This window comes from Sinorhizobium sp. P24N7, assembly GCF_042436655.1.
GTDB classification, from domain to species: domain Bacteria; phylum Pseudomonadota; class Alphaproteobacteria; order Rhizobiales; family Rhizobiaceae; genus Sinorhizobium; species Sinorhizobium meliloti_A.
This window is the reverse complement of sequence record NZ_JBHMIW010000002.1, coordinates 288358-515917: the sequence shown is the minus strand read 5'-3', so window position 1 is coordinate 515917 and position 227560 is coordinate 288358. Positions and strand designations below refer to the sequence as shown.

The window sequence follows — 227560 nt, the reverse complement described above, 5'->3', positions numbered from 1 at the left end:
TAGCTTACGGCGTCGATCTCGTGACCGAGCACATCAAGCTTGTCATCGGCGAGGAATGGGATTTGCGCAGAACACATTCGCAGACTGCGGCCGCGCGGTTCCTGGTTCCTGATCGCGATGGCACCCTCGAATGGATCGGTGGCGGCAGTCGGGCGGCTGCCGTACCAGGCGTCGCCGAGGTCAAATTGTATGCTGAATCCAAGACGCCGATCGTCAGGAAAGGCGATTTTCGAGATTGTGTCGGACATGTGATCGCCGTTTCACCCAGCCAAATTCAGATCGCGGAGATACTTCAACGTGCCGTCGACTTAATCGATTGGTCGGTCACACCATTTCCGGCCCTTGGCGAACAGGAACAATCTGCGGCCACTCACCTCTCCGAACCAGATCAGGTGGCGCCAAGTAAGAGATGATCGTCGCTGAAAGGATACTATCAGCCCACTTAAGCCCGCGGAATGGTGCGCCGCACACTCAAGGCCGCATAAAGCGCCTTCGAGGCAGAGCCATCCTAGTCGAGCGCATTATGCGCGACCTACTCATCTTGTCGCTTTCGCAGCACTACCGAGGCGGCCGCGCGCGGGCGTTGCTGATCAACGCGATCACCTTACGCCTCCGTCACCGCCGGCCGGCTGAACTCATTGGCGTTGTTCTGTTCAGACAATTCCACCCCAGGCGGCCATGCCGGCCAAGGCGAGGTCTGCATCTGATCAAGCGTGGGGTTTTCAGCATTCTTTCTTCCGTCCTTCCCACGACGATCAGTTGCTTCTTGCACCTTCACAGAACGGCACGAGCGGCCGCAACCTCGGATTACCCGCGAGATCGCACCCGTCCTCCACGGCAAGCGATATTTCGCCGACCCTGATGGTGCGGGCCGCCGCGTCCGTCGCCGAGCTGCACAGCAGTCATCGTGCACGGAACACTCACCGGAAAGCCGGCGAGAAGCAGACCCATTCGCGCGACATTGCGGTTGTCCTCGCGGACTGAGGATTAAGTTCGGTTCCGGTCGCGGCTGTTGCCTATTTGGAGGTTCCTTTCATTCCCTCCTCTGTTCGTGCCTATCCGCAAACATTCTGGTGTCCGAAACCGGACAAGAACGTCGTAAACCCGATCAAAGAGTCTCCTACGCCGGGCCGCACGAGTGGAGAAGCGCGGACGGCAACCAGTACGGCACGCAACTTGCTTCAATGATTTTGTCACCGGGAATGTCAGCAATGCCCGCGGAGTTCAGTGGTCATGATAAGTCCTTCAAGTTAGTGCCTATACCCTGGCGGTACCTAATGAACCGCGGGAATACCCTGCTGCTTGCGACCGATCTCATCCGCGCTAGTGGGCAGGTCGGCTGATCCAGCGACAGAAACTCAAGGCGACGGGACCGCGCCACATGCAGTAATCGATCTTACGACCGGCTGTGGGATCTCAATCGAGTTGCCTCTCGGCAGCGGCGCAGCGCATGCGGGCCCGATCCAGTCGGCGCCGAGGCAGCGCGTATTGTCGCACGTCCCTCGACGAAGAGGGAGCGTTTATAACTGTTTGAGAAAGAAATGACCGAGTTTGCTGCTTCTCAGCGCCTATCGACTCGATCTACGAGGTGTATCGTAATGGATTTGCCCATCGCAAGTGCTCTCAAGGACCGCTACGAGCTGCTCCCGCGGCAAATGAAGGTCGCCGCACGTTGGTTGCTCGACCATTCGACGGAGGTGGCGCTGCTGTCGATGAGGGAGCAGGCGCGTCGAGCAGGAGTGCCTCCAGCGACACTAACGCGGCTTGCAAAGCGCCTCGGCTTCGATGGTTTCGACAAATTAAAGGATATATTCGCGGACAGCATCAGGTGCCGGCCGGAAAGCTTCGCGAGGCCCGCAGAGGGATTCCTGGTGCGACGAAAGGCCGAGGGCGATGACACGCACATCGCCGACACGATCGACGCCTTGCGTGGCCATCTAATGGACCTCGCGCAGCCCTCCGCCGTTGCGGTGCTGACAGCAGCCGCCCATCTCATGATTGAGTCTCGACACATTTTCTGCATCGGCCTCCGCTCAAGTTTTCTTGCAGCCCATCAGATGCACTATGTCGGGTCATTGCTAGGCTCGCCCACAATATTGATCGACAGAATAGGCGGCACGGCTCATGATGCAGTTCGGAATGTCGGTCCACGAGACGTTTTGCTAGCCGTTACGGTTAGCCCGTACAGTCGCTACACAATGCAGACCGCCGAGTTCGCGGTCTCGCGAGGTGCGAAGCTAGTCGTTTTGACCGACAGCGAACTATCTCCAATTGCCAAGCTTTCCGAAATTGTAATCCGCGTTCGCACCGAACTGCCTTCGCGTTTTCACACGATGACTCCCGCATTTGCGGCGGTGGAGTGTCTCTTGGAACTGATCGCCGCCAAACGCGGAAGCCGCACACTTGAAGCCTTAGCAGTGAACGAAGCACATCTCCCGGCCTTCGATACTCATGTCTGTCCTACGATTCCGCGTTGTGCGATCTCTGCCCGGGTACAGATCCGCTAATTCAAAACTCTCATTTTGCTGGGCACGAGGATGCTACGTTTCGACTTCAAGGCTCGCCAAGGCGCTAGCCGGGGAAATCGCTGAGATTCCTGGTCACCCCTGCAGCCGCAACCTGAGCTTCGGCGCCGCATAACGGCTGTAGCCGTAACCGCCGGGATGCGACCCGCGATACTCCCCGTATAAAAGGCTGACGCATGGCTTCTTAGGCTCGACCGAAAGCGGCCCAGTTCGGTTCCGTGCGTCGTCTCGCGCACTGTTTGACGGTTTGACGCCGTTGCGATTGAACAGCATGTGCTCAGATGCATCGTCAGTCAGTCCCCGCCCGGCAAGGGTCAGTTCAATCCAACCGCCGCGGAGCACTGCGGATTATCCTGCGCCGTACTGCGCGCTATTCCAAATACGACCGTAATCTCGCTGGAGTTCGCCCCGCCGCCGGCAAGCCGCAGCGTTTGTCTCAATTGTTTCATGGACAGCCTTCTCTTTGCCGGCTTCAAAATCTCTCCGTTTGTCGCGGAGCATTGGATGCCAAACTTGCCGACCAGGAGGTAACGTTCAGTGCCAAAAACTGGCCGGTCTTTGATCGGATTGGCGCCGGCTCGAGGTCGGAATCCGCAACCTACATCAGGGTGTGGGGCCAAAGGCTGTATCTGTTACGGTGCGATCGACAGCGTTGGTGACATAGTCGAGTTCTTCTTTGCAATCACCGAGACTTTGCGGCAGCAAAGCGCTTCTTCGGAAGGCGCTTGCGCCATGCCCGATCGGAGTGCATCATCCCTACCCCGCGCCTGCGGGATCGGTCGCGGCGGACCCTGAAACCGATCCGCATTTGACCAATCGGATCGAGCAGGATCATCGTCAATCAAGCCAAAGGTGCATTAATGCTGGGCTTCAGTAACCACGTGATGTGGAAGCGGCTAGGGCGCTTTGTCTTCTATCCAGGCCTTCGCCAACCGCCACCTTCGGTCTGAGCGAGGAGGCCGGCTCACCGGACCTCGCATTCACGATCTCCGGCAGGCGACCGTCGTCATAGACGTTCTGGGCCAGTCGTGTCCGGTTGAAGACTTCTATGTTCAAAACCTGACACACTGAGGCGCAAGTATTCCGCCGTTGCAGTACGAGACACATGCTTTCCCCTCTTGCTCACACAACCTCTTCGTTGGCACGCCTATTGCGTGGACACGGCGAGGGATCCGTTACGATCATAGCGGTCTCGCAGTCTCCGGCCCAGGGGGTCTACATGAAACTGGCCCGAACGATCCAAGTCAATGCGATGGACGCGGCACTGTTGGGTGCCGTCCCGCCAATCGAAGCTTTGCCGCGTCCGTCGCGGGTGCCGCTGTCATTCCCCCAGCAGCGGCTTTGGTTCGTTTCGCGTCTGGCGGGCGGTAGCGAGGCCCGTCACATCCAGATCGGGCTTCGGCTTCGCGGCGAGCTGGACGAGGTGGCCCTGCAGTCGGCCTTGGACGGGTTGGTGACGCGTCATGAGGTGTTGCGCACCACCTTCGGGGTGGATGACGGCGAGCCGTTCCAGCGGATCGGACCGGCGGACGTCGACCTGCCGCTGAAACCAGACGACCTGACGGCGGCATCGGATGTGGGGGCGACACTCGCGGATCTGATGCGCCATGAAGCGCAGGCAGGATTCGACCTCAACGCCGGGCCGCTGATCCGCGGACGGCTGGCGCGCCTGGCGGTGGACGACCACGTGCTGCTGATCAGCATGCACCCCATGGTCTCGGACGATTGGTCGCGGAAGATCTTGACACGCGAACTCAGCGAACTCTATGCCGCGGCCCGGGAGGGCCGCATGGATCGGCTGACGCCGTTGCCGGTGCAGTATGCGGACTACGCGGTTTGGCAGCGCCGTTGGCTGGCGAACGAGGTATTGGAACGTCAGTCGGAATACTGGCGCCGGGCGCTGGCGGGCGCGCCAACGGTGCTGAAGCTGCCGACAGACCGACCACGCCCCACGCAACAGGACTACAGCGGCAGTTACGTTGAGTTCGTGTTGCATGAACCGCTGACAACGCAACTCAAGGCGCTGAGCCTGCATCACGGGACGACGCTGTTCGTGACTCTGCTGGCGGGCTGGGCGCTAGTGCTTGCGCGATTGTCGGGTCAGAAGGAACTGGTCATCGGCTGGCCGAGCGCCAACCGTACGCGCCCCGAGATCGCGCAGTTGATCGGCCTCTTCGTCAACAGTCTGGCATTGCGGATCGATTTGTCGGGCGATCCGACTCTGGAGAAATTGCTGGAACGGGTGAATGCCGCCGCGCTTGCGGCGCGGGCGAACCAAGAGCTACCGTTTGAGCAAGTGGTCGAACTCGTCAGCCCGCCCAAAACACACATACCGATCTTCCAGGTAATACTTGAATGGCAAAAAAGTGGCCCGGAGCTGGCTAAGCTGCCGGGGCTTGAACTTGAACATGTCAGCGTTGACGACCGTGTTGCGCAATATGACCTTGCGCTTAACCTTGCTGAGGTCGGCGAGGCGATTCGTGGGAGACTCATCTACGCGACGCAGCTATATGAGCGGAGTACCGTCGAGCGGCTTGTGGGTTATTTGCAACAGGCGTTAAGCCAGATGGCGGTTGATTCCGGGCAGCGGGCCTGGTCGGAGTCGCTCCTGTTGGCGGAGGAACATCACCGCCTTCTGGTGGAGCCTAACCCGACGAAAGCGGCCCATCCGCGGGACCAATGCATTCAAGAGCCGTTTGATGCACAGGAGACACGTTATCCGGAGGCGACCGCGGTCGACTATTCGGATCTGGGCCTGAGCTATCGCAATCCTAACGCGCGGGCGACCTCGGCAACGACTGGCGTTTGCCCGCCCCAATCATCGCCCGCCAACTCGGGTCCGGGATCCCGAACTACGGTCATGAATTTCATCGAAGGGACGCGCGTCGTCACCGCGGGCGAGCTACAAGCCAACAGCATCACGCGTTATCATGTCGCAAAATTCTACCGTGAACAGATCACCAACGGTCGTTACTATGACCAGCTTAGGTATATTGTGGAGCCCTCACTTGAGGAGTTCGAGAGTCCCGGCAATCTGGATACGAGCGGCGAGTACGACAACACTGTCGTGCCCGGACTTCAACACAAGTATGCCCAAACCGGGTTGTTGCTGGTGACGGACCGTTGCGTTTCATATTGCCGTTTTTGCTTTCGCAAACGCATTGTCGGCAAGGACTCCGATGAAATTGCACCTGATTTCGCCAAGGTTGCGCGCTATATTGCCGACCATCCCGAGATGACGAACGTGCTGCTGTCGGGAGGCGACCCGTTCGTGCTCAGCACCGCTAAGATCGACAAAATCCTGGATCATCTACTGCCGATCCCACACTTGGAGTCAATTCGATTCGGCACAAAAGCGGTCGCGTATGAGCCGAAGCGGTTTGAGGATCCCGCTCTATCGGCTTTATTCCAACGGATCCATGAAGCGGGTAAGACCGCGGTGATTGTCACACATTTCGACCACATCGGTGAAATCTCGGTCGATGCGGAGAGCAACATTCGCTCTCTGCGCGCACAGGGCGTGCAATTCTTCAACCAGTCCGTGCTCCTCGCGAAAGTCAACGATGATCCCGAGATCTTGGCTGCGACCTTCGCCAAGTGTCACCACATGGGTGTCCGCCCATATTACCTCTTTCAGGGCAGGCCGGTGAAAGGCGCGTCGCATTTTCAGGTTCCACTGCGCCGCGGGCTAGAGATTGCGCACGGCATCAACCAACGTCTCAGCGGCATCCAAAAGACATTCAAATACATCATGTCCCATTACACAGGAAAGATCGAGATCCTCGACCTTGGAACCGATGGCCGCGTGTATATGCGATACCATCAAAACAAGACTCGGGAAAAGATTGGAAAGATCTTTTCCCGGCCGTACCTCGAGGGCGCCTGCTGGTTGGACGATTTGCCCGAAGGATGAGATCGAAAAGGCGCGGAATGTTGACGATGGGCATAGAGTGAAGCCCTCTTCAGCGACATCGATGCATTACGCTATCGAACGGCCGCCGTCGATCACGCTTGCGGTGCCGCCTGCAGCGGCGCCTCGCCATAGACGATGTGGCGCTCCAGTAAGGCCAAGAATCGCTCGCTGTCGGCCGGATTGCCGGCTTCAATGACGAGATCGAGGATCGGTCCGCTCTCGCCCGCGGCCAGATTGAACTTGCGGCCGTAATCGACGTCGCGGCTACCCCAGACTATAACGTCGGTATGCGGCCGAACAGGCTGACAAGCTTCTCGCTGGCCGGCACCGCTTCGTCTGCCAGCACCCGCCGCTCGGTCTGGGCAATGATCCGCGCGATCAGCGGCTGATGGTGGCGCACCTCGGCCTGCCAGAGTCCAACGGCCGAGCCTGTCTCGAGCGGCAACTGTGCCGCCGTCTGCTGAAGATAGCTCAAGGCCGCGCGAAGACGACCATCACCCGACCGCAGTCCTGCAAAAGACTGATGGCCGGTAGCCCAGGCGGGCCTGTCCGGTTCTCGCCGAGTACATCCGTTCGTATACCCCAGAAAGTCGAGATGCCCAGCGGCCGGAGTTTGCCGTTGGCTTTCGGTATGAACACGCGTCTGATTGGTTCCGGTCGGTAGGTCTCCTTTCTGAGCGTAAGCGCCAGTTCTCCAAGCCACCGCTCCAGCCCGTACGTCCTGACCGTCCATCCCCGGTGCACACTTGTTCGAGCGGCGCTGAGCATAGGCATGGGCCAGAACATCCTCGCGGCTGATCTTGTCGTACAGGACGTAGAAGCGATAGCCGGCTTCTGCCTTCGCTTTCGCGTGTAACGCCGTCTGCAGTTTCTGGACACTTGTCGGAGTTGATAGGCTTCCCAATCTCCGGTCCCTCTCCACTTGTTGCGTTCGTCTTGAACTGAGGCCCCTTCCCTCCACCGGCATTACCCGGCTTCCCCGGTACTACGAGCCTCTCCGCCACCCCAGGCCGCCCGGCCTGTCCCTCGCGGGCGTCCGGTTGGTCATCCTTGACCGCGTCCTGGGGCTTCCCATGTTGCGTGCGCTTTCCTTGTGTACATGCTGCCGCCACTACCCCGGTGCAGCAGATGGGTTCAAACGTCGATCAAACTCACCCATCCATATCAGCCTTCCCCACAAGGGTTGAGGGGTCGGCCTGCACACTCGCGCGGTCACCAATTTCGTGACCCGCTGATCGAAGGCTTCAGACATGTCGTCTCCTCCATGCCTGCTCCGATTGCTTCCGGCTGGAGCGGTTGCCGGGTCGGACTTGCACCCACTGGAAAGCGCCGCCTTGCCACGGCGCACACCCTCGGCGGTGCGTTGTTCGCGCGCTGTCGGCTCCGATGGGGGCGGGTTTGTCTTGGGAGTCAGTGGTCCGATGTTAAGTGTACCTAAAACCGCGGGACCTTCCCACAAAAGTGCGCTTTCCGCAATAATTCCAAAAGCTTGCTGCTTTCATGGATGGCCACTAGACTAGGCCGCTCAGTTTCTGAACTCGGATGCAGTTATGCGGCTGATTGCGGATTGGGAAAGGAGCGCGGGTGGCCCGACTGGATATTTTGCCGATCTCGCTCCTTCATAGATCGGCGTCGACAGCATTGTTTCTTCGAGCCGCATACAAATCGATTGACTTAGCGCCGATTGATCAATTTGATTCCTCGACCGTTGGCCATAAACCAGTGACCTCAATGATGAGCGGTGGCGCCACCTTCGCTCGGCTACAACAACCACATCGACGTCGATCCCATGTAGAGTGACTGCGTCCCAAGGTCGATCGCGAGCAAACCCATTGTCATATTGCCCTCCTTCAAGTTGATCGTCCAATGGTGACGGAGAAGCGGGAGGCTTCGTGCCATAACATGAAGACGTAGGTGGAGACCGTGTTCGTAGGCAAGGACCGGCGTTACGACCGCTGCTTCCCGCATATATTCAATTGAGCCGTTCGCCTGCACGCCAGCGTCCGGCTGCGAGAGGGGCAAGGTTGGTTCACGCCCAGCTTCGCTTTAGCCTATGGCACCGTCTGTCAGACTAAGTTTAGACTTTTATAGATCTCATAGCATCCATTGACGATCGCAGTCCTTCGAAATTCGTCAAAGGGCTCCGTGCCACACGGGCGGTAACCAAACTGTTGCAACAGATCCTTCAAATAACTTTACAGAATCTTTGCGAAGGCAGATAGCTCACAGTGCTACCTTCACCGCAAAGTCTGAGGTCAGGCATGGCTGTAAAGCTGATGGCGAAGCACGCAACGTTGGAGGCAACAGCCAATGGCAAGAAGAGCGCTCATCCTGCTTGAAGGTTCAAGGGGTAACGGCCCGCTATCCGTCCAAGCGGCCCAGCGTCTTGGGCTTCATCCAATTACCCTGGCGGCTGATCCAGGCTGCTACGACTATCTTGCGGCGGAAAACATTGAGGCAATCCGTGTCGATACAGGCAATCTCAATGCGCTGATCCGCGAATGTTCCCGGCTACGTGCGACCTATGACATTGCCGGCATCACGAGCGTCAGGGAAGCATTCTATGCGACGGTTGCTAAGCTCTGCCGGCATTTCGATCTGCCGGGACCAGATCCCATGTCCATTGAACGATGCTGCGACAAATTCACTCAACGTCAGCTCCTCGCGGAGGCTGGTGTCCCGGTACCTGCTTATCGCCTGGCAGCGAATGTGGCCGACGTAAAAAATTTTGCCGCGGAGATCGGCCTGCCGGTGATTGTCAAGCCAGCGGTAGGCAGCGCCAGTATCGGTGTCCGGTTGTGCCGTAACGCCGATGAATTGGCCGAGCATACGACCTACCTGGTCGGCGGGGACCACATATGGCGATCTTCGCCGAGGATACTGGTCGAAGAATTCGCGCAAGGCCCATGCTATAGCGCTGATACAATGGGAAATGAGGTTATCGCGATTGGTGCCGCTGACTTCCACCCCCCACCACAATTCGTCGTGCGTGAGACGACCTTTCCGGCCCCGCTGACTGATGACGAGCATAAACGTATCGCCGATGTTTCGCTGAGTTGCTTGCGAGCTCTCGGCCTTGGCTGGGGGCCAACGAACATAGAACTCCGGTGGACGCAGCGTGGCCCGGTCGTCATCGAAATCAATCCGCGTCTTCCGGGAGGGGAACCTAAGCTGATTGAGTTAGCTTACGGCGTCGATCTCGTGACCGAGCACATCAAGCTTGTCATCGGCGAGGAATGGGATTTGCGCAGAACACATTCGCAGACTGCGGCCGCGCGGTTCCTGGTTCCTGATCGCGATGGCACCCTCGAATGGATCGGTGGCGGCAGTCGGGCGGCTGCCGTACCAGGCGTCGCCGAGGTCAAATTGTATGCTGAATCCAAGACGCCGATCGTCAGGAAAGGCGATTTCCGAGATTGTATCGGACATGTGATCGCCGTTTCACCCAGCCCAAGTAAGACCGCGGAGATACTTCAACGTGCCGTCGACTTAATCGATTGGTCGGTCACACCATTTCCGGCCCTTGGCGAACAGGAACAATCTGCGGCCACTCACCTCCCCGAACCAGATCAGGTGGCGCCAAGTAAGAGATGATCGTCGCTAAAAGGAACACCATCAGCGGCCTTAGGCCCGCGCCACGCTGCGCACAAGCCGTATAACGCGTGAAGTCGAAGCAGAGCCGCATGTGATTATCGCCGATCTCTCGGCGCGGGCTCAAAGCTGGTCCGACAACATCCTGGCTATATAGCGAATTCCGCGCGGCCGTGCCGGCAATGCGCGGTCCGCCATGCCCAGCGGCGGCTGAGCGCGATGATTCCGCCGTTCGGACTGACGTGCTCGGCATCCTCGGCAAGGCCGAGGTCGATGGCGGGTGCGCTTTCGCGGCGATTTCTTCGGAAATCAGGGCTGCAATCGCGCGCGGAATACTCTTCAATCTGGTGAGTATCGCCATACTCGCGCTTCTGCCCTGGTTGTTCGCGATCCGTTGACGGAAGCAGGACAGTGGCTCGCCGGCTAACTGACGTACTCTGGCGACCACTTGCAGATATTGACATGTTCGGCGTAGTCAAAACGACGAAATATTATAGAATCATAACATTGCAATGTTAAACCTCAGGAAATCCAGCGCAACGGATACTTAACTCAAAATAACTTGATGCATCGCGTGTATGTGATAGAGATTTGGCGATGCCGGCCTGTCGATCACGGCGCGGAGAGCTTAGCAGCTTTGGGTATCGGCGCCAGTGACAACTTCCAGCGCAAATGGCTGCGGAGAAGAGACTATGGAACGCGCGCGGACGACTGCGGTCTCTCAACTTCGAGGGCGGTCAACCAAAGTCCGAACAGCGATGCATTTCCCTGAGGCTACCGGGGAGCCGTTTGCGGTCGAGTTCGGCCGATTTCTCGAACAGACCGATGGCGTTGCTCAACCCGAGCGGTTGTTCGACATGTTGTCTGCTTTTGCTCTGAATTTTGATTGCCGCTGGGTCGCCTATGGCTCAATTACATCGAACCAAAAAGGTTCAAGGTCGGCCCGACGCGATGCGCCCGTCTTGCTGCATTTTCCTGAGAAATGGCAGGAGCGCTATTTCGAAAAGGGTTATGACAGGATAGACCCCATCATCAAGACGTGTCGAACGCGAGCAGATCCCTTTCGATGGAGCGAGGTGTACAACGACATAACCACAACGGAAGACGAACGGCGCGTTCTCGACGAGGCTGCGACGTTCGGCTTAGGGTCAGGATTTAGCGTTCCATTGCACGGCCCCGGCCGCAGCTTTGCAATCATGAGCTTCGCTCAATCCTGGAACGGCGAACTCCAAAATAGAACAATCTCGTACTTGCAATTTGCGGCGCTGCATTTTCATCTGAATGTCACAAATGTTAGGCTCGTTAATTCGAGCGGTATTAAGAGCGAACCCGACCTTTCCCCAAGAGAAAACGAGTGTATCTTATGGATAGCCCGAGGGAAATCCTCGTGGGAAATAGGACAGATTTTAGGAATATCTGTTGATACAGTGAATTTCCATGTGAAAAACGTAATGCGAAAAATGGACGCTTCGAATAGGACGGCAGCAGCCATAAAAGCTTTAAACTTAGGAATTATAGAGTTTTAAAAAGCGGCATTGGCAGAATTTGGTAAGCGGCAAGGCGAGGCCTTTCAGGCGGCGTAGTTCCACGGCACGAGTGCATCGATTTCGCTGCTGGGCCAGCGCTCGAGGGTCTGGGTGAGCCAGGCAAGCGGATCGACGTTGTTCATCTTTGCCGTTTATGCCGACCGTCGAACTATGCCGAGCACCTCTTCCAGCTTACCAGTTGAAACGCGCTTCTCTTGCCGTTTTTGGTCGAAGACCAATCGTTGGCAACCTCGCGACGCGCTGGCTCCGTGGAAACCTTCCGAGCGTTCAGGGCCGCACGGCGCCAGCCAAAGAGCTGCGACGAGTGAATGCCGATCCGATGCCCAGTCGCCGAGACGCTCGCGCCTGGCTCCAGTGCCAGCCCCCGCCCGTGCCTTGACTCGTCCGACCTGCGCCAGCTAAGCTGCCGCAGCGCACCCTCGAGGCGAAGTCGGTAACAGCTCCGGTCATATGGAAGGTTCTGGCTCCAGAACTGCGCGCAGACGTAGAAGCTCACAGCAGTTCATCGTGTCCGCTACCGATATTCAACGCTCACCCTCCGCCAGACGGGGTCTCCTGCCGCTTACGATATTTGTTCCGACGTCACAATCGTCTGTTATGACAGAGATCGCATTATTACAATTCAGTGCCTCAAAAGCTATTGCGGTAACTGCGCTCTCTACGCTCCATGGGGGCCACGGGATCATGATAGTCGGTCTTTCCGATGAGCGCGAGGGTCTGTGACTGAAGGATCTCCCTGCTACGATGACGGATGTGATATTTTCACTGTCGGCGCAAATCAGTGGGTCGCTTTTACAGCCCGTCAAGTCCACCAGAGAACAAGATCCGGCCGGGCGAACCCGAAAAAGCTGTTCAGCACCAGTCGAGGTTTTTCACCGTTTGATTTACTGGTGACGCCGTGAATGAACCCGCCGTCGATCAGGGCGATATCCCCGCCCCTGAGCCGCAAGTCTTGGTAGGGAACAGCTTCGAGGTAGGTTGTCGAATAGGGGTATCCCGTGGTCTCAACTCCCTGTGCTTCTCGGTCGGCGGGTGTCGGCTTGTGGCTCCATACACGCAAATCGCCACCTTCCTTGGTCATGCTCGGATAGAAATTGAGCGCCCCAACTGTGTTCTTTGCCACTGCGGAAAGCTCAAAATCGCTTCCAGCACATAGGACTTGAGCGACATCATCGTGAGGCGCCAGAGCATACGGGCCGCTACCACACCAGCTGATAGCGCGACATATATTAGCCTGACCGTGCTCCGACTGGGCCAGCCGCAGTTCAATGCCTTGATGCTGAAGGTCGCGCTTTAACGCACAGAATATTCCGCGAACGGGGTCAACAAGATCGCCAAAAAGCATGTCAATGAACGGCCGCGCATCTTCCGAGTCCGAGAAATAGCTGATCGCATCCTTTCTGTAATGAGATGCGCCTACATACTGTCCGGGAACTCCGTCTTTGCGCTCCTTGAGGCCGGGACTGCGACTAAAGTTCTGGGTGATTTCCTCGGCTACTTCGTTGCTAAACGCGTTCTTGATATGCAGACCGGTGATCTCGCCTTTCAGGACGGAGATGATCTCGGTAGTCCTGATCGAACCCACTCGCTCTCTGATCGAAAGGGGGGAAACGGCCGGCGTGTGAGACACTTTGTTAGTCGTCATTGGCTTGCTCCTGCAATGCGCGATCGAGGATCCCGATGCCATGATCGAGTTCCTCATCGTTGATGGTTATCGGCGGAAGGACTTTGACGACGTCGCGATTCGGGCCTGAAGCTTCGATCAGCAGCCCATTTTCGAAAGCGACATCATGCACACGGGCGACAATTGCCGGTGATCGGCACTTGAGACCTGCCATCAGACCGCGACCGCGCTTTTGTTCGATGCAATTTGGGTATTTCTCAACGAGGCGATCAAGGCGTCCTTGCAGTTTAACGGCTGTCCGCTCGACGCCTGCAGTAAACTCCTCGTCGGACCACATTTTGCACATGGCACCTGCGGTCACGAACGCGAAGTTGTTGCCTCTGAAAGTCCCGCTATGTTCGCCGGGCTTCCATACGTCCATCTCAGGGCGAATCAGCACAATTGAGAACGGATTTCCTGAACCACTCAGAGATTTCGAGAGACACACGATATCGGGTTCAATTTTCGCGAACTCAAATGAAAAGAAGTCGCCGGTTCGTCCTGCACCTGCCTGAATGTCGTCGACAATCAAAACAACGCCGTGCTTACGGCAAATGCGCTGAATCTCAGATAGCCACGCAGCGGATGCGGTGTTCATGCCGCCTTCGGCCTGGATGGTCTCCAGAATGAGTGCAGCGGGCTTCTCTACACCGCTGCCTGCATCACCCAAAACGGAGTCGATGTAACCCGCGGAATCGAAAGTTTGGTTCGGATAGCTGTCGTAAGGGACGCGGATTACATCGTGGCGAGCAACGCCGCCAAGCTCCCTTGTTGATGCCGAACCCGACACTGCCAGGGAGCCGAGCGACATGCCATGGTACGCATTCGTAAAGGCCATCACACTCGAACGGCCGGTATATTTGCGCGCCAGCGCCAGCGCCGCTTCGTTAGCATTGGTGCCCGTCGGGCCCGGAAACTGTATCTTGTAAGTAAGGCCCCTGGGCTTCAGGATTGACTCGACAAACACTTCAATGAAGTCGCGCTTTGCCGCTGTATACATATCAAGCGACAAAAGAATATTTTTGCCGGCAAGGTATTCAACTGCTGGGCCAAGAATATTCGGGTTGTTGTGTCCATAGTTGAGTGCGCCAGACCCTACAAGGAAGTCGATATAAGGTCTGCCGGCCTCGTCCCAGATTGTCGCCCCAAGAGCTTTCGTAAAGACTGTGGGAAACGACCGCCCATAGCGACGAACGTTAGACTCATGAGCCGTAAAAACGTCTGTATTCATTTCATGGTCCCTCTGCATGGCGTCGCGTTCAGCGTGAGAGTGATTAAACGCGTTTTGTTTGGTCGCGGTTGTTCTTCAGTTTCGCCTAGAAGAAGGTCAGAACAGTCCGGACGGAACTTTGGAAGGTCGGTGCCTTCCGACAAATCTTGTTTGGAGACCGGACTTGTGCGGAAGCTCAACTGCTTCACAGACGCATTTCGAACCTCCACCGTGGTCGCGTTGACTCTGCATTCCGATATCTCGCGGTTAATGCGTTGGACCGAACTTGGTTCTAGAGCTTTCTACCAGACTTTGATACTACGGCATCTGGTAGTTGACGCATCCGCTATCGTCCCAGAAAGCGCCGACCCCTCAACAAAGTTACAAGCTTAGCGCCAACGGCTGCTGATGTGTGACAGGCGCATACGGCACAGCATTTTGAGTGCTGCAGGTCCCTTCGGCAGCAACACGAACGGGTTTCATGCCTTGGAGCGCACACAACTGCTCATACAGCAGACCCTTCTAACAGCCTGTGGCGGCGGCTGTGGCCCGCTGGGGTTAAGCCTTCAAACGCTTAAGTCTCTAGGGATCCCATGAAGAAGATTACGCAGAATTTCACCTTCGACGCAACGCACCGCCTTCCGCGGGTGCCAGAAACCCATCGCCGTCACCGGATGTGTGGCCACTCATACCGTGTGGAACTGCGTCGATCAGAGCGGGCTTTGTTGCCGATCTGCTCGATGCTCGATGTCGAGGATTTCGGACTGCTTTGCAGCGTCTCGACTGTCACTGACTGAATGAGATTGAGGGTCTTGAAAACCCGGTGCGGTTCACTGAGCACTTCAATCTGGATCTGGGACTGGACTAAGCCGGTTCTCCCCAACTTGGGTCAGTGAAAGTGTAGAAACACTTCAGTGCTGGGCTGAGCACGAGGTTGACAAGATGCTACAAGATCAGGTGCTCTTTGACTTTTCTATCCGCCGATTCATATTTCGAATGGAATCGATCCTCTTCGCCTTGGAGGCAGCCAACAACTAGCTTCCTCGATTTGCTAAGCTGAAGCGCATCACCGGCACGGCAGGACGGCGAAATCGCAGTCTGTCGCGCGTCAACCGTTGCGAAAGGTGTAGCCGTACCCGTTGATCGCGGGCGCACCGCCGAGATGCGCATAGAGGACCCTCGATCCCTCTGGAAAGAAGCCTTTCTGGACGAGATCGATCATCCCTTGCATCGATTTGCCCTCATAAATTGGATCGGTAATTATACCCTCGAGCCGCGCGCACAGACGGATGGCATGCTTGGTTTTCTCGGACGGCATGCCATAACACGGGTACGCGTACTCCTCGTGCAACACCACGTCGTCTTCGACGACCTCCATTCCGAGATCGACGAGCTTCGCAGTATGCCGCGCAATGTTTAACACCTGCGCCTTGGTTTGCGCGGGGGTGGCGGAGGCATCGATACCTATCACGTTGTGCTGTCGACCATCCTTGGCAAATCCGACGAGCATACCGCCGTGCGTTGAACCCGTGACCGTGCAAACGACGATGTAGTCGAAGGCAAACCCAAGCTGTTTCTCCTGGGCGCGCACCTCCTCCGCGAACCCGACGTACCCAAGGCCTCCATATTTGTGAACTGAGGCCCCCGCCGGTATCGCGTAGGGCCTGCCGCCCCTTGACTTGACCTCATCGAGCGCTTGCTCCCAACTGCAGCGGATGCCGATGTCAAAGCCACCATCGACCAGGCGCACCTCTGCTCCCATTATGCGGCTCAAGAGAATGTTGCCGACCCGGTCGTAGACGGCATCCTCATGTGGTACCCAGCTCTCCTGAACCAGGAGACATTTCATGCCGATCTTGGCGGCGACCGCGGCGACCATCCGCGTGTGGTTGGACTGCACGCCGCCGATGGAGACAAGCGTATCGGCATTTGACGCGATCGCGTCGGGGATGATGTATTCGAGCTTCCGGAGCTTGTTTCCGCCAAACGCAAGACCGGAGTTGCAGTCCTCGCGTTTGGCATAGATTTCCACCTTTCCCCCTAAATGCTTGCCAAGGCGGTCGAGCTTCTCGATGGGCGTGGGTCCGAAGGTGAGCGGATAGCGCTCGAATTTTTCTAACATGTTCTCTCCGGCAACACGTGATTGAGCTGAATTTAGCTATGCACGAGTCATTTTAAGGGGCGTGTTTGATTTGAGGCTAGCTGCGTTGCTCGATATTCCAGAAAACGTCTATCATTGATTCCAGCGCGTCATCCGTCATCGAGACCAAGCAACGGATATGCAGGCTGCGATAGACTGCCAATGCCTATCGAACAGAAAAACTGCATCTCCCGGAATTGGGACGACCGGAATGCGGACTCCTCCGATCATACCAAGCATAGCATTCCATGAACGACCCGCTCAATGTTCACGGTTGATCCAAAGTGGCGCGAATGTGAGCTCTGATCTTGTCACCGCGCCTCAACGGAGCAGCGATATGCCGCCTATTGGAACGAACTGAGGCACGTCTGAAGATTCATTCCTGACCTCATCATCGTCTGACGGCTAGTATCCAATTTCCTTGCAACTGCCGAAATGCTCAGCCATTTGGCCAGCTCTGCTAGCGCGGCTAGACCGCCAGATCAGAAAGAGCACGCTTGCAAAATAACCAACCTGGAGGAGCAGCGAACAAGCCAGCGTTGTGACGACCACTGTGCGGATGGAATGAGAAGCGAAGTAGACACTCAGAGCATTGCTGCACAGGACCAGCAACAGGACGCGATAAAAGATTCTAAAGGGCAACGCCGTTCTCCTGGTTTGTCCGCCAGATCATGTAGCGACCTTGTCGGCCGCAATATGGGCCTGGCAGTTCTTCGGGCAGACGCGGGCGCAGGCTCCGCAGCCGACGCAGCGGCCGGCATGGTCGACGACCATGATCATGCGATTGAGCTCGCCATCGAAATCGTCGTCTTGGCCGTCGCAGACGCCGAGGATTTCACCCGCGTCATCGACGCCGTAAAGGTGCATGACCTCGCGCGAGCAGACCTTGAAGCAGCGGCCGCAGCCGATGCAGGTCGTGCCCTCGATAGCGGTGAGGTACTCCGGCATCCATTTGGAGCCGTCGCGGGTGACGAAAGCGCTCGTCATCGCGAATTCTCCAACTCAGCGATATCTTTCTTGGCCGCGTCCAACTCGGCGGAAACGGCGAACGTTTTCTCGGCAACCGCCTTGATCTCTGTCCCGTTGAGGGGGATGTCCTCGGCAAGGTCGTGCAATTCCACCTTCGCAGTTCCCGCACGCGACTGCAGCTTACGGATCTTCTGCTGCAACTGCTCAAGCTCTGACATTAATCCTTCCTCGAAAATTGGTTTCATCACGCCCGCGCTACGTCGGGATAGGCTTCAATGGCCACAGTCGCATCGTCGACCAGTTTCGTACCGGCAAATGCGAGTTTCCGAAACGTCTTGCAGCCGAACCAGTGGACGTCTCGACAGAACGACCAACTGACTCGCCCTGAAAAGCACGCGCCCGAAGCCCTCATGGGTTTCATCTCCATCATTTGCGAAGTCGTCGGGCCGGAGCGCTCCTCGCTCGCGGGCCCCACGGCAGTGTAAACCATGTCGAGTATCCACAGCACGTCCGGATCGGGACCCCCGATGCTCATATTCTCCTCTTTTCAGTCCTCTTCCTCGAAGCATGATTTCATTCGGCAACGCCTATTGGCATGCGCAAGCTTGTTTGCCTCTTAGAGAGGGGCACACGGGTTCAAGGAAAGGAACGCAGCGCTCGTATCACGCGTCTGCGTGTAGCCAGCCTTCACTCAGTGTTGCCGCATCTCAATTAGCAAAGGCCGTGCCAGCGCGCGCTCAGTTCGCAGTAAGCGCATGTTTACGCTTTGAAAAACCTCCATGTGCCAAGATGGGCGGTTTCATTGAACCCGACATGTTTTCTGCCACTGTCAGGTTTTGGACACTACGCGCTTCGCGCCGGCAGAAAAGCGTGGCCACGGACAACTCAACATGTAATCGGGTTGCGGGAAGAGCAGATGGACTTGACTGCGTTTGGCTACAGCCAGCTCGTCATCATCGTCCCCTTCACGCCACCTAGCATTAGCTTCTTGACCTTCCGGTCCCTCAGGCGATAGCGGATCTCGCCATCGCCGATTGCAAGGGGCAGCTCCATCCGCGCGCCGCCTGTGCCCCTCGCCCGCCTTGCGATTGAATTCCTAGCTGGGCGACATGGGAGTTCTTCACGGCGAAGCCGGTATAACTGCGGCTCGCCAGTACCGCCATCGTCAGATCGACGACGATGATCGTGGCGCAGAAGGCCAGAATGAGTGCCGGCATGTGCCAGCCGGTGAACTCTCCGGGGCGCGGATCGGGCCGGCCGGACCGAAAAACGCTGAAGGTGCTACCCGACCCGTCACACTGAATACGCTTTTTAGAGGCCATCTTCTTTCTGCTTATGTCGTAGCTGTAGGCGCGTTTCGAAGCCCAATACTTGCCCTCAGCACGACGGAGATGGGTAATGGCACCACACGCATTCGCTATTTAGCCGTCCGGCACCTCGAGCGCGTAGCCGGCCGATCTGACGGTACGAATGACGCTGCCGGGCGAGGCCGCCTTCAGCGCCTTTCTGATCCGGCTGATATGGACGTCGACGGTGCGTGCACCGATATGGATATTGTCCGGCCAGGCCGCCCCGATCAGCTCGTCTCGGCTGAAGACCTTGCCGGGAGCCTCGAGCAAATGCCGCAGCAGGTTGAACTCGATCGGTCCGAGATGGATGTCGTGGCCGTTGCCGCGAACTCGGTGGGCATCGAGCTTCATCTCAAGGTTGCCGCAGCAGAGCCAGCTGCCGTTTTCAATCCCGTTTGGACCAGGCTTCGGCAGCGCCAGCTTCGTCCGTAGACAGTCAAGCAGCTTGGCCGGCGCGATTGGCCGCACAAAACTCTCGTCAATGCCTGCCTTCAAGAGATCGAGGTGTTGGTTCTCGGCGCCGGGCGCGATCAGGGCAATAACGGGCAGGCCGCCTGTCCGGGGCTCCCCCTTAAGCCGGGCGCAGAGTGTGGAACCTGACGCGCTTGCTGGCCCGCAGTCCAGCACTACCGCCTGGAGCTCCCTTTCATCGGCCAATGCGAGTGCTTCCTCCACGCCACCTGCCGGCTCACTTGTGAAGCCGTCCACCCCCAGGATGTGGCTGAGGAACAGATACAACTCCGCATCTTGCGAACAGATCAGGACCAGTGGCTTCATCAGCGCTACCCCGAGAACTAAATCGGCCTCGACCGCCTCGGTTGAGTGGGCTGGCCATCACATGTCCTCAAGGCCTGACATGACCCCTAGTTCGAAAACCGGTCCCGTCACACGCGCGCCACGTCGGGATAGGTTTCGATGGCTGCGATCGCATCATCGACCAGTTTCGCGCCTGCCTCAGCGAGTTTGCGAAGCGTGTCAAAGCCGAACCGGTGGACGTCGCGAAGGGTCTTCGACAGGACAACCAACCGCCCGGTTGTGAGGAGTACGCGGCCGAAGCCCTCATGGTTCATCATCATGGTCGACGATACCACCAAGCCGGAGCGCTGCTCGATCACAAGCCCGACGCAGGTGTAGAAAATCTGCAGCCGCCACAGCATGTCCGGGTCGGGATCACCGATGATCGGGATCTCACGGCGCTGCTCCTTGGTGACGATGAAGTCGGCCAGCAGCTCGGTATCCGCCTTGCCTTCCCACGATCCGTAGGAATCCTGAGCGCGGATCAGCCGCATGAGGCATTTGAGGAAAGGTGTGGCAAGGGTCGTCTCGTCCGCGTCGACAGCAGGACTATCCGCAGTGGCTTTCGGTCTTTTCATCGTTCAGTCCTCATCCTCAAAGGATTTCTTTTCGGTGGCGCCTGCCTCCGTGAGCACCTTGCGCAACCAGGGCGGAGGAGCCGTCTTGAGCATCGTCCGGGTTCGTAACAGTACGTCTTCGATGGATTGAGGCTGCGGCACTTTGATCGGATGGATTTTCGCCGAAATAACCTTGGCTGCCGAAGGACCGCCGATCGCCAGACAAAATAGCAGGTGGCAGCCCTTCAACGCCTCCACTTTCGGAGTAATTCGGTCATCGCCCTCAATCCGGTGCTTCCCGCTTTCGTCGGAAACATCTTCAAAGGCAACCGCTTCCACGAAATTCCAGTCATCGGACGTCACGTCATAGACCGCGAAGCGCTTGGCCGATCCAAAATGGGCGTTGAGGCTCTTCATGTCTTGCGTGGCGATCGCTACGCGCAACGAACCGGCTTTCCATTTCGGCCTTTGTGGGTGAACCTCGTCAGTGACGAGCGAGAGTCGGCGGGCGGCTGTCATCTGGCATTTCCCGGTTACGCAATGTATCGAGTGATTGAGGCGTCGGTGCGTGCTGGTTGGCCTGGAAGATGTTCGAGACATCGAAGATCAGGTCGCGCGTCCCTTGATAGAGGATCGTGAGCTTGTGCTGGCTGCCGAGTCGGTCGAAGATCGGAAAACCGACGCGCATGAGCGGAATACCAAGACGCTCGCCCGCCTGGCGTCCGTGCGAATGTGTGACGAGAAGATCAGCGCCCGCGGCAAGACCCTCAAGATCGCCAAGATCGCCGACCTGGACCTGCTCAATCGGCACTTGCTCGAGAATTTTCGAGGTGCCGGTCGTGGTGACGGCCGCCGCGATTTCGGCGCCCATGCCGGTGAAGAAAGTTGCGAGCTGGTAAAGCTGGTCCGGCTCGGCGGCGATGGCAATCTTTTTGCCGCCGAAATGAAAATGCCCGTCGAGCAAGGCGTCCTGTAGCTGTGCGCGGCGACGGCGGACTTTCGCTGGCACCGGCCCACCGGAAATCCAGCCAAGCAGCGAGACGAAACGGTCTGTGTTCGTCAAACCTGTGAGCGACTGAAACACCGCATAAGGCACTCCGGTCAGTCTCTGCAGCACCTCCGCCGGACGGTGCATATGCTCGCCGATCGCAATGCACTGCACTGCCGTGCCAAGCTCCTGGATGTCCTTGACGGTTGTGCCGCCATAGGTGGTCGGCACCCAACGGTCGTCAGGCACCGTCCCGTCGAGCGAGCCGGAGAGGTCAGGCAGAATCACTGGCTTAAGGCCGAAGCTTTCTACCGTTTCGCGCAAATGCTCGATGTCAGCGACCGTGAGGTTCCAGCCTGGCAAGATCGCAACCTTCTTCGACTGCCGCGGCTGCTCGCCGCGCCGTGTAATCCTTTGAATCATGGCCGTGACAGCCTTGGCCCAGCCCTCCTCGATCGCGCCTTCGAAATCCGGCGTGTTGGCCAAAACGATCTCCGTACCTGCGAGTTCTTTAGCGTGCATCATCTTGATGTTCGCGAGATCCCTTGCGAAATCCTCTCCACGGGTTTCCACCAGCGCCGTCGTGCAGACCCCGATCAGTTTCGGGTTCGTGCGGGTCTTTAGATTGAGGATCGCTTCCTCCAGATGATCCATGCCACCGAGGATCGTCGCCATCTCGTCCATCGCCGTGGTCTGCAAGGGAACGGCTTCCTTAAAGTGCCGCACGAGAAGTACCAGCGCAAAGCTCGTGCAGCCCTGGCTGCCGTGGAATAGCGGTACCGCACCATTGATCCCGAGAAAGGCAAGGGCGGCACCCAGCGGCTGCGAGGACTTAAGCGGATTGACCGCCGCCCACTTGGTTTGGGGAAGAATGCGGGTCATCGGCTTTCCTCAACGCTTGCCGAAACCACCGGCAGTTGTGCTACTACTTTTTTGAAGGCGTGGACGGTCTCGCTCGCCCACGGCGTACTTGGCAGTTCCTCGTCGACAGCAGCTTGGTATTCCCACGGTGCCGGCTCCCGCACCTGACGCCAGATCGGGTTGTGAATGGCAAGGTCGATCTGGCGTACGAGTTCCACCATGCCGCCATACCCGGCGTAGGGATGGTGGCGCTCCTGGTTGATATCCAGCCAGGGCGTCTTGGCCTTCAGCGCGATGAATTGCGTTCGCCCGCCAGACAGCATGATGTCGGCCTTATCTTCAGAGAGCAGGGAGTAAAGATCGCGGGGCGCCATCGACTCGAACATGTGGTTCTCGTCCTTCAGGATCTGCTTAATGCGCTCCTTGTCTTCGGCCGTCGATTTCTTGACAGAGGTACCGACGATCTCGATGCCGATCTCCATCAGCGCATGGACGACCGACCAGGACTTCACCCCGCCGGTGTTGAGCAGCACGCGTTTGCCCTCAAGCCTCGGCCGGTATGCTTCAAGTTTCTTCCACGCAATCGCCTCCTCCTCCGCGATCAGTGTCTCCGTGCGTTCTAGGAGCTCCGGACCGGCGCCCTTCTTAACGAGCAGCTTGGCGATCTGTCTGAGTGCTTCCGAGGTATCGCTGATGCCGTAGAAGGAGCCCTCGAAAAACGGGATGTCCCAGCGTTCCTCCATCTTGCGGGCAAGATTGATGAGCGCAGTCGAGCACACCATCATGGCCGCCCGTGCACGGTGCGCCGAGGCAACATCGAGGTAGCGCGCGTCGCCCGGAATACAGGCGCGCACCCGGATGCCGAGCCGATCAAGGAGCGGCTTCACCAACCAGAATTCGCCGGAAAGGTTGAATTCACCAAGGATATTGATGTCGTAAGGGCCGATATCGTCGGGCTCAGCCGTGCCAATGACATGATCGAGCAACGCCTCGCCGGCGAGTTTGTTGCCGAGGTTCTTGGAGCCGACGAAGCCCGGTGCATTGACCGGCACCACCGGCAAGCCGAACTTTTCCGCGGCGCGCTTGCACACCGCCTCGATGTCGTCGCCGATCAGCGCCGTCACGCAGGTCGAATAGACGAAGATCGCCGGCGGCGCATACGTTTCCTTGATCTCGCGAATCGCTTTGAAAAGCTTCCGCTCGCCCTGCCCCATCACCACGTCAAGTTCGGTCAGGTCGGTCGTGAAGCTTGTGCGCCACAGCGTTGCCCCCGACGAAGCCGCGCCGCGGTTGTCCCAGGAATTGCCCTCGCAGGCGATCGGTGCATGGATCAGATGCGCAACATCGGTAATCGGCTGCAGCACGATCTTGGCCCCGTCGAAAGCGCAGCCGCCGGCGGCCGCTCCGGGGGTCAGCGGCTTCGAACAGCCCTTCTGGCGCGCCTTGGCATCCTTGCCGAGGTTCTTCTCGCACGCGGGCTCGTTGAAGACATCCTGGATTTTGGCAGTGAGCGGGGGCATCGCGCCGGACTCCAAGTCCATTTTAAGATGGCTGGCCTTTAGCGAAGGCCAACCATCGCTCTTAGCGGGTGAGGTCATACGAGTAGTCCGTCACACCTACCTTGATCGTTTCGCGATCGAGCTTGTCGAAGATCTTGTCGAGGATCGTCGTTAAGACGCGCAAGCCCCCTTGGTAGCCCATCAGAGGGAAGCGATGGTGATGGTGCCGGTCAAATATCGGAAACATCAGCCGGATCAGCGGCGTGCCGGTGTCGCGCTCCAGGTACTTGCCATAGGAATTGCCGATCAGCAGGTCCACCGGTTCGGTGAAGAGCAGCGAGCGCATGGCCCAGAGGTCCTTGCCCGCCCAGACCTGGCCATCCTTGCCGAAGGGCGAGGATGCGAGCAGTTCCTTGATCTCAGCTTCCCAGGCCGGTGTTCCATTGGTGGCGAGGCAGTGGGTCGGCTCGCCGCCGGTCTCCATCACAAACCGGGCCATGGCGTAGACGAAGTCAGGATCGCCGTAGATCGCGTATTTCTTGCCGTGCAGCCAGGCTTGGCTATCCGCCATAGCGTCGACAAGTCGGCCGCGCTCCATACCGATTGCCGTTGGGATATCCTTGCCGGAAATCTCCGAGACCTTCATCAGGAATTCGTCGGTAGCCTGGACACCAAGAGGATAATGGAACGAGGCCGTCGCCTGCCCGACCTCGTTGCAATATTCCAGCGTCTTGCGGGTGTTGTAGTGCTGCAGCGACAGTGTCGCTTCGGCACCGAGTGCCGCCCTCACGTCTTCAATCATCGTGCCGCCGTCATACATGCGATACATGCCGTCCGAAGGCGTGTCGAACTGGTCGGAAGCATCCTGGATGAACGTGTAGGACACGCCCATCAGGTCGAGCAGGCGCTTGAGCTCGCGGTTGTTGCCGACACAAAAGCCGTCGAATCCCGGAATGATGTTGATGGTTCCACCGGATTCCTTGCGCTCCTGGCCTTTCCAGAAGTGCTCCAGAACGCCCTTGACCATGGCGTCATAGCCATCGACATGGCTGCCGACGAACGCTGGCGTGTGAGCGAAAGGAACATCGAAGTCGGCCGGGACTGAACCTTCGTTCTTGGCGTTCTCGATGAAGCCGTGCAGGTCGTCGCCAATGACCTCTGCCATACAAGTGGTCGAGACAGCAATCATCTTCGGGTCGTAGAGGCTATAGGTGTTGGCGAGTCCGTCGACCATGTTCTTCAGGCCGCCGAACACCGCCGCGTCCTCTGTCATCGAGGACGAAACCGCTGATGAGGGCTCCTTGAAGTGTCGCGACAGATGCGAACGATAGTAGGCAACGCAGCCCTGACTGCCATGGACGAAGGACATGGTCCGCTCGAAGCCCGCGGCCGCGAAGACGGCGCCGAGCGGCTGGCAGGCTTTGGCCGGGTTCACGACAAGGGCTTCGCGGGCGAGGTTCTTTTCGCGGTACTCCCACGTTTTGGTGTATTCGCCCTGATCGGTAACAATCCGATCCGGGTGCGGACATTCGAAATTCAACTTCTTCTCGGCAAGCATCTTCCTGTATTCCGGCTGGCGGAACAGGGGAGCATGGTCGAGGACTTTTTCGGCCGACTGCGGCATGGGTGGTAACCTCTTTTTCATCTGGCGCGCCAGGCGGCGGCACAGGACGTCGAGACGTTTCAGGTTTCCCGCGGATCAAGGGTCACGGGCGTTCGGCCCCCCTGCTCCTGGGAGGCCATTTTTCATTCGGCCGCGACCGCCACCGGCGGCAGGGCCTTTTTCTTCCAGGGGGCGTCGTAGAGGTCCCAGACCGGGTTGTTGATGGCCAGATCCATGTCGCGGGCGAAGATGGCGAAGCCGTCATAGCCGTGATACGGACCGGAATAATCCCAGGAGTGCATCTGACGGAACGGGATGCCCATCTTCTGCACCGGGTACTTCTCCTTAATACCGGAGCCCACGAGGTCAGGTCGGATCCCCTCGATGAACTTTTCCAGCTCGTAACCGGTCACGTCGTCATAGATCAGCGTGCCATTCTTCACGTAATGGCCGGTGCGCTGATAGTCATCGTTGTGAGCGAACTCGTATCCGGTGCCAACTATCACCATGCCGAGGTCCTCATAGGCCGTGATGACGTGCCGAGGGCGTAGTCCGCCGACATAAAGCATCACCGTCTTGCCTTCGAGGCGCGGCCAATACTTGTCGACGACCGCATCGACCAAGGGGCGGTACTTGGCGATGACCGCCTCGGTCTTGTCCTCGATTGTGGGCCCGAAATGCTTGGCTATCTTGCGCAGAGAGGCTTCGATCTGGGAGGGACCAAAGAAATTGTATTCCATCCAGGGGATGCCGTACTTCTCCTCCATGTGCCGGCAGATGTAGTTCATTGACCGGTAGCAGTGAATGAGATTGAGCTTGGCCTTCGGTGCGCGCTCTACCTCAGCAAGCGTCGCGTCCCCCGACCAGTTGCCGACCACGCGCAAACCCACCTCCTCCAAGAGGATGCGCGTAGCCCACGCGTCGCCGCCGATATTGTAGTCGCCGATGACGTTAACATCGAAACGGTCGGCCTCGAACTCCACGTCCGTCTTGTCGAAGACCCAGTCGCGGATCGAGTCATTGGCAATGTGGTGACCAAGAGATTGCGAGACCCCGCGAAAGCCCTCGCAGCGCACCGGTACGATCGTCTTTTCGTGCTCCTTGGCCTTTTTGCGCGACACCGCCTCGATGTCGTCGCCGATCAGGCCGATCGGGCATTCCGATTGCACGCTGATGCCATTGTTCAGGGGAAACAGCTCCTCGATCTCGTCGATGATCTTTTCCAGCTTCTTGTCGCCGCCGAAAACGATGTCCTTCTCCTGAAAGTCGGAGGTGAACTGCAGGGTCACGAAGCTGTCGATGCCCGTCGTACCGACGTAATAATTTCGGCGCTGCGACCAGGAATATTGACCGCAACCGACTGGCCCATGTGAGATGTGGACCATATCCTTGACCGGACCCCAAACCACACCTTTGGAGCCGGCATAGGCGCAGCCGCGGATCGTCATCACGCCCGGTATGGACTTGATGTTCGACTTGACGCTGCATTCGGAGAGGACCTCTCCCTCCTCCTCCGCCTCCTGCCCGTTCGTCGCGACGCTGAGGTGCTTCTTGCGGCGCTTCGCCGCCTTGTCCGGATACTGTGACAGCACTTGCTTGATAAGCTCCTCATGGAGAGCGCCGTCATTCTCGTAGTCGAGGCTCATGGGGCCTGTTCCCTTTCAAGGTTCGGAGACGCCTCGCGGACGAGGCGCGTTCTTGGAAAGGGCGCGCCAGCTCATGGCCGGCGCGCCCCCTGCTGGCGGCGGGGGAGGGCGCCTAGTGGGCAACCGCCAGCTTGCCTTCCTTGGCCTGGAGTTCGGCAAGCATCTGCTCGTCGGTCTTCATGATGCCGAAGTCGAGCAGCATGTCTTCCAACTCCTCCATGGTGATTGGGGTCGGGACGGTGCCCTGGCCCGAATTGGCATGGATCTTCTCGGCCAAGGCGCGATATTCCCCGGCCTGCTTGGAGTCCGGCGCATACTGGATCACCGTCATCTTCCTGAGCTCGGCGTGCTGGACGATGTTGTCGCGCGGCACGAAGTGAATGAGCTTGGAATTGAGCTTGGCAGCCAGCGCCTCGGAGAGGTCGAGCTCGCGGTCGGTCTGGCGCTCGTTGCAAATCAGACCGCCGAGCCGCACGCCGCCGGAATGGGCATATTTCAGGATACCCTTGGCGATATTGTTGGCGGCATAAAGCGCCATCATCTCGCCGGACATCACGATGTAGATTTCCTGGGCCTTGTTCTCGCGTATCGGCATCGCGAAGCCGCCGCAGACCACGTCGCCGAGCACGTCGTAGGAGACGTAGTCGACATCGTCATAGGCGCCGTTCTCCTCAAGAAAATTGATAGAAGTGATGACGCCACGGCCGGCGCAACCGACACCGGGCTCGGGGCCGCCGGACTCCACGCACTTGATGCCTCTGTAGCCGACCTTGAGCACGTCCTCGAGTTCGAGGTCTTCCACCGAACCCTCCTCGGCCGCGAGATGCAGAACCGTGTCTTGCGCCTTCGAGTTCAGGATCAGCCGGGTGGAGTCGGCTTTGGGGTCACAACCCACGATGAGGATCTTCTGCCCGAGATCGACGAGGGCCGCGAGCGTATTTTGAGAGGTGGTGGACTTGCCGATGCCCCCCTTGCCGTAGAATGCGATTTGACGCAAATCTGACATGTTGCCTTCCTTCCTTCGTTCCATCCATCTCAATGGCGGTCGGCAGCTCGCGCCGCCTCGAAATGAAGGTTTCAAGACTCGTGCCAGTTTGGTTGACCGAGCTCAAGGAAAGGTCTTTTGTTTGTTTTTCAGCTATTTACTCAAAGCCGAGACAAGAGATTGGCTAAACAAGTCTGTGTCGCTGATCCGACAAAACCGACAGAAGCTGTCGGATGCTGTTACTGGGGGATCGCTTTAGATTTACCTCGGTTGGTGACGGCCGCCAGCAGGATCAACGAGCTTCGGAATGGAGGCAAACGGAGACACAAGCTCCCTGGTTGAGAGTGGGCATGGTTCCCACTGCGAACTACCGCTTGCGAACTCGCTGAAAAAGGGCGCGATAATCACGGCCTCGGCTCCGCACCAACAACCGGGCGCGAAGGTTGCGTGCCGAGAATACGATCTCGACCGAGCTCAGGCCCCATTGCGCCCTCAGCACCGGCAGAACCAAAGCGGTTATTGCCACTGTCCTCCTAGGCCTCCCTCTCCTCCCGATCGGCAATCGCCAGCTCCATATGCTCAATGAGATGGTCGAGTTTGTCCGACGAACGGCGAAGCGGGCGGCCGCAAGCAGCGCCTCTGCTTCTCCCGATGAAGGTCGAAACTGGGCGGCTCTTGGATACGTCGCCTGCAGGAAGCGAACGGGATCGAGAGTTGGCGGTCAGGGTCGGACCGAAACCGGCGTAGCACTCGCGCACGTCGTCACTGATCGGGGTTTTCGACGGTTGGCCACCCGCCTTGTGCCGAGCTGCCGCGGCTCCATGCGCTAGCAACCGGCGCATGTTCCGGACGAGATATAATGCGACTTTCGCAGCGCAGACTCTGTCTTAGAGCACCCATTGTCGGGTTTGTGGAGTCCGCGACGGGCTAGTGTTCGGCGGGCTTCCTGTCGCGCGCATACTTAATATGCGGAAATCGTTTCTGAGCTTTCTCTGCACAGTTGGCACGAATTTTGAAACTCCATGTCGCGAGACGCCAGAAGCTGCCGACGCGATACTCGTGTCGTGGGTTACATCGCGATCAATGGAATTACCACGTCCCATTGGCAGAAAGGACCGCTTATGGAGATCAGGGAGCTGGGCGACCTCGACCTGCGGCCGGACCGGCTGACGACGCGGCAGGTCCGCGTGCCCGACCCAGCCCGCTGGTGGCCCGACCCGCGCCGCGCATCCCATGTTCAGGAGAAATCCCCCGGCTATCTCGGGGATCGCCAGCCGGCGTGGCTCGGGTTCGAACGGTCGCGCGAACTCGATCCGGTCGGGTTCACCGGGGCGATCCTTGGCTCGGCCGATCCGCACGGGACATATCTATGGATCAACCGGGCGTACGAGGGGATCTGTCTGAGTTTCCGTCACACCGGCACGGCGACCGCGCGAACTGCGGGGGACGGCTATCTCAACGAAGTCAGGTCGCCGGCCGACCGGATCAGCGGCCTCGTGCAGCGGTTGAGCGGCGGCAGACTGACCGTAGCTGGGCCTCAATCATCATGATCGTCGCTGGTTGTAAAGCCGCGATGTTTATTTCATTCGTAACCGCCCGATTGTGACCGCCTGCCGGATTGGGACTTGATGGCCTAAGACACGTGTTTAACGACGTCGTTAGGGACGTGTCTTAGGCGAGTGTTACGATGCGCGTGGAAATTCTTGGGCAGGAACGGCGGCGGCGATGGCGCGACGAAGAAAAGCGCGAGATCGTCATGTCGGTTGGGGTTTCGGGAGCTACGGTGACGGAGGTGGCTCATCGGCACCACGTGACGCGGCAGCAGATTTACACCTGGCGCAGCGAGCTGAAGAAGAAGGGATTGTTGTCGCCATCCACCAATGCGGTGTTTATTCCCGTCGACATGAGTGCCGCGCAGACCGAGCAACATGGCGATCAACAGGACCGATCTGGGATGATCGAGTTGCGATTGCCCCGCGGTCGCAGCCTTTGCTTCGACAGCGGCGTGAACGCCAGCGTCCTGACGCGGCTTATCCGGGCGGTGGAAGCGGCATGATCGGACCAGGGACTGGCGTGCGCGTGTACCTGGCTTGCGGGGTTACGGACATGCGCAAAGGAATAGAGGGCCTGGCTTCGCTGGCGCAGGACGTGTTGCGCCAGAAGCCGACCGGGGGCGCGGTCTTCGCCTTTCGAGGCAGACGTGGTGATCGTTTGAAGCTCCTTTATTTTGATGGGCAGGGCTTCTGCCTGTATTACAAAATTCTGCAAAAGGGACGGTTCCCGTGGCCTTCGGCGGCCGACGGGATAGCCCGGCTGACGTCGGCGCAGATGGCGATGTTATGGGAAGGGATCGATTGGCGGCGTCCAAACTGGGGCGCACCACCGGCACGTGTCGGCTGATTTTTATCTCTCTGAATCTTATTGTTTTTATGGCAATTCGTCCTGATTTTTGATAGTCAGGCTCATGTCGAACGCGAGCCAAAATCTTCCCGATGATCCCGCCTTCCTGAAGGCGATGATCACTGCCTTGCAGGCGGAAAATGCGAAGATGTCGGCGACGTTACGGGCGCACGACGAATTGATCCAGGACCTGCGGCTGCGCATCGCCAGGCTAAGGAAACAGGCCTTCGGCAAATCCTCCGAAAAGATCGAGCGCGAAATCCAGCAATTGGAACTGGCGCTGGAGGATTTGTTGATCGCAGCGTCGGAGAACAGCACCAAACCAATAGACGAGGACGATGAGATCGTCCCGGAGGCGTCCACAGATCCTTCCAGGGAGAAGGTGATCCGCAGGCGTCCACGCGTATCAGAAAAGGCCGTGCGCGAGCGCAGGGAAATCGATCCCGGCAAAGTCTGCCCCGATTGCGGGGGAGAACTGCGCCTGGTGGGTGAAGACGCCAGCGAAATCCTCGACATGATCGCGGCGCAGATGAAGGTCATCGAGGTCGCCCGATTGAAGAAGTCCTGCCGTTGCTGCGAGAAGATGGTGCAGTTGCCGGCGCCAAGCCGCCCGATACCGGGCAGCATGGCAGGTGCCGGGCTTCTGGCTTACATCCTGGTCTCGAAGTTCGACGACCATCTGCCCCTCTATCGCCTGAACGAGATCTTCGCCCGCATGGGCGCCGACATTCCCGACAGCACGCTGGTCGATTGGTGCGGTCGCGCCATGCGGGTGCTTCAGCCTTTGATCGAGCGGATCGAGGCGGCGATCATGGGCAGTGACCTTCTTCATGCCGACGACACCCCGATCCGGGTGCTCGATCGTTCGCTGCGGGATAAGGGGCTGGGCAAAGGCGTGAAGAAAGGCAGGATCTGGGCCTATGTCCGCGATCAGCGTCCCTGGGCGGGTGTGGCTCCACCGGGTGCGGTCTATTACTTCGCCCCCGACTGGAAGGAAGAGCACGTCCACCGTCACCTCAAACAGACAAGCGGCATCCTTCAGGCTGATGGCTACAAAGGCTACGGCAAGCTGTATGACCCTGGAGGGGATGGGACATCCCGCTTCCGTGAGGCGGCCTGCTGGGCACACTGGCGACGCGACTTCCACGATATCTGGACCTCGAACAAATCCGAGATCGCACGCGAGGCTCTCGACCGTATCGGCGCGCTTTACGACATCGAACGTGAGATTGTGGGTCAGCCTGCCGATATCCGCCTCGCCGCGCGTCAAAAGCACAGCAAGGCAAAAGTCGAAGCCTTGCGCGTCTGGGCCGAGGCGCAGTTGACCCGCATTCCGGGCAAGGGCGATCTGGCGCAAGCTTTCCGCTATGGCCTGAGTCGGTGGCCATCATTCTGCCTGTTCCTGGAAGACGGCCGTGTCGCGATTGACAACAATGCTGCTGAGCGAGCCCTGCGCCCGGTTGGAATTGGAAGGAAAAATTGGCTCTTTGCCGGCGCAGACACCGGTGCGGAGACACTGGCGCGTGCCATGACGATCATCGAAACGGCCAAGATGAATGGCCTCGATCCGCAGGCCTATCTGGCCGATGTGCTCGATCGTATCCACGATCATAAGATCAATCGCCTCGACGAACTGCTCCCCTGGAATTGGTCACCTGTTGCCGTCATCTGCGCCGAGGCGGCCTGATGGCAACAGTCACTTATGTCCGCACCATCAAATATGTTGCCGAAATTCTTGGCGAGGATCCGGAGCTTCTCCAGGCGATCGTCAGCAATGATGACAACCTGACCTACGGCAGTATCATCAGCGTCTATAACGGTGAGGACGGATCCATCACCGCCCTGACAGACGACGGCATGGAGGAGTTGGAGCAGATGCTCTCCTATGCTCGCCGCTCAACTCAGGAGTGGAACGACTTCCTCAACAGCTTTGTCGACGACGAAGAACTTATCGCCCGCATCAAAGCAAAATCTCCGCGGTAGCAATCGGCCGGTTACTTTCATTCGATGCTGTGTCCGTGTCAGGCATCACTGTTGAAGCAATGAAGGTCGCAAAGAAACTCAGACAAAACGGATTCCGATGTTACCTAGACCTGGGTTACGATATAAACGTAAGTAAGGGCAACTTCGGAAAACCGTATACGTGCGAGGCATATCTCTACCGCAATTATTTTGAGCTCGTGCGCGTAGATGATATCACCACTATCCCTAACTATAACGCGCGATTTATAAAGAACGTTAATAGCGTTTTGTTCAGCCAGACGCTCAGCGTCTCACACGATGCGAAGGCTGCAATACTCACATCAGTGGACCAGGTTGCCGCGGGAGTAGCGGTTAAAATCGTGGCCTTATGGAAACGCTTGAACGTCAGCAAAGTTATCATTGAAAACGGCACGCTGCCGGAAAATATCGTGTATTCCCGAGCACTTCGCCTAGCAATTGAACAGTACGGACAGTCGCGGAATCTGGGTAGCTTCGTGATCTGGCGCGACCACGACCTGATGTGGAGTAGTGAAAAAAAAGTCATGAAATATGGCGCTCCACCGTATCGCCATGCGATTAAACCAGCAAAATCGCGATACATCACCTATGTTACTTTGAACGAAAAACTACGAAATGAACTGGAAGCTTGGTGCAACTTTGAAGTGGAGGTTAAAGTCCGGAAAAATACCTATGATTTTTCGGAGCGGTCTCTCGGTAGAGACATCAGAGCGCGATTAGATATTAGAAAAGATGATATTCTGATCGCAAGAACAACGCGCCTGATACCTCAAAAACGAATAGACCGGGATATCGTGTTGGTCGATCAATTAAATCGACGCCTCCGCGAAAGTGGTGAAAGCACCTCCGCGATTCTCGTGGTTGCCGGAGATAAAAATGAAAATTATCCACATTTCCTGGAGCTTGACCGGCTAGCAGAAAGGCTGGGTATATCAAAGTACGTTAATTTTACTGGGCTTTTGTACCATGACCTAATGCCTGCTAAAGCTAATGCGTTCACGATAGAGGACTTGTATTACTCGTGCGATTTAGTGTCATTTCTCACCTCCTACGACTACGACAGTTATGGCAACCCCATTGGTGAGGCAATTAGCCAAAAACGCTGCTATATCACCACTAGCTATCAATATTATGACGAGGTGTATGGTCGGTATGGATTTGAGGCTCCCGTATTGGAAATCTCCAGCACCAATGACGGGCTACCCGGCAAACGATTTATCGATGAGGTATTTCTTCTTCTTACAAACAATAAATTGAAGAGAGCCGTCGCTGAGAGGAATTTTAAAAGGGGAAAACAGGTCCTTTCCAACAACGTCTTTGACGTGTTGAACCTGAGTGATCGCGATTAAACTATGCGTGACACCACTTTTGTATCAGTTGTGCTCCCGGTTTTTAACGAAGGTGAGCGTATTAACGAAGTCCTTGAGTCACTTTATTGTCAGCACACGCAAGATGAACTGATTACCAACGACAGTTATGAAGTCATAGTTGTAGATAACAACTCTACGGACAATTCTGTCGCCCAGATCAATGCCTTCAAAGTAAAACATTCTTCTATAGACATTTATATTATTGACGAAACGGTTCAGGGTGTTTCATCCGCCAGAAAGCGTGGCATGGATTACGCCGCCATGAGAGCAAAAGTTAGGGATAACCGATTAGGAAAGACAAATAAGCACTATATTGTTTCTGCCGACGCTGACTGCACTGTCAGTCCCTATTGGCTCCATCACCTCATCGATAAAATGATGAAGGAAGATGGGGACTTGGGAACCTGTAAATACTACTATGATGAAACGTCTTTTCATCATCGACCCAATCTCTTCAGGGAAATACAGAAGACATTACGCTGCCGCGATTTCTCGTTTCAATTATTTGGTGGCTTTCCTGATGGTAAAGGATTTGCCGTAGAGCGGGACTTCTATGATAAAGTCGGCGGTATCGAAATTTTCTACCAGTTGAACAATGGTCGCTTCGTTGAACATTTATCCGACGACTGGGATTTTGGTATTAAAGTGATCGCCCATGGCGGAAAGCCCGTTTACGCAGAAGAGTCTTGTGTACAGATCAATAGTCGACGCGTTGATACAATCCTTGATGAGGTGATCACGGGGGCGGCCTACGGCCGGGACGGCATCATTATCATGAAGGATGTGCGTCCCGACTGCGTGTCGCAGAAGAAATCCTTGCCTGACACGACAGGCGATCAATCTAAACAAGCCTGGTTTTACTCGATAAAGGATTACGTCCCTAAAAATATTATCTTGCCCGCATTATTGAATCCACAAATTTTGATACACAGAGTGGAAGTCAGGAACTTCTTCACCGAACTGGTGGCCGACAGACTGCATCAGCGCATTCAAGAAATCAAAAGCGAGATGCGCATTATCGATTTCAGGGCCATTCATGCTTACAAGACTCCTTCCTATCGTTTATATTTTGAGTTTCGTGACGAGATATTTGCCGCATTGCGGCGTACAGTCGGCGATGACATCGGTTTTCCTCCCCCATTACCTCCGTGTTTTGACAGCGTCCGCCCCGAGGACTTCAAGCGCTTTGTTTGGTACTTCTGTGAAGATCGTGAATCTGGCGAAGCACACAATTATTTTGCGAACGGAGGGGTATTCTAAATGAATGAAGCAATGGCGTCTTTGCGCGATCTGGACCCTAGTTATCCAGTGCCTTCAGTCTATGAATTTCTTTCCAGATCGGAAAACAACGCTTTTCTGAACTACGTCCACAAGGATCCGTTTGGCTGTCACGTATTCCCGGGAGATATCGACAACTATCCACTGTCATCTTTTTTTACAGACATGGATGACGAAATTACAAGAGCGCAGCAAATCCATTTGTGGGCATACATACCCAGCTGCCGCTACCGCTGCCATTTTTGCCAGTTTCCGACGGTCATTCTCAATCCTCATTCAGCGTCTTCGCAGGCAGTCATGAAGGAGTTGGTGGATCTGAATATTAAAGAAGCCACACTGTGGCTGGGGAAGGTGCCGGGCCTTGCCAAGGTTGAAGTTGGGGAGTTCAATATTTTTGGTGGCACCCCCTCGCTGCTGCCCGAATCGGAATTGCGCAGATTGATGGCGTTTTACAAGGCCAATTTCAATCTCTCTACTGCCACGATGCGATTCGAAGGGGAACCTGGAACTCTGACAAAATCGTACCTGTCGCTTTTGCAAGAGCTTGGTTTCACCAAAGTAAGTTTTGGCGCCCAATCTTTCGATGATCGAATTATTTCTGCTTGTGGACGTATGCATTCCGCGAAGGAATGTTTTGAGACTGTATACAACGCGCGGGAACTTGGTATTGACTGGGTCAGTGTCGATCTCATCTACGGCATGCTGGGACAAAGCGTAGACGATGTGAAGTACGACATGGAGAAAACGCGCGAACTCGAACTTTCCCATGTCGTCTGCACCAAGCTGCATCTGGAAGAGTTCATGAAAAGCCGTACTGGCATCTCCGGGGAGCGTCGAAGTGTGTGGCAGAAAACAGGGCTGATTGATGCCAATAACACGGGCTTTCCCGGCTTGGGAAAGCAATATCAAATGCGCGAGCTAATCGAAAAGTATTTGGAGAGCGCCTATCGTGAACACCCTACCATGTATTTTTATCGACACGATCATCAACCGGAAAAATGGAAGGGCCTGGTTGCCGACCTGGATAAACAGTTTCCCGAGGTAGCGGTCGGCCTCGGCGGTAGTTCGAAATGCACGAAAGCTGAAGCGATCAATATCACCGGTTATAGAGCTTACAGGGACGCTGTGCGTGAAGATCGTCTCCCGATCCAGGAAAGCCGTGGCATGACGCCAGTTCACAGGGAAAGCAGTGCATTTAAAATGGCGCTCTCGACGCTCATTCCGGTCGATGATGCCGTATTCAGGCAGCGCTTTGAGGGAAGAAGCTTTTTTGACAACGAGATCATCAATTCCACGTTGAGCGAACTAGTGGAAAAGTCGCTGATTGTCATTGAACGCGATGTGGTAACGCTGACGCCCAATGGCGTCACGTTGGTCGAAGCGATTATCAACACACAGTTTGCGCCACCGCTCTTATAGGGTTCCTCATGGTCGACGATATAGACGACCCCCTCGAGCGCGCCGCAGGTCTCGCCGGCATTGGAGACTTCGGGCGGCCACGACCGCGTTCTGCAGTGCTGCCATGATCTTCTTGCGATCGCCGATCGACAAGCCGATGTCGCCGTCGAACAGGCTCTTCCAGCTCTTGTCTATGCGGACCTCCTTCCGGCATGTGTCGCCAAATTCGTTCCGGCCCTCGATTGTAACCGTCCATTCCACCGCCATCGCTTTGTCTCAAAACGATGGCGGTGGACGGCTCGAGCCTAACAACCCGTGTTTGACCCCAGAGAAGTTACCGGTCTCCTCACGACCGGCCGCGCATGACTCAGGGTCAATGTGGATCGCTACTCCTTCATTGCAAAGGATTTGTATCATCTACTCCTTGCCGGTCTCCCGGCGCACCTTGTGCCGACTCCTTCAGGGGCTCAGCTCGGTCGGCGTGACCGATCACCCCGATCAAAGCATCGACATAGGCGTCGAATGCGGCTTCACTCTCGGCTGTCCAATCGGGCATGGCGGGGCGCCTCCCTGATCACGACGCAGCACCCTAACAAATCTGCGACCAGCGCGAATCCCCCTGCATCCGCGACTTTCTGACCAGTAAGACTGCTGCATCAACCGGCGGGCAGATGCGCCGAGGGCAACAAGCGCGCCTGACGCAATGCCGCCAGATCAGCCGAGCCGGTGCAGAAGCAGGCGACGGCCAACTGGCGGATGACGATCTCGAAATGCGCGACAACCGCTTCGGTGGATACCGTAGCCGCGCTGAGCACGCCGGCCGCCTGCCCGGCAATGTCCGCGCCCAGGCGGATGGCCTTGGCCACGTCGACGCCGTCGCGGATCCCGCCCGACGCGATCAGCTTCACCGTTGGCAGCGCCCGACGTACCGCCTGCACGCTGGCCGGGGGTCGGGATCCCCCAATCGGCGAACGCCATCGCCACTGCACGGTCGGCGGCATCGCGGGCGCGCTCGCCCTCCACTGCGGCCCAACTGGTGCCGCCGGCGCCGGCGACATCAATCATCGCCACGCCCGCCTCGACGAGCGCACAGGCCACCGAGGCGGACAGGCCCGAGCCCACTTCCTTGGCCACGATCGGCACGCCTACGCTGCGCGCGGCGCGAGCGATCTGCGCCAGGACGCCGCGCCAGTCGCGGTCGCCTTCCGGCTGTACCGCTTCCTGCAGCGGATTGAGATGGACGATGAGTCCATCGGCCTCCAGCGCATCCACCGCCCGACGCGCCAGTTCCAGGCCGTCGGCCTCGCGCAGTTGCGCGGCGCCGATATTGGCCAGCAAGGGAATGTCTGGGGCCAGGCGGCGCAACGCGCGCGTCAGGCCCTGGGAGTTGCGGGATTGCAGGCTCACGCGCTGCGAACCGACGCAGATGGCGATCCCCAAGTCTTGCGCTGCCTCGCTTAGATGCCGGTTGATGGCCTCGGCGCGTGGCATGCCGCCGGTCATGGAGCTGATCAGCAGCGGCGCGCGCATGGTCTTGCCCAGCAGCGAGGCGCTGAGGTCGATCTGCGTCAGGTCCAACTCGGGCAATGCGCAGTGTTCGAAACGGATGTCCTCCCAGCCGGCGGCGACCGTGGCCGGCGCCGTTCGCCGACCCAGCACGATGTCCAGATGGTCGTCCTTGCGCCGGCTCAGGGCGGTGTCGCCCATGCTCGCTCCATCCGTCGCATCGGGCGACGGTGTTGCGACGGATCGGACCGACGGCAGCGCGCGCACGCCGCCGCCTCCCGCGCGTTCAGGCCGGCGCACGCTGGCCTCCCCCCGCAGCGTCGCTGCGGTAGCGGCTGGTCGAGGTCTGGTAGTACTGCGCGCGGATGGCCGCTATGACCTCGATCAACCGCCCCCACGGCGCGGGAAAGCGTTCTTCCGCCATCACCCGGTGCAGCATGCGCGTATGGCCGGCCAGTTCGTCGTTGAGGAACTCTACCACAGGCATAGCCGGATAGCGCTGCAGCAGCAGGATCGCCGCGTTGTCGGCCTCGCCGGCCGACCTGTCCTTGTCGCGTCCATGCAGATCGTTCTGCAGGCGCCCTATCGCGGAGATGAGCCGCAGGACCTGGCGAAACGCCGGACGCGCGCGCAAGGTCGCCATGTCCAGCCCCCACAGCAACGACAGGCAACAGAACACGTTCGTGTAGGCGATCGAATCGATGCCGTTGTGCAGGTACTCGGCGTAGGACCAGCGTTTCGCCCCTGCCGCCTGCGCGTGTCCGGCGCGCAGCGCCGCGCAGTAGCACCGGGTATCGTCGAGAAGCTGAGCATAGTCGCGACGATCGTAGGCGAGCGCGGCCAGCGAAGCGCGTAGCACAGCGCAGCCCTCGAATCCAGGGAGCGCGCACGGAACGCCCTGCCCCAGCGCCTGCTCCACCGCGGCGAGCTGCGCCGGCGCGATCAGGCCAAGGTCGTTGCAATCGTCGAGCCAGAACAGCAGCGCCAGTTCGCGATAGAACGCCACGATCAGCGTTTCGTCCTGCGGATCGCGGCCGGTGCGGGCACTGGTGTCGCGCAGGCTCGGGTGGATGCGCTGCAGGATGTACTGGCCGCCCCTGACCGCTTCCAAGGCATGCTCGTCGGCGAACCCGGTCAGGGAACGCCCCCACTCCAGCACCTGCTGCAGCGCGCGTTCGGTCTGGATCATGGCGCCGCTCCTGCTCCCTCGGCGAGGACGCGCCGCCCCCAACGAAGCGCCAGCCACAACCCGGCGAGTTCGGCCACGCGCACGACCCGGGTGGGGCAATACAGTTCCTTGCCGATCCACAGTGGCGTCTGCGGCAATGCATGCGCCGCATGGCGGGCGAGCATCCACTCCAGCGCACGCGCCACCGCCTGCGCGATGCGCCCGCGCCCTGTCGGCTCTTCGCTCCCGTCCATCACGTGCAACGCGAACATCGCATAGGCGGTTTCCTCGAATGTGGACGCGCGACCGGCGCCCCAGCCGCCGTCGTCGCGCTGCGCCTGCAGCAGTGCCGCCAGCGCGCGCTCGTCGCGCCACTGGGGCTCGCCTTGCGCCAGCGCAGCGACCGCATGCGCGGTGGGATACAGCCACGAAACGTGCCATTTTTCGTTGTCCCATAGACCGTGCGGGTTGCGATTGGCCTCAACGTAGGCGCTGGTGCCGACGGCGGGCTTTCCCAACAGTCGCAACGCATGCAGGGCATGGATGTTGGTCGACACCGAGGCATTGCGCTCGCCGGGGAAGGTGACGAACAGCTCGCCGATTTCGAAATGGCGCAACGCATCGACCACCGGGTCGCGGCCTGCAAGGCGCAGGACGCACAACGCAACGGCGGTGTCGTCCGCATCGGCCGCGAAGTGCAAGGCCGGGCCCAGACCGCGCACGCCCAGGCGGGCGTCGAGCTGCGCGACGATCACGCGCACCGCCTCGGCGAGCGCCGGATGTGCGAACAGCCCGGCCAGGTGCAGGGTGTACAGCGACCAGCATGGCTCGAACACATTGATCGGCCAGACGTTGGGAACGACACCTTCGATGCCGCTGCGCGTCGCCCGCGATGCCGCCTGCAGATACGCGTCGGCGCGCCCGACCTGCGGCGTGCTCCCCTGTGTCACGGCGTGCGCACGCCACGCGGCGGTGGCCGCCGGACTGATGCCGATGCTGCCGTCGTCATCCGGGCATGCGGTGGTCGGCGACGTCCCCCAGGCTTCAAAGGAGTGCAGCCACGGATGGCCGCTCGGCAACGTCGCCACCGCCCCCAGCTTGACCAGGCACGCTTGCCGCAACGGCAACAACGCCGGGTGGCGCGGAAACGCCGCGCCGCCCAGCAAGGATGCGACCTCGCCGCACAACTGCGGCAGGATCAGCTCCGCGCCGATCGGCGCGTCTTCCGGCACCGCATGCGCGTAGGGATCGGGCTGGCGCTCGAGAAACCGGGTTGCAGCCTGGACTGCGTCGGCAGCGCCGGGAAGAGGATCGGCACGCTGCAATGCCAGCAACGCCGCCCACGTGGGCGCATGGCGGAACAGCGGGAAGTCCGCGCTTCCCCATCCGCCATCGGCCTGTTGCTGCGCGATGAGCCACGCGTATGCGTCCTGCCGGCTGGTGACGTTGCCGTGGAACTGCAGAGCTCGTGCCGTGTCGTAGACGGACGGACCGACGCTGCCGCCATCGCTCATCTCGCTCAGCAGGTGGCGCAATTCGGAAAGGATCTGTTCGGACAGCGCGTTCACGCGGGATGTTCCTTCTGCAGACGGTTGACGAGAACCAGGATCGGGCAGACGCCGCGCACGTCGCCGCAGGCGCGGCGCGGCGACGCATCCCGATGCTGGCGCCGGTCCGCCGCACAGGCTTGCGCGCAGCGCGCCGCGTGCACCGCGGCCGTGCTGGGCAACCGCTGCGATCGGCGCCGCGGACTCGGACACAGTGCAGCATGCACCGCTGCCGCCGGCCAATCGCAGCGGCACAGGGGCGACTCCATGCGGACGGGCGCGCTCATGCGCATGGCGCGTGCTTGAACAGATACGCGTTGGCCCGCTGCAGCATCTGCGCCAACCGTTCCGCACGCGGCCCCAGCGGGGCGATGGCCTCCCCGGCGTCGCGCAACAAATCCAGCGCGAACTGGCGCGCTGCCTGCAGCCCCATGATCGACGCGCAGGTCGGCTTCTGCGCCGCCGCGTCCTTGCCGGGGGTCTTGCCCAGCGTCGCTTGATCCGCTGTCGCGTCGAGAATGTCGTCGACCACCTGCAACGCCAGACCGAAACAGGTGCCGTAGCGATGGAGCGCTCGTACAGCGCAGCGTGTGCGGCATCCTCCGTGATGGTGCATAGCGCGCCCATGCGAACGGACGCGCGCACTAGCGCTCCCGTCTTCATCCGGTGCATCGCCACGATCCTGTCCAGCTCGACGTGCTTTCCAACCAGCGACAGATCCAAGGCCTGGCCGCCTGCGGCACCCTCAGCGGATACCGCCTGCGCCAGTTCGCGCACAAGCGCGATACGGTTGGCGCTCGGAGCATCCAGGCTCGCCAGTGTCAGGAAGGCGTGTGCCTGCAGCGCATCGCCGACCAGGATCGCAGTGGCTTCGCCTAACTTGACGTGCACGGTCGGAAGGCCGCGGCGAAGCACGTCGTCGTCCATCGCGGGCAGGTCGTCGTGGACCAGGGTACAGGCGTGAATCATCTCGATGGCGCCCCCGACGTCGTCGAGCGTGTGCGCCGGCATATCAGCCAGTGCGCCGGCAGCCATACAGAGCAAGGCGCGGGTGCGCTTCCCGCCAATCAAGGTGGCGTAGCGCATCGCCGCCATCAGTTCGGTCTCACCGTCGTCTCCGGCGCAAAGAAGACGCGCCAGCGCCTGTTTGACCCGCTTTGCGCCGTCCTGCATCCAGATCTCCGGCAGCAGCCGGCCGGATGCACCGCTCGCCTGCGCGCCCAATCCGCGAACCGGGGAAACGCCAGTTCGGTCGTCGTGTAGCGTGGAATCGGTCTGCATGTTGTTCATGTCCTTGTACCTGACAGGACGCGCCCACGGCGAGCGGCGAGCCGCCGCGGTGTTGCCGGCGTCGCACCGAGCGCGCGCCGAGTGCAGCAATGCCGCGCGTCGCCGGCGCCGCTGCCTCGCCACACGGGGCATGCGATGCCAGCTCATGAGAATCCGATGCGGATTTTCATGGAGGGTTGTGCTGTCGGGTAATAGCGCCGGCCTTTTTCGGCGTCGCTCAGCAACCGCGGCCGCACCCCGGCCTTGTGCATGGTCAGCGCCAAGGCGATGCTGAACTGCACCAGTTCCAGCCATACCAGGTGGTAGCCGATGCAGACGTGTGGGCCGCTGCCGAACTGCAGCATGTCCACCGGCCCGATCGGCCCCATGCGTTGCAGCCATCGCGCCAGGCGGAACTGATCAGGCGCCTCGTGCAGCAGCGCCGAGGTCGAGAAATGCAGCAGCGGGATGCATAGACTTGTGCCCGCGGGAATGCGCCGCTGGCCGAGTTGTAATTCCTGCGTCGCGCGACGCGGTACGAGCGAGGACGCCGGATGCATGCGCAGCGTCTCGCGGAACAGAGCCTCTGCGACCGGATACTGCGCCAGGTCCGCGTGCCGGGTCGGCACTGCGCCCACGCGTTGCGCCTCCTCGACCAGGGCATCCCACAGCTCAGGCTGCCGCGCCAGTTCGATCACCATCCAGGCCATCGTCGAGGCGGTGGTCTCGTGACCGGCAAGCAGCAGCAAGCGGATGTTGGCGACCAGGACGTCATCGGAGAGCGCATCGTCGCTGCGATCGAAGGCGCTCACCATGTCGTTGATCAACCCGGTGCGCGCGGCATGCGCGCGCGCGTCGCGGATGAACTGGCGCGACTGCGCGTCGATCCAGTCGCGGGCGGCGCGGCCGCGCCGCAACGGCGTTCCGGGCAGGTCGACCGGTGGCGCGACGATCAACTGCAGCAGTTGCCGGTACTTGCGATGCCACTCCGGCAGGTCTTGGGCGGGGATGCCCATGAGACTGAAGGTGAGCTTGAGCATCAGGTCGCCGGTTTCGGGCAGGATAGTTACTTCACCGCGGTCGCGCCACGCCTGCACCCGGGCCCGGATGACGGGCGCGAACAGCTCGCCAATGCCGGCCTCGGTCAGCCCCCTGGGCAGGAACGCCGCCTTGATCCCATCGCGCGCCTGCCGGTGCGCGCTACCGTTCAAAGTGACCAACGTTCCGCCAAGGATTTCGGGCGCGATCTCTGCGATCAGCGCCGAGGACACGTCCTTGTGCCGGAGCAATGCGAAGACATCCGGATCCAGGCAGGTCATCAGGTGTCCGGCAGGGCCGAAGTCCAGCCAGAAGTGGCTGCCCAGCGTCCGTTCCGCGCGCCGCAGCAGGCGCGGCAGGTCACAAACGATGGCGGGAAGATGCCCGACCACGGGGAAGGCGCCGGACATGACCGGGATGTCGTACCGCAGCCGGTGCCGACGGTTCAGCGGGTTGAGCAGCATGTCCATCACCTCCCTGGCGCAGCGGCCGCTTCGGCGGTGTCGCCGGCAGACCGCGCGGCGCGGCTATTGCCACCGTCGGCGTACGTCGGCACATGCGCCAGCATGCCGCCGTCGATGCACACTACCTGGCCGGTGATGAACGCAGCATCGTCGGAGAGCAGGAACGCCACCAGCGAGGCCACGTCCTCGGGGTGGCCGACGCGCGGCAGGAGCTGGTGCCGGCGCAGATGCCGTTGCATGCACTCGTCGAGCTTGGCGAGGAGACGCTCGGTCATGATGAGACCCGGCGCAACCGCGTTGCAGCGGATCTGCGCATGACCGTACTGGGTGGCGAGCGAGGCCGACAGCATGTTCATCGCCGCCTTCGACGCGGCGTAGGACGTCTGCGCGGTGTCACCGCTGAGCCCCTGGCACGACGACATGTTGACGATCGCGCCACCGCCGCGGGCGATCATCCGTGGGATGGCCTGCCGACAGCAGAGCAGCGTGCCGCGCAGATTGGTCGCCATGGTCTGATCCCAAACCGCCAGGTCCATGTCGAGGATCGCGCGGTCGCGCGGGGTCAGATGCATGGCGCTCGCGTTGTTCACCAGCAGGTCGACCCCACCGAAGTGCCGCTCCGCCGTCTCGAACAGCGCTGCCACCGCCTGCGCATCGGCGATGTCCATGGCCAGGGCCAGCGCATGGCCCGCTTCGGTCGCGATCTGCGCGGTGCAGGCGATGGCCGCCGAGCCATCAATGTCGGCCACCACCACTCTGCCGCCCTCGCGCGCGAGGGCGAGGGCGCATGCCCTGCCGATGCCGGCGCCGGCGCCGGTCACCACGGCCACCTTGCCTTCAAACCGTCCCATCGTGTCCTCCTGGATTGCGTTGGTCTTTCGCGGCATGCCGCTCGGCCTCTGCCTGAGAACGCGCAGGGTCGGCGCTGGCGCGCTCGTCATCGCCAGCGTCGCTTTCGATGACCCGAATGGCGGCGACCGGGCACTGGCTGGCCGCGAGCCGCACCGCGGCGTGCAGCGCCTGCGGGACCGTCGCCACGCACACTTCGGCCACGCCATCCGCTTCGCGCTGGCGAAAGGCGACCGGCAGCGTCAGCGCGCACTGCCCAGTGGTTCCGCACAGATCCTGGTCGACCACGATGCGCATCTCAGCCCCCCGCCTGCGCATGCAGCCGCACCGGCAGCGCGCGGAACGTCCTAAGGAACGCGGAGGGCTCTCGGGTCGGCTGCTCGGCCAATGCCAGGGTGGGGAAGCGCGCCTGGATCCGCGGCAGGCTCTCGGCCAACTGCACCCGGGCCAGTTGCGCACCGAGGCAGAAGTGGATGCCGTGGCCGAAGCTCAGCATGACCTTCCCGTCGGTCGACATGCCAGGACTGGTGCCGTAGAACCGCGCGGGATCGAAGCGGTCGGGATCGGCGAAGGCGTCCGGGTCGCGATTGCCGGCCGCGATCAATACGCGCACGTCCGCGTTCTTCGGGATCACCGCGCCGCCCAGTTCGATGTCGCGCTGGGCGATACGCGGAATGGAGCTGAACATGGCGGGCGCGTCGCAGCGCAGGACTTCTTCGACGAATGCCTCGACCCCCACGGCGTCTCCCTGCAGCCAGTGCCGCTGTTCGGGATACGCCACCATCGCCAGGACCGCATGGTCGATGGTCGCAGCAGTGGTGGCGAAGCCGCCCAGCAGCATACCCCACAGCATGCTGATCAACTCCGCATCCGACAGCGTGTCGGCATCGTCGTCGTGAGTGCCGACCAGCATCGACACGATGTCGTGACGGGGATCGGTGCGCTTGCGCTGTATGAGGTCGCCGAAGTAGGCCTGCACCCTGGCGCTGGCTGCGTCCGCCGCGGCGAGCTGGGCATCGCTGGCGTGCGGGCTCAGGCCTTCCAGAATTGCGCCGATGATGGCGGCGAGCCCGAACATGTCCTCCTGGGGCATACCGAACAGTTCGGCGAAGACCAGCATTGGCAAGGCCAGCGCGAATTCCCGATGCAGGTCCACCGCCTCCCCGCGCTCGAGCGCGGGCGCCATGCCGTCCAGGCGCGCTGCGACGATGCGCGCGATGCTCGGCCGCAGGTTGTCGATCTCGCGCATGGTGAAATCGCGCGAGATCAGCCGGCGCAGACGCGTATGCGTCGGTGGTTCCTTCATCGCTAGCGTGGACGCCAGCAGATTGAGCGACAGGCTGGTCGCCGCACGCGGGAAATAGCGCGCCAGTTCGCCCGGCGCCGGTCCCCGAAACGCATCGCCCGTGGCCTGGAGCGCCCAGTAGATGTCGGCGTGGCGGCTCAACAGAAAAAGGCCCGACGCCGCGCGATGCACCGGGTCGTGCTCGCGCAACCACCGCATGAACGGATACGGGTCGTGGATGCACGCTGGCGACGCCAGTTCGGCGAAGGCGTCCCGGCATGCTGCCGTGGTTTCTTGCACGTCCATCTTGCTTACCTGTTGGCTGGCTGATCTGACCCGCGCGCGCCAGGCGTGCCGGCAAATTGCGGAGGAGATCGCGATCCCCGGCGGCGTCCGCGCATCACCAGAGCACCGGCATCTCCTCGAAGCCGCCAGTGATGATCTCCTTGCGCAACTTCAGTTCTTCGGGCGCCACGGCGAGGCGCAGCCCGGGGAAGCGCTGGAAGATCGAACCGAACACCGCCTTGAGTTCAAGCCTGGCCAGCGCTCCGCCGATGCAGTCGTGCGGCCCGTGGGAGAACGCCAGGTGCGGATTTTCGTCGCGTCCGATGTCGAAGATTTCCGGCTCGTCGAAATGGCGCGGATCGAACGACGTCGCCGGCAAGCCGACCAGCACCTTGCTCTCCGCGGGAATATGCACGCCCGCGATGGTCACGTCGGTCCTCGGATAGCGCATGATGCCGTCCCAGCCCGCGCCCGGCGGGTACATGCGCAGGATTTCCTCCACCGCCTTGTCCAACAGCGATGGATCGCCGACCAGGCGTTCGCGCTGTTGCGGATGGCGGAACATGGCCAGCAGGCCGAATTCGATCTGCGCGACGGTGCTCTCGTGCCCCGCCACCAGCATGCCCGCCGCCAGGCCGATCGCCTCTTCCTCGGTCGACTTGCCCTGATCGACCGCCGCGAGCAGATCCGTCAGCAGGTTGTCGCCCGGATCCTGGCGCTTATCCCGCATCTTGCCGCGAATGTAGACGCGCAGTTCCTCCCAGGCCAGGCGCGACGCGCTGCGCGGGCCGCTTTCATGCTGGTGCGTCATCACCTCGTCGGACAGCCCGGAGAAAAAGGCGTGATCCTCGTAGAGCACGCCCATCACCGCGCTGATGACCATGGCCGGAAGCGGAAAGGAGAGGTGGCGCCGCAGGTCGGCGGGCTGGGGCTGGGCCGCCAGCGTCTCGAACGACTGCGCGGCGATCGCCTCGACCTGCTGCGCGAGCAGCTTCACCCTGCGGTTGCTGAAGGCCGGCGCCACGATCGTGCGTAACCGGGCATGCTCGCCCCCCTCGTGCGAGACCAGCCACCCCGGCGAACCGAGAATCACCGAATCCGGGGTGAATGCCGCCGGCGGCATTCCCGCGGGCCGGAACGCCGCGTCGGACAGCACCGCCTTGGCCTCGTCGTAGCCTGTCACCCACCAGCCTTCGTGCCCGGACGGGAAGCGCACGCGGTGGATCGGACCGTTAGCGCGAAGCGCCAACATCTCGGGCGAGGGCTCGATGTGATCGACGCGCCACATCGGCAGCGTCGGCAAAGGTTGTTCGGACATGGTGGCACTTCACTCTCTAAGCGATGGAAGCGCGGAAGGTGACCGGCAGGCGCTGCGGGCAGCGAATGACGTAAGACGGCATGTAGACGACGTCCTCCGCGGCGTAGCCCGACTCGGTTATTAAGATCGGCCAACGTGTAACAGTCTAGGCATACCGCGCGGCGAGATGCAGAACGTTATCCCGCGCCTTCGAGTTCAGGATAAGGCGAGTGTAGTGGGCCTTTGAGTCGCAGCCGAACATCAAGATTTCCTGTGCAAGCGTCGACAAGGGCGGCGAGCCTGTTTGGTAGGGGGCGGTTTCGCCGAAGCCCCTTTCCCGTAGAATGCTATCTAATGCGGATTTGACATTTTGCTTTTCTTTCTCCGTTCCATCGATCGCGGTGTCATCCACGAAATGAAGTCGGTCGGCGGCTCCCGCCTCGCAACGAAGGAGTTTCAAAACTCGTGCCAATTTGGCCGACCCAGCAGAAGAGAAAAATCGTGATTGCTTTTCAGCGGATTAGCCTGAGGCCAGACAAGAGCTCGGCGAAATAGGCCGGTGTCGCGGACCAAACAAAGGCGACAGAGCAGTGTCGGATAGTACGGTCGTTAGACGCCAGACCGGCGACACCGTCTTTATCAGTTGTCCTGTGCTGGAATGATGGCGGGCCACCTGACCATATTGGCCCATAGGGGAGGCCTCCTGGTTGGCTCAGGGGTTCACGTTCCTCCGTTTAGGACGGCGAACGATATCGCCCCATTCTGATTTTTCGTAGCTACCCGCCAAGGGCATAGTACTGCCCACCGCGGTAGACCAATGAACCACGATTGCCGTAGCGAATACCGACGACGCGGCCCAGAACGATCGCGTGGCTGTGCCTTTCGATGACCTCCTCGACTTCGCAGTCGATGGCCGCCGCCGCATCCTCGAGCACCGGCGCTCCGCTCATGAGGCGGGTCCATTCTGCGCCGAGATACCGTTCCGCCCCCTTCAGCCCGCCGCGGCCGGCGAACTGGTTGGCAAGTGTTTCGTGGTCGGGTCCCGCCACGTTGACGCAGAAATGGCCGTATCGCTCGACGACAGGCAAAGTTGAGGCGGAACGGTTAAGGGTGACGATCATGCGCGGCGGATCGATCGAAAGGGCGGTCGCCGACGTGACCGTCGCTCCACTCCGGGTCTCGCCCTCCCCTGCCGTTATGATGCTCACGCCGCCGCCAAGGGCGCGCAAAGCACGTTTCAGCCCCTCGGCATCGACGTGATGGTTGCCGAGATCGCCGGTGGCCTCCTTTACGTCGAAGGCGCGCAGGGAAGATTGTTCGGACATCTCAGTCCCTCCTGTATGCAATTGACCTTAGTTTCGGTGGACTGGCAGCAATCCGGAATGGATACCGAGACTGAGCCAAAACATTGGACACCCGGTGCGACAAGGTCATAAACTATTAGTCGTCGCAGCCGAGGGCTTGAAAGAGAGCCGAGCACAGCTGCGGCAGTGAGCTATCCGAAGGCAAAAAACATCGGCCATATTATTTCAATGCAAGGTCGCTTCGGCCTTGGATAAGCCGTTCAATGAGGCTACGTCCGCTGTTCTGAAGAACCGGCAGCATTAGCCCTGCCGGTTCCTCAGACCGCTTACTTCGCTCAAAGCTGCCACCAGCCGTGGCCTAAAACGGGCTCGGGAAACGTCGGAGTGGCGTCGACAAAGTGGGCGGAGCCGAAGTCTGCCGTCGTATCGACGCCGCTGTCCGATTTGTAAACGAAGGTGTCTGCACCACCGGTCTCACCGACGGTATGATTGCTGCCATCGATGTAGTAGGGGAGCCGTCCCACTCTAGGACCTTTTCAACATCTACAGGCGGCATCGGGTTCGAGGTGAATCGCTCATCGAGAAGTCTCCTCTTAATGTACCCCGCCCCAAAAGCCCTCTAGCATTGTAAGGCCCTAGCCAAAAATCCATATTTTGCATCGAACCTATTAGTCCTATGAATAAGAAGACGGCCGAAACTCTTCGCGAGCCGCTGGCAACGTTCACGGTGCATCGAGAATCGGAATGAGCGTTCATGGTGGTTTGCGAGCGTGGGCTGAAGGTCTCATGGCCAAACATCGCAAGCGAGCGTACTTCTCCGATCGGCGCCCTGCTTGACTGAGAACTACGTGCAATCGTTGCGATAGCTTGGTGAATATCGGTTTCGAGCTATGCTTTGCGCTTTGTAAGCTGGGCTGCTGTTCGCGGCAAGGCACGGCGCGCCGCTCGTCAATGTCGGCGGCCATATGACTCGCGGAAGCGGCGCAATCTCCTGCGCGGCAGGCGTTGCCGGCACTTCTTCGCCCGGCGCTTTCAACACGTCGAAGTAGACGAACTTGTAGCAAGCCGCAATGGAGGGGCGAGGCGTCTTCCCGTCCGCCGAAACCGTATACCGTTACGCCTTGTTCGCGGACTCTTGCCACGAGCCTCGCGAAATCACTGTGGTTCGAGACAACGCAAAAACGGGAGAAGCGGCCTCATAGAGCAGGTCCATGGCATCGATGATCATCGCACCGCTGGTAGCTTTCTTGGCCGAGGTATAGGAAAACTGCTGAACCGGCTGGAGCGAATGCTCCAGCAGGCATTCCTTCCAGCCATTGAGATTGGGTCTGATCCAATCGCCATCGACACGCTTGACGCTCGCCGTGCCGTAGTTGGCGATTTCAGCGAGCAGGCCGGCAATGATCCCCGGCGAGGCGTGTCGCCTTCGATCAGGAGCGCGAGCGTCGAAATGGTGTCGTTTGCCATTAGTAGGTTTCTCACGCGATCGCGAAAACTGCAACGTCCAGTATGAAGCTCAGCGTCATCTATTCGGCCGCGACGACCTCGAGCCTCGTCGCTCCGACGTCATCAAGATCGTGGAGCCGGACGCCGGGGCAGACGTGCCGCCCAATGTCTGTGAGGTGCCGGTGATGCGTCAGATAGATGACCTGTCCATGCCGTGCCATCTCCGCAAATAGCCTGAAGGCTTCCTCCGCCCGGAAGTCGTCGAACGTTTCCATGATGTCGTCGGCGATGAACGGCACCGACACCCGGTTTTCGACGAACTCGTGATATCCAGCCACACGGAGGGCCAGATACAATTGGAAGCGAGCGCCCTTGGACAGTTCGTCTGCAGCTTTCGAACCACCTGAAGCCGTCACCGCGATCAGGATGTCTCCATCCTTGCCAGGCTGGGCGGCGACGCCTTGATAGGCTCCGCGGCTTATCGTCCTGAAGGCTGACGACGCCCGAGCCATCATGCCGCTACGATGACGGTCCCTGTAGAGCCGAAGACCGTGCTCGGCGGCCGCGACGCCCGCGCGTAGCTCCATGTATCGACGGGCCCCGTCCTCTATTTCCAGAAGCGTCGTTCGCCGCTGCTCCTCGATCTCCGCCACCTTCGAGTCGCCACCGATTGCATCCAGGGCGTCCTGCGCCCTGGAACGGTCTCTGAACACCTCGCTGCACCTGAGGTCCTGGTCTTCCAGGACTGGCGTGAGCCGGGCGAGCTCCTCTTCGAGTTCGGTCTTGTCCGCGGCGCCGACCAGTTCCTCGACGCCTGCGATGTCGCTCGCGCCGCTGCTTTCGACGAGCTCCTGCTCCAACTCGAAGATCGATAGCGACAGGTCCCGACGCCTGCCTGCGAGGTCGGTACGGGCCTCGACCTCGTCCAGGGTCTCCACTCCGAAGAACTCCGTCATCTTGCGCGCCCGCGCTTCCAAGAGCTCCTGCTCCAGCTTCAGATCGTGCCGCTCCTTCCGGATCGTGTCGAGATCGCGTTCCAGCTTTTCGAGGCGCTGCTGGTCAAGCACCGCGTCTCGGACCTTCTCAACTACCGTTTGGGCGAGCTCGCTCGGTGATCCGTCCGCAGGGATGGCGAGCCTGCTGCAGAGTTCGAGCACCCTCGCCTCGAACTGCGCCTTGTCCTTCTCCATCTTCTGGATGCGGTCGATCAGTCCGTCCTTCGCCTCTATGGCTGATGCAAGCTTCCCGAGCGTCGACAGGATCTCCGTGACCGGTCCAACGCCGGGAAGTTGATCCAGCTCGCCAAGCCAGCATCCCTCGCAGGTGGTCTTCCAGTGCAGCGCCCATTCTGCCGCTGCGCGCTCCGCTACGTCGAACGCCTCGCGGCGCTCGAGGACGTCCTTCCTGAGACGTTCCATCTGCATCGCTCGGGCCCTAGCGTGGTTGAACGCTGCCAATGCTTTGTCCGCCACGGATGCCAGCGCTGCTAGATCGGCATCCGGATGGGAGCGCACCGCGACACCGTTCAACGCCTCCGTCAACGAGCGCTTCGCTTGAGCTACGCGATCCCGGACATCAGCCATATCCTGCTCGACGGCTGTAAGATCATCGCGGGTCTTGAGAGCCGCATCTCTGTTTCGAAGCCATTCTTCCAGTTCCTGCGGATCCGGCGCGAGCTGAAGGTCGGGAGAGATCCTCTGCGCGATCTCTAATCTAATCTTGTCGAGTTCCGCTTCCGCCCGCCGATAGGACTCGAGAGCGGTCCGGACGTCCGATCCGACTGTTGCGCGGCGCAGCAGAAGCTGGTTGAGCTTGCCTAGCTCCGCATAATGTAGCAGGCGTTGAGAGAGCACACGATCGTCGGCCCTCATGGCCGCCTCGAACAGGTCCGCCGAAGCGGCGTCCATCGCCTGACGATGTTCCGTCCACGCCCTGTCACGGGATGTGCGACTTGCCGTTGCGGTAGCCTCATCGATCTCGCCGGCCTGACTACGCAGCGCCTCTATCTCGGCGTCCAACCGTCGTGCCTCGGGCTCGAGCCGCTCGAGTTCCGCACGCGCGGACCTCAAGACCTCTTCGTTGCTCTGGAACACCTTCTTCCAGCTTTCGAGCGTCGCGGCCGAAGGGCACGCCATCACACCGAGTTCGGCAACGGTGCCGTGCCATGGAAGAAGACGGGTCATCGCTTCCGATAGCGCGCCGGACGCGGCGTCGCGCCGCCGTGAAAGCGACCGAAACACGAGCTCCTCTTCCGACCGGGGCTGTGCCTTCAAAGTCGCTGCAAGCAGTTCGAACGCCTTGGTCATTTTCGCCGACTGGAGCGCATCGACCTCCCGGAACCCGACGCCTTCCTCCGCCAAGGCGTGCTCCGCCTTCGCGAGTTCGTCCGCGGCGCCTGCCGTCCGAGCGTCTACGCCGGACTTCGAGCCGATCAGCGCTCTCAGTGCTCCGACCGTCGCGGCGTCGAGAACGAGCCGGCTCGGCGACGCCTCGCCCGGCCGTCCTAGAAGACTGAGGATGCTTTCGATCGAAAGCTCGGCCGCGCGCGTCGAAAGCTTTGGGATGTCCTTCTGGGCCGTGAGATATCTGGCCTTGAGTTCAGAGAATTCGTCCATGCCGGCGGCAAGCTTGAGAGCGACGGGATCCGCTTCGAGGGCCGCCGTCTCCTCTTCCAGCAAAGCCGACGAACGGGAAAGGTCGTCCAGCTTGACGCGATATTCGATCTCCTTGCTCTTTAGCTGGGGCAATTCCTGCCGCCAGGATTCCGGCGGCTCCGGAACCACCTCAAGGTCGGCAAGCTTCAGCCGCAGCCCCGACAGCCGCCCCATGGGCGGGATTGTCTGCAGGATGCGCCTGATTTCGTCGATCCGTTTCTGCGTTTGCGCCCTTTCCGCGATGGCGCTGTCGTACAGCCGGCTCAACCGATCCCTCTCGGCTATAAGGCGCTGGAAGTCGCTCGCCTGCAGATCGATTGCCTCGCGCTGCTGCTTGAGATCCTGCAGCGTCGCCTTCAGCTCGCCCAGGCCGCCGCTGCGCGCACGGTACCTGTAGAACGCGTCGGTCTCCCCGCGGATCGCGAGGAGCTGGCGACTAAGGTCCGACAGCCCTGCGCTTGCGGAGAAAAGCAGCTCGCCGAGATCGCCTTTGCTTGCAAGAATGCTTTGTCCGCCTTTCTCGAGCGTCTCGTCGTCAAGACAGAACATCGTCGTGAAGGCGGTCCGGTCGATGCCACCAAGATCGGCCCTTATCACAGCGTCGGACAGAATCCGCTCCTCCGCATCCAGCAGGCTGTTCTGCGGACGCTTGATTCGGACGAATTCTCGATCCTGCCCGGCGACACGGATGTTCGCGCCTATCCGCATTGACGCGTAGGGATGCAGGAAGCCGTACCTGCTCGTGGTGCCGATGCCGAAGATCAGGTCCAGGATGGAGTCGGATGTCGTCGACTTTCCCGCTTCGTTCGGCCCGTAGATGATATGAAGATCGGGCGAGCCAACGGGGGGAGATCCGAAATCGATCACGCCGTCCGTGAACTTACCGTAACGCGTCAGGTCAAGACGGTTGATGCGCATCAGTCGACCTTCTCCTGGCGAAGACGTGCCATGACTTCGGCGGACCCGTCCCTGGCAATATCAGCGAGACTCTTCTCGAACGATGCCTCGTCGGGGCCGAACATCTCGCGAAGCTCGGCCGGAAGCTGCGCACGCAGTTCCTCGGCGATTGCTCTGAGCTCCTGGCGATAGCCTTCCGACCGAGTTACTTCATCTTCCATGATAGTGGCCAGTTCGCCTGCCGCTCCCGACCGACTGTTGACGCTGCCAGGAGGCAGGCAGACGGTTTGCACTTTGTCGATCCAGACGTTTCCAATCAGCGTCCCGCGGGTCTCCAGCTCGGTGCGGACGAGGTCGAGATCACGACGCAACCGCCAAGCCAGGTCGCTGGATCCGGTTATCTGGATGCGTGCCACCAGGTGTTCGGCCGTGATGGAAGCACGTAACTCGTGGAGGCCGGACGAGACTTTGCCGATCATGCTCGTCCAGTCTGTTGCCTCCGACACGTCCACGGCAAGGCGCTCGAATTGCGCGACCGCCGTCGGTCGCTCCTCGACCACGATCGACCGGTCGTCCTTGATCGTGACCAGCGACGCCGACTTAGGCCCGTCTTCATTGACGTCCCTCCCCTGAGGCATGCCAGGCATGACGATGACCGAGGCGGCGCCTTCGACCACCGACCGCTTGTGAATATGACCCAACGCCCAGTAGCGGAAGCCGCTCTGCTGCAGGTCCGCGACACTGCACGGAGCATAGAGGTCATGCTTCTCCGATCCGCCGAGGCTCGTATGCATGATGCCGATGTTGACCGCGTCCGGGACAGGAAGTGCGTAGTGGCGAAGCAGGCTTTGCGGGGCGTGCGGCTTCGCGAAGCTGAGACCGTGGATTGCAACGGGAGAGTGGGCGGCGCCGCCGTCGACCACCACCGCTTCGGCGCTCGAGCCGAACACCTTTACCGTCTCCGGCATCACAAGCTCCGTCGTGATTTTCGACAGTGCGTCGTGATTGCCTCGGATGATGAACGTTCGAATGCCCGCCTCATGAAGACGCCGGAGCTGCTCGGCGATAAAGCGAGCCGTTTTCATCGACGTCTGATCGCCATCATAGAGATCACCGGCGAGAACAAGCGCGTCCACCTGCTCTTCCAGACAAAGATCGATGACGCGGATAAATGCTCGCCTTGTTGCCAAACCGATGAGATCGGAAAGTTCCGGATTGCGCAGCGCGAGCGTCTTCAGAGGAGAGTCAAGGTGGACGTCGGCGGTGTGCAGGAAGCGATAGGCCAAATGATTACCTCGAGCGTTGACTCGCCTTCATATGCCACCGATTGAGTCGAGGCGATAAACCCTTCGCGTTTCGTGCTGTTCTCCACACGTTTATCCAATCAGTGACCGTATCGCTGAGGGTCACTTCGATTTTCGGCGCAAGTCGGTTGCATGCCGACAGTCGAATATGGCGCGACTCGTGATGAGGAGAACCGATGGACAGCAAGAACCCGGATTTCGACGTCGCGAGCTCCTGGCCCTCTGCCAAACAGATGCACCACGCCGGCGACGCCTCCGCCTAAGCGATCAAGAAGCGCGCAGTCGTTGGCGGGAAGTTCGAGGGTTATCCCTATCAGGAAAATTCCCTCGTTGATGCGAACATTTCGCCGGAAGCTTCCGGAGCGGTAAATTGGGGGGGCTTACACGGTTGGTGTCCGAGCCTCGTTATGCCGGGATGCTTAGGCGAGGTAATATCGATCATAAAACGGCCACCATGAGAACGCGCTGGCTTCTCCGCAGCAAGCATGTTTGTGTCCGCGTCACAGGGCAAGCAGATAGGCAACCAGCGCGTCCTTTTCTCTCTGCGTAAGCTTTGTTCCCAGAATCAGATTGAAGAACTCGACCGTGTCGGCGAGTGTCATCAGCCGCCCATCGTGCAAATAGGGCGGCGAGTCCTTGATACCGCGCAGTGTGAAGGTCTTGATCGGACCATCCGGTAACATCACGAGATCGTTGGCGCTCTGGCCGGTTTTATAGAAGCGCTCGAGCTTGAGGTCGTGCATGTTGTTGTCCATGAAGGCCGTCTGCGGGACGTGGCAAATGGCACATCCACCCTTGCCCAAGAACACCTGTTCGCCCTCCAGTTCTTGCTCGCTCGCCCCGCTTGGATCGAGGCTTCCGAACGCGTCGAGCTTGGGCGCGGGCGGGAAGTCGATCATGTTCTGCATCTGGGCCATCATTGAGACTTGGCTCGCACGATCGAGTAGGTTCACGCCCTTTCTAGCGGCGCTCACATGGTCGCCGTTGAAGTAGGCGGTGCGCTGCTCGAACTCAGTAAAGTCTTCGACCGACCGCAGCGACCGTTTCGAACCATGAATCTGCTGATTGAACAGCCCGCGCAGGCTGGTCGTGTCGAGACGAAACCGCTGCGTCTGTGGCCGGACGTCGGGGGTCAGGTGGAAGGCGGCATTGGTATGGAAGTTCGAATGGCAGTCCAGGCAGGCGACGCCCAGGCTCTCCTCGGCAGCTTTGCGGTCCGCGGTTTCGTTGAACTCTTCTTGCGGAAACGGGGTTAGCAGAAGTCGAAGCCCTTCCATCTGCACCGGCGTGATGATGCCGCTCATAATCTCATTGAAGTTCCGGATCGTCAGAAGCTCGCCGCGTGAAACGTCACCGAGTTCCGGATGCGAGGTTAGAAAGATTGGCGGCGGGAACTCCGGCGTCAGGTGATCGGGGAGGTCGAAGTCGACATCGAAACGCCTAAGATCCCGGCCTTCCTGGCGGCCTATTTCTTCAATCTGCACCTCAGGAAAGACTTGACCGCCAGTTGCGTGCTTTACATGCGGCAGCGGCATAAAGCCGGCCGGCAGTAATCCCTGCTCTCTGATCTCGTCAGGGCTCTTCTCGGCCAAAGCGCCCCAGCTTACGCCCTTCGGAAGTTTGACACGAACGCCGGCTTGAACCGCCTTCCGACGGCCCGACATCATCACCCCTTGCATGGGACGGTCAGAAAGGTCATATCGCTTCTCAAGCAGGCGCCTCTGACGCTCCATGACGCGCGGCTTCGCACGTTCGTCGAATTCCTTCACTTCGGAAAAGGTGCGGTTCGGAAAGGTTAGATAGATCAGATCATCGGGCAGCGGATCAGACACGGTCGGAAAAGCGCGCGCGGAGACTGCGAATGTGATCGCCACACCGATCAGGATAAGCGACCTAAGCCGGGGCGTGTGGGCCTTTAGGTCGCAGCCCGCGATCATAATCTTCTGATCGAGATCGGCAAGAGTATAGGGCGTCTTTACCGAGGCGGTGAATGTTCGGATGCCTCTCTTCCAATAGAATGCGATCTGACGCAGACCTGACATGTTCGTTCTCCGATCGCGTTTTCACCACGATGCAGGGCGGCAGCTTTCTGCCGCCGCTGATGCATGACGTTCAAAATTTGTGCCAGGCAGGAAAGTGGTCAGAGATTATTGTTCTGCACTTAGTCAGCGCTTGATAGCCGGACGCTGGGCGAACATCGGCGTGTCACGTACCCGACAAACCGGACTGTCATTCAAGGGTTGAAGTCTGCATTGCTTTTGTAGCCAGTGCCGAAACGGATTGCACGACGCACATACCCCTGGCTGCCTAGTTACTTGCTCTGGATATTCATCCCGCGCGGCAGAAGCAGTTGCAACCTAGTGCCTGACAGTTCCCCAGTACTATCCACTAACCCCGAGTGATCTCTCACAGCAGCGACTTTGGTTCTTCGGGCCAGCGTGGCGGCGGTTAGCTGTCTTGCACAACGCGGCCCCCTTTGATGATTGTGCGGATGCGCGTGGTGTCGGAGAGGACCGACAGATCCTTCAGTGGATCGCCGTCGACCACGACCACGTCCGCGAAAGCGCCTGGTGCGATGATGCCGACCCTGCCCTCCAGCTGAAGGACCCGGGCGGCATCCAGGGTGGCGGCGCGGATCACTTCGTGTGCCGGCAGAACCCGGCCGCGCAGCTCAAATTCTTGCGCCTGGTGCTCGTGCATCCCTCCGAGCAGGTCCGAGCCGTAGCCCATTGTTACCCCAGCCTCCCGCAACGTCTCCAATGCCGTGAGGCCCGCAGACAGGACGAAATCGATCTTTTCGAGCGAAGCCGCCGGTATCCCATGTTCGGCGCCCTCGCGCGCCAGCACCGCGTACGTGATGTTGGTGGGAACCACAACTGCGCCCGCCTTGCGTACCCGCTTGGCGGTCGCCGGGGTAATCAGGTTGCCGTGCTCGATCGAGCGCACCCCGGCTTCTAGCGCCCGGGAAATCGCTTCGTCGCTGTAGAGATGAGCGGCCACATAAGTGTGTTGGTGCGCCGCTTCCTGGACCGCCGCCTGCAGTTCGGGAAAGCTGAAAGCGAGCGCATCTATAGGGTCGGTGGGCGAGGACACACCGCCGCTGGCCATGACCTTGATGAAGCGCGCCCCGGCTTTCAGCTCCTCTCTGGCGGCCCGTCGCACGTCCGCTTCGCCGTCGCAAATGCGACCAAGCGCTCCCAGCTGGTCGGGATAGTAATCTACAGGGCGCCGATCATGCCGGTCCCGATAATCGGTGTGGCCGCCCGTCGGAGACAGCGCTTTTCCGCAAATGACGAGGCGCGGGCCCTCGATAAGCCCGCGTTCGACAGCGTCCACCAGCGCTTGATCAGCGCCACCCAGGTCGCGGACCGTCGTAAAACCGCGGCTCAGCATCCCGCGCAAGGTATTCGCGGCATAGAGCGCTGTGAGCGTGTTGGGCAGTTCGGCGTTGGCAGCGAGGTTTCCTATTGCGGCGACGACATGCACATGGCAATCGATCAGCCCTGGTAAGACGATGCGCCTCTTCGCGTCGAAAATATGGGCGCCCGCCGGTGCCTTCACCCGCTCTCCGGCTTCGGCAACTAATCCGTCCGCCAGTAGAACATCAATCGGATCCGCCGCACGGTCCGCACTCCCATCCACGATGGCAGCATTACGAATAACAATCGTCGGAATCACACGCTCCTTTGGTTTGACGCTGGATGGATCGACCACTTCAGGGACGCCCCTGAAATATCCTGGTGCTCGAACCATCGCCGCCTCGGTCAATGACGCCACGCTCGCGACTATGTCTGTTGCGTTGCCGGCTACTCGTACCCCGCTCGCGCGCGACCCTCCGGATGTCGAGAAACATGATATCGACTCCCTTGAGGGGCCTCGGAATGTCAGCCGCTATGACAAACAGGCGATTTGCAGTTTCAGCCTCCGTACCATGTAGAAAGCATCGACGTTTTCTCGCCGAAGACAGGAATCATCAGTCGTGCCAACAGACCAGAGCCTCCTTTTCGAGTTTTGTTGCAAGGTCTTGGGTGAGGTGCATTAGCACGCTGGCCGAACGCCACCCTGTGGCGAACTGGACAAACCCGACAGCGTCGCGTCCTGCTCGATCGCCCCGAAGTGACTGTCGGCGGTTTAGGTGTGAGCTTTCAGGAGGTTGATCGGGTGGACGCTCCTGACGGCACCGCTGTGCCAAAGTGGTGTCGTTGATCATCACCTGAATGGAGGCGTCCGTGGTGGCGGAGAACGTTTTTGAGGCGCATGGCGCGGATGCATCGGGGGCAATGACCTTTCGCAAGAAGCTGAGCCGCGACCAGGTGCTCAAAATTCTCGCCGCGCAGCCGATTTGCACGGTTGCCATGGAGGCCTGCGGCAGCAGTTTCTCGGGGCGCGCGAGTACGCGAAGCTCGGTCACGAGGTCCGGCTCATTGCACCGGCTATGTCAAGCATTTCGTGAAGCGGCAGAAGAACGATGCCGTCGTTGCGGAAGCGATCTGCGAAGCTGCGCAGCGGCCGACTAGGCGTTTCGTGGGCGGTAACGAGCGAGGAGCAGCAAGCGGCTGGCCCCGATGCCGTGAGGTAGTGCATGACACGTTGAAAATTTCTCGGGAAAATTCCGCCATTTCCGGAGTGGCTATATCAACCCCAAAAGAATCATGTTGTCATTGCTGCAAGATACCAGTTGCAGGGAGCGGATATGGACAGGGGGCAGCCCCCCAGGCTGTCCCCGACTATCTGACGGCTTACATAGCCCATATGACTGCCTCCACATTGGTCCTGACGTAAGATAGCCAAGGGAAAAGGAATGCGCGGTCTTCCGAATGATGAATCCTATTACCAATCGCTCAGGGGTTTCTCTTGGGTAAAGCTCGTTGGGAAAATCAGGTATTACAGGGGAGCTATCCGAATAAAGGAAACAGGCACAGCATGACAGTTGGGAGAAGGCAAGAGCTCAACAATTTATGCGAATGCTCGTCAGGCAGAGGCGATCGGTCATGACGCGATCGGTGGGAAAGATCATTGATGGTGATCAGGTCTACATCGTCTTCGACGACGGAGTGGCACCGCTACATGCAGACCTGGTGACCGAAATCGCCGAGAAGGATGGAGTTGTCCGACTGTCTTTCGCCGCGATCACACAAGACGGCGATGGAGTTCCAAAGGCTGAAGTAGTGGCTCGGCTCCGAATGACGAGGGACGTGGCATGGAGCCTTTGCCGATCGATAAAGGCGGTCGACGGCACGGCGGAGATTTTCACAGAGCGGCGGAGGTAAATGACGTGTGCCCGGATCGCACGATCAAGCGGTCGAAATAAAGATCAGCATGGCGGGTCGCCTGCTGATCCGACAAGCGTCCGCATCTATACAAGAGCGCTGAACGGCTGAGGTCGCCAGGTATCTCACAAATCCGACCTCATGCCTTGCGTCTTTTTCGCAGTACCCTGCCAGGTAGAGCGTCTGAAAAGGGATCCAATATCGCAATCTCTCCTCGCCCTCGCGCTCGGTCTGACGCCTTGTTACTCGTTCGAGGAAGACACGCGCAACCTTGCGGCACATGATGGAAGACGAAGTCTACGGCGTCGCCAAAGAGATCAAGGAAATACACGACAGACTGCTCTTTCATCCGGCAGGCGACCATCTGGTCTAAGCTGCTACAGAGCCGCAGATTTGGTATCCATTCGGGCTTTAATCCTTGACTGCAACCTGCGCTATGAGACACTCCGATCTTTGGTTGTAATGCGTAGGGGGCAAGGCATGGATCAATACACAGCAGAGCAGAAGTCAAAGTCATTCTTCGAGATTTCGAGCTCACAGAGCCTCGATTCAACAGGCCGGCTAGGAGCCCTGTTGTTCATCTTCAGTCCGGTCCTCGAAGCCGCCTGTTACTGGTGGCTTCTCAATGAGTTGGCCGATTACGAGTTTCGCCGCAATCTGTGGGGGCCCGGACTCGGCTTGATCGCGTGCGGTATTTCTTTTCTTGGCGGCCTGGTCATGGTCATCGTTGGACGAGAACAACGGCATATCGTCCGGGAAGTCGATTGCGATCCCACAAACAAGCTCTGGAACTGATTGAGCATGACGCAAATGACTGAGGCAGAAGCCTAGGGAGCTTGGGAATGACGGGCCAAGTCGTGGACATGCCAGGATGGTGGCACACCAGGTGGGGAATGTCAGAATCGGAGATGATTGAAGCTCTTTCTGCTTCGAAGCTTCACAAAATCGACCGCGAAGACTTTGGCGATTATTATGCCGATTATCTGTTGAAGGACGCGGAACACGAATCCCTCAAATTTGACGTCTTCTTTCAGATGAGCCGCAAGCAAGACCGCCTTTCAAGGGTAGTGATGCGTCACGAATTGCCCTTGGGGGCACCGCAAGACACTCAGATCAAAACTCTATTCAACGCGCTGGTTCGTGACTTTGGCGGTCCTGAGATGTTGGACCGGCCAAATCATTATCGCTGGACTCTTCCTTCAACCACAGTACAACTCCACACAATCAATCTACCAAACTCGCTGAATTTGATCTCTTTGATATTTGAGCCTGGGTGAAAGTCCGTCACACAGGCCGCGTCCGAAGAGCTTCTAAAAATCAGGCACGAGGGAAAATGGTAGATTTTCAAGTTCTTGAAAGCCAGCTGTCAGAAACAGAGATGGCGATGTTCATGATGGTAAACGTCACCATGAATGCTGCTCTGTTAGCCGGAGCAGATGCAAAGATGTTGATCCAGCACCTTCGTCAACACGAACAGAACTTCACGGCGCTTGGCCAAAAAAGGGCCGCCCACATGTTTGCCGCTGCGGTCGTAATGGTAGAAAATGCGTCGAGGATTAAGCCCTTCAAGGCTTAATTTCGACATCAAGATCGGGCGTATACTGGTTCCATCAGCGGCGATCGACGGCTAAACCGATACCCATCTTGCCATTGACCACGGATGTACTGGCAACGGATGCAGGAAGGTCGGGTTTGCCGCGGCCTTTTTTGTTACTTCACCCAGCCGAACTTCGCCGAGAACTCGCGCAGCGCCTCGAACGTGTTCAGATAATTCACGGAGAACGCGTCACAGACGTCGGGAATCATCACACGTTTTTTCGACTGCGGATTCGGCAACTCGTGCGTGACTACCGTTGCGCCGATGGCACTGGCCTTCGCGATCAGCCAAGAGTCGGCGTCGTTCAGAAACTTTTCGATGGCGGATTCGGTAAAATGATTCGCCGTCACCACGTGATTGGCGATGTCTGCGTAGCGCTGCTGCGTATCTGCATCGTCGACGTCCAGGAACCAGCCGGCGTCTTTTCTGTCATTGGCCCATTGGGCCAATTCATCTTTTGCCCCGGTGAGTTCATCGCAAACATTGACGGTTGATCCCATGTCCGAGCCACAAACATCGTCCATCCACTCCCAAAAGCCAGGGCAGATATCGAACGCGTAATATCGATTTTTTGCTTCAATAAAGACGTTGGTATCGAGCAGAAACTTCATCGGCCGCCCAATGCCTTCCGATAGAAGCTGACAACGGAAGCAGGTTGAGTGTTGAGGAGGGACGCCGCATGCTTCAAGAGCAATCGCCCACTCATCGCTTGCCGCACGACCGCGTTGGTAAAATGACTTCCGTTGCGTATCGGAAGGGTGTTGTAGAAGTTCCCTCGGCTCTCATTATCGGAGGTTTCGGGGTCCCACCTCGCGCTCTCGCGGGCATAAAAATGCCGGTAGTCGCTCTCGCTCACGAGCCCGAGATCAAACGCTCGGCGCACAATTACGATTCGGCTCACCTTGAAGAATTTCGCCAGGCGGTCGGCATTCACATCGAGAGCATCTTCCTCATCCCAGCGGGCCCTAAACCGCGCGGTCGGAACGAGGAATTCCGCGGCTATTTGGTTGCATTTCTTCTCGACCCGCTTGTGAGTGCCTAAGTCAGTTTCACCCAGCATTACGTTAGAGATGCCGCTCTCTCCCAGCCAGATGTGGGCCAGTTCGTGGGCCAACGTGAATATCTGCGCGGCCGGCGCATCCCTGCCGTTGATGAAGATCAAAGGAACGACCGAATCACTGATCGCGAACCCTCGAAACTGGCTCACGGAAAGTGGTCTGTGTGTGTTGCTGCCAACCACTCCGTTGCGCATAACCCAGATGCCGGCTTCTTCAGCCTTCGTTATGAGCATACGGAGGTGTTTTTCCCAGTTCGGGGTGATTGGCTCTCCATGCTCACCGTACAGGGTCTTGCGGATGTCCGATGCAATCTCTTTAGGATCGTCATCCAACCCGAATTTTCCGACGAATCCCAACTTCTTACCATCGTACTCAGCAACGAAGTCTTTGAACCAATCGCGCTTGAACAGTACGTCGTTGAGCAGAGTACGGAAATTGGTGTCGAGACGACGAGCAGGATCGCTGCCGACCGTCCGCAGATCCGGTATTGGCAGTTTTTCCTCTGGCGGCTCTTTCAGGAACAGATAGCCGAATGGGATATGGAGCGCGGCTGAAAGAGATTGCGCCTGACGGAAGGTCGGCCGATCGTCGCCCAGAATCCAATTCTCGATACGTTCTGGCTTCACCGCGACCTTTTTGGCCACGGTTTCAAGCGGCACGTCGGAGCGATCGACTGCCCAAGCTAACACCCGCTGATTGATCATCGCTTCAGCCATGCTGATGCAACGTCCCGCCCCCTGTGGTTGTTCAATAGTACACGACAACTTTCTTTACGAAAGCTTGCACGTGGCATTCACATACGCTCTCGAAGAGGGGTATGAAAATTGGGCGGCAAATTCAAGACATGCGCTGGGTTTTGTTTAGCGTGTGTCGAAGGTGAATCGTCACGCCGGCGATCGCTCCTGCTGGTCTGCTATGGGACCATCCCCGCGCCCTCCACCAAATCTGGGTATACCGCACAGGCGGACCAGAGTTGCGGATCAGACCTTCCTTACCGCCAACCTGACCCAGTAGTATCGCGCGCCGTGGCTAGCGACGAGGTAGGAAGCCGGAGAACTATTTTGGCGACGTCGACGAGGTCGAGCGGAAGAGGTCACAGGCGCTGCGACGCAGCCATTAACGCACAATTCCGCGAAATAATCCATGCCATACAGCCAGCGCGAAAGGCCGACCAACTTCGCTTTTTTAGTAGCCAGGCGTCTCATCGGGGCGCAGGATGGTGCAAATGGGGCGCCCCCGGCTGAGAGATACTCGCGCTTCGCCCCAACCAAGGAGGTCGCGCAATGTATCCTTCCCGCGAATTTCACTCCGATTTTTTCCGGCCCAGGGAAATCGAATTGCTTCAGTGCATTTTCAATGCCGCGTTGGAAGCGAACGAGATCAAGTGCAACAGTCCGGAAGCCGAAGCGCTCGCAAAGAGGCTCTTCACGCTCTACCAAGCGGGCGTGAGGGACGCAGCGGAGCTGAGCGACCGTTTGAAAGCAGCGTGAACAAGACACCAGAGCGAGAAAACGCCTGCCAGCGCCCACAGCCGCATTAGCCGCCGTAAGGCTCACGGGCGTACTGGGCCTCGAATGCGGCCGGCAGCCCCGCGAGAACTTCCTGCGCGATGGCGTCCGTTGCCCCCGCCTTGTCTTCGGCCTTGGCGAATTGGGTGATTGTGCTCAGCGGGACGCGCCAAATGGCGTATACGATCTCGCGGGTCACCTCGTCCAAGGTCGCCTTGTCCGAACCTCCCCAGAAAACATAATCGTGTCCTATGCGCAGGCACAGGTGAATGGCCACCGCAGCCGTGGCGCGCCCACGATCTGACAGCAGCATGCCCCGCAGCTCGCCGTCGATCTCCAGCAGAGGCGTCTTGATTGTCGCGGAACTCAGGTTTCGCTTCATGCGGCCATTAACGCACCGATCGAAAAAACCGTCGCATCGGCTATTGGGATGATGGCCCGGCGGCCGATACTCGCACTTTTGCGAGTAGCCATACTTTTTCTCCCCGCCTACCCTCGCCGTGGAAGGGAGATCTGGTATGGACTATATCGCAGAGATCAAGGGAATGACGGACGAAGAGCTCCGGGCGACCTGCATGTTGGCAGTAGCTCATTGCGTGACGGACGAGATGCTGGACTTCTCCATGCCGCCCTACTGGATTGAGATCCTGAAGGAAATCTATGGGCGCGGCTGGGCGGGTGACAATCAGGAGATCATTGCCGAGAAACTGGTTGAGGCCGCTACCACCTGTTAGCGTCGCGCTGGCGTTCCTCGACCGCCCGGCGCATGGCGTCCTCGCGGCCACATTCGTACTTCTCCATGTAGTATCGGATCAGAGACTGGCGACGGCCCTCATCCATGATGGCGTAAACGTTCCTGAATTGCCGCTCGGCTGCTGATTTCTTGTTGGACAGCCGACCGCGGACAATGAGGCTCGACAGCGCAAAGCAAGCCAGCAGTCCGACAATACTTCCAACCAACAGGGCGAGACCCATTTCCTGATTGAGAAAATCGCCAGGGACGGTCATCTGTATGCCTTCCGCCACCCTGCGGCCCACGCCTCTTCCTCAGAGCAGAACCAGCGCTCCCCGTATTCCGGTCTTATTCGGGTCTCGGAGTAATACTCCTGTCCAGGCACATGAAATATCCGCTCGCCTGAATCGATGCTGATATTGCCCTTGATGTCGCAGGATATTCCGATGCTGCCCAGACTGTCCCACTTGGCAATGAAGTCAGGTGCGGTCATGCCGCCTGCCGCACCTACCGCGACGGCCGCGACTACCAGCCCCGGCGCCGTTCGGAACACCGAGGGCTGCTGTGACTTCCGACCCCTTTGGCGATAACTCATGCCCCCACTCCGGCAACTTCGCGCGAAGATGGTAATTCAGAGCACAAATTAGCAAAAGCTGCACAAATGGGTTAGTCGCCGCCAATGTGGTCCTGCGGCAGCCATGCGCCATTGACTCCCCTCAGCATGAGAACATAATAGGAACATTCATCGGCGCTGCGGCGCGCCAATCCGAAACCTGAAGGGGACCAACAACCGCTGCCTGGAAGCAGAGAAGGTGCGCCATGCGAACGTTCGAAGATGAAGTCCGAAACCTGATTGCTGTTGACCTGACCGTTCTGCCGCCCGATCGAAGGCACGCCATCGCCGGCCTCGACCAATATCGCCGTATTGTCGAAGTCCGCGGCGTGCAAGACGTCGCCGCTAAAATCGCAGAATCCTTCTGCTCCTTTGCCGTTTTCGATGGCGACCAGGTGCTGCGCTACACTGCGATTGCCCCTTTCATTACACAGAGGCTGTATGCGACCCCGATCGAGCTACGACGGGAGGCATGCGATCGGAACCGGTTGAAGGCAGATCGCGCGCGCGTCCGTATGGCACAGATGATCTCGTCTGCATTGTTGCAGCGATATCGCTTTGAGCAACTGAAATGCGGCGTGGCGCCGTCGAGCACTGCTTGGGACCGCGCCTTCGAAGACCAGTTCGGGAACGGCCGGAAGGCGGCTGAAGGTTGAGGCAGGCATAGCTTTTCAGCCGGGGAGTAATGAACATGAGCGATGAGGCCAGCGCTACGACCAAGCCACGCCAGGATACGGCGCTCTACGTTCATTATTGCGAGTATCCCGGCTGCGCGAAATGGGGCGGCTTCGGATACGCTGCCGGCAAGGACGAGCCACGATGGTTCTGCTTCGAGCATAGGCCCGAGTGGAAAGGATGTTGACGCCGGCAGCGGCCCCGATAGCTTTGCCGCGATGGAGGAAAGCAGATGTGCGGACGCATCTACATCAAGAGCACGCTTGGAGACCTGCTGCGCAATTTCTCTTTCGCCGCAACCGAACGCGTCGAAGGGCTGGCGAACCAGTTCCCGCGTTACAACGGCGCGCCGTCGCTCCACTATCCGATCATCGTCCGCGACATGGTCCGAGAGCCAGACGTTTTCGGCCCCACCTTCGCGAGCGCGCGATGGGGATTGATTCCGGACTGGATCAAGGAGCAGAAGCCCGGCCGGCCTCCGCCCGTAAACGCGCGGTGCGAGGGCATCGCGAACAACGGTATGTTCAAGAAGGCCTACGCCAGCCGCCGCTGCCTGATCCCGATCGACGGCTTCTTCGAATGGAAGGACATTTTCGGCACCGGCAAGAACAAGCAACCCTATGCCATCGCCATGAAGTCGGGCGAGCCGTTCGCGCTGGCCGGCATCTGGGAGACCTGGCGCAATCCCGACACCGACGAGGATATCCGCACTTTCTGCGTGATCACCTGTCCGCCGAACGACATGATGGCGGCGATCCACGACCGGATGCCAGTCATCCTGCACCCGGAGGATTACGAACGCTGGCTGTCGCCGGAGGCGGAACCTTACGACCTGATGAAGCCATTTCCGGCCGAACTGATGACCATGTGGCCGATTGACAGAAAGGTCGGATCACCGAAGAACGACACTGCAGATATCCTAGATCCCACGGAACCCGCCCAATGAAAATGGTCGCGTTCGGCATCGCCCTGCCCGCCCGTTCTGCCGGTCCAATTACGGGCCGCGCCACTGTCATTGACGGAGATACGATCGAAATCAGAGGCGAGCGCATTCGCCTGAGCGGCGTCGACGCGCCGGAGGGCTGGCAGGGATGCGAGGACGGAGACGGCGGCATCTATCGCTGCGGCAAGGAGGCCGCATTCGCACTCAATGGCTTCCTCGCCACCTCCCGCCCTACCCGCTGTGAACTCGTCGAGCGTGATCGATATCAGAGGTTCGTCGGCGTGTGCTTCCGCAATGACGGCCGCGAGGTCAATCGCTGGCTTGTCGAGAGCGGCAATGCTGTGGATTGGGAGAGATACAGCAAAGGCGCGTACGCCCGCGCCCAAGAGGTCGCGCGGTCACGAGGCGCCGGCATCTGGCGCGGCAAGTTCCAGATGCCTTGCCAGGCGCGCGCTGAGCGTGCCAATCATGAGCCCTCTTGCTGACTAAGTAATTGATGCCCGCCGACGCCGCCTATGTAGACGACAATACCATAAATCAGGACATCGGCGCCCAAATTGCACGCGAGGTGCTGGGCATGACTCGGTAGTTGCTGGCGACCGACGTGTGTTCCGGCAGATCCAGGAGTACGAGAAAGGCAAAAACCGCGTCTCCGCGGCAGTGCCGGTCCGGATCTGTCAGGCGATGCAGATCAGCCCGATGGAGATTATCGGTGTGTACTTCCCTCACTAAGGGCCGACCGACGATCGAATTGGGTGTAGGAAAAATTGCGACGGCGGAGAGAAAGTTGCCAGGCGTCCGGCGGGCCTTGCAAGACGAGTGGGTGAACGCTGGGTCGCCTGGGCATGGCGGCTGCTTTCGCAGGCCTATAGCCCGTCGAGAACATAAGAAAACCTTCCCAATCCCCGCCGCCGGCGGAAGATGCCTCCAATCTGCCGTGCATGACTTTGCAACCTCTCGGTACCATGGTAGTAGCGACGCACGGTGTAATCGGGGTACTCTTCTCCCAGTCCGTGACCGCTTTGACGACGCTCCACCTCCAAATAACTGCCGTCAGAATGAGACAGGATGACAATGGAAAGACGTAATTTTCTCAAAGGCATGGCGCTGCTTGCAGCATGCCCGCTTTGCGTGAAGCCGACCTTTGCCGCCGAGGGCGCCCACTGGGGCTATGAAGGCGACGCCGGGCCGGCTCGCTGGGGTTCCTTGAGCAAGGAGAACAGCGCCTGCTCGCTAGGCTCCCAACAATCGCCGCTCAACATCACAGGCAGCATCGAGGCCGAACTTCCGGATCTGGCAATCGACTGGAAGAGGGGCGGTTCGATCGTCAACAACGGCCACACGATCCAGGTAAACGCGGCGCCTGGTGGCCTACTACGCCGTGGCGACAGGGCCTACGAATTGCTGCAGTATCATTTTCACGCGCCAAGCGAACACTTGGTCGATGGCAGAAATTTCGCCATGGAGGTGCACTTCGTCCACCGGCATGCCGAATCGGATGCGCTCGGTGTACTCGGCGTGTTCCTTGTTCCTGGCGCCGCCAATCCGGCGTTCACCGCGTTGGCTGCGGCATTCCCCAGGCAAGCGGGACAAGAAAACCAGGTTGCCGGCGTCGATCCATCCGGCTTGCTGCCCACTTCGCTCGAATACTGGTCCTACGAAGGGTCCCTGACGACGCCGCCCTGCAGTGAGATTGTCGATTGGATGATCGCGATGGATCCGGTTGAGGTCGATGCGGCGGACATAAAGAAGTTCACCGCGCTTTACTCGGCAAATGCTCGGACAACAGTTCCAAGCAATCGGCGCTACATTCTGCGCTCCGGCTAACTGGCCCTGAGGGCGGGCCACCATCAGGCTGCTCGTCGCGGGACCGTAAGACAGATTTCTCCGCTCATGGATTGGCAGGGAGATGGGAAAAGGTCTCGTGGCGAATGTTCTGAAAGTCCTGGGAATTAAGTAACATGTCCCGTTTTTACGAATTCACACTCTCGATGGACGAGACTGGGCATGGCACCATCTCGTGGATGGTAACCGCTCCGGCGTTTCCTGAAGTCACCACTTTTGGCGATACACAACCGAACGCTTGCCTGGAGGGGCTCAAAGCGATCGAAGAGGCTATCGCTGCGCGCATTGCGGACGGAGAAGAAATCCCACCGCCCTTGTCGGAAACCAAGGGTGTCGGCCGATATGCGGAAGTACCTGTCCCCACGTGATCTGCAAAAGCCAAGGACCTTTCGCCCGCCGAATTGGCGCGTCGTCTCGGTTGGCATTGCGAACAGGTGGATCGCCTTTTCCCGTTTTGGTCGCAAATCTCAGATGGACCAGATCGAAGCTGCTTATAAAGCCCTCGACGTGCCGCTCGACGTCAAAGTCGACTTTGATTTTCCAGTAGCGGCGTAGCGGCTGCTGAGGGTATCGACCAATTCTAAAGCCCGGGGACGAAACTCCGGGCTTTTCGCTTTTCAGTAGATACTGCGAGCCTAGTTGAAAGCCTACGACAGATAGCCTGCGGGACCGCCGCGCCGGAGGCACAGGTCTGTTTCCCATTTGTTAACCAAAATTGCTCATGGTCGGCGCCCTGGACCAAGAAACCTCGGAGCGCATGATGAGCTACGATTGGACTGGCGTGCGAACACGCCGAACAAGAATGCTGAGGATCGTTGGATTGATCCTGATGACCATGGCCGTAGTTGCCGCCTTAGGGGCCGTTTGGCTCTAGAAATCGTTGGCGGCCACTTGAACGCGGGGTTTCGTTCGCCGCCGCCCCGGATTAGGCATGTCACGCCAACGGGTCTCGACCCTCTCACGCATCTTTGCTTCTGCCACAGACCATGAATGCGAACTGGCGGTCCCACAACGGGTGAAATTCTTGGAAGACGCAGACGCTGACTTCGAAATCGCGTGCTCGAAATGCGGCCTCAGGGCTAAACGCAGCATTTTCCAGTTGAAGTACGCCGAGACTTTCAAATGCAACGCATGCGGATCAACGCGAGCATTGGATAAGGAAAATCTCAAAGAGCTCATGCGCGAAGCGGACGCGAAGACTCGCCGGCTCTGGATCGACGGCAAGCCGTCATGACTTGGCTAGGTCACAAGCGGCACAGAGCTCACAAGTGGTCGCGGCGCACCACCTGCCGTCGATCTGTTCATCGGCCAGGCCCAGAGCCGCGCCGACCGACGAAATCAGCGGGTGAATCCGATGGACGGTCGGGGCGCCGACGGCACTCAACTGGCCGGACTGCTCGGCACCTTGCCTGAGGCTTGAGACGCTTGGCGCACTGTCCGAGGCATTCCGGCTGCGCGCGTGTCTCAAAAGACGGCGACGCTTCTTTAGTGACACGAACCGGGCAGGTCTGGCAGCTTCTCCATCACTTCTCGTGCAAACGGGTGAGGCCCTGCCATCGGTCCTCCCCGAGAACAGCTGAAGCGCCGACGACCTCCTCATTCCCGGACAGGACCGAACGTGCATTTTTTTGAAAGCTCCCGGCTAGCCGCCGAGTTGTGCTTCAGGCTTAGCTAGAAGTCCATCCCGCCGCCCGGAGGCATTGCCGGCGGAGCTTCCTTCTTGGGCTTCTCGGCGATCATCGCTTCGGTAGTAACCAGCAGGCCGGCTATCGAGGCCGCATCCTGAAGCGCGGTTCGGACGACCTTGGCCGGGTCGATCACGCCCATCGAGAAGAGGTCGCCGAATTCGCCCGTCTGGGCGTTCCAGCCATAGGAAAATTCGGGCTTCTCGCGCAGCTTTCCAACGATGATCGAGCCTTCGGCACCGGCGTTTTCGGCGATCTGCCGCACCGGAGCCTCGATTGCGCGGCGAACGATATCGACACCAACCCGCTGATCGTCATTGGCAGTCTGCACGCCATCAAGCGCCTTGACTGCACGCAGCAGTGCTACGCCGCCACCCGGCAGGACGCCTTCCTCGACTGCCGCACGTGTTGCATGCAGCGCATCGTCGACGCGGTCCTTCCGCTCCTTCACTTCGACTTCCGTCGAGCCGCCGACGCGGATGACTGCAACACCGCCGGCGAGCTTGGCAAGGCGCTCCTGCAGCTTCTCGCGATCATAGTCGGATGTCGTTTCTTCGATCTGCGCCTTGATCTGCGCTATGCGCCCATCAATGTCGGCTTTCGCGCTGGCGCCGTCGATGATTGTGGTGTTCTCCTTCTCGATCGAGACCTTCTTTGCACGGCCGAGCATGTCGAGCGTGACATTTTCCAGCTTGATGCCGAGGTCTTCGGAGATCACAGTGCCTGCCGTCAGGGTTGCAACATCCTCGAGCATGGCCTTACGCCGGTCGCCGAACCCAGGGGCCTTCACGGCCGCGACCTTCAGTCCGCCGCGCAGCTTGTTGACGACGAGTGCGGCCAGCGCTTCGCCTTCGACGTCCTCGGCGATGATGAGAAGCGGCTTACCCGATTGCACGACGGCTTCGAGGAGGGGCAGCATGGCCTGCAGGTTGGAGAGCTTCTTTTCATGGATCAAGATGTAGGGATCCTCGAACTCCGCCCGCATCTTGTCCTGGTTCGTTATGAAGTAGGGAGAGATGTAACCCCGGTCGAACTGCATTCCCTCGACCACCTCGAGTTCCGTCTCCGCGGTCTTGGCTTCCTCTACTGTGATCACGCCGTCATTGCCGACTTGCTCCATCGCCTCGGCGAGGTAACGGCCGATCTCCGCGTCGCCATTAGCCGAGATGGTGCCGACCTGGGCAATCTCCTCGTTCTTGGACACGTCGCGCGCGTTGGCTTTCAGCTCGGCGACGAGCGTATCGACGGCAAGGTCGATGCCTCGTTTCAAATCCATCGGGTTCATGCCGGAGGCAACGGCCTTGGCGCCTTCCCTGACGATCGCCTGGGCCAGCACCGTCGCCGTGGTGGTACCGTCGCCGGCAATGTCGCTCGTTTTCGACGCAACCTCGCGCAGCATCTGCGCGCCCATGTTCTCGAACTTGTCTTCGAGCTCGATCTCCTTCGCCACGGTAACGCCGTCCTTGGTGATGCGTGGCGCGCCGAAGGACTTGTCGATGACGACGTTCCGGCCCTTAGGGCCAAGTGTCACTTTGACGGCGTTGGCAAGGGTGTCGACGCCGCGCAGCATGCGTTCACGGGCATCGGAATGGAATTTTACTTCTTTGACAGGCATGGTTCACTCCTTCGCTGAACTTTGGTCGGTCGCACGCTCTCAAGCGACTTTCTTATCGGCGCCGAAATCTTCGATGACCCCAAGCACGTCGGCTTCCTTCAGGATCAGCAAGTCCTCGCCATCGATCTTGATCTCCGTGCCCGACCATTTGCCGAAGAGCACGCGATCGCCGACCTTCACGTCGAGTGCAACGAGTTGGCCCTGCTCGTTGCGAGCGCCTGGACCGACGGCGATCACTTCGCCTTCCTGCGGCTTCTCCTTGGCCGTATCCGGGATGATGATTCCGGCTTTGGTTTTCTCTTCGGACGAAACGCGGCGGATGAGAATGCGATCGTGGAGTGGTTGGAACTTCATGCCTTCCTCCTGGATAAACGGATCGATGAATGCCCTTTGCCGAACCGATGGACTCCGTACGGGCAGTCCGTTCCGGCAACTGGCAGTAGTTGATCTGGTTCTGTCGAAAATTGAATTCAAGAGGAGGCGACCAACTTTTTAGCACTCTTCGGTGAAGAGTGCTAAAAAGCGCATTCGGCAAGCGCCGAATGAGGGATGGCGCACGCGGACGACGACAGGCGCACGCTGGGCTCGCGTCTGACTCTGTCGCGACAACAGCTTAACCGAAGCGCGTTGGCCGCACGCATCCGCAAGAATATCCGCCGGCCTGCGCCGAGGATGCAATGTCGAGAGATTTCAAAAAGGGGAAAGCAATCCCGTCTTCATGGAAGCGTGGCGATGACAAAGCGCACTTTTTGCGAGCAGCGCCTCATCGCGCAAGAGCTATTGAACGACGAGATCAAATCCAGGAGCCTCGAGTGGTTCCCGGGCATGCGGCAAACCCATACGGGATGCCTCCTGGAATAACATCTCACGCATCCACAGGCTTGCCGGATCGCTATCGTGAAGGGCCGGCCACTGAACGGCCTCGGTGAGCGGGGGAAGTGGCAGCGGAAGTTCGACGATCCGCAGGGGAGTTGTCTTTGCGAAATGCTGCGCCAGCCGCAAGGGCACGGTCCCTATACGCTCAGTCCCCACCAGCATGGGCGGAATCATGCTGAAGCCCTGTACGACGACCTCGACACGTCTCTTGAGACCGTGCTCGTGCAAATACCACCCTTCGATGGTGGGTCTCCGCATATTCCCGAATTTCACTGCAACATGCCCCATCGACATGTATCTCTCAAATGTAAGTGGCTCTGACAGTTGCTCGTTCGTCCGGCAACCGACGCACACGAATTTATCCTCAAACAGTGCTGTGTGAGGGTGCGTCGACATGAACACGTCCGGCATAATCAGAAAATCGATGTCGCCGCGCCGGAGAAGCTCCTCGAAGTCGTCGGCAAGCGGCAGACAATCAAAGCTTACTCCGGGAGCTTCTTGCGCCGCACGTTCCACGACCTTTTCAAAAAACACAAGGGTGACGTAATCGGAAAGGATGATCCTGAAGCGACGATCCGACTGGGCCGGGTTGAACGGTTGCCAGGAAACTATGGAGAGCTGGATGTGCAGCAGAGCCTCGCGCACCTTGGATGCGAGTCCTTCAGCACGCGGTGTTGGAATAAATTCGCGGCCAGCCATCGTAAACAGCTCATCGCGGAAATAGGTCCGCAACCGGGCGACGGCCGCGCTCATCGCCGGCTGGCTGAGGTTTATGCTGCGGGCGGCCGCCGTGAGGTTACGCTCGGTCATCAGAGCGTCGAGCGCGACGAGGAGATTCAGATCAAGGCCCTTGAACCGCATATCTTCACCTATCCATAGCGTGGATGTATGCCACTTCAAACCACCAGTATTCTTAATTAGTAATACAATTTGTTCGAAATCAAGGCAGACGCCGGCCCACTTTCGTAGGGGGGTCAGCCGACGCGGTCGGATGACTTTTTTGTATCGCGGTTCGTTTCCGGTCCAGCGTTGCAGCGGGTCCCGACAAGCCGCCCATCGCCACTGGGTACACAGCACGTTCTGAGAGACGTTGCTTGAACCTGCGCCTACGCCGGCCGTATCGGGACCTCACGTTGAGCAGGGCCGGATAGTGTCTCGGCCGAGCCGTTGTGCGTGACCGTGTTGACCGCCGGGATGATCTCGTCTCCCCAAAGCTCGATTTGCCGGAGCATCGTCTTCTGGTCGAAATCGCCCAACTGGGTCTGAATGGCGATCTGAGACGGTTTCAGAACACTAATTTCTTCCAGCAGACGGTCGATCACCCGATTCACACTGCCGATCGGCAGGTTCTCGCGCATACTCTCGAACGACAGGTCCTGTTGCGTCGGGGTTTCCTCAAGCAGATAGCCGTCCTGGCTCTGCTGGCGGCGCTGATGCAACGCTTCAGATAGCCGTCGCTGGAAGCGGGCGTTGTCGAGATAGCTGTTGATCTCCGCCTCGTGGTCGCTGGCAAAGCAGCAGCGCAGCAGAGATATCTTGGCATCGGTGACATTCTTGCTCTCGGAGGCCGCCGCAGTCTCGATGCTTTCACGCCGCGCGCCTAAACCATCCAAGCCGTCGTGAAAGGCTGTGACGAACAGATTGTGGCCCTCGCGATAGGCCCTTCTCATCCTGCGCTCCGACCCGGCCGCGATCCAGATCGGCGGGGTCGGCTTCTGGATGGGGCGCACTGAAATCGCGGTGGGAGGTATCGTCTCATACTGGCCGTCGTGCTCGAAGATCTCCTGGTTGAGCCCCTTGAGGAGAATGTCGAGGTATTCCGAAAAGACGGCCGGCGCCTCGTCGACATCGACGCCGAAGCGCTCGAACTCGAACTTCTGGTATCCAGAGCCGACGCCGAGCTCAAGACGACCATTCGAAACGATATCCGCGAAGCCGACCTCGGAAAGCAGGCGCTGCGGTTGATAGAGCGGCAGTACACAGACGGCGGTACCGAGGCGGATCGTGCGCGTCAGGCCGGCACAATGCGCCACCATCATCAAGGGCGACGGCACCAGACTGTAGTTGTTGAAATGGTGCTCTGCAAACCACGCGGTATTGAAGCCAGCCTGCTCGGAAAGCACTGCCTGCTCGACTGAGTTGCGGATGACTGTGTCGGACGATTGATGATAGCCGCGCTGGGCGGCAAGGATGAATGTCGCGAATTCCATGGCAATTCCTTCGGTCGCGGAGAGGGTTGTTCATCGGGCTGCTCGAGAGGTTCGCGAAAGTCGTGGCCGCAACGGGCGATATTTACGGCAAACGGTTTTTCGGCAATACGCCTGCCATTCGCGGTCGCGAGTTTCCTATGCCTGGGATTGTTTTGATGGGCCGCCGCGGTCGCCTTAGGGCATGATCGGCAACCATTTGGCGGCCTCCATTGGCTGTTCCGGATCGAAGTCGCTTGCAAATCCAGCATCGCCAGAAGAAGTGCGGCCGCCGTTCACGCAAAGGGTCGAACCGTTGACGTATGAGGCGTCAGGCGAAGCCAGGAAGAATGTTGCGTCAGCCATTTCTTCCGGATTTCCTATCCCGGCCACGGGAATACTCGGCCGAAACCCTTTCGGCGCGATGCTGCCGACGTTTGCGGACTGAGCGACGGCCGACGTGCTGGTGTAGCCGGACATGACGGCGGCTGTTCGAATGCCAACGGGCCCGAGTTCGGCCGCCATGCACCTCGTCAGGATTTCGATCCCGGCTTGGGATGCTTCATAGGCGTGGCGCGGCGCGAAGGGCAGAAAGGTGTGGGTCGTGCCGACATTCAGGATCACGCCGCCGGGGCGCATCGTCTTGATCGCTTCACGCGCGCAGATGAAGGCGCCGGTGAGATTGACATCCAGGACGCGTTTGATCTCATCTGTTGCCTGTTGGGGACTTGCGACAAAACTGTCGACCACAACAGTAGCGTTGACGAGTACGTCTAGCCTGGCGTAGCGCACTCGCAGCTCCTCGAACAGCGCCACCACGTCACTCTCGACGGCAACGTCCACGGATTTGGCCATATGCTTGCCACCGAGAGAGCCCGCGAGCGTTGCCGCGGCCGCACCATCTTTATCAATAATAACGACAGTATCGCCATTTGCCGCAAAGCGGCGAGCGACGGCAGCGCCTATACCGTTCGCCCCGCCTGTGACAAGCACGATTCGCGCACCGACGTGCCCGGCCGGACCGAAGAGTTCGGCTCTTGGCGTCCCATCCGCCGACAGGTTCGCATTACCCGGCTGGTTGAAGGACATCCAACCACCGTCAATAGTCAGCACTGAACCGTTGATGTAACCCGCGTGCCGGCTAGCCAGAAACCGCACCGTCCGGGCGATCTCGTCGGCACACGCCATCCGCCCCATCGGCACGCGTCGGCGAACAGCGGCGAGATCTGCCGCGCCGGCGCGTTCCAGTTGCTCGACCATCGGCGTGCGCACATAGCCCGGCGCTACTGCCGTCACGCGGATGCCGCGCGACGCCAGCTCGCACGCCAAAGATATCGTGATCGAGATCAGGCCCGCTTTGGAGGCGGCGTAGGCGTTGCGTTTGGGATTGCCTACCACGCCCGCCAGCGAGGCCACGTTGACGATGGCAGCGCCAGGCTCCATCCGCCGTGCCGCTTCCCGCGCCATGACGTAAGGCCCGATCAGGTTTACTGCCAAGACGCGTCGGAAAGCGTCGATATTGGTGTCGACGGTCGCATCCATGCTAGGCCCGACAGCCGCGTTATTGACGACCACGTCGATGCGAGCGAACTGTGTTTCGACCCGGTTATAAAGCGCAACAATATCCTCCTCGCGCGAGACATCGAACTCAAGTCCGAGATGCGGGTGGCCGAGACCGCGGGCAAATTCAAGGATGCCGCTGCCCGGGAGGTCTACGGCGACGACAGTGCCTCCGTCCGCGGCAAAAGCATTGACCAGGGCACGGCCGATCCCGCCTGCAGCGCCTGTAATGATGACGATGCGCTCTGCTTGCTTCATGAGATACGTTCTCCTGACCAGCGTTGGCGATTTCAGGGTAAGGACCGCGTCGCGGCACAGCGGCCTGTGGTGGTGACGACCAGCTCCGCCCCGGATCGACGTAGCGCGTTCCAGGCCAGCAGCGATTGCCTCATTTTCTCGCTCTTGGAGGGATGCGGCGTTTCCTAAGCGCGTAGACCGGATCTTCCGGATGCGAGGCTCCGATCGGCTGGCGGAGACCGAAACGCTCTATCTCCGAAGCCGTCTGCGGGCTCTGCTCCTCGAGCCAATCGTAGACGACCGTGCGTTCGGCAATTCGCCACTCTCCTTCCCTCTTTTGAAACAGGTCACAGTATCGTCCGCAAAGCAGAACCTGCCGGATCGTCCTGCCGCCGTCCGGTCCGCGTTGAAGCGCGGTGAAGTAGCTCTCGACGGCGGCTTCTCCCGGGCCGATGAACTCGATCAGAACGTTCGTGATCTGATGGATGTTGCGCGGTTCCGTTTTGAAGACACCGAGCGCGAACTCAATGAAGCCTTCGGCCGAGCCGGCATAGGCCCCGTGGTTGTCATAGGCATCCGGCCAGTAGGAGCTGCGCAGCGCCGCCTCATCCGCGCGGTCTATCCCCCGGCAGTATCGATAGAGGCAGTCGCGGATCGCCTCCCGGTCAAGCAATTCGACGATTTTTTTGTGGTCCATGGCTTGGTCGCAGGTTCTAAGATTGAAGTGGCGCGTTTGCGTATTCGATTACGCAGCAACGATTTCGGACTAAGGCAGCCGCACTGCAGCCAAGAACGGCTGACGCTGCGCACCGATGTGTAACACCTCAGTTCCGAAGGCGTTGACGCTGTTGGGTGGCTTCACGCACGGTGTCTGGATAGAGGCCATGCGCCGTCCTGTGCCGGCGAAACTCCATTTAGGTGTTAAACCCTCCACAAGCTTGATTGAACAAAAACCGATCAAGCAACACATCGAATGCGCGATCGATTTCAAGCGCACGTTCGGGGCAGGATCGAGCGCCTCGTGTCGCGAGCAGTTCGTCCCGCTCCGAGACCTCGATGTCACCGGGTAGGATGTAGCCCTCGTCATCCAGTTTAAAGACGTCCGGCGCATGCGCCCAGCAGCGAGCATGCCCTTGGCATTTGTCATTGTGGACGATGATGCGCATGCGGTACCTCCATGTATTTGCTCCCTCACCTATATTCAGGACCAGTCCAGAATCAGATTCTCGATTCCGAACACATGGCCGCCATAGGTGATGGGCGCCGTGTCTTCCTTGGTACGGAAGTCAGGGATGCGGGACAGCCACTCCTCCAGACCGATGACGATCTCCCGCCGGGCGAGGTGCGAGCCAAGACAACGATGCGGACCATAAGCGAAGGCGGTGTGGCGGTTGTCTTTCCGTGCCAAATCGATCGTGTTCGGGTTCTCGAATTCTGCCGGATCGCGATTGGCGATCATCGTGGCACAGGAAATGTAGTCCCCCTTACGGATCGGCGCGCCTTCGAAGTCGATGTCTTTCTTTGCCACGCGGATCATTTGCACGGTGGAATAGGCGCGCAGCAATTCTTCGGCCGCGAGCCCAATTCGATCCGGTTCTCTCCGCAGCAATTGCTGGTCTTTCGGATTGCGAGCGAGGTAGGCCAGGTCAAATCCTATTGCCGTTGCGACCGTGTCGAGGCCGGCGACGAACACAAGTACGCCAATGCCACGGACTTCCTCATCGGTTAGCGGGCGACCATCGACCTCAGCCTCCACGACGAAAGTCATGAAATCGTCGGCCGGTTCCTTGCGGCGCTCGGCCGCAAGGTCATCGATGAACGCCACAATCGTCCGGGCGGCTGCCGTTCGCTTGACGCCCTCGCCGTGGAGCAGATCCTTCCCCCAGCCGACGAATGTCCCCAGCCGCTCATCCGGTAGGCCAAGAAAGTGAAGGAAAATACTGACCGCAAAGGGAAAAGCGAAATCCTTCATAACGTCGCAGCTTGTGCTCGCCGCGGAGATCCCGTCGATCAACACGATCGCGCGCTCACGGATGGCCGGTTCCAGAACCATCACCCGCTTGGGCGACAACAGCGGGTTGAGCAGCGAACGAAAGACACCATGGGCTGGTGGGTCGAGTTCCAGCGGTATCATCGGCCAGTTTTCGCCGAGCGCGGAGGCGAAGATGCTGCGATGGCTGGAAAATGTTGCGGTGTCGTGCAGTACCCTGCGCTGGTCCTTGGCGCGCGTAATGACCCAGGTACCCCGGCCGTCGCGAGTGTTGTTGGGAGAATAAAAGATGGGCAGCGCGTCATGGGCGCAGGCGACAGCTGCGTGAGGATCCCCGTTTGGCGTGGGGCCCATGCCGGGCGACGTGAACAAGCTGAAATCCCTTACCATTTCCGGCGGGACATGATCTGGGATCGGCTTGCTCACGACTTGGTTTCTCCTCAAGGTCATGCACTTATGCGCTCGATTGAAATCGCCCGGCGATCCTCGATGTTGATTACTGGCGCGGCCCCGTCCCAGGCGCCTTGAGATTCCGCTGCACGATGCGCCGACCCACGCACTAGCGCGGATGAGAGCGGCGCTAATTTAAGCAGCACAGTATCCTGGTCGACCCCTGCTCCATGGAGAACCGCCGCCAGCTTACGCGCGCTGAAGTTCAGATGCTGATCAATCGACCTTTAGCTCCTTGAGGCACTACGGACATCCGCCCTGCAAAGTTATCGAAGCAATTAGCGTGCCGTTGACCCGGCACCACTTGTCCACACCGGCCTACGTGCCTTCGGCAACTGTTTTAGTCCGGTTTCCGACATAGTTGTTCCGCTTCGGACACAAGGAGCTTGGCGGGCTGACACGCGCCGGGGAACGCATGCAAACGCCGCGATCCAATCCGAACTCAACCACTCGCCTAAACGTGAGCCGGTGTAAGCCGGATGAAATGCCCTGCATCAAACACTTGAGCACGACCTGGGCGACTACCTCCACGCGGGAGAGGCTTCAGATCAAAGTCAGATCACTGGTCATGTAGGTCCAATTTGCGGCGAAGCGCACGTGGATGCATCCGCGATGTCGATGTGTTCTATCCAAACAATCAATTACTCTAGTTGCCCGATAGGGCATATGACTGAGTCCAGTGGCGTCGTGGGGCTGTTTCATAAAGAGGACTCGCGATGGAAAAGACAATTCTAGGCGGCCAGGGTAGCAACAGTCTCTTTGGCAGCAATGGTGATGATGTGATAGTCGATCCCACGGGAAATGACTGGATCGACGGTCGTGCCGGCAGCGACTCCATCTCGGCCGGCGAGGGTAATGACCGGGTCTTCGGTGGCGTGGGCAATGACCACGTCTTTGGCGAGGAGGGCAACGACTATCTCTATGGCGACCTTGGCAGCGGCAACCCGCGCATCCCCGCTCCGGCCATCCTCGGTGAGGACAACGACAAGCTCTATGGCGGCCCCGGCGACGACGCCCTCTTCGCGGGCGACGGCAGGGACTCTTTGACCGGAGGTGCCGGCCACGACACCTTTGTGTTCCAGTTCCACAACCCGCTTTCCGGGTTTGATCAAAACTACGGGCCAAACGCGGAGGACCACACCACCATCGTGGATTTTGACCCAGCGCAAGATACTTTCGCCTTCGATGCGGTAGGCCTTGGCAGCGATGGTCTTGAAGCGAATTTCGTTAATCACGCCGCGCGTGGCAATCAGGTGGACACCTTCTACAGCGGCCCCGCCGATGGCGCGAACGGCGAGCACGTCGTAGTGATCACTGATCACAGTTTCGCCGATGGCTCGGCCGCAGCCAGGGATGTTTCCGGCGAGGCTGCAGGCGATATCATTGTCTATTTCGATAATAGGACCATGACGGCGGATCTGGGTTATGTTACCTCCGAAAACCACGTGGAGGACTTCGCGCACCTGGGCAACGTGCAAAGTCTGCTCCACTTGGCCGGCTTGAGCCTGACCGCGTCGGATTTCACGTTCTGTTAATCCAGAAAACCCATGCGGAACCGCGCCGCGCTCCCCAAGCGCGGCGCTTTCCCTTTCCGCTCCCTTGACCGTGGGCCATCCAGGAGCAGCCGCAGTGTTGTTCAGCTTGATGAAGCTCTGCACATTGCGTCGGCTGTAGACCCAACCCTAATCGAGCCTTGATCACATTCGGAGAAAATCATAACTCCACTATCTAGCGAGCAGATGGGCGGCAACGCTATGCCACAGCGTGTGCACGCTGATCCGCTTGATCAATGCGGTCGCCTTGGTCGCCGAACGGCAGGCGGCATGGAGTATCTGCACATCAATCCGCTTATCGCCCCGTCCGGGAAATTGCCAGCCCTTGAGGCGTTCCAAGCGCCAAGGTTCACCCTGAATACCACCGCCGCCGTAAACGCCGGGCTCTCCCAAACCGCCGTCGATCAATTCGGAAATCCTTCGTCGAGGCATGTTTTTTGCTCCTCGGTTAGGGCCGCGGTGGAGAAAGATGCGCCGGCAGATGCGAGCGCTGATAGGCGTGGAGTTCGACTATGATACCGCCCTCGGGGCGGGACTGAAAGTCATGATGCAGCAATACTTTCGGCAGTTGGGGTGATGTCTGAACGCACAGAGGATTGTGATTTCCGCGGTCGAGCATCCGGCAGTGGTCACGCGCTGCACGCATCAAGGAAGTGACCCGAGAAAGTGGGCAGGCCGTTGGATACTGAAGTGATCGGGCTCGCGGCAGCCTTCCTTGCCATCGCATTGGTATATGCGGCAGTCGGGCAGGCTGGAGCGTCGGGCTATATCGCCGCAATGGCACTTGTCGGTTTCGCCCCGGCGGCCATGAAAACTACAGCCCTTGCCCTGAACCTCTTGGTCGCCGCGATCGGCACGTTCCATTTCATGAAGTCTGGACGCTTATCGTGGCGGAATGTCTATCCTTTTGCCATTTTGGGTTTCCCGCTCTCCCTGGTCGGCGGAGCAGTTCATCTTCAGGAAGAACTTTACTATCCGATTGTGGGTGTGATCCTCGTGCTCTCTGCCGCCCAAATGGCCCGGTCTGCACTTCGCAAAGGTGCAACTGTCGCCTCACCAAGCGTGCCGCCCTTCTGGCCTGCTTTAGCGACTGGAGCTATTATCGGTTTCCTCGCGGGGACAACCGGTACGGGCGGCGGCGTGTTCCTTGCCCCATTAATGCTGGTTATGAATTGGGGAAGCGCGCATCAAACAGCAGCTACAACAGCAGCTTATAATCTGATCAACTCTGCCGCCGCCTTGATAGGCGCCTATGCATATTGGGATGCCTTGCCAACATCGTTGCCATTTTGGTTATTTTCCGTAGCGGCGGGCGGATCGATCGGCGCATTCTTTGGAAGCCGATATCTGGCAGATCGTTGGTTGCGCGCGATCCTCGCTGCTCTTTTGCTGATGTCGGGCCTCAAGCTACTTTGGTAGCGAGGCGTGAGCCTGCGCAAAGCCTGCTGGATTATGCCGAATGCCGCATCAAATAAGGCATTACAGCGACTGAACTCGGCCGTGCGGCATAACAAGGCTTACGACCTAATGGGTGTTGGACTAATACGCTCCGCCACTGGCGGAGCGGCAAGGAGGTCATGGTGCAGCAGGGAGCCCCAACTTGCTCCATCGGACAGCGGAGCTCACCCGATTGACCGAGATCCTGAAGCGGAAAGCATAAGGATTAAGCTCCTGCCGAATCCCCAGTGGGCGATTGGGCATACCTTGGATGTTGCAGTTATGGTGCTCCCTCACTTCAACCGGAGCACCGCAAATTGCCCCGATGAACTTAATTGGAAGGGGTGAGTTCCTCCTGGTGTAGGCCTGTACATTGGACCTGCCTTCCCTCCTTGGAACGGGGGAATTGACTTACAAGCTTCTCGCTACAAGGGGGAAGCTTGTGAGCCATCGTGTGTTCATCTCCTGCACGACACGCGGCAGAGCACTCTGCTCTAAGTCAAAGTGGCTTATTAATGCGGATTCCACCACGCCCGTTGCGCTGCCGAGTTGGCGCATCGCGGCCGTTAGCGTTGCGATGCTTCTCCCGAAAGAAGGTGAAAGCTCAGATGCGGCTATTTCCATGCGTACGGTGTGGGTGCAAAAACAGAACTTGTCGATGATTTTGCACATCTCGCAGTTCGATGCCGCCTGGGCGATTTCGGTGAAAATCGCTTCCGCTCCAAGTGCGAGTTTGGCCGGCGTCGATTCATCACAGGGGGCGGAATGGCAGGCAGCCTGCGGCCGTACACGCGCCAATGCGAAGGTAAGAATTTCGCGTGCCACGGCATATGAGTCCAACAGAGCCCACTCGATGAGGGGTCTCGTGAAGTAGCCCCTTTGGGGAAGGGATACGATCTTTCCTTCAGCTGCAAGTCGGATAAGTGCTTCGCGTAAGGGAGTTCGGCCAATCTTGAGTTTCAACGCCAGGTCCCTGTCGCTGAGATGCTGTCCCGGCACCAAGGCATGGCTGCAGAGCAATTGAACCACTGCATCGTAGGCTGCGTCGGCCTTTCCACGCGCCGCCGGTTCGCTGGGAAATTTTGATAGGTCTATTCCATGACACCGGGCGGCCTTTTCACAGAACCACATCTCTGCACTCTCCTTTGTCGTTTTTTGAACGATATCCAAACGGCATGCCAGAAAAGTTCGTTCTGTCACACGCCCCATATATCTGGCGACGACAATTAATAGATGTTTTGCGGCTCGGCTCTAGGCCATAGTAATATTGCGACAATCATTGTCAGAACGGACGCGTTTTCGATGTGGTATATTTTTAAATATACCGATGTTACATTATTACATATCTTGCGGAGATTCCTAACTGCAAATTCGCTGACGAATTTCCGCGCAAGGATATTCTTCCAAATATACTCTCCTAGGCTATTGCCTTTCGCAACGAATGCATTCAGCCTCGGCTTTTATGAAGGAGGGATGACAATGAATCGGGCAGCTTTTATAGCCAGGCCGATCGACGCCGTTGAGGACCCGACGACGATCCTTCGTGCGCTTATTTTCTCCAGCGATCTGTCTTTCCTCATGGAGGCCCATGACGGGCTTTCGGCAGCAATCGCCACTCAGGCCGGCTTCAAGGGGCTTTGGGCCTCCGGACTTTCGATCTCCTCGGCGCTCGGCTATCGAGACGCAAACGAGGCGAGTTGGACTGAAGTCGTGGATGTGGTGGAGCGCATGGCCGACGCCAGCGGACTACCGATCCTCGTCGACGGCGAGTCTGGGTTCGGCAATTTCAACAACGCCCGGCTACTGGCGATGAAGCTCTTGCAGCACGGCGGCGCCGGCCTCTGCCTGGAAGACAAGGCCTTTCCGAAGAGGAACAGTTTCCTGGGAGACCACCACCCGCTGGTCGATATCGATGAGTTTTCCGGGCGCCTAAAAGCCATCAAGGACACGACGGGGGACGACCTCTTGCTGGTCGCTCGCATCGAAGCGTTGATCGCCGGCTGCAGTCTGGACGAGGCGCTGCGCCGCGCGGACGCCTATGCCGATGCCGGCGCCGACGCGATCCTGATCCATTCACGTAAGAGCGATGCGGACGAGATTCTCGCTTTCGCGAAAGAGTGGCAGACACTTCCGATCGTGATTGTGCCGACGAAATACTACCGCACGCCGGTCTCGGCTTATCGAGAAGCCGGCATCTCGACGGTGATCTGGGCCAACCACGCGATGCGGGCTGCAGTCGCCGGGATGCGCGCGGTGTGCTCTCGCATAGCCGCAGAGGAGAGCATAGCCGGAGTTGAGCCGGAAGTTGCCACACTCGACGAGGTCTTCCGCCTCTTGGGTTACGATGAATTGGCCGCGGCCGAAGATCGCTATCTGCCTAAGCGCTGATGACGAGCACGCCGATGAGAGAATCGCGGCGACTCCGACATCAATTCGAGGAAGCGCTCATGCTTGCGGAGCGGACAGCCTTGTTCAAATCGTCGGGGACGGCTGCAGCGCGCGCTGCGGCTAAGGCGGCAGCCGAGTCGGGAAAAGAGATTATCGATTTGACTGCCGGCGAGATCTGGAGCGATCTTGGCCCGATGATCCGGGTCGGTGCGATCGATGCGATCCGCAGGGGCATCAACCGTTACACCGATACCATCGGAATGATACAGCTTCGCGAGGCGCTCGCCCAGAAGATCTCCGGCCATACCGGCCAGGTCTGGTGCGCCGATGAGGTCGCCGTAACGTGTGGCGCCAAACAGGCGCTGTTCAACGCTGCTATGGTGCTGCTCAATCCTGGTGACGAGGTCATCATTCCTGCGCCGTACTGGACGACTTTTCCGGCCCAGGTACTGCTCGCTGGCGCAAAGCCCGTCCACGTGGAGACGCGCGCCAATGGCTATGTACCGAGAGTCGAGGATATCGCGGCCGCAACCACCGACCGAACCCGCGCCGTGGTTGTCAACACCCCGAATAATCCAACCGGCGCCGTGTATGGTTCCGAAACGTTGGTCGGCATCGGGAAGCTTGCGATCGAACGCGACCTATGGATCATTTTCGACGAATGCTATGGCGACTTCATCCACGTTGACGATGCCCATTGTTCGATCGTCTCGATCCTCCCGGACGTTCGCCCGCGCACTCTGATCGTCAACTCCTTCAGCAAGTCGCTGGCACTGACGGGCTGGAGGATCGGCTATCTTGCCGGTCCGCAAGACGTGATCAGCGCGGTGAAGGCCCTGCAATCACATACAACCTCGAACCCGAACGTGATCGCGCAGCACGCAACGCTCACACACCTTCTAAACAGCGATGGCAGCTATGAGAGCCACCTGCGGTCGCACCTCGCGGGAACCAGGAAAACGGGTCTCGGCGCGCTTTCGGCCCTGACACGGATTCCCGTGCCGAGGGCGACGGGGGGCTTCTATTTCTACCTCGACGTTTCCGGTCTGCTGCGCCTGAGATTCGGCAATGACGAGGCCAAGACGGCCGACGATGTCGTGCACGTTCTACTGACGAGAGCGGGGGTGGCCGCGGTTTCGGGCACGACATTCGGTGACCCGGCTGGTCTTCGCCTCTCCTACGGGGTACCGCCCGAAAAACTGGAGATCGGCCTTACCAGGCTCGTCGAGGTCCTGAACGCCTGGGAATGACACGATCATGCTGCGGCGCCAGCGGAAGAGAGAGGTACAACGATGACGAATGCTCCTAAGAAGGCAGTCATACTCGCAGCAGGTTGCGGATCTCGCCTGCGGCCATTGACCGACTTGCGGCCGAAGCCGCTCGTCGAGGTCAACGGTACCCCCATCCTCCACAACGCGCTACGCAACCTTGAAGCTGTCGGCGTCGAGGAAGTCACCATCGTCATTGGCTACCGCAAGGATGATATCCAGTATTCCTGCGGCAACCATTTCGGTAATCTCGAAATTAGCTATGTCGAATCCCCTGTCTTCAACAAAACCGGCAGTGCCTATTCCCTTTGGTTGGCGCGCCATGCCTTGCTGACCGGCGACATGTACCTCCTGGAAGGGGATGTCTTTTTCGAGCTTGATGCACTTCGCCATCTTGAAATGCAGGAGGCAGAAAGTGTCGCCGCGGTCGCACCTTTCGACCCGTCGATGGAAGGCTCCGCTGTTGTCCTGACTAAGAACGATTACATCGCCGAAGTTCGGATGAAGCAGACTGCCGCCAACCTGAATGACGGGTCCCCGCCGCTCTTTAAGACGATGAATCTGATCCGTTTTTCCGGCCCTGATCTCCGCGAGACGATCGTCCCGCATCTCGACGATCGCATCTGCTGTGGCGCCGTAAAGTCTTATATGGAAGAGTTGCTCTCAGACCTGGTGCAGAAGAAGGCCTTCCGGATCGCCGCGGCCATATGTGACGGCGTCAGGTGGTATGAGATCGACAATGAGGACGATCTGCGCATTGCAGAGGCAATGTTCCTGACCGCCCGCGAAATCGCGTGTTAGCTGTAGGCGCTGCAAACATAACGGCCTGTGCTCGCCAACATCGCGGTTTTACGCAGTTCTTGGATCTTCCCTTGAAAAAAGTTGCAGCGACTTCGACCGTCGCTCTTCGGCTGTGACAGCAAAGGCTGCATTAGGACCTGCGGGTCAACATCGTGGAGCTTTGGCTTTGCCAATGTTCACGAAGAAGGAGGAAGCATTTGTGTATGCGATCACGTGCCGATGATTCACTTGATGCCCGAACAAGGCTTGCGGAACACGGATATGTATTGCCGAGATGCATTCTCAAACTGGCGCTTCTGCCAGTCTCCGTAACGCTCGAAAAGCTGAAGTCCGCTGATCTTGGCGAGCAAGTCTAGTTCGGTTGGATAAACATAGCGCATCGTAAGCGGTATCGTTCGGTTTCCGGCGGGTGTGATGCAAAGGTCTTGAGAAATAAAAAGCTGCCTGTTGCGGTCATGTCTGGCAAAGCGAACCATGGCGCGCCGCTCATCGATGTGCATAACCGTAGTTCGTTGATCGCCATATACGCCGGCGTCCGAAAAATCAGCAGTAAACGGATAGTATGAATGCACCACGAACCGGCCATTTGGCTTTAGCGCCTTAGCCACGGAGTCAAAGCAGCTGATTTGTTGCTCCAAAGTCACCAGAAGTGAGAAGGTGCTATTTACGCAGTAAACAAGATCATATGGACTACCAAGGTCGAACTCTGCCATGTCACCAAGCTGTGTGGTGACAGAACCGGCCTCGTCCTTCATTCGAAGCGAGGTAAGCATCGCTTCCGAGTTATCAAGACCGTGAACAGAAGCTCCTCTCTTCGCAAGAGGCACGGCGATGTGGCCGTTTCCGACGCCCAATTCGAGTGCGCTTCCGTTCTTTACGAAGGGCTCGAGAAAACTGACAATGCGCTCGTTCTCGACGGATTTGTTGAACGCTTCTGCGTATTCGTCATACACATTGCTCCATATTTCCCCATAAGCATTATGATATTCCCGAACATGTCCTTTCATGACGTACTCCTCACTTTCTTGTCCAAATAGACTTGCTTCATTGAACCTTGGATCACCCTGTTTCGCTCCCGGGAGAACTGGGCCTTCTCTTGCCGACAATGGCTACTCTGATAGGAATCTGGTTCCAAGTTCGATCAAGGGTGGCGTTCCAGTGCGGAGAGATGTGCGTTGGCTTCGATCCATGCTCGGGCGAAAGCTTTAAATTTCTTTTCAACTACTTTGGCTAAGGTCCGTAAGAAATGGCTAAACGAGCTTTGAGGCGCGGGCTGCGCTGTCTTTTGGAAGGTTTAATAGCTGTTGAACCTTCTCATAAAGTAGAGACTGTCGCGATAGGAAGCCGCTTTCCCCTGCACCCCCCAGCCCAGATCGTGCAGAGCTACCGCGACCGCAACGCCTTGAAGCGGTGGAGCGCCAATTTGTCCTCCTCAGCAGGCCCGCGGAAAACGCGGTGACGTTTTCGGAACGAGTTGAGCAGAGGACGTTCGAAAGCGGAAAAGAGAAGCACCTTCTGGTCTTCGAAGAGATACTGAGGCACAGCCACGACAGCGGCGGCTACAAATATCTTCTGCTGTCGGATCGGAATATACCATCAACAATCCCGATTACACGGGCGAAAAGCCCATTTTCCTGCACTCGGCACTGAAGGGCGTCATCCTTTTCTCGCCACGTTGACGATGACCAGCGCGTCAGGAGGCCGAACTGTCGCATTTCTCTAACTGGCCCAACCCGTCGCATCTCTAAATGGCCCTACACACGGCAGGACGCATCAAACCGAGCGCGCCTTGCTCGTCCTCGGTCTTGCAGCGCCGATGCTCGTCGACGCGGCCCGGGCGCTGCCGCCCCCCAGGATATCGGCGGTCCAGTGACTATAGGGACTTTGGCGAGGCTATCGCCGCATGCTATTTCGCTTCTCCATTGTGGGATGCATGACAAAATTGCGTCTAAGCAAACAGATAGAACGGATCCACGCATCCAAACCGCTGAAGTGAAATCGTTTTTTTGAGTTGGCATTGCTCTTGCGCCACGAGCTGTGACGTTCGACCAGGAGTTCCTTGTCCGGCTGATCGGCACACATGGTCTGCAGCGAGCGGTGGCGCGTTGCGACGATCGAGTAAAGAAGGCCGAGGCGTGCATTTTCATGCTTGACCGGCCGCAGAGATGACAGCAGCCCGGCCGCGGGTCGCTGTTGGGGAGTAGGAGATGATCCGTTATCTGTTTGATGCTGCGAACGCCATTACGGCTCTCGGGCTGATCTTTGCCATGTCGGCAATTTATTTTGCTTTGGTCGGGCGTTTCGAAGTGAGCATCTGTTTCGGGTTATGGGCTCTTATAGCCGATGACGCTGACGGTATGGTCGCCAAGAGCTCCATCAACCGATCAGCTTTGACGGCGCAGGTTGGAAGTGCCTTCGACGGACTAGCGGATCTGGTATACGCGGCGGTCTTTCCGGCGGTTTTAATTTTATCTTTTAATGCTTTCTCGATTCCCGCACTGTTAGCTGCGGTCTGCCTTGTCGTCTCTGGAGCTCTCCGCCTTAGCTACTTTTCAACGTTCGGGCTCGACGCTAACGGGTTCGGCCGAGGCCTGCCGCTCAACAACGACCTCTTCGTATTGGCGCTTCTATTTGCCGCCAATCGAATCTTGCCGGTAGAGAACCTTGGCACGCTTTTGGTTGGAGCAGCGTTTCTTCTGTCGGTATTGCATCTTTCGCACTTTAGATTTCCGGGCACAGGCAATTCACTGCGGCTGATCAACCTCGTACTCGCGGCAATCGGATCGATAGCTCTGTTAACCCCTAAATTCTCATCGTGACGCATCGGAGGAGAAGAATCCATGGACGGAGCTTTGGAAAGTAACACGCGTGCCGTTTTCGATCGCTATCAGCGACAGCAGGAGAAGAACGAACATATCTTCTCCCGATTGGTCTCGTTAATTGATGAAGAATACTTCGGCTTCAATCCGGGAGGCTTCACGGGACTTCAAGTTCTAGACGCCGGTTGTGGATCAAACGCGAATGCATCCTATGCCTTTCTCGAAAAAGGTGCCGCCAAAGTTACTTCGCTTGAGCTTGGAGAGGAGTGGATGGACTGTGCCGCTCGACGCCTTTCGAAATTCGGGCCGAGATCGGTACTAATCGATGGGAGCGTTCTGAATTTGCCGTTCGCAGATGCAGCCTTTGACTTCACACACTGCGCGGGGGTCCTGCCTCACACAGCGAACCCGCGTAAAGGATTTGACGAACTGGCAAGGGTGACGCGGCCGGGCGGTCATCTCTTTCTGACCATCATGGGAACCGGAAACGGGGTTCTCTATCGCTGCATCAACCATCTTCGTGAGCTGTATGCTTCCGACGCTGAATTCCGGCAAGCAATCGACAATCTTGATGGTCGAACGGCCAAAGAAGCGATTGACTGGTTGTTGGCTGTTAAGGGTCAAAACGAATCTCCCCTCCTAGAAGGAGAGGATGGTTTCATTCGAAGCCTCTTCGATGATGACCTGTTCGTCACGGTGCGTGATCGCTTTCAGGCGCCCACCTATCACGAATTTGCTTTCACCGAGCGACAAATTCGCACTTGGTATGCCGAGAACCGCTTTGTCGATGTTCGCCGGGTGTCACGGTATACTAAAGGACTCGAAAATCTTCGACGTTTCCTCGCACCCATGTACCTGCACTACGGCCACCCGCTCGCTCGATTTTGGTTCGGGGATGGCTGCATTCAAATGATCGGAGTTCGGAACTAGGTTGTCCGGAGCGTTCGGAAAAGGCCGGAACCTGCTCCATTTCAATTGGGAATGGCAGCCAGTGTCGCGGCATTTGTGAAGAGGACTCAGCGGAGGCTACATGCGGCTTAGAAACATGCACGCCGTTGAAGACGCAGATACGGTCGTCGGCTTTGTCAACTGGTCGGAGACCGCGCGCGAATGCAACTCTGGACAATCCAAGTGGCTCGTGCCCTCGATGGTTAGCACCAGCGAGCGCAAAAGTGTAAAAAGGTGGCGCGATGTAGGTGGCGATAATCTCCCGCTCCTCGACAGAAACGTGGTCGCTCTATCTTGCAACGCCACCCGTCAAGCAGGAAGTCGCCCAGCCCCGCTCGGCAGTCGAGCTCACCGCGATATGCCGTCTCGCTCCTTCCGACTGCCACAGAGCGGCCAAGAGGCGGGCACCTGGATAGACCGCCTTGCAAACTTTTATGTGGCCGTCACTCGCAAGGGCGATGTCATAGAACTGCTCACGCCCGTTGTTTCGCAGGATCAGCGAGCCGCGATCATGGGTCGTTTCCCGCCTGAGCGGGTCGGCATTCCCGACACATCCGCATTAAGCTGGAACCAGCTCCTCTGCTCAAGCCGGCGCGATTTGTCGCGCCGGCCCCGCGCTTTTTAGGCTCGTTGGCTGCGACGTACTCGAGGCACCTGGTCCACTGGATATCTGATCGCAGTCGCTTCCGATGTGCCATTGAGCTGGACGCTCTTATCTCTCTGGAGAAATAGCCGGAGCGGCAGTGGATGTCGGCAACAGCAATGACAGCTCGGTACGAGCCGCAACGAGGCAGGTAAGATGTGCGGTATATTTGGCGTGATCAACGCGGCGCCTGGAAAAACTATTTCACCGACGACGGTGCGCGAATGCACCGACATGCTCGCGCACCGGGGACCGGACGGCGTCGGTATCTATGTCGGTGAGGCGATTGCCTTTGGTCACCGAAGGCTCGCTATTATTGATGTGAATCAGCGTGCTAACCAGCCCTTCCTGGATCCCGAAACGAATCTCCTCCTTACGTACAATGGAGAAATTTTCAACTATCAGGACCTTCGCTCCGAGCTTGCGGCGTGCGGATATCTCTTCACGACGTCTTCTGATACTGAAGTCTTGTGCAAGGCGTTTCATAAATGGGGAATTACGTGCCTGCAGCGCCTGCGAGGCATGTTTGCGTTTGCCCTGTATGATCGAAACAGCGGGAGAACGTTTCTCGTTCGCGACCGGATGGGTATTAAGCCGCTGTATTATATAGAACAATCTGGGGGACTTCTGTTCGCCTCTCAACCTTCAGCCATTCTGCGATGGCCTGACATAAGAAAAAGAATCAGTGCCGAAGCTCTGTCATCCTTTCTCTCCTTTCGTGCTGTATACGGAGAAGGCTCTTTCTTTGAAGGGCTGAAGAAAGTCCTGCCGGGTCACTACCTGGAAGTTATTGGCGGCTCGGCGACCCTCACAAAGTGGTGGCATTTGGCGCGGCACGAGCAAGACGCCTTGCCCTTGGATGAAGAAATTGGTGCTTCGATCACCTATCATACCATCAGCGACGTGCCCCTTGCCACGTTCCTATCTGGCGGTCTAGACTCGAGCATCATCACTTCTGAGATAGCCCGACGAACTGGACTATCTCCCATTTGTTTCACCGGCTCCGTCAAGGGAGACGGGTATGATGAGTCAGTCTACGCAAGATCAGTTGCGACCAAGTTCGGCCTCGATCATCGTATCGTGGATATTCCCACTCCAGACGATGTCTCCATTGTATCGAAGCTAATTGCTCTACGTTGTCACCCGCTCGGCATGCACAACGAGCTCGCTATGTACGCTCTCGCCCGCGCAATCTCGGCCGAGCACAAGGTCGCACTAACCGGCGAGGGTGCCGATGAACTCTTCGCCGGTTACGGCAGACTATATAGGATCGATCTCGACTATGCTCGCGCGCACATCCTCGCAATGCTGCCAGCAGCGTTGGCAGCCCCCATCGCTAAGCGCCTCAAGGTCGCACCCTATCAGAGTTCCGAATTCGATTTTTTTCTTCACCACTACTCTTACTTTCCTGAGCAACAGAAAGAGAAATTATTCCGCAAGGAAGTTCGCGCCAACCTGGGTGATGGCCAGACGAGGTATGGAACTCTGCGGACTGAATTCGAAACGCTTGGGAGCAATCTGTTCTCACGTGTTAAACAATTCATGCTGCAACACCACCTCCCTGCCCTCCTGGAAATGGTTGACAACACCACGATGGCGGCAGGCATCGAGGCGAGGGTTCCTTTCGTCGACGACTGCGTAATCCGCCATGCCCTCTCCTTGCGAAAGGCTGACATTATCCGCTGGCGGTCGTTATTCCACTTCCTCCGCGCGCTCGTCAGTCCAATAGCGGCTTTTAGTGAACGATTCGACACGACTAAAGCCATTCTTCGCGACCTCTATCGAGACGTTCTTCCAAGTGTTGTTCTCGAGCGGCCGAAAGTTGGTTTTGCGCTGCCGTTGGGCAAATGGGCTACAACTGATCTATCTTTGCCGTTTCGCAACCGCTTGTTTTCGGGATCACCGGCGGCGGCCCAATTTTTGGACATGGATGCCGTTCGTCACTGGTATCAGCGCGGATGTGAGGCTCCAAGCGATACATTTGGAAGGCAGGTTTGGCTTCTGTGCAATGTTGAGTTGTTCCTACAGCAGCACACCTGATCTTCCGCATATTGGGGAGTCGGTGAGATGAAGTTTCGACCGGAATGGCTCCGATACTTCCTCGGCACATCACTGCAGATCGAGACCGAAACGTTGACTGGTTCGAGACCGCATTGCCGGAGAACGCGCGTCTGCATTCAGGCCATAATCTGGAGAGATTTCGCGGCGCGTCGCATGCCGTCTGGGTTTCCTCTGCATTCACCAACGCTCTCGAAAATGGGCCGACCGCGGTTGAATCATTGTTTCGGTGTCTCCTCTATTCACTGGCCCTCTTCTTCCATTTGCTCGGAGATCCGCCGACCCTGTCGCTATTTCTCACAGCGACAGATTACGGACAGAGACATCAACACCACGCAAGCGCGATCGGAACAACGATCGTCAGCGGATTGGAGCCAAGCATGAACTCTGCAGGTGATGTGTACCGGCAGCTGGGCGTGGAGCCCCTCATCAATTGCGCGGGCGTGCGGACAAACTTTGGCGGAAGCAGCCCGCTACCGGCAGTTCGAAGGGCTATGGAAGCGGCCGCCGATGCCTTTGTTGATCTCGATGAATTGGCGGACGCGATCGCGGCACGAATTCAAGAGCTAACGGGAGCCGAATGGGGAGTTATCACGGCGGGGAGTGCCGCTGCATTGGCTCTCGCCGCCGCAGCGTGTATCGCAGGCAACGATCCCGAGCATATTCTATCGCTTCCTGAGTTTGAACCGCGCCCTTTGATCCTCATGCCGGGAACCCATCGTTTCGCCTATGATCAGTCTCTTCGAATGAGCGGCGCAATCATTGCTGAGTTCCATTCCCTTTCCGAACTCCGAGCGCAGGTGCAGTCCGGAGCGGCAATGATTTGCGTTCTAGGCAGGAGGTCGGTCAGCGAGTTCGGTGGGCTCGAGGGTATCGCAGCGGAAGCCGCTATGACCAAGATTCCCATTCTGGTGGACTGTGCTGGCATGGGACCTTCATCACCGGACGTGTGGCTTCAAAGGGGGGCGAGCATGGTCGTGTATTCTGCGGGCAAATATCTACGAGGCCCGCAATCGACGGCTTTTCTTGTGGGATCGAAGGCGCTGACCAAAGCCGCATGGCAGATTGGTGCGCCCCACCAAGCCTGGGGCAGACCTATTAAAGTCGGGAAAGAGGAAATGATAGGCGCTATCGTAGCCCTGGAGCAATGGTTCAGTGATCCAGATGCCTGTCAAGAGCAACAGCGATGGCTTCGCGCTTTAGATTTCATCGCATTTCCGATAGCTCGCCTTCCCGGCGTCAGAACAACAGTTATTCCCGCTGATGAGTTTAACGTTGTGCCGAGGCTCAGGATCGACATTGATGAAGATAAATATCACGTTGAGCCCAGCAAGTTCCGTTCCGACCTGCTCGCGGAACGCCCGAGAGTTCTGCTAAATGACTTTTGGGTGCGGCCAGACCACATCATTGTTGATCCGTTCAACATCGAAGAGGGGGAAGCAGAGTTAGCGGCGACAAAGATCGTAGCTGCTCTTCGCGGTTGCCTTGGACGACCCAGACAATACGCTGGCACCTCTCCGGTTTGCGATTTTGGGGGCTCTTGGTCGACAACCATCAGTTTCGCCCACCGTGATGAAGAATCAATTCTTCGACTCTCCGGAGACGACGCAGGGATAATCGAGGGAACTCACCACACTCAACGCGGCATAGGGGTGGTTAATGGGATTGCCATCGGCAACACGCTGTCGTTGCATGCAGCACACCAGCATGACTCGATGAGAGTGCTTTATTCATTTGAAGGTTCCCTGGTGAACGATGAAATCTCCGGAACAGTTGTACTTGGTGCGTCGTCCGAGGAGCATCGAGGGATGGTTTTCGATAGCCAGTTTGGGACCTCTCTGTGGAAGGGCAAACGCTCGGACGAGTAGATTCGCCGCCCAAAGCGTAGTCGGTATGATCGTAATTTGCCGACCTCTAAAGCGTGTCGCGGCTTTTGAGATTCAGGATTCTCAAATCAGTGGAGATGTGATTCCCTTTGATTGACAGAGGGAGGAGCGCCGTGGGCAAATCACATCCGATCGCGTTGCGTGTGCGTGTTGTTGCGTTTGTCGAGGAAGGCCATAGCCATCGAGAGGCGGCTCGGCACTTCCGCGTGTCGCCGCGTTTTGTGAACAATCTGATGATCCTGAAACGCGCGACCGGATCGCTTGCGCCCCGGCGGCAAGGTCATCTGGGTGGCGGCAAGTTGAATGCCCATGATGCATGGATGCGCGAGCGCCTGGCGGAGAATGGCGAGTTGACGCTGGACGAGCTGTGCGTGGAACTGGCTGGCCGCGGCGTCCTCGTGCACCGCTCCAATGTCGGCCGTTTTCTCCATCGGCTCGGGCTGAGCCACAAAAAAAAGCCTGCGGGCAAGCGAGCATCGACGCCCGGAGATCGCGCGAGCCCGTGAGTTGTGGATCAGGCGGCGCCGGCGTTTCTTCAACAAGGCACTGGCGCGGCTGATTTTTATCGATGAAACATCGACCAACACAAAGCTGACCAAGCGCTCAGGATGGTCACCGAGAGGGCGGCGCTACCGCAGTCACGCGCCATTCGGTTCGTGGAAAACACAGACCTTCATCGCCGGCCTGCGCTCGCATGGAATGGTTGCGCCCTGGATCGTCAATGCGCCGATGAACCGGCGCATCTTCGACACCTGGGTCGAAACGCAACTCGCCCCGACCCTGTCACCGGGTGACGTCGTCATTCTCGACAATGTCGGCTTCCATAGGAGCGAACGGGCCGAGGACCTGGTCAAAGCGCGCGGCGCTTGGCTGTTGTTCCTGCCGCCCTATTCGCCCGATCTCAACCCGATCGAGATGGCCTTCTCCAAACTCAAGACACTCTTGCGAAAACGCGCCGCCCGCAGCTTTGACGCCATCGCACAGGCGCTCGGCGACATCTGCAACCTCTTCTCCGTCACAGAATGCCGCAACTACTTCAAGGCTGCCGGATACGAGGCCGATTAAACGCGATACGCTTTAGTATTATCAACCATTGATAAATCAGGCTGTATTCCTTCGAGGAAACCTCGAGGCAAATTCGTCCGCACCCTCTATGGGCTACACGTCGGCATCAACGATAAACTTTATTCGGTCCGCTGCATAACAGGCGATGTGATAGCGAAATAGGCCGTTATCGTCACTTAACTCGGCGTTTTCTTTTTGCACTACGGGTCGTGCAATCGATTGGTCCAAGAGAGTCGCCTCCTCAGAGGTCGGCATTCGCGCAGACACCGTTACAGTCGTCGGTTTAAGAGTCTTAATACCGTAGGCAAGAAGAGCACGCTCAAAGTCAGCATGCTCTCCCATGGCTTCGACGAACTTGCCGTATCGTTGAGCATCTAGGAAGCTTCGGCTAATTGCGAGAGGGCGGTCGCCAGCAAATCCGAGCAAATCAATGACCAACACATCGGTTCCCTCGATAATTCGCAAGCGGTCAGCAATCTCCGACGATGCGTTCTCGACTCTATACGAGAGAAGCCGGCGCCGCGGCTGGCTGTCAAACTCCAAAATGTTCTGCGAAAGAGTCATTCTCCGCAAAATGCGATATTGAACGACGTCTTGTTCAACAAACGCTCCTTTCCCGTGCACAATTCGGATTAGCCCCTTGCTCTGCAAACTGGCCAGCGCCTTGCGAGCGGTCAACCGGCTAACGCCGAAGCGTCTGGCCACTTCGGTGTCCGGTGGGAGAACTCCGTCAAATGCACCTGCAAGGATTTCCTTCGAGAGAGCGTCCTCGATTACCCGCCAAATTGCTTGCTTATTATCCACGCTTTATTGAGCCTGCTTTCGTCGCCTTCACGACTCATGCTTGAGCTGAACAGTCCAGCTTGTGGTTTCATGCGGCAATCGAAGCTCTCGAGCGCCGCCAATCTGACCCTCGATCCAGGAAAGCAAGTCCTCCCACCGTGTTGCGCCGATCTGACTTGGGATGTCGTGCACCCCACGCCAAGACAACAGAAAACGTTCCGGAGTTTTCAAGACGACGTGCTGACGATGAATCTGCAGGCACTCCATGAACGCGTCAGAGAGATGGACAACATCCTTAAGGCGCGGCATCAGTTCAAGTATTCCGGGCATAACGCGTTTAAGTCCAGGAAACGTGGCCGAGATGTGATTTTCTATCATGGAGCGTATTTCGCAGTTTTGTTGATCAGGGAGGCAATAGATGACCGAAAGAAAGCCACTGGGCCGAAGTATCCTCCTCATCTCAAGTAGAGTTGCCTGCGGATTCATCCAATGGAAAGCATTACTAACAATCGCCCAATCCACTGACTGATCGGGAAGTGACGTGTTCTCTCCCGTTCCGGGCCGCCAGTCGAACGCATCACAAGTGGTCATTGCACGTTTTCCTTCAGTAAGCATTTGCTCATTGGGCTCGACCGCAAATCCTCGCAAATGGCGAGATGCAAGGTCGATGGTCAGCTTCCCGGCTCCGGCACCGATATCCGCAACGGTGAAATCGGCCCTCGACGCACCTACATGAGCCGTCAGGAGATCCAGGACAACTTTGTCGTAGTCAGCCCGTGCAGCATAGTAAGATGCGGTACTGGAGAAGTCCCCATAGGCGTAGTTCACCTTCATCACCAGCTCTCCTCAAAACTTCGGATCTATGGTCGCAATGGAAAAATGAAGCTAAATTTGCCTCAGTGCGGAAAGGCATGTGACGGCGATATCCGCGCAACCGACCCCGGAACAGGGCTGTGCACAATGCGTGCCGAATAGATAAGCTCTTTAAAACAATACGATACCCAAACGATATTATGTCGCGTGTCCGACACCGTCTGACGTCGAACAGAGGGGAGTTGCGGCGAATACATCTGCGGAAATTTTCAATGCCGTTCACGGCCGAGTCTGGCCCAACGCGGCCTGAACGACTTTGCCAGCGGAGAAGCCTACGCACCGTTCCCGCGTTGGGTGGCGCCGTCAAAAACGAACTGAATCCGGTCGGCGGCGTAGCAGGTCACATGACACCATACTGGCCTGCCGTTCTCGTCGACGTCGAAGGCCTTCTTTTCGACGATCGGCCGCGAGAGGGATTGATCCAGAAGTTTGGCTTCCTCTTGTGACGGCATCCGCGCGATCACCTTGGCAGTGCCGGGCCACAAAGTTGCAAATCCAAATTTCTCCAAGGCGATTTCAACATCCGCCTCTGGACCCATCGCCTCCACGAAGCCCGAGAACGTGGGCAATTCCAGGAAATTGGTGCTGAACGCCACCGGTCGACCATTGCTTGCGGCGATCAGTTGAACAGTCAGTACGGTTGCTCCGGGGGCAAGGTCGAGACAGGAGCATATCCAGGCATCAGCGGGTCTGTTGTCAGCGTGGATCAGCTTGCGGCTAGGCAACTGATTGTTGGCCCGGACGTTCTGAGGGAACGTCACGCGCGAGGCCAGGCGGTATTCAAGCACATCGGTTTCGATAAATGCCCCGCGGCCATGCTCGATCCTGATCAGACCTCTGTTCTGAAGGGTCGCGAGTGCTTTGCGCGAGGTCATGCGACTGACGCCAAAGCGCTCGGCCACTTTTGTGTCCGCCGGCAAACGCCCTTCCGCATCGAACTCTCCTTCAAGAATTTCGCGATGCAACGTCTCCACAATCGTTTTCCAACGCGGTTGTGCTGACGACCCGTATGGCGGTGAGCTCATAAATTGTTCCTTCTGTCATGCGTCCGTCACAGAAACTCGTATATACGAGTTATCAAACGACCGGGCAACGGAGAGATCATGTCGGCTGGTCGCCCATGCAAAAGTCTCCTCAAAGAACGGATGCGGCAATGCTTAATCATCCCATTTCCCGACGCATGTTCAATGTCTCTCTCGGCGCCTCCGCCCTTGCGGCGCTAACGCGCTCTGCTCTGGCACAAGCAAACACCGCTCCCAGCAAGGGCGGCCGACTCAGAGTCATGTTGCAAGAGACCGCATCCTCTTCTCTGCTCGATCCCACCAAGGTCGCATCCTGGAGCGTCTATTTCGCCTACGCAATCATCGGAGAAACACTGGTGGGCATCGACAGCCGCCTTAACCCGGTCCCGATGCTTGCCGCGAGTTGGGAGCCGGTCAAAAACAAGGTCGATGACTGGGTGTTCAAGCTACGCCGCGGCGTGGAATTTCACAACGGCAAGAGCCTGACTGCAAAAGACGTCATCTTCAGTCTGAACCGACTTCGCGACCCGACTTTGCAGTCGCCTTTGCGCGACCTTCTCGAACACATCACCGATATCATCGAGGAAGATACGCATACCTTGCGCATTACGCTTTCGCGTCCGGATGCAGACTTCCCCCTGTTACTGGCGCAGGACCGATTCTACATCTTCCCGGAGGGTTTCTCGACGTTTGACAAGCCGGTGGGCACCGGTCCCTTCGTGGCGGACGGACTAAATCCGGCCGGCGTCAATGTTTATCGCCGCAATCAAAACTATTGGCAGAACGGCAAGCCTTACTTGGACGAGGTGGCGTTCCAGGGAAATCAGGATCCTGTCGCACGTGTTTCTGCTCTTCTCGCCGGAGATGTGGATGCCGTGCAGACGATCAACTTTACGCTCGCAAAGCGCATCGCGGCGACATCCGGCTTCCAGGTCGTCTCTTCCACAAGCGGCGTCCACAACGTGGTGGCCATGCTGACTGACACAGCGCCATTCGACCGGCCGGAAGTTCGCGAGGCGCTGAAACATCTATTCGATCGCGAGCAGATGCGCGACCGCCTCTGCGCCGGTCATGCGCAGATCGGCAATGACCATCCCATCCCGCCCTTCAGTTCCTTCTACCATACGGAATTGCCTGTTCGCCCCTATGATCCGGAGCGGGCTAGATCCATTCTCCAGAAGGCCGGTGTAGACTTCCCGACGCAGGTTCTGCATGCCTCCGACGCCGTGACGCCCGGTGTAGCGGTTGATCTTGCGCAGATATACGCCGACGGCGCTCGTAAGGCCGGCATTTCGCTTGAACCGAAACGCGATCCGGTCACCGGCTATTGGGACAACGTCTGGCTGAAGCAGCCACTGATGGTTGGCGGATGGGGCACGCGTTTCACACCCGATCTCATGTTGCGCGTCGCCTATCGCTCGGGCGCGAAATGGAACGAAACGCACTGGAGCCGGCCGAAGGTGGACGCGATGATGGACGAGGCGGTTGCCACGACCGATGTCAACCGTCGTCGAGAGCTGTACTGGGCAATCCAGGAAACGATCCATTATGATGGCGGCGCAGGCATCCCGCTGTTCTTCAATCAACTCGACGCGATCTCCACCAGGGTGAAAGGCGTTTCGCCTTCGCCCCTCGGCTCTCTAACCGGGCCGGCCATGGCTGACCTTTGGCTGGATCAGGGAGCCTGATCTGCGATGTCCGATTACTCTCTCACCCTTGAGCAAAACGAGCGGAGGTCGCCCTTGTCAAACCTCTACTCAATAGCGCTTGAACTGGCAATTAGGTTGACCATTCTCCTGGTTGCCGCCGCCCTGATCTTCTTCGGCACGGCACTCATTCCGGGCGACTTCGTAACGGAGTTGCTCGGCCAGGACTACACGCCGGAACTGGGCGCACAACTGCGCCATAGCCTTGGGCTGGACCGCCCCTTGCCGGAGCGCTTCGTCACTTGGCTGTTTCACTTCATGCACGGAGAATTCGGTCAATCATTTACCAGTCGCAGACCAGTGTGGGAGGTCGTTCAGCCGCGTCTTGCCAATACGCTCATGCTTGCCGTCGCCGCACTTTGCTGGTTCCCGCTCGCCTGCGCCGCCGGCGTGGGTTTGTTCCTCGCGCCACCGCAAATCCGGCGCTTTTTCCAGTTCTCCATGCAGATTGTGCTTTGCGCGCCGGAATTTCTCATCGCCTATATTTTCATTTACGTCTTCGCGGTCCAACTCCATTTTCTGCCGGCCGTCTCGCGATTGGCACCGGATCAGTCGGTGTCCGAGCACATCCGCGTTCTTATCCTGCCAAGCGCGTGTCTCGGCATCGGCATGATTGCCTATGTCGGTCGCATGCTGGCGTCGCTGCTACTGATGGAGGAAAAGAAGGACTACTTCGAGTTCGCTCGCCTCCGCGGGTTCAGCCGAAGCTGGATTGCGCTCCATTATGCAGTACCGTCGATTCTCCCTTCAATCCTCAATCTCCTGCTCATTTACTGCGCCTACCTGCTGACCGGCGTGCTGGTGATTGAAGTCGTCTTCGGGATTTCGGGCATCGGCGAGTTGGCCGTGTCCTCTGTCGTATGGCGGGATATCCCGGTCCTTCAATTCTGCGCGGTGTTCATTACTGCAATCTATGTGTGCATCTATTCCCTGTCGGACCTGATAGCCGGCCGGATCAGCAAAAGAGGTGCCCTATGAAACCGGCCAGCTCCGAGAAACAAAATACCGCAGATGTGACGACCAATGTGTTCGAAGTCAAAGACCTTTCGGCCGTCGTTTGCAACTCCGCCACAGGCGCACGGCGGATCGATAAACTCTCAATGGCTTTGAAACCCGCCACGCTATCGACGATGATCGGGCCGTCCGGCGTCGGCAAGACGAGTCTTTGCCTTGCCCTCATGGGATGGATGAGACCCAACGTTCGCATACTGGGCGGCGAGGTCCTGTTCGGTACCCGGCAATTGCGGCACATGCAACAGCGCCAGCGGCAGGCCCTTTGGGGACGCGAGATCCTCTACGTTCCGCAATCCTCCGCAACGGCACTCGTGGCGTCACGCAATGTTGTCAGTCAGATCTCTGAGTTCGCGAGCGATACCGCCCTAGAGCGGAGCGAGCGCCTGAGGCTTCTCCAGGCCGCCTTTGATCGGCTGGAGGTTCCGGGATTTCAAGAGGGTCGCTATCCGCACCAATATAGCGGTGGGCAATTGCAGCGCATCTTGATCTCGACGGTGTTCTGCGCCACGCCTCGACTTATTATCCTCGATGAGCCGACAACCGCGCTACACACGGACCTCAAGGCGAGCGTCATGCGGGACATCAAGGCTCGTATTGAGGAGATCGGTGCTGCAGCGCTTGTCATCTCGCATGAGTTGCCGTTCTTCGCCGAGTGTTCAGATCAGACCATTGATCTGTGTGGCTTTGTCGCGTCGGACGGCAAACCGAAACCGGTGCCTCCGGCGCTGCCTTTCGCGGCATCTCTCCCCTCGTCGAAACCCGCGCCTCAGCCGACTGAGCATCCGCGATTGCGGGTGGCAGGCCTCTGCGTCAACGCACCAAGCGGTCGCCCGCTGGTTCAAAATGTGGATTTTCAGGTACGGCCGGGAGGCTGCCTCGGCATTGTCGGACCTTCTGGCGCCGGAAAGACGACAATCCTCCGCAGTCTCCTTGGGCAACATGGCGATGCCAAAGGTATAATTGAAATCGACGGTAAGAGGATGCCGCTGCACTACTCCCGCCGGACGGTCGAGCAAAAGCGTCGGCTCGAATATGTACCGCAGTCGGTGAAGCTGCACCTGAACCCCTCTCTCAGCGCCGAATATCTCATTCGCAGGCGGTTGCGTCAGGCTGGCCGCGAGCACTCATCTGATGCAGTCGCGGACATGCTCGGGCAAGTCCTCCTGCCGGCGGACTATCGTCACAAACGAAGCGCGGAGCTGTCAGGCGGGGAATGTCAACGACTGGGCATAGCGCTGGCGCTAGCCAGCAGCCCGTCACTGCTGTTGCTCGATGAAGTCACGGCATCACTGGATCCGGCAAATGCGCAGGTCGTCGCAGATATTCTCGATAAGCACACAGCCAGCGGCAACGTGGCCCTGCTGCTCGTTTCGCATCAGCCGGAGATTGTTGCTCGGCTTGCGCGCGATGTTCTGACTTTGCGCAACGGGCAAGTGGTACATCTGACCGGACACAACATTGAAATCTCTTCGTCTGGCCAGAACTTGCCGCTCAGCGAGTTGCCTCAAAGAAAGGGGCTTCGCGAATGCGCCCTCTGATATTCGTCGCCTTTATACTCTTCTTCATGGTCGCACCGTCCTTTGTGAGCGCATCGGCGGATAGTTTCTCAGGAGGGGGACTGTTCGAAGGCCCGTCTGCCACACATCTGTTGGGCACCGATTATCTGGGCCGCGACTTGCTGTCCGAGATTCTAGGTGCGGGCAGCGTCACGATGTCCGTCTGCGCAGCGGCGACATTGCTGTCGTTGGCGTGCGGTCTAACCTGCGCAGTGTTGTCTAGCGCCATGCCCTCTTTTGCCGGCACGATTCTCGCCCGCAGCATGGATGCCCTGAATTCCATACCGGGCCTCACTATCGCATTCGTGCTCATCGCTGCATGCGGATCGACCACATCGAGTCTTATCCTCATCATCACCGTAGTCGAGTTCACGCGGGCCTATCGCTCGCTCAAGGCACCGGTTGTTCAAATCTTTGCAGAGCCATTCGTTGAACTCTCCCGCATGAGAGGCGAAGGCTTCGTCTATACGGTCACGCGGGACATCTGGCCGAACATTCGCCCTTACGCAGCTGTCGAACTCGTAAACCGTTTCGTAGCCTCTCTGATGTTTTTGAGCGCGCTCAGCCTGCTCGGTATCGGCGTTCAACCACCGAACACTGATTGGGGATCGCTGATCAAGCTCAACGCGACGGGCCTCTTGCTTGGTTCGACGGCGCCTGTCCTTCCCGGAATCTTCATTCTTACCGCCTCACTGCTCGCAATCTTCGCAGCCTCGGATTCATCCCGCCAACTGGATTTCTCGAAATCATGACCAAACTGTTCCTGCATTCCTATGGCCTTCGATACCAATATCGCCACAAGCCCGGCTTTGATGTGTTCTCGCTTGTTGACCTTGCTGCCGACCTCGGATTCGACGGCCTGAACGTCTCGTGTTTCGAACCGTATATCGAACTGTCGGGGGTTGAGCTGGCGCACCTCCGCAAGCTTCGTGCTTATCTTGAGAAACGCGAGATACTCATCGACATCGAAACTGCCGGAACCGAGCCAACGCACATCGAGCGGGTACTCCGTATTGGGCGTGAGCTTGGCGCCGGATATTTGCGGACCTACACCAATGGAACGCCTGACAGGCGACTGCGTTTGGAAGAAGCCAAAGCCAATCTCTCCCAAGCCGCACTTTTGGCGGAGCGCGCCGGCATCCCGGTGCTTCTCGAAAACCATGAGGATATTTCGGCCAGCGAAGTCGGGGAAATCCTTTCCCACGTCGACAGCCCGTGGGTGCAGGGCCTTTTCGACTACGTGAACTCGATGCTTTTTTACGAAGATCCACTAACATCGCTGGAGTTGATGCGCCGTTGGATACGTTCGGCACATCTAAAAGATTGCGTAATTTTGCCCCCCGGCGAAGGCGGTTTGCTTGGAGTGCCGATCGGCTCAGGTAAGGCTCCAGTGAAAAAGATCACCTCATCGCTCGTAGATATGGGGGTCGACCGTATCTGCTTTGAGAATACGTGGTCTTATCACGCCGCTATGAGGGATCGACGTGGCAGCGCCGTTATGGGGGAGGGTTTTTTTGAGCATCCCGCTTGGCCACTGCGTGAACCGGCCGAATATGTTCATATCAATGGTCTCCTTGAGAGCAACCCATTGAAAGTCGCTGAACTGGAGTATTGGGCCCTTGAACAGTCTCTACAGTGGCTCAAAGCAGAAATTACTCAATTCAGTAGGGTCCACATCCCGAATAGAATGGGCGTGAACCGATCTAGCTATTTAGTGGCCATCGACAACCCGCCGCCTGAGGTTCTCACCACCGCGTTCGATCAAACCGCGTGACAACCCTTCTTCCCACCGGCGCAGAGGCGACAACAATCGCCCAACAACAGCCTGCATCCGTGGGCGAAAACCACGAGCCCGCTACCGCCGAGGAATTCGAACGGCTCGTCCTTCACAACGCGTTCGCGCTCCATGATTGCCGACCGCCTCGCTCGCGCGGGCTCGGTCGACATCTCCGACGTTCCAACTCACGAAAGCGACAACTCCGGGCCGCCGGAACAGGGTGGACGTTCGTCTGCATCCTGCGGTCGATCAGGAGCCAAGGGTTTATAAGGGTACCGGTGGAGTTTCGCGCGAGAGGGCATCCACGTTGGTGAACCGGCGGCGCTGTACCGCTGGCCTTCGGCCCTGTGGGCCGTCGGGATTCCGACATTCTTGTCCGCCTTGCGACGCAAGCGACAGAGCGCAAAAAGCCTCAAATTTGCAACCGCGATGATGCGAACTGCACCTGACCAGCGGTTATCGGCGTGCTCTTCCTGGCGAGGGCACGGACCTTCCGCGCACGCCAAGCCTGCTCCGTGCAAGAGCAGTGTGCTTCCGGCATTCAATAACATGGCATGGCACTTGCACGACCGGCATGTCGGTCGAAGGTCCGTACGCGCACCAGGCGCAATCGAGAGCGATGAGTCCGTTTTCTTGTAGAGGAGCAATATTGATGACTGTGAAAAAGAAGGTTCCCTTGGTCACCTTTCGGACGCGTGTTCGCGATGAATCCATCGCGGGGCCAAACCCGTACCGGTGGGAAGACAAGACATCCGACGACTACTTCAAGGGCAAGCGCGTCATCCTGTTCTCGCTGCCAGGCGCCTTCACTCCGACCTGCTCCACCTATCAATTGCCCGATTTCGAGGACCTTTACACCGAGTTCCAGAAGGAGCGCATTGACGAAATCTACTGTCTCTCCGTCAACGATGCGTTCGTGATGAACGCCTGGAGCAGGGCCCAGGGGCTGAAAAAGGTAAAGCTCATTCCCGACGGCTCGGGGGAATTCACGCGCAAGATGGGCATGCTGGTCGCCAAGGACAATCTCGGATTCGGAATGCGCTCCTGGCGCTACGCTGCCGTAATCAACGACGGCGTGATCGAGCAGTGGTTCGAGGAGGACGGTTTCTCCGACAACTGCGAAGCCGATCCCTATTGCGTCTCTTCTCCGCAGAACGTTCTTGAGAGGCTAAAGGCCCCGGCCGCCGCATGACCTAAAGGAGCCAACGTCCCGCAGCTATCATTACGCACCGCGCAGTGCGTCGCTCGACAGGAGTTTCGCTCTACATGGAGTCCGTTGTAAGCCTTCTTCAACGCCAGCAGCAATCGCTGGTTATGACGCCGCAACTCATCGCGTCGATACGCTTGTTGCAACTGGCGCATGCCGAACTGCATCAGTTCGTCGAGCAGGAAATAGAGAAGAACCCGTTCCTCGAGTTGGCGTCAGACGAAAGTGCAACGTCTGGCGATCTATCGCCGGTTTCGGAGGGAGACCAGAACATCGGCGCGCGCGAAAACGACGGCGATGGGCCGATGAGGGCCGAGACCTCGGAACTGCTCAGGCAATGGAAATCAATCCGCGACACAGCCAATGTTGCCGCGGGGGAAAGGCCTGCCCTCGAAGAGTTTGCCGCCTCAGCGGAAACATTGCATGACCATGTCGCTCGTCAGGTGGCCCTTACTGCATTCACCCCGCAGGAGCGGCTGATCGCCAGCCAGCTTACCGATCATCTGGAGGACACTGGGTATATTCATGCAGACCTTTTGGATGTGGCCCGGAGGCTGAATGTCGGAGAGGCTGATGTAGAGCGGGTTCTCGGAACCTTGCAGCTCTTTGATCCACCGGGAATATTCGCACGAACTCTCAGCGAATGCCTTGAAATCCAACTGCGCCAGCGAGACCGTTTCGATCCCGCGATGGCAGCGTTGGTTGCCAATCTTGAGATGCTGGCGCAACGCGATTTTCAGGCACTGAAGCGGCTATGTGGTGTCGATGAGGACGACATTCTCGACATGTTGCATGAAATCCGTACCCTCGATCCCAAGCCTGGGAACCGATATCAATCCGGAGGTCCGGACTATATCATCCCCGACGTCTGGGTCCTGCCCTCGCCCGGAGGTGGATGGCAAATCGAGCTTAATCCGGACATGCTGCCCAAAGTGCTGATCAACCAGACCTATTTTGCCGAAGTCTCTCGCCTGACGGCACACAATTCAGAAGACCAGGCCTTCCTCAACGAATGCTTCCAAAACGCAAGCTGGCTGGTTCGCAGCCTCGATCAGCGCGCCAAGACCATCCTCAAGGTAGCGACTGAAATCGTCCGCCAGCAGGATGTGTTTCTGGAACATGGCATTGCCCATCTCCGGCCTCTCAATCTTAAGACTGTCGCTGACGCGATTGACATGCACGAGTCGACGGTAAGTCGGGTGACATCGAACAAGTACATGCTCACTCCGCGCGGCGTATTCGAACTAAAGTATTTTTTCACCGTCGCAATCGCCTCCTCCCAAGGTGGCGAGGCACACTCCGCCGAAGCTGTCCGCCATAGCATCAAGGTAATGATCACCGCAGAAACGCTCGATCATGTGTTTTCAGACGAGGAGATCGCGGCCCGCCTCAGGAAAACCGGTATCGACATCGCGCGCCGCACCGTTACAAAATATCGGGAAGCGATGAACATCCCCACCTCCGTGCAACGCCGCCGGGAAAAGCGGCTGGGACTTTAATGGCGATCGAGCCTGCGGCCTCCAATCGCCGGCGAAAGCGGCTCTAGTCCAAATCGGTCCCGCTCTTGATCGGTGCAAGGCGGCTCTCGCCCTCCTCCGAGCCAAAGCAATCCTTGGACTCGTGGCATTCCCGGCAGCTGGGCGCCGCACAAAGCGAAAAACCCTCAGCCTCGCAGAGCTTGTAGTAGAGATACTTCTTCCATTTCATGTGTTCGGTGTTGCCGGCCGCCAGGTTCGGGAAGTGCGTGGCAAGCAAGCGGCTGAGCTCGGATCGGTCGAAGAGGCCGAGGTCCTGCCAGAGATGGTCATTGCGCAAGGCACGCCGGGCGATGATCTTGGCGAAGCGGGCGCTCGTGGGATCGCCCGGCCGGGCATGCGTTAGCAGCAGTCCGCGCAGAAGGTCTTCCTCCATACCAATCTCGGGATCGCTCACGTCTCCCAATGAGAATGAGTGGATGAAACTGGAGGGGAAATTACGGGTCAGGATATCCTGTAACTCGGCGCGCGAAAGACCGGTTGCCTCCGTCGCCGTCGCCTCGCCGGCATCGATCTCCTCGAGCGCACGCGAAAGGACACAGGCAAGTACATAATCGTCGAAATCCATCTCCACATCCATCCGCGGCCATCGGCTGGGGCCGGGCGATTGTGAGTGTCGTGCGCCGCGGGGCAGATAGGACATTCGTACTCCACGAGTGACGCCCGGTCCCCATAAGATGCGGATCTGCCGCGGATCTGACATGGTGCTTGTCCTTCCATTCCCATCGACCGATGTCATATCGGTCGGCAGCTCCCGCCGCCTTGTCACAGGGCACCTTCAAATCTCGTGCCAGCTGCGTAGCGAAGCTCTCGGAACTGATTTTCCGAGATGCATTCAACAGCTTAAATGAGCGTGCAGCAGGAAATGGATCCAATACGATGTCACGGAATCGACAAAAATCGACAGCGCCCGTGTCCTCTTGCACCGAATACGAACGTCTGGAAGAGGACAGTCGGCATCCGAAGACGGACGGGGAGACCCGAGCGCGCTTTCGATCGCGGAAACCTGGGCGCTGCTTGGTATGATCCTTGCAACTGACACTCGAGGCAGACGCAAGCGCTGTGGCTTCAGTCGAGCTGATCGCCGCGACAATCAACATCTAGAAGGCTGGAATAGCCCATATGAGGAGCACAGCGGATGACGTGCATTGTCGGTTTAATCGACAACGGGTCAGTTCACATTGGCGGCGACAGCGCTGGTGTGGCCGGCCATTCCCTTACCATCCGAGCCGATCGGAAGGTCTTCCGCAAGCAGGACTTCATCTTCGGTTTTACGACCTCGTTCAGGATGGGCCAGTTGTTAGCGCATTCCTTCGAGCTGCCAAAAAGGCATGCCGATACTGATGTCTACGCCTTTATGGTAACCGACTTTGTGAACGGGCTCCGCCAATGCCTGCGAGACGGTGGCTACGCACAGCGGCACTACGAAGCCGAGCGTGGCGGCATCTTCCTCGTCGGCTATGCCGGACGGCTCTTCAAAATCGGTTGGGACTATCAGGTTGGCGAGGCCGTCGATGGCTTTGACGCCTGTGGATGCGGACAAGAAATAGCACTGGGCGCGCTTTTTGCCCGCTCCCACTCTCCGCCTCGCGAAAGACTAGCGATAGCTCTCAATGCGGCTGAGCGTTTTTCTACCGGCGTACGCGGCCCGTTTCACTTCGAGACGCTGGACTCGGCCGAGTAAAGAGGTCGATGCGCAAGGCCGAACCTAAGGCACACAAGGTCTATGTTAATGGTCAAACACCGGCCGCACCTGACGGCCCCCTCGCGCCGTAGCGACATGGCCGGGAGTGGCTAGCGCCTGGAGACCAAAGCGTTCTTGGCCCACCTCAACAAGACCAAGAAATTTTTGCTGGCGCCAAAGGAGATGTCCACAGCAGACTCTTCCCCCCTCCATGCCGCCGTTCCGCCGAGGCTGGGAGAACATCAGGCGGCAAACAAAAACCATATCGCGCATGCCAGCGAGCGCTGGTGCACGCATAGCAGCATTTCAGGCGATCTCGCTGAAAGGCGATCACGATCTTACGCCGGATGGATCGACAAGGTGTTCGCACGTCAACCTGTCGCGCGCCAGCACGCTTTTGTTACGAGGTCGGTCAGCAATCTTCACCGTCCGGCCGATGATGACCTGACAGCGCCGCGGAAGGCCAGTGCGAGGCGAAGACCAGCATGTTTAGGCAAACCACACGACGGTACGGGTTTCAAAGCGAATTGGACGGCCTCCGCACTCCGTATTGTCCCATGTTCGACGATGTCGGACACGAGACACAAGGGTGTTAGAGCATGATCTTGTTTATACATGTTTTTCTCCTTGGCACGGTGGTTGCTCGGCTACCCGCTAAAGCCCTTCGGAATGAGGAGAAACCATCGCATGATCACGCTCACCGAGACTGCCGTCGCCGGCATGAAAGCTGCGCTTTCCCGAGCCCCCGAGCCGGCGGAAGGTTTTCGCATTATGGTCCAGGCAGGCGGCTGCGCGGGCTTCAAATACGTGATGGGAATGGAAAGCTTGGCGCGTGAGGGCGACGTGGTCATCGAGACAGATGGGGTTACGGTGTTTGTGGACGCAGGCTCGCAACCCCAAATTGCCGGTATGACCGTCGACTTCGTCACCGGTGTCGAAACCTCCGGGTTTGTCTTCGACAATCCAAACGCGCGAGAGAAGTGCTCCTGCGGCAAGTCCTTCGGCTGATCACCTGACATAGTGAGCGGACCCATGTGGGACTATTGGGAAATGGTCGGGGAATACTTTTTAAACGCGATGAATGCCGGCGTTCTCAAGGCCGCTGCGGCCGGCGCCATCTCCTGCAGCAAAACGCTTGAACTGATGACCAGAGTCGATCCTGTTGCCGAAGCGGTCGCTGCCGCGAAATCCCGGTCTTTGCGCTGCAGCTCCGCGATCCCCTCTTCGTCAGTGATTGCCGAACTCATCATCGCAACGACTGCCGACGAAGCGCATCGCCTCATCCATCGGGTGAATGCGGGGTTCATCGACGGCCAGCCGCCGGACAGGACGCACCGTTCGGCTGTGAATTTTACCAGGAGCGCCGATTTCCGCGGCAGGGGACGCTTCTCTGATCGCGAGCCAGGCGCCCTCCTCTGCAAAAACTTTGGTGTCGACGAAGGCGTGATCAGAAGAACATCCGTATCAACTGACTCACCGCCAGCGAGCAGGCTATTTGCGACACGAAGCCTGTTGGCAGCTGGTGCGCGTGCTCCAAAGCAGCGGAGCAAATGCTTGTCGGCGGCCATGCAGCAATGTTCACGAAAGACGCCACGACGTGAGAGGAGGCCCGTAAGCAAAACAAAGGCAGCCGTCGATACGGCAAGTTCGACTTGTCGGAACGCTGTCAAGGGCGTGCGTTCACCTGAGGGCTGCGGGGGCTGCAACCTTGTCAACATCGGCCATGATCAACCTCCCTCACCCCGCCGCCCACCTCGATCCCGTGTCTGCAGGCCTCGGTCATCATCAACCGCACGCGCAACCAGGACGGCCGAGCACATGAATGTTCACGTCATTCCCCGCCCGCCGGGAATGCAGCCATGAGATCTATCTATCTCGACAACAACGCAACGACACGGGTCGATCCGGAAGTGGTTGAAGCCATGCTGCCATTCTTCACGGATCAATTCGGAAACCCTTCTTCGTCGCACGCTTTCGGCTCCTCCGTCGGCGTGGCGGTGAGAAAGGCGCGCCAGCAGTTGCAGGCGCTGATCGGCGCAGAGTTCGATTATGAGATCGCGTTCACCTCGGGCGGGACGGAAAGCGACACTACGGCGATCCTTTCGGCGCTCGAGGTGATGCCTGAGCGCACAGAAATCGTGACTTCCGCAGTCGAGCATCCGGCCGTGCTGACACTCTGCGCACACCTCGAGATGACCCGCGGCGTCAAGGTACATAGGATTCCGGTGGATCACTATGGCCGACTCGACCTCGATGCCTACAGGGCCGCCCTTACCGCGCATGTAGCAATCGTTTCGCTCATGTGGGCGAATAATGAGACCGGTACAATCTTTCCCGTGGTTCCGCTTGCCGCGCAGGCCAAGCTGGTCGGCGCCCTTTTTCATACAGACGCGGTCCAGGCGGTCGGGAAGATCCCAATCGACCTTAAATCGACTGCAATCGACATGCTTTCGCTCTCCAGCCATAAGCTGCACGGTCCAAAAGGGATCGGCGCGCTCTATGTAAAACGCGGGGTACGCTTCCGCTCGCTGATCAAAGGGGGGCACCAGGAGCGCGGCAGGCGCGCGGGTACAGAGAATACGCCCGGCATAGTCGGACTCGGCAAAGCGGCCGAACTTGCCACAAAATTCATGGATGACGAGAACACACGGGTAAAAGCGCTCCGAGACCGTCTAGAGAAGGGCGTTCTCCAGCGTGTTCCAGACACCTTCGTCACCGGCGATCCGCTGGAGCGGTTGCCGAACACCGCGAACATCGCCTTCGAACATGCCGAAGGCGGTGGCATGCTGCGTCTACTCAATCGCCATGGCATTGCCTGCTCCTCCGGCTCGGCCTGCAGCTCCGGCTCGCTGGAATCGAGCCATGTCCTGCGAGCGATGAATATTCCTCAAACGGCGGCACAAGGGACAGTGCGGTTCTCCTTCTCACGCGACAATGGCGAGGAGGATGTCGACCGGGTGCTCGAAGTCATGCCCGGAATCGTGGAGGAGATGCGTGACACGCCCCGTCCTAAAGCACGTGCCGAAGACCACAATCCGGATAAGTCAAGGTAGAAGATGCGGCCGCCGCTCATGAAGCCTTCACTCTATCGACGCTGCGACGGCGAGCACGCGCCTGGTGTCGCCTTCGCTACGGCAGGAATAGTTGGGCTTGCCGGATACCTCGCTGCAGCCGGCATCCCGACTGCCGACGCGATCGCTCGCCAGCGGACCGCATCACCGCCCTCGAAGCGCACACTTTACGGCTGGAGCCTCAGATGCGGGAACACTTGAGACCACCCCGGTTGGGAGAATGCGAATGAGCAGGTGTTTTGATGAGAGCCATCATATTGATGTCAAAGATATCCTCGCACGGCTGAAGGGTCTGTCGGCTGCAGAGGAGTTCTTCGCAGCGCTTGGCGTCTCTTATGACCCGAAGGTGCTCAACGTCTCACGTCTGCATATCATGAAGCGTATGGGCCAATATCTCGGCGAAGAGGACTTCTCCGGTCTGCCCGACCAGGTGATCGCGGCTCGGGCCCGCGCCATGCTGGAACGGGCCTACGAGGATTTCGCGACTTCCTCCCCGCTCGCGCACCGGGTCTTCAAGGTGCTGAAGGACCACGACCCGGACAATCCCGCTCCACCGGGCCGCGCCTTCGTGCCGTTCAACTCCGTTCTGAAGCCGATCGAGAAGAAATGAGTCCGTCGCGGTTGCGACACGTCGATGTCGCGAAACCGACAACTCGGCGCTGACGCAGACATCCTCTGAACTGGAAAGGCTCCTCTTTTCAAAACGATAGGGGGAGCGCGGAGCGTTTGGCACAAATGATGCTTGCAGGGAAATGAAGTCCCAAGCCCGCCATCCGAACAGGAGGGAGCAAGAACCCGCCATGCACATCGTAATCTGTATCAAGCAGGTGCCGGACTCCGCACAGATACGAGTCCATCCGGTGACGAACACAATCATGCGCCAGGGTGTGCCAACCATTATCAACCCCTACGACCTGTTCGCCCTGGAGGAGGCACTCAAATTGCGCGACGCCCATGGCGGCGAGGTCACCGTGCTCACCATGGGGCCGCCCATGGCAGAGGACGCTTTGCGCAAGGCGCTCACTTACGGCGCCGACCGCGCGGTACTTTTGACCGACCGATATTTCGCCGGCTCCGACACTCTGGCGACCTCATTCGCTCTTTCTCAAGCTATCGCGAAGATCGGCGAGACCTTCGGCACGCCTGATATCGTCTTCACCGGCAAGCAGACGATCGACGGCGACACCGCCCAGGTCGGGCCCGGCATCGCCAAGCGCCTCGACCTCCTGCAGCTCACCTACGTCGCGAAGATCGCCTCCATTGATCTAAACACGCGCGAGATCACAGTAGAGCGCCGCTCGGAAGGCGGCACGCAGACGCTGATGAGCAAGCTCCCTTGCCTCATTACAATGCTGGAAGGCACCAATGAGATCCGCCGTGGCTCCCTCGACGATGCGCTACGTGCCGCGCGCAGCCGGATCGTGAAGTGGAGCGCGGCCGACGCCGGTATTGAGGACCTCACCAAATGCGGCCTGCGCGGATCTCCAACCGTCGTCAAGCGCGTCTTTGCCCCTGCTGCGCGGGCCGAAAAGGCGGAGCAAATCGACACCACCGAAAAGACTCCGCGCGATCTTGCCGATGCGTTGATCGCCGGGATCTTCTCGCGCCAGCCGGCGCTGGAAGACGAACTCGCCTTCGATGGCGACGCGTGAAGGCAAGGAGCAACGATGTTGAACTCGAAACAAGGCACCCCTCCTCCAGCCGCTGGCCGCGCTGGCATGAAGAAGGAACTGCCAGAGCATTTCAAGGACTACCGGCACGTTTGGGTCTTCATCGAGCTGGAGCGAGGCCAGGTCCATCCCGTCTCCTTCGAGCTGCTGGGCGAAGGCCGCAAGCTCGCTGACAAGCTGGGGGTCGAGCTTGCCGGTGTCGTTCTCGGACCCGCGGGAGAGGCCACCCTTTATGCCGTTGCCGAGGCCTTTGCTTACGGCGCCGATCTTGCCTACCTGGTCGAGGCACCGCTCCTCGAAGACTACCGCAACGAGCCTTTCACCAAAGCAATGACCGACTTGGTCACTACATACAAACCGGAGATTCTGCTTCTCGGTGCGACCACGCTCGGCCGCGATCTTGCCGGTTCCGTGGCGACGACGTTGTTGACGGGACTGACAGCCGACTGCACCGAACTTGATGTGGATGCGGAAGGCTCGCTCGCCGCGACACGGCCGACCTTCGGCGGCTCCCTGCTATGCACAATCTACACCCTCAACTGCCGTCCGCAGATGGCAACAGTGCGGCCGAGGGTCATGGCCATGCCGCAGCGCGTAAACAAGCCGATCGGGCGTGTCATTCAGCACGACGTCCCGATGGTAGAGGAAGAGATCGTTACCAAGGCCCTCAGCTTCCTGTCCGATGGCCAGTCGTCGAACGCCAATCTCGCCTATGCCGACGTCGTGGTTGCCGGAGGCCTCGGTCTCGGCGCGGCGGAGAACCTGAAGCTTGTAAAGAATCTCGCGCGGGCGATTGGGGCCGAATATGGCTGTTCGCGCCCGCTGGTCCAAAAGGGCTGGATGCCGGCTGATCGGCAGATCGGCCAAACCGGCAAGACCATCCGGCCGAAGCTCTACATCGCGGCCGGGATCTCGGGCGCCATCCAGCACCGGGTTGGCGTCGGGGGAGCTGATCTCATTGTGGCGATCAACACCGACCGAAACGCGCCGATTTTCGATTTCGCGCACCTCGGCGTGGTGACCGACGCGATCCGCTTCCTGCCATCCTTGACGGAAGTCTTCACCCATAGGCTGTCGCCGCACAGTCGCGATAAGCTTGCGAACTGAGGGACACGACCATGACCGAAGAAAAGTTCGACGCCATAGTTATCGGGGCCGGTATGGCCGGCAACGCAGCCGCTTACACCATGGCGAGCCGCGGCCTGAAGGTGCTGCAGCTGGAGCGCGGCGAGTATCCGGGCTCCAAGAATGTCCAGGGCGCCATCATGTACTCAAATATGCTGGAGAGAATCATCCCGGACTTTCGGGATGATGCGCCTCTCGAGCGGCATCTGGTCGAGCAACGCTTCTGGATGATGGACGACACATCCCACGTCGGGATGCAATACCGCTCGGATGACTTCAACGAGTCGAGGCCAAACCGCTATACGGTCATTCGCGCCCAGTTCGACAAGTGGTTTTCGCGCCAGGTGCGCGAGGCGGGAGCGACGGTTCTTTGCGAAACGACGGTGACGGAACTCGCCCGCGATGCAGATGGGAAAGTGATCGGCGTTCACACCGACCGTACCGGCGACGTGATCCTGGCGGACGTGGTCGTTCTCGCAGAAGGGGTCAATGGGCTGCTCGGCACGCGGGCTGGCTTGCGTGAGACGCCGAAACCCGAAACCGTGGCGCTTGCAGTCAAGGAAATGCATTTCCTGCCGGAAGAGGTGATCGACCAGCGCTTCGGCCTCAAGGCCAACGAAGGCTGCGTGATCGAGGCAGCCGGCACCATCTCCCGCAGCATGGCCGGGCTCGCCTTTCTCTACACCAACAAAGAGTCGATCTCGATCGGCATCGGCTGCCTCGTCTCGGATTTTGCCGCGACAATGGAGAGCCCTTACGACCTGCTCGAGAACTTCAAGAACCATCCGTCGGTCCGGCCGCTGATCGCAGATTCGGAGGTCAAGGAATATGCCGCTCATCTCATTCCGGAAGGTGGTTACAAGGCAATCCCGCAACTCTTCGGCAATGGCTGGGTGGTCGCAGGCGACGCCGCGCAGCTTAACAACGCCGTGCACCGGGAGGGATCCAACCTCGCCATGACGTCCGGGCGCCTCGCCGGTGAAGCCATCTTGCAGGTCAAGAAACGCGGGGACCCAATGATCAAGGAGAACCTCGCCCTCTACAAGTCGAAGCTGGACAAGTCCTTCGTCATAAAAGATTTGCGGAAATACAAGGACATGCCCGCCCTGCTCCACACCAATTCCCGCAATTTCTTCACGACATATCCGCAATTGCTGTCGCAGGCTGCACAGAACTTCATGCGTGTCGACAGCACCCCGAAGCTCGACAAGGAACGGGCGACTACGGCGGCATTCGTCAAGGAGCGCTCGCGCTGGGGGCTCGTTAGTGACGCAGTCCGCTTGGCATTCGCCTGGCGCTGAAGGAGAGATGAGATGACGATCGCAGTCACCAACTTGCGCGTAGAGGAAAAGCTTTATCAAAATCGCTATGTAGTCGATTCAGGACGCCCGCACATTAAAGTGCGACCGCACCAGTCGCCGAGCGCGAAACTCTACGCCCTCACAAGCGTCTGCCCGGCCAAATGCTATGAGTTGAATGACAAGGGCCAAGTGGAGATCACCGCCGACGGGTGCATGGAGTGCGGCACATGCAGAGTCCTTTGCGAGGCAAGTGGTGAGATCGAGTGGAATTACCCGCGAGGCGGCTTCGGTGTCCTCTTCAAGTTCGGATGACTAGCTCGCAGGCCCTCCCGCGAATGTCGCAAGCAGCATTGGATTTTTCAGGTTGTCGAAAATGTGCACAATAGGGCTTTGGAATCATATGCTTCCAGAGTTCAGAAGAAAAAAGGCGCTTGGAGGAGCACCTGACAACCCTTGAGGAGTTCACATGCTGCATGATCGGTTCGATGAAGGAAGGCGGTCTGATTCATCCATTAAAACCAAGACGGATATTTCCAGCGTAATTTACCAGATATCGAAAGTCCTGATGGCCCCCACCCGGCCGGAGATCATGCTCACCAATGTCGTGAACATCCTCTCCTCGATGCTCGACTTGCGTCATGGAGCAATCGTCGTCCTCGACGATGAAAACGAGCCAGAAATTGTCGCGACTGCCGGCGTCACGCCCTCACCTCCATCCGGCCGTGACCGAGTTATACCGCAGGCCGCAATAGACGAGATCGTCGCTACGGGGGCACCCGTCGTCATACAGGATGCCAGCAAATCGGAGCTCTTCCGGGCTCACCTTCAGACGTCCTCGAACGGTGGCGCCATCCCAGGTCGTTTTATTGGTGTCCCGGTAAAGGCCGAGCGCAGGATTCTTGGAGCGCTATCGGTCGTCCGCGTCAGGGGCGACGCCACTGGCTTGCCCTATGACGAAGACGTTCGCTTTCTCACAATGGTTGCCAACCTTGTCGGCCAGACTATCTGGCTCCATCGCACTTTTGGCATGGATGGTCAGCGGCTCATGGAGGAGCAATGCAGACGGGAAAAATCCCCAGACGATGAGAGGAACGACACCGGCGGGCGTCTGCCTGCCAAAATCGACTGGATCGTCGGGGAAAGTCCCGCAGTCAAGCAGGTGCTCGAAACCGTCTCGGCCGTGGCCCCAACCAATACCACCGTCCTTCTGCGGGGCGAAAGCGGCACCGGCAAGGAATTCTTCGCACAGGCCATCCATGAGCTTTCACCTCGGAGGAAGAAACCTTTCGTAAGGTTGAACTGCGCCGCATTGCCTGAAGGCGTTCTGGAATCAGAGCTGTTTGGGCATGAAAAGGGTGCCTTCACCGGGGCTATCTCGCAGCGCGCGGGCCGTTTCGAACTGGCCAATGGCGGAACCCTGTTGCTTGATGAAATCGGCGAGATCTCGCCTGCATTTCAGGCCAAGCTGTTGCGCGTCTTGCAGGAAGGTGAACTGGAGCGGGTTGGCGGCACCAGAACGCTAAGAGTCGACGTGCGGCTCATATGCGCCACCAACAGGGACCTCGAGACAGCTGTCGCCAATGGAGAGTTCAGGGCTGATCTTTATTACCGCATCAGTGTGGTGCCAATTGTCTTGCCGCCGCTCAGAGAGCGACCCGGCGATATTTCGCGCCTTGCAAAGGCTTTCCTCAAACGATTCAACAAGGAGAACGGCCGCGAACTCGCTTTCGCGCCATCGGCGCTCAACCTGGTCTCGCAATGCCGATTCCCTGGGAATGTCCGTGAGCTTGAAAACTGCGTGCGAAGGACGGCAACACTCGCGCAGTCCACGACGATCGTTCAGTCGGATTTCGCCTGCCAGAACAGCCAGTGCCTCTCTTCGCTACTATGGAAGGGAGCCGACGGTTCAAACGGCGGCAATGCCATCGATGACCTCGCCAGGGGAATGCCTGCTGGATCGCCGCTCACAGTCAGGCGTGCCGGCGCCACACAGAGCGAGGCATCGTGCTCCAACGCCTGTGACCCGAACGATCCTGCTTGCCCCGCAATGGGTGCGCGTCTGACCGAGCGCGAACGACTGATCGATGCGATGGAGAAGTCCGGCTGGGTTCAGGCCAAGGCGGCTCGCGTCCTCGGCCTCACCCCGCGTCAGGTCGGTTATGCTCTACGCCGGCATCAAATCGAGATAAAGAAGTTCTAAGCCTGCTGGTGACGTCGACCGTCACCAAACTTGCCCACCCCTCGTGTGCTTGAGGCGCGCTGCCTTTTAAACCCTTGTCTGTCCAAAGTCGGAAACATGACAAAACCTTGTCGGCGGGAAAATGAATGGAATCGGACAAGAAAAGCTAACCAATTGAAGGGAATAGCGCTTTTCGTTGGCATGGCTCTTGCGTTTTGTACCGCGACGTTATGCAGCAACGGAGCCTTCAATGTCCTCACCGATGATTTCGCTTAAAAGCCTGACCAGCACGACAAACATGAACCAGCTGCTGGCGACCGCGAAGTCCGGTGCTTGCGCATCCTCGTCCTGCGGCTCGCCCGCAAAGCCGGACGACGTGGACCCTGCTACCTGGGAGAAGATCAAGGACCATCCCTGCTATTCAGAAGAAGCGCACCACTATTTCGCACGCATGCACGTCGCAGTCGCACCAGCCTGCAATATCCAGTGTAACTACTGCAATCGTAAATATGACTGCGCCAATGAAAGCCGGCCCGGGGTCGTCTCGGAAAGGCTCACGCCGGACCAGGCGCTGCGAAAGGTCATTGCGGTCGCCAATGAAGTCCCGCAGCTTTCCGTGCTCGGTATCGCCGGACCGGGCGATGCCTGCTATGACTGGAAGAAGACAAAGGCGACATTTGAACGAGTCGCGAGCGAAATCCCCGACATCAAGCTGTGCCTTTCGACGAACGGCCTAGCGCTGCCCGACCATGTCGACGAGCTTGCTGACATGAACGTTGATCACGTGACGATCACCATCAACATGGTCGATCCGGAAATCGGCGCGAAGATATATCCCTGGATTTTTCATGACCACCGCCGCTTTACCGGGCTTGAAGCCGCCAAAATCCTGCACGAGCGGCAGATGTTGGGTCTGGAAATGCTCACCGCGCGCGGCATCCTCACCAAGATCAATTCGGTGATGATCCCCGGGGTGAACGACGATCACCTGATCGAGGTGAACAAATGGGTCAAGGAGCGCGGCGCGTTCCTGCACAACGTGATGCCGCTGATTTCCGACCCGGAGCATGGCACCCATTACGGCCTGACCGGGCAGCGCGGCCCGCGGGCGGTCGAACTGAAGACGCTTCAAGATCGTCTCGATGGGGGCGCCAGGCTGATGCGCCATTGCCGGCAGTGCCGGGCCGATGCGGTCGGTCTGCTGGGCGAGGATCGTGGCCAGGAATTTACCCTGGACCGGATTCCCGGCGAGGTGAGCTACGACGCCAGCAAGCGCGAGACCTATCGGGAGGTGGTCGCGCGCGAGCGAGGTGATCACGTGGCGGCCAAGAGCGAGGCGATCAGGATGGTCAAGACGGCAGGCTCCAGTGGGTTACTCCTCGTCGCCGTAGCCACCAAAGGCGGCGGCCGTATCAACGAACATTTCGGCCATGCGAAGGAATTCCAGGTTTATGAAGCCTCGGCCATTGGGATCAACCTCGTCGGGCATCGCAAGGTCGAGCAGTATTGCCGCGGCGGCTGGGGTGAGGAGTCCACCCTCGATGAGGTCATCGCTGCGCTCGATGGTATCGATATGCTGTTGTGCGCCAAAATCGGAGATTGCCCCAAGGATCAGCTCACGAAGGCCGGAGTCCGAGTAACGGACGATTATGGCTATGACTACATCGAGACGGCCATCAGCGCGCTTTACGCCGCCGAATTTGGGCTCGAGCCACTGGCGGCTACGGCCTGACCGCCCGTCATTCCAACAAAACCAGGAGCTGAAAATGGCCTTCCGGATCATCGCATCCCAATGCACCCAATGCGGTGCCTGTGAGTTCGAATGTCCCTCCGGCGCGATCAAGTTCAAAGGAGAGGCCTACGTGATCGACCCGGAAACGTGCACCGAATGCAAGGGAGAATTCGAATTGCAGCAATGCGCCTCCGTATGTCCAGTGCCAAAGACCTGCGTTCCCGCCTGATCTCCAGGCGATTTACCGACCAGCCACGGTGTCCTCCGGAGGGCCGTCGGGTTCCTTTTGACTTCATGCTGCCGAGGAATGGAGGAAAGGCCATGGGCCTTCAACGTGAACAGGAAGTGGAAATCCGCAAGCCGCCCCAATTCATGCCGGGTGAGCGGGTCCGTGCCACGCGCCACATCAAGAATGACGGCACCTATCCCGGCAAAAATATCGGCGAAAACCTGGTGCGGAAGGGCGACGAGGGTTATGTGCGCGACATCGGTACCTTTCTCCAGCAGTTCTACGTCTATGCCGTCGAGTGGGTTGATCGCGGCACCGTTGTCGGCATGCGCGCGCGTGAGCTGACGAGCCTCCAGAAAGCTGCCACTGTCCTCAATGAAGGGATAGCCAAATGAAGGTAATGATCCGCAGAACCAGCGCCGGCTTGTCGGCCTATGTTCCGAAGAAGGATCTCGAAGAGCCAATTATCAAGGTCGAGAAGGAAGATCTATGGGGCGGGGCCGTAACGCTCAAGAACGGCTGGCGCATCGCCCTGCCCGACCTGCCCAAGGATACACCTTTGCCGATCACCGTCGAGGCCAAGAGGATTTTCGACAAGGACTGATGCTGCGGATAGCAGTCAAGCGGCGAGAGAAAACAGCATGAACACGATCCTGACCTCGGACCGTCTCGTGATTTTTCGAAACTTTGATGCCGAAAGGCGACTTGACCTGTTGAAGGAAGTGCTCGCCACCGATGGGATCGTCCCCTACCTCGGTCCGGGTCTCCTGCGGCTCAGTTCCCCGCAACCGACTATACCGCACACACCGGAAGCAGTCGCCGCGGCACTTAACTTGCGGGCCACAGCTCCTTCCAGGATACGCACCAACATGTGGTCGGTCGCGCAATTCATAGAGCAGCGCCGGCATCGCCGTACGCTTCAAACCTGGATGGCAGAGATCTTCGCAGCACCGGTGGTGCCGACCATGCTCCACGCCTGGTTCGCAACCCTACCGCTCTCCCTCATCATTGATAGCTGGTACGATGGGACGATGCGCGCGGCCCTTGCGGAGACCGGTCGAACAGACGTGGTTGAGATACAAGGCGTCACGCGGGCGAACGAATTCGGCGACATTTGGACAAAATCCTACGATCTTTCAGGCAGGGAACTCGAACTCGGACGAGCGGCAAGGACGGTTCTCTATACGCCTCACGGCAGCGTTAGGCCGGCCGCAAACTTCCTCGTCTCAGATTCCGACTATGTCGAAGTCCTGACAGAAATCGATATCCAGACGCCAATCCCTGAGGTGGTGCAGGACCGGCGCACCAACCGGGGCCTGTTCTTCGTCGGCTGCCGCTTCGACGACCAGATGCTGCGCACCTACGCCCGACAGATCATGAAGCGCTCCCACGGCCCACGAATTGCGGTGATCGATGCGGCAACGCTGACCAAAAACGAACGCCGTTTCCTTGCAGCAAACGCGATCACGCTGATCGACATGCCGATCGCCGAAGCCGTGGCTCGGCTTGCCGGTTGAGGCGAAGCAGCAGATGGGGACAAGGATCGTTTAGCCTCGGTCGATCCGACTACCTGTTGCCAATCGCAAGATCGATTGAGAGTCGAGCAGTCCCACGCGTCGGGCGACGTCGCCGGCGCACTTGCAGCGAGCATCCATGTCTACGACGCAAAGGCTGGTCTAGATGCGAGGCGCGCGTAAATTCAGGAACGCTTGGGACGTCCCTTGGCCCGTCGTGGAGAAATTATACGGGACGCCTCCTGAAATAACACCTCGCGCATCCAGAGGCTCGCCTGATCGCTATTATGAAGGGCAGGCCATTGGACGGCTTGGGTGAACGTGGGGAGTGGCAGCGGAAGTTCGACGATCCGCAGGGGTGTTGTTTTTGCGAAATACTTCACCAACCGTAAGGGCATGGTCGCTATGCGGTCGGTGCCTGATAGCATGGATGGAATCATGCTGAATCCCTGTACGACGACCTCAATATGTCTCTTGAAGCCGTGCTCGAGCAGATACCATTCCTCGATGGAAGGCGTCCGGGTATTCCCGAATTTGACTGCAACGTGCCCCATCGACATGTATTCCTCGAGTGTAAGTCGCTCCGATAACTGCTTGTTCGAGCGGCAGCCTACGCACACGAGTGTCTCGTCGAACAGTCTTGCTCTCGGATGCGTGCGCGACATGAACAATTCCGGAAAAATCAAAAAATCGGCGTCACCGCGCCGGAGGCTGTCATCGTAGTTGTCCGCGAGAGGCAGTAATTCGAAGCTGACGGCGGGAGCCTCCCGCGCAGCGCGCTCCACCACCTTTTCGAAAAAGACGAGTGCGGCGTAATCCGAAAGGATGATCCTGAAGCGGCGATCCGATTGAGCAGGGCAAAACGGATCCCAGGAAATGATGGAGATTTGAATGTGTAGCAGAGCCTCGCGGACTGCGGGCGCGAGCCGTTCCGCACGCGGAGTTGGAACTAATTCGCGGCCTATCATGGTAAAGAGGTCGTCGTGGAAATAGGTGCGCAACCTGGCGACGGCCGCGCTCATGGCCGGCTGGCTCAGGTTGATGCTGCGTGCCGCCGCCGTGAGGTTACGCTCGGCCATCAGAGCGTCGAGCGCGACGAGGAGATTTAGATCAAGGCCCTTGAACCGCATGTCTTCATTCATCCATAGCAAGGTGGCGAGAAAGGTGGATCAAGGCTTGTGCAGTACGAGCCCCCAAGACATAGGCAGAGGCTTACCCTCATCGCACCATGCCCGCTTCAGACCAGGATCCCGCTTTAAGCAAAGGTAATAGGGGGCCATGGGCACGGCCGAGCTGACTGCATGGAAGAAATGGGCAGATTAAAGCCGGCTGCAGGACGGCCTTGATTTTAGTTGATGGCCGCTACCTACTCGCCAGACGCCGGTGGAGTCGCCGATCTGATCAATCGCCTCGCGTGAGGCGGCATCTTGACTTAGACCCTGCAAGTGGCGTCGAGAATTGCGCCAGCTCGCGTTGGCCAAGCGCAAGCGCAATTTCGGGATTCCCCTTCCAAGGGGGAATTGAGCTGAGGTAGGCCACCAGTGCTTCAACCTTCGCGTGACCTTCTCACTCTCCTCAAGGTCGGCCACACTGAGAAGATGGGAAAAAACGCCGCCGCCCGTAGTCGAGGTGAGATGACAACCACCGCCGAAGCGCTTCACGCCTTGAACGGCTTTCATGGAACCATCCGACGTGCAGACATCGGACGTGAGTACATTCTGGTAATGCGCAATGCCAACGGTCAGCTTCGCCATCTTACTCCTGCAGCTTCTCTAAAATCGTGCCTGGTTCGCCTCCTCCGACCGGTCATGGCCGGAGGACCTGATTGAGGACGGAGCGGATTACAATCCGCGGCCATCCAGCGCCGGAATCATACGCGACCATAAGGTCTGGTCGCGCGGACGGGCCTCAGTGCCCAAGCTTCGTCAATGCAGCATTATGCGAGATCGGTAAAATCGATTGTATGGATGGAATCCATTCGCGTTATAGATGATAAAACTCATATGTTTCCAAGAAAGAGCGGCGACGCCGATGCGTGCAGAGACCGAGGAAGATTTTCCAATCTCGTGAAAGGAAGCGCTGAGGGACTGAACACCCCGGCCGGAACGCCGCCGACCCGCAGATTGCCGCCGCTGTTCTGAACTTCACGTTGCGCAGTTCGATGCACAAGCTACAGGTTGATTTTCAAAGAACTCAGCCCATAGGCTGATTCTTTCGCCGCTTATCAGGTTATAGGCTGAACATTATGCGTTTAAAATCAGCTAGAGATGATACCGTGCGACTGGAATCAAGTTACAGTCTGAGACGACCAATGAAGAGTGATACCCGCAAGAGAGCCCGGCTGCGCCTCGACGAAAGGCTTCAGACGCTACAGCCCATTGATCGGTTCAGGGCGCCCCCGAAGGGATGGGTGCGCGCTCTGCGCGACGCTCTCGGCATGACAGGTGCGCAGCTCGGCGCACGCATCGGCGTTCGGCCCCAAACCATCGAATCGATCGAGAAGTCAGAAGCAGCGGGGACGATACAGCTCAACACACTGCGCCGGGCCGCCGAGGCTCTAGATTGCACACTTATCTACGCCCTCGTTCCAAACAGCTCACTTGAAGCTGTCGTCGAGGCTCGCGCACGCAAGATCGCGATACGCGAGCTTCGGCGCGTTGCGCACACGATGCGGTTGGAAGCGCAGGGCACGGATAATGCAGATTTCGAAGCTCGTGTCCAAGCGTACATTCGCGACAGGCTCTCTGAACGCGATCTCTGGAACGAAAAATGACGGATCTCTTCCAAGAGCCTGATGGCGCAACACCGCTTGAGCCGCACGAGCGAGAGGGCCTGCTTCAGACCTGGATCACCCACCGCAGCGACCTCAACGAGGCCGAGCAGGAAAACATCGTTGAGGGTGCGGCCTGGGCGCGCGGCCGCCGACGTTTGCCCCTTGAGCAGATGCTCACTGAAGACTTCATACGGACACTCCACAAGCGAATGTTCGGGGACGTTTGGCGATGGACCGGTACGCTCCGGACGACGGAGCGCAACATCGGTATTCAGGCCTACCGCATGGGAATGGAGCTCGCGAGTCTATTGAGCAACATCCACTATTGGATCGAGCATGAGACCTTTCCGCCGGATGAGATCGCGATCCGGTTCCACCATCGGCTGGTCTCGATTCACCCGTTTCCGAACGGAAGCGGTCGCCATGCGCGACTGGCGGCTGATCTTCTGATTGAGCACCTTGGCGGCGAGCCTTTCAGTTGGGGCGGCGGCAGTCTGGCCGACGTCGGTGAACTGCGCGCACGTTACGTCGCCGCACTACGCGCAGCGGACGATCATCACATCGGGCCGCTGCTGGAATTCGCGCGCAGCTAAGTGCGAGACCTTCAATTCGCTGCGGCGCAAACCGGCAACCGAACCCCGGACTGGCTGTAGGAGGCGGTCGGTATAGGCATGCTCATGCATGGAACATCTGTTTCGGAGTTCCGGACGATACATTACGCGATCTTCTTGACCCAGAACGTGAACATCACAGCAACAACCTGTGCAGGGATCGTGGGACACGATTCTGCGCGCCCTTAAGGCGGCGCTCACGCAGCGTTGGTCCCCCATTTCGGTCCCTCAGATCGCTATCACGCTTAAAGAGGTCGGTTCCTTGCGCCAGAGGCAGACTTCGGTCGCCGACCTATCTCTTGTCGCGGGACCTGCTTGCGATTGAAATCGCAGAAATGAAGCCCGGTGACCGGACTAGCCGCTCCTTCGACGTATCACCGACGTAAAATCACAAAATATCGCGGGATAGTTGGAATCATTACTTGTTGAGACGTTGCCGCCTCACCGACTTCCTATACACCTTTCGAAAAAGGCTGCGCGTTCGCGGCTGAAGATGAGACGTAACCCGAACCGGGGGAATTTTTTCAGGTGTATTCATTCCTACGCATGTGGAAATGCCTCTTCCATAAGTCTCCGCAGAAACTTCCCGTGAGCAGATTTGTTGATCTGGCTCCAACAAGCAACGCTGATCAGACTGGGATATACTATGAGGCCCTGGAGTTCGCCACGAACAATGACGAGGTGCTCAACATTGCACTCACCGGTCCTTACGGCTCGGGAAAAAGTAGCGTCATCAAGTCCTTTCTATTGAAATACCCGAGAGACGCCCTTGAGCTGTCGTTAGCTTCCTTCCTGCCGGAAGGTGAGGTTCCAGGAGTGCGGGTCAGCAAGCAGGAAATCGAAAGAAGTATCTTGCAGCAGATCCTGTATGGCGCGGACGCGGACAAGCTGCCGCTGTCGCGTTTCAAACGGATCCAGACCCCGAGGGGATGGTCCGCCGCTAGTTCTTTGGCGGTGTGCCTGGGGATGTTTTGTCTATGGTATATTTTTACCAATCAATCCGATGTCATTTCCGGAAAATTCTTCAAGCCGTTCGACCTGTCTAACTGGTTCAACATTCTTTCGTTTACGATTGGATCGATATTCGCCTGGCGGCTGATCCATAGCATCTACTTGAAAAGCTTGGGTCTTTCATTGAAGAGTATCTCTCTCAAGGACATACAGATCGCCCCAAACGCAGCGGACGAGGAGTCTATCCTGAATAGGCACCTAGACGAGATCATCTATTTCTTTCAGTCTACTAAATATGATTTGGTCGTGATCGAAGATTTGGATCGGTTCGACAATCCTGACATTTTCGTCACGCTGCGCGAGATAAACGCATTGGTGAACGAGAACGCCGAGATAAATCGGCGCATTCGATTCCTCTACGCTCTTCGAGACGACATATTTATTAACACGGATAGGACCAAGTTTTTCGAGTTTATTGTCCCCGTCATCCCGGTGATCAACCATTCCAATTCGATCGATAAGGTACTGGAGCATACTCGGCGGGTCGATCTCGATCCTCGGCTCGATCGGCGCTTCATTCGTGACGTATCCCGCTATCTCACCGATCTGAGACTCATCGGAAATATATTCAACGAATATGTGATCTACGCGTCTAATTTGCGGGCGGACGGAGATGGTGCACTCGATCCGAACAAGCTGCTTGCCGTCTTGATCTACAAGAATGTCATCCCGAAGGACTTTGCCGCGCTGCATCGACAGGAAGGTGCGCTCTCAACAGTGTTGAAGCGATATGATGAGTTCGTGGAGAAAACGGGAGATAAGTTACGTTCCCAGCTTGCCGCGATCCAAGCGGACCTCATCCGTAGCGACGAGCAGTACGTCAGGGATCTCGCGGAACTGTGCAGCGTCTACGCTATGGCGATAATAGAGCGCGTTCCTGCTCAATCCACACACTTGGAAACCCCGTACGGGCAAGTCGCTTTGGGCCAGCTCTCGAAGCACAACGAATTCGAGGCGATCCTGTCGTCAGGTTCCATCAAGGTCAGAAACGCTAATGGTTATGTGACAGGTTTTGAGCTCCGTGGAATAGAGGCCGCGGTAGATCCCACTAGGACCTTTGCCGAACGCAAGACGCTAATTGAACACAAGTCTTCTGATCACAAGGAGGCGATGGATAAGAAGTCCCAGGAATTCAAGGCTCGGCTTGCTTCGCTGCGGACCCGGAAATTCAATGAGGTCGTGAGGGAGAGCTCTGCTCTCATAGAAGAACTTTTTGCTGAGGTCGGCGAAAGCCGAGATCTTCTGAAGTATCTTATCTTGGAAGGCTACCTGGACGATACATACTATCAGTATACCTCGCTCTTCCACAGTGGACGACTGTCGCTCAATGACAACAAATTCCTGATCCAGATCCGCAGCTTCAACAACCCTGAGCCTGATTTCCAGCTTGACAACACGTCGGAAGTCATTGCCTCGATGCGCGAGGAGGATTTCGGACGGAGCTACGTCCTCAATCGATTCATCGTCGATTACCTGTTGGAGAATCCCCAAAAGCATTCGGCTCATATCACCAGCGCAGTCGAGTTTATGGCCGCCCACTTCGACGACTGCGAGGACTTTTTCCTGAGCTACTACGCGCGAGGCGCACACGTCGATCGGCTGGTTTCTGCGCTGGTCGGCGGGTGGCCCTCTTTCTTAGTGGTAGCTTTGAAAAGTACGCTGGGCGTATCGCACGCGGCTAGATTCCTTGCATACGCTCCGGAGGGTGTGCTCGTGCGGGGAACTCCCGGTGGCTTGGCGCTGGCGCGATTTGCTTCTCAAGAGATGAGCAGGATTCTCGGCGAACGCGTTGATTTCGACTTGGGCCATCTTAAAGCTCTTCAGATTCAAATCGCCGATATTTCAGCCCTCGCAGACTATGATGAAGTGGTTTCGTACGTCGCATCGGAAGGGCTCTACCGAGTTTCCCTTGGCAACATTCGACAAATCATGGAACAAGTCGTCAGGTTCCCAAACCTACACGACCTGGAAACTCGGCACTTCTCCTCCCTGCGAGAAGCCAAGTATCACCCACTGCTGAAGCGCGTTGGCTCCGCCTTCGACATCTATGTTCACGACGTTCTGCTCAAACTAGAAAACAACACGGCCGAAGATCTGCCTGCGATAATCGAGGTGCTCGGCCACGAGGAGGTAGGTCTGGAGCTTCGTGCGGAGTTCCTCAGCATGCAGACGGCAAGGTTCCCGTCGTTCGAGGGCGTTCCGATTGCGTTTCGCTCTTCTCTAATGAAGGAACAGAGGATCGAAAGCACTTGGGAAAATTGTTTGGTCTTTCTTTCGGATGAGGGTTACAGCCCGGAGATTCTCACGGCCTATCTGCAGGGTAAAGAAGTAAGTGACGCTCTGTCTCAGAAAGCGGTCCCGGATGGCGAGAGCGCGTTTCCGCTGCGAAAGTTCCTGATTGAGAATGACGCTTTACCGGACGACATCTACAGGTCATATGTCCGGAAACTGCCGAGGCCGTTCACGACCCTTCCGAAGGTAGGCTCGACAAAGGTCGAAATAGTGATCAAGGAGCGCAAGGTAAGTTTCTCTGTCGAAAACCTTGCGGAGATCGGATATGAGAACCTCAAAGCACTCTTCATAGAATTGAATTTTGCGGACTATCTAACCAGACGAGACGAGTTTTCGATCGACGTTAAAATCCGCGAGAAGCTATTGAATTCCGATCTCGCCGACGCTCAGAAAATGATCATCATTGCGGACATCGACCCCGACCTCGTGTCCAGCATTCCGTCGCTTGCCTCTGCCATCGGTCCAATCCTCAATCGGTCAACGCTTGTGGCGAGCAACTACACGTCGGAATTTATTCGCTCGGTCATCCTGAATTCTCATCCGGAATCGCTCCAGATATCGTTGCTCAACAAGCTGCACAGCGTACTTTCTGCATCAGAGGTGCGCGATCTGCTCCAAGGACTACCCATGCCATATCGCGACATAGCCACGTATGGAAGGTATCCGAGGATCGACGACAACCGAGCAAACCAGCAACTCGCTTCATGGCTGGTGGAGCGACGTCTTGTCTCGTCCTTCGCGCCAGCGATGTTCGGTGGCATTCGCATCAACACTTTCAGAAAGGAGCCCGCGGCGGATGAGTAGGTAAGCCCGTGAGTGCTCGTCGAGATAATCAAAGACGCTCCTACGTGAGCCTCGGACGCGATGTTGAAGGCTAGGTAATGTCAGGGGCGCTCGCAAGATCTCGATGTCTGGTTTTTACGCCAGTTATCTTGCCAGCACCGGTCGACTTCCCACACCCAAATGAGACGCAGGATCACCTTCGTCGAGTATTCGCTGCTGACGGCTCCTAGGCGTTCAGAGCAAAGGGTGCTGGCGCGAACTCCACCCGACCGAGCCGGCCGGAACCGGCAAGAAGTCGCGCAGTCCGGACGCATCCGTCGCCTTGAAAGGAAACGAACTCTCGCCCCTGCTAGGGTCAAAACTCAATCAGGCTATTGATAGCATTTGATTTCCATGATTCTATTCCGAAAAATAACGGAGTTGAGGCATGGGAAGCGAATTCTGGTTGAGCGATCAGCAATGGTCCGTTATCGAACCACTGCTGCCGAAGAACCGGCCCGGTGCGCGCCGGGTCGATGACCGCCGCGTCATCAGCGGCATTGTCCACGTGTTGCGTGTCGGCTGCCGTTGGCAGGATTGCCCGGCCGTCTATGGCCCGCCAACCACGATTTACAACCGCTTTCATCGTTGGGCCGGCCGCGGCCTGTGGCAGAAGCTGTTTTCGGCCCTGGTCGCGGGTACCCCTCCGGTGATGGCCGCCTTGTCGAGGTAGGCTGAAGACTGCAAATCCTAGTGCAAGCGCTAGGAGTAGTCCTATGACTAAGCATCAGATTGAGGTCATTACTTCGGTCGAACGGCGTCGGCGATGGTCTCGGGAGGAGAAGGAGCGGCTGGTCGCGGCGACGCTTGAGCCAGGCGCAAGTGTTTCAGAGATCGCTCACTCGGCCGGCATCCATGTGAGCCAGCTCTTCCGCTGGCGCAAGGAGCTCTGTCAGATCTCCGCGCCTTCCGTCCCGCAACTCGTTCCGGTGGAGGTCGTCGAAGCGCTGCCAGCGCCAGCGACCCCGGTCGAGCCGCCGCCGGTCTCCTGGCCGCGTAAGAAAGCGAGCATGGTGATGATCGAGCTTGGCGGCGGCCGTCGCCTTCGGGTCGAGAGTGACATCGACACTGATGCGCTCGGTCGGATTCTTGATGTGCTGGAGCGGCGATGATTCCGGTCCCGAGCGGTGTGAAGGTCTGGCTAGCGACCGGCTATACCGACATGCGCAGAGGCTTTCCAGGCCTGTCGCTGATGGTGCAGGAGACGTTGAAACGCGATCCGATGAGCGGCCATCTCTTCGTCTTCCGCGGTCGGAGCGGCGGGCTGATCAAAGTGATCTGGCACGATGGCCAGGGTGCCTGCCTGTTCACGAAGAAGCTCGAGCGCGGCCGCTTCATCTGGCCGTCAGCGGCCGACGGCACGGTGGTGATCACGCCGGCGCAGCTCGGCTATCTGCTCGAAGGCATCGACTGGCGAATGCCGCAAAAAACCTGGCGTCCGACATCGGCGGGATGAGCAAAACCGCTGGCACGGCGGGAGCGAATATGATTCCATCCCGCCATGACCGATGCGGCCGATCAGCTTCCCGACGACCTTTCCAGCGCCCATGCGATGATCCTCGCCGAGCGGGCGGCTCGCCGTGAAGCCGAGGCGCTCGCCGCTCGCGCCCAGGCCGTGAACTCGCATTCGGATGCGCTGATTGCCCGGCTCCGGCTGGAGATCGAGAAGCTGAAGCGCGACATCCACGGCAGCCGTTCCGAGCGCAAGGCTCGGCTTCTTGAACAGATGGAGCTGCAGCTCGAGGAACTGGAAGGCAACGCCAGCGAAGACGAACTGGCGGCGGAGATGGCCGCACGCTCCTCGACGGTCCGGACCTTCGAGCGCAAGCGTCCGTCGCGCAAACCCTTTCCCGAGCATCTGCCGCGCCAGCGCGTCGTCATCGCCGCTCCATCAAACTGCCCATGCTGCGGTTCAGCAAAGCTGGCAAATATGGGTGAGGATATCACCGAGACGCTGGAGGTGGTGCCGCGTCAGTGGAAGGTGATCCAGACCGTGCGCGAGAAGTTTACCTGCCGTGAATGCGAGAAGATCACCCAGCCGCCGGCACCCTTCCATGTGACGCCGCGCGGCTTTGCCGGACCGAACCTCTTGGCGATGATCCTGTTTGAGAAGTTCGGTCAGCATCAGCCGCTGAACCGGCAGAGCGAGCGCTATGCCCGCGAAGGCATCGACCTCAGCCTGTCGACGCTCGCCGACCAGGTCGGGGCCTGCGCCGCGGCGCTGAAGCCGTTGCATGGACTGATCGAGGCGCATGTCCTTGCCGCCGAGCGTCTGCATGGCGATGACACCACCGTGCCGATCCTCGCGAAGGGCAAGACCGATACCGGTCGCATCTGGACCTACGTCAGAGATGACCGGCCGTTTGGCGGGCACTCGCCGCCGGCGGCACTGTATTATGCCTCGCGCGATCGGCGGCAGGAGCATCCCGAACGCCATTTGAAGAGCTTCACCGGCATTCTGCAGGCGGACGCCTATGGCGGCTACAACCCGCTGTTCAAGGTGGATCGCGATCCTGTTCCGCTGACCCAGGCGCTGTGCTGGGCGCATGCGCGCCGCAAGTTCTTCGTACTTGCCGACATCGCCAGCAACGCCAAACGCGGCAAGAATGCTGCCGCAATCTCGCCGGTGGCGCTGGAGGCGGTCAAACGCATCGATGAGCTGTTCGACGTCGAGCGCGAGGTCAATGGGCTTGCCGCCGACGAACGGCTGCAACGCCGCCGGCAGGAAAGCCAGTCGATCGTCGATGCGCTCAAGGAATGGCTGCGCACCGAGCGGGCGAAGCTGTCGCGCAGCTCCCCGGTTGCCGAGCCGATCGATTACATGCTCAAGCGCTGGGACGGCTTCACATCCTTCCTCGGTGACGGCCGGATCTGCCTGACGAATAACGCCGCCGAACGAGCGCTGCGTGGTTTTGCCCTCGGGCGCAAGTCATGGCTCTTTGCCGGCTCTGATCGAGGTGCCGATCGCGCCGCCTTCATGGCGACACTGATCATGACCGCCAAGCTCAACGACGTCGATCCGCAGGCCTGGCTCGCCGACGTCCTCGCCCGCGTCGCCGACACGCCGACCACTAAGCTGGAGCAATTGCTCCCTTGGAATTGGCAACCGCCGAAGTCCCTGCGAGATCAAGCTGCCTAACCTGCGGCCTTGGCCGGATGGTTACGGTCGCGGCCAGTCCATGCGACATGCAGATGATCGACAGTACCACCGCGAAGGTCCATCGCTCGGCCGCTGGCGGAAAAGGGGGGCGCAGACGCAGGCGATCGGTCGCTCCCGCGGCGGCCGGACGACGAAAATCCACGCCGTCGTAGACGGGCGCGGCCGGCCGCTCGGTCTGCAGATCTCGCCGGGACAGATGGGCGATGTGCGCGCCGCCGTGCCGTTACTCCAGCACCTGCCACCCGCCTATTTCCTCGCCGCCGACACCGCCTACGACAGCGATGCCCTGCGCCAGTATCTGACCGGACGCGGCACCATTCCGGTCATTCCCAACAACCCGACCAGAAAGCGCCGCCATCCCTTCGATGCAACGGCCTATCGCCAGCGCAACGTCATCGAGCGGATGTTCTGCCGTCTCAAGGATTGGCGGCGGATCGCCACCCGCTACGACAAGCTCGCCACAAACTTCCAGGCCGCCGTCCACATCGCTGCTATCGTCATCTGGTGGACCAATTGAGTCTGGAGCCTAGAGCAAGGCCGACTGAATGTATTGGTGCCGCTCACTTGTCCCCTGCTGGGGGTGGAGGCTCAATGTCCGGGATCTCATCAAACACTTCAAGGTAATGACGGGCCCGCCTCGGAAGACTGACACCGAGCTCGGCGACGTCCAAAACTCGCCGCTTCAGATCAAACGTCCCTTCATCCTCGTGCATCTCATAGAATGCCACTGATCGTTGCCTGCCCTCGAGCGCCCTCACAATCGCGTATTTGACGGCAAGATCGCACCGCATTCCAAATGTTATTTCCTCCATCTCGAGCGGCGAATCCTGAGAGCCACGGCGACCAATCAGACGCCATTCGCACTCGTAGCTCCAATCCGGAGCCTTCTGCAAGAGAACCAAATCATCGACCAGGCGCTGAGCGCCCGCGTCTCCGCGGAGCATCGCGGCCACAGCGCTCGCCTGGACGAGACGCCCACCGCCGTAATTTACCTTGCGAAGGCTATCGCCAACATCGTCCGGGACCGAATAACCGACGCATAGACCGCGGTGCTGGTCACCATAATGGCTCCACATCAACGGAGATTGCCATCTCTCACTTAGAGAGACGATGCCTTTCTCGTATTGTCGAAGGAGTTCACGCTCCACGTAATTCCTCAGAAGGAAGACGTCGGGGTCTTCCATTTCGTAATCGGGATTGGTCGCGTTGTAGGCGACTTCTTGCAACATCTTCTCCGCCCGTTGTCGGCCGAGCTTCAGGATGTGCTCGACGGTTTTTGGCCCTCGGTAACGGATGGTTTTTGCGGCGGCCTCTAACTCCGCCGTCGTTCGACGTTCGACAAAGGTCCTGAGCATCTCCTGCAGCGCGACGGCGTCGACGTCCGCCTTGAGCGTCGGACGCGTATCGAGGGGATCGTTGAATGTGCTGGGATCAGCGTAAAAAAGCTGATCTTCGACAAGCATTTCGATCGTGCGATTGCTGAAGGATCGATACTTGTAGATCCGGGCCGGCTCCTCGTCGACCACCGGTTTCTCACGACCTTCCGATGCTGCTGCCATGTTCGACCTCAAACGTAGAATTTGAAAGGCTGCTTTTCTTCGCCTTTCGCGGACCCCATGGTGAGCACGTCGCCCACCATCTTCGCGAACCGCACCGTGACCGGCAAACCGTCATTGAAATTGCAGGAATTGTAGTTGATCTTCGTCAATCCCATAATGTCGGCGAGCACGGTGCGAATGTCAGGCTTTTTTTCTTTTGCTCGCATCACCGTGATGTGAAGCGGGTTAGGCGTCTCGGGCCCGATATAGGTGTCAAGTTCGGGAACATAGCCGGTGGTCCAGAGGTAGGCTGTCTTCTCATCAAGGAGAAGTGCGGTACCGCGGATCACGGGGTAATCACCGTCGCGGAACAACTTCGTTTCCCCGCCAGTCGTTCGGATCCTGACCCCAACGATGTTCGTTTCAGCCGGAGCGGCCTCGACAAAAGCGCCCCACTCTTCGTCACTGAAATAAGTCTGGCCATGGATGAACAACTCACGGGGCGGAGACTGATGGGCTTCCGTGTAAGAGCGGAGAACCAAGCTTAACAGGTTCTTGGCTGCATCGCGCTTCAGGTGATACTCATAATCGCCCGTCTTCCACGGGCCGTTGGCGCCGCGAAATACAACACCATCGCCTTCACTGAGAAACATCTGCGCAGCACAACAGGCATGCCCGTCCGGGTCGCTTGGCAGGTTCTTGTAGACCATACCAATATAGCAGACCCCCGGCCGAATCTGTGCGAGACGCCATGGCGGCTTGGGCTGCGTTTTGTAATAAAGGCCGGTCGCAATATTCCAGGCGACGGTTGCCGCATCCTGCGTTTTACGAACTGGATAGCCGGCCATGTTCAGAAATTTCTCGGGAGCAAGGGTTGTCTCGCGCAGCAACTGCGTTGGCGCGATCTTGAGAAATTCAGCCTTGATCCGGCGGTGAAAATCAGGAACGTCATCGAAGATTTCCTCCCCCTGGAGGTCGACGACCGAGGCCAAGAGGGGCAGCGTCGCTCTCGCTTTCTGCTTCCTGCTAAAATCCCCTTTCTCAAGCACGAGCCCAGATCGTTTCGAGCCTGGCCGACAGCGGTCATATATGATCTCCGGAAGAACGAGGATCCACACGTCGACGGAACGCTCTTCATTCTTAAGATGCTTTTTGACCCGCTCGATATAGAGACGCGCAACCTTGTCAACGGCTTCATTCAAATTCTGCAGCCGCGTTGCGTGCTCGATGTCAGAAAGCGGTATCGAGAGCGCGCTGCAGCCGTCCGGATCAAACGAAATTCCAAAGGTCTCTTCGAGGCCGGGAAAGTTCGCGAGATGCAAACGGTCGGCTTTTTCGCCCTTTCCCGGAGGGGGAACAGAAACCTGGCGATGCAACCTGAATCCCCAATCCCGGAAATGGACGATGCCGTCGGGCGTGCCGACCACGCCGACATTTATCTCCCGCGGCTTTCGGGCCTTCGCATGTGGTCCGTAAAGAAAGAGACCATCCTTCGGATGCGGGCTGGTTTGAGCGCCTGCAAACTCTAGCTGCGGCTCGTCGAAATGTTCGACCGTAAGTGACTTCTCAGGCAGCTTCATCGTCAACCTCATCTGCCTCGGGCCGGCCAAGCGTTGACAGATCCGTCTCTTCAGCGTCAGCGTCAAGGACATCAGGCAATGCCGTGCTTACCGGGCTGGTAAACAAGAGCGGGCTTGCCTCGAGGACGATGGACGCTGTTGGAGACAACGGCAAACGAATGAAGGCCGATTCGCTCGATAAAATTTCAAGGAAGGCAAGCATTCGGCCGTACCATTGCTTGTTGCGCCACCCCTTGCAGATCGTTCTGCGCAGGCGGTGTTGCTTCTTGGGATCGTCGATTGCAACGCCAGTCGGCGTCTTGTTGTCCTTGGCAAACAAGACCCGGGACTTCAGCTTGAAGTGAAAGAAAGGCCAAAAGGCCGGAATAGCCGTGACGCCGAACTGCCAGACGTGTCCCTTTGCGACATCGCGCAGCATCGAGGAGCGCCGATCGCCCTGTTTCCCCCAGGGTATGCGTTGGCCAATCTGGGCTTGATCCGATGACACGTGAAAGCCCGCAGCATTGGAATATAGATACTCGATGAAGCGAAGCTTTCGGCAATGCGCGATCCATGCCTTCTTGAACATCGTATGAATAAGATTGGATGCAACCTGTTTCTCGACCTTCATCTTCTGATGGCCAGATTCGATAAAGGTCGTGAGTGCGATCTCCTCCTTCACTGTGAACTTGCCGGCCGACGCAAATGCCTCTTCGATCTCGTCAGGTTTCGCGAAGGTGACAAACCCCTGGCCCATCAATGCTGCCGGAAACGCGAAACCATCAAGCGCCTTTTGCAGCCGAGACCTGTCGAGCGCCCCCGATGCTTCATAATAGAGAAGCGCATCAGGAATCTCGGCAATCCGCAGCCAATTGGACGTCAGGCGCTCGGGTTCCTCCACCAGGGGGACCGATCCGCGACGTCGAAAGATCTCCCAGTTCGGGTCAATAGTGACGCCCTTGGGGTCGCGCGGCACCTTTTGACGTTTCAGGGCGTCGAGCAACGACACTAGGCCTTCACCCCAACCGCGTACAAAGTCGACCGCCATTGAGTCGCCAATGCCTTTGACCTTACGGTAGGCTTCCAAGCGAAGTGGGATTAGGAAGCGCGCATCGTCGACGAGATCGGCAACCTCCGCCGCAATCGCAATATCCTCTTGAACGTTGTCGTCTTCCAAGGTCTCGTTGCGACAGCAAACAAGGACCTTCACCGCCCGGTGTTGCAGCGCGGTATTGATTTGCCGGCGCCAGCGATCGCCCGGCTGCAACGTCAGAATATCAGCGAATACGCGATAGCCCTCCGCCTGAAGCTTTGGTGCGAGCCACAGGGTAAATTCGTCGTCGCGAGGCGACGACTTGATTATGTAGATGACGTCCCGCTCGCTCTCCTCAGCTGCTGTCGCTTCCCCGTCCGGCCGCTTCTGCTTCGGTAAAAGCGCAGAGAGTGGCTCAGGTGGCTGCTCGGAACGTAAACCGGATCTTTGGATCACAGAGGCTAACACGCTCTCCATCACGGCGGTCGAGCCCATCCAGAGCTTTGAATGTGCCGTCTCGATATCCGGGTGTGCCCGCAGGAGAGAGTTCAGATCGTCGGGTCCGATAATGTCTCCCGGCGACAACAGAGACGGACCGATTATTTCCTGAAGGACGCGCTTGTTGGCGGGTGTAAGCGGCGTCGACGTTACGAGCACATATCGGTGTGGTTTGAGGGCGTCAATTGAAGCCCGTTCGCGCTTCATTGTCGACTTCAGAGCCGAAAACGATGACCTGCCATAATGCTTGGCTTGGAGTACGATGTCGCCGTCCGCGGTCGCGTGACGTCCATCGATGCCATCATCCGGACCCGCAGGAAAGGCCTCGAAGCGGACACCGAGCGCCCGTCCCGCAAGAGCACGGGCAAGTTCTTCGAAATCGGCATGATGTAGACTCGCGAAGTCGTAGGTCATGCCCGAAAGTTGAGAATGACCCGTCGGATTCCGTCAAGCGCTAAAGATCAAATCTCGCAACCACGATGCACTTCCAAACAAGTTTTCAGACCGGATTGCGTGCAATCTGTGGATACTTTGCCGGAACCGGACGATTTCGCTGAAAGTCTGGCAGAGAATCGGTTTCGTATGGTGCGAACATGCCCGAATAACTAGGCGTTCGAAGTCTCGAACTTGCTCGAACCGGCCGCAAGGTGTGTTTGCCTGAAACGGACTGCGGTGGCTTTTCAATCCTGGAGACAAGATGCCAACGACAGCATTTTCCGCACATTTCGCACGCGAGCTGGACGTGGAGCAGCTCGGATGGCTGCTGAGCGGCAATCGATCTGGGAGCAGCGAGGCAACCGCTGCGGACCTATCGCAATGGGCGGACTGGATCCGCAACGACGTTCGCTGCTCATCCTGCGGAAAAACGGGGGCACAAGTCGTGCGGCCGAGCAAGGCTCGCGCCAGCCAGGCCGTGCTTCGCCAAGCGCATTTTCGTTTCGTCGATCAACAAGGCGGCGATGCTCATCATCCGTTTTGTGAGTTCTACGGCAACGACACCGGCGAGACGCGGCAGGCTGATAGTCTTCTGAATTTCGGATCTGAAAAAAGCGCCGAAACGCGCGCGGTCCGTCTGCTCGTCTGCAAGGGCATTGAAACAGGCCTCTTTGACCAAGCCACTATCCGCGCGATGCGACAATGGTTCTTCGACATGAAATCGGGGACCCGCTTCAAGGTCGAGGCAACACCGGAGACACTTGCTTGGGCGCGTTTGCTGCAACGACATCCAAGCTACCGGCGCTGGACATTTCACCCGGCGCAAGCAGAGATGCCTGCCTTCGATTGGGCGGCTGCGGCCAAATTTCAGTTCACGGAGGAGAACCTCACCCTTGTTGAATTGGCGAAGACGGTCGTTCATGAAGATGCTGAGTGGAAGCGCGCCGGTCTATTGGCGATAAAGCATTTCGGCCAGGACGTTTTTAATGTTGTTGCGCTTCAGCGTTACTACGAAGACACGCTTTCGTTATGCGCGTTCGTCGCAAAAAATAGCGGTATCGTCTTCGGGAAGACGCAGCCGGACTACTATCGATTCTACGGAGCACCGACCCCTCTCCTGGCTTTGTGCGCCCTGATGCTGTTCACCTCCGAATGGGACATGAACACTGCTATCGGCAAGTTCGCAAAGGTCCTTGCCGCTGCGGAGCCCAGCGACCTCTCGCTGGGTAACGTGATCGGCCTGAACCCCTTCCACGACTACGCGGCATGGCGGCTGGTGATCCTTACCGCGGAAGTCGTAGAAAAGTCGTTGAAGGGGTTCGACTATCCAGCGCAACTGGCTGCAATCGAGGTGGAGCTACGCCGGCAGCACGCAGTCTGGAAAAATGGGGCTGACACCGGCTGAGGAGCATTCCGAATGAGCTGATGGCTGGAGGCGTGCGGTCTCACCCGAACCATCAGGCGACCTCAATAGATCCCAGATCGTCGTCAGTATCTGTTTCCCTGTGAGGTCTCCAATGTACTCGCCCGCCTTTCTCAAGGACGAGAAAGGGCTCGTCCAAGGGCCGCGGTAGGCTCCCGGTAATCCGTCTCCATTGCACCGTTTCATCGAAGGCCCACCCTTCGGAAGGAGGACTTTCCGGAATAAAATAGTGGCAATAGACGTAGCGCAGCGGCTTGCCCTTCGCGTCGAACCTGCCGGTGCTCGCAAGGATCTTTTCGAAGCGAGCCTTTTCCACGTCGTCGCCTTCGACTGCTTCAAATCCAATATGGACGATCGAATCTGTGTCATGGGGAAGCTGATCGTGGGCCTCAGCCAGCTTTCGCAGAACGTCGCGCGACTTCGCGCCGATCAAAGCGCTCGAACTGTTTTGCCAACGAAAGAGAATCGCCAGATCACATTCGCCGATGTATCGGGGTGACATTCCCTGCTGGAAGCGAACTACCTGATTGTAATTTGCATGGCGAATGTAACGCCCAGCCAGAAGCTCGTGCAGCCTCGTTCCGGCAGAAAGAATGTCGTCAGTTTCCAGTTCTTTCTGCAGCGGCTCCATATCCATTTCGCCGACGACACCTTCGACGATATCGTCCTTCCACAACAACGACGGCTTTCCGCTGGACAGCCATTGCGCGACCTTCTTGATGAAGTAATCGTTCGGCACTTCACTCGCCGGCTTGAGGATGTCGACGTTGCAGAACGTGCTGATCTCATGGTGGGCAAGCAGTTGGGAAGCAGGCCCCCACAATTCACGCATCCGGGCCCGTTCGCGATCGCCGTACTCGCTTGTCTCCATCCGCTTGCATTCGACGGCATAACGGCGGCCACCGAGCTCCACGTCCAGATCCCACGAGCGCGCTATGCCCCTTTCCTCTGGTCGAAACGCCACTTCTCCCCCTTGGCGGCAGTAGGCAGCAGCGGTGAGGAGTTCGAAAATTCCTCCGTTGGGTTGGCTGCGCTCCGAGCCCACAATTCTTCGCATTCGCTCCTCGATCCCGTCGAGCCTTTCCAATAGAGCTCGATTTCGACCGACAGCTGCCAGAATCGGAACGACACGCGAACCGAACATTGGTTCATAGTTCCACATGTGGTCGAGGAATGCCTCAGCCAAGAAGAGATACCAGCCGAACGTATCGCGAGAATTGAAAAAGCGGCCTTTGACGTCCGGATCGCTCATCCCGTAAGCACGCTGGTGCAATAGAACAAAGGCTGTGGCCTTGCCCCCAAGTTTTATCCAGCTTTGAGTTCGCTCCAGCGGTTTTGGGTTGCTGTGTTTGGGTCGGTAGCGGCGGGTTGCGGTGCGGAGCCATTTCGGCTGCGCAGCACCGCATCGCGTCGCGGGTTGATGGTCTGAGCGAACTCGGCGGGTGTCAGCCAGCTGAGGCCAGAGTGCGGTCGGTGGTCGTTGTAATCGCTGCGCCAGGTTGAAAGCGCTGATCGAACATGGGTCAGTGACGAGAAGAGGGTTTCATTCAAGAGCTCGTCTCGCAGCCGCCCATTGAAGCTTTCGATGAAGGCGTTCTGGATCGGCTTGCCAGGCGCGATGTAGTGCCAATCCACCTTGGCCCGGTCCGTCCATTGCAGGATCGCGTTGCTGGTGAACTCGCTACCGTTGTCACTGACGATCATCCTGGGTTTGCCGCGCGCCTCGATGATCCGGTCAAGCTCACGGGCAACCCGCAGACCGGAAAGCGATGTATCGGCGACGAGTGCCAGGCATTCCCTCGTGCAATCGTCGACGACCGTCAGAACCCGGAACCTGCGTCCATCGGTGAGTTGATCCGACACGAAGTCCAGCGACCAGCGGTCATTGGCTGCCATCGGGATCAGCATCGGTGCTCGGGTGCCTATCGCTCGCTTGCGACCGCCACCAAACGTGTGCCATGTGGAGGACGCATTGCCGAGAGGGCCTGGAACGCCGACGCCGCAGACTACGCACTCGTCCCGCGGTCTCGCGCGACAGGGCGCCGAGAACCGGCAGCCGTCGGCGATGGTACGTCGTATTTCGACTGTCGAGTCATCTGCCTCTTGTCCTCGCTCCGCCAACTGCGACAGCTTGAAGCAGATCAGCTACTGGCGGGCTGTGCGCTCATTGACGCCCGAGGCCGGCTGCTTTGACAACAGCGAGGACAAAGCCATTCCGATCATCGTTTAGTCGCCTCGTCCACGTGGCCGGAAATGGCTATCCCGTGAGAGCAGTTCGCTTAGCTGACCGCAAACCCGAAGTTGCCGCACCGGTTCGAGGAATCAGAACGTGAGTTTGAAGCCAGCCGATATCGTAAAGGCCTGGAGGTCCATGCCGGTTCTATTCTTGTAGGTTCCTGTCGCGGTATCCTTCGACTTATCGATCGTCCAGTCGCCTTTCTTGCGAAAATACTTATCGAAATTGCCGGCCAGGAAGAGGTTGACGCGGTCAGTCACTTGATAATTGGCCTTGGCGCCGAACGAGACGAAAGGCTCCGTGCCGAATTCGCCTTTGCTATGCATTGTGCGAAGCCAGTGGTCGTCGATGTCACTTGCATCGATCACTAGGCCTCCGCGCAGCAGACCGGAGAGAGTCCAATCGCCGAGTCTTGTGATTGTCTCGGCGCCGAGGAAAACGCCGGGATAACGCTGTTCGTAGCTAATGACGCCTTTGCCGGGTTCGAAAGTTTTCTGGGTGTCTCGGAAGGCCCTACCGCTATAGATAATTGTGCCGCCATAAGCGGTCCATTTCACGTCGGTGTACTTGAAGCCGCCATGCAGGTTGATGGTTGTGGCATCATTGATCCCGAAGTCGCGACCGGCTGCAATGTCAAGATTGATGTAGCGATCAAGCGCGGTGTCGGGGCTTATGCTTCGCGACGCCCAATCCCCTTGACCGAAACCCGGCGAAAAGCCATACCAATCATAGTCCTCCATGCGGCTCTCGCCTGAGAACCCGATCACGGAGTTGGCTGCGATGGTCCAGCTGTTACCAAGCGCAGCCTTGAAGCCGGTCGTCAGAACTGGCGCATCGCTTTCCCAGATCAATTTGCTGACACGATTGCCCGCGGAGTCGTAGACAAGCTCGTTGGCCCTGAGCTGAGTGTAGCCGACACCACCAACAAGTACGTGGCTGCTGTCGGGCGCAGCATAGATCGTTTCCTCGGCCGCCATGGCGACTGTCGAAGTCGCGCAGAAAGCGCCGAAAACAAAAAGTGGGAATGATGCCCGGAAGCGACGCCTTACGCCGACCGTACCTGCTGCAGCCTCCGCTGGACTTTTTGATTGGCTAAGCGACGTCGCTGCAGCATTGCTTTGCGAGCTGCCGGCCAGCTGGAGCAATTCATCACATGGATGGTACTGCATGGCATCCCACGGTAATGAGCTTGCAAAGTTCGACGCATTCCGTCCGTGATCTTCTTGCCGACAAATCCTGATGTGAAGTGTCATTCGACCCCTTTCCTGAAGATCGACCAGATAGGCCGTTAGTGAGCGAGCTCTACCCCCACCACAAAGACGGTACCGTCACGCCGGCACAGCTACCGTCGGGGTTACATCGGCTAACGCCGTCGTCGCGGCGACCACCGTATGCTGGCGAGCCGTTCCTCATCCGAAGGCAGCGCGTTTGCGGAATGGCATGCAAGCATTGTGCCGATGGAAACATTGTTTCAGAACAACTGGAGCGCACCCACGGCATCTTGTGCGATGTCTGACAGTTGTCGAAGTTCTAACAACGCGTGTACCCGGCGGAGGGTGCGCTTTGTCGTCTCCCGCCCAGTATGAAGCTGGAGCCACCGCTGTCAGCGACACTGTAGGCTCCTGCGCACGATGACGAAGTGAATATTGAACATGGCGCACCTCCGCCGTCTTCCTCGTGCGGTGCGTGCCAGCACTTGGCACACAGATGACCGCGGATTGACCCCAGAACCGACTGAACCAGACGACGCAATCGAAGGAAAATTGCGGGCGCGAAGGTTTATCCGGCGCCGCCGCCGAGGAGCTTTCAACAGCTCAGCACCAACGGCCGCTCCAAAATCGTGTAAGCGCCGATGCCCCGTCGCGTAAGCGATGAGTATCGCCGCGCCAATCGAAACCGCTGGATCAAGGTCAAAAATGGCCTCGACTTATGCCACAACCGAACGTGAGCTAGGTAGATTGAATAGGACGCCTGCCGAGAAGGACCGGGAGACGCGGACTAGGCACTTGTCCCGCGGCCTCGAGCGACAGCGCGCTGAGAACCAGCAGCACCGCCAAGTGGTCGATCGTTCATTCGTTGAACGGCAGATGGATTGGTCCACAAGGGGTCAGTTCCGGTAGTGCGCCAATATGGCCGGTTTCGCCAGACAACAGACTTTGGACGGGCGTTTTATAGGCGGTAGGGTACGACCCACTCCTGCCGCTCGTGGATACCGACCTAAATTTCCGGTACGGGCCCGAAGCAGCCTTAGAGGCGGCGTCATCGTTGGCCGCTTGCGCCCCATCCCGACCGTTTAGCAAATCGGCACCTGATCCTGAAAGCGGCCATTCGCTTAGCCGAAGGATTACCCGAAGCTATTGGGGTTACTGATTTACTGCAGCAACCGGACCTCGATACGCCATGCCTCAAAGACCTTGCACCAATTGGGTAAAGAAACCCCGAATTCGTTATTTCCGGATTTCGTTATTTCCGGATTTCGTTTTTTCCCACATTCCGTATTTGTGGATTGCCAGAAACCCCGAATTCTGTTTTTCTTGCGGCTGGATATAGCAGTGCGCCGATCGCAGCGAGGGGAACGCATGACCACTAAGGATCCTGCCGCGGCTGCGACCGACGAGCCGGCGGACAGCGAGAATAAATCACTCAACTTCAAGGTCAGCTCGGACTTCAAGAAGCAGTTCAAGGGCTTCGCCGTTGCGCAGGGGATTACGATGACTGAGCTCCTGAAGGAAGGTTTCGGTCTGTCCCGGAAGATGCGCCAGAAATGACGCAACTTCGAGTAAGGCAGACGGTGGGAACGGGCGCATGACTATGCAGGAGTCCAGCGCCGCCTTTGCGGGCGCGCAATGGCTGTTTGCGATCGGCGACGACGCCGGCGTCCCCAGCGTCGACGGCCTCGTATCCGTGGCAGAGTTCGACCCTCACGGCCAGCGGCCTGAGGTTGTGGCAATGGTGGAGCGCGCTCGCTCCTATGGCGCGCGCGCCGTGTTCTTCGAGGCTCAGCGGCACGGTCACCCACCTGTCGCGCAAGCCTTCATCTTCGATGCTAAGGACCATCCGGACGAACGGCGCTTCGCCGAATTGCACAAGCGTCTGTGGAGCTGGGGCGGCGTTCCGCTGGTCTATCGAGCAGCACCGGGCGTGATCCAGCTATTCCGTTGCGCGCATAAGCCGGATTTCGCGGGTCCTGATGATGTTCCGGTATACAACCCGAACGATACGCTGCGGATCGGCGCCGAAATAGCCAAGCTCGATGTCTGGTGGGACGCAGAGCGCATTCGCAACGGTGCGATTTGGGATGATCCCGACGCGTGCAAGCGCATGTTGTCGGCCACCAAGTCGGCGCATCGCAAGCTGGTCGCCGGTGTGCGTGTGCTTGCGAAGCAGCTCGCCGAGAGCGAGCTTCTCAGCGCCGGCTTGCGTCGCCGCTTGCTGATCCTCTCGCTGCTCATAGCCTATCTCGAAGAGCGGTCGGTCTTGCTTCCCGAGGATTTCGACTGGGCTTTGCCCGGCGCGAGCCGCTTCTTCGAAGTGCTCGGTAATGGTCCCGCCTTGGTCAAGCTGCTCGGCGCGCTCGAAGAACGCTTCAATGGCCATGTCTTTCGGCTTGGCGAGAATGAACGCGAAGCCTTAGCGACGAGCGTTGAGCTGTCAAGCTATGCCCGGCTCGTTCAAGGCTATGAGGATGAGTCCGGCCAGGCGAGCTTCTGGCGCCTTTACTCGTTCCGCGATCTCCCCGTCGAGCTGATCAGCAATATCTACCAGCTGTTCGTGAAGGACGCCGCGAGCTCGATCTATACCCCACCTGCCTTGGTCCGCCTGATGCTCGAGGAGGTGCTGAGCTGGGAGCGGATCGATGCGCTCATGTCCGGCGAAGGTGTCATCCTCGATCCTGCATGCGGCTCGGGCGTTTTTCTTGTCGAGGCTTACAAGCGGCTCGTGCTCCATTGGCGCTCGCGCAATGGTTGGGTCCGTCCCGGCGTCGATGAACTTCGCCAACTTCTACAGCGTGTTCATGGCATCGACCTTGAGGAAGCCGCGGTTGAACTGGCGGCGTTTAGCCTTTGCTTGAGCTTATGCGATGCCCTTCAACCGGAGGAGATCCGCAGGAGCATTAAACTGTTCCCCCGCCTCGGCGGCGAGACATTGCACGCGAGCTGCTTCTTCGAGGCGAAGGCGCGTGGCCTGATAAAGGCACCGGTCGCGGTGGTGGTCGGCAACCCTCCATTCGAGTCGTCGCTTACGACAGATGCGGCGCTCGCCTGTGCAAGAGACTATGTTCGCGAACATGGCGGGCTTGCCGATAAGCAGATCGCCTATCTGTTTCTGCACGAGGCGATGAAGGTGCTCGAAGCGGGCGGCGTGCTAGCAATGATCGAGCCGTCGGGCTTTCTCTATAATCAGAATGCGTTAGGCTTCAGGCACACGTTCTTTAAGCACTGGAACGTGCGCGAGTTACTCGACTTCGTCTCGGTGCGCGGACTGTTCAAGAAGGGTGATGCCGATCCCAAGGTCGTCGTGGTGGTCGGCGAGGCCGCGCCACCACGTCCAGATAGCCGGCTTCTCCATGCCGTCTTTCGCCGCAACGGTCGCGCGACCGCCGAGCAAGGTTTCGACATCGATTACTACGACCTCCACTGGGTGCAGAGCGCCGATGCCGCGATTTCACGCGATATTTGGCGCGCCAATCTGCTTGGCGGCGGCCGGGTACATGATTTTATCCAGCGACTGCGCAAATATCCGACCCTGCGCGACTATGCGGTCAAGCAGCAATGGGATTTCGGGGAAGGCTATATCGCCGGACAGAAAGGCATTGCGAAGCCGGCTGATCATATAATTGGCAAGACGCTGTTGCCGACGACCGGACTTTCCTACCGTGGCATCGATATCGCGTCGTTCGGCATTGTTCCCAAACAAGCAATCAAGGACACGAAGACCGAACGTCGCTTTACGCCGCCCCTGCTGCTCATCAAGGAGCATGAGGACTTATATCACGGGCTGTGGGACGAGCATTACCTCACGTACAAACACGAGATCGTCGGCCTCGCGGCGCCTCGCGAACAGATTGAACAACTGCGGACGATCGAACGGTGGTTGGAGCGAGAATCGACGGTTCTGCGCGCCTATATAGCAGGGATCAGCCCGCGTCTGTTCACGCAGCGTGCCACGGCGATCCTCAATGCCGACGTGCTGGCACTCCCCTATCCGGAAAATCAGAACCTCGACCTCAGCGCCAATGAGCGGATCATTGCCTCCGACATCGTCGAGCATCAGCGCGATTTCATTCGACTCGGCACGGGTGCGCCGGTCATGCGCACCGTGCCGGTAGAGGCGCTGGCCGCGTTCGATGACATCTTCAAGCGGCAGCTCGAGGCTGTCTATGGGCGCTCGCCCATTCGCGCGCTACCGGCACAATTGTGGTCCGGCACGATCTGCAAGGCATACGTGTTCGGGAAGGGCGCCGTCGATTGGTCCGGTGCCGACGAGCTGCGCGGCAAGCTTGACGCGCTGCTGCGAGAGAAGCGCGGTACGAGCCTGACGATCACGCGCATCGTAAGACTCTATGACGAGAACTTCCTGTTTCTGCTCAAGCCCGACCGACATCGCTTCTGGACTGGTTCGATCGCGCTCCGAGATGCCGACGACGTCATGGCCGATCTGCGAGCGCAAGGTTTCTGAATGTTGGCGGACGAGGGTGACAATACTGGCCATGCCGGGGCGCTTGACGCAGGGGTCCATCTGCCGGGTGAATGGCTGAGTTCACTCATCAAGTTCATCGCGAATACGCTTCCCGACTGGCGCGACGACCCTGAGCGAGAGGCCGCGACCGGCGAGACAAAGCTGACCTCCCAACTCTGCTCGCGGCTGAGCAGCCTCACGCGTCACGCGCCGGGGTGGGATATCGTCCAGTTCAAGCGCGAGGAGCCGGACGAGAGTGACGGGCGGCGGGCGATCGACCTGTCGGTCGCACCGCGCGGCGAGGTCATTTGGATCGGCACCCGCCGATACACCGAATATCAGACCGTCTTACCGATCGAATGCAAGCGGCTTCCCACACCAGTGGCTGCTGATCGCGATGAGCGCGAATATCTCTTCGACAAGTTTAGGACCGCAGGAGGGGTTCAGCGGTTTAAGGCAGGGCATCATGGGGCAGCGCACGCGCGCGCTGCCATGATCGGCTATGTCCAGAGCGGGAATGTGGCGTTCTGGCAAGGACAGTTAGACGAGTGGCTGGATGGCATTGTCGCGGAGCCGGTCGAGGGATGGTCAGCCGATGACGGGCTTGCTTTGGTCGAGCATGACGAAACGCTTCGCGTCGCCGCGCTGACATCCAATCACAGACGGAAGCCGGGGTTATCGCTGATACGGATCGATCACCTTTGGATTGAGATGTAATCGGTGAGCTAAATTTCCCCACTTGCTAACACTCCGTCCAGCTTGCGGCATTACCCAATTCTCCAACCGCCCTGCTAATGTCTGCTTTTGCGAACTCGCCCGAACTGAGCTGCCAGTCCGCTGACGGCCCGAAATCGGCTATTCACCCAAGCCGAGCCAATGACAGCAATTGGCGCGGTGCCACGGTCGTTGCCGTACGGATAACTGAACTGCGGCAGTGGGCGGACTTCGTCATTTGCCTTCCGAGCGGCTTCGCGTCGCCATGTCTGCAACCGTTTTCTTACTGATGGCGGATCACGGACGATCCACCGATAGCTACGACCTTCTTCAACAAAGGGCTCGTACCTTCGGAGCCAGCCGGTCCGATGCGGTCGTTGTTCGGGCTCGCGTCCCAGCTTCTTCCAATGCGATTTGGCTACCGCCTGATCAGATTTCACGCGTTGGCTGAGAATGACGGCCCGCGTATAGGTCAGCAGCACCGCGTTTTCGGAGTCGGCTTCAAAGTCATTCTCGACAATCATTCAAGTGGAAGATTTTGTATCCGAAAGGATGCACGTTTCGTCCCAGTAGGCAAAGGCGATGCGACTATCGCGGACAGCAAAGGCGCCACATCCGCGCCGGCCCGATGGATCGCGCCATTCGAGTACTACGCTAGCACCTATTTCGTATATCACCGCTGGAACGCAGGTCATTCCCGCCGCCGCAAAATCCCGCTCAAACATTTTTTGGATTGCAGAGCGACCTTCCACGCAATGCTGCCTTGCCGGAAGATGCAGGGCGTCTTCACGATACAGCTCTGCAACGGCGACCGCGTCACACCTATTGAAGCGTCTAACCCACTCTTCGACCACCTCCCGCAACTCCATCAGGATGTTCCTTCCGTCGGCCAGTATCATCGGAGCACGCCCTGAACTACGGCTCCTTGACAGTGATAGGAGCACTCGAAACGCCGTCGTCAGTTCTTCAAAGACGATGATCGCCGCACGCCCATGCACGACACCTTGGCACGGGAGACGCCAGGGATCGCCTCGCCGGCATCGATGGCGATGCGCTCGAGCACCTCACACAAGGACGTCATTTCTCCTCCGTCATCTGGTCGAGATATTCCTCGATCTTGAGGGCCAGCGAGATCGGCTCGTGGCCAACCGTGTGAAGATGCAGTTCCGGATTTTCGGGGGCCTCATAGGGCGAAGAAATGCCGGTGAAATTCGTAATCTTGCCCGCCAGCGCCTTTTCATAGAGGCCCTTCGGATCGCGGCGTGCGCATTCTTCCAGGGGGGTATCGACGAATATCTCGATGAACTCGCCCTTTTCCATCAGTTCGCGCGCCATCCGCCGTTCGTCGCGGAACGGAGAAATGAAGGATACGAGCACGATCAGGCCGGCATCCGCCATGAGCTTCGCCACTTCCGCCACGCGGCGGATGTTTTCCACCCGATCCTCGTCGGTGAAGCCAAGGTCCCGATTGAGACCGTGGCGCACATTGTCGCCGTCCAGCAGGTAGGTATGCTTGCCACGCGCATGCAGAACCTTGTCGAGGGCATTGGCGATCGTCGATTTTCCCGAACCGGAGAGCCCGGTGAACCAGAGGACCGCGGGCCGCTGGTTCTTCATCGCGCTGCGCGCGCCCTTGTTGACGTCGGTCGCCTGCCAATGGACGTTGTCGGCGCGACGCAGCGGGAAATCGATCATCCCCGCACCGACCGTCGCATTGGAAATCCGGTCGACGATGATGAAGTTGCCTGTCGTCCGGTCGTCCTTGTATGCGTCGAAGACGATCGGCGCCTGGGTCGAGATATTGCAGACGCCGATTTCGTTCATCTGCAGGGACTTCGCCGCCTCGCGCACGAAGCTGTTGATGTTGACCTGGTGCTTGAGCGCGGTAACAGTCGCATTCACGCTGTCCGTCTCCGTGCGCAGGATATAGCTTCGCCCGGGGATCATTGGGCTCGGATCGAACCAGATCATGTGGGCCTGGAACTGATCTGCAACGAAGGGTCTGGCGCCTGGTGCGGCCAACATGTTGCCGCGGGAAACCTCCACCTCGTCCGAAAGCACCAGCGTGACCGCCTCGCCTTCCACGGCCTTCTCAACTTCGCCGTCATAGGTCACGATGCTCCTGATCGAGGTACGCTGCCCCGATTTGGCGACGATCACCTGGTCGCCGACCGAAATCTTGCCGGACGCTATCTGCCCCGCATATCCCCGGAAGTTCGCGTCGGGCCGCATGACCAGTTGAACGGGAAAGCGGAACGGCTTCTGCGCCTCCTGGCGATCGAAGTCGATCGTTTCGAGATATTCGAGAAGGGCGGCACCCTGGTACCAGGGCGTCTTCTCCGAGTTGGCGATGACGTTATCGCCATAGCGCGCCGAAATGGGTATCGGCTTGATGCTCTGAAAGCCAAGTTCGCGCGCAAAGTGCAGATAGTCTTCCGCTATCCCCTCGAACACCGTCTGGCTGTAGCCCACAAGGTCGATCTTGTTCACTGCCAGCACGACATGGCGGATGCCGAGCAGCGACGCAATGTAGGAGTGGCGTCGTGTTTGCGAGAGAACCCCCTGGCGGCTGTCGATCAGCAGCACCGCAAGAGCCGCCGTCGAGGCCCCGGTGACCATGTTGCGGGTATATTCTTCGTGTCCCGGAGTGTCGGCCACGATGAACTTGCGCTTCGAGGTCGAAAAATAACGATAGGCCACATCGATGGTGATGCCCTGCTCGCGTTCGGCCTCGAGACCGTCCAGGAGAAGGGCGAGATCAATGTCGTCACCGTTCGCGCTGCGCTGCGCGCCGACGCGCCCCAGATTGGCAAGCTGGTCCTCATAGACCAGCTTCGCATCGAACAGCAGCCGGCCGATCAATGTCGACTTGCCGTCATCCACCGAACCGCAGGTTATAAATCGAAGGATCGACTTGTTGTCCTGGTCGGCCAGGTGCGCCTGGATGTCGAGCGGCGCAAGAGTAGGAAGATAGGACATCAGAAGTAGCCCTCCCGCTTCTTCTTCTCCATCGCGCCGGCCTCGTCCCGGTCGATGAGCCGGCTCTGTCGCTCGGAGGTGCGCACCGTCAGCATCTCGCGCAATATGTCGGCGACGGTCGCGGCTTCCGACTCGATCGCGCCCGTGAGCGGATAGCAGCCGAGCGTGCGGAAGCGCACAAGCCGTTCGGTCACGCTCTCCTCCGGCTGAAGAGGCATGCGATCGTCGTCGACCATGATCAGCATGCCATCACGCTCAACCACCGGGCGTCTCGCCGCAAAATAAAGCGGCACGATCGGTATGTCCTCGGTCATGATGTATTGCCAGATGTCGAATTCGGTCCAATTCGAAAGCGGAAACACCCGCATCGTCTCGCCTGGACGAATGCGCGTATTGTAGGTTTTCCAAAGTTCGGGACGCTGGTGTTTGGGATCCCAGCCGTGCTGGCCATTGCGGATCGAGAATATGCGCTCCTTGGCGCGCGACTTCTCTTCGTCGCGCCGGGCGCCCGCGAGCGCTGCATCAAATCCGTATTTGTCGAGCGCCTGCCGCAAGGCAACCGTCTTCATGATGTGCGTGTGAATATTCGACCCGTGCGAAAATGGTCCGATGCCCTGGTCCAGGCCGTCCTGATTGGTATGGACCAGAAGATCGAAGCCGCGCTCCTTCGCCATCCTGTCGCGGAATTCGATCATTTCGCGAAACTTCCATGTGGTGTCCACATGGAGGAAAGGGAAAGGTGGCTTGGACGGAAAAAACGCCTTCATCGCCAGATGCAACAAGACCGAAGAGTCTTTTCCGATAGAATAAAGTACAACCGGATTTGAAAACGTCGCAACAACTTCGCGAATGGCGTGAATTGCTTCAGCTTCAAGTCGCCGAAGGTGGGAAAGAGACATATCACTTATCCCTGCGGGACTATAGCGTCATCGAGCTCGAAGAATCTCGCGTAAGGTCCGCCTGCGAAGTGACGCCGCAACTCTTCGAAATTCTCTACGGTTTCCTCCAGCGGCCGCTTTTCCAGGCGCTGAAGAGTAGCGCGGCCAGAAAGTTGCAGCGGCTGAACCCCCAAAAATCGCCAAGTCGTTTCCAAGCATGCCGCGGGTTCAAGAAGAAGCCTTTCGTACTCGATCTCAAGCAAGCTGGTCGAAGCGTAGGAGTGCGCAACTCGCGCGTGGAAATCGTCAGCGGCCTTGAAGTAGTCTTCGCAGGAGGCGATCGGCAATTTTACCCGTGGCGGCGGAGCCGTATCGTCATCCGAGCTGAATTTGAGCCATTGGCGGCTTTGCCTTGCCTGCACCAACGAGCGCAGCGACTCCAATGTATTTCTGCGAGACAAGAGGATGACCTTGAGCCCCGGCCAACGCGCCAGCTCGTCAAAAAAGCCTGGACGTTCATGAAACTGCGGTTCGTTGATCTTGCATCCAACATGCGTGACCTTCTTGTCGCTCCGTGCCGGGAAGCGCAAATATGCGAGCTCAAGGAGCTCGTGATCGCTGCGTTGCAGGCGGTCCTTATCGGGCCAATTGGCATCATACCTGTTGAGTAGCTCACCGTTGCTCGACACGTTCGGGTGCTCGTTCAGCAACTCTTCGAGGTAGTGCGTTCCAGTCCTTGGCATCCCAAGGATCACAAATGGCGCAGGCGCTGGTTGGGAGTGGGTCATTGCATGTGTTCCCGACTGAAAATAGTTCACGAAGGATTGGGGGGGTGCCCCAGTGCAAGAATCTGCGGTCGCTTAATATCGGCCCGAGTTCGCATGTCTCGCCCCCCGTGACTCGTTAGGCAGTTTTCCCAAACACAGTCACGGCACCACTATCGGCGGCGTGAGTTTGCACCAGGAGCCCAACACCCGAGTTACGGCGGCGCCGTTCCATAGCGCTGATAGATCGACTGGATTCCATCCAGTATTTCGCCTGACAGGCTGACTTCCAGGCTGGCAATGTTATGCTGCAGTTGCTGCACGGAGGTAGCGCCTACCAGAGTGCTTGCGACAAATGGACGGCCCCTGACAAACGACAACGCGCCGTGCACCGGATCGATGCCATGTTCACGAAAGAGCGTCGTATATGCGAGCGCCGCATGCTGCGCCCTCTCGTTGCTGTAGCGGAAGAACCGCCCGAACAAGTTCAGCCGCGAGCCAGTTGGCCGCTGGCCATCCAGGTATTTCCCAGTCAGCGTCCCCATGGCAAGCGGCGAGTATGCAAGCAGTCCCACCTGTTCGCGCAGCGCCGTCTCGGCGAGACCATACTCGAAATCCAGGTTGAGCAGATTGTACGGATTCTGAGTGCTTATCACGCGGGCTAGCCCTTGTGCCTCCGCGTGATGGAGGAAGCGCGCCAGGCCCCAAGGCGTTTCGTTGCAGAGCCCGATGTGACGAATGCGGCCGCTCTTGACGAGCGCGTCCAACGCTTCCAGCGTCTCAAGGATAGGAACCGTATCGTCGTCTTGCTCGTACTGGTAGTCGAGCAGCTGGAAGACGTTGGTGCTACGGTCAGGCCAGTGCAGTTGGAAGAGGTCGACAAAGTCCGTCTCGAGCCTTTGGAGGCTTGCGTCTACGGCCTCGAACAGGTTGGCGCGGGTATAGCTGACCTGGCCGTCGCGCACATAGGGTAAGTTCGCCTTTCCTGCTCGAGCGGGCCCGACCGCCTTTGTTGCGAGCACGATGTCTTGCCTACGGCCGGTCTTGCGTATCCAACTGCCGATATAACGCTCCGTAAGTCCATGTGTCTCGACACGGGGTGGCACAGGGTACATCTCTGCGGTATCGACAAAGTTTATGCCGGCATCGAGGGCTGCGTCCAGTTGCGCGTGCGCCTCCGCTTCCGTGTTCTGCTCTCCCCAGCTCATGGTGCCCAGGCCGAGCGCGCTTATCTGCAGGCCGCTGCGGCCAAGTTCGCGAGACTGCATCACGTTTCTCCTTCTCGTCTGGTGGCGAGTAGCGTCAAGACATCAGACGCCGACGAAACAGTGCCGCCGACAGGAAGAACGGCAAGACTGCGTAGATGCAAAGCGCGCCTATATGCAGACCGATGCTGTCCGCCGGGCGGCCAAGCATTGCTGGACGAATGAGCTCGATTGCATGTGCCAACGGCAAGAACTGCGCAGCCTCCCGAAAGGCGCCGGGCAGCTGATTGATCGGAAAGACCGCGCCGCACAGGAACAGCATGGGTGTGAGGACGAGCGTCTGGTAAAAAACGAAATAGTCGTAACTGGGAGCAAGCGCCGTGACGACCATCGCCAGGCTCGCGAAGGCGAAGCCAGTGAGCACGATGACTGGCAGCGCATAGAGGATGGACGGCCACGCCGCATAGCCCAGCGTGGTGGCAACAATCATAATACCCGTACCGGCGAGAAATGCCTTGCTGGCTGCCCAAGCCAACTCACCGAGAACAATGTCGCCGAGCGTAAGTTGTGTGTAGAGAATCGCTTCCCAGGTGCGCTGAGCATGCATCCGAGCGAAAGCCGCGTAAATCGTCTCGAATGTCGCAGACGTCATCGCGCTTGTCGCCACCATGCCGCCTGCCAAAAAAGCAACGTACGACGTGCCGTCAACGCGACCTATAACAATCCCGAGGCCAAGGCCGAGGCCGAACAGGTAGATTATAGGATCGGCCAAATTCCCGAGAATCGACGCAAGCGCTACTTTCTTCCATGCCAGATAGTTACGTCGCCACACGGCGATCCAGTTCCAAGCGTTGGCGGGCAGAGCCGCGGCACGACCTTCACCCATAGCTCACTTCTCCATCTCGCGCCCGGTCAGCCGCAAAAACACATCCTCAAGATTCGGCGGACGCTGCAGAACACGCAAACCTATGCGCTCGCGCAGCCGCACGCGCACCTGCTCCGGATCGGACGCGTAGCAAAAGAGTGTCTCGCCGCTCACTTCGATGCGTTGGGCGTAGGGGCTAATCAGCGATTGCAGTTCATGCGGATTGCCGCCGTAAATCTCGATGACCTCGCACCCGATCAGTTCGTCGATCAGCGCATGAGGGCGGCCTTCGGCGATGTTGCGACCTCTTTCGAGCACGCACAGCCGATCGCACAACCGCTCAGCCTCTTCCATGAAGTGGGTCGTCAAGATAATCGTCATGCCGCGCGCCAGCAGGGCACGCAGGCGCTCCCAGATCAGGTGGCGAGCGTGCGGATCGAGACCGGTGGTCGGCTCGTCCATTACAAGCAGCTGCGGGTCGTTGATCAACGCACGCGCCAGCGTCAGGCGCCGTTTCATGCCGCCGGACAGTTCGGAGACACGGGCATCCACCTTGCTCTCAAGGCGGGCGAACTCGAGAAGCGACGGCATAACCGCTTTGACCTCGCCTGTGCTCATGCCGAAGTAGCGCCCGTAGACCAGCAGGTTCTCGCGTACGGTGAACTCAGGGTCGAGGTTGTCGAATTGGGGGACCACGCCGATGCGCCTGCGCGCCAAGCGGGCCCGCGCCGGTACCGGGACGCCGAGCACGGTAATCTGCCCCGCATCAGGCGACGTCATGCCGAGGACCATACGGGCAATCGTGCTTTTGCCCGCGCCGTTCGGTCCCAGCAGGCCGAAGCATTCGCCCGGCGCCACGCTCAACGACAGCCCGTCAACCACGAGCTTGTCACCATATCTCTTGGTTATGCCGGCAAGATCGATTGCTCGCATGGACATGCCCTCATCTACCCGTGAAGACGCTGGCGACTGGCTTTTGCTGAATTGCCTGGGTCGTCAACAGCGTGCCGTCGCACCATATGTGTTCAACGCGCCCCCACTCGCAGGCTGCCGCCGCATCCGGGAAGAAGCCGCGTCCATGGTAATTGGCACTCGTGTTGCAAAGCAGCGGAATGCCCGTGAGCTTTTCATATTCGACGAGTAGTTCGGCGACTTGGTGCTGAGAGCTCCTAGCGATCGTTTGCAGTCGCGCAGATCCGTCAAGGTGCACAACAGCGGGGACTTTGTCCTGCCATTCCATCCGTGTCTGGTGATCGAACAACATGTAGGGATCGGGCGTTCCGGGGCTGAATATATCCGGCGCACGGTCTTCCAGGCATATCGGCGCCACCGGCCGGAAGTGTTCGCGAAATTTTACTTCGTTGAGAAAATCCTTCATTTCCGCCGAAGTCGCGGCTGCGAGAATGCTTCTGCCTCCCAAAGCCCGAGGTCCAAGCTCGGCGCATCCGGAAAGGAAAACCACGGGCTTGTTGCTGGCGAGGATGTTGGCGAGTTCCTGCATGCTGCAAGGCGTGGCATCCCATCCGACTGGCACATGCCCACTTTGCAAGGCCGGGCCACTGTAGACCGACCATTCCAGCGGTACGAAGCCTTGCTGCGCCACCATTTCAGAGCAAGCCGCACCGATTGCAGAGCCGCTGTCATTCGGGAAAGGCGGGACCCAGACGTCATCAAACAGGCCCGTCTCGCGCAGTGCACTGTTCCATTTGATGTTCAGACCGCAGCCGCCGGCTACACACAAATTGCGCGGCCCTGGAAACGAGTGGCGCTGCAAGGCCATTGTCATTTCGTGGACGAGGAGGCGCTCGAGGAAGAGATGAAACGATGCAAGCACATCTTCGGGTGACCTGGCCTCCAATCGGAGTACGCTGGCATCGAAGAAATCATGCACAGCCAAGAGCGAGGTCTCGGCGTCATTGATGTTTGCACGGTAACGGCTGGCAAGCTCCGTATCGGCCGCAAAGCGCTCCTCGTAAAGCTCCTGAAACACCGCGACAATGTCTTCATCAACCGACCCCAGCGCGATATAGGCCATCAGCTTGCCGGCGACCCCTAAATCCCAGCCTCCCCGGCTCGCCTTCTTGTAAGGTCCGAAATAATGGCCCGCGGCAGCGTAGGCTTGGCCTATCACCGGGAAGAGGCATTCGAGGAACCGGGCGCTTTGGCCATCCACATAATAAAGGCGCGGGAAGATGCAGCCGTCCCACACGAGGCAGAAGGCCGGTCGTCCGGCCTTCGCGAACGGACTGGTGCAGTATGCGGAGGCCACGTGGCCCGTTACATGGGGATAGCTCTTATAAGGAAAAGCCCAGTCATCGAGAATCAGACCGGAGCCGTCGAAGCATTCGAGAAGGCCGTCGGCGTAGCGTTCGACATAAGGCGCCCCTTTAAGAGTTAACGGAGCCACCCCACTGAGCACCTGGAACTGCGACTCGTCCTCACCGTCCCAGCCGTCGATAACGAATTGATCAACATCGCGCGGTTTCAGACCGTGTTGCGCCAAAGCGGCGACAACTGCGTCGAGATTATCGATGGTTTGATATCGCGGATTGTTGTCCTGCTTCTCCTGCTCAATGCAGAAGACGAGCCGTCCATCCTCGACAAGCGCGATCGCCCCGTCATGGGTCAGCTTGATACCACAGATGCGCATGGTGTCTCCAATGTCTAACGTCGACAATTCAATTCATAAGGAACCAGCAACCGGATTCCGGAAACGGGCGAGCAAACAGTCTTCGTTGACCGTCTCACCCCGGCACTCAACCTGCTCTACCTCGATCAACGTCTCGTTCAGCATGGCGATGACCGTCTCAGCACCGGCAGCGTGGCCCCAGCGCCGGCAATTGGCATCGCGCGCCGATCCGAAGACCAGATGCCCACCTGGCGCAAGCATCCGCACCAGATTGCGGACGGCCGCCCGCATATCGGCTATCTCTCCAACGTAGTAGAGCACTTCCGCCACAACGATCAGATCGAACCGCTCATCAGGCGAAAACTGTTGAACATCGGAGACCGTCCAGAGGATGTGCGGCGGCTCCTTCATCCGTCGACGCGCTCGAGCAATTGCTTGCGGCACGACATCGATCACCGTGAGCCGTTGGCAGTGGGGCGCCAATTTCTCAGTGAATGCGCCGGCAGCGCATCCGACTTCGAGTGCATGTGTAATAGGACCTTCGGCAAGCGACAATCGGAGCATTTGCGCGTAACGCTTCTGCTCGAACGGGTTGCCGTCGAGCCGCCACGGATCGTCTGCGGCCAGTTCCCGATTCAGCAATTGATAATTTTGTGTCAACTCGTCCACCTTGGTAAAGTAACGATCACTCGTCGCTGCAAATGCAGTCAGACGTCACTAAACCTCGAAGAATCGCGCGCGAGGTTGAGCCTTCGAAGCGGCGTCGCATGTGCCGAGAATTCTGCATTGCTTAATTCAGTGACCGGACTTTGGATGGGAGCCTGTTTCCCCGTCTTGTTCGACGAGTTGCCGGCGGAGCCGCGCGACAGCCAGTCGCTATTGCTCAATGTACACAACGCATAGGCTTTCAACGGCAGCAACAGAAAGATGTTGATGAATGTGTGCAAAGAAAAGCCCAGAAATCGAAGTTGGCGGGCCCGAAACGCCACAATGCTGCAGCGAATGCCGGTCATGGCCACAATCATCAGGATCGTCCACCAAGGCGCGGTGCCAGTCAGTGCAAGCTGTGCGAGGCCCGTTAGTACCGATAGCGCAAGAAGCAGCGGCCCGAGATTTTGTCCGACCACGTCCAGCGTTAGAAAGCGATCAAGGCCGGGCAGTAGGCGAAGCCCCAGCAACGTATCCCGAAACGTGCTCCGTGCCCAACGCAGTTGTTGGCGCAGATACGGCCTTAGCCTGTTAGGAACGACTGTAGCCGCGATGGCGTCCGGCACGTACTCAGTTCGAAAGCCTGCCTTCAGCATGAGAATAGTGAGATGGCGATCCTCACCGAAGTCGCTCGGCTTGCCGCGAAAATATTGCGACTCGTACTGGTCCAGCAGCATAACGAGCGCAGAGCGGCGATACATGGCACATGGGCCGCAGCAGCACATAACGGCACCGAAGCGACCCTGTGCAGCACGCTCCTCGTTGCAAGCCAGCCAGTACTCCATGTCGATCAACCTGGTCAACCAACTGTCGTCTCGGTTGCTGGCCGTCAACTGCCCCATAGCCGCCCCGACCGCTGGATTTTGCATCTTCGGTACAAGCTTCGAGATGACGTCCGACGCGAGTATCGTGTCGGAGTCGACGTTTAACACCATATCTCCATCTGAGCGGCGTATCGCGGCGATCTGCGCCTTGCGCTTGCCAACATTCTGCGGAAGCAGAATGATCTTGAACCTGGGGTCGCGCGCGTAGGTCTCATGCACAGGTCGCAAGACGTCGCGATTTCCAGAACCGTCATCAACCACGTAAACCCGCAGTTGCCCCGCGTATACCTGGTCCGCAATGGAAGCCAAGCAGTCCGAAAGCGTGCGCGGATCCTCGTTGAAGCAAGGGACGATGACATCTACGCTCGGTAGTTCGTCGAAGCCGGCCAAGCGCTCAGACGCCGATGAATCGTATGCCGGCACAGAGTAAATGGCCTGCATGCTTTTATAGGCAGTCGAGAGCAGCGCATAAAGCGAGATGGCGACAGTGCTGGTTGTGTCAAGCAAATTCATGGGAGTCTCGTCTTCAGTAATCTTGAGGAAGCGAGCGGAATACAAAGCCGCGGCTTTGCAAGGCTGGAATTATGCTGGATAACGCCACGATGGTCTGGTAGCGCAGACCGCGGTCAGTGCCTGGTTGCAACTCGCTGGGAGGGCATCCGTCGTGCAGGAGCACAATTGCGCCCGGCCGGACGGTGTCGAGCACTCCATCGATAATCGCGTCGACCCCGGGACTGGACCAATCTCGCGGATCCACCGACCAGTGGACCGCATTCAGTCCAGCGTCCGCTGACGCCGTGAGCACTTCTTCGGTCCAGATCCCATACGGAGCGCGGATGTGCCGCACCGAGGCTCGCGGAGATGCAATTGTGATGGCTCTGTTCGCCTCGAGTATTTCACGCTGTATTTCGCCGGGTCCGCATTTGGACAGGTCCGGATGAGTCATTGTGTGGTTAGCGACTTCATGCCCTTCGGCAATCATTCGTTGGATCAGGTTGGGCTGTTCGGCCGCGTACTGGCCGATGACGAAGAATGTCGCCGGCACCCGGTGTTCAGCCAGCACATCGAGGATTTCCGGTGTGCAAAATGGATGAGGCCCGTCATCGAACGTCAAATAAACGCTGTGCTGACCGGTACCGTCGGTGCACACACTGTGCACTTCGGAAAAGTACTTAACGCGCGTCACAGCTCTGGTCCGTTCCGATCAATTGTCGTACCGGCGGGCCAGTCTGACATCGACCGTCCGACTGGCAGAACGATGACAAGTGCATCTTCGGTGCGCGTGGGCGGCTTGTCGAGGCGCGCCTCTGGTAGCGTGAAGCGCACATGAATCCCCGACAAAATGGTCACCAGACCGTATCGGGCGAACCGCTCTACATGCTTGCGCAGCGCGTGCCTAACGGTGCCGAAAGCGAATGGAACGCCAAGCTCCTGCAGTACTGGAAGCATGACATGGATCGAATGGGAGATTCCGAGTCCCTCAAGGTCCGGACGGACCCCGTACAACCCTAGTTCAGCCACTAATTGATCGACCTCGCCTACCTTGATGAAACGGCGCAACAAGCCCATATGGGCGGCGATACCATGAGAATCGTAGGCGATTGCGCGGAGCTCGGGCCTGGCTCCGGCCCAACTTCGGCTGCCCTCGAATGGTTTTGCGTTGAACGCCCCGGTAGGCCCATAGGCCTTCCGAAAGAACTCGGTGAGTTCGATATGGTCGGACAGTTGCAACTCATTTTCCCAACATAGACTCCACCGCACCTCGCAGCGCATGCAAAGCCCTCCTTGTTGTTTGCTGTTTGCTAGAGGCGCCCGATCACGCGATCGAAGCTGTGGGCGAATGGTCAATGTCAGAGGCTGCTGTCAGCGGTCCGATGACATGTAATTGGAACGTTCGAAGCCTTGGTGGGGCACTCCGTTCCAGAGCTGATGGGCTCTCTAACCACTCCCGGTCCCTTCCTGCGCCACTTGCAAATGTGCCGTCGATGACCTTGATTTCCGTCAAGTGATGGTCTTCTAATGCAGTAGGCCGATAAATTCGTAAAATCGATTGTTTGGATAGCACCCATCCACGTTATGGATGATGAAGGGCCTTGATCTGAATCTTCTGGTCGCGCTGGACGCTCTGACGAGCAAGCTTAACCTCACCGCGGCGGCGCGCAGCATCAACCGGCGATCAGCGCGGGCGTCGCGTTTATGCACGTATTTTCAATAGGTTGACGATGCGCGCCTCCCCCAGATCGAATACCAAAGATCCTACACCGCCGCGTATAGGATCGCGCTACCAGCCGTCGTGGATATGGAAGTGTCATTCCTCTCAAGACGCCGCCCAATCGGACGTCCAATGTTTCGAAACACGACCATTTGCAGACCCCAAGCATGCCTGCGGCGCATCCACCATGTGGATGTGTGGCATCCACACAATCGATTTTACCGATGTTGCGGAAAGCTGCATGGATGAGAGCGTGACTTCTCGTGCAACAACATTTGCACCGGCACGACTAATGTTAACTGCTGACACTTACGCTAGGACATGCAACCGCTAACAGAAGACAACAGTATTCAGCGAGGTGGGCATCCCTTCACACGCCCGGACCTCACAGGAGATTCTTTGTGATTGTGTGCGTCCAACTGGTCTTGGCCGCCACTAAAGCAAAATGAAGACTGACCAATAGTCGCAAGACCGATTGTCCGCAACGAAGGCAGACAGAGCTAGTCCGCTCAGCGTTGTTGCAAAGGGAATTGAACGAATAAATTGGGGAAGGCAATGGCCGATCAACTGGCAACCGAGATCATCGAAAAGATAAAAGTTCATGCGGACACCGACAAAGAAATTACCGTTGACTCCAAGCTCCGGGATCTTGAAATCCAGTCGCTCGAACTGACCGACATCGTGTTCGATCTTGAGGATTCCTACGATATCCGCATTGAGATGGACACTTCCGAGGCTTGGAGCAACCTCAGGACCGTCAGCGATCTCATCGAGGAGACACGCGCCTTGATTGCAGCTAAGGATTAGCATCCGTCATGGCCCGTTCCCGGATCGTTATAACCGGCCTCGGCGGCATCTGCGGCATGGGCGTCGGCGCGCCCTCCATCTGGGAGGCGATGCGCGCAGGCCGATCGGCGATCGGCGAGATCACCACGACATCCTTCCATGAGTCGAGAATCCGCACAGGCGCAGAGGTCAAGCAGTTGCCCGAGGTCGAGTTCGATCGCAAGCGCCTGACGACAATGGACCGCTACAGTCTGCTGGCTGTTCTTGCTGCCGGCGAGGCACTGCGGCAATCTGGGCTCATCGTGGACAAAACCAACACCGATCGCATCGGCGCGGTTGTCGGCACCGCCATCTTCGGTGCGGAGACGCTGGAAGAGAACTATCGCGGACTGTTCGTCGACGGGAAATCACGCACCAATGTCTTCGCGGTGCCTCGCGCGATGCCAGGCGCGCCGGCCAGCCAGGTCAGCATGGTCTATGGTCTGCGCGGACCGGTATTCGGCGTCACCTCGGCCTGCTCGTCGTCAAACCACGCTTTCATATCAGCGGTCGACCAACTAAGGCTCGGCAGGGCTGACGTCATGCTGGCTGGCGGCACCGATGCTCCGCTCGCCTGGGGTGTGTTGAAGGCTTGGGAAGCGCTACGCGCTGTCGCCCGCGAGACCTGCCGACCGTTCTCGGCCGACCGTAACGGCCTGGTACTCGGCGAAGGTGCGGGCGTGGCTGTCCTCGAGACCTATGCGCACGCAGTGGCGCGCGGCGCTCCGATCCTCGCAGAGCTTGCCGGCACTGGGATGTCCGCAGACGCGTCCGATGTCGTCGCTCCGACCGTCGAAGGCCCTGTCGCCGCAATAAAGGCCTGTCTTGCCGATGCCGGGCTCCTTCCTGAGGACATTGACTATGTCAACGCGCACGGCACAGGCACCAAATATAACGACCGACTCGAGACACAGGCAATCCGCCGCGTCTTCGGCAAGCACGCCGATGCCCTATCGGTGTCCTCGACCAAGTCGATGCATGCCCACTGCATGGGGGCGTCCGGCGCCCTCGAACTGATTGCCTGCGTGATGGCGCTCCGCGACGGGATCATTCCGCCGACTGCGAATTATCGAGAGAAGGATCCGGACTGCGACCTCGACGTGACGCCCAACATCGCCCGGCAGCGCAAGGTGCGGGCAGCGATCAGCAATGCCTTTGCCTTCGGCGGCACCAACGCCGTGGTGGCGATTACGGCAACCTGAGGCTCCGGCGAAATAGGCGAACTGAAGCCAGAGAACATTCTGCCGCAAATGTGAGCGCGCCCAAGCTATTTTCTGAGCTCACGCAGGCCCCGGCCTGACAGGAAGAAAGGCACAGCGATCGTCGCGAGCGCAATCATGACATAGGCGCCACGCAACAGACGCTCCGCGTTACCAGAGGGCCAATCGGAGATCGACCGTCCAACTGGTAGAACGATGACAAGTGCATCTTCAGTGCGCGTGGGCGGTTTGTCGAGACCCGCGTCTGGCAGCGTGGACCGCACGCGAAGCCTCGACAAAACGGTCACCGGACTATGTCGGCGGAACCTCTCAAGATGCCGCTGCAGCGCGTGGCTGACCGTGCCGAAAGCTGAGTTCGCAGAATCCTTCATGGGACCATGTCCAGAGCTGATGGCTATCTAACCACTTTCACTGTCTTCCTGCGCCACTCGCAATTTGCCGTCGATGCCCTTGATTTCCATCGATTGATATCCTTCTAATGCAGAAAGCCGATAAATCGGTAAAATCGATTGTTTGGATGGCGCGCATTCACGCCACAGATAGATGAAGACATGCGGTTCAAGGGCCTTGATCTAAATCTCCTGGTTGCGCTCGACGCTCTGATGGCCGAGCGGAACCTTACGGCAGCCGCACGCAGCATCAATCTGAGCCAGCCGGCGATGAGCGCGGCCGTCGCCCGATTGCGCACCTATTTCGACGATGAGCTCTTTACGATGAGTGGCCGCGAACTGATCCCAACACCGCGTGCGGAGCAGCTCGCCCCCGCGGTGCGCGAGACCCTGCTGCGCGTTCAGCTTTCGATCATTTCCTGGGAGCCGTTTAACCCGGCCCAATCGGATCGTCGTTTCAGGATCATCCTTTCCGATTACGTCACACTCGTGTTTTTTGAAAGGATCGTGGAGCGTGCGGCGCGGGAAGCTCCCGGAGTCAGCTTCGAATTTCTGCCTCTTGCCGACGACTATGCGGACCTTCTCCGGCGCGGCGACATCGATCTTCTGATTCTGCCGGAAATGTTCATGTCAAACGCTCATCCTCAAGCGAAACTGTTCGACGAGGTGCACGTGTGTGTCGGCTGCCACTCGAACGAGCAGCTGTCAGAGCCACTTACATTCGAGAGATACATGTCGATGGGGCACGTTGCCGTCAAGTTCGGGAATACCCGACAACCCACCATCGAAGGGTGGTATTTGCGCGAGCACGGTCTCAAGAGACGTGTCGAGGTTGTCGTACAGGGCTTCAGCATGATTCCCCCCATGCTAGTGGGGACCAAGCGTATAGGGACCATGCCCCTGCGGCTGGCGCAGCATTTCGCAAAAACAATTCCCCTGCGAATCGTCGAGCTCCCGCTGCCACTTCCCCCATTCGCCGAGGCCGTCCAATGGCCTGCCCTTCACAATAGTGATCCGGCAAGCCTCTGGATGCGCGAGATGTTAGTACAGGAGGCGTCCCATATGGGTTTACCTCATGAGTTCCCGTGACGCTATGCGGCACTCTCGAATAGTCGGAGCTTGGAAGTTGGCGGATTTCGCCGTTAGCCCACTGGATCCATAATTTCGGATCGAATGGTTGTTGCGGTGTAGAGCGAAGCCTCTAATGGCAGATTTCCAAATGCGAGTTGACACAGAAGATAGTTGGCGCCTGCCGCTTCGAGCTGACCAAGAAGAGCTTGTCGCACAGAAGTCGCCGTTCCTGCTACGCACAATTCACTTTCAATCGCCGCATCGAAGGTCAAGGGCAGGTTTGGCGGTGTCGGGATTTCATTGAGGTCGTAGAGGAATTTGAAGCTCTTGAGCCATTGTTCGTAAGCAGGCACCGCGAGCGAACGCGCTTCTTTCTCAGAGCGTCCAACGACGACCATGCGGAGCAAACCGAGAAACGGTGCTTGATCGTCTACGCCAATGTTGCACTCTCGATGGGCTCGGTAGGCGTCAGTTATCTTGCGGACTGTCCAGGACGGCCCAACGCACGCGATATTTGCGCCGTTCGCAGCCGCCCAGCTTGCGGACTCGGGTCGGTTGGTGGCGATCCATGTCGGGGGATGCGGACGCTGATGAGGCCTGAGCGTCAACGGAACGCTGTTCAGCTCAAAATACTGACCTTGATAGGATAGCGTTCCGCCTCTCATCGCATTCATAAGGATTTTGCTGGCTTCCGCATAGCGTTCCGGTGCCGCGTCGGCACCAATTCCGAAGTAACCCAATTCGATCGGGAGGGAGCCGCACCCTAGGCCCAGTTCGAGCCTGCCGCCGCTCAATTGGTCCAACATGCAGATCTCTTCAAACGCGCGCAGCGGATGGCAAAGGCTAAGCAGCATTACGAGCGGGCCGACACGAAGATTGTGGGTTCGCTGTGCAACGCTCGACAGGAACAGATTTGGCGCCGGGCTTCTCCCATGAGGGGTAAAGTGGTGCTCTGCGAGATGATACGCGTAGAAACCGAGGCGATCACACGTCTCAGCTAACGTCAGGCGATCCGCGTATTGTCGGGCGATATCGCTGCCATTTTCGTCCAAGTGGTCGAAGATGCCGATGGCGAGTTTTGAAGAAGAGCTGTTTTTCATTCAATTATCTCCAACTCTGGCGCGGAAGTTTCGGCCGCTGCCCCCAAGCGACCACTGGCATTGATGCCTTTCTGGTTCGAGAATGGTCTTGTTCCTCAAGTAGATATTGTCCTTCCAAGTTCGCCGCCGGCGGCGCGGTCTTGAAGCGGTCGCCGTCAACTCGCACCGCTTATACCCCCAGGAGTTTTCCTGAGCGGCTCCAGCGACAGGTGACGCCCGTTCTTCGTTCGCAGCTTTACAAAGCGAGGATGTGGGCTTGCCTAAGTTTGAAGATCAGTGGAAGTGCGATGCACACCGGAGTCGTTTCGAAGCCAGTGAGAAATGTCGCTGACGGCTGCGAGAAATGCATCCATTTGGGGTTTGGTACCGATGCTCACGCGGATGCAGTTTTCCAGACCATCTTCAGGGAAGACGGCAACGAGTATCTTTCGCCTTTTCAGGGATGCTTGCCACCAGGTTCCGTCTTGTCCCGAAGGCACTTGGGCCAGCAAGAAATTGGCGTGGGAGGCTGTTACAGAGAAACCAAGCTGTGACAGGGCGACGCTTACTCTCTGTCTTTCACCTTTGATATGTCTGTGGTTCTCTTCATAGGCAACGCGATGGGAAAGGATGCTGATGCCAACCGCGTGGCCGATCACGTTCATGTTGAAGACGTTCTGAAGGTTGCGCAGCCTTCCAATAATCTCGGGATGACCAAAACCGAAACCAACGCGAATGCCGGCGGCGGCATAGCTTTTCGAGAATGTTCTCAAGACCAGAAGGTTCGAATAGCGATCGAGAAGGCGTAGCGCATTGTCCGGTGCAAAGTCGACGTAGGCCTCATCCAGGACGATCAACCGGTTCGATTGGGCTACGAGGCCTTCGATATCGGCCACCGGCACAAATGTTCCGGTAGGGTTGTTCGGATTGGCTACTAGAATGAACTTCGCATCTTTGGCGGCGCCGGAAAGCAATTGCTCTGTCGGCAGCGAATAAGCTTCGCTCAACGGGACCTCAAGAAATTGTGCACCCTGCAACGTGGCGAGTTTGCGGTTAAACGAAAAACCTGGCGAAACCATCGCCACGGCGTCGCCCGGACCAAGGAAAGCCCTATAAATGAGCCCTAGCAGTTCAGACGATCCGTTGCCGGCAATCACCTGATCCCTGCAGAGGCCATAAGCTTTGGCGGCTGCTTCCCTCAAGCTGATGTTATCATCCTGCGGGTAGAGATACTGGCGTTCGAGCGCCGCAACGGCGCTTTGCATCACGGGTGGCGGTAGCGCAAATGGATTCTCATTCGTGTCAAGTTTGACACAGCGAGCATCAGGCACCGGCCAAGTGGACGGCAGAGCATTTAACTCACTCGCCTGCTGCGAAAGAGATGAAAGCACGCTCTGCAATTTTGCGTCAGGCATATATTTCTCCGTTTCAGTCTACCCGTGCGAAGCACCGCCGGTAGTTGAGTGTTAAGCGGAGCGGGTGACGCCTAGCTTGGGCGTTCCTCTCTGGAGCGCGGCCGAATCTTCTGCGTCAGACCGCCGTGCCGCAGAAACACGCTCACGAGATCAGACTGATGGAGAGTGGTCAACGAATTCACTGAGACAATGATGGGATTCTATCTTTATTCTATCATGGTGATAGAATTCTCAGCGCTTGCGGATCTCGGTCGGGTATGAAGTATTTTCTGGCAAGTAGATATCGAACGGCAGGTCGATTTGCCCTGAAGGATCTGCAGTTCCGGTTTCGATTACCCGTGCCATCAACGTCGTCAGCTCGCGGCAAAGCCGCCCTAGCGGCGTGGCGATCGCCATCGTGATAATGCCATCTACGAGCGCCGCCCGTGAGTCCGGCGTAATCTCATTGACGATCGCGACAAGATTTCGGCTTTCGCGCCTCTCGCGTAGAGCCGCGATGGCTCCCTCCATAGCGCCACCAGGCACATAAAATCCGACGAGCTCGGGTTCATGGTGAATGAGATCGAGAGTGGCCTCATAGGTGAGCTGCCGTGTCTCAGGGCTTACGAGCGTATCGAGCACCTCGAAGGTCCGCGCGTTCTCACGGAAATACGAACGAAATCCGATTTCGCGAAGCTCCTGCCCCTGGGAACGGTGACTTGCAACGAAGACCGCCACTTTGCCCGGCCGTTTTGCGGCCTTGGCCACCATCCAGGCCGCCGTCCGCCCAACCTGCCGGTTGTTGAGCCCAATATAGCCCGCGCGTGCGCCCGCAGCGAAATCGGAAAGCAGAGAGAAGACCGGGATGCCTTTTACCTTCAAATCTTCGACTGCTTCCGTGATCGTCGGGTGGTCCGGAGCGACCATGGCAATCGCATCGCAGCGTGCGCCCAAATTTTTGAGTAGCACGACCAGGTCGCCGGGTGCATTCGACGTAACGAACTCGATGGACGGAATGCCATGAAAAGATGGTGCGGCATTCACTGCCGCCTCGACTTCGCGTGCAAAGGCGGCAAAGAAGGGGTGTGCGGGCTTTCTAAGAATAAAACCCAGCCGATAGTGAGGCAGATGGCGCGGCCCCGGCTGCTCCATGAGGCGAGCCGTAGGATAACCGAGCGCGCGGGCCGCCTCGTAGACGCGCCGCGCGGTCTCTTCCCGTACCGGATGGCGGGCGTTCAAAACCCGATCGACCGTCGCAACGCTGACTCTGGATTCGCGTGCGAGATCGCCAATTGTGGGACGCTTGGTCATGGCTCTATCTGATAAATTGTCATCGAGAAAGATGCAAAGACATGATGTATTTTGATGGATATCTATCAACCCATCCACGGCTTTGATGCTGATTTCCGATGCACCGCGGCAGAAAGGCGCCCGAGGGCAGAGACGCAAGAAGTGGAGTAAATGAGCAAAGGCGATTTCAATCCGTCGTTGTGCATCACCGTTCCCCTGAAAGGCCAAGCCGGACCGCGCAACTCCCTCAGCAAGATCTGGACGATCACCTTGTGCAACGGAATCGCGGCGGCGAAACAGAGCCGCGCTATCGCGTTCCGGCGGGCGGCCGAGCATGGTCAACCGGATCGCCCGCTCGGCGACGTTGTCGTCGGTCTCGATCTCCCGTCGTCGAGGACGCGGCAAAGCGACGCACAGCAGGTAATCGCATAACGGATCGCCTCTGCCGCGCTGCTCGAGCGTGGTAGTTTCGTAAGCATCTTGTCCCACCACCGCAGACAAGCTCGTTGGCCCCAAGCCGAATGTAGCCGACACCACCAACAAGCATCGCCATCAGCGCCAGTGTAGGCGCCACGGGTGAGATGGGCACGCCGCGAGGGGCTCCCTTGATCCGCGACCGCTCTCGCGCATTATGCCGGTCAGACAATGACGGATCACGCCCGCGAACTCTCCGCAGCGTTCGTCTTCGCGGGGCGACCCGGACAAACATCCCTTCGCGATCCAGGCTCGATGGGGGACTCGGCCGTGGCAAGCGGCGAAACCATACTGGACGCCTCCTGTACTAACATCTCGCGCATCCACAGGCTTGCCGGGTCACTATCGTGAAGGGCAGGCCATTGAACGGCCTCGGTGAACGGAAGGTGTTGTGGCAGCGGGAGCTCGACGATCCGCAGCGGCATTGTTTTTGCGAAATGCTGCGCCAGCCGCAAAGGCATGGTTCCTATACGCTCGGTCCCCACCAGCATGGGCGGAATCATGCTGTAGCCCTGTACCACGACGTCGATACGTCTCTTCAGGCCGTGCTCGACCAAATACCGTTCCTCGATACCCAGTCTCAGGCTATCCCCGAATCTGACCACAACGTGCCCCATCGACATGTATCTCTCGAATGTAAGTGGCTCTGACAGCTGCTCGTTCGTGCGACAACCGACGCACACGTGTACATCGTCGAACAATCTCGTTCGAGGACGAGCGTTCGACATGAAGATTTCCGGCAGAATTAGTAGATCGACGTCGCCGCGCCGAAGAAGGTCCTCGTTGTCGTCGGATGGGGGAAGAAATTCGAAGCTAACGGCGGGCGCTTCACGCGCCGCACGCTCGACGATCCTTTCAAAAAAGACGAATGTGACGTAATCGGAAACGATGACCCTGAAGCGACGATCCGACTGGGCCGGGTTAAACGGCTCCCAGGAAATGATCGAGAGCTGAATGCGCAGTAGAGCCTCGCGTGCCGCGGGCGCGAGCCGTTCCGCACGCGGCGTAGGGGTAAATTCGCGGCCAGCCATCGTAAACAGCTCATCACGGAAATAGGTACGTAACCGGGCGACGGCCGCGCTCATCGCTGGCTGACTGAGATTGATGCTGCGGGCCGCCGCCGTGAGGTTACGCTCGGTCATCAGGGCGTCGAGCACAACCAGGAGATTTAGATCAAGGCCCTTGAACCGCATGTCTCTTTATCCACCGTGTGGATGTATGCCAGCCGAACCATCGATCGGCTGCTTCATTAGAAGAATACACTTGTCAGAACTCACCGCCTGTATTCGCCGACCGGTGCGCTGTCGGTCCGACCGACCGCCGGTGTTGAATTGCGGGCGTGGCTGCGTGAGATCGCAAATAAGCGTCTGCGCTTCGGACCAGCAATAGAGATAGCTCATAGCTCTGGTCCATTCCGGTCAATTATCCTGGCGGCGGGCCAGTCGGAGATCGGCCGTCCAACAGGCAGGACGATGACAAGTGGATCCTCGACGCGCGTGGGCGGCAGGTCGGTACGCGCGTGTGGCAGCGTGGAGCGTACGGTGATCCCGGTCATAACGGTCACCAGACCGTGTCGGCCGAACCTCTCGATGTGCTTCCGCATCTCGGGCCGAACGGTACCGAAAGCGAATGGAATTTGAAACACCTGCAGTGTTGGAAGCATGACATGGATCGAATGGGCGATCCCGAGTCCCTCAAGATCCGGACGCACCCCATACAAGCCTAATTCAGCCACCAGCAGGTCGACTCCGTCAACCTTGATGAAACGGCGCAGTAAGCCCATGTGGGCCGCTACACCGCTCGAGTCGTAGGCGATTGCACGAAGCTCAGGTCTTGCTCCGGCCCAGCTTTGACTGCCTTCGAACGGCTTTGCATTATAGGCCCCGGTCGGTCCATAGGTCTTCCGAAAGAAGTCTGTGAGTTCAACGTGGTCGGACAGTTGCAACTCATTTTCCCAGCACAATTTCCATCGCACGTCAGCGCGCATGCAAAGAACCTCTTTTTTTCTGTTCAGTGGAGTTGGGAGGTATCGACCTTGCGTCCAAGTTATCGCTCGCTTCCGCAAGAAGCAGTCGGACCACCGCGTAGGCGCCACCCAATTGACAGGCCCTCATGACCGCCGATGACATGGGGGATCAGAGCCTGCGATGATCGGAGCATAACGCATCGCTAATTTGCCGTCTTTCGATGAACTGACAATCTGTGTAGAATATCTGCCAACCCGTTCTCAAGGCAGGGGTCACAGTACGCGACCAGCGAAGGGGGCGCGTTCGAGAAAGTGCGCGCCGTACCGGGGTTGGGATCACGCCTTCGGTAGGGCCGACACGGCGTCGAAACGCGCCGTATAGGCTAAGCGCCGCGCCCGCATTGAGCGCGATCAGCACCCCGAGGGCCTCGGCAATCTCGTTATGTAATGCACCGAGTTCGACCGCCTTCTTCGCGTGAACGGCAATGCAGTCGTCGCATCGCGTGGTCACCGGAAAGCCAAGTGCGATAAGGTCATGCGTCTTCCGATTCCAGAGTACCGATCTTGGCCCCGCTGACTTCGATCGTGTGAAGGTCGCGCAGCACTTCCCGGCTCAAGCTTGGCGAAGTCCCGCAGACCGCCCCCAGCGCGTCGCGACAGAATCGTGCCGATCATCCAGGAGGCCTCTTCGGATCAGAGAAACAGCATCGCCTCCCAAAATCGCGTTCCGTATCAGGTTCGTTTCCGTGACACAGCTGGACGGCCTCCGCAACGCACTTCCTGGACTTGCCCGCATCCGTGATGCCCCAGCTTCCGGCCCACTACATCCCCCGTTGGGTGGGGAGCACATCGCCAGCGACTTCCTGTGGGATAGTGCCGCAGGGCAACTGTGTTCAATCTTGCTTCTACTTCACCGTTCCCGCGAAGCACCATGTCCGGGTCGCTTAACTCCCGTCAGCAAGGCTGGGACGATCGCCATATGCAAAGGTATGGCGGCGGCAAAACAAAGCCGCCCGAACGCATTCCTGCGGCGCACCAAGGTGGTCATGCCGATGACCTGGCCGTCAGCAGGGCCTTCACGAACATCCACGACAATACGAAAATGCAAGTGCCGGGCATCATAGCCGACGACGGCTTCGCGATCGTCGCTGTGCAGGAGCGGAAAGGTACCGATCAGGCCTGAATGCGCAGGGTGCGCGGTTTCGCTCAGCCCGATTATGGGCGCGAGGCGGTTGTGCCATGTCACAAGACTTTGCACCCACCCGGATGCGCTCCCAAGTGCTCGCCGCGCCGCCTCCGCCGCAGTCACCCGCTCGGTGAAGAAAAGAAGCTCGTGACGGTCGGCCCAGTCTGCTCCGGGAAGCCAAGGATTCGGCAGGCTGATGGCCACCCTTCGTGGTCTCATGAACGCTTCCTTTCGCCTTTGCTATCGGTTCGCCGGGGCGGTCACAGCAGCGCTGAATGGCTCATGATTGCGCCGGAAGCCGGCATGAGGTAGGTGGCCGCTTGTCGCAGCCGCACGCCAATCGTCGCACGGTGCGTTCACTCAAGGAGCCGCAGAGCCTTTAGGGACGACGACATTTCATCAAATCGCATGGCGTGTCGCATAAGCCCATAGAGGCGCAACCGCTTGAGCGCAAAGATAGCATCGGAGCCAGACAGCGCGGCTCAAATGCAAATCTGGTGGCAGCTCGCGTCCCTGCATAGCGAGGCCGGCAGCACATGGCCTTGCGGCGACTAGAGTCGCTCTATCAGCGGCGCTGCACGATTGTTGCGCCAAAAAGATCATTCGGTTTATGGTCGCGCAACATTACGCAGGGGTCATTTCGATTCCGAGTAATGTATTCCAATCTTGCAACGGAGAAAAACCGACCGGACCAGAAAAGAAAAACCGCCCCCGAAACAAATCTCGGAAACGGTTTGCTAATAATCAATTTCGCCAAAATTTGAGTAGCAAACCTCACTTCCTCTGTCAACTTAAAAAACACCGTTTCGGTGAACGGAGTTGCTTTGTCTGGTCTCCAACACAGGAGACGACTGTGCGAGAACCGATGCCACCAAAACGGTCGATCGGCCGTAGACAGACGCCCAAACGTGCCGAATTCCGACGCCTGGCACTATCGGCTGAGATCGGGACTGTGACACGCGGACAGCTCGCCGTGCTTGCGCAAAATCTGCCCTGCACGGGGATGGTCAATGCGACCGAGGCGTACCTATTGACCACACTGATCAACACGGCACCTGCGGACGCTTTCGAAAAGGGCGGCCGGCCAATCATCTTCAAGTCGAACCAGCAGCTTGCTTTCGAAATCAATCGTTCGGCCGGACGTGTCAGCCGGCTGCTGTCGAACCTCTTCGACGCCGGTCTGATCACCATGCAGGACAGCGGCAACTATAAGCGCTATCCTACCCGAAACATCGAAGGCACGGTTGTAGACGGTTGCGGGATCGACATGCGAATACTCATCGCTCGTTACCGCGAGCTTGATGAACTCGTAAGGCAAGCCAGAGTCGAAAAGGCCGCCGCAAATGCAGCGCTGCGGCGGTATCGTGGGGCGTTGCGTAATCTCCGTCGTGCGCTCGCGTTTGCTAACTGCATTCCGCAAGGCACGCGGGCCCGGCTCGAGGTGCGTGTTGAAAAAGTCATCACTTTGGTCGGTATCGCGACGAGGGCACCGAGCGTGCTTTTGCGTCGCGCGACCGCGCTTTTAGAGTGGTTTGTGGAGCGCGCTATGCAACTCCCACGACGGCCTGAACTTGCGTTCGCACCGCAGGATTCGGCATGCAGGTGTGCCGGAAGCGACACGCACAAACAGACTACAAGCCCTAATTCACATGAAGAGAGTAATGATGACCGGCCTTCGGCTACCCCCGAACTGACATCAGTTAGCGCTGGCTCCGCCAGCGAATGTGCTTTTGAAGCAAGCCTGAGGCGGCGCAGGAGCGGAATCAAACAACCACGTCATTCGCGGCAGGAATTGGTTGCGCTGCAGGACCTATTGCGAGCCATACCGGCACTAAGCACTTACGGTTTCGCGCCGCCCAGCAGTTGGGCCGATCTGGCCCGAATCGCTCCGCAAATGTGCCGAATTGCCGGTATTTCGGACGATGCGCGGCGCCGCGCCGTCGATCAAATGGGCGAGCAGCAGGCCGCCGTTGCCATCGCCATAACCCTGCAGAAGCTCGATCGGCAGGAAATCTCTTCGCCAGACGGTTATTTGCGGGCAATGACCGGGCGTGCGGTCGCCGGCGAACTTCACCTTTCCCGTTCGATCTTTGGGCTCGCGGCGCGCTACACCATAGAACGGCTGGAGTAAGTTCTCAGTTACATCGCTGCAGAGCCGCGAGGATCTGCCGCTGTCGATGAGTATCTCGACGCGGCACCTCTTTTTCGCGCGCTTGATCCTGCGAAAACTCATCCAGGGAAGATTGCAATTTCGGCGGCCGGGCACGGGAGCCTTCGCCGCGGAACGGAATGCAAGCGTCGTTCAAGCGCGCTCCTGCGTTGTCGTATGCCCGACAATGTCGGACAAACATAGCGTCGGAACTAACCTAGCACGGTATTTCCAAACGACTTTCTCCTTTGGCACGCTACATGCAATGCCGTCTCCAGCCGCATCACAGGCTAGGGAGAAAGGCTTTGTTGCACACTGATTGGCAACGGCACGAGTGCTCGTCGTTTTCACGCGCTGTTGGCGTGAACGCGCCATTGCGCATTACCGTCGCCGCCCCGAAGGGTCCATTGCTGCAACAGATGCTGGTGCGCAAACTGCGGATGTTGGTGGCGGACCTCGCAGGCCTCTTCGGTCAAAGTTGGGTATGGCAGAACTTTCGGCAAGACTTGATCGGACGAACCAAGGCCCTCCATCGTGCCAGCGAGCACGCTCAGGCAGAAGTGGATCCGGTCCGAATCCCATACGGGGCCGCAGCCCAGGCGCTGCACCAAGAGGCCGGACAGATGGCAGCATCCGCCAACGTGCAAACGGTCCAAGAAAACTGCTTGCGTCTTACGGGGCACCCACAGTTTCCCGATCGACGGTCAATACGGCGTTCTCCCCTCCTATGAGATCGACGACGACGATCTCGCCATCGTGCGCGAACATTTCCCCTGGCCGGCTCATTGAGCCGGCCTCGGCTTTTTTGTGCCGCTTGCGTGCGGCAGGCCGCAAGGGAAGCTGCGCCGCGGCCGACGTCAGCATTGCATAGTCCGACAATTGCCACCCGCGCTCTTGCGGCCTTTGCTCTTCGCGGCCTGCCGAAAGGCGCCCACCAAACAACGGGCAATGAAGGGTCATGGAGGGCGGTCGCTGCGCGATCGGAAGCAAAATGAAAAGAAGAGAGATAGAGGCGTTACGCAGCAAAGTGAGCTGCGCGATCGTGCTCGAACAGGCGAACTTCGCAATCGATATCAAGGAAAGCACACGGCGCGCGGTCAAGTTTCGCCGCGGCGGTGAGATTATCATCGTCACGCATGAAGGACGCGGTTGGTTCGATCCGCTCAGCGACGCGAAAGGCGATGTGTTCGGGCTTGTCGAGCATCTCGACCATGTCGGTTTTCTCGAAGGCGCCGAAAAGGTTGCAGATCTCGTCGGTCTTAAGATCACTAAGCCAGAGTGGCGGAATCCAACGTGCAATGGAAGGCACGAGCTCTCCCTTCATGCTCGTTGGCATGCACGCCGCCGCCCGTGGCCCGGCTCGTCGACATGGCGTTACCTCCAAGACGAGCGCTGCCTTCCGGCGGCTTTGCTCCGGGCGGCATTAAAATGCGACCTTCTTCGGGAAGGCCCTTATGGCAGCATGTGGGCAGCGCACAAGGACCATGCCGGCGTTGTGACCGGATGGGAGGCGCGAGGCCCGCAATACCGGGGCTTCGCCTCCGGAGGAACGAAGGTTCTCTTCCGCCTTGGATCTGGAACCGCGTTTCGCCTGGCCGTCACGGAAGCCGCGATCGACGCTTTGAGTCTTGCGGCGATCGAAGGATTGCGTGAGGGCACGCTCTATCTCAGCACCGGCGGCGGATGGTCTCCGACCACGAAAGGGGCGTTGCGGGAATTGGCCTTCCGGACTGACGTCCAGTTGGTCGCAGCAACAGACGCCAATTCACAAGGTGACATGTTTGCCGAGCGACTGCGGTCACTTGCCAACGACGCCGGCTGCGATTGGATGCGGCTTCGCCCGCCCGAGGAGGATTGGAATGAGACCCTGAAGGTCAGGGAGAAGGAAATAGACACAAGACGGAAAGAGGAAGAGGCGTGCCGCATTCGCGCCGCCCACGTCAAGGAAGGCTTCGCCCGGCTTAAGCCGGTCCTTGACCCGGCCGGTCGCGATGTCGGCGGCTCGAAAGGGTCATGAAGGACCGAAGAGGATGGCAAGGTCGAGAGGACTGTGCCGCGCCTTCGGTCCGGTAAACGCGCAAGGAGCCGCAGATGACCTCTTCTCCCGCAATCCGTAAGGTGTTTCAGGGCGTCGCAAGCCGCCAGCAGATGTTCCGCATGTTCGATCGCCACGCGCAGCGACCCAACCGTTGGGAAGGAGACTCAACCCGGCTCCATGCCGGCGAATGGTTCGAGATCGCCGAGGCCGAACACGACTACATGTTCGAAGTCCTTCCGCCGCTCTGGATCCGCGGCTCGATGTTCGCCATGTGTGAGCTGCTGACTGGATCGGTGGCAAGCGTGTTCTTCGCGCTCCGGATCGACGAGGCGATCCGATATTTTCACGGCTATTGCGACCTTTCAGATAAGGCATTCGTTGAGGCGATGCGCGTTGCGATTGTCGATCGCGAGAGCCGTCCGGTGCTCGCCATGACACGGAAGGAGCGCCTCGAGCATATCTGGAGCAGCACGGCGGATGACTATCGCGGCTATGCCGGTGAGCGCTGGCCGGCGGCCTCTCGCGGCAAACGCACCGTGATGCTCTATGGCGGGAAAGAGGGGACCTTTCTGAAGCTGTTGGAAGACCTGACCGACGACGAGATCGCCGCCAAGCTGCCGGTGCATCTGCGCTATCTCTCGCCGATCGCGGCATGAGGAGGTGCTGTCATGCTCACGTTCCCGATCGCATCCGTGCGCGAGGTGATCGCGCGCGGCCGCGCCGATGCCGAAGCCAATGGCGGCTTTCGCAATCCCTATTACGGACTCCTGCCCGGCAAGGATGAACAGCCGGGCCTCTGGCTGGTCGGAGATCATGGGGTTTACATTTTGTCGAACGGTAAGCTTGCCGACGGCGCGAAAGCCCTTGTCGTCTTTGCCGAGGAGCGCAATCCGACCAGTAACGACGACTGGCTTGACGCCAAGCGTCGGACATTCGGCGGCGACGATGGTGTCGACTTTATCGATGCCGAGCGGCTGGAGGCGATGATCGCGGCGAGCCCCAATGCCACGCATCTTCGCGTCGTGTTCTTGGCCGACACCATGCAGATTTCGGTAGTCGAGCGCGCCTAGCGCTTTGCCGGCCATGGCCGCACAGCCAGCCATAAACGGCTGCCCTTTCCACCCCCTCCGCGTCCGATCGGCTGTCCCTTGCGACAGGACGAAGACGCTCGCCCTCTGACCAAGGAGCTATTCGATGAGCAATGATCCCTTCACCCTTGATATGTTCGCCGGCAGCGCGCTGTCGTCGGGTCTCGGGTTCGGCGTCACCGCATTTGGCGGCTTCGCTGCCAACGACGACGATCCCGATCCGACGCCGCCCTCCCCCTCCCCCGCGCTCCCTCTGCCGGCGGCCAAGCAGCCGGCGTCAAACAAACAGGCCCATCGCGCCAATTTCTATCTCGACGATGGCGACCGTGGCTTGGCCGCCACGTGGAAGGAACGCGCGCGAATAAATGTCGCCGCCATCCTGACTGCCAGCGAAATCGACAAGCAGGATCGGTCTGCCACACATGACGAGCAAGCGAGATTGATCCGGTTTACCGGTTTTGGCAGCTCGGATCTGGCGAATGGAATGTTCCGTCGCCCTGGTGAACCGGATTTCCGGGCGGCCTGGGAAGATCTCGGTAGTTCTCTGGAGTCGGCGGTCAGCGAGGCGGATTATGCTTCGCTGGCGCGCTGCACCCAATATGCCCACTTCACGCCCGAATTCGTAATACGGGCGATCTGGGCAGGCCTGCGGCGGCTCGGATGGCGCGGCGGCCGCGTGCTGGAACCCGGGATCGGGACGGGCCTGTTTCCGGCCCTGATGCCAAAGCTCTATCGCGACGTGAGCTACGTCACCGGCATCGAACTCGATCCGGTCACGGCGCGTATCGTCCGGCTGCTTCAGCCGAAAGCGCGAATCATCAACGCGGACTTCGCGCGCACCGACCTCAATCCAATCTACGATCTGGCCATCGGCAATCCGCCCTTCTCCGATCGGACGGTTCGCTCCGACGGGCACTATCGCTCGCTCGGTCTCAGGCTGCACGATTACTTCATCGCGCGGTCGATTGATATTTTAAAACCTGGCGCATTGGCTGCCTTCGTCACCAGCGCCGGTACACTGGACAAGGCCGACAGCAGGTGCCGAGAGCGTATTGCCAAATCCGCCGACCTAATCGCCGCCATCCGTCTACCCGAAGGCAGTTTCCGGCAAGATGCCGGTACCGACGTTGTGGTCGACATCCTGTTCTTCCGCAAGCGCAAGGCCGGCGAACCGACATGCGATCTCGCCTGGCTCGATCTGGAGGAAGCCCGCGCTGCGACCGAGGGGGAGGGGCCGATCCGCGTGAACCGCTGGTTTGCACGCCATCCGGATTTCGTGCTCGGTACCCATGCGCTCACTGTCGGGCAGTTCGGTGAAGGCTACACGTGCCTGCCGCGCGCCGGCGAGGACCTCACGGTGGTCTTGAATGCCGCCATTCAATTGCTTCCCGAGGGTATCTATGACGGCGAGCCCGGCGAAATTGACGTCGATCTCGAAGACGAGCTGGCCGAAATCGTCGACCTGAAACTCGACAGCACTCGGGTCCGCGAAGGCAGCTTCTTCATCGACAACAGGCACGGTCTCATGCAGATCGTCGACGGGGCGCCTGCGGCGATAACGGTGCGCAAGGGCCGCGGCACCGACGGCATCCCGGAAAAACATGTTCGCATCATCAAGAAACTGATCCCAATCCGCGACTCCGTGCGCGAGGTGCTGAAAGCGCAGGAGATGGACCGGCCCTGGCGCGACCTGCAGGTGCGGTTGCGTATCGCCTGGTCGAGTTTCGTGCGCGACTTCGGAGCGATCAATCATACGACGGTGTCGATCAGCGAAACCGAGGAGACTGGCGAGATCCGCGAGATCCATCGTCGCCCAAACCTTGCACCCTTTCTTGACGATCCGGATTGCTGGCTGGTCGCCTCGATCGAGGACTATGACATCGAAACCGATACGGCCAGGCCAGGCCCGATCTTCTCCGAGCGCGTCATTGCGCCCCCTGCCCCGCCTGTGATCAGCAACGCCGCCGATGCGTTGGCCGTCGTGCTCAACGATCGCGGCCATGTCGATCTTGAGCATATCGCCGAGCTCCTGCATTGCGAAAGCGATGCGGTCGTCGATGAGCTCGGTGATGCGATCTTTCGCGATCCGGCCGACGGCTCCTGGCAAACCTCGGACGCCTATCTCTCCGGCGCCGTGCGCACGAAACTCGCCGTCGCGGAAGCCGCGACCGGGCTCGATCCCGCTTATGAGCGCAATGTCCGTGCGCTTCAGGCCGTGCAGCCCGCCGATCTACGCCCGTCGGATATCACCGCACGGCTTGGCGCGCCCTGGATACCCGCGACCGATATCGTGCAATTCGTGTACGAAACGATGGGTGCCGAGATCAGGATCCATCACATGCCGGAACTCGGCTCATGGACCGTCGCGGCGCGGCAACTCGGATGGACGGCAGCCGGCACATCCGAATGGGGCACCGATCGCCGGCACGCCGGCGAGCTGCTCGCCGATGCGCTGAACAGCCGGGTGCCGCAGATCTTCGACGTGTTCAAGGATGCCGACGGCGAGCGGCGGGTCCTGAACGTCGTCGACACCGAAGCGGCGCGCGACAGGCTGCAGAAGATCAAGCAAGCGTTCCAGAACTGGGTCTGGACCGACCCCTATCGCACCGACCGGCTCGCGCGGGTCTATAACGATCGCTTCAACAATATCGCGCCCAGGCGTTTCGACGGCTCGCACCTGAAACTGCCCGGCGCCTCTGGCGCCTTTGTTCTTTATGAGCATCAGAAACGCGGCATCTGGCGCATCATTTCGTCCGGCTCGACCTATCTGGCGCACGCCGTCGGCGCCGGCAAGACGATGACGATGGCGGCAGCCATCATGGAACAGCGCCGGCTGGGGCTGATCGCCAAGGCGATGCTGGTGGTGCCCGGCCATTGCCTGGCACAGGCCGCCCGCGAATTTCTGGCGCTTTATCCGAATGCCCGCATTCTCGTCGCCGATGAGACCAACTTCACCAAAGACAAGCGGGCCCGGTTCCTGTCGCGCGCGGCAACGGCGAGCTGGGATGCGATCATCATCACCCATTCAGCGTTCCGGTTTATCGCCGTACCGTCGACCTTTGAACAACAGATGATCCAGGACGAGCTGCAGCTCTACGAGGATCTTCTCACCAAGGTCGACAGTGAGGATCGCGTTTCCCGCAAGCGGCTCGAACGGCTGAAGGAAGGCCTCAAGGAACGACTAGAGGCGCTGTCGACTCGCAAGGACGATCTGTTGACGATTTCCGAGATCGGCGTCGACCAGATCGTCGTCGATGAGGCGCAGGAGTTCCGCAAGCTTTCCTTCGCCACCAACATGTCGACCTTGAAAGGCATCGATCCGAATGGCTCGCAGCGCGCCTGGGACCTTTACGTCAAGTCACGCTTCATCGAGACGAAGAACCCCGGCCGCGCCCTGGTTCTTGCCTCGGGTACGCCGATCACCAACACGCTAGGAGAGATGTTCTCGGTCCAGCGCCTGCTCGGCCAAGCGGCGCTGGCCGAACGTGGCCTGCACGAGTTCGACGCCTGGGCTTCAACCTTCGGCGACACCACGACCGAGCTGGAGATCCAGCCGTCCGGCAAATACAAGCCGGTTAGCCGTTTTGCCTCCTTCGTCAATGTTCCCGAGTTGATCGCCATGTTCCGCAGCTTCGCGGACGTGGTGATGCCTGGGGATCTCCGAGAATATGTTAAAGTACCTGTTATCTCGACGGGCCGGCGGCAGATCCTGACGGCCAAGCCGACGCAGGCCTTCAAGAACTACCAGACGATCCTCGACGCCCGCATCAAGGCGATCGAGATGCGTGAGGGACCTGCGCATCCCGGCGACGACATCCTGCTCTCCGTCATCACCGACGGGCGCCATGCCGCCATCGACCTGCGCCTGGTCGATCCAGCCAATGACAATGAGCCGGACAACAAGCTCAACCTGTTGGTCCAGAACGCACATCGTATCTGGCGGGAAACCGCGCAAAGTACCTATCTGCGACCGGACGGCAAACCGTTCGATCTGCCCGGTGCGGCGCAAATGATCTTTTCCGATCTCGGCACCATCAATGTAGAGAAGACCAGAGGTTTTTCGGCCTACCGCTGGATCCGCGACGAGCTCGTCCGCATGGGCGTTCCGGCACCCGAAATCGCCTTCATGCAGGACTACAAGAAGACCGAGGCCAAGCAACGCCTGTTCGCAGACGTGCGCGCCGGCAAAATCCGCTTCCTGATCGGCTCGTCAGACACGATGGGAACCGGTGTGAACGCGCAGCTTCGCCTCAAGGCGCTGCATCATCTCGACGTCCCATGGCTGCCTTCGCAGATCGAACAACGGGAGGGCCGGATCGTGCGGCAGGGCAACCAGCATGATGAGGTCGACATCTTCGCATATGCCACGCAGGGTTCGCTCGACGCCAGCATGTGGCAGAACAACGAGCGCAAGGCCCGCTTCATCGCCGCGGCCTTGTCCGGTGACACGTCGATCCGCCGGCTCGAAGATCTTGGCGAGGGTGCTGCCAACCAGTTCGCCATGGCCAAGGCGATCGCGAGCGGCGACGAACGTCTGATGCAGAAGGCGGGGCTAGAGGCCGATATTGCCCGTCTCGAACGGCTGCGCGCCGCCCATGACGACGACCAGTATGCGGTGCGTCGGCAGATCCGCGATGCCCAACGCGCCATAGAGATTTCGATCCGGCGCATCGCCGAGATCGGCAGGGACATCGAGCGTCTCATTCCGACGGCTGGCGATGCCTTCGTCATGACGATCAAGGACAAGGCTTACGACGAGCGGAAGCTTGCCGGACGCGCGCTTATGAAGGAAATTCTCACCCTCGTCCAACTCCAGCAGGAGAAGGAAGTCGTCATCGCCTCGATCGGCGGCTTCGATCTGGTCCATTCCGGCGAATGTTTCGGTAAGGGAGATGGATATCGCTATACGACCCTGCTTCAGCGCACTGATGCGGACTACGAGATCGATTTGCCGGTAACTGTGACGCCGCTCGGCGCCGTCTCCCGCCTCGAGCATGCGCTTGACGGGTTTGAAGACGAGCAGAACCACTATCAACGCCGCCTGGAGGAAGCGCAGCGGCGCCTTGCCTCCTATCGCTCGCGTCAGGGCGGCGCGTTCGCCTTTGCGGACGAACTGGCCGAGAAGCGCAGGCGGCTTCGGGGCGTCGATGAGGCATTGGCGGCCGCTGCACGCGATGAAACGGCAGACGCATCAGACGCGGCTTAAGGCACCGCCAATTGCTGACATGCGTTCGCGCACATGGTTTTAGAAGCAGCAGCGCAGCAAGTGCATAGCTGCATTGCACAATAAATGTTTTCCATCCGATCAAAAAATGAGCATTGGTGCCACAGCTGATGCACATGGCGGCTTCCTCCCAGTTCCGCCGTATCAGCTGTTCCCTCTGGAGGTTAATTGACCTCCACACTTCATGGGCCGCGGTTTCCGCTGGCCCATTTTTTTCTGCAGATCACGCAGCCTCAGGCTTCGGGGCGCCAGAATGCCAGCATCCGCTTGGTTTCACCGGTTGTGCGCCGGCGCTGCCACTTGGGATCGCGCGACAGATATTGAAACGGATCCCTGTCGTCCCGCTCGGCTTCTTCCAGATAAGCCCGCCAACGATAGTGGTTGTAGGTCTGCACCGCATTGATGGCGTAGTGCATGGCGATCTCCCTGTGACCGCGGATTACGATGAAGTTCTCATCGTTGTCCCGACTGGCCGCCTTCGAGAAGTTGTGCGAACCGGTAACGACAATGGGGTCATCGCTGAACGGGTCGATCACCAGGACCTTCGAGTGCGTGATTGCGTGGCCGATGCTGTTCCTGAATTCGTTCGCGGTTCCTTCGACCGCCCATCGGCCGACGGACATATCCACGCCGGTTGCCTGGGCCGTATCGAGGAAGAACTGCTCGGGAACCTGCTTCAGCAACTTGAAATCTTCAAGCCCGTTGCTCGTCAATTGCGTCGCGACCCCGCGAACATAGAGGTCCTTCTCGCTCTGCATCCGAAGGAGGGTCCGCACCGGTTCATTCCCCGGCTGGAACATGACGAAGAAAATGCCTTGGCGCGCGCCCTTCACGAGTTCGACCAGCTCCTTGATATCGATCTCGCGGCTGACCTTGGAGAACCAGCTGTCGACCTTGGCGGCTCCAAGGGCAATATCCCGCCTTGGCTTGTTGTTCGATTCTAACAGTTCGTCCGAGAAGGCGTGGCCGGCGCCTTTGAGGAGCTCGAATTGCGCCTCGAAACGCGTGGCCAGCCCGGCATTTTCGATCAGGATGCCGTTGTTGAGCTGCGTGCAAAGGCCGGTGGGCGTCCAGTTGAGACTACCGGTCCAGACTTTTGCGGGACGAAACAGATCACCGTCCCGCTCACCGATGACGACGAACTTGTTATGCGCAAGACCGTCCGGCGCCAGGAACCTGTCGTATATGACGCAGCCCGCGTCGTTCAGGCGGGCGCGGGCCTTGGCGTTCTCATCGTCACCCTCGTGTTTGACGCTCCCGTTCGCAAGTACGATATGTGCACGCTCGCCGATGGCCGCGAGGCCATCGAGCAGTTCCTCATCGCTGAGTTCGTAAAGTGCCGCGTGAAGCTCGAGTTGAGGCGTGCGCTCCACCTCGCTCATCATGGCAAGAACGGTTTCGCGGAGCGTTCCGCCGAGAAAATTGCGAACGCTACGGTCCACTTCCTCGCTGATGATGACGGCCTTTTCCTTGAGCTCCTGTAGGGTGATTCCTTTCTCCTTCATGTACCGTGCCATGAACTGGGACAGGACAAAGCCCCGGTTGAAATGGACGCTGACCCCGTCGCCGCAATCAGCCGTCAGGCGCCATGTCGATGACCAGTCGCTCGCCGGCCCGTCCGTCAGTTTTCCATCAGCTCCGACGACCCGCGCGATGACGCGATAGGATATGACGTCGCCGAGATCAGCGGCATGATCGGTCCAGTCGTAGCGTTGAAACGGCCACATGTCGGACGGGCGCGACCTGTAGCGTTCGCCATGGGGATCGAGTTCGACGTCGTCCTTGAACCCGACGCGATTGGACAGGAACTTTGGCTCTGCATCGCCTCGCTTGCACTGGATTGCGAAGCCCAGGCATCCGGCGATGTCTTCCTGATGCGACCACACCAGGTGAACATCGTCCGCGTTCGAAAATACCTTCAACGCGATTTCAGACATCAAACCCTCCCCTTGTTCGATCTCACCGGATCGCCAGCTACGTTGACTGGATCATGTATAGGCAAGGAATAGTTGTGCGCGTGTGACAGTGGATCACTTCGAAGTGGGTTTGAAGCAGGAGTAATCGTCCAAGGAAGAAAAAAGAGCGGAGAAAAGGTGAAACCCGTCGCAGATCGGTCCGCCGGCTGCCGCTGGCGCTCAACCGCGCCTCTCGCCATCCCGGCCACTCGTCCTTCGCAGGGCTGTCAGCCCCGCTCGTCCGTCGCGGCAGCGATGCTCGGCCGCAGTTGCACCCGGCCGGCCGCTCCGCGCTCCGGGTCGTGTCTTCGGGAAGAAAGAAGACGCGAGAAGGACCGGTAGAGGGCCGTGTCCAAATCCCGAGAAGGAGCATCCCATGCAACTGATGAAGCTCGATCCGCGTGCGCTGAAGGACAACCCCGACAACACGCGCCAGTCGAAGTCGACGCCGCAGGCGGACGCCCTGCTACTGGCGACGATCAAGGCCGTCGGCGTGATCCAGCCGCCCGTCATTTTCCCGGAAGCTGGCGGCAATGGTTACATCATCGAAGCCGGTCACCGCCGCACCCGCATGGCGATCGCCGCCGGCATCGAGGAAATCGACGTGATTGTCGTCGAGGCGGCCAACGACAACGGCGCAATGCGCTCGATGATCGAGAACATCGCCCGCGAACCGCTCAATCCCGTCGATCAATGGCGTGGCATCGAACGCCTGGTCGCGCTCGGCTGGACCGAGGAGGCGATTGCCGTGGCGCTCGCGCTTCCCATCCGCCAGATCCGCAAGCTCCGTTTGCTTGCCAACGTCCTGCCCGCCATGCTCGACCAGATGGTCAAGGGCGACATGCCGAACGAACAGCATCTCAGGACGATCGCGGCCGCCTCGCCCGACGAGCAGAAGGAGGTCTGGAAAGCCCACAAGCCGAAGAAGGGCGACGCTGCGGCCTGGTGGCAGATCGCCAACGGCCTCTCTAAAACCCGCATGTATGCCCGCGATGCGCGTTTTGGCGACGATCTCCGGCAGGCATACGGCATCGAGTGGGCGGAAGACCTGTTCGGCCCGGCCGACGAGGACAATCGGTACACTACCAACGTCGAAGCCTTTCTCGGCGCCCAGCAGGAATGGATGAGCAGCAATCTCCCAAAGAAGGGCGCAATCGTCGAAGTCAACAATTGGGGCCAGCCGGAACTGCCGAAGAAGGCAAGCCAAGTCTACGGCAAGCCGGCCAAAGGCGACTGCACCGCGATGTACCTCGATCGCGACGGAAAGGTGCAGACGGCGCACTACCGGATGCCCGAGACCAGGCCCGCCAAGGGCAAGGACGACGCGGACGTCATCGATGCACCCAAAACACGGGCGGATGTCACGCGCGCAGGTTTCGACATGATCGGCGACTTCCGTACCGACGCCCTGCACGAAGCGCTTGCCCGGGCGCCGATCGAGGACGAGACGCTGATGGCGATGCTTGTTCTCGCCTTTGCCGGGCAGAACGTCTCAGTCGACTCCGGCTCGGAAACGTCGCAGCATCTCTACGGCTCCAGGCGCTTCGCGCGTCACGCCGTCCGGCTTATCGGCGAAACCGGCAAGCTCGAGGTTGACAGGGATACGCTTCGCGCGGTCGCGAGGCTGACCCTGATCGATGCGCTTTCGGCGCGCACGAACCGAACGGACAGCGGCATCGTCGCTCGCATCGCCGGCGATGCCGTCGGAGCCGACAGCTATCTCCCGAACATGGGCACGGACGAGTTTCTGTCATGCCTGTCGCGGGCGTCGCTCGAAGCGTCAGGCGCGGCGGTAAATGTTCCGCCCCGGCCTCGGGTGAAGGACACACGGGCGGCCCTGATCGAGCATTTCAGGGAAGTGCGCTTTGTGCACCCCTCCGCACTTTTCACTCCAGACGATACGAAGCTGGCCGAATGGCTCGCCAAGAACATAGAGCATGGCGGCGAGGACGACGATGCACCTGCTGAAGAGCCGGTGCACGGCATTGAGGGTGTGGGCGGCCTTGAGCCGGAAGATCCGGCTGACGATGAAACGGTGGTCGAACCTGATCTGCAGACCGACGCCGATGGGTGCAACGACGATCTCGACATCCCATACGCGAGCGCAGCCGAGTAGCCGCCCCTCCCTATTCCCTCCGATCTATCTCTGCCGCCGGCCATCACCGGCGGCGGTTTGGTTTCCAGCAATTGCCAACTTCACGGAGAGCATGCATGTCCGCATCCCTAATCTATGATCTCGCCCCGATCGGTTCCATCGTCAGCTGGTCCGACGGCACCCCGCGCCCGCAGGAACGCTTCAAAAAGAAGCTCGCCGCCTGGCAGACCCGCAACAGCCGAGGCCGGCTGATCCACAAGGAAGGTCCGCGTCAGCTCGGCAACTACGCTTCGTCGGGTTATTTAACGCTCCATGAGGCGGACTTCGGCGGCAGGAACGTCGCCATGCGCGTTCACCGAACCTTCGCACTCGAATCCGACTTGGTGTTTAAGGTCATCGAACGTCCGCCGATCGGGTCGGTCCGCGTTTTCGATCGGGCCGGCTCGTCGCGGGAGCTGGTTCACCTCGCCGAGAACCATGAAGGCGCAAAAGCGTGGCTGCGCGAGCACGGCTATCCCAACGCAGTGCTCGAACCCGTGACGGCCGATGAAATCGCCGCCGATCACATCGAAGGGAGGGCAGTATGAATACGCCAGCTCTTCAATGGTCAGAAGCCGCCACCACCGACGAACCGGAGGTGGAGTTTGAACGAAGTGCCGACGGTTTGCCGGTCGCCCGTGTGGGCGACCTCGTCTTCGCGATGGTACCCGGACGCGACGGCCGGCACTTCCTTACGAGCGCCTGGCGTGTCAGCCGGCCGCTTGCCGACCTCAAGCGCGGTGATTTCTACTCGCATCATGGCTCTGTCGCGGATGAAGCAGCGTTCCAAGCGCGCATGATCGAACAGGCGGAACACAGCCGCGAGCTGCGGTTGCTTGCGCGACAGACAGTCCGGATGACTTTGAGCACGCCGTGGGGGCCATCGCAGGACGCCACCGTATACGCCAGTGGCATTGTATCCCACACGACGGCCGGGCATGGCGGCTTCAAGCTTTCCGCCGCGCGTAATGCCAACGTCCATCCGACCTTGCGGGGGGATGGCGGTTGGTATGAAGAGGACGCCGCATGGGCAATCATCGCGCTGACGTTTCCGGACTTGTTCACGACCTATGAGCGGAAGGAGGCTGACAAAACGGTCCGCGACAACTGGCCGGAGGCCTGGGAGGCGATCTACGGTCGCTCTCTCGAGCCCGGCGAGTCTCACGAGAAGGATCGGCAGGCGTTCGGGAGGGTGCATGCCGGCGAGTGGATCGTCATCGCCGCGCTGCGTTCGGATCATCATCCAGGCATGACCGAGGTGATCGCCACCATCGGCGGCAGCCGCAAGGAGCTGGCCGAGGAGCGCCGGTTCCTCATCCCGAGCGACGAATATGAGGTCGGCCGGTTCGGCTTCATCATCGATGAGGCGCGACATGCCGCCTATGACGGCCTTTCCAGTTTCGCCGGTCGGCGTGGGAGGGGCGCGTGATGTCCGCTTCCATAATCCGATGGCGCAGTTGCTCAGCGCTTGCGGACGAACTCCGTGCGCAGGACCAGTCCCTTAATCGTGTCGTGCCGGCAGTCGATCTCTTCGGGGTTGTCGGTGAGTCGGATCGACCGGATGACCGTGCCCTGCTTGAGCGTTTGGCCGGCGCCTTTCACCTTGAGGTCCTTGATCAGGACCACGGAGTCTCCATCGGCAAGAACATTGCCGGATGCGTCATGGACCTCCGCAGCTTTCGCGGCCTCCGCGGCGATCTCCGAAGCCGGCCGCCATTCGCCGGTCACCTCGTCGTAGACGTACTCATCGTTCTGGTTGCTCATGTCTGCCCTGCCGTCGTGCCGTGTTCACTTGATGCCGTCGTGCTCTCGGCAACGGCGGCTAAACCCGAGTGAGCCTTTATCCCGGACGTGCCGCGAAATCAAATCGCAGCCAGAATCGGCGGAAGATATCGCAGCGGCTGCGGGATCCCCTCCATTCAACGGCCTCTGTGTGTCGAACCAGCTTCTTGCCGGCTTGCCCTTCGGTTTCGTTGCGGTCTGAACCGGCGGCCGATCGTTTCAAGGCCGCGTTCCGCGCCGCGGGGCGGCCGGACCACACCGTTCTCGCAAAGCAGGTCGGCGCGCTTCGCGAGGGCAGGCTACCCTGCTTGCGCGCTTCCCGGCTTCGCTCGTCCTGGCGGGCCCGGACCCTGAAACGCCCGTCTTCCGCCGGCTCCTTTCGACCGCACCGAAGGGCAAACCGGCAAGAGCCGGAACCGCTTCGGGGAAACCGTGAAAGGAACAACCTATGGCCAAGGCCGCAACCCAATCCCGCCCGTCCGCTCGCGCTATGCAAATTCGAAAGGGCGCCACCATCGAGATGGTTAGGCTCACTTGCCCGGACGCCGCCCAGGCGCTGGCGATCGCCGAGAGCTTCGGAACGGCCGTGATCGACGGTGACGGGATCCGAGACCTGCATGAGCGCCTAATCATCGAGACGGCCGAGAGCCTTTCCGACGGGCTCGGCGAACGGGCCATGCAGATCCATCTCCAACGCATCGTCGGCGCCTATGTCGGGTCCGCTCACGGCGCCGGCCAGTTTTACAGCCGTGCAGTGTCCGAAGCACGTGACGCCACGGCGAAAGCGGCCAGTGACGCCCGCGACGAGGATCTCGACGGTCCCGTCGGTTACGACAGCGCCGCTCAGCGCAAGCGCGAATTTGCCGCCGACATGGGCGTTCAGTCCCATTCTCTCCGCATGGCTGCCGAAGGCGCCGTCGCCGCTTACGAGCAGGTGGTCGGCGAGGTCTGGAAGCCGTTCGACCGCCCGGTCGACAACCCCGGCGCATCACTCGACCGCAAGGCGGCCGAAGCGCAGATGGCGGCACTTGGCTGATCTGCTTCCGGCGGGGCTTCGGTCCCGCCTTCTCTTCTCTTTGACCGACGGCTGGCTCCTTTTGAGCCAGCCTTTTCGTATGTCGAAGGCAAAGCAAAGGGGGAAGACGATCAGCTTGGGCGCCATCGCTTACCCGTCCGGCTCTGGTCCTGCCGGGGCCGGGAATTAAGCCGCAAGGGCTTCGCCCTCCTCCACATGCGTTCCGGCGCTTGTCCAGCATGCGCCCTCCCCTTTACCCCGGCCTTTGGACCGCCGTGACGGGTCGCGATCGGCCCGGCTTGGAAATTGGAGGTATCGGAAAAATGAGCAGGAAGCATGAAACGCAGCGTGCGGACATCTATAGCCGTATCGCAGATCGGATCATCGAGGACCTGGCCCGCGGCGTGAAACCATGGATGAAGCCCTGGCATGACCGCAACCTGCATGGCCGGATCACACGCCCGCTCCGGCACAACGGACAACCCTATTCCGGAATGAACGTTCTGCTGCTTTGGTCAGAAGGCATCGCCCGAGGCTTCGCTTCGCCGACGTGGATGACGTTCAAGCAGGCGTTGGAATTGGGCGCGACGGTCCGCAAGGGTGAAACCGGCTCCACGGTCGTCTTTGCCAGCCGCTTCACAAAAACGGAAGGCGACGGCAACGGCGGTGAGGTCGATCGCGAGATCCCCTTCTTGAAGGCCTACACCGTATTCAATGTCGAGCAGATCGACGGGCTGCCGGAACACTATTATCACCGGCCGACACCGGTTTGCGATCCTGTTGCACGGATCCAGATCGCCGATCGCTTCTTCCGCAACACCGGCGCGGTGATCCGCCATGGCGGAAACCAGGCTTTCTTTGCGCCTGCCAGCGACCTCATTCAGATGCCGATGTTCGAGAGCTTCAGGGACGCGGCAAGCTACTATGCGACGCTTAGCCATGAGGCTACGCATTGGACGGCGCCGGCGGATCGTGTCGGCCGTGATCTCAGCCGCTATGCCAAGGACAAGACGGAGCGCGCGCGAGAGGAATTGATTGCGGAACTCGGCAGTTGTTTCCTGTGCGCGGACCTTGGCATCGCACCGGAGCTGGAGCCTCGGCCGGACCATGCGTCTTACCTCGCCTCGTGGCTCAACGTTCTGGCCGACGATAAGCGGGCGATCTTCCAGGCTGCGGCCCATGCCCAGCGTGCGGTAAGCTTCTTGCACGGTCTCCAGTCCGGTCAGGCCGAGGAGAGAGCGGCTGCGTAGCACCGCTCGGGGTCGGTCGTTGTCCCGCCAACGGCAGAAGCTCTTTCTGCTCTCTTTAGGTGAGGATGTCCTGTTCGGGCGTGAGGTCCAGCCTTCCCCAGATCGAAGTTTTCCGGTCGCTTGATTTCGGCGATAACCGGCTTTGCCTGCTGACGCATAGATCCTCCAGGCGACGAATCGCGAGCACGACGGTATCGCCTTGGTTCCAGGAGGCAATGGCCGGTCGGGACGGGGTTGTCGCCTGCGAAGTCGACCCCGTGAAATGGAGGCCAGGCAACGGAATTGCCCCTGCAAATGCTCCGTCACGGCGACACGCGGCGGGGTCGCCATCACCATATTCCTTCGATCTGCCGTGTTAGGCCACACCCCCGCGGGCTCGATGAGGCATGTCTGATCGGCGAGCGGCTGCGCCTCGATCGTCCTCCCGCAACCGCCGTCGAAAACTTTCTTCCCCTGAGCGCTCAGGCGCTCATTCCGCGCGGAGCAACAAAGCTTCTCCCGGCGGCCCTTCACGCTGTTTCGGCCCTTCGGGTGCGGTCCGATCGCCCCCGATCCCTGCGACAGCCATCGAGGCCGCGGTGGGCGCGGCCCGATACAACGAAAGGAACATGACAATGGCTACCATCGGCACCTTTACCGCAAACGAAAACGGCTTCACCGGCTCGATCCGCACCCTCGCCCTCAACGTCAAAGCTCGCATCGCCCGCATCGAAAACCCCTCCGACAAGGGCCCGCACTTCCGCATCTACGCGGGTGCCGTCGAACTCGGCGCAGCCTGGCAGAAGCGCTCCAGCGAGAGCGATCGCGACTATCTTTCGGTCAAGCTCGACGACCCGAGCTTCCCGGCTCCGATCTACGCGACGCTGACGGAGGTCGAGGGCGAAGGTGGCTTCCAGCTCATCTGGTCGCGCCCGAACCGGGACTGATATTCTCGGTTGGCCTCGCCGCCCAGGCGGGGCCTTAATCGCGGAAATACACAGCATTTACAACAATACTGTAAATGCTGGATTTGCGTCGGTTCTGATGCTATGGTGCCCGTCGGCAAAGACATCTGGAGAATCAACATGCCTCGCACCGATGGTTCCTACTCAACAAGCGATCTTTCCCGAAAGTCCGGCGATATCATCGCCGAGGCGTTGCGCCATCCGGTCACGATCACCCAACGCAACAAGCCGCGCCTCGTCCTTCTTAATATCGATGACTACGAACGGCTGATCCGGCAATCCGATGCCCGTTCAGTCGGCACACTCGAAACAATGCCGAGCGAGCTGCTCAAAGAATTCGAGGCGGCGGTGGACGCCTATGCGGGGACCGACGAGACCAACCGATGAGCAGCTATGATGACATGCAGACCGCGACGGTCATCCGTTATCCCTATTTATGGGCGCGACAAGCCCGAAAGGGGGAGACAGAGGGGCGAAAGGATCGGCCAGTCGCCGTCGGTGTGAGGCTTGCCCGACCTGACGGCGACTTGGTTCTGTTTTTCCCGATCACCACCAAGCAGCCCGAGCAGACTCGCTTCGCGGCTGAAATTCCGGCCATGGAGAAGCGGCGGGCGGGACTCGATGCAGACCTGCGCCTCTGGATCATCCTCGATGAATTCAACACCGATATCGTTGGCCGCTCCTTCTACATCGAGCCCGAGCCTCCGATCGGGCGGTTCAGCAAAGCGTTCTTCCTTCCCGTCCTCCGCGAGTTCATCGCGCGCCGCAAATCGCTAGCCGAGATTAGCCGGATCAGATAGCACACTCGGAGATTCGTACTCGGACGAGTGGGCCGGACGTGCCCTCCGGCCGGCAGGAGGCCATAAGAAGTGGTGGCGCGTCATTCCGATGTCTTCGATGAGGTTGTGGCGATCGTTGCGGATTGGTGTTGGATCGCCGGCTGCTCGGTTCTGTCGGGCCGACAAGTCATCGAGGCAGGCACTGAGGCATATGTGCCAGTGCTATCCGCTCGGTCTGGTGCGCCTTGGAACGGCCATGACGGTGGCCGGAGGATAGCGGGTCGCCCCGGTGCCGGGGCGGTCTATCGCGTGGCTGCTCCCACCGCTGTCAATGACGCGCCCTCCGCGGGCCTATGAGGCATGTCTGATCGGAGAACGGCTCCGCCTCGAGCGTCCTCCCGCAACGGCGAAACAACAAAGTTCCTCCCGGCCCCCAGGCTGTTCCGGCCTTGTGGGATGCGGCCCGAGCCAGGACTGAGCAGCTACCGGCCCCGATCGCCAAGCGGGGCCAACGCTCGTCGCAGAAGCCCGGGAAACAGGCATCGAGCCGGTTTCCGGCTTTTCGGTGCCAAACGAGAGGTAGGGTCTGCTCAGACCGTGCCATTTTGCCGTGGTGAAAGAGCAGCCTCAAGGACGAGCGGTTCCCCCAAAATGCTGGCGCATTTCGGCTCCCCCACCCGCCGCGGTGCGGTCGCGTCGCGCTCCTTGACCCCGCCCTCTCGCCACGCCCGCGGTCGTCATCTTTCTCAAACATCAGGAGATGACGCGATGACAATCGAACAGCATATCGAAGAACTGCGCGCCTTATCTTGACAGTCTGCACCGACTCTAGCGGTCTTCCAAACGTCGATGCACATGCTGAGGGAGGCGCTTTCCAGGCCGGCCGCAGCGCTCCCACATAGCTGGCGGAGGCCGGCCTGGAGAGTGCCGGGCAGCTCTAGCACCTCCCGTTGACGCGGGCTCCCCGGGTGGGGGTCCGGGGGAGGGTTGAACAAGCTGTGGATACTGTCGTTGCGTCATCAAGCATCACGATCGAGGAGCGGAGGGCTGCTGACGGCCTCGACGCCTATGTTCCGCGAATCCTGCGAGGCGGTGCGCTCTACGATCCCAATGTTGATCGCTTCTTCCTCAATCTGCCCCTCAATGGCGTCCGCTCACGTCATTCCCTTCGCGCCTACGGCTACGACATCGCTGTTTGGCTACGCTTCCTTGCCGATGCCCGCGACAAGATGGTCTGGGAAGCCGATCGGGAAGACGTCGAGGCCTTCCATCGCATCCGCAGAAGGGGCGAGCCCGGAAGCCGGATCTCGGCGGCATCATGGAACCGGTCGGTCGCGGCAATAGACAAGCTTTATGAGTGGGGCGTGCGTGAGGGACTTCTGTCTTCCAGCCCATTTTCGCATCGGGAGGTCTGGCGTCGTAATCGCACGCGGGGCCAAGGCCAGATTGTCGCGCGCAACGATGCATTCGAACGGCGCGTAAAGCGAACGGACATCCGTTTCGTCACGCTTGAGGATTTCCGAAGATTTCGGGATGTAGGACTGCGTGGCCTTACTCCGGATGGAGCGGAACGGCCTGGAGCTCGCGACAGGAACGGGCTTCGCAACGCGCTGTTTGCGGACATGCTGGTGGTAACCGGCTTGAGGCTCGAAGAGGCATCGTTTCTCTTGGCCTTCGAAGTCGACGCTTTGCCGGCGTCCGGTTCCTCGATCCGTCAGACATGGTTCAATCTGCCCGCAGGTCTCACCAAAGGCGAGCGAGGGCGGGCGGTCCTTGTTCCTGACGGGTTGCTTCAGCGGCTCCGGACCTACATTCGTGTGGAACGCGCGCATGCCTTGGCAAAGTTCAAGGCCCGTCAAGGTTGGAGTTTGATAGAGCGGCCGATCTTTATCCGCCGGCCGGTCGCCGGCCCGGCCAGCCTTGTGCTAGCCGACGGACGAACTGTTCCGCTGGAGGTCTTCTCGCCGGACGAACGGGAGCGTCTCGTCATCTGTGATCCGGACAATGCACCCGCCGAGCCGGCAGTGCTATGGCTGACCGAGGTTGGTCAGCCGGTGCGCCCAAACTCCTGGGAGGTGGCGTTCGCCCGTGCCTGCCGTCGCTGCCAGGCGAACGGATCTCCGATCGACATCAGCCCACATCAACTTCGGCACACCTTTGCGGTCCATATGCTGGCGATGCTGATCCAGCGCCAGCTCGAAGGCAGATCCTCGGCGATCTCCGCCGGACCCGCGGAAGGTTACCGCAGACTGCTCGGAGATCCTCTTCAGCAGGTGCAGCGGCTTCTCGGGCATGCGAGCCTTGAGACCACTTCCCTCTACCTCGACCATATCGCCACGCGCGCAGACACCGTCGATACCGCCGTCGCCGAACTGCTCGCGCTGCTGCCAAGCGGAGGCCGGCTATGAGCACCCGTCCTCGCAAGGGTCAGCCCGTCGCGTTCAGTCGCGAACTCGCCGTCCCTCCACCGGTGGCGGCAGAGGCGATATCGGGTCTGCGATTTAACATTCAGACGCAAGATGGCGGCGAGGTTCTGGTTGACTACGCTCATCTGACGCCGCGCTGGCTCGCACTTGCGTTCGCCGGTGCGCTGCGGCGACTTGCCGGTCTCGGCGGGCGCCTGTCCGTCAGATCGACTGTGGCGGCCTACGCCCGCATCCTGCCGCTGTTTTTCGCCTATATGACAGAGACGGAGGACGTGCCCAATGCTCCGGAACTCCTTCAGGCGCGCCACATCGATGGCTTCGAAGCCTGGTTGGCGGTAAAGGGCAAGTCGCCCATCCACCTGCTGACGATCCTGACGAAGGTCATCGTGGCTTTGCGAGAGGTTGCCTCTGAAGGAACGATCACCTTTTCCGACGCGCTGCGCGACCGGCTGGCCTATACGACGTTGAGGCCAATACCCTCGTCGCGTCCCCGCGATGCATACAGCCCCTACATTGCGAGTCAGCTTCGCGATGCAGCTCGTGCGGATATCGGGCGTATCTTCCAACGGTTTCGCGAGCCCAGGCCGGTTGCCACAGACTCCGATCTAAAGGTCCTGGAAGACAGCGTACATACGCACATCGATGCGAGAGGCATTCTCCTTCATACCGATCGCAAATATAAAGCTCTTCTGCACGCCCGAAGGGTTCGAGGTCTCTCGTCGGAGAACTTCTGTCATCAGCTTCACGAATGGCACTATCTAACCTCGCACGACGTCATTCCGCTGACGGTGTTTCTGGCGCTCGAGACCGGTCTGGAGATCGAGTGCTGCAAAACCTTGACCGTCGATTGTCTCCAGAACTCGGCAAACGGAACGGTGGAGATTGCCTATATCAAACGCCGAGCCCGTGGCGCTGAGTACAAGACGCTTCGGGTGCGCGACGGCAGTCCACGCACGCCAGGTGGCCTCATCCGCCAAATCGTCGCCATGACGGCAACTGCCCGTCGACACCGGCCAAGCGACTGCCTTTGGCTGCATTACGGATCCGGTGGACTAAAATCCGGGCTAAAGCATCCGCAGCATCTCATCGATGGGTGGACGACAAAGCACAATATTCTCGATGACGATGGGCACCCGCTCCATCTGGCGCTTTCACACCTTCGCAAGACGCACAAGGCGCTCTGGTATTTGAAGACCGAAGGGCACATGACGCGCTTTGCCGTCGGTCATACGCGGGAGGTGGCTGCGCGGCACTACGCTGATGTTCCGGCACTGCGCCCCCTACACGAGACCGTCATCGCCGATGCCTTCACCGAGGCGGTCGCATCGGCCTTGTCGCCGATCATTCTGACACCAGAGAAGGAGGATGCCTGGCGGAGCGATCCGGTCACTGCCTCAGCCGCCGCTCCGGCGGGAAGTGACCCGATTTCTCTGCTCGATGGAGAACAGGATATCTGGCTGGCCAGCTGCGGCGGTTTCTTTTCCAGCCCCCATGGCGAACCCGGATCGCCTTGCTCTCTGCCGTTCTGGGGCTGCCTCGAGTGTCCGAACGCGGTCATCACCGCCCGCAAGCTCCCCGCCATCCTATCCTTCCTTGGGTTCCTCGAAGATCAGCGCCGTTCGCTTTCCGCCAATCACTGGGCGATGAAGTTCGCGGCCGCGCATGCCCGCATCACCAGGCAGATCTTGCCGGCCTTTTCTGCGGTGACGGTTGCCGAAGCTCGTAGTCTGCTCGCGCACGAGCCGGTTTCAGTCTACCTGCCGCCGGAGGCGTTACTTTGAAGACCGCACGTTCCCCTTACGCCGCCACCGCGGTCGCGGACGATCGCCCGGTGCTGGCAACAGCGCCGCTGCATGCTGGCTTCGACAGGTCCTCTCTGTCGCGATATAGCGATGCTCGATGGGATTTGGGACCTGCGGTTTTTCGGGAGAATGCGCGCCGCTCCGATACCAGGGTGGACTTTGATTCCATTGACGACCCAGACATTGCGGCGGCCATTCGCGACTATCTCTACGTGCGTCTGAACACGGACCTGCCTGGCTACAAAATGCGTGCGCCTCCGGTGAGCGTGCGCCGCCTCTTTCGTTTCGCTCTGAACTTTTTCAATTTCGTCAAGGACGATCGCGGAGTCTGTGATCTGCGCCATGTTGATCAGGCGTTGCTCGACCGCTTCGCCAAATCTCTCCGCGACGGACGGCGGCCGATCATCGTCACGCAGTGGTTGGGGATCGTTTTCGACCTCTATGCCTTCCGTAACCACCTATCCGTGGCGAAGCTGTCCTTCGAGCCATGGCACGGTCGCAGGCCCGCCGAGGTTGCGGGTTATCGTTTCTCCGTCGAGGAGAACCGGACGCCCCGTATCCCCGAGGACATCATCCGGCCCCTTCTTGCCTGGTCGCTCAAATACGTCACAGTGTTCGCACCCGACATTCTCGCCGCGCGCAACGAACTGCGAATGCTCGAAGAGCATCACGCGATGTTGATCGCCGAAGACGCGCTGGCACATCGCAATGAACGGCGGGCCCGCCGCAAAGCCCGCCTGATTGCCTACCTCGACGAACGCCGCAAGCAGGGCCGTGGTGTCCCCGCCTGGCCGGTCAGGATCGGCGGACGATTTTCATCAGCCGGATCGGAGCCGCCCTTGAACTGGCAGCTCATCTATCTGCATGCCGGCGCCGATGCCAACCTTCGGCGACCTCTCGATGAACGCCCCGGCGATGGTGCCCGCCAGATCGTCGAAGCTGCGGTCCACGAGCTCGGGACCGAGGTCGGCGGAATGGATACGCCGATTTCTATCGATCCCGACACCGGCAATCCCTGGCGGGCCCGGTTCGACGCAAGAGCACTCGCGGTGGAGGAGCGGATGCTGCAGGCCGCCTGTTATATCGTCTGCTCCTATCTGACCGGCATGCGCGACAGCGAGGTCCAGGCCATGCGGCCCGGCTGCCTCTCTGTCACCCGCACCGAGGACGGCCTGATCGACAGGCATCGAGTAAGGTCAGTTGCCTATAAGGGGAAGGAAACGCGTGGCGACGAGGCCGAGTGGATTACCATTGCGCCCGTCGCGGCCGCGATCGCGGTGCTCGAACAGCTCATCATGCGATCCGTCGAACGCCGCGGTACTGAGACGCTCTGGCCGGTTCTCTTTATTGCACGGGCACGCAAGCATACTCTCTCGACAGACATCGTGACCCGACTGAACCAGTTTCGCGATCATCTGAATGAACGCTTCGGAACCGCAGGCGAGCCGGTCGTTCCGGCCGGCCCCAATGGGCGCCCGTGGCAACTGACGACACGTCAGTTTCGCCGGACGATTGCCTGGCACATCGCCAATCGGCCCTTCGGAACGATTGCCGGCATGATCCAATACAAACACGTCTCCGTCGCGGCCTTTGAAGGTTATGCGGGTTCGAGCCGCTCAGGCTTCCGTGCCGAAGTCGAGACGGAACGTCGTCTCGGGCAGATGGACGACATACTCACCTATTTCGATGAACGGCAACTCGGAGCAGGTCTCTTCGGCCCTGCTGCAGGGCGGATCGGCAGATCGCTGGACGCCGCAGCGGCCGAGCTTCAACCGCTTCCAGGCATCATCGCCGACCGTGGTCGCCTCCGCGTCCTGCTGGCGGACACGGCACGAACACTCCACGTCGGCGTGCTGGCCGACTGCTTCTTCGACCCTGCCACCGCTGTCTGTCTCCGCCACGCCGCCTCAGGCGACCAGATCGCTCCGATGATCTCGTTGTGCGAACCGTCCCGATGCCCGAACGCCTGCATCACAACGCGCCATCGTCCCGCATGGGCGGATGCCGCGGAGAACGCCAGGGCAATCCTCAAGGAAAAGAGGCTGTCGGAACTGCAGCGGCTTGCCGTGGGCAAAGACCTGCAACGGATCGAGAAGATCTTATCCGATATCGAGGTAATGTGCGGCTGACCTCCTAGAAATACGGTCGCGCCCCCTGGTCGGGGTCGCGGGTTCTCTTCTTTCTGCCGTCCCATTCTACGGCTGCTCAGCCCGCGTCAAGGACGAGCGTGGGCCCCCGGTTTTATCTCCGCTCCGGTTCCCTTCGCTCCGACAAAACCGGCACCCCACTCGCCGGCGCTGCCGGTCGCGTTCCGCGATCCCTGACACACGCTTCGTGCGCACGTGGCCTCGTTGACGTCATCAAAAGGAGACGATCAACATGACCACTATCGATCAAATCAACGAATTACGCGCCGAGCTTCGGAGCTGCTATTTCACCAAGGAAGAACGCGCCGCGGCCGAAGCCGAACTGGCGGCCTTGATTGCGCAGGAGCAAGCTGCGGCCGAGCAGTTCGCGCGTGACATCCAAGCCTTCGCCGCTGACCTCGAATGAGGTCGGCGACGAAACGAGAGGACTTACCCCTCTCGATTTTTCCGCCACTGAGATTCAACTTTTCATTTGACTGTCAGGATAACGGCTGGAGCTGCGTAACGCCGTCGACGCTGACGCGCGTCGGCAGATCGAGGCCGAACTTGAACTCGCCCGGGCTGAACGCGAGGTGATCTCGGCCGAGCAGGACGGCCGTGTCAGCGCCGAGCCTCCGTTCTGACGGAGGCTTATCTCCATGTCCGTGCGCCTGGCCAGCCGGATCGAGCGGCCCCCCGCCTGTCAGGGGTTTCACCTCTCGACACTCCCCGCCGGCTCGCGCCGGGAAGCGGTCGCGTCCCCTTCAAGTTCGCGGGGCTCTTTCTCTGACCTCCTATTTTACTCCAGCAAATCCGGCGTCAAGGACGGCGCGGTCTCCCCCAGTTTTTCTGCCGCCGCGTTGCACTGTGCTTCAGAAAAGTAGGTTCCCCCGCTTGCAAGTCGCGTTCCGCGATCCTTGACCCCTCTTTGCCACGGAGTGGCCGATCTCGGTCATCAAGATGAAGGAGATCACATATGACAACGGATCAGGACCTTACCATCCTCGCCAGGCTTTCCGGTTTCCGGCTCCTCGTTCTCGCAAACCGCTTCGGCTGCGATACCGACGTCTCGCGAGAGCTCCATGACCGACTGATCGAAGGGCTTCAGGCGGCAACTGCTCGCGTCCGGACTATCATGGCATTGGAGCGGAACGTTCTCACCGGAGAGGACGAGTTCGCCAAATATCAGTTGGAAGGCGAAACCGAGATTTTCGGGCGTTTTGCCATCAATCTCATGGACGATCTCGAGATCGATTTCCACACCCATGAGTACCGCATCAATGGCGGCAGCTGGATAAACGCTCTGACGGCAGACTATAGCGGTACCGACCTCGACTACCCGGAGCTGGTCACGCTTACCGAGGAAGAGCTCGGCTCATTGGCACCGATCATCAAGGATATTACGCGGGAAACCGGGATTGTCGTACATGCGGCGCGCGCCGTCGGCGCTCGATGGGCGGGATCCTGATCGGGGTCCTCGCGGTGCGGTCTCGGTCGCGGATTACACACGCACTCTCGGGCCAACACACTCGCCCATACACCTGGGGTCGATGGCGCCGAGCATTGACGTATCCGATTACAATGCCAAGTCGAGTAGCCGCGGTCGCAGTGATAGCGATCGGTTGCGCCTCTCCTTTTGACGCTGCTGTCATCTGCATCGGGGATGTTTCAGCCCTTTCGTCACGACGCAACCTGCCACCGCCAGAATTTTCCCCGCCGCGTTGCGGCTCCTCGCGGAGCCAGAATTCAGGCAGCGCCAGGTCCTTCACGTCATCTCGGCCTTTCGGGTGCATCCCTCCTCCGGTGTGCAGCCAATCCCTCGATGACCGCATTTCGAAAGGAGATCCATCACGCAACAGCTCGCTCAATTCCTCGCTGCCACCGGGCGCCGGCTTCACGTCCTCGGCAAGGTGATCAGCCACTTGTTCCGCAGGGGAAAGCTCGGCCTAGACGTGCCCATCAAGATCCCGCTGTTTGTCGAGATCGAAGTGTCCTTCGAGACCGACTGGAGGCGGCGCCGATGATGCGCTTTCGCGGCCCGCTTCGGCGGGCCATTAATTATTTCGGCACGGAAGCTCGCGGACGATAGCCGCGTTTTCGTTTCTGCCTGAGTAGATGGAGAAACAGCTGCACCGCATCTTCTTCCCGGTCGAAATGATGGATCATTTGCTGACCCGAGGCACCGATGCGCCCCCACCGCCGCGTCAAACAGGCATCGCCGAACAAAGTCGGCTCAATCGACATGGCATAATAACGGGCCATGTTCTTCGAGGTGTCCGTTCGTTCGACGTAGAGCTGATAGGGCTGCGCGATCATACCGACAGAATCGGAGATTTTCCCGCCGGCGTCCAACGACACTTATGAATCGGTCGTCAGTGATCGATTCACAACGGTGATGAGTTGGCGCCTGAACAGTTGGGCCTAGATCAAGTTCTGGCCGCCATCTATGCGGATCGTCTGGCCGGTCGTGAAGTCACTTCCCATGACGTCCCGTTGCTGAATCTCCTGGTTTATCGCCCAGTCCCAGGAGACACAGCGCGTCATCAAGAGAGTCGACCTGATGGTGAGCGAGCCGTTCCCGGCTCGGCGTCATGTCAGGCACCTGGATGACCGTCGATATTCCCGCGGCGATCGCTGAGCGTACGCCAAGATCACTGTCATCAAGCGCGACACAAAGCTCGGGGGAAAGGCCCAGCCGGTGGGCGCCCTCGATATATACATGGGGCGCCGGCTTTCCTCGGCTGACCTGATCGACCCCAACCACAGCATTGACCCGATCGAAGAGACCCGCTCGCCTGAGCTTCCACTCCGCTTTCGCCGTCACACTGTTCGTCGCAATCGAGCGAGGAAGGCCATGGGCGTCGAGGGCATCGAAGAACCTGTGAACGCCTGGTCGAAGCGGCATCTCGTCCTGCATGTGGCGATCGATGATCCCGTTCCACGCCTCCTCCAACGCAACACTGTCGAGATACGCACCGAGTTCATGGTTGATAAGGCGGGTGGCTTCATCATGGTCAAGCCCGACAAGCCGATGAAAGAAACCCTGCTCAACAGCGTAGCCGAATTCTCGCAGGACCTCGGGACCTGTTTGCGCCTGCAGGCGCTCGGTGTCCAAAAGCAGCCCGTCCAGGTCGAGAACAACGCCTGCAAATGTCAAAGCCATTGTATGCTCTTTCGATAGCGGCGGTCGGATCAGTGATCAACAACTGACCCCAGGTCGCTCACGAGCTTCCTCGTCGGCCTCAGAGACGTTCGCCAGGCCTGAGGTGAGACCTTTACCAGATACTCTAGTCGGTAACGATTCCCGACCGATGTCGGCCGCCTCCTCGCGCTCCGGAGACGACCCGGTTTATTGGTAGAGCCGTGCCTTTTCTCTCACAGACGCGGATTACTTGTTCATCGCGTCCTTGAGCGCCTTTGCCGGCTGAAAGGTCAACTTCTTCGCGGCAGCCACCTTGATCGTCGCGCCGGTTGCGGGATTACGCGCATCGCGCTCCGGCGTTTCCTTGACCTTGAACTTCCCAAACTGGGGGATTGAAGTCTCGGCGCCCGACGTTGCTGCAGCAGCAACAGCCGCGAAAACAGCCTCGACTATGGTCTTGCTCTGCGCCTTCGTCAGACCGTAGTCGGTTGCGATCTTGTCGGCGATTTCATTGGTGGTGGTCATGATAGAACCCTCATTATGTCCGCGGAAACATTTCCACCGGATCGCTCCATTGTCACGGCTCGGCGGGTGCGCGATCCAGACAATCATATTCATTTTCCACAGCTTGCTGACCGGCGACGGATCTTTCCGGCAGCTGGCGCCACCCCACACGCTTTTTGGAGCTCCTTGAAACAGCGGCACGAGGCTGTATTCAGCCCCTGCGGCAACGCTTATGCACTGGCATTTATCTCTGCAAGGATGTAATGGCGCATGAAAGACATTCGAAGGTCATGATGGAAGAGACGGTCCAAATCGGAAGCCGTGGCGACTTTGGGCTCTGGGCGATTGAAGTTGCCAAGCAGATTGTCGGCGAGCAAGGCTTCGACCTTGCCAAGGCGGCACGTGACGGCACGGAGGATGATGTCCGTGCTGCCGGCAACGCTTTGGGCCAGGCGATCACAAATGCGCTGCTCGAAGTCTATGACGGGCTGCTGCAGGAAGCTCCCGCGGACGCGACGTAAGACTTCACCGCTTCTCGGCGCTGGCCCGGAATAACACATTCAGCTTTACGCACGCCTTCATGTCCTCACGCCGAAACCAGATCGCGCGCCCGCATCTGAGCGGTGCATTTCCGGCGGTGAACACGATCTGCTCGTCAGCCCGCATACGAAGAACTTCATGTGGCTGGATCAATGGTCGCGCGGCCAACTGCTTCGAGCGTGTGCGCGAAGAACCCTTGGACTGGAAACTGCGGCTGACCTGATCGATCTCGACCGTGGTCATGCCGCAGCGTCGGGAAATATAATCGGCCGTTTCCGGATCGTTGATCGCGGCGAAGGAAATCCAGCTCGCGCTCTCGAACCACTTGCTGGCTGCGTCCCGCCCGCCATAGGTCTCGCGCATCTGCCCGATCGACTGATAGATCATGGTGAGCATGATCCCGTACTTGCGGCCGGCATCTCGGGCGGTCTCGAGGATCCGCATGTAACCGAGGCGCGCCACCTCATCGAGGAGGAAGAGCGCCCTGCCCTCCATCTCGCCATTGCGGTTGTAGATTGCGTTCAGGAACGAGCCGATGATGACGCGTGCCAGGCCGGCATGGGTCTCCAATGTCTTGAGATCGATGTTGATGAAGACGTCTGTGTTTCCTTCAGCAATATCGCTTGTCGTGAACGTCGTTCCAGAAACCAGCGCCGCGTAGTTCAGGTAGGAAAGCCAGTGCGTTTCCTTCACCGCATTGGCGTAGACGCCCGAGAAGGTTTCGGGGGTCATGTTCACGAAGGCCGCAACGTTTTCCTTCACGAAGTCCGAGTTCGAATTGTGGTAGATCGACTGGAGGCGTTCGCGCAGCTTGGGTTCCGGCTCGGAGAGGTTCTTGCGCACCTGGCGCAGCGTCTGCTCGGGCTCCCTGGTGTGACCGGAGAGGCAAACGTCGGCGATGAGTGCCGTCAGCAACTGCAGAGCCGAGGCGCGGAAGAAGTCGTCGCGCACGCCACGCGCGCCGCCGCTGTCGCTCATGATCCACGAGGCAACCGAAGCAATATCCTCCTCCTTGGTTCCGCCGAAACGCCCGATCCAGTCGAGCGCGTTGAAGCCGATTTCCGAGTTCTTCGGGTCGAGGACGAAGACGTCGCGGTTGGCACCGCCTCGGTGTTTTGAGACCATAGGCGCGACCTCGTTCGAAGGATCGAGGACGACAAGGGCGCCGCCCCATTTGAGCGCGGTCGGGATCGTGACAGACGTCGTCTTGAAGCCGCCGGAGCCTGCGAAGACGATGCCGTGCGACGGGCCGAACGAGCCGTCGAAACATAGAAGCGGCGCCTTGCCGCCGGCGCCCCACGTCTCGGCGCTGTCGGCGCGAAACGACTGTGCCGCCACGCTATCCTTGTCGACGCAGTAGCGCTCGCCGATCACGATGCCGCCACGCTCCGGAAACAGCTTTTCCGCTTCCGGTAGTTTCATCCACTCAGCCTCGCCGTACAGTGCCCGCTTTCCATAGATACGCTTCGGTTCGGCTTTGGCGAAGGCCGCGTTGCCGGCGATCACCACCCGCAAGCCGAAGAGCGCCGACATCAGCGCCGCGCAGACGCCGATCGTCGTCGCCGGATCGACATAGGAGAAGATGGACTTTCCCCCCGGAACCTGTCCAGCGAATGCGGACAACCTGACGAATTCGCGCATTGCAGCGATCAGGATCGTCGCTGTCGCTCCGGCGAGGACGCCCCATCCTGCCGTTCTGATCCTCGCCGAGCCGGCGCTGGCGAACATGAAGACGATGCCGAGCAGTGCCGCGACGAGATAGGGCAGAGCGATGCCGGCGCGGCCGAGTGTCTGCTGCGCGGCCTCCGATTTTCCGAAAACGGGCAGCCAGTTTTCGGTCCCCGTCATACCGATGATGACAAGAAGCATCAGAGCGCAGGGCGCGAGGAACAGCACGATCCTAGTCATCGGTCTCACCAAAAGCCTCTGCACCGATCGCGCTGAGCCGCGAGCGCTCGTGCTCGTCTCCCTTCAGCCGTCGGTTTGCATCGATGAGGAGCCCGAGTAGCAGCGCCCGCTTCTCATAGCGCAGCCCCGCCTTGACGATCAGACCGCCGAGCTCAATTTTCTCCCGCGTGTCCTTCTTGCGGGCGTCGGATGTCGTGGTTCTTCGCATCCGCTCAAGCCTCGCGAGTCCCGCCCTGAGCCGCGCCAGACGCGTCCTGCGTGGCGGGCGGATTGCTCTCGCCGTCGCCGCCTCCCCTTTTTCCTCCGGTCGATGGGGCCTCGCCTCCGCGAAACCGCTTCGCCAGATCCTCGAACGCCCCCTGGAGCTTCGTCTCCTCGACTTCGATCTCGCCAAGTCCGGCCTTCAGTGCGATCCGGCCGATGCGCTCGGCCTCGCGGGTCTCGGCCAGCTTGAGCTGCTCCTGGAGCTTGGCGATTTCGTCGCGGATCTTCGAGGAGGGTTTCTTCATTCCGACCGTCTCCTTTGGGTGCGAAAGCTTGTCTTTCGGATCCAATCTTCCGGAGGGTGAGTGCGGAACGCACTACTGTGAATCCTACAATCGCCAAGGGCGATGCTTTGGTGAATGATCCCGGCCGCTCGATGAGAGCGGCATCCAAGGGCGCAATTATACGTCGCTGGCGCGACGTTCTTCTTGAAAGCGCCTGGCGGGGCCGATGTCGCGGTCGAACCGATTTCGCTCACAACCGGGAAAGAATTCCGCCGTGGCCGTCCCTCATTTTTCCGTCAGCATCGTTGCCCGCGGCTCCGGCCGCAGCGCCGTGCTGTCTGCGGCCTATCGGCACTGCGCGAAGATGGACTACGAGCGGGAAGCGCGGACGATCGACTATCGCGCCAAGCAGGGCCTGCTTCACGAGGAGTTCGTCATCCCGGCCGATGCGCCGCAATGGCTGCGGGCGATGATTGCCGATCACTCGGTCTCAGGCGCATCCGAAGCGTTCTGGAACAAAGTCGAGGTTTTCGAGAAACGGTCCGACGCGCAGCTTGCCAAGGACATCACCATCGCTCTGCCGATCGAACTCTCGACCGAGCAGAGCATCGCGCTGATGCGGGATTTCGTCGAGCGGCACATCACCTCGAACGGCATGGTTGCCGACTGGGTCTACCACGACGCGCCCGACAATCCACATGTGCATCTGATGACGACGCTCAGGCCGCTGACTGAAGATGGATTCGGCGCCAAGAAGGTTGCCGTCGTCGGGCCGGACGGCAATCCGATCCGCAACGATGCCGGCAAGATTGTCTATGAGCTTTGGGCCGGCAGCGCCGATGACTTCAACGCCTTTCGCGACGGCTGGTTCGCCTGCCAGAACAAGCATCTCGCGCTCGCCGGTCTCGACATCCGCGTCGACGGCCGTTCCTTCGAAAGGCAGGGTATCGAGCTCGCGCCGACCATTCATCTCGGCGTCGGCGCCAAGGCGATCGAACGGAAGTCAGCGGAAGAGGACCGGGACATTTCGCTGGAACGGCTGGAGCTGCAGGAGGAGCGTCGAGCCGAAAACGCCCGCCGCATCCAGCGCCGCCCGGAGATCGTGCTCGACCTGATCACCCGCGAGAAGAGCGTCTTCGACGAACGCGACGTCGCCAAGATCCTGCACCGCTATATCGGCGATGCCGGCCTGTTCCAGAGCCTGATGGCAAGGATCCTGCAGAGCCCAGAAACGCTCCGTCTCGAGCGCGAGCGGATCGAATTTTCGAGCGGAACCCGAGCGCCGGCCAAGTACACGACGCGGGAGCTTATCCGGCTCGAAGCGCGGATGGCTAATCGGGCGTTATGGCTGTCTCAACGATCGTCCCACGATGTTCGGGACGCGGTGTTGGATGCGACGTTCGCGTGCCATTCCCGCCTCTCGGAGGAGCAGACGAGTGCAATCGCGCACGTTACCGGCGGCGAGCGCATTGCCGCAGTGATTGGCCGTGCCGGCGCCGGCAAGACGACGATGATGAAGGCGGCTCGCGAAACATGGGAGGCCGCCGGATACCGCGTCTTGGGTGGCGCCCTCGCCGGCAAAGCCGCTGAGGGTCTGCAGAGGGAAGCCGGCATACTGTCCCGCACGCTGTCGTCCTGGGAGCTTCGCTGGAAGGAGGGCCGGAACCAGCTCGATGACAGGACCGTCTTCGTACTCGATGAAGCCGGCATGGTCTCGTCAAGGCAGATGGCGCTATTCGTCGAAGCGGCGGTCAACGCCGGCGCCAAACTCGTGCTGATCGGCGATCCGGAACAGTTGCAGCCGATCGAAGCGGGTGCGGCCTTCCGCGGCATTGCCGATCGCATCGGTTATGCCGAGCTCGAAACCATCTATCGCCAACGCCAGCAGTGGATGCGCGACGCTTCCCTTGATCTTGCACGCGGGAATGTCCGCAATGCGGTCGAGGCCTATCATGCGCAGGGCCACGTCAACGGATCGGAGCTGAAGGCCGATGCGGTGCGGGCGCTGATCGCCGATTGGAACCGCGACTACGATCCAAGCAAATCTTCGCTGATCCTCGCCCATCTGCGTCGCGACGTGCGGATGCTCAACGAAATGGCGCGCGCAAAGCTCGTCGAGCGCGGCATCGTCGCCGATGGTTTTGCCTTCGGGACCGAAGACGGTGACCGGAAATTCGCCGCCGGCGACCAAATCGTATTCCTGAAGAATGAGGGTTCGCTCGGTGTCAAGAACGGCATGTTGGCGAAGGTCGTGAACGCAGCGCCCGGGCGTATCGTTGCAGAAGTCGGAGAAGGCGAACACCGCCGCCAGGTCACGGTCGAACAACGGTTCTACAGTCACGTCGATCACGGCTATGCCACCACGATCCACAAAAGCCAGGGTGCCACCGTCGACCGGGTGAAGGTGCTGGCGTCCTTGTCGCTCGATCGCCATCTCAGCTACGTCGCCATGACCCGTCACCGCGACGACCTTGGTCTCTATTACGGCCGTCTATCCGTCGCCAAGGCAGGGGGCCTCATTCCGATCCTGTCGCGGAAGAATGCCAAGGAAACGACGCTCGATTATGTGCACGGCAGCTTTTACCGGCAGGCGCTTCGCTTCGCCGAGGCCCGTGGCCTTCACCTCGTCAACGTCGCGCGCACGGTCGTACGCGATCGGCTCGACTGGACCGTCCGGCAGAAATCGAAGCTCATCGAACTCGGCGCACGTCTGGCGATGATCGCCGGCAAGCTTGGTTTGTCTGCCGCCACGGTCAGGACCTTTCAGTCGCACACCATCAAGGAGTCAAAACCGATGGTATCAGGCATTACCACGTTCCCAAATTCCCTGGAGCAGGATGTCGAAGACCGGCTTGCCGCCGACCCCGGCTTGAAGAAGCAATGGGAGGAGGTCTCGGCGCGATTCCATCTCGTTTATGCTGAGCCGCAAGCGGCTTTCAAGACAGTCAATGTCGATGCGATACTCAAGGACGAAGCCGCGGCGAAATCCACCATCGCCAGGATCGCTTCCGAGCCGGAAAGTTTTGGCGCGCTGAACGGCAAGACCGGGATTCTTGCCAGCCGCGCCGACAAGCAGAGCCGAGAAACGGCCGTCACCAATGCGCCTGCGCTCTCCCGAAACCTGGAGCGCTATCTGCGTCAGCGGACGGAGGCCGAACGCAAATATGAAGCTGAGGAGCGCACCGTCCGTCTGAAGCTCTCCCTCGACATCCCAGCGCTGTCGTCGGCGGCAAAGCAGACACTCGAACACGTCCGTGACGCCATCGATCGCAACGATCTTCCGGCAGGTCTCGAATACGCGCTCTCGGACAAAATGGTGAAAGCGGAACTCGAAGGGTTTGCGAGAGCCGTGTCGGAGCGTTTCGGCGAACGCATCTTCCTGCCACTTGCCGCCAAGGACACGAACGGTCAGGCGTTCCAGTTCGTGACATCAGGCATGTCGGCGGGGCAGAAGGCGGAAGTGCAATCTGCCTGGAACTCGATGCGGACGGTCCAGCAACTTTCCGCACATCAGCGCACAACCGAGGCATTGAAGCAGGCGGAAACGCTGCGGCAAACGAAGAGCCAGGGGCTCTCGCTCAAATGACGGCTGCAACTCGAACAGGACCGCGGGCGTTCGTACGGCGAAGGCAATCCGCCATCACTCTATCGATTTCTGCCGCTTCCATCGCACTGGTCTCACTGACTGGCTTCCCGGGCGGCTATCGGATCAATCTGACGCCGAGCGAGCCGCTCGGTCTCTGGCGCATTGTTCCGCTCGACCGTCCGGCTGATGTCGGCGACCTGGTGTTCATCTGCCCGCCGGACACAGCCAGCATGAGGGAGGCGAGAGCGCGGGGATATCTCCGCTCCGGTCTTTGCCGGGGCGGTGTCGCGCCGCTCATCAAGACGGTGCTTGCTGTTGCCGGACAGCATGTTGAAATCGGCGCCAGCATAAGCGTAGACGAGCGAAAAATTCCTTCTTCCGGCCTCGCCCAGCGAGACGGAAAAGATCGGCGGCTGACGCCCTTCCCAAGCGGTGTCGTCCCGCGCGGACAGGTCTTCCTGCATTCGGCTTTCGCCGGCTCGTTCGACTCCCGCTACTTCGGGCCAGTGCCTGCTTCCGGCATTCTCGGCCTGGCGCAGGAGGTACTGACCTATGCACCGTGATTGCCTCGGACCGACTTTGCTCATAATCGCATCGGTCATCGCCGGCACGGTGGCATGGAGCGGCCACATACTGCTGCTGCCGGTGGCGCTCGGGTTTCCCGTCCTCTGGTCGCTGGCGCGAACGAGGCACACGGCAACGCTCGTGTCTGCCGCATACTTCCTGTCAGCGTCGCGCGGCCTGCCGCAAGGCGTGGCAGCCTTCTATGCGTCCGATCTCTGGCCCGGTCTGCTACTGTGGTTGGCCGCCTCCGCCAGCTTTGTTACGGTGCATGCACTGTTGTGGACGAAGGATACCGGCCATCGCCCGGCTCGCTATGTTCTGGCGGCCGTCCTGATGGCAATTCCCCCTTTCGGCATTACCGGCTGGGGGCATCCCGTCACGGCCGCCGGCGTGCTGTTTCCAGCATGGGGATGCTGGGGACTGGCTGTGGCGACAGCCGGCCTCGCGGGCCTCGTTTCCCGCCTATGGCCGGCTGTCGCCATTGCCCTCACAGGCTTTTGGCTCTGGTCCGCCGCATTCTGGACCGAGCCGAAGCTACCGGAAGCATGGCGGGGCGTCGATCTCGAACTAGGTGCTTCGCTCGGACGGAACACCAGCATGCTGCGCCACCGTGATCTGATTGCAACGGTGACCGAACGAGCCTCGGACGGTGCTCGATACATTGTCCTTCCCGAGAGCGCTTTGGGCTTTTGGACGCCGACAATTGAGCGCCTCTGGACCCGTTCGCTGGCGGGACAAGATGCAACGGTTCTCGCGGGTGCCGTAATCGTCGACGCGGACGGATACGACAATGTCATCGTCGCGATTTCCTTTGAGGGCAGTCAGATTGTCTACCGGGAACGGATGCCGGTTCCAGGCTCTATGTGGCAGCCCTGGAGGCTGCTCTTCGGCGACAGCGCCGGCGCAAACGCGCATTTCTTTGCAAATCCGGTGGTGGCTCTCGCCCCCGGCCGCGCCGCGCTGCTGATCTGCTACGAGCAACTGATCATCTGGCCGGTACTGCAATCGATGCTCGGCGATCCCGACTTGATCGTCGCGGTCGGCAACGGCTGGTGGACCAAAGGAACATCAATCGTCGCCATCCAGCGCGCCAGCACCGCGGCGTGGGCGAAGCTGTTCGGCAAGCCGCTCGTTTTTTCTTTCAACAGTTGATACCGAGGAGTCCCCCATGCGCGATGCTACCCTGATCAAAGATTGTGCCGACCCCTCTCTCAAGCCGGCGATCGTAGAGCAGTTCGTCACGGCGGGGGGCTAGGCCGACCCACTCGCCGTGACCGTCCGATCGGGAGGCCGGCTGATCCTTGTGCCGGGGGCCAAGTCGGCCGATGAAGCGATAGCTATCGTGCGGTGCGGCAATATGCCGGAAAGGCTGTCGTCCGTGTCGGTCTGACGCAGTTTCCGGCTGGTGTGGGCGTCGGGGATCCGGCCGACCTGAAGCCGGATTTGGTCGAGCCTTGCGAGAACCTGCGCAAAGGCACGGCGATGTTCGCCAAGATCCTCAGGATCGTTGGCAAGTGGTATGGCAATCCGCCGAACGACGACGTCTTCCCGCAGATCTTTAAGGATGCTGTCTACGCATGGAAAACCGGCGAGTTCGAGGGTGTGGGGGTGTTTCACGCTCCTGATCCGGGAGGGAACATCAGGACGGGAAATGTGTCGCCTTCGGGCAAGGACGACGGCAGCGACAGCCACCCAGGAGATCCCACCGCCGAAACGCCCGACGTCAGCAAATTTGGTTCGGCTGAGATGCGGATCGACCTGTCGAGGATCGGAGGCAAATGACGATGCCCGCGCTACAGCCGGGAATGTCCCCCGATTGGAAATCAGATCTGCTTGGCTCGCGCGCAAGCCAGCCGGATTTTGTCACGAGCGCGGCTGGTTCAATCGCTCCGATAGCGCGCTCAACCCCGAGAGGTCTGCCAATTCTTCCTGCGTGAGGTGTTTGGCATGACGTATCGACGCAGGTTGATCGCCATGACCTCTTTGAGATCCATAACGTTTCCGCAATCCTCGAACATTGGCGTCTTGCCGATGAAGAATGACTTCGCGCCAGCGCTCGATCCCTCCGTCTTGAGCGCAGTTCTTCAAAGCCGGTGGGACGAACATTTCGCCCCGGCAGAACCCAGCAGGAAGAGCTCGCTGAAATCGTCGAGGCGCTGGGGTATGTCCCTGCTGTTGCCCAGAGGATGAAGACTGATGCTCAGATCAGTCCGCGGTCCTTGGCAATCGCGACAAGCTGGGGAACAGTCTTGGCGTCGAACTTTCGACGCGCGCTGTCCAGATAGTGCTGCACCGTCCTCGCATTGATGCCCGTTAGCATCGCGGTATCCGGCGCGCTCCTTCCCTTTATCGCCCACATGAGGCACATGGCCTCCCTTGGTGAAAGCATCCGCCTCGGCGCGACGAGCGTCGTAGCGCCTATGATCTTCAAGCGGTAATGGATGGCCATGACCGCCTGCATTGCCTTTCGGCCGCTCTGCAGTTTTGAAATATCCGCCTTCCGCTCCGATGACGCCAAGGTCAGCATCATCGTCGAGCCATAACTTCCTTCGACGGGAATCGTTACGCCGCTATAAATGCCGTGTTCGACCGCCTGGTCGCGAAATCGCCTGAGGTCGGAAGACCCGCAATCCGGCCAGTCGTCGGCGGTCCAGGCAAACATGTCCATGCGGCGCTTGGCCTCCGTAACAACCGGATCCAGGCGAGCGTAGTGACTGGTGAGATAAACGCCCTGCCACGCCTTCGGATAGGAATTGAAGGTCCGGACCTCGGCGCCTTCGGTTTCCAGATAGGCAAAACGCTCGAATCCGCATGCCTGCGCGAAGCTCTTGACTGCGTACTTGATCATACGTTCATCGTGCGCAGCTTCCGCCATGTCGATGAGAGAGCGAAAGTCTTCGTCCACTGACTTTCTCCTTCCTGTTAAACCAAAGGGGCTCCAATTTCGCCGCGATTGTCACGGCGTTCACGCGAGGACGCAGCCATGCGGCTGGCCGAAGCTGCATCAATCGTCGGCACTCATGCCGCGGTCGCGAACCGAGGTCTAAACACGTTCTACGCGCATTCAAGCCAGTGTCGATCTAAAACACGACTCGAAAATGTAAGATTCTACCGGCGCCGGCTTCGTAAAGAACTCCCTGAAATGACGATCTGGAGCAAACCGCGCCGGCCGATCCTCGTTCGAAAAGGCAAATTCGGACGGCCTATCAGTTAAAATTGGTCGGTCGGCCGCTTTAAAACGGACGGAGATCAGGCTAAAGATAGACGCATGGTAGACACCGTGCTTCGTAAACCACTGATCGGTCGTAAAGCTCGTCCAGTAATCGAGACGGCGCTTGCCGATACTCGTGTTGTCCTGATAGCGGGCCCGCGGCAAGCTGGAAAGACCACTCTCGCCCGCCAGTTCTCAGGCGCCGATCGCGCTTATGTCACCCTTGACGACGCCGGCGCCCTGAATGCCGCCAAAACGGATCCGGTCGGATTTATCCGGGGTCTTAACAGAGCCGTAATCGATGAGGTTCAGCGCGCTCCCGAACTGATATTGGCCATCAAGGAAAGCGTCGACCGTGAGGACGCTCCCGGCAGATTTCTGCTCACTGGTTCTGCCAATCTGGCGACTGTCCCTGCGATTGCCGATTCGCTTGCAGGACGCATGGCCGTGGTTCCCCTGCTGCCCTTCGCCCAGTCCGAACTCCGTTCCACTCCAGGTCAATTGCTGGATCGGCTATTCGCTGGCGAGGAACCTGAGACCGGTGATGGGACTGTATTTGGTGACGACCTCCTGGAGACCGTACTGCGCGGTGGCTATCCGGAAGTCTTGCGCAGGGCGACTCCTGCCCGCCGCGTTGCCTGGTTGGAGGACTATGTCGCGCTGATTCTCGATCGGGACGTTCGAGACATCGCCAACATCGACCAGCTCGATCGGCTGCCACGATTGTTGGATGTCCTTGCGGAACATGCCGGCCAACTGGTGAACCACAGCAGTTTCGGTGCCGCACTGGGGCTGTCCAGTGTGACCGCTCAGAAATATGTCGCCATACTCGAGCGGCTTTTTCTGGTCAGGACGCTGACGCCGTGGTCGAACAATCGCTTGAGCCGGTTGATAAAGACACCCAAATTGCACTTTCTCGATACAGGACTGCTGGCGAGCCTGCGGGAGGAAGAAGCCGATGTCTTGCGCGAAAACAGAACTCGCTTTGGAGCATTGCTCGAGAGCTTTGTCGTTTCCGAGCTTTTGAAATTGGCGTCGTGGTCGGAGCGTCGTCTGTCATTCTCGCACTATAGGACGAAGGATAAGGACGAGGTCGATGTCGTAATCGAGGACCGGCGCGGTCGCATCGTCGGCATTGAGGTCAAGGCATCAGCGACAGTGAAGGCTGAGGATTTTAGGGGATTGCGACAGTTGCAAGAAGCCGTTGGCAATCGTTTTGTCAGAGGACTGGTCTTGCACGATCATGACCGTGTAACGCCTTTCGGAGAGAAATTACATGCAGCACCGCTGTCCATTCTGTGGACCATGTAATTGCAAGGGCATCGAGGATTTTCCAAACCGGTGAGCACGGATCCAATGTGAAGTTCGGTGAGACTCACGCCGAGAGCTTGCGCCAGCTCATAGGGTAAGGATTGTCGGTTTACGCCGCCGACGCTCCAGGCCAGTGCTATACTGTCGGCTAAAACCCCGAACGGGCTTCTACGTCCTTCTAAGTAAGTCTCTGTTGCGACAAAACGAGCGAAATTTCTCCCCACGGGTTTGCGTATATTCATGTGCGGAAGATCGCGGCTTTTAAGCCTGTTCGCTATTCTATCTGTCAAGCTCGATGGTCGACTTGGCATGTTCGTCCGGTCACCGCTTCAGCAATTCTGACGCTTCCATGCCCAAGACTGTCGCCAACCGGTCCACGACGTCGATGCTGGGATTGTAAACCCTGCGCTCAAGTGAGCTGATGTATGTGCGATCGACATGCGCGCGATGGGCAAGCTCTTCCTGTGACAGGCCGTTGGCCTGCCGGGCTGCTCGCAGGTTTCGCGCAAACACCTCTCGAATCTCCATGTTCGAGAGAACAGCGACTTGATGAGTATTCGACCACGGAGTATCTTCTACAAACGTTGTGGTAACAGAGTACCTGTGGGTGACCGAGCAAGAAAGTCCCGTTTGGGTTCGAGCTTTTCTTCGTGGTCCAAACGGCAGCGCAGCGAAATGAGCCAATATATTGCGCGCGAAGCCGGGTTCACCGGCGAGAGGAGAAGCGGATGAACGATATTGTCCCATCCGAGGCGAACGACGAGAGAAAGGAGAAAGGAGCCCTCTACAGTTCGATGCAAACGTCAGAACTGGAGGCGTTGGCGGTCTCTGCGATCCTCGAACACCGCCGGCTTCTCGCCGCCGACGAAGTTGTCTATGAGGACTGGACGCGCGCGACTGACGACGGGTCAGTCTCCACTGCCGTACTCAAAAGTCTGCAAGACCAGTACTTGGAGCGTCAGAAGAAATCCGAAGCTCAGCAGGAAGAGCTTTCGGAAATCATCGACGCGCTTGGCTATATCCCTGATGTCCCCTTGTGCGATGAGTGACGGTCAAACCAAACCGTGATCTTTAGCGATCGCGACAAGTTGCGGAACGGTTGCTGCATCAAGCTTTCGGCGCGCGTTGTCGAGGTAGTGCTGCACCGTCCTTGGATTGATTCCCGTCACATCTGCGGTTTCTGGGACATTTTTGCCCTTTGCCGCCCACATGAGGCACATCGCCTCTCTTGGCGAGAGGAGGCGTTTCGGGGCCACAATCGTCGCTGCGGCTATGATCTTAAGGCGGTAGTGGATCGCCATGACGGCCTCTATTGCTTTTTGCCGGTCCTGAAATCTTGAGATGTCAGCCTGCTTCTCTGAGGATGCAAACGTCAGCATCACCGCGGAACCGTAACTCCCATTGACGGGAATCGTCACACCGCTGCGAATGCCGTATGCGATCGCTTGCTCTCGAAAGCGCTTGAGCTCGGAGGTTCCACGCGCTGGCCAGTCACAGGCTGTCCAGGAAATCGTTTCCATGCGACGCTTGGCCTCCGTCACGGCTGGGTCAATTCGGAAATATTGGCTCCCGAGGTAAATATCCTGCCATTTCTCGGGGTAGGAGTTGAATGTGCGGAGTTTAGCGCCTTCTGTTTGCAGATAAGCGAAACGCTCAAAACCAAAAGAGGTCGCGAATCTTTTCAGACCGCTTTTGATAATACGTTCATCGTGCGCGGCTTCTGCCATGTCGATGATAGAGCCAAGATCTCCGTTCACGTTTTTCTCCTGTCTTCTTGGGCAGCTGCGAGCCTCCAGCTCTCGCAACTTGATGCTCATCCCATGGTTGGTCGGCCAGCCAGTGGCCGCTTCTCGGCTCATGACTGCGAAACACCGCACCCATCCTTTGGCAAGTGAACGGCCGTGGCCATGCTTCGTGAAGCATGGCCACGGCCGTTGCACGGTGTACTCTCTCGTTTAACGGGCACTCAAGCCGCCTCGTTCTAAAAGGAGACTCTTCAATGAAAGAATATACCAAGGCATGACTGAGTCGTTGGCTTACAGATTGAATCAACACGCCGTCCGGGGGAGCATGCGCAGGAGCTGCTTAGCGCGACGGAAAAGATGCGGGAAAAATGATATCTTGATCGACGAGAACGTTGAATTTGTAGCCTGGCCGAATGCGGATCGTCGGCTGGACGTTCAGGTTTTTCGAGATGGTCTGTTCTGCCACACGGCCGAAACTCTCCGCGAAACTCCGCCTTGCCGCGTCCGACGCCGTATCCTGCGTCGCAAGCGTCGAGCTTTCCGGCATGGACACATCGATTCCGGTCCCGATAAGGGCGATCAATGCAGCCGAACCGAATGTCCGCCAGAGGTGGCGATCCACCTTGTCCTTGAGCCCGCCGTAGCCTTCAGCGTCGGTGCCAGTCATGCCGCCGATCTGCAGTGTCGATCCGTTCGGAAAGATGAGATCAGTCCAGACGACGAGAACCCGCTTCTGGCCGAATGAGATCTTCGAATCGTAGCGGCCGAAGAGCTTGGCGCCCTGCGGGATCAGCAGGCGATAGCCCGTGGCGCTGTCATAGACGTTTTGGCTGACCTGTGCGCCAATGCGCCCCGGCAGGTCGGAATTGAGGCCGGTGACGAGGGTTGCCGGAATGACTGAGCCTCGCTTCAGCTCATAGGGCGATATTTGCGGTACGACCTGGTTCGGCAGATAACCGAGGTCCTTGATATCCTGGTTGAAGAAGTCCTCCTTCGGGGTCTGGCCGTTTGGATCGACATTCTGTCCGATCAACCCTGAATTCATGGCAGCGGCGTAAAGATCGGATGCGCTGTTCGTGGCTATGTCTGTGTTCCGGCGAGCGGTGTCGTTGGTGTTTGCTGGAGCCTTCTCAGCATCGGAGATATCCACCTTCAGCGGCGAGTTGAGCGCGGTTGCGCGCGCCTGGAGCCGAGACATTCGCTGGCGCTGCCCTTCACGGATATATTGCTCATCCTGCTCTCGTTTCAGACGCGCCGTCCATTCCTCCTCGGACTCCATCCGCGGCCGACGGTCTTGGTGCTCGACTGGCCGGCGCTCGGCGACGAGCTCTTCCTTCTCGACCTTCTGTTCGATGACAGGCGTCGGCTGAAACGCCCCGCGATCAACCGGCTCGCCGATGATGCCGTCGGTCACGCCGCGTTTGAGCTGGTCACCGAAGTTCGTCGCCGGCGTGCTCGAAGCGCTGTCGATATCGTTGCCACGGTTGAATGAAAGCCCTCGCCATGACAGGCCGATCACGACGATCCCGCAGACCAGTACGATGAGGACGATCGCGAGCATGATCGGCAGGCGATTGAGGCGGCGCATGCCGTTCTGATCCTCGGCTGGACGCGACGCGCCGAGCTGGAGCGATTGCACCATGGTCCCTCTTCCTAATCGCGCTGCATGATCGAAAGCGGGCTTGCCGGTGTGGCACCGGACCCAGTCAGCGTATATGCGCGGCCGATTGCGATGGAAGGAGTTGTCAGGCGAGCGAGAACCTGCCCGTCGATGCCGTCCATCGCATAGGCAAGCTCCACCGGCTTGCCGTCCTTTCCAGCCTTTCCGCCCGTAATGACCGTGTAGCCCCAACCCTTCAGGGCAGCCTCGAGCGCGGTCGCAAACTCTGAATTGTCATTCTCCATCTTGATCGTTGCCGTTCCGGCAGGGCCGATCTGCTCGGCAAGCCGGCTCGCTATGTCCCCGGCGATGGCGCTCGCGGCTGGTCCAGAAACAACGGGCGGCGTGGTGTCGGTCGTCAGTGCGTCACTGGCCGTCTGGCAGCCGGAAAGAAGCGTGGCACCGATGAAGGCCATTAGCAGCGTGCGCATGGTCATCCTCCTCGCCGCATGGTCACTTTTTGCTGGCGCCAGCCGACGCCGGAAACGAGGATCGCCTTGTCGATCGCGTAGTCGACGATCATCATGTCGTTCTTCATCCGATAGTTGACGATGCGGTTCTGCCCGCCGGAGACGACGAAAAGAACTGGCGCATCCTGGCCGGAAATCGACCTCGGGAACTGGATGTAGGTCTTGACGCCATCCGAATAGACTCGTTTCGGCCGCCATGGCGCACTGCCGCTCACCGAATAAGAGAAGTTCAGCTTGTCGGGCGCTGTGCCGGGAATGCCGCCAATGTCCAGACGGGCGTTGATGTCAGCGAGCTTGGTCGAGGCATCCTCGGGATATTCAAAACCGATGCGAGCCATGTACTGGCTAGGATGAGACTTGAGCTGGATATGGTAGGTTCGCCGTGAGGTCGTGACGACCATCGAGGTGACAAGACCGGATTCGGAGGGTTTCACGATCAGGTGGATTGCCTGTCCGCCGGTGGCGCCCGAGGTCGCAGGCTCCACCTTCCAGCGAACCGTATCGCCCACGAGGACGTCGCGAACGATCTCGCCGCCTTGCAATTCGATATCGCAGACCTGCAGCGGTGAGCAGATGACGGAGGGCTGGGTTTCCCCGAAGAGGAATATGATCTTTCCATCAGGGCCAATGGTGACGACGCCCGGCGTGTCCCGCCATTTGCGGGAAATGTTCGTTCCCTTCACCTCATTCGTCGTCATGTTTTGCGCGTAAGCGATGCTCACAAAGGCGAGTCCGGCCATGCAGGCGGCGGCCGCGATCAATCCTGTTCTGTGCATAAAAAACCCTTGCTCTTAAAGCTGTGCCGTCCAGTCGAAATCCCGGACATAAAGACCGATCGGATTGAGGCGGATCGTCGCCTCGTCCTGCGGCGCCGTCAGCGTGACCGTCGCGATGCCCCGAAATCGGCGCGTGCCGGTTTCCTTGCCCTTGCGGTCGCGCTCGTATTCGGTCCAGTCGATCTGGTAGGTCTGGTTGGAGAGCGCCACGATATTGTTGACCTCTATGGCGACCGTCGAGGTTTTCGCCTTCTCGAACGGCGAGTTGCCGCGGAACCAGGCGTTGATCTTCTCAGTGGACGGGTCAGACGTGCGTAGCAGCGCGTAGGTCCGGTCGATGTACTGCTTTTGCACCACGGCGTCCGGCGTGATCGAGCGGAAGCTACTTACGAAGTTTCCGAGTGTTGCGCGCACCACGCGGGCGTCTGCATATTCGATCTGCTCTGGGAAACCGGCTGTCACCGACGTTCCGAGTTTGTCGATCTCGATGATGTAGGGCACGAGCTTGACCTGCGTGCTGAGGTACATCGCGTAACTGAAGCCAATTACGGCCATGAACAGGCCGAGCACCCCGACAAGACGCCAGGCTGCCGCGGCTTTGACGTAGGAGCCGTATCGCTCCGACCATTCCTGGCGGGCGGCTAGATACGGATTCTCGGGAGCGCTGTTCGCTGCCATCGGTCCATGCCTTTCCCTATGCTGTTAGTCGTTGCGTTCGGGAGGCCGCTTTGGAGCGCTGTGCCCACTGCGGCTCTTCTCGAGCTTGGCGTTCGCGAGCCCGAGGAGCGAGCCGGCATAGGCGCCGGGAGAGCCGATGGCCTTCTCCTTCGCCGCAGATCCGGCAGCCTTGCCGGCTGAGCCGAGGCCGGCGCCGACGCCGCTGAAGGCGGATCCGATGACCGAGGCACCGGCGGCCCGGGAGGCTTGACCCGCCGCGAACCCCGCCCCAGCGGCAGCCGCTGCAAGGAACCCGGCGCCAGCGGCAAAGGACGCCGCTTGACCACCATGGCGGATTGCTTCCATTCCTCCGGAGACCGACGCGCCTTGCACCACACCCTGCATTATGTTCGGCACGTAGACCGCGATGATGAATACGACGACGGCAATGCCGGCGATCGCAAGGGCGGTCTGAAACTGGTCGCCTATGTCAGATTGGTTCGCGAGTCCGATCAGGACCTCCGATCCGATCCGCGAGATCATGACAAGCGCCATGAGCTTCATTCCGACCGAGAACGCGTAGACCAGATAGCGGGTGGCGAAGTCCTTGGTGTAGGACGAACCACCAAGCCCGAGCATGATCATCCCAGCAAGCAGACCGATATACATCTCGACCATCACGCTCACGAAAATCGCTGCGACGAGTGAGAAGGAGATGACCACGACCACCATTGCGAACGCGGCCGAGATCGCGAGCGCGTTGTCCTCGAAGAGGCCAAACTGGATCTTTTCCGACATTTTGGTTGCCACAGCGAGGCCCGCGTTGAAGACATCGCCAGGCGAAGCTGTCCCACCTCCGGCGCCAATCTGGAAGAGGCTGTCGACGACTGCCTTGGCAAAGGTCGGACCTTGCGTCAGTACGAAGGCAAAGAAGCCGACGAACATGATCCGCCTGACCAATTCTGCAAACCAGTTGTCGAGAGAAGCTGCCTGCAGCGCAAGCCAGACGCCGGCGATGCCGATCTCGATTGTAGCAAGAACCCAGAACAACGATTTTGCGGCATCCATGACGGTGGTTTCCCATCCTTTGGCAGCAGTCGTGATCTGGTTCTGAAGCGAAGTCAGCACCGAGCCCTCTTGGGCAAGTGCGGGCTGCGCCGCGAACGCCGCGAAAGCAGTAACAATCAGTGCCATCCGGAGCGGAGGAAGTTCGTTTGGCCTCATGGTGTTCACCACTCGACTTTCATCCTTTCGCCACCGGACGTGGAAGGAGCCGTCGCGCTGAAGAACTTTTCCCGGCGCGCCTGCGCGAGGTCCTTGTCTGTCTGCTCGGTCTGAAGCCAAGTCCCCATCATGGTCATCTGCTGTGAAACGAGACCGCGCAATTTCTGCATCTGCGCGACTTGTTGGGCGGCAATCTGATGCCCGACCTGCAAGGCCTTCATCTGGCCGTCCGCTGTCTCGGACATCGATCGCAGCGACCACATCGTGTTTTCCTCGCTGTCGAACTGATCGGCCGTGAGGCTTGCCGTCTTCAGCGTGCTGGCGATCGTGTCGCGGTTAGTGTCCGACCAGGTTTGATACGCGGACGAGAAGCTCGCTGCATTCGGCAGATCGGTCTTGAGGTCGGCATAGCTCTGAAACCGCTGTTGAAGCACGTCGTCCGCATTGGCCATCGAAAACGAGATGCTCCTACCCTGGTCGACGATATCGCGGAGTTGGTTGAGATCACTCTCGACCTGCCCCCACATGTGCGTCGGCAGTGTGGCCGTGTTCTGCAGCAGGTTTTCGTAGATGTTCAGCTGCGTTTCGATCTGCTGCGTAAGCTGGCTGATCTGCGTCAACTGGTTTTGGATTTGCTCGCCCGATTGACCGACGAGCGACACCAGTTCGCCGTTATTGAGAACCTGCGTCCATTCAGTTGCCGCGCCGGTGGCGGTGCCAGCCTTCGCCGGCGCTACTGTGGCGATCCCAATGGCGACGACCGTCAGGCCTGTGAGCCATCTATTCGAAATTGAGCAGCGATGCGGCATCATGAACTCCTCTCGTATTCAGCCAGTGGATCGGCCAGTCGCGGCCGTGTTCGGATTTGAGCGCCCGAATGCGCTTCAGCTCGTCCTTGCCGGAGGCCCCGACAAAGCTCAGCGCGACGGGGCCTAGCGCCATGTCGAACAGGCGCCGGCCCTCCGGTGTTGTGGCGTAATATTCGCGTTTGGGCGTCGCGCTCGCGACAATATCGATCTGGCGCTCGTTGAGGCCGATGCGCTCATAGAATTCCCGCGTTCCCGGCTCTCGCGCAGCGCCGTTTGGAAGGCAGATTTTCGTTGGGCAGGATTCCTTCAGCACGTCGATGATCCCGGAGCGCTCCGCGTCCGAGATCGATTGTGTTGCGAGAACGACAGCGCAGTTCGCCTTGCGCAGCACTTTCAGCCATTCGCGGATCTTGGCCCGAAAAACGGGGTGACCCAGCATCAGCCAGGCTTCATCCAGCACAATCAGGCTTGGCGACCCGTCGAGGCGCCTTTCGATGCGGCGGAACAGATAGGTCAGCACAGGCACGAGATTGCGCTCACCCATGTTCATGAGGTGCTCGATCTCGAAGGTCTGCAAGGCTCCGAGCGAAAGGCCATCCTGCTCTGCGTCCAGCAACTGGCCCATCGGTCCGTCGACTGTGTAATGGTGCAGCGCGTCCTTGATCTCGCGCATCTGGACACCAGACACGAAATCCGAGAGCGATCGTCCTCGAGCGTTTGCCATAAGCTCGACCTGTCGGGAAATGGCGTTGCGATGATCGGGCGTGATGGTGACACCTTGTAGCGCGACCAGCATCTCGATCCATTCCGTTGCCCAGGCCCGGTCAGCGTCATTTCCGAGTGCGGAGAGCGGGCAGAAAGCAAGCGCCCTCCCCTCCCCTTCATTGTCCCCGCCAATCTCGTAGTGGTCGCCGTCGCCAGCCAGCGTCAACGGCAGCAGCGAGTTGCCCTTGTCGAAGGCGAAGATCTGGGCGTTTTCGTAGCGCCGAAACTGCGCGGCGATCAACGCCAAAAGAGTCGACTTGCCAGAGCCCGTCGGACCGAAAACGAGGGTATGTCCGACGTCGTCGACATGCAGGTTGAGGCGAAACGGCGTCGAGCCGCTCGCCACCTGCATGAGCGGCGGCGAATTCGGCGGATAGAACGGGCACGGCGCGGCCGGGTTTCCCGACCAGACGGCATTGAGAGGGATAAGGTCTGCAAGATTGCTTGTGTTGATCAGCGGCTCGCGGATATTGGAATACCAATTGCCGGGCAGGCTGCCGAGATAAGCGTCGGTGGCGTTGAGCGTTTCGATCCGAGCGCCAAAGCCTTCCGCCTGGATCAGCCGGCGGATTGCCTCCGCCTTTTCCTGGAGCGCCTCGCGATCGTTATCGAAGAGGACAATGACCGGAGTATAGTAGCCGTAGGCGACCAATTGCGACGAGGCATGTGCAATTGCGTCCTCGGTCTCAGTCACCATGGTCATGGCGTCCTGATCGATCGACCGGCTTTGCGTCTGGAACAGCTGGTCGAAGAACGGCCGGACCTTCTGTAGCCACTTCTTGCGCGTGCGTTCGAGCTTCTGGCGCGCCTCTTCGGCATCGAGAAATATGAATCTCGAAGACCACCGATAGGTGAGAGGCATCAGGTCGAGGCTGTTGAGGATTCCAGGCCAGCTTTCGGCTGGCAAACCGTCGATGGCGACGACGCCGAGAAAGCGGTTCTCGATCTTCGGCGTCAGGCCATGTTCGAGCTCGGCGGTCGCGATCCAATCGAGATACATGGGGACATCCGGAAGCCGGATCGGATGGCTGTGCCCGGTGATGCAGAAGCGAACGAACTGCAGCAGCTCGTCGTATCTGGCAACTCGTGTCCCTTCCCTTTCGCTGACCTCATGCGTTTCCATGCGACGGATCGAGAGCGAGTTCGCCATATACTGCTCGATCTCACGGACAGCGTTCTTGAACATGAACAGGACAGTGTCGGCATAGGATTTCTTCCGGCTTTCCTCGTCCGAATAGATGTATTTGCTGAGCGCTGTCCTCTTGGACTCGAGCGGCCGGTAGGTGAGGATCAGCGCGTGCTTGCTCTCGAAATGCCCCTGCTCGCGTTCAAAATGCGCGCGCCGCTCGGCGTCGATCGCACGTGTGACTGGATCGGGGAAATGGCATCGATCCTCGGAGGGATAATCGATTGTCGGAAAACGGATGGCCTCGACCTGAATCATCCAGCCGCTCCCAAGCCGCGACAGGATCGCATTGATCTGCCGCGACAGCTCGTTGCGTTCGAGGGCGGTCGCACTTTCGGAGTCCGGGCCGGCGAAGTACCAGCCTGCCATGAGGCTTCCGTCCTTCAAGAGCAGTACCCCATTGCCGACAAGACCGGCGTAAGGGACGAGATCGGCGAAGGACGGGCCTGTGGCTCGAAAGCGTCGCAAAGCTACCACGACCGCCTCCTCAATACCGCCAAGGCGAACTGGTCGCCTTGTAGTACGGCTTATAGGAAATGTGCCTGATATAGACCTGCCGCATCAGCGGGTCGGACTTCGCCATCATCCGAAGCAACCCGATGATGACGATCCAGACGGCGATACCGAAGAGCGCCGAATAGATCGTCAGGACGACGAAGATCAGGATGACGGCGGCAAGCCCGGTGAGCAGCACCAGCTCCCGATCCGCACCCATCAGAAGGTTTGGGCGGGACAAAGCGCGATGAATGCGATTGCGCTGCAGGGCGGACAAGGACTCAGACATAAGCCCCCTCCCCTTCTCCGTTGGGCACGATTGAGTGTGTCTGCTCGTCCGTCAGGCCGATCGACGCGCCGGTCGCCCCGAACAGGGCGACGATTTGGGTCGCACCGAGCAGGATGCCGGTGACGAGGACGACATAGACGAGCCGTCGCGCAAAATCGTTGAGTTCTCCGCCGAAGATAAGCATGCCCCCGGCAATCGCCATCGCCGCAAGCGCAATGGCGCCCGCCACGGGACCGGTGATCGATTCCTGAATTTGTTGCAGCGGCCCTTCCCAGGGCAGACCTCCGCCTCCTGAGCTGGCGAGTGCGGGAGCAAACGACGCGAGCACAATGGGAGCAGCAAGGAGTGCGATAACGGTGACTGTGGCTTTACGCGACACGACTTGCCTCCTGCTCCTCGGTTAGTTGGTCGGACTCGACGTCGTATTGGCCGCCCGCGAATCGCTCGACCTGGATGACGTCGCGAACGCGTCGTCCGCGCGGCGTTCGTTCGATGGATACGATGAGGTCGACCGCTTCGCCGATGACCTCTTGCATCGGCTGCTGGCTTGCCTCTGCAGTCAGTTGCTCGAGGCGTCGGAGCGCCGACATGGCGGTGTTCGAGTGAATGGTCGCGACACCTCCAGGATGGCCGGTATTCCACGCCTTGAGCAATGTCAGCGCAGCGCCGTCACGAACCTCGCCGACGACAATCCTGTCGGGACGAAGCCGCATCGTGCTCTTCAAGAGCCGCGCCATGTCTATAGTATCGCTGGTGCGCAGAACGACCGCGTTGTCGGCCGCGCATTGGATTTCCACCGTATCTTCGAGGATGACGAGACGGTCTTCGGGCGCGGACCTAACGATCTCGCCGATCACCGCGTTCGCAAGCGTCGTTTTGCCCGAACCAGTCCCGCCGGAAATTACAACGTTCAGGCGCGATGAGATTGCACTGCGGATCGTCGACGCCTGATACTCCGTCATAACTCCGGAGTGCACATACTCGCCGAGCGGTATCAGCCGCGATGCGCGGCGGCGAATGGTGAATGCCGGTTTGCCGACGACAGGAGGCAAGAGACCTTCAAACCGGTGGCCGCCGATCGGCAGCTCGCCGGAAATGATCGGCCGTTCCGTGTCGACCTCGGACTGCAACGCATGGGCGACCGTTCCGATCACCATTTCTGCGGCCGCGCAAGACATTTCGCCGGCCGGCGCAACGCCATGACCGAGCCGTTCAATGAACAGTTTCCCGTCCGGATTGAGCATGATCTCGATGACGTTCGCGTCATCCAGTGCCCCACAGAGCTGATCGCCGAGCGCCTCCTGAAGTTTGCGAACAAGTCTGGGGTGAGAGAGGAGCTGGCTCACGGATTTCTCCTTACGCTGCCTGGCCGAGAGGGGTGAGTTCCGAACGGTAATTGGAAGGACGCAGCTTCTGAAATATGCTCGCATCGGCGGGCAATATGCCCGCTACAGCCATCGTCACGCCTATCTTCCTGGGTTCTGCCAAGCGCTGCAGCGACCATCCAACGCGCGCAAGGATCCGCTCGAATCGTAGATCGGTTACCGTGACAATCTCGGTGTAGCCATTCGCCATGCACCATTCGGTGATGCCCGCGAACATGGTCAGGGTTGCCTCATGGATCGAGCCGGCTCCCCTTCCCTCCGCGAGGGTCGTGTCGACGCAAAAGCGGGAGCTCTCGATCATCAAAGGATGAGCGTTCAGCCCGCCGCCCGGGAGAAGCGAGGGAAAGACATCCGTCACCATGGTCGGGCCCAGGGCTGGCAGAAGCCTGGCGCATCCTGCCAACTGGCTGCTCTTCGAAACGGCGAGGATGTAGGTCGGTTGAAGACCATCAAAAGCGTCACATTCCTGGCCGTCTCGGACGCTGACCTCCCAACCTAGCCGATCAGAAAAGACTCGCGCTCGGAGTCTGTGATGCTGCGCGAGCAGTTGCTTCTCCCGAAAATCCGGGCGTGCAGAAATCGCAATCACCTGCATGCTTTTCTCCATCGTTGAAATTCTTCGCGGAGTTGAGCACGGATCAGAATCGCTGGGCAGTTGTAGAGTTCGACAAGTTTTGCTTGAGGTGAGTCGGCACAAACCTGCGCGAAGAACCTCTTGGCGCGGTGCCCTGTGCTAGGTTTGATTGTAGGATTCACAGGAGAACAATCCGAGATCAGGAAGGTCGCAGTGTTGAGCTAACCCTCAGAGCAGGAAGACAAAAAGCCGAAAAACCGCTTGCTGGTTCGCTAGGAATCTTCGGCGGCGTTAACCTTTTGGTAACCCTAAACTTCTGGACGGGTTCGGGAGAATCGTGCTCTACCTTTGGCGGGCAAACGCGGGAAAACCGGCGGAGAGCCGCCAAGAGGGAAAGATGGCGATAGCAAACCGAGTGGAATCAGCTGTTGGCTCGCAGGAAGATGCTGGCAGCAAGATCATGCGCCATGCCGGGATTCTGTCTGGGCAGTTGCAGCAGCTCAGAACTCGCATGTATCCGCCAAGATCCGAAAAAACGCTTCGTTCATTTTCGACCAACGAAGTGTCGAAGCTGACCTCGATACCCGATTCCACCCTAAAGCTCATGTCCACCGAAGGACGCGGACCGGTCCCTAGTCGGTTGGAGAATAACCATCGCCTCTACACGCTGGCCCAGATCAATGAATTGCGTGAATTGTTCGCGAAGCAGAAACCTGCAGACGCTTTGCGGTTCCTCCCTCGCCGTCGCGCCGGCGACCATCTTCAGGTCCTTGCGATAGCCAACTTTAAGGGCGGCAGCGCGAAGACCACAACCTGCATCCACCTTTCCCACTACCTGGCTCTTCAGGGCTATCGCGTCCTTGCACTGGACTTGGATCCTCAAGCATCCTTGTCCGCCATGTTTGGTGCGCAGCCAGAACTCGACGTTGGGTCGAATGAAACGATTTATGCCGCCCTGCGCTATGACGAAGCCGAACGTCGTCCAATCCGGGATATCATCCGCAAGACATATTTCGAAGGAGTCGATCTAATCCCGGGCAACTTGGAGGTGATGGAGTATGAGCATGAAACTCCCCGCGTTTTGGCGAACAAGTCGAGCTCTGGCGCAATCTTCTTCGAGCGACTGAAGCTCGCCCTTTCCGAAGTTGAGGCGGATTATGACGTCGTGATCCTGGACACTCCGCCTTCGCTTGGCTTTCTGACTTTGAGCGCAATTTATGCCGCGACCAGCATGATCATAACGGTGCATCCAGCCATGTTGGACGTTGCGTCGATGAGCCAGTTCCTCCTGATGATGGGCGATCTGATTAGCGTTCTGAACGAGAGCGGCGCTCAGCTGGACCAGGACTTCATCCGGTATTTGATCACACGGCACGACCCCAATGACGCGCCGCAGTCGCAAATCGTTGCGATGCTTCGACACTTGTTCGGTAATGACGTCTTATTGCCGACTGCCATCGAGAGCACTGCCGTCGAGGCTGCTGGCCTTGCGAAACGCTCGATATACGAGCTCGAGATGGGGCAGATCGGG

General features: G+C 59.1%; 200 protein-coding genes and 15 pseudogenes (1 of these 215 cut by a window edge). 105 read left to right on the top strand and 110 right to left on the bottom strand.

From position 1 onward, the window contains the following. Window positions 1-413 (top strand): annotated as a pseudogene (locus ACFHWW_RS05140) (hypothetical protein); the annotation flags it as partial. A 405-nt stretch (window positions 414-818) separates the two neighbouring features. Here the strand turns inward: ACFHWW_RS05140 and ACFHWW_RS05135 are convergent. Continuing rightward, window positions 819-975, bottom strand: a pseudogene (locus ACFHWW_RS05135) (3-oxoadipyl-CoA thiolase); the annotation flags it as partial. 623 nt (window positions 976-1598) lie between these two features. On the opposite strand from ACFHWW_RS05135, the gene ACFHWW_RS05130 reads away from it, so the two are divergent. The 3 genes and pseudogenes from ACFHWW_RS05130 (at window position 1599) to ACFHWW_RS05120 (ending at window position 6438) form a co-directional block, all read left to right on the top strand. Continuing rightward, complete coding sequence (locus ACFHWW_RS05130) at window positions 1599-2507, top strand: MurR/RpiR family transcriptional regulator (RefSeq protein WP_379937505.1); 909 nt, start codon at window positions 1599-1601, stop codon at window positions 2505-2507. 1123 nt (window positions 2508-3630) lie between these two features. Beyond that, window positions 3631-5148 (top strand): annotated as a pseudogene (locus tag ACFHWW_RS05125) (condensation domain-containing protein); the annotation flags it as partial. A gap of 237 nt (window positions 5149-5385) precedes the next feature. Continuing rightward, window positions 5386-6438: a KamA family radical SAM protein gene (locus ACFHWW_RS05120; RefSeq protein ID WP_379937521.1), complete on the top strand. Its 1053-nt coding sequence runs from the start codon at window positions 5386-5388 to the stop codon at window positions 6436-6438. A 104-nt stretch (window positions 6439-6542) separates the two neighbouring features. On the opposite strand, the pseudogene ACFHWW_RS05115 reads toward ACFHWW_RS05120, so the two are convergent. Next, window positions 6543-6922 (bottom strand): annotated as a pseudogene (locus ACFHWW_RS05115) (ISNCY family transposase); the annotation flags it as partial. 1826 nt (window positions 6923-8748) lie between these two features. On the opposite strand from ACFHWW_RS05115, the gene ACFHWW_RS05110 reads away from it, so the two are divergent. The 3 genes from ACFHWW_RS05110 (at window position 8749) to ACFHWW_RS05100 (ending at window position 11555) form a co-directional block, all read left to right on the top strand. Next, window positions 8749-10032, top strand: a complete 1284-nt coding sequence (locus ACFHWW_RS05110; protein ID WP_379937504.1) for an ATP-grasp domain-containing protein — start codon at window positions 8749-8751, stop codon at window positions 10030-10032. Window positions 10033-10271: 239 nt separating this feature from the next. Next, window positions 10272-10427 (top strand): hypothetical protein, encoded by a 156-nt coding sequence (locus tag ACFHWW_RS05105; protein WP_379937503.1) that lies wholly within the window; start codon window positions 10272-10274, stop codon window positions 10425-10427. A gap of 294 nt (window positions 10428-10721) precedes the next feature. Further along, entirely contained in the window at window positions 10722-11555 is an 834-nt protein-coding gene (locus ACFHWW_RS05100; protein WP_379937502.1) for an autoinducer binding domain-containing protein, read from the top strand. A 44-nt stretch (window positions 11556-11599) separates the two neighbouring features. Here the strand turns inward: ACFHWW_RS05100 and ACFHWW_RS05095 are convergent. The 3 genes and pseudogenes from ACFHWW_RS05095 to ectB form a co-directional block, all read right to left on the bottom strand. Further along, window positions 11600-11707, bottom strand: a pseudogene (locus ACFHWW_RS05095) (transposase domain-containing protein); the annotation flags it as partial. Window positions 11708-12378: 671 nt separating this feature from the next. Next, entirely contained in the window at window positions 12379-13221 is an 843-nt protein-coding gene (locus ACFHWW_RS05090) for a hypothetical protein (RefSeq protein ID WP_379937501.1), read from the bottom strand. Then, on the bottom strand, window positions 13211-14470 hold the full coding sequence (gene ectB, locus ACFHWW_RS05085) for a diaminobutyrate--2-oxoglutarate transaminase (protein WP_379937500.1): 1260 nt from the start codon (window positions 14468-14470) through the stop codon (window positions 13211-13213). Before ectB ends, ACFHWW_RS05090 begins: the two co-directional genes overlap by 11 nt. A 572-nt stretch (window positions 14471-15042) precedes the next feature. Here ectB and ACFHWW_RS05080 point away from each other — a divergent pair. Continuing rightward, a pseudogene (locus ACFHWW_RS05080) lies at window positions 15043-15382 on the top strand (6-pyruvoyl trahydropterin synthase family protein); the annotation flags it as partial. 175 nt (window positions 15383-15557) lie between these two features. On the opposite strand, the gene ACFHWW_RS05075 reads toward ACFHWW_RS05080, so the two are convergent. The 14 genes from ACFHWW_RS05075 to nifH all read right to left on the bottom strand — a co-directional run bounded on the left by ACFHWW_RS05075 (window position 15558) and on the right by nifH (window position 27862). Continuing rightward, complete coding sequence (locus tag ACFHWW_RS05075) at window positions 15558-16571, bottom strand: 1-aminocyclopropane-1-carboxylate deaminase (protein WP_379937499.1); 1014 nt, start codon at window positions 16569-16571, stop codon at window positions 15558-15560. A 423-nt stretch (window positions 16572-16994) separates the two neighbouring features. Next, complete coding sequence (locus ACFHWW_RS05070; protein WP_379937520.1) at window positions 16995-17201, bottom strand: exopolysaccharide production repressor protein; 207 nt, start codon at window positions 17199-17201, stop codon at window positions 16995-16997. A gap of 57 nt (window positions 17202-17258) precedes the next feature. Beyond that, a complete protein-coding gene (gene fdxB / locus ACFHWW_RS05065; RefSeq protein ID WP_379937498.1) occupies window positions 17259-17576 on the bottom strand; it encodes a ferredoxin III, nif-specific in 318 nt (105 codons plus the stop codon). After that, window positions 17573-17776 (bottom strand): CCE_0567 family metalloprotein, encoded by a 204-nt coding sequence (locus ACFHWW_RS05060; RefSeq protein WP_379937519.1) that lies wholly within the window; start codon window positions 17774-17776, stop codon window positions 17573-17575. Before ACFHWW_RS05060 ends, fdxB begins: the two co-directional genes overlap by 4 nt. 26 nt (window positions 17777-17802) lie before the next feature. Continuing rightward, on the bottom strand, window positions 17803-18093 hold the full coding sequence (locus ACFHWW_RS05055; RefSeq protein WP_379937497.1) for a DUF269 domain-containing protein: 291 nt from the start codon (window positions 18091-18093) through the stop codon (window positions 17803-17805). Between the two features lie 469 nt (window positions 18094-18562). Further along, a complete protein-coding gene (locus ACFHWW_RS05050) occupies window positions 18563-18880 on the bottom strand; it encodes a FixH family protein (protein ID WP_379937496.1) in 318 nt (105 codons plus the stop codon). 99 nt (window positions 18881-18979) lie between these two features. Then, window positions 18980-19684 (bottom strand): response regulator transcription factor, encoded by a 705-nt coding sequence (locus ACFHWW_RS05045; RefSeq protein ID WP_379937495.1) that lies wholly within the window; start codon window positions 19682-19684, stop codon window positions 18980-18982. Between the two features lie 107 nt (window positions 19685-19791). Further along, entirely contained in the window at window positions 19792-20280 is a 489-nt protein-coding gene (locus tag ACFHWW_RS05040) for a NifX-associated nitrogen fixation protein (protein WP_379937494.1), read from the bottom strand. Window positions 20281-20283: 3 nt separating this feature from the next. Beyond that, on the bottom strand, window positions 20284-20778 hold the full coding sequence (gene nifX, locus ACFHWW_RS05035; protein WP_379937493.1) for a nitrogen fixation protein NifX: 495 nt from the start codon (window positions 20776-20778) through the stop codon (window positions 20284-20286). After that, entirely contained in the window at window positions 20744-22129 is a 1386-nt protein-coding gene (nifN, locus tag ACFHWW_RS05030; RefSeq protein WP_379937492.1) for a nitrogenase iron-molybdenum cofactor biosynthesis protein NifN, read from the bottom strand. The genes nifX and nifN overlap by 35 nt, the downstream gene beginning before the upstream one ends. Then, window positions 22126-23628, bottom strand: coding sequence for a nitrogenase iron-molybdenum cofactor biosynthesis protein NifE (gene nifE / locus ACFHWW_RS05025; protein WP_379937490.1), 1503 nt, complete (start codon window positions 23626-23628; stop codon window positions 22126-22128). The genes nifN and nifE overlap by 4 nt, the downstream gene beginning before the upstream one ends. Before the next feature lie 61 nt (window positions 23629-23689). Next, on the bottom strand, window positions 23690-25231 hold the full coding sequence (gene nifK, locus ACFHWW_RS05020; protein ID WP_379937518.1) for a nitrogenase molybdenum-iron protein subunit beta: 1542 nt from the start codon (window positions 25229-25231) through the stop codon (window positions 23690-23692). Window positions 25232-25353: 122 nt separating this feature from the next. Next, entirely contained in the window at window positions 25354-26856 is a 1503-nt protein-coding gene (nifD, locus tag ACFHWW_RS05015; RefSeq protein ID WP_379937489.1) for a nitrogenase molybdenum-iron protein alpha chain, read from the bottom strand. Window positions 26857-26968: 112 nt separating this feature from the next. After that, window positions 26969-27862: a nitrogenase iron protein gene (nifH, locus tag ACFHWW_RS05010; protein WP_180941993.1), complete on the bottom strand. Its 894-nt coding sequence runs from the start codon at window positions 27860-27862 to the stop codon at window positions 26969-26971. Window positions 27863-28905: 1043 nt separating this feature from the next. On the opposite strand from nifH, the gene ACFHWW_RS05005 reads away from it, so the two are divergent. From ACFHWW_RS05005 to ACFHWW_RS04970, 8 genes are all read left to right on the top strand, one after another. Then, window positions 28906-29391 carry a hypothetical protein gene (locus ACFHWW_RS05005; protein WP_379937488.1) on the top strand — a complete coding sequence of 162 codons (486 nt, stop codon included), beginning with the start codon at window positions 28906-28908 and terminating at the stop codon, window positions 29389-29391. Window positions 29392-29528: 137 nt separating this feature from the next. Continuing rightward, window positions 29529-29897 (top strand): IS66-like element accessory protein TnpA, encoded by a 369-nt coding sequence (tnpA, locus tag ACFHWW_RS05000; protein WP_379937487.1) that lies wholly within the window; start codon window positions 29529-29531, stop codon window positions 29895-29897. Continuing rightward, a complete protein-coding gene (gene tnpB, locus ACFHWW_RS04995) occupies window positions 29894-30241 on the top strand; it encodes an IS66 family insertion sequence element accessory protein TnpB (protein WP_379937486.1) in 348 nt (115 codons plus the stop codon). The genes tnpA (ACFHWW_RS05000) and tnpB (ACFHWW_RS04995) overlap by 4 nt, the downstream gene beginning before the upstream one ends. A gap of 64 nt (window positions 30242-30305) precedes the next feature. Further along, the gene (gene tnpC / locus ACFHWW_RS04990) at window positions 30306-31928 is read left to right on the top strand and encodes an IS66 family transposase (protein WP_379937484.1); all 1623 of its coding nucleotides are present in this window, start codon (window positions 30306-30308) and stop codon (window positions 31926-31928) included. Then, complete coding sequence (locus ACFHWW_RS04985; RefSeq protein ID WP_379937483.1) at window positions 31928-32224, top strand: hypothetical protein; 297 nt, start codon at window positions 31928-31930, stop codon at window positions 32222-32224. The genes tnpC (ACFHWW_RS04990) and ACFHWW_RS04985 overlap by 1 nt, the downstream gene beginning before the upstream one ends. A 35-nt stretch (window positions 32225-32259) precedes the next feature. Beyond that, window positions 32260-33591 (top strand): hypothetical protein, encoded by a 1332-nt coding sequence (locus ACFHWW_RS04980; protein ID WP_379937482.1) that lies wholly within the window; start codon window positions 32260-32262, stop codon window positions 33589-33591. Between the two features lie 3 nt (window positions 33592-33594). Next, window positions 33595-34872: a glycosyltransferase family 2 protein gene (locus ACFHWW_RS04975; RefSeq protein ID WP_379937481.1), complete on the top strand. Its 1278-nt coding sequence runs from the start codon at window positions 33595-33597 to the stop codon at window positions 34870-34872. Further along, window positions 34873-36309: a radical SAM protein gene (locus tag ACFHWW_RS04970; RefSeq protein WP_379937480.1), complete on the top strand. Its 1437-nt coding sequence runs from the start codon at window positions 34873-34875 to the stop codon at window positions 36307-36309. 373 nt (window positions 36310-36682) lie between these two features. On the opposite strand, the gene ACFHWW_RS04965 is transcribed toward ACFHWW_RS04970, so the two are convergent. The 16 genes and pseudogenes from ACFHWW_RS04965 to ACFHWW_RS04890 all read right to left on the bottom strand — a co-directional run bounded on the left by ACFHWW_RS04965 (window position 36683) and on the right by ACFHWW_RS04890 (window position 58276). Then, on the bottom strand, window positions 36683-36844 hold the full coding sequence (locus ACFHWW_RS04965) for a hypothetical protein (protein WP_379937478.1): 162 nt from the start codon (window positions 36842-36844) through the stop codon (window positions 36683-36685). A 100-nt stretch (window positions 36845-36944) separates the two neighbouring features. Next, window positions 36945-37995: pseudogene (gene fni / locus ACFHWW_RS04960) on the bottom strand (type 2 isopentenyl-diphosphate Delta-isomerase). Between the two features lie 85 nt (window positions 37996-38080). Next, a complete protein-coding gene (locus ACFHWW_RS04955; protein WP_379937477.1) occupies window positions 38081-38983 on the bottom strand; it encodes a terpene synthase family protein in 903 nt (300 codons plus the stop codon). After that, on the bottom strand, window positions 38980-40530 hold the full coding sequence (locus ACFHWW_RS04950) for a hypothetical protein (protein ID WP_379937476.1): 1551 nt from the start codon (window positions 40528-40530) through the stop codon (window positions 38980-38982). The genes ACFHWW_RS04955 and ACFHWW_RS04950 overlap by 4 nt, the downstream gene beginning before the upstream one ends. Before the next feature lie 262 nt (window positions 40531-40792). Beyond that, window positions 40793-41790, bottom strand: a pseudogene (locus ACFHWW_RS04945) (polyprenyl synthetase family protein). 152 nt (window positions 41791-41942) lie between these two features. Further along, on the bottom strand, window positions 41943-43286 hold the full coding sequence (locus tag ACFHWW_RS04940; protein ID WP_379937475.1) for a cytochrome P450: 1344 nt from the start codon (window positions 43284-43286) through the stop codon (window positions 41943-41945). Continuing rightward, window positions 43286-44131 carry an SDR family oxidoreductase gene (locus ACFHWW_RS04935; protein ID WP_379937474.1) on the bottom strand — a complete coding sequence of 282 codons (846 nt, stop codon included), beginning with the start codon at window positions 44129-44131 and terminating at the stop codon, window positions 43286-43288. Before ACFHWW_RS04935 ends, ACFHWW_RS04940 begins: the two co-directional genes overlap by 1 nt. Then, a complete protein-coding gene (locus ACFHWW_RS04930; protein WP_379937472.1) occupies window positions 44118-44426 on the bottom strand; it encodes a ferredoxin in 309 nt (102 codons plus the stop codon). Before ACFHWW_RS04930 ends, ACFHWW_RS04935 begins: the two co-directional genes overlap by 14 nt. Before the next feature lies 1 nt (window position 44427). Then, on the bottom strand, window positions 44428-45720 hold the full coding sequence (locus ACFHWW_RS04925; protein WP_379937471.1) for a cytochrome P450: 1293 nt from the start codon (window positions 45718-45720) through the stop codon (window positions 44428-44430). 94 nt (window positions 45721-45814) lie between these two features. Continuing rightward, window positions 45815-47017, bottom strand: coding sequence for a cytochrome P450 (locus tag ACFHWW_RS04920; RefSeq protein WP_379937470.1), 1203 nt, complete (start codon window positions 47015-47017; stop codon window positions 45815-45817). A 755-nt stretch (window positions 47018-47772) separates the two neighbouring features. Further along, a complete protein-coding gene (locus tag ACFHWW_RS04915; protein WP_379937469.1) occupies window positions 47773-48321 on the bottom strand; it encodes a flavin reductase family protein in 549 nt (182 codons plus the stop codon). Window positions 48322-49282: 961 nt separating this feature from the next. Further along, window positions 49283-49767: pseudogene (locus ACFHWW_RS04910) on the bottom strand (NYN domain-containing protein); the annotation flags it as partial. 59 nt (window positions 49768-49826) lie between these two features. After that, window positions 49827-53318 carry an AAA family ATPase gene (locus tag ACFHWW_RS04905; protein ID WP_379937468.1) on the bottom strand — a complete coding sequence of 1164 codons (3492 nt, stop codon included), beginning with the start codon at window positions 53316-53318 and terminating at the stop codon, window positions 49827-49829. Then, the gene (locus tag ACFHWW_RS04900; protein WP_379937467.1) at window positions 53318-54583 is read right to left on the bottom strand and encodes an exonuclease SbcCD subunit D; all 1266 of its coding nucleotides are present in this window, start codon (window positions 54581-54583) and stop codon (window positions 53318-53320) included. Before ACFHWW_RS04900 ends, ACFHWW_RS04905 begins: the two co-directional genes overlap by 1 nt. Before the next feature lie 518 nt (window positions 54584-55101). Then, window positions 55102-56538 carry a cytochrome B6 gene (locus ACFHWW_RS04895; protein WP_379937517.1) on the bottom strand — a complete coding sequence of 479 codons (1437 nt, stop codon included), beginning with the start codon at window positions 56536-56538 and terminating at the stop codon, window positions 55102-55104. A 511-nt stretch (window positions 56539-57049) separates the two neighbouring features. Continuing rightward, window positions 57050-58276, bottom strand: a complete 1227-nt coding sequence (locus tag ACFHWW_RS04890; protein WP_379937516.1) for an amidohydrolase family protein — start codon at window positions 58274-58276, stop codon at window positions 57050-57052. Between the two features lie 542 nt (window positions 58277-58818). Between ACFHWW_RS04890 and ACFHWW_RS04885 the strand changes: the two are divergent. The 5 genes and pseudogenes from ACFHWW_RS04885 to ACFHWW_RS04865 all read left to right on the top strand — a co-directional run. Further along, window positions 58819-59159, top strand: a pseudogene (locus ACFHWW_RS04885) (IS110 family transposase); the annotation flags it as partial. A 433-nt stretch (window positions 59160-59592) separates the two neighbouring features. Continuing rightward, window positions 59593-59871: a hypothetical protein gene (locus ACFHWW_RS04880; protein ID WP_379937466.1), complete on the top strand. Its 279-nt coding sequence runs from the start codon at window positions 59593-59595 to the stop codon at window positions 59869-59871. A gap of 480 nt (window positions 59872-60351) precedes the next feature. After that, window positions 60352-60666, top strand: a complete 315-nt coding sequence (locus tag ACFHWW_RS04875; RefSeq protein ID WP_379937465.1) for a hypothetical protein — start codon at window positions 60352-60354, stop codon at window positions 60664-60666. A 47-nt stretch (window positions 60667-60713) separates the two neighbouring features. After that, entirely contained in the window at window positions 60714-61148 is a 435-nt protein-coding gene (locus tag ACFHWW_RS04870) for a hypothetical protein (RefSeq protein ID WP_379937464.1), read from the top strand. 56 nt (window positions 61149-61204) lie between these two features. Continuing rightward, complete coding sequence (locus tag ACFHWW_RS04865; RefSeq protein WP_379937462.1) at window positions 61205-61447, top strand: hypothetical protein; 243 nt, start codon at window positions 61205-61207, stop codon at window positions 61445-61447. 134 nt (window positions 61448-61581) lie between these two features. On the opposite strand, the gene ACFHWW_RS04860 is transcribed toward ACFHWW_RS04865, so the two are convergent. Next, window positions 61582-62079: a DUF4411 family protein gene (locus ACFHWW_RS04860; protein ID WP_379937461.1), complete on the bottom strand. Its 498-nt coding sequence runs from the start codon at window positions 62077-62079 to the stop codon at window positions 61582-61584. Beyond that, window positions 62076-63242 carry an ImmA/IrrE family metallo-endopeptidase gene (locus ACFHWW_RS04855; protein WP_379937459.1) on the bottom strand — a complete coding sequence of 389 codons (1167 nt, stop codon included), beginning with the start codon at window positions 63240-63242 and terminating at the stop codon, window positions 62076-62078. Before ACFHWW_RS04855 ends, ACFHWW_RS04860 begins: the two co-directional genes overlap by 4 nt. Window positions 63243-63863: 621 nt before the next feature. On the opposite strand from ACFHWW_RS04855, the gene ACFHWW_RS04850 reads away from it, so the two are divergent. Then, window positions 63864-64016 carry a hypothetical protein gene (locus ACFHWW_RS04850; protein ID WP_379937457.1) on the top strand — a complete coding sequence of 51 codons (153 nt, stop codon included), beginning with the start codon at window positions 63864-63866 and terminating at the stop codon, window positions 64014-64016. Window positions 64017-64062: 46 nt separating this feature from the next. Here the strand turns inward: ACFHWW_RS04850 and ACFHWW_RS04845 are convergent, their stop codons facing one another. After that, entirely contained in the window at window positions 64063-64416 is a 354-nt protein-coding gene (locus tag ACFHWW_RS04845; protein WP_379937456.1) for a hypothetical protein, read from the bottom strand. A 136-nt stretch (window positions 64417-64552) separates the two neighbouring features. On the opposite strand from ACFHWW_RS04845, the gene ACFHWW_RS04840 reads away from it, so the two are divergent. Continuing rightward, window positions 64553-64768 (top strand): hypothetical protein, encoded by a 216-nt coding sequence (locus tag ACFHWW_RS04840; RefSeq protein WP_379937455.1) that lies wholly within the window; start codon window positions 64553-64555, stop codon window positions 64766-64768. Here ACFHWW_RS04840 and ACFHWW_RS04835 read toward each other — a convergent pair. Then, a complete protein-coding gene (locus ACFHWW_RS04835; protein WP_379937528.1) occupies window positions 64755-65072 on the bottom strand; it encodes a hypothetical protein in 318 nt (105 codons plus the stop codon). The two genes, ACFHWW_RS04840 and ACFHWW_RS04835, sit on opposite strands and share 14 nt — an antisense overlap. Beyond that, complete coding sequence (locus ACFHWW_RS04830) at window positions 65039-65362, bottom strand: succinoglycan biosynthesis protein exoi (protein ID WP_379937453.1); 324 nt, start codon at window positions 65360-65362, stop codon at window positions 65039-65041. Before ACFHWW_RS04830 ends, ACFHWW_RS04835 begins: the two co-directional genes overlap by 34 nt. 224 nt (window positions 65363-65586) lie before the next feature. Here ACFHWW_RS04830 and ACFHWW_RS04825 point away from each other — a divergent pair, with 224 nt between their 5' ends. From ACFHWW_RS04825 to ACFHWW_RS04795, 7 genes are all read left to right on the top strand, one after another. Continuing rightward, window positions 65587-66036, top strand: a complete 450-nt coding sequence (locus tag ACFHWW_RS04825; RefSeq protein WP_379937451.1) for a hypothetical protein — start codon at window positions 65587-65589, stop codon at window positions 66034-66036. A gap of 35 nt (window positions 66037-66071) precedes the next feature. Then, entirely contained in the window at window positions 66072-66242 is a 171-nt protein-coding gene (locus tag ACFHWW_RS04820) for a hypothetical protein (protein WP_283067522.1), read from the top strand. A gap of 45 nt (window positions 66243-66287) precedes the next feature. Further along, complete coding sequence (locus tag ACFHWW_RS04815) at window positions 66288-67001, top strand: SOS response-associated peptidase (protein ID WP_379937449.1); 714 nt, start codon at window positions 66288-66290, stop codon at window positions 66999-67001. Continuing rightward, complete coding sequence (locus ACFHWW_RS04810; RefSeq protein WP_379937447.1) at window positions 66998-67483, top strand: thermonuclease family protein; 486 nt, start codon at window positions 66998-67000, stop codon at window positions 67481-67483. The genes ACFHWW_RS04815 and ACFHWW_RS04810 overlap by 4 nt, the downstream gene beginning before the upstream one ends. A 589-nt stretch (window positions 67484-68072) precedes the next feature. Next, complete coding sequence (locus ACFHWW_RS04805) at window positions 68073-68825, top strand: carbonic anhydrase (protein ID WP_379937445.1); 753 nt, start codon at window positions 68073-68075, stop codon at window positions 68823-68825. A 134-nt stretch (window positions 68826-68959) separates the two neighbouring features. Further along, a complete protein-coding gene (locus tag ACFHWW_RS04800) occupies window positions 68960-69211 on the top strand; it encodes a type II toxin-antitoxin system HicB family antitoxin (protein ID WP_379937443.1) in 252 nt (83 codons plus the stop codon). Between the two features lie 656 nt (window positions 69212-69867). Further along, window positions 69868-70077 carry a hypothetical protein gene (locus tag ACFHWW_RS04795; protein ID WP_379937441.1) on the top strand — a complete coding sequence of 70 codons (210 nt, stop codon included), beginning with the start codon at window positions 69868-69870 and terminating at the stop codon, window positions 70075-70077. A 437-nt stretch (window positions 70078-70514) separates the two neighbouring features. Here the strand turns inward: ACFHWW_RS04795 and groL are convergent, their stop codons facing one another. From groL to ACFHWW_RS04755, 8 genes are all read right to left on the bottom strand, one after another. Continuing rightward, complete coding sequence (gene groL, locus ACFHWW_RS04790) at window positions 70515-72143, bottom strand: chaperonin GroEL (protein WP_379937439.1); 1629 nt, start codon at window positions 72141-72143, stop codon at window positions 70515-70517. A 39-nt stretch (window positions 72144-72182) separates the two neighbouring features. After that, window positions 72183-72497: a co-chaperone GroES gene (gene groES, locus ACFHWW_RS04785; protein WP_379937437.1), complete on the bottom strand. Its 315-nt coding sequence runs from the start codon at window positions 72495-72497 to the stop codon at window positions 72183-72185. Window positions 72498-72920: 423 nt separating this feature from the next. Beyond that, on the bottom strand, window positions 72921-73880 hold the full coding sequence (nodD2, locus tag ACFHWW_RS04780; RefSeq protein ID WP_379937435.1) for a transcriptional regulator NodD2: 960 nt from the start codon (window positions 73878-73880) through the stop codon (window positions 72921-72923). A 245-nt stretch (window positions 73881-74125) separates the two neighbouring features. Continuing rightward, window positions 74126-75229 carry an LLM class flavin-dependent oxidoreductase gene (locus ACFHWW_RS04775; protein WP_379937434.1) on the bottom strand — a complete coding sequence of 368 codons (1104 nt, stop codon included), beginning with the start codon at window positions 75227-75229 and terminating at the stop codon, window positions 74126-74128. A gap of 174 nt (window positions 75230-75403) precedes the next feature. Continuing rightward, complete coding sequence (locus ACFHWW_RS04770) at window positions 75404-77023, bottom strand: SDR family oxidoreductase (RefSeq protein WP_379937433.1); 1620 nt, start codon at window positions 77021-77023, stop codon at window positions 75404-75406. 130 nt (window positions 77024-77153) lie between these two features. After that, window positions 77154-77699: a nuclear transport factor 2 family protein gene (locus tag ACFHWW_RS04765; RefSeq protein WP_379937432.1), complete on the bottom strand. Its 546-nt coding sequence runs from the start codon at window positions 77697-77699 to the stop codon at window positions 77154-77156. Window positions 77700-77916: 217 nt separating this feature from the next. After that, entirely contained in the window at window positions 77917-78168 is a 252-nt protein-coding gene (locus ACFHWW_RS04760; RefSeq protein ID WP_379937430.1) for a ferredoxin, read from the bottom strand. Window positions 78169-78203: 35 nt separating this feature from the next. Continuing rightward, entirely contained in the window at window positions 78204-79382 is a 1179-nt protein-coding gene (locus ACFHWW_RS04755) for a cytochrome P450 (protein WP_379937515.1), read from the bottom strand. A 776-nt stretch (window positions 79383-80158) separates the two neighbouring features. Between ACFHWW_RS04755 and ACFHWW_RS04750 the strand changes: the two genes are divergently transcribed. Next, on the top strand, window positions 80159-80977 hold the full coding sequence (locus ACFHWW_RS04750) for a calcium-binding protein (RefSeq protein WP_379937429.1): 819 nt from the start codon (window positions 80159-80161) through the stop codon (window positions 80975-80977). A 189-nt stretch (window positions 80978-81166) separates the two neighbouring features. Here the strand turns inward: ACFHWW_RS04750 and ACFHWW_RS04745 are convergent, their stop codons facing one another. Then, window positions 81167-81403: a hypothetical protein gene (locus tag ACFHWW_RS04745; RefSeq protein WP_379937428.1), complete on the bottom strand. Its 237-nt coding sequence runs from the start codon at window positions 81401-81403 to the stop codon at window positions 81167-81169. A gap of 270 nt (window positions 81404-81673) precedes the next feature. Here ACFHWW_RS04745 and ACFHWW_RS04740 point away from each other — a divergent pair, with 270 nt between their 5' ends. Continuing rightward, on the top strand, window positions 81674-82414 hold the full coding sequence (locus tag ACFHWW_RS04740) for a sulfite exporter TauE/SafE family protein (protein WP_379937427.1): 741 nt from the start codon (window positions 81674-81676) through the stop codon (window positions 82412-82414). Window positions 82415-82843: 429 nt separating this feature from the next. Here the strand turns inward: ACFHWW_RS04740 and ACFHWW_RS04735 are convergent, their stop codons facing one another. Next, on the bottom strand, window positions 82844-83563 hold the full coding sequence (locus ACFHWW_RS04735) for a GntR family transcriptional regulator (protein WP_283068055.1): 720 nt from the start codon (window positions 83561-83563) through the stop codon (window positions 82844-82846). 348 nt (window positions 83564-83911) lie between these two features. Between ACFHWW_RS04735 and aepX the strand changes: the two genes are divergently transcribed. From aepX to ACFHWW_RS04720, 3 genes are read left to right on the top strand one after another with little or no spacing between them, the layout of a single operon-like run. After that, window positions 83912-84820 (top strand): phosphoenolpyruvate mutase, encoded by a 909-nt coding sequence (gene aepX, locus ACFHWW_RS04730; protein ID WP_379937426.1) that lies wholly within the window; start codon window positions 83912-83914, stop codon window positions 84818-84820. 59 nt (window positions 84821-84879) lie between these two features. Next, a complete protein-coding gene (locus tag ACFHWW_RS04725) occupies window positions 84880-86070 on the top strand; it encodes an aminotransferase class I/II-fold pyridoxal phosphate-dependent enzyme (protein WP_379937425.1) in 1191 nt (396 codons plus the stop codon). Between the two features lie 42 nt (window positions 86071-86112). Further along, window positions 86113-86889 (top strand): phosphocholine cytidylyltransferase family protein, encoded by a 777-nt coding sequence (locus ACFHWW_RS04720; RefSeq protein WP_379937424.1) that lies wholly within the window; start codon window positions 86113-86115, stop codon window positions 86887-86889. A gap of 224 nt (window positions 86890-87113) precedes the next feature. Here the strand turns inward: ACFHWW_RS04720 and ACFHWW_RS04715 are convergent, their stop codons facing one another. Further along, on the bottom strand, window positions 87114-87896 hold the full coding sequence (locus ACFHWW_RS04715; protein ID WP_379937423.1) for a class I SAM-dependent methyltransferase: 783 nt from the start codon (window positions 87894-87896) through the stop codon (window positions 87114-87116). A 1200-nt stretch (window positions 87897-89096) separates the two neighbouring features. Between ACFHWW_RS04715 and ACFHWW_RS04710 the strand changes: the two genes are divergently transcribed. From ACFHWW_RS04710 to ACFHWW_RS04685, 6 genes are all read left to right on the top strand, one after another. Continuing rightward, the gene (locus tag ACFHWW_RS04710; RefSeq protein ID WP_379937422.1) at window positions 89097-89708 is read left to right on the top strand and encodes a phosphatidylcholine/phosphatidylserine synthase; all 612 of its coding nucleotides are present in this window, start codon (window positions 89097-89099) and stop codon (window positions 89706-89708) included. Between the two features lie 21 nt (window positions 89709-89729). Further along, window positions 89730-90638 (top strand): class I SAM-dependent methyltransferase, encoded by a 909-nt coding sequence (locus ACFHWW_RS04705; RefSeq protein ID WP_379937421.1) that lies wholly within the window; start codon window positions 89730-89732, stop codon window positions 90636-90638. A gap of 817 nt (window positions 90639-91455) precedes the next feature. Next, window positions 91456-93339 carry an asparagine synthase (glutamine-hydrolyzing) gene (asnB, locus tag ACFHWW_RS04700; protein ID WP_379937420.1) on the top strand — a complete coding sequence of 628 codons (1884 nt, stop codon included), beginning with the start codon at window positions 91456-91458 and terminating at the stop codon, window positions 93337-93339. 113 nt (window positions 93340-93452) lie between these two features. Further along, a complete protein-coding gene (locus ACFHWW_RS04695) occupies window positions 93453-95225 on the top strand; it encodes a hypothetical protein (protein ID WP_379937418.1) in 1773 nt (590 codons plus the stop codon). A 131-nt stretch (window positions 95226-95356) separates the two neighbouring features. Further along, a complete protein-coding gene (locus tag ACFHWW_RS04690) occupies window positions 95357-95749 on the top strand; it encodes an IS630 transposase-related protein (protein ID WP_246452504.1) in 393 nt (130 codons plus the stop codon). Between the two features lies 1 nt (window position 95750). Then, on the top strand, window positions 95751-96308 hold the full coding sequence (locus ACFHWW_RS04685) for an IS630 family transposase (protein ID WP_245182071.1): 558 nt from the start codon (window positions 95751-95753) through the stop codon (window positions 96306-96308). A gap of 93 nt (window positions 96309-96401) precedes the next feature. Here the strand turns inward: ACFHWW_RS04685 and ACFHWW_RS04680 are convergent, their stop codons facing one another. The 3 genes from ACFHWW_RS04680 to phnF form a co-directional block, all read right to left on the bottom strand. Next, complete coding sequence (locus tag ACFHWW_RS04680; RefSeq protein ID WP_379937417.1) at window positions 96402-97112, bottom strand: GntR family transcriptional regulator; 711 nt, start codon at window positions 97110-97112, stop codon at window positions 96402-96404. A 27-nt stretch (window positions 97113-97139) separates the two neighbouring features. After that, the gene (locus tag ACFHWW_RS04675; protein WP_379937416.1) at window positions 97140-97925 is read right to left on the bottom strand and encodes a class I SAM-dependent methyltransferase; all 786 of its coding nucleotides are present in this window, start codon (window positions 97923-97925) and stop codon (window positions 97140-97142) included. Between the two features lie 311 nt (window positions 97926-98236). Continuing rightward, window positions 98237-98989, bottom strand: coding sequence for a phosphonate metabolism transcriptional regulator PhnF (gene phnF / locus ACFHWW_RS04670; protein WP_379937415.1), 753 nt, complete (start codon window positions 98987-98989; stop codon window positions 98237-98239). Between the two features lie 17 nt (window positions 98990-99006). Between phnF and ACFHWW_RS04665 the strand changes: the two genes are divergently transcribed. The 7 genes from ACFHWW_RS04665 (at window position 99007) to rpoN (ending at window position 107745) form a co-directional block, all read left to right on the top strand. Then, on the top strand, window positions 99007-100674 hold the full coding sequence (locus ACFHWW_RS04665) for an ABC transporter substrate-binding protein (RefSeq protein WP_379937413.1): 1668 nt from the start codon (window positions 99007-99009) through the stop codon (window positions 100672-100674). Window positions 100675-100680: 6 nt separating this feature from the next. Continuing rightward, complete coding sequence (locus tag ACFHWW_RS04660; RefSeq protein WP_379937412.1) at window positions 100681-101670, top strand: ABC transporter permease; 990 nt, start codon at window positions 100681-100683, stop codon at window positions 101668-101670. Further along, the gene (locus ACFHWW_RS04655) at window positions 101667-103244 is read left to right on the top strand and encodes an ABC transporter ATP-binding protein (RefSeq protein WP_379937411.1); all 1578 of its coding nucleotides are present in this window, start codon (window positions 101667-101669) and stop codon (window positions 103242-103244) included. The genes ACFHWW_RS04660 and ACFHWW_RS04655 overlap by 4 nt, the downstream gene beginning before the upstream one ends. Continuing rightward, entirely contained in the window at window positions 103232-104014 is a 783-nt protein-coding gene (locus tag ACFHWW_RS04650; RefSeq protein WP_379937410.1) for an ABC transporter permease, read from the top strand. Before ACFHWW_RS04655 ends, ACFHWW_RS04650 begins: the two co-directional genes overlap by 13 nt. Then, window positions 104011-105036 carry a sugar phosphate isomerase/epimerase family protein gene (locus tag ACFHWW_RS04645; protein WP_379937409.1) on the top strand — a complete coding sequence of 342 codons (1026 nt, stop codon included), beginning with the start codon at window positions 104011-104013 and terminating at the stop codon, window positions 105034-105036. The genes ACFHWW_RS04650 and ACFHWW_RS04645 overlap by 4 nt, the downstream gene beginning before the upstream one ends. Before the next feature lie 655 nt (window positions 105037-105691). Beyond that, the gene (locus ACFHWW_RS04640; RefSeq protein WP_379937408.1) at window positions 105692-106231 is read left to right on the top strand and encodes a peroxiredoxin; all 540 of its coding nucleotides are present in this window, start codon (window positions 105692-105694) and stop codon (window positions 106229-106231) included. A 74-nt stretch (window positions 106232-106305) separates the two neighbouring features. Beyond that, window positions 106306-107745, top strand: a complete 1440-nt coding sequence (rpoN, locus tag ACFHWW_RS04635; RefSeq protein WP_379937407.1) for an RNA polymerase factor sigma-54 — start codon at window positions 106306-106308, stop codon at window positions 107743-107745. Between the two features lie 43 nt (window positions 107746-107788). On the opposite strand, the gene ACFHWW_RS04630 is transcribed toward rpoN, so the two are convergent. Next, window positions 107789-108484 carry a nitrogen fixation protein NifQ gene (locus ACFHWW_RS04630; RefSeq protein ID WP_379937406.1) on the bottom strand — a complete coding sequence of 232 codons (696 nt, stop codon included), beginning with the start codon at window positions 108482-108484 and terminating at the stop codon, window positions 107789-107791. 435 nt (window positions 108485-108919) lie between these two features. Between ACFHWW_RS04630 and ACFHWW_RS04625 the strand changes: the two genes are divergently transcribed. From ACFHWW_RS04625 to ACFHWW_RS04555, 15 genes are all read left to right on the top strand, one after another. Then, on the top strand, window positions 108920-109465 hold the full coding sequence (locus tag ACFHWW_RS04625; RefSeq protein ID WP_379937405.1) for a hypothetical protein: 546 nt from the start codon (window positions 108920-108922) through the stop codon (window positions 109463-109465). 687 nt (window positions 109466-110152) lie between these two features. Continuing rightward, window positions 110153-110473: an iron-sulfur cluster assembly accessory protein gene (locus tag ACFHWW_RS04620; RefSeq protein WP_379937404.1), complete on the top strand. Its 321-nt coding sequence runs from the start codon at window positions 110153-110155 to the stop codon at window positions 110471-110473. Between the two features lie 24 nt (window positions 110474-110497). Beyond that, window positions 110498-111328, top strand: a complete 831-nt coding sequence (locus ACFHWW_RS04615) for an iron-sulfur cluster assembly scaffold protein (RefSeq protein ID WP_379937403.1) — start codon at window positions 110498-110500, stop codon at window positions 111326-111328. Further along, on the top strand, window positions 111325-112518 hold the full coding sequence (gene nifS / locus ACFHWW_RS04610) for a cysteine desulfurase NifS (protein ID WP_379937402.1): 1194 nt from the start codon (window positions 111325-111327) through the stop codon (window positions 112516-112518). Before ACFHWW_RS04615 ends, nifS begins: the two co-directional genes overlap by 4 nt. A gap of 244 nt (window positions 112519-112762) precedes the next feature. Continuing rightward, window positions 112763-113146: a nitrogenase stabilizing/protective protein NifW gene (gene nifW / locus ACFHWW_RS04605; RefSeq protein WP_379937401.1), complete on the top strand. Its 384-nt coding sequence runs from the start codon at window positions 112763-112765 to the stop codon at window positions 113144-113146. Window positions 113147-113336: 190 nt separating this feature from the next. Next, a complete protein-coding gene (locus tag ACFHWW_RS04600; RefSeq protein ID WP_283067587.1) occupies window positions 113337-114188 on the top strand; it encodes an electron transfer flavoprotein subunit beta/FixA family protein in 852 nt (283 codons plus the stop codon). A gap of 66 nt (window positions 114189-114254) precedes the next feature. Continuing rightward, window positions 114255-115313, top strand: coding sequence for an electron transfer flavoprotein subunit alpha/FixB family protein (locus ACFHWW_RS04595; RefSeq protein WP_379937514.1), 1059 nt, complete (start codon window positions 114255-114257; stop codon window positions 115311-115313). A gap of 11 nt (window positions 115314-115324) precedes the next feature. Continuing rightward, window positions 115325-116632, top strand: coding sequence for an FAD-binding protein (locus ACFHWW_RS04590; RefSeq protein WP_283067591.1), 1308 nt, complete (start codon window positions 115325-115327; stop codon window positions 116630-116632). Between the two features lie 12 nt (window positions 116633-116644). Then, window positions 116645-116944 carry a ferredoxin family protein gene (locus ACFHWW_RS04585; protein ID WP_283067593.1) on the top strand — a complete coding sequence of 100 codons (300 nt, stop codon included), beginning with the start codon at window positions 116645-116647 and terminating at the stop codon, window positions 116942-116944. 154 nt (window positions 116945-117098) lie between these two features. Beyond that, window positions 117099-118832: a nif-specific transcriptional activator NifA gene (gene nifA, locus ACFHWW_RS04580; RefSeq protein WP_379937400.1), complete on the top strand. Its 1734-nt coding sequence runs from the start codon at window positions 117099-117101 to the stop codon at window positions 118830-118832. 229 nt (window positions 118833-119061) lie between these two features. Beyond that, complete coding sequence (nifB, locus tag ACFHWW_RS04575) at window positions 119062-120543, top strand: nitrogenase cofactor biosynthesis protein NifB (protein ID WP_379937399.1); 1482 nt, start codon at window positions 119062-119064, stop codon at window positions 120541-120543. Between the two features lie 34 nt (window positions 120544-120577). Beyond that, window positions 120578-120772, top strand: a complete 195-nt coding sequence (locus ACFHWW_RS04570) for a 4Fe-4S binding protein (RefSeq protein ID WP_379937398.1) — start codon at window positions 120578-120580, stop codon at window positions 120770-120772. 92 nt (window positions 120773-120864) lie between these two features. Further along, window positions 120865-121167, top strand: coding sequence for a nitrogen fixation protein NifZ (locus ACFHWW_RS04565; RefSeq protein ID WP_379937397.1), 303 nt, complete (start codon window positions 120865-120867; stop codon window positions 121165-121167). Beyond that, window positions 121164-121376: a putative nitrogen fixation protein NifT gene (nifT, locus tag ACFHWW_RS04560; RefSeq protein ID WP_379937396.1), complete on the top strand. Its 213-nt coding sequence runs from the start codon at window positions 121164-121166 to the stop codon at window positions 121374-121376. Before ACFHWW_RS04565 ends, nifT begins: the two co-directional genes overlap by 4 nt. A 37-nt stretch (window positions 121377-121413) precedes the next feature. Further along, on the top strand, window positions 121414-122289 hold the full coding sequence (locus ACFHWW_RS04555; RefSeq protein ID WP_379937395.1) for an SIR2 family protein: 876 nt from the start codon (window positions 121414-121416) through the stop codon (window positions 122287-122289). 182 nt (window positions 122290-122471) lie between these two features. Here ACFHWW_RS04555 and nodD1 read toward each other — a convergent pair whose 3' ends face one another. Both nodD1 and ACFHWW_RS04545 read right to left on the bottom strand, forming a co-directional pair. Next, complete coding sequence (gene nodD1, locus ACFHWW_RS04550) at window positions 122472-123416, bottom strand: transcriptional regulator NodD1 (protein WP_379937394.1); 945 nt, start codon at window positions 123414-123416, stop codon at window positions 122472-122474. Window positions 123417-123605: 189 nt separating this feature from the next. Next, window positions 123606-124040 (bottom strand): hypothetical protein, encoded by a 435-nt coding sequence (locus tag ACFHWW_RS04545; protein ID WP_379937393.1) that lies wholly within the window; start codon window positions 124038-124040, stop codon window positions 123606-123608. Window positions 124041-124597: 557 nt separating this feature from the next. Here ACFHWW_RS04545 and ACFHWW_RS04540 point away from each other — a divergent pair. The 8 genes and pseudogenes from ACFHWW_RS04540 (at window position 124598) to ACFHWW_RS04505 (ending at window position 133472) form a co-directional block, all read left to right on the top strand. Further along, the gene (locus tag ACFHWW_RS04540) at window positions 124598-125059 is read left to right on the top strand and encodes a mobile mystery protein A (protein WP_379937513.1); all 462 of its coding nucleotides are present in this window, start codon (window positions 124598-124600) and stop codon (window positions 125057-125059) included. Beyond that, complete coding sequence (locus ACFHWW_RS04535; RefSeq protein ID WP_379937392.1) at window positions 125056-125652, top strand: mobile mystery protein B; 597 nt, start codon at window positions 125056-125058, stop codon at window positions 125650-125652. Before ACFHWW_RS04540 ends, ACFHWW_RS04535 begins: the two co-directional genes overlap by 4 nt. A gap of 606 nt (window positions 125653-126258) precedes the next feature. Next, window positions 126259-129777: an ATP-binding protein gene (locus tag ACFHWW_RS04530; RefSeq protein WP_379937391.1), complete on the top strand. Its 3519-nt coding sequence runs from the start codon at window positions 126259-126261 to the stop codon at window positions 129775-129777. A gap of 406 nt (window positions 129778-130183) precedes the next feature. Then, window positions 130184-130444 (top strand): annotated as a pseudogene (locus tag ACFHWW_RS04525) (transposase); the annotation flags it as partial. Between the two features lie 67 nt (window positions 130445-130511). Continuing rightward, window positions 130512-130907: an IS66-like element accessory protein TnpA gene (tnpA, locus tag ACFHWW_RS04520; RefSeq protein WP_379937390.1), complete on the top strand. Its 396-nt coding sequence runs from the start codon at window positions 130512-130514 to the stop codon at window positions 130905-130907. Next, the gene (gene tnpB, locus ACFHWW_RS04515; protein WP_027997154.1) at window positions 130904-131251 is read left to right on the top strand and encodes an IS66 family insertion sequence element accessory protein TnpB; all 348 of its coding nucleotides are present in this window, start codon (window positions 130904-130906) and stop codon (window positions 131249-131251) included. Before tnpA (ACFHWW_RS04520) ends, tnpB (ACFHWW_RS04515) begins: the two co-directional genes overlap by 4 nt. A gap of 45 nt (window positions 131252-131296) precedes the next feature. After that, complete coding sequence (gene tnpC, locus ACFHWW_RS04510) at window positions 131297-132934, top strand: IS66 family transposase (protein ID WP_379937389.1); 1638 nt, start codon at window positions 131297-131299, stop codon at window positions 132932-132934. 40 nt (window positions 132935-132974) lie between these two features. Next, window positions 132975-133472, top strand: coding sequence for an IS5 family transposase (locus ACFHWW_RS04505; RefSeq protein WP_379937388.1), 498 nt, complete (start codon window positions 132975-132977; stop codon window positions 133470-133472). A 43-nt stretch (window positions 133473-133515) separates the two neighbouring features. Here the strand turns inward: ACFHWW_RS04505 and ACFHWW_RS04500 are convergent, their stop codons facing one another. From ACFHWW_RS04500 to ACFHWW_RS04490, 3 genes are read right to left on the bottom strand one after another with little or no spacing between them, the layout of a single operon-like run. After that, entirely contained in the window at window positions 133516-134514 is a 999-nt protein-coding gene (locus tag ACFHWW_RS04500) for a DUF2971 domain-containing protein (protein WP_379937387.1), read from the bottom strand. A gap of 8 nt (window positions 134515-134522) precedes the next feature. Further along, entirely contained in the window at window positions 134523-136073 is a 1551-nt protein-coding gene (locus ACFHWW_RS04495) for a hypothetical protein (protein ID WP_379937386.1), read from the bottom strand. After that, window positions 136060-137997, bottom strand: a complete 1938-nt coding sequence (locus ACFHWW_RS04490; RefSeq protein WP_379937385.1) for a TIR domain-containing protein — start codon at window positions 137995-137997, stop codon at window positions 136060-136062. The genes ACFHWW_RS04495 and ACFHWW_RS04490 overlap by 14 nt, the downstream gene beginning before the upstream one ends. 283 nt (window positions 137998-138280) lie before the next feature. On the opposite strand from ACFHWW_RS04490, the gene ACFHWW_RS04485 reads away from it, so the two are divergent. Further along, the gene (locus ACFHWW_RS04485) at window positions 138281-139423 is read left to right on the top strand and encodes a hypothetical protein (RefSeq protein ID WP_379937384.1); all 1143 of its coding nucleotides are present in this window, start codon (window positions 138281-138283) and stop codon (window positions 139421-139423) included. A 52-nt stretch (window positions 139424-139475) separates the two neighbouring features. Here ACFHWW_RS04485 and ACFHWW_RS04480 read toward each other — a convergent pair whose 3' ends face one another. The 3 genes and pseudogenes from ACFHWW_RS04480 to ACFHWW_RS04470 form a co-directional block, all read right to left on the bottom strand. Further along, window positions 139476-140693 (bottom strand): transposase, encoded by a 1218-nt coding sequence (locus ACFHWW_RS04480; RefSeq protein WP_379937383.1) that lies wholly within the window; start codon window positions 140691-140693, stop codon window positions 139476-139478. A 53-nt stretch (window positions 140694-140746) separates the two neighbouring features. Further along, window positions 140747-141385 (bottom strand): annotated as a pseudogene (locus ACFHWW_RS04475) (IS3 family transposase); the annotation flags it as partial. Between the two features lie 378 nt (window positions 141386-141763). Continuing rightward, window positions 141764-142930, bottom strand: coding sequence for an omptin family outer membrane protease (locus ACFHWW_RS04470; RefSeq protein ID WP_379937382.1), 1167 nt, complete (start codon window positions 142928-142930; stop codon window positions 141764-141766). A 1326-nt stretch (window positions 142931-144256) separates the two neighbouring features. On the opposite strand from ACFHWW_RS04470, the gene ACFHWW_RS04465 reads away from it, so the two are divergent. The 3 genes from ACFHWW_RS04465 to ACFHWW_RS04455 all read left to right on the top strand — a co-directional run bounded on the left by ACFHWW_RS04465 (window position 144257) and on the right by ACFHWW_RS04455 (window position 148073). Continuing rightward, a complete protein-coding gene (locus tag ACFHWW_RS04465) occupies window positions 144257-144445 on the top strand; it encodes a hypothetical protein (RefSeq protein WP_379937381.1) in 189 nt (62 codons plus the stop codon). 661 nt (window positions 144446-145106) lie between these two features. Then, window positions 145107-147356: a class I SAM-dependent DNA methyltransferase gene (locus ACFHWW_RS04460; RefSeq protein ID WP_379937379.1), complete on the top strand. Its 2250-nt coding sequence runs from the start codon at window positions 145107-145109 to the stop codon at window positions 147354-147356. After that, window positions 147357-148073 (top strand): hypothetical protein, encoded by a 717-nt coding sequence (locus ACFHWW_RS04455; protein WP_379937378.1) that lies wholly within the window; start codon window positions 147357-147359, stop codon window positions 148071-148073. Window positions 148074-148147: 74 nt separating this feature from the next. On the opposite strand, the gene ACFHWW_RS04450 is transcribed toward ACFHWW_RS04455, so the two are convergent. From ACFHWW_RS04450 to ACFHWW_RS04385, 14 genes are all read right to left on the bottom strand, one after another. Next, window positions 148148-148594 carry a hypothetical protein gene (locus ACFHWW_RS04450; protein WP_379937377.1) on the bottom strand — a complete coding sequence of 149 codons (447 nt, stop codon included), beginning with the start codon at window positions 148592-148594 and terminating at the stop codon, window positions 148148-148150. Continuing rightward, on the bottom strand, window positions 148595-148969 hold the full coding sequence (locus ACFHWW_RS04445; protein ID WP_379937375.1) for a YybH family protein: 375 nt from the start codon (window positions 148967-148969) through the stop codon (window positions 148595-148597). It lies immediately after the preceding gene. Between the two features lie 59 nt (window positions 148970-149028). Beyond that, on the bottom strand, window positions 149029-149151 hold the full coding sequence (locus ACFHWW_RS04440; RefSeq protein WP_379937374.1) for a hypothetical protein: 123 nt from the start codon (window positions 149149-149151) through the stop codon (window positions 149029-149031). After that, entirely contained in the window at window positions 149148-151049 is a 1902-nt protein-coding gene (cysN, locus tag ACFHWW_RS04435; protein ID WP_379937373.1) for a sulfate adenylyltransferase subunit CysN, read from the bottom strand. The genes ACFHWW_RS04440 and cysN overlap by 4 nt, the downstream gene beginning before the upstream one ends. Continuing rightward, window positions 151049-151948, bottom strand: coding sequence for a sulfate adenylyltransferase subunit CysD (cysD, locus tag ACFHWW_RS04430; RefSeq protein WP_180942885.1), 900 nt, complete (start codon window positions 151946-151948; stop codon window positions 151049-151051). Before cysD ends, cysN begins: the two co-directional genes overlap by 1 nt. A gap of 5 nt (window positions 151949-151953) precedes the next feature. Beyond that, window positions 151954-152715 (bottom strand): sulfotransferase, encoded by a 762-nt coding sequence (locus ACFHWW_RS04425; protein ID WP_379937372.1) that lies wholly within the window; start codon window positions 152713-152715, stop codon window positions 151954-151956. Window positions 152716-152906: 191 nt separating this feature from the next. Further along, the gene (locus ACFHWW_RS04420) at window positions 152907-153959 is read right to left on the bottom strand and encodes an NADP(H)-dependent aldo-keto reductase (protein WP_379937371.1); all 1053 of its coding nucleotides are present in this window, start codon (window positions 153957-153959) and stop codon (window positions 152907-152909) included. 34 nt (window positions 153960-153993) lie between these two features. Beyond that, entirely contained in the window at window positions 153994-154782 is a 789-nt protein-coding gene (locus ACFHWW_RS04415) for an ABC transporter permease (protein ID WP_379937370.1), read from the bottom strand. 3 nt (window positions 154783-154785) lie between these two features. After that, complete coding sequence (gene nodI / locus ACFHWW_RS04410; protein ID WP_379937369.1) at window positions 154786-155700, bottom strand: nodulation factor ABC transporter ATP-binding protein NodI; 915 nt, start codon at window positions 155698-155700, stop codon at window positions 154786-154788. Between the two features lie 4 nt (window positions 155701-155704). Beyond that, on the bottom strand, window positions 155705-157411 hold the full coding sequence (nodU, locus tag ACFHWW_RS04405; RefSeq protein WP_379937368.1) for a nodulation protein NodU: 1707 nt from the start codon (window positions 157409-157411) through the stop codon (window positions 155705-155707). A 33-nt stretch (window positions 157412-157444) separates the two neighbouring features. Continuing rightward, window positions 157445-158059 (bottom strand): nodulation methyltransferase NodS, encoded by a 615-nt coding sequence (gene nodS / locus ACFHWW_RS04400; RefSeq protein ID WP_379937367.1) that lies wholly within the window; start codon window positions 158057-158059, stop codon window positions 157445-157447. A 38-nt stretch (window positions 158060-158097) separates the two neighbouring features. Further along, window positions 158098-159435 (bottom strand): chitooligosaccharide synthase NodC, encoded by a 1338-nt coding sequence (nodC, locus tag ACFHWW_RS04395; protein ID WP_379937366.1) that lies wholly within the window; start codon window positions 159433-159435, stop codon window positions 158098-158100. Between the two features lie 13 nt (window positions 159436-159448). Continuing rightward, a complete protein-coding gene (nodB, locus tag ACFHWW_RS04390; protein WP_379937365.1) occupies window positions 159449-160108 on the bottom strand; it encodes a chitooligosaccharide deacetylase NodB in 660 nt (219 codons plus the stop codon). Beyond that, window positions 160105-160695 carry a NodA family N-acyltransferase gene (locus tag ACFHWW_RS04385; protein WP_379937364.1) on the bottom strand — a complete coding sequence of 197 codons (591 nt, stop codon included), beginning with the start codon at window positions 160693-160695 and terminating at the stop codon, window positions 160105-160107. The genes nodB and ACFHWW_RS04385 overlap by 4 nt, the downstream gene beginning before the upstream one ends. Before the next feature lie 307 nt (window positions 160696-161002). Here ACFHWW_RS04385 and ACFHWW_RS04380 point away from each other — a divergent pair. From ACFHWW_RS04380 to ACFHWW_RS04370, 3 genes and pseudogenes are all read left to right on the top strand, one after another. Further along, window positions 161003-161131 (top strand): annotated as a pseudogene (locus ACFHWW_RS04380) (LysR family transcriptional regulator); the annotation flags it as partial. Window positions 161132-161689: 558 nt separating this feature from the next. Then, on the top strand, window positions 161690-161941 hold the full coding sequence (locus ACFHWW_RS04375) for a phosphopantetheine-binding protein (RefSeq protein ID WP_379937363.1): 252 nt from the start codon (window positions 161690-161692) through the stop codon (window positions 161939-161941). An 8-nt stretch (window positions 161942-161949) separates the two neighbouring features. Beyond that, a complete protein-coding gene (locus tag ACFHWW_RS04370) occupies window positions 161950-163161 on the top strand; it encodes a beta-ketoacyl-[acyl-carrier-protein] synthase family protein (protein WP_379937362.1) in 1212 nt (403 codons plus the stop codon). Between the two features lie 170 nt (window positions 163162-163331). On the opposite strand, the pseudogene ACFHWW_RS04365 reads toward ACFHWW_RS04370, so the two are convergent. Beyond that, window positions 163332-163529 (bottom strand): annotated as a pseudogene (locus ACFHWW_RS04365) (acyltransferase); the annotation flags it as partial. Between the two features lie 201 nt (window positions 163530-163730). Between ACFHWW_RS04365 and nodD2 (ACFHWW_RS04360) the strand changes: the two are divergent. Then, window positions 163731-164657, top strand: a complete 927-nt coding sequence (gene nodD2 / locus ACFHWW_RS04360) for a transcriptional regulator NodD2 (RefSeq protein ID WP_283067656.1) — start codon at window positions 163731-163733, stop codon at window positions 164655-164657. 53 nt (window positions 164658-164710) lie between these two features. Here the strand turns inward: nodD2 (ACFHWW_RS04360) and ACFHWW_RS04355 are convergent, their stop codons facing one another. The 7 genes from ACFHWW_RS04355 to ACFHWW_RS04325 all read right to left on the bottom strand — a co-directional run bounded on the left by ACFHWW_RS04355 (window position 164711) and on the right by ACFHWW_RS04325 (window position 172232). Next, the gene (locus tag ACFHWW_RS04355) at window positions 164711-165739 is read right to left on the bottom strand and encodes an LLM class flavin-dependent oxidoreductase (RefSeq protein WP_283067657.1); all 1029 of its coding nucleotides are present in this window, start codon (window positions 165737-165739) and stop codon (window positions 164711-164713) included. Between the two features lie 260 nt (window positions 165740-165999). Next, window positions 166000-167133 (bottom strand): histidinol-phosphate transaminase, encoded by a 1134-nt coding sequence (gene hisC / locus ACFHWW_RS04350; protein WP_283067658.1) that lies wholly within the window; start codon window positions 167131-167133, stop codon window positions 166000-166002. Window positions 167134-167364: 231 nt separating this feature from the next. Continuing rightward, window positions 167365-168423 (bottom strand): LacI family DNA-binding transcriptional regulator, encoded by a 1059-nt coding sequence (locus ACFHWW_RS04345; RefSeq protein ID WP_283068059.1) that lies wholly within the window; start codon window positions 168421-168423, stop codon window positions 167365-167367. Between the two features lie 632 nt (window positions 168424-169055). After that, the gene (locus tag ACFHWW_RS04340) at window positions 169056-170069 is read right to left on the bottom strand and encodes a LysR family transcriptional regulator (RefSeq protein ID WP_283067660.1); all 1014 of its coding nucleotides are present in this window, start codon (window positions 170067-170069) and stop codon (window positions 169056-169058) included. A gap of 203 nt (window positions 170070-170272) precedes the next feature. Beyond that, window positions 170273-170863, bottom strand: a complete 591-nt coding sequence (locus tag ACFHWW_RS04335; protein WP_283067661.1) for a NodA family N-acyltransferase — start codon at window positions 170861-170863, stop codon at window positions 170273-170275. A gap of 148 nt (window positions 170864-171011) precedes the next feature. Continuing rightward, the gene (locus tag ACFHWW_RS04330; protein ID WP_283067662.1) at window positions 171012-171353 is read right to left on the bottom strand and encodes a carboxymuconolactone decarboxylase family protein; all 342 of its coding nucleotides are present in this window, start codon (window positions 171351-171353) and stop codon (window positions 171012-171014) included. 399 nt (window positions 171354-171752) lie between these two features. Further along, window positions 171753-172232: a DUF2867 domain-containing protein gene (locus ACFHWW_RS04325; protein WP_379937361.1), complete on the bottom strand. Its 480-nt coding sequence runs from the start codon at window positions 172230-172232 to the stop codon at window positions 171753-171755. 661 nt (window positions 172233-172893) lie between these two features. Between ACFHWW_RS04325 and repC the strand changes: the two genes are divergently transcribed. Further along, entirely contained in the window at window positions 172894-174159 is a 1266-nt protein-coding gene (repC, locus tag ACFHWW_RS04320; RefSeq protein ID WP_283068061.1) for a plasmid replication protein RepC, read from the top strand. Window positions 174160-174849: 690 nt separating this feature from the next. Here repC and ACFHWW_RS04315 read toward each other — a convergent pair. Together ACFHWW_RS04315 and ACFHWW_RS04310 are read right to left on the bottom strand one after the other, a co-directional pair. After that, window positions 174850-175203: a hypothetical protein gene (locus ACFHWW_RS04315; RefSeq protein ID WP_379937527.1), complete on the bottom strand. Its 354-nt coding sequence runs from the start codon at window positions 175201-175203 to the stop codon at window positions 174850-174852. After that, complete coding sequence (locus ACFHWW_RS04310) at window positions 175193-175501, bottom strand: hypothetical protein (RefSeq protein WP_379937525.1); 309 nt, start codon at window positions 175499-175501, stop codon at window positions 175193-175195. Before ACFHWW_RS04310 ends, ACFHWW_RS04315 begins: the two co-directional genes overlap by 11 nt. 84 nt (window positions 175502-175585) lie before the next feature. Here ACFHWW_RS04310 and ACFHWW_RS04305 point away from each other — a divergent pair, with 84 nt between their 5' ends. The 4 genes from ACFHWW_RS04305 to ACFHWW_RS04290 all read left to right on the top strand — a co-directional run bounded on the left by ACFHWW_RS04305 (window position 175586) and on the right by ACFHWW_RS04290 (window position 182509). Next, window positions 175586-176194, top strand: a complete 609-nt coding sequence (locus ACFHWW_RS04305) for a DUF3991 and toprim domain-containing protein (RefSeq protein WP_379937512.1) — start codon at window positions 175586-175588, stop codon at window positions 176192-176194. 74 nt (window positions 176195-176268) lie between these two features. Then, on the top strand, window positions 176269-176871 hold the full coding sequence (locus ACFHWW_RS04300) for a DUF1419 domain-containing protein (protein ID WP_283067666.1): 603 nt from the start codon (window positions 176269-176271) through the stop codon (window positions 176869-176871). Between the two features lie 12 nt (window positions 176872-176883). Then, window positions 176884-177285, top strand: a complete 402-nt coding sequence (locus ACFHWW_RS04295) for a DUF3085 domain-containing protein (protein ID WP_283067667.1) — start codon at window positions 176884-176886, stop codon at window positions 177283-177285. A gap of 124 nt (window positions 177286-177409) precedes the next feature. Then, entirely contained in the window at window positions 177410-182509 is a 5100-nt protein-coding gene (locus ACFHWW_RS04290; RefSeq protein WP_379937360.1) for a helicase-related protein, read from the top strand. A 251-nt stretch (window positions 182510-182760) separates the two neighbouring features. Here ACFHWW_RS04290 and ACFHWW_RS04285 read toward each other — a convergent pair whose 3' ends face one another. After that, window positions 182761-184464, bottom strand: coding sequence for a phospholipase D-like domain-containing protein (locus ACFHWW_RS04285; protein WP_283067670.1), 1704 nt, complete (start codon window positions 184462-184464; stop codon window positions 182761-182763). A gap of 394 nt (window positions 184465-184858) precedes the next feature. On the opposite strand from ACFHWW_RS04285, the gene ACFHWW_RS04280 reads away from it, so the two are divergent. The 3 genes from ACFHWW_RS04280 to ACFHWW_RS04270 all read left to right on the top strand — a co-directional run bounded on the left by ACFHWW_RS04280 (window position 184859) and on the right by ACFHWW_RS04270 (window position 188045). Then, window positions 184859-186598: a ParB/RepB/Spo0J family partition protein gene (locus tag ACFHWW_RS04280; RefSeq protein WP_283067671.1), complete on the top strand. Its 1740-nt coding sequence runs from the start codon at window positions 184859-184861 to the stop codon at window positions 186596-186598. A 95-nt stretch (window positions 186599-186693) separates the two neighbouring features. Further along, the gene (locus ACFHWW_RS04275) at window positions 186694-187164 is read left to right on the top strand and encodes a hypothetical protein (RefSeq protein WP_283067673.1); all 471 of its coding nucleotides are present in this window, start codon (window positions 186694-186696) and stop codon (window positions 187162-187164) included. Then, entirely contained in the window at window positions 187161-188045 is an 885-nt protein-coding gene (locus ACFHWW_RS04270; RefSeq protein ID WP_283067675.1) for a DUF7007 domain-containing protein, read from the top strand. Before ACFHWW_RS04275 ends, ACFHWW_RS04270 begins: the two co-directional genes overlap by 4 nt. A 32-nt stretch (window positions 188046-188077) precedes the next feature. Here the strand turns inward: ACFHWW_RS04270 and ACFHWW_RS04265 are convergent, their stop codons facing one another. Next, complete coding sequence (locus ACFHWW_RS04265) at window positions 188078-188380, bottom strand: alkylphosphonate utilization protein (protein WP_283067678.1); 303 nt, start codon at window positions 188378-188380, stop codon at window positions 188078-188080. A gap of 466 nt (window positions 188381-188846) precedes the next feature. Between ACFHWW_RS04265 and ACFHWW_RS04260 the strand changes: the two genes are divergently transcribed. The 9 genes from ACFHWW_RS04260 to ACFHWW_RS04220 all read left to right on the top strand — a co-directional run bounded on the left by ACFHWW_RS04260 (window position 188847) and on the right by ACFHWW_RS04220 (window position 199167). Beyond that, a complete protein-coding gene (locus ACFHWW_RS04260) occupies window positions 188847-189434 on the top strand; it encodes a hypothetical protein (RefSeq protein ID WP_283067680.1) in 588 nt (195 codons plus the stop codon). A gap of 302 nt (window positions 189435-189736) precedes the next feature. Next, window positions 189737-190663 carry an ArdC family protein gene (locus tag ACFHWW_RS04255; RefSeq protein WP_283067682.1) on the top strand — a complete coding sequence of 309 codons (927 nt, stop codon included), beginning with the start codon at window positions 189737-189739 and terminating at the stop codon, window positions 190661-190663. 614 nt (window positions 190664-191277) lie between these two features. Further along, window positions 191278-191589 carry a DUF736 domain-containing protein gene (locus tag ACFHWW_RS04250; protein ID WP_283067684.1) on the top strand — a complete coding sequence of 104 codons (312 nt, stop codon included), beginning with the start codon at window positions 191278-191280 and terminating at the stop codon, window positions 191587-191589. A gap of 138 nt (window positions 191590-191727) precedes the next feature. Further along, complete coding sequence (locus ACFHWW_RS04245; protein ID WP_283067686.1) at window positions 191728-191994, top strand: type II toxin-antitoxin system prevent-host-death family antitoxin; 267 nt, start codon at window positions 191728-191730, stop codon at window positions 191992-191994. Then, the gene (locus ACFHWW_RS04240; RefSeq protein WP_283067688.1) at window positions 191991-192407 is read left to right on the top strand and encodes a hypothetical protein; all 417 of its coding nucleotides are present in this window, start codon (window positions 191991-191993) and stop codon (window positions 192405-192407) included. Before ACFHWW_RS04245 ends, ACFHWW_RS04240 begins: the two co-directional genes overlap by 4 nt. 977 nt (window positions 192408-193384) lie before the next feature. Further along, window positions 193385-194794: a site-specific integrase gene (locus tag ACFHWW_RS04235; RefSeq protein WP_283065564.1), complete on the top strand. Its 1410-nt coding sequence runs from the start codon at window positions 193385-193387 to the stop codon at window positions 194792-194794. After that, a complete protein-coding gene (locus ACFHWW_RS04230; protein ID WP_283065562.1) occupies window positions 194791-196593 on the top strand; it encodes a hypothetical protein in 1803 nt (600 codons plus the stop codon). Before ACFHWW_RS04235 ends, ACFHWW_RS04230 begins: the two co-directional genes overlap by 4 nt. Further along, entirely contained in the window at window positions 196590-198743 is a 2154-nt protein-coding gene (locus ACFHWW_RS04225) for an integrase (RefSeq protein ID WP_283065560.1), read from the top strand. Before ACFHWW_RS04230 ends, ACFHWW_RS04225 begins: the two co-directional genes overlap by 4 nt. A 250-nt stretch (window positions 198744-198993) precedes the next feature. Continuing rightward, window positions 198994-199167, top strand: a complete 174-nt coding sequence (locus ACFHWW_RS04220) for a hypothetical protein (RefSeq protein ID WP_283065558.1) — start codon at window positions 198994-198996, stop codon at window positions 199165-199167. Between the two features lie 73 nt (window positions 199168-199240). Here ACFHWW_RS04220 and ACFHWW_RS04215 read toward each other — a convergent pair whose 3' ends face one another. Continuing rightward, complete coding sequence (locus ACFHWW_RS04215) at window positions 199241-199456, bottom strand: hypothetical protein (RefSeq protein ID WP_283067690.1); 216 nt, start codon at window positions 199454-199456, stop codon at window positions 199241-199243. Between the two features lie 260 nt (window positions 199457-199716). Between ACFHWW_RS04215 and ACFHWW_RS04210 the strand changes: the two genes are divergently transcribed. Further along, complete coding sequence (locus tag ACFHWW_RS04210; RefSeq protein ID WP_283067691.1) at window positions 199717-200208, top strand: hypothetical protein; 492 nt, start codon at window positions 199717-199719, stop codon at window positions 200206-200208. A gap of 590 nt (window positions 200209-200798) precedes the next feature. On the opposite strand, the gene ACFHWW_RS04205 is transcribed toward ACFHWW_RS04210, so the two are convergent. The 3 genes from ACFHWW_RS04205 to ACFHWW_RS04195 all read right to left on the bottom strand — a co-directional run bounded on the left by ACFHWW_RS04205 (window position 200799) and on the right by ACFHWW_RS04195 (window position 202407). Then, complete coding sequence (locus ACFHWW_RS04205) at window positions 200799-201092, bottom strand: WGR domain-containing protein (RefSeq protein ID WP_283068063.1); 294 nt, start codon at window positions 201090-201092, stop codon at window positions 200799-200801. A 121-nt stretch (window positions 201093-201213) separates the two neighbouring features. Further along, the gene (locus ACFHWW_RS04200) at window positions 201214-201903 is read right to left on the bottom strand and encodes an HAD family hydrolase (RefSeq protein WP_379937358.1); all 690 of its coding nucleotides are present in this window, start codon (window positions 201901-201903) and stop codon (window positions 201214-201216) included. A 225-nt stretch (window positions 201904-202128) separates the two neighbouring features. After that, the gene (locus ACFHWW_RS04195) at window positions 202129-202407 is read right to left on the bottom strand and encodes an HU family DNA-binding protein (protein ID WP_283068064.1); all 279 of its coding nucleotides are present in this window, start codon (window positions 202405-202407) and stop codon (window positions 202129-202131) included. A 272-nt stretch (window positions 202408-202679) separates the two neighbouring features. Here ACFHWW_RS04195 and ACFHWW_RS04190 point away from each other — a divergent pair, with 272 nt between their 5' ends. Next, window positions 202680-202907, top strand: coding sequence for a hypothetical protein (locus tag ACFHWW_RS04190; RefSeq protein WP_283068065.1), 228 nt, complete (start codon window positions 202680-202682; stop codon window positions 202905-202907). A gap of 4 nt (window positions 202908-202911) precedes the next feature. On the opposite strand, the gene traG is transcribed toward ACFHWW_RS04190, so the two are convergent. The 3 genes from traG to traC are packed head-to-tail and all read right to left on the bottom strand — an operon-like array spanning window position 202912 to window position 205343. Then, on the bottom strand, window positions 202912-204834 hold the full coding sequence (gene traG, locus ACFHWW_RS04185) for a Ti-type conjugative transfer system protein TraG (RefSeq protein ID WP_283067694.1): 1923 nt from the start codon (window positions 204832-204834) through the stop codon (window positions 202912-202914). Then, window positions 204827-205042: a type IV conjugative transfer system coupling protein TraD gene (gene traD / locus ACFHWW_RS04180; RefSeq protein ID WP_283067695.1), complete on the bottom strand. Its 216-nt coding sequence runs from the start codon at window positions 205040-205042 to the stop codon at window positions 204827-204829. The genes traG and traD overlap by 8 nt, the downstream gene beginning before the upstream one ends. Window positions 205043-205046: 4 nt before the next feature. Then, window positions 205047-205343 carry a conjugal transfer protein TraC gene (gene traC / locus ACFHWW_RS04175; protein ID WP_283067696.1) on the bottom strand — a complete coding sequence of 99 codons (297 nt, stop codon included), beginning with the start codon at window positions 205341-205343 and terminating at the stop codon, window positions 205047-205049. Between the two features lie 253 nt (window positions 205344-205596). Here traC and traA point away from each other — a divergent pair, with 253 nt between their 5' ends. From traA to ACFHWW_RS04155, 4 genes and pseudogenes are all read left to right on the top strand, one after another. Beyond that, window positions 205597-208908, top strand: coding sequence for a Ti-type conjugative transfer relaxase TraA (gene traA / locus ACFHWW_RS04170; RefSeq protein ID WP_283067698.1), 3312 nt, complete (start codon window positions 205597-205599; stop codon window positions 208906-208908). Further along, a complete protein-coding gene (traF, locus tag ACFHWW_RS04165) occupies window positions 208905-209471 on the top strand; it encodes a conjugative transfer signal peptidase TraF (RefSeq protein WP_283067699.1) in 567 nt (188 codons plus the stop codon). The genes traA and traF overlap by 4 nt, the downstream gene beginning before the upstream one ends. Beyond that, complete coding sequence (locus tag ACFHWW_RS04160) at window positions 209461-210624, top strand: conjugal transfer protein TraB (protein ID WP_283067700.1); 1164 nt, start codon at window positions 209461-209463, stop codon at window positions 210622-210624. Before traF ends, ACFHWW_RS04160 begins: the two co-directional genes overlap by 11 nt. A gap of 16 nt (window positions 210625-210640) precedes the next feature. Further along, window positions 210641-211254, top strand: a pseudogene (locus ACFHWW_RS04155) (TraH family protein). A gap of 418 nt (window positions 211255-211672) precedes the next feature. On the opposite strand, the gene ACFHWW_RS04150 reads toward ACFHWW_RS04155, so the two are convergent. Next, entirely contained in the window at window positions 211673-212377 is a 705-nt protein-coding gene (locus ACFHWW_RS04150) for an autoinducer binding domain-containing protein (protein ID WP_283067701.1), read from the bottom strand. Window positions 212378-212740: 363 nt separating this feature from the next. Between ACFHWW_RS04150 and ACFHWW_RS04145 the strand changes: the two genes are divergently transcribed. Beyond that, entirely contained in the window at window positions 212741-213994 is a 1254-nt protein-coding gene (locus ACFHWW_RS04145) for an ATP-binding protein (protein WP_283067702.1), read from the top strand. Between the two features lie 321 nt (window positions 213995-214315). Here ACFHWW_RS04145 and ACFHWW_RS04140 read toward each other — a convergent pair whose 3' ends face one another. Continuing rightward, complete coding sequence (locus ACFHWW_RS04140) at window positions 214316-214522, bottom strand: helix-turn-helix domain-containing protein (RefSeq protein WP_283067703.1); 207 nt, start codon at window positions 214520-214522, stop codon at window positions 214316-214318. A 200-nt stretch (window positions 214523-214722) separates the two neighbouring features. Between ACFHWW_RS04140 and ACFHWW_RS04135 the strand changes: the two genes are divergently transcribed. Further along, window positions 214723-215043, top strand: coding sequence for a transcriptional repressor TraM (locus ACFHWW_RS04135; protein WP_283067704.1), 321 nt, complete (start codon window positions 214723-214725; stop codon window positions 215041-215043). 3 nt (window positions 215044-215046) lie between these two features. Here the strand turns inward: ACFHWW_RS04135 and ACFHWW_RS04130 are convergent, their stop codons facing one another. The 12 genes from ACFHWW_RS04130 to ACFHWW_RS04075 form a co-directional block, all read right to left on the bottom strand. Beyond that, entirely contained in the window at window positions 215047-215751 is a 705-nt protein-coding gene (locus ACFHWW_RS04130) for an autoinducer binding domain-containing protein (RefSeq protein WP_283067706.1), read from the bottom strand. 328 nt (window positions 215752-216079) lie between these two features. Continuing rightward, window positions 216080-217381 (bottom strand): IncP-type conjugal transfer protein TrbI, encoded by a 1302-nt coding sequence (trbI, locus tag ACFHWW_RS04125; protein ID WP_283067708.1) that lies wholly within the window; start codon window positions 217379-217381, stop codon window positions 216080-216082. An 11-nt stretch (window positions 217382-217392) separates the two neighbouring features. Beyond that, window positions 217393-217830, bottom strand: a complete 438-nt coding sequence (gene trbH / locus ACFHWW_RS04120; RefSeq protein WP_283067710.1) for a conjugal transfer protein TrbH — start codon at window positions 217828-217830, stop codon at window positions 217393-217395. A gap of 2 nt (window positions 217831-217832) precedes the next feature. Continuing rightward, window positions 217833-218645, bottom strand: a complete 813-nt coding sequence (gene trbG / locus ACFHWW_RS04115; RefSeq protein ID WP_283067711.1) for a P-type conjugative transfer protein TrbG — start codon at window positions 218643-218645, stop codon at window positions 217833-217835. A gap of 15 nt (window positions 218646-218660) precedes the next feature. After that, entirely contained in the window at window positions 218661-219323 is a 663-nt protein-coding gene (locus ACFHWW_RS04110; RefSeq protein ID WP_283067712.1) for a conjugal transfer protein TrbF, read from the bottom strand. A 24-nt stretch (window positions 219324-219347) separates the two neighbouring features. Continuing rightward, window positions 219348-220496: a P-type conjugative transfer protein TrbL gene (gene trbL, locus ACFHWW_RS04105; protein ID WP_283068068.1), complete on the bottom strand. Its 1149-nt coding sequence runs from the start codon at window positions 220494-220496 to the stop codon at window positions 219348-219350. Between the two features lie 35 nt (window positions 220497-220531). Next, complete coding sequence (gene trbJ / locus ACFHWW_RS04100; RefSeq protein WP_283068069.1) at window positions 220532-221335, bottom strand: P-type conjugative transfer protein TrbJ; 804 nt, start codon at window positions 221333-221335, stop codon at window positions 220532-220534. Beyond that, on the bottom strand, window positions 221307-223763 hold the full coding sequence (locus tag ACFHWW_RS04095; protein ID WP_283067713.1) for a conjugal transfer protein TrbE: 2457 nt from the start codon (window positions 223761-223763) through the stop codon (window positions 221307-221309). Before ACFHWW_RS04095 ends, trbJ begins: the two co-directional genes overlap by 29 nt. A gap of 10 nt (window positions 223764-223773) precedes the next feature. Then, window positions 223774-224070 carry a conjugal transfer protein TrbD gene (locus tag ACFHWW_RS04090; protein WP_283067715.1) on the bottom strand — a complete coding sequence of 99 codons (297 nt, stop codon included), beginning with the start codon at window positions 224068-224070 and terminating at the stop codon, window positions 223774-223776. Continuing rightward, complete coding sequence (locus ACFHWW_RS04085; protein WP_283067717.1) at window positions 224063-224449, bottom strand: TrbC/VirB2 family protein; 387 nt, start codon at window positions 224447-224449, stop codon at window positions 224063-224065. Before ACFHWW_RS04085 ends, ACFHWW_RS04090 begins: the two co-directional genes overlap by 8 nt. Then, window positions 224439-225416 carry a P-type conjugative transfer ATPase TrbB gene (gene trbB, locus ACFHWW_RS04080; RefSeq protein ID WP_283067719.1) on the bottom strand — a complete coding sequence of 326 codons (978 nt, stop codon included), beginning with the start codon at window positions 225414-225416 and terminating at the stop codon, window positions 224439-224441. Before trbB ends, ACFHWW_RS04085 begins: the two co-directional genes overlap by 11 nt. Before the next feature lie 10 nt (window positions 225417-225426). Beyond that, a complete protein-coding gene (locus ACFHWW_RS04075) occupies window positions 225427-226050 on the bottom strand; it encodes an acyl-homoserine-lactone synthase (protein ID WP_283067720.1) in 624 nt (207 codons plus the stop codon). A gap of 376 nt (window positions 226051-226426) precedes the next feature. On the opposite strand from ACFHWW_RS04075, the gene repA reads away from it, so the two are divergent. Continuing rightward, window positions 226427-227560, top strand: the 5' portion of a protein-coding gene (gene repA / locus ACFHWW_RS04070) for a plasmid partitioning protein RepA (protein ID WP_283067722.1). 90 nt of this gene lie beyond the right edge of the window; the window shows 1134 of its 1224 coding nt (coding positions 1-1134); its start codon is at window positions 226427-226429; its stop codon lies beyond the right edge, outside the window.

Bases quoted from the DNA above. Each gene is read 5' to 3' on its own strand.
- ACFHWW_RS05130 (WP_379937505.1), top strand. From the start codon at position 1,599: ATGGATTTGCCCATCGCAAGTGCTCTCAAGGACCGCTACGAGCTGCTC.
- ACFHWW_RS05120 (WP_379937521.1), top strand. From the start codon at position 5,386: ATGAATTTCATCGAAGGGACGCGCGTCGTCACCGCGGGCGAGCTACAA.
- ACFHWW_RS05110 (WP_379937504.1), top strand. From the start codon at position 8,749: ATGGCAAGAAGAGCGCTCATCCTGCTTGAAGGTTCAAGGGGTAACGGC.
- ACFHWW_RS05100 (WP_379937502.1), top strand. From the start codon at position 10,722: ATGGAACGCGCGCGGACGACTGCGGTCTCTCAACTTCGAGGGCGGTCA.
- ACFHWW_RS05090 (WP_379937501.1), bottom strand. From the start codon at position 13,221: ATGACGACTAACAAAGTGTCTCACACGCCGGCCGTTTCCCCCCTTTCG.
- ectB (WP_379937500.1), bottom strand. From the start codon at position 14,470: ATGAATACAGACGTTTTTACGGCTCATGAGTCTAACGTTCGTCGCTAT.
- ACFHWW_RS05075 (WP_379937499.1), bottom strand. From the start codon at position 16,571: ATGTTAGAAAAATTCGAGCGCTATCCGCTCACCTTCGGACCCACGCCC.
- fdxB (WP_379937498.1), bottom strand. From the start codon at position 17,576: ATGACGAGCGCTTTCGTCACCCGCGACGGCTCCAAATGGATGCCGGAG.
- ACFHWW_RS05060 (WP_379937519.1), bottom strand. From the start codon at position 17,776: ATGTCAGAGCTTGAGCAGTTGCAGCAGAAGATCCGTAAGCTGCAGTCG.
- ACFHWW_RS05055 (WP_379937497.1), bottom strand. From the start codon at position 18,093: ATGAGCATCGGGGGTCCCGATCCGGACGTGCTGTGGATACTCGACATG.
- ACFHWW_RS05050 (WP_379937496.1), bottom strand. From the start codon at position 18,880: ATGGCCTCTAAAAAGCGTATTCAGTGTGACGGGTCGGGTAGCACCTTC.
- ACFHWW_RS05045 (WP_379937495.1), bottom strand. From the start codon at position 19,684: ATGAAGCCACTGGTCCTGATCTGTTCGCAAGATGCGGAGTTGTATCTG.
- ACFHWW_RS05040 (WP_379937494.1), bottom strand. From the start codon at position 20,280: ATGAAAAGACCGAAAGCCACTGCGGATAGTCCTGCTGTCGACGCGGAC.
- nifX (WP_379937493.1), bottom strand. From the start codon at position 20,778: ATGACAGCCGCCCGCCGACTCTCGCTCGTCACTGACGAGGTTCACCCA.
- nifN (WP_379937492.1), bottom strand. From the start codon at position 22,129: ATGACCCGCATTCTTCCCCAAACCAAGTGGGCGGCGGTCAATCCGCTT.
- nifE (WP_379937490.1), bottom strand. From the start codon at position 23,628: ATGCCCCCGCTCACTGCCAAAATCCAGGATGTCTTCAACGAGCCCGCG.
- nifK (WP_379937518.1), bottom strand. From the start codon at position 25,231: ATGCCGCAGTCGGCCGAAAAAGTCCTCGACCATGCTCCCCTGTTCCGC.
- nifD (WP_379937489.1), bottom strand. From the start codon at position 26,856: ATGAGCCTCGACTACGAGAATGACGGCGCTCTCCATGAGGAGCTTATC.
- nifH (WP_180941993.1), bottom strand. From the start codon at position 27,862: ATGTCAGATTTGCGTCAAATCGCATTCTACGGCAAGGGGGGCATCGGC.
- tnpA (WP_379937487.1), top strand. From the start codon at position 29,529: ATGCGCGTGGAAATTCTTGGGCAGGAACGGCGGCGGCGATGGCGCGAC.
- tnpB (WP_379937486.1), top strand. From the start codon at position 29,894: ATGATCGGACCAGGGACTGGCGTGCGCGTGTACCTGGCTTGCGGGGTT.
- tnpC (WP_379937484.1), top strand. From the start codon at position 30,306: ATGTCGAACGCGAGCCAAAATCTTCCCGATGATCCCGCCTTCCTGAAG.
- ACFHWW_RS04985 (WP_379937483.1), top strand. From the start codon at position 31,928: ATGGCAACAGTCACTTATGTCCGCACCATCAAATATGTTGCCGAAATT.
- ACFHWW_RS04975 (WP_379937481.1), top strand. From the start codon at position 33,595: ATGCGTGACACCACTTTTGTATCAGTTGTGCTCCCGGTTTTTAACGAA.
- ACFHWW_RS04970 (WP_379937480.1), top strand. From the start codon at position 34,873: ATGAATGAAGCAATGGCGTCTTTGCGCGATCTGGACCCTAGTTATCCA.
- ACFHWW_RS04965 (WP_379937478.1), bottom strand. From the start codon at position 36,844: ATGCCCGATTGGACAGCCGAGAGTGAAGCCGCATTCGACGCCTATGTC.
- ACFHWW_RS04955 (WP_379937477.1), bottom strand. From the start codon at position 38,983: ATGATCCAGACCGAACGCGCGCTGCAGCAGGTGCTGGAGTGGGGGCGT.
- ACFHWW_RS04940 (WP_379937475.1), bottom strand. From the start codon at position 43,286: ATGGACATGCTGCTCAACCCGCTGAACCGTCGGCACCGGCTGCGGTAC.
- ACFHWW_RS04935 (WP_379937474.1), bottom strand. From the start codon at position 44,131: ATGGGACGGTTTGAAGGCAAGGTGGCCGTGGTGACCGGCGCCGGCGCC.
- ACFHWW_RS04930 (WP_379937472.1), bottom strand. From the start codon at position 44,426: ATGCGCATCGTGGTCGACCAGGATCTGTGCGGAACCACTGGGCAGTGC.
- ACFHWW_RS04925 (WP_379937471.1), bottom strand. From the start codon at position 45,720: ATGGACGTGCAAGAAACCACGGCAGCATGCCGGGACGCCTTCGCCGAA.
- ACFHWW_RS04920 (WP_379937470.1), bottom strand. From the start codon at position 47,017: ATGTCCGAACAACCTTTGCCGACGCTGCCGATGTGGCGCGTCGATCAC.
- ACFHWW_RS04915 (WP_379937469.1), bottom strand. From the start codon at position 48,321: ATGTCCGAACAATCTTCCCTGCGCGCCTTCGACGTAAAGGAGGCCACC.
- ACFHWW_RS04905 (WP_379937468.1), bottom strand. From the start codon at position 53,318: ATGCGCATCAACCGTCTTGACCTGACGCGTTACGGTAAGTTCACGGAC.
- ACFHWW_RS04895 (WP_379937517.1), bottom strand. From the start codon at position 56,538: ATGATCGCGGGCTGCGACCTAAAGGCCCACACGCCCCGGCTTAGGTCG.
- ACFHWW_RS04880 (WP_379937466.1), top strand. From the start codon at position 59,593: ATGACGCGATCGGTGGGAAAGATCATTGATGGTGATCAGGTCTACATC.
- ACFHWW_RS04875 (WP_379937465.1), top strand. From the start codon at position 60,352: ATGGATCAATACACAGCAGAGCAGAAGTCAAAGTCATTCTTCGAGATT.
- ACFHWW_RS04870 (WP_379937464.1), top strand. From the start codon at position 60,714: ATGACGGGCCAAGTCGTGGACATGCCAGGATGGTGGCACACCAGGTGG.
- ACFHWW_RS04865 (WP_379937462.1), top strand. From the start codon at position 61,205: ATGGTAGATTTTCAAGTTCTTGAAAGCCAGCTGTCAGAAACAGAGATG.
- ACFHWW_RS04860 (WP_379937461.1), bottom strand. From the start codon at position 62,079: ATGAAGTTTCTGCTCGATACCAACGTCTTTATTGAAGCAAAAAATCGA.
- ACFHWW_RS04855 (WP_379937459.1), bottom strand. From the start codon at position 63,242: ATGGCTGAAGCGATGATCAATCAGCGGGTGTTAGCTTGGGCAGTCGAT.
- ACFHWW_RS04845 (WP_379937456.1), bottom strand. From the start codon at position 64,416: ATGAAGCGAAACCTGAGTTCCGCGACAATCAAGACGCCTCTGCTGGAG.
- ACFHWW_RS04840 (WP_379937455.1), top strand. From the start codon at position 64,553: ATGGACTATATCGCAGAGATCAAGGGAATGACGGACGAAGAGCTCCGG.
- ACFHWW_RS04830 (WP_379937453.1), bottom strand. From the start codon at position 65,362: ATGAGTTATCGCCAAAGGGGTCGGAAGTCACAGCAGCCCTCGGTGTTC.
- ACFHWW_RS04825 (WP_379937451.1), top strand. From the start codon at position 65,587: ATGCGAACGTTCGAAGATGAAGTCCGAAACCTGATTGCTGTTGACCTG.
- ACFHWW_RS04820 (WP_283067522.1), top strand. From the start codon at position 66,072: ATGAGCGATGAGGCCAGCGCTACGACCAAGCCACGCCAGGATACGGCG.
- ACFHWW_RS04815 (WP_379937449.1), top strand. From the start codon at position 66,288: ATGTGCGGACGCATCTACATCAAGAGCACGCTTGGAGACCTGCTGCGC.
- ACFHWW_RS04810 (WP_379937447.1), top strand. From the start codon at position 66,998: ATGAAAATGGTCGCGTTCGGCATCGCCCTGCCCGCCCGTTCTGCCGGT.
- ACFHWW_RS04805 (WP_379937445.1), top strand. From the start codon at position 68,073: ATGGAAAGACGTAATTTTCTCAAAGGCATGGCGCTGCTTGCAGCATGC.
- ACFHWW_RS04800 (WP_379937443.1), top strand. From the start codon at position 68,960: ATGTCCCGTTTTTACGAATTCACACTCTCGATGGACGAGACTGGGCAT.
- groL (WP_379937439.1), bottom strand. From the start codon at position 72,143: ATGCCTGTCAAAGAAGTAAAATTCCATTCCGATGCCCGTGAACGCATG.
- groES (WP_379937437.1), bottom strand. From the start codon at position 72,497: ATGAAGTTCCAACCACTCCACGATCGCATTCTCATCCGCCGCGTTTCG.
- nodD2 (WP_379937435.1), bottom strand. From the start codon at position 73,880: ATGCGGTTCAAGGGCCTTGATCTGAATCTCCTCGTCGCGCTCGACGCT.
- ACFHWW_RS04775 (WP_379937434.1), bottom strand. From the start codon at position 75,229: ATGGAATTCGCGACATTCATCCTTGCCGCCCAGCGCGGCTATCATCAA.
- ACFHWW_RS04770 (WP_379937433.1), bottom strand. From the start codon at position 77,023: ATGAAGCAAGCAGAGCGCATCGTCATCATTACAGGCGCTGCAGGCGGG.
- ACFHWW_RS04765 (WP_379937432.1), bottom strand. From the start codon at position 77,699: ATGGACCACAAAAAAATCGTCGAATTGCTTGACCGGGAGGCGATCCGC.
- ACFHWW_RS04760 (WP_379937430.1), bottom strand. From the start codon at position 78,168: ATGCGCATCATCGTCCACAATGACAAATGCCAAGGGCATGCTCGCTGC.
- ACFHWW_RS04755 (WP_379937515.1), bottom strand. From the start codon at position 79,382: ATGGTAAGGGATTTCAGCTTGTTCACGTCGCCCGGCATGGGCCCCACG.
- ACFHWW_RS04750 (WP_379937429.1), top strand. From the start codon at position 80,159: ATGGAAAAGACAATTCTAGGCGGCCAGGGTAGCAACAGTCTCTTTGGC.
- ACFHWW_RS04735 (WP_283068055.1), bottom strand. From the start codon at position 83,563: ATGTGGTTCTGTGAAAAGGCCGCCCGGTGTCATGGAATAGACCTATCA.
- aepX (WP_379937426.1), top strand. From the start codon at position 83,912: ATGAATCGGGCAGCTTTTATAGCCAGGCCGATCGACGCCGTTGAGGAC.
- ACFHWW_RS04725 (WP_379937425.1), top strand. From the start codon at position 84,880: ATGCTTGCGGAGCGGACAGCCTTGTTCAAATCGTCGGGGACGGCTGCA.
- ACFHWW_RS04720 (WP_379937424.1), top strand. From the start codon at position 86,113: ATGACGAATGCTCCTAAGAAGGCAGTCATACTCGCAGCAGGTTGCGGA.
- ACFHWW_RS04715 (WP_379937423.1), bottom strand. From the start codon at position 87,896: ATGAAAGGACATGTTCGGGAATATCATAATGCTTATGGGGAAATATGG.
- ACFHWW_RS04710 (WP_379937422.1), top strand. From the start codon at position 89,097: ATGATCCGTTATCTGTTTGATGCTGCGAACGCCATTACGGCTCTCGGG.
- ACFHWW_RS04705 (WP_379937421.1), top strand. From the start codon at position 89,730: ATGGACGGAGCTTTGGAAAGTAACACGCGTGCCGTTTTCGATCGCTAT.
- asnB (WP_379937420.1), top strand. From the start codon at position 91,456: ATGTGCGGTATATTTGGCGTGATCAACGCGGCGCCTGGAAAAACTATT.
- ACFHWW_RS04675 (WP_379937416.1), bottom strand. From the start codon at position 97,925: ATGAAGGTGAACTACGCCTATGGGGACTTCTCCAGTACCGCATCTTAC.
- phnF (WP_379937415.1), bottom strand. From the start codon at position 98,989: ATGAGCTCACCGCCATACGGGTCGTCAGCACAACCGCGTTGGAAAACG.
- ACFHWW_RS04665 (WP_379937413.1), top strand. From the start codon at position 99,007: ATGCGTCCGTCACAGAAACTCGTATATACGAGTTATCAAACGACCGGG.
- ACFHWW_RS04660 (WP_379937412.1), top strand. From the start codon at position 100,681: ATGTCCGATTACTCTCTCACCCTTGAGCAAAACGAGCGGAGGTCGCCC.
- ACFHWW_RS04655 (WP_379937411.1), top strand. From the start codon at position 101,667: ATGAAACCGGCCAGCTCCGAGAAACAAAATACCGCAGATGTGACGACC.
- ACFHWW_RS04650 (WP_379937410.1), top strand. From the start codon at position 103,232: ATGCGCCCTCTGATATTCGTCGCCTTTATACTCTTCTTCATGGTCGCA.
- ACFHWW_RS04645 (WP_379937409.1), top strand. From the start codon at position 104,011: ATGACCAAACTGTTCCTGCATTCCTATGGCCTTCGATACCAATATCGC.
- ACFHWW_RS04640 (WP_379937408.1), top strand. From the start codon at position 105,692: ATGACTGTGAAAAAGAAGGTTCCCTTGGTCACCTTTCGGACGCGTGTT.
- rpoN (WP_379937407.1), top strand. From the start codon at position 106,306: ATGGAGTCCGTTGTAAGCCTTCTTCAACGCCAGCAGCAATCGCTGGTT.
- ACFHWW_RS04630 (WP_379937406.1), bottom strand. From the start codon at position 108,484: ATGTCAGATCCGCGGCAGATCCGCATCTTATGGGGACCGGGCGTCACT.
- ACFHWW_RS04625 (WP_379937405.1), top strand. From the start codon at position 108,920: ATGACGTGCATTGTCGGTTTAATCGACAACGGGTCAGTTCACATTGGC.
- ACFHWW_RS04620 (WP_379937404.1), top strand. From the start codon at position 110,153: ATGATCACGCTCACCGAGACTGCCGTCGCCGGCATGAAAGCTGCGCTT.
- ACFHWW_RS04615 (WP_379937403.1), top strand. From the start codon at position 110,498: ATGTGGGACTATTGGGAAATGGTCGGGGAATACTTTTTAAACGCGATG.
- nifS (WP_379937402.1), top strand. From the start codon at position 111,325: ATGAGATCTATCTATCTCGACAACAACGCAACGACACGGGTCGATCCG.
- nifW (WP_379937401.1), top strand. From the start codon at position 112,763: ATGAGCAGGTGTTTTGATGAGAGCCATCATATTGATGTCAAAGATATC.
- ACFHWW_RS04600 (WP_283067587.1), top strand. From the start codon at position 113,337: ATGCACATCGTAATCTGTATCAAGCAGGTGCCGGACTCCGCACAGATA.
- ACFHWW_RS04595 (WP_379937514.1), top strand. From the start codon at position 114,255: ATGAAGAAGGAACTGCCAGAGCATTTCAAGGACTACCGGCACGTTTGG.
- ACFHWW_RS04590 (WP_283067591.1), top strand. From the start codon at position 115,325: ATGACCGAAGAAAAGTTCGACGCCATAGTTATCGGGGCCGGTATGGCC.
- ACFHWW_RS04585 (WP_283067593.1), top strand. From the start codon at position 116,645: ATGACGATCGCAGTCACCAACTTGCGCGTAGAGGAAAAGCTTTATCAA.
- nifA (WP_379937400.1), top strand. From the start codon at position 117,099: ATGCTGCATGATCGGTTCGATGAAGGAAGGCGGTCTGATTCATCCATT.
- nifB (WP_379937399.1), top strand. From the start codon at position 119,062: ATGTCCTCACCGATGATTTCGCTTAAAAGCCTGACCAGCACGACAAAC.
- ACFHWW_RS04570 (WP_379937398.1), top strand. From the start codon at position 120,578: ATGGCCTTCCGGATCATCGCATCCCAATGCACCCAATGCGGTGCCTGT.
- ACFHWW_RS04565 (WP_379937397.1), top strand. From the start codon at position 120,865: ATGGGCCTTCAACGTGAACAGGAAGTGGAAATCCGCAAGCCGCCCCAA.
- nifT (WP_379937396.1), top strand. From the start codon at position 121,164: ATGAAGGTAATGATCCGCAGAACCAGCGCCGGCTTGTCGGCCTATGTT.
- ACFHWW_RS04555 (WP_379937395.1), top strand. From the start codon at position 121,414: ATGAACACGATCCTGACCTCGGACCGTCTCGTGATTTTTCGAAACTTT.
- nodD1 (WP_379937394.1), bottom strand. From the start codon at position 123,416: ATGCGGTTCAAGGGCCTTGATCTAAATCTCCTCGTCGCGCTCGACGCT.
- ACFHWW_RS04545 (WP_379937393.1), bottom strand. From the start codon at position 124,040: ATGGCGAAGCTGACCGTTGGCATTGCGCATTACCAGAATGTACTCACG.
- ACFHWW_RS04540 (WP_379937513.1), top strand. From the start codon at position 124,598: ATGAAGAGTGATACCCGCAAGAGAGCCCGGCTGCGCCTCGACGAAAGG.
- ACFHWW_RS04535 (WP_379937392.1), top strand. From the start codon at position 125,056: ATGACGGATCTCTTCCAAGAGCCTGATGGCGCAACACCGCTTGAGCCG.
- tnpA (WP_379937390.1), top strand. From the start codon at position 130,512: ATGACTAAGCATCAGATTGAGGTCATTACTTCGGTCGAACGGCGTCGG.
- tnpB (WP_027997154.1), top strand. From the start codon at position 130,904: ATGATTCCGGTCCCGAGCGGTGTGAAGGTCTGGCTAGCGACCGGCTAT.
- tnpC (WP_379937389.1), top strand. From the start codon at position 131,297: ATGACCGATGCGGCCGATCAGCTTCCCGACGACCTTTCCAGCGCCCAT.
- ACFHWW_RS04505 (WP_379937388.1), top strand. From the start codon at position 132,975: ATGCGACATGCAGATGATCGACAGTACCACCGCGAAGGTCCATCGCTC.
- ACFHWW_RS04500 (WP_379937387.1), bottom strand. From the start codon at position 134,514: ATGGCAGCAGCATCGGAAGGTCGTGAGAAACCGGTGGTCGACGAGGAG.
- ACFHWW_RS04495 (WP_379937386.1), bottom strand. From the start codon at position 136,073: ATGAAGCTGCCTGAGAAGTCACTTACGGTCGAACATTTCGACGAGCCG.
- ACFHWW_RS04490 (WP_379937385.1), bottom strand. From the start codon at position 137,997: ATGACCTACGACTTCGCGAGTCTACATCATGCCGATTTCGAAGAACTT.
- ACFHWW_RS04485 (WP_379937384.1), top strand. From the start codon at position 138,281: ATGCCAACGACAGCATTTTCCGCACATTTCGCACGCGAGCTGGACGTG.
- ACFHWW_RS04480 (WP_379937383.1), bottom strand. From the start codon at position 140,693: ATGAGCGATCCGGACGTCAAAGGCCGCTTTTTCAATTCTCGCGATACG.
- ACFHWW_RS04470 (WP_379937382.1), bottom strand. From the start codon at position 142,930: ATGACACTTCACATCAGGATTTGTCGGCAAGAAGATCACGGACGGAAT.
- ACFHWW_RS04465 (WP_379937381.1), top strand. From the start codon at position 144,257: ATGACCACTAAGGATCCTGCCGCGGCTGCGACCGACGAGCCGGCGGAC.
- ACFHWW_RS04455 (WP_379937378.1), top strand. From the start codon at position 147,357: ATGTTGGCGGACGAGGGTGACAATACTGGCCATGCCGGGGCGCTTGAC.
- ACFHWW_RS04450 (WP_379937377.1), bottom strand. From the start codon at position 148,594: ATGATTGTCGAGAATGACTTTGAAGCCGACTCCGAAAACGCGGTGCTG.
- ACFHWW_RS04445 (WP_379937375.1), bottom strand. From the start codon at position 148,969: ATGATACTGGCCGACGGAAGGAACATCCTGATGGAGTTGCGGGAGGTG.
- ACFHWW_RS04440 (WP_379937374.1), bottom strand. From the start codon at position 149,151: ATGACGTCCTTGTGTGAGGTGCTCGAGCGCATCGCCATCGATGCCGGC.
- cysN (WP_379937373.1), bottom strand. From the start codon at position 151,049: ATGTCCTATCTTCCTACTCTTGCGCCGCTCGACATCCAGGCGCACCTG.
- cysD (WP_180942885.1), bottom strand. From the start codon at position 151,948: ATGTCTCTTTCCCACCTTCGGCGACTTGAAGCTGAAGCAATTCACGCC.
- ACFHWW_RS04425 (WP_379937372.1), bottom strand. From the start codon at position 152,715: ATGACCCACTCCCAACCAGCGCCTGCGCCATTTGTGATCCTTGGGATG.
- ACFHWW_RS04420 (WP_379937371.1), bottom strand. From the start codon at position 153,959: ATGCAGTCTCGCGAACTTGGCCGCAGCGGCCTGCAGATAAGCGCGCTC.
- ACFHWW_RS04415 (WP_379937370.1), bottom strand. From the start codon at position 154,782: ATGGGTGAAGGTCGTGCCGCGGCTCTGCCCGCCAACGCTTGGAACTGG.
- nodI (WP_379937369.1), bottom strand. From the start codon at position 155,700: ATGTCCATGCGAGCAATCGATCTTGCCGGCATAACCAAGAGATATGGT.
- nodU (WP_379937368.1), bottom strand. From the start codon at position 157,411: ATGCGCATCTGTGGTATCAAGCTGACCCATGACGGGGCGATCGCGCTT.
- nodC (WP_379937366.1), bottom strand. From the start codon at position 159,435: ATGAATTTGCTTGACACAACCAGCACTGTCGCCATCTCGCTTTATGCG.
- ACFHWW_RS04385 (WP_379937364.1), bottom strand. From the start codon at position 160,695: ATGCGCTGCGAGGTGCGGTGGAGTCTATGTTGGGAAAATGAGTTGCAA.
- ACFHWW_RS04375 (WP_379937363.1), top strand. From the start codon at position 161,690: ATGGCCGATCAACTGGCAACCGAGATCATCGAAAAGATAAAAGTTCAT.
- ACFHWW_RS04370 (WP_379937362.1), top strand. From the start codon at position 161,950: ATGGCCCGTTCCCGGATCGTTATAACCGGCCTCGGCGGCATCTGCGGC.
- nodD2 (WP_283067656.1), top strand. From the start codon at position 163,731: ATGCGGTTCAAGGGCCTTGATCTAAATCTCCTGGTTGCGCTCGACGCT.
- ACFHWW_RS04355 (WP_283067657.1), bottom strand. From the start codon at position 165,739: ATGAAAAACAGCTCTTCTTCAAAACTCGCCATCGGCATCTTCGACCAC.
- hisC (WP_283067658.1), bottom strand. From the start codon at position 167,133: ATGCCTGACGCAAAATTGCAGAGCGTGCTTTCATCTCTTTCGCAGCAG.
- ACFHWW_RS04345 (WP_283068059.1), bottom strand. From the start codon at position 168,423: ATGACCAAGCGTCCCACAATTGGCGATCTCGCACGCGAATCCAGAGTC.
- ACFHWW_RS04340 (WP_283067660.1), bottom strand. From the start codon at position 170,069: ATGCGGTTCAAGGGCCTTGATCTAAATCTCCTGGTTGTGCTCGACGCC.
- ACFHWW_RS04335 (WP_283067661.1), bottom strand. From the start codon at position 170,863: ATGCGCGCTGACGTGCGATGGAAATTGTGCTGGGAAAATGAGTTGCAA.
- repC (WP_283068061.1), top strand. From the start codon at position 172,894: ATGCCACCAAAACGGTCGATCGGCCGTAGACAGACGCCCAAACGTGCC.
- ACFHWW_RS04310 (WP_379937525.1), bottom strand. From the start codon at position 175,501: ATGAAGGGAGAGCTCGTGCCTTCCATTGCACGTTGGATTCCGCCACTC.
- ACFHWW_RS04300 (WP_283067666.1), top strand. From the start codon at position 176,269: ATGACCTCTTCTCCCGCAATCCGTAAGGTGTTTCAGGGCGTCGCAAGC.
- ACFHWW_RS04295 (WP_283067667.1), top strand. From the start codon at position 176,884: ATGCTCACGTTCCCGATCGCATCCGTGCGCGAGGTGATCGCGCGCGGC.
- ACFHWW_RS04290 (WP_379937360.1), top strand. From the start codon at position 177,410: ATGAGCAATGATCCCTTCACCCTTGATATGTTCGCCGGCAGCGCGCTG.
- ACFHWW_RS04285 (WP_283067670.1), bottom strand. From the start codon at position 184,464: ATGTCTGAAATCGCGTTGAAGGTATTTTCGAACGCGGACGATGTTCAC.
- ACFHWW_RS04280 (WP_283067671.1), top strand. From the start codon at position 184,859: ATGCAACTGATGAAGCTCGATCCGCGTGCGCTGAAGGACAACCCCGAC.
- ACFHWW_RS04275 (WP_283067673.1), top strand. From the start codon at position 186,694: ATGTCCGCATCCCTAATCTATGATCTCGCCCCGATCGGTTCCATCGTC.
- ACFHWW_RS04270 (WP_283067675.1), top strand. From the start codon at position 187,161: ATGAATACGCCAGCTCTTCAATGGTCAGAAGCCGCCACCACCGACGAA.
- ACFHWW_RS04265 (WP_283067678.1), bottom strand. From the start codon at position 188,380: ATGAGCAACCAGAACGATGAGTACGTCTACGACGAGGTGACCGGCGAA.
- ACFHWW_RS04260 (WP_283067680.1), top strand. From the start codon at position 188,847: ATGGCCAAGGCCGCAACCCAATCCCGCCCGTCCGCTCGCGCTATGCAA.
- ACFHWW_RS04255 (WP_283067682.1), top strand. From the start codon at position 189,737: ATGAGCAGGAAGCATGAAACGCAGCGTGCGGACATCTATAGCCGTATC.
- ACFHWW_RS04250 (WP_283067684.1), top strand. From the start codon at position 191,278: ATGGCTACCATCGGCACCTTTACCGCAAACGAAAACGGCTTCACCGGC.
- ACFHWW_RS04245 (WP_283067686.1), top strand. From the start codon at position 191,728: ATGCCTCGCACCGATGGTTCCTACTCAACAAGCGATCTTTCCCGAAAG.
- ACFHWW_RS04240 (WP_283067688.1), top strand. From the start codon at position 191,991: ATGAGCAGCTATGATGACATGCAGACCGCGACGGTCATCCGTTATCCC.
- ACFHWW_RS04230 (WP_283065562.1), top strand. From the start codon at position 194,791: ATGAGCACCCGTCCTCGCAAGGGTCAGCCCGTCGCGTTCAGTCGCGAA.
- ACFHWW_RS04220 (WP_283065558.1), top strand. From the start codon at position 198,994: ATGACCACTATCGATCAAATCAACGAATTACGCGCCGAGCTTCGGAGC.
- ACFHWW_RS04210 (WP_283067691.1), top strand. From the start codon at position 199,717: ATGACAACGGATCAGGACCTTACCATCCTCGCCAGGCTTTCCGGTTTC.
- ACFHWW_RS04200 (WP_379937358.1), bottom strand. From the start codon at position 201,903: ATGGCTTTGACATTTGCAGGCGTTGTTCTCGACCTGGACGGGCTGCTT.
- ACFHWW_RS04195 (WP_283068064.1), bottom strand. From the start codon at position 202,407: ATGACCACCACCAATGAAATCGCCGACAAGATCGCAACCGACTACGGT.
- ACFHWW_RS04190 (WP_283068065.1), top strand. From the start codon at position 202,680: ATGGAAGAGACGGTCCAAATCGGAAGCCGTGGCGACTTTGGGCTCTGG.
- traG (WP_283067694.1), bottom strand. From the start codon at position 204,834: ATGACTAGGATCGTGCTGTTCCTCGCGCCCTGCGCTCTGATGCTTCTT.
- traD (WP_283067695.1), bottom strand. From the start codon at position 205,042: ATGCGAAGAACCACGACATCCGACGCCCGCAAGAAGGACACGCGGGAG.
- traC (WP_283067696.1), bottom strand. From the start codon at position 205,343: ATGAAGAAACCCTCCTCGAAGATCCGCGACGAAATCGCCAAGCTCCAG.
- traF (WP_283067699.1), top strand. From the start codon at position 208,905: ATGACGGCTGCAACTCGAACAGGACCGCGGGCGTTCGTACGGCGAAGG.
- ACFHWW_RS04160 (WP_283067700.1), top strand. From the start codon at position 209,461: ATGCACCGTGATTGCCTCGGACCGACTTTGCTCATAATCGCATCGGTC.
- ACFHWW_RS04145 (WP_283067702.1), top strand. From the start codon at position 212,741: ATGGTAGACACCGTGCTTCGTAAACCACTGATCGGTCGTAAAGCTCGT.
- ACFHWW_RS04140 (WP_283067703.1), bottom strand. From the start codon at position 214,522: ATGGAGATTCGAGAGGTGTTTGCGCGAAACCTGCGAGCAGCCCGGCAG.
- ACFHWW_RS04135 (WP_283067704.1), top strand. From the start codon at position 214,723: ATGAACGATATTGTCCCATCCGAGGCGAACGACGAGAGAAAGGAGAAA.
- trbI (WP_283067708.1), bottom strand. From the start codon at position 217,381: ATGGTGCAATCGCTCCAGCTCGGCGCGTCGCGTCCAGCCGAGGATCAG.
- trbH (WP_283067710.1), bottom strand. From the start codon at position 217,830: ATGCGCACGCTGCTAATGGCCTTCATCGGTGCCACGCTTCTTTCCGGC.
- trbG (WP_283067711.1), bottom strand. From the start codon at position 218,645: ATGCACAGAACAGGATTGATCGCGGCCGCCGCCTGCATGGCCGGACTC.
- ACFHWW_RS04110 (WP_283067712.1), bottom strand. From the start codon at position 219,323: ATGGCAGCGAACAGCGCTCCCGAGAATCCGTATCTAGCCGCCCGCCAG.
- trbL (WP_283068068.1), bottom strand. From the start codon at position 220,496: ATGGCACTGATTGTTACTGCTTTCGCGGCGTTCGCGGCGCAGCCCGCA.
- trbJ (WP_283068069.1), bottom strand. From the start codon at position 221,335: ATGCCGCATCGCTGCTCAATTTCGAATAGATGGCTCACAGGCCTGACG.
- ACFHWW_RS04090 (WP_283067715.1), bottom strand. From the start codon at position 224,070: ATGTCTGAGTCCTTGTCCGCCCTGCAGCGCAATCGCATTCATCGCGCT.
- ACFHWW_RS04075 (WP_283067720.1), bottom strand. From the start codon at position 226,050: ATGCAGGTGATTGCGATTTCTGCACGCCCGGATTTTCGGGAGAAGCAA.